General features: G+C 46.0%; 185 protein-coding genes, 1 other RNA gene and 6 pseudogenes (2 of these 192 cut by a window edge). 88 read left to right on the top strand and 104 right to left on the bottom strand.

The window, feature by feature from the left end:
- The 6 genes and pseudogenes from AC3RV5_RS02900 to AC3RV5_RS02925 form a co-directional block, all read left to right on the top strand.
- Window positions 1-408, top strand: partial view of a nuclear transport factor 2 family protein gene (locus AC3RV5_RS02900; protein WP_489730485.1) — the 3' portion only. Its footprint begins 87 nt before the window's first position; 408 of the gene's 495 nt are visible here — the last part of the coding sequence; its start codon lies off the left edge, out of view; its stop codon occupies window positions 406-408.
- A gap of 55 nt (window positions 409-463) precedes the next feature.
- On the top strand, window positions 464-1,141 hold the full coding sequence (locus AC3RV5_RS02905; protein ID WP_489730486.1) for a class I SAM-dependent methyltransferase: 678 nt from the start codon (window positions 464-466) through the stop codon (window positions 1,139-1,141).
- Window positions 1,142-1,212: 71 nt separating this feature from the next.
- Entirely contained in the window at window positions 1,213-1,584 is a 372-nt protein-coding gene (locus AC3RV5_RS02910; RefSeq protein ID WP_489730487.1) for a hypothetical protein, read from the top strand.
- Window positions 1,585-1,636: 52 nt separating this feature from the next.
- Window positions 1,637-1,948, top strand: coding sequence for a hypothetical protein (locus tag AC3RV5_RS02915; RefSeq protein WP_489730488.1), 312 nt, complete (start codon window positions 1,637-1,639; stop codon window positions 1,946-1,948).
- On the top strand, window positions 1,921-2,472 hold the full coding sequence (locus AC3RV5_RS02920) for an MBL fold metallo-hydrolase (protein WP_489730489.1): 552 nt from the start codon (window positions 1,921-1,923) through the stop codon (window positions 2,470-2,472). The genes AC3RV5_RS02915 and AC3RV5_RS02920 overlap by 28 nt, the downstream gene beginning before the upstream one ends.
- A gap of 312 nt (window positions 2,473-2,784) precedes the next feature.
- Window positions 2,785-2,975: pseudogene (locus AC3RV5_RS02925) on the top strand (TrmH family RNA methyltransferase); the annotation flags it as partial.
- A 77-nt stretch (window positions 2,976-3,052) separates the two neighbouring features.
- Here AC3RV5_RS02925 and AC3RV5_RS02930 read toward each other — a convergent pair.
- Entirely contained in the window at window positions 3,053-3,409 is a 357-nt protein-coding gene (locus AC3RV5_RS02930; protein ID WP_489730490.1) for a hypothetical protein, read from the bottom strand.
- Window positions 3,410-3,524: 115 nt separating this feature from the next.
- On the opposite strand from AC3RV5_RS02930, the gene AC3RV5_RS02935 reads away from it, so the two are divergent.
- Window positions 3,525-4,415: a LysR substrate-binding domain-containing protein gene (locus AC3RV5_RS02935; protein ID WP_489730491.1), complete on the top strand. Its 891-nt coding sequence runs from the start codon at window positions 3,525-3,527 to the stop codon at window positions 4,413-4,415.
- A gap of 34 nt (window positions 4,416-4,449) precedes the next feature.
- Here AC3RV5_RS02935 and AC3RV5_RS02940 read toward each other — a convergent pair whose 3' ends face one another.
- Both AC3RV5_RS02940 and AC3RV5_RS02945 read right to left on the bottom strand, forming a co-directional pair.
- Window positions 4,450-4,656: a hypothetical protein gene (locus AC3RV5_RS02940; RefSeq protein WP_489730492.1), complete on the bottom strand. Its 207-nt coding sequence runs from the start codon at window positions 4,654-4,656 to the stop codon at window positions 4,450-4,452.
- An 80-nt stretch (window positions 4,657-4,736) separates the two neighbouring features.
- Window positions 4,737-5,153 carry a 4-oxalocrotonate tautomerase gene (locus AC3RV5_RS02945; protein ID WP_489730493.1) on the bottom strand — a complete coding sequence of 139 codons (417 nt, stop codon included), beginning with the start codon at window positions 5,151-5,153 and terminating at the stop codon, window positions 4,737-4,739.
- A gap of 219 nt (window positions 5,154-5,372) precedes the next feature.
- On the opposite strand from AC3RV5_RS02945, the gene AC3RV5_RS02950 reads away from it, so the two are divergent.
- Window positions 5,373-5,981 carry a TetR/AcrR family transcriptional regulator gene (locus AC3RV5_RS02950; protein ID WP_489730494.1) on the top strand — a complete coding sequence of 203 codons (609 nt, stop codon included), beginning with the start codon at window positions 5,373-5,375 and terminating at the stop codon, window positions 5,979-5,981.
- A gap of 199 nt (window positions 5,982-6,180) precedes the next feature.
- Here AC3RV5_RS02950 and AC3RV5_RS02955 read toward each other — a convergent pair whose 3' ends face one another.
- The 3 genes from AC3RV5_RS02955 to AC3RV5_RS02965 all read right to left on the bottom strand — a co-directional run bounded on the left by AC3RV5_RS02955 (window position 6,181) and on the right by AC3RV5_RS02965 (window position 12,432).
- A complete protein-coding gene (locus AC3RV5_RS02955; protein ID WP_489730495.1) occupies window positions 6,181-6,612 on the bottom strand; it encodes a GFA family protein in 432 nt (143 codons plus the stop codon).
- 402 nt (window positions 6,613-7,014) lie between these two features.
- A complete protein-coding gene (locus tag AC3RV5_RS02960; RefSeq protein ID WP_489730496.1) occupies window positions 7,015-9,144 on the bottom strand; it encodes a M3 family metallopeptidase in 2,130 nt (709 codons plus the stop codon).
- A gap of 174 nt (window positions 9,145-9,318) precedes the next feature.
- Window positions 9,319-12,432 (bottom strand): hybrid sensor histidine kinase/response regulator, encoded by a 3,114-nt coding sequence (locus tag AC3RV5_RS02965; RefSeq protein WP_489732083.1) that lies wholly within the window; start codon window positions 12,430-12,432, stop codon window positions 9,319-9,321.
- Window positions 12,433-12,658: 226 nt separating this feature from the next.
- Between AC3RV5_RS02965 and AC3RV5_RS02970 the strand changes: the two genes are divergently transcribed.
- From AC3RV5_RS02970 to AC3RV5_RS02985, 4 genes are all read left to right on the top strand, one after another.
- Window positions 12,659-13,774: a PQQ-dependent sugar dehydrogenase gene (locus AC3RV5_RS02970; protein ID WP_489730497.1), complete on the top strand. Its 1,116-nt coding sequence runs from the start codon at window positions 12,659-12,661 to the stop codon at window positions 13,772-13,774.
- An 81-nt stretch (window positions 13,775-13,855) separates the two neighbouring features.
- The gene (gene parC / locus AC3RV5_RS02975) at window positions 13,856-16,159 is read left to right on the top strand and encodes a DNA topoisomerase IV subunit A (RefSeq protein WP_489730498.1); all 2,304 of its coding nucleotides are present in this window, start codon (window positions 13,856-13,858) and stop codon (window positions 16,157-16,159) included.
- A 60-nt stretch (window positions 16,160-16,219) separates the two neighbouring features.
- Complete coding sequence (locus AC3RV5_RS02980) at window positions 16,220-17,851, top strand: carboxylesterase/lipase family protein (RefSeq protein WP_489730499.1); 1,632 nt, start codon at window positions 16,220-16,222, stop codon at window positions 17,849-17,851.
- Between the two features lie 54 nt (window positions 17,852-17,905).
- Entirely contained in the window at window positions 17,906-19,024 is a 1,119-nt protein-coding gene (locus tag AC3RV5_RS02985) for a succinylglutamate desuccinylase/aspartoacylase family protein (protein WP_489730500.1), read from the top strand.
- Window positions 19,025-19,446: 422 nt separating this feature from the next.
- Here the strand turns inward: AC3RV5_RS02985 and AC3RV5_RS02990 are convergent, their stop codons facing one another.
- From AC3RV5_RS02990 to AC3RV5_RS03000, 3 genes are all read right to left on the bottom strand, one after another.
- Window positions 19,447-19,932, bottom strand: a complete 486-nt coding sequence (locus AC3RV5_RS02990; RefSeq protein WP_489730501.1) for an Lrp/AsnC family transcriptional regulator — start codon at window positions 19,930-19,932, stop codon at window positions 19,447-19,449.
- 9 nt (window positions 19,933-19,941) lie between these two features.
- Entirely contained in the window at window positions 19,942-21,054 is a 1,113-nt protein-coding gene (locus AC3RV5_RS02995) for an anhydro-N-acetylmuramic acid kinase (protein ID WP_489730502.1), read from the bottom strand.
- 78 nt (window positions 21,055-21,132) lie between these two features.
- Entirely contained in the window at window positions 21,133-22,428 is a 1,296-nt protein-coding gene (locus AC3RV5_RS03000) for a peptidoglycan DD-metalloendopeptidase family protein (protein WP_489730503.1), read from the bottom strand.
- 209 nt (window positions 22,429-22,637) lie between these two features.
- On the opposite strand from AC3RV5_RS03000, the gene tyrS reads away from it, so the two are divergent.
- Window positions 22,638-23,837, top strand: coding sequence for a tyrosine--tRNA ligase (gene tyrS / locus AC3RV5_RS03005; RefSeq protein ID WP_489730504.1), 1,200 nt, complete (start codon window positions 22,638-22,640; stop codon window positions 23,835-23,837).
- A gap of 76 nt (window positions 23,838-23,913) precedes the next feature.
- On the opposite strand, the gene AC3RV5_RS03010 is transcribed toward tyrS, so the two are convergent.
- From AC3RV5_RS03010 to AC3RV5_RS03035, 6 genes are all read right to left on the bottom strand, one after another.
- A complete protein-coding gene (locus AC3RV5_RS03010) occupies window positions 23,914-24,309 on the bottom strand; it encodes a DUF2721 domain-containing protein (protein ID WP_489730505.1) in 396 nt (131 codons plus the stop codon).
- Between the two features lie 262 nt (window positions 24,310-24,571).
- Window positions 24,572-25,378: a cobalamin-binding protein gene (locus tag AC3RV5_RS03015; RefSeq protein ID WP_489730506.1), complete on the bottom strand. Its 807-nt coding sequence runs from the start codon at window positions 25,376-25,378 to the stop codon at window positions 24,572-24,574.
- On the bottom strand, window positions 25,375-26,343 hold the full coding sequence (locus AC3RV5_RS03020; protein ID WP_489730507.1) for a cobalamin biosynthesis protein CobD/CbiB: 969 nt from the start codon (window positions 26,341-26,343) through the stop codon (window positions 25,375-25,377). Before AC3RV5_RS03020 ends, AC3RV5_RS03015 begins: the two co-directional genes overlap by 4 nt.
- A gap of 13 nt (window positions 26,344-26,356) precedes the next feature.
- The gene (gene mtnN / locus AC3RV5_RS03025; RefSeq protein WP_489730508.1) at window positions 26,357-27,064 is read right to left on the bottom strand and encodes a 5'-methylthioadenosine/S-adenosylhomocysteine nucleosidase; all 708 of its coding nucleotides are present in this window, start codon (window positions 27,062-27,064) and stop codon (window positions 26,357-26,359) included.
- A gap of 246 nt (window positions 27,065-27,310) precedes the next feature.
- On the bottom strand, window positions 27,311-28,477 hold the full coding sequence (locus AC3RV5_RS03030; protein WP_489730509.1) for a DcaP family trimeric outer membrane transporter: 1,167 nt from the start codon (window positions 28,475-28,477) through the stop codon (window positions 27,311-27,313).
- 239 nt (window positions 28,478-28,716) lie between these two features.
- Window positions 28,717-30,402, bottom strand: a complete 1,686-nt coding sequence (locus tag AC3RV5_RS03035) for a methyl-accepting chemotaxis protein (protein ID WP_489730510.1) — start codon at window positions 30,400-30,402, stop codon at window positions 28,717-28,719.
- 327 nt (window positions 30,403-30,729) lie between these two features.
- Here AC3RV5_RS03035 and acs point away from each other — a divergent pair, with 327 nt between their 5' ends.
- On the top strand, window positions 30,730-32,670 hold the full coding sequence (gene acs / locus AC3RV5_RS03040; RefSeq protein WP_489730511.1) for an acetate--CoA ligase: 1,941 nt from the start codon (window positions 30,730-30,732) through the stop codon (window positions 32,668-32,670).
- Window positions 32,671-32,699: 29 nt separating this feature from the next.
- Window positions 32,700-33,368 carry a response regulator transcription factor gene (locus AC3RV5_RS03045; RefSeq protein WP_489730512.1) on the top strand — a complete coding sequence of 223 codons (669 nt, stop codon included), beginning with the start codon at window positions 32,700-32,702 and terminating at the stop codon, window positions 33,366-33,368.
- Here the strand turns inward: AC3RV5_RS03045 and AC3RV5_RS03050 are convergent.
- A complete protein-coding gene (locus tag AC3RV5_RS03050) occupies window positions 33,307-36,732 on the bottom strand; it encodes a PAS domain-containing hybrid sensor histidine kinase/response regulator (RefSeq protein ID WP_489730513.1) in 3,426 nt (1,141 codons plus the stop codon). The genes AC3RV5_RS03045 and AC3RV5_RS03050 overlap by 62 nt on opposite strands.
- Before the next feature lie 159 nt (window positions 36,733-36,891).
- Between AC3RV5_RS03050 and AC3RV5_RS03055 the strand changes: the two are divergent.
- Window positions 36,892-37,069, top strand: a pseudogene (locus AC3RV5_RS03055) (sodium/substrate symporter small subunit); the annotation flags it as partial.
- Here the strand turns inward: AC3RV5_RS03055 and AC3RV5_RS03060 are convergent.
- Window positions 37,001-37,150 (bottom strand): hypothetical protein, encoded by a 150-nt coding sequence (locus AC3RV5_RS03060; RefSeq protein WP_489732243.1) that lies wholly within the window; start codon window positions 37,148-37,150, stop codon window positions 37,001-37,003. The pseudogene AC3RV5_RS03055 and the gene AC3RV5_RS03060 sit on opposite strands and share 69 nt — an antisense overlap.
- 207 nt (window positions 37,151-37,357) lie before the next feature.
- Here AC3RV5_RS03060 and AC3RV5_RS03065 point away from each other — a divergent pair, with 207 nt between their 5' ends.
- The 4 genes from AC3RV5_RS03065 (at window position 37,358) to AC3RV5_RS03080 (ending at window position 42,344) form a co-directional block, all read left to right on the top strand.
- Entirely contained in the window at window positions 37,358-39,193 is a 1,836-nt protein-coding gene (locus tag AC3RV5_RS03065; RefSeq protein WP_489730514.1) for a DUF294 nucleotidyltransferase-like domain-containing protein, read from the top strand.
- Window positions 39,194-39,277: 84 nt separating this feature from the next.
- Window positions 39,278-39,919: a 3'-5' exonuclease gene (locus tag AC3RV5_RS03070; protein WP_489730515.1), complete on the top strand. Its 642-nt coding sequence runs from the start codon at window positions 39,278-39,280 to the stop codon at window positions 39,917-39,919.
- Window positions 39,920-40,170: 251 nt separating this feature from the next.
- Window positions 40,171-41,340 carry a tetratricopeptide repeat protein gene (locus tag AC3RV5_RS03075; protein ID WP_489730516.1) on the top strand — a complete coding sequence of 390 codons (1,170 nt, stop codon included), beginning with the start codon at window positions 40,171-40,173 and terminating at the stop codon, window positions 41,338-41,340.
- Between the two features lie 65 nt (window positions 41,341-41,405).
- The gene (locus AC3RV5_RS03080; RefSeq protein ID WP_489730517.1) at window positions 41,406-42,344 is read left to right on the top strand and encodes a M28 family peptidase; all 939 of its coding nucleotides are present in this window, start codon (window positions 41,406-41,408) and stop codon (window positions 42,342-42,344) included.
- On the opposite strand, the gene AC3RV5_RS03085 is transcribed toward AC3RV5_RS03080, so the two are convergent.
- The 5 genes from AC3RV5_RS03085 to AC3RV5_RS03105 all read right to left on the bottom strand — a co-directional run bounded on the left by AC3RV5_RS03085 (window position 42,305) and on the right by AC3RV5_RS03105 (window position 47,206).
- Window positions 42,305-43,144, bottom strand: coding sequence for a 2OG-Fe(II) oxygenase family protein (locus AC3RV5_RS03085; protein WP_489730518.1), 840 nt, complete (start codon window positions 43,142-43,144; stop codon window positions 42,305-42,307). The two genes, AC3RV5_RS03080 and AC3RV5_RS03085, sit on opposite strands and share 40 nt — an antisense overlap.
- A gap of 120 nt (window positions 43,145-43,264) precedes the next feature.
- A complete protein-coding gene (locus AC3RV5_RS03090; protein WP_489730519.1) occupies window positions 43,265-44,473 on the bottom strand; it encodes a NupC/NupG family nucleoside CNT transporter in 1,209 nt (402 codons plus the stop codon).
- A 49-nt stretch (window positions 44,474-44,522) separates the two neighbouring features.
- On the bottom strand, window positions 44,523-45,146 hold the full coding sequence (gene udk / locus AC3RV5_RS03095) for a uridine kinase (protein ID WP_489730520.1): 624 nt from the start codon (window positions 45,144-45,146) through the stop codon (window positions 44,523-44,525).
- A 250-nt stretch (window positions 45,147-45,396) separates the two neighbouring features.
- Entirely contained in the window at window positions 45,397-46,326 is a 930-nt protein-coding gene (locus AC3RV5_RS03100) for a hypothetical protein (RefSeq protein ID WP_489730521.1), read from the bottom strand.
- Window positions 46,316-47,206, bottom strand: a complete 891-nt coding sequence (locus tag AC3RV5_RS03105) for a PhnD/SsuA/transferrin family substrate-binding protein (RefSeq protein WP_489730522.1) — start codon at window positions 47,204-47,206, stop codon at window positions 46,316-46,318. Before AC3RV5_RS03105 ends, AC3RV5_RS03100 begins: the two co-directional genes overlap by 11 nt.
- Before the next feature lie 396 nt (window positions 47,207-47,602).
- Between AC3RV5_RS03105 and AC3RV5_RS03110 the strand changes: the two genes are divergently transcribed.
- Window positions 47,603-50,764 (top strand): TonB-dependent receptor, encoded by a 3,162-nt coding sequence (locus tag AC3RV5_RS03110; RefSeq protein WP_489730523.1) that lies wholly within the window; start codon window positions 47,603-47,605, stop codon window positions 50,762-50,764.
- Window positions 50,765-50,870: 106 nt separating this feature from the next.
- Window positions 50,871-52,028: an endonuclease/exonuclease/phosphatase family protein gene (locus AC3RV5_RS03115; protein WP_489730524.1), complete on the top strand. Its 1,158-nt coding sequence runs from the start codon at window positions 50,871-50,873 to the stop codon at window positions 52,026-52,028.
- 15 nt (window positions 52,029-52,043) lie between these two features.
- Here AC3RV5_RS03115 and argR read toward each other — a convergent pair whose 3' ends face one another.
- On the bottom strand, window positions 52,044-52,508 hold the full coding sequence (gene argR / locus AC3RV5_RS03120) for a transcriptional regulator ArgR (protein ID WP_489730525.1): 465 nt from the start codon (window positions 52,506-52,508) through the stop codon (window positions 52,044-52,046).
- 167 nt (window positions 52,509-52,675) lie between these two features.
- Between argR and mdh the strand changes: the two genes are divergently transcribed.
- Entirely contained in the window at window positions 52,676-53,611 is a 936-nt protein-coding gene (gene mdh / locus AC3RV5_RS03125) for a malate dehydrogenase (protein ID WP_489730526.1), read from the top strand.
- A gap of 83 nt (window positions 53,612-53,694) precedes the next feature.
- Here mdh and AC3RV5_RS03130 read toward each other — a convergent pair whose 3' ends face one another.
- Entirely contained in the window at window positions 53,695-54,294 is a 600-nt protein-coding gene (locus AC3RV5_RS03130) for a DUF2726 domain-containing protein (protein ID WP_489730527.1), read from the bottom strand.
- 137 nt (window positions 54,295-54,431) lie between these two features.
- On the bottom strand, window positions 54,432-54,809 hold the full coding sequence (locus AC3RV5_RS03135) for a hypothetical protein (RefSeq protein ID WP_489730528.1): 378 nt from the start codon (window positions 54,807-54,809) through the stop codon (window positions 54,432-54,434).
- 134 nt (window positions 54,810-54,943) lie between these two features.
- On the opposite strand from AC3RV5_RS03135, the gene AC3RV5_RS03140 reads away from it, so the two are divergent.
- The 4 genes from AC3RV5_RS03140 (at window position 54,944) to AC3RV5_RS03155 (ending at window position 58,550) form a co-directional block, all read left to right on the top strand.
- The gene (locus AC3RV5_RS03140) at window positions 54,944-55,465 is read left to right on the top strand and encodes a DUF2937 family protein (protein ID WP_489730529.1); all 522 of its coding nucleotides are present in this window, start codon (window positions 54,944-54,946) and stop codon (window positions 55,463-55,465) included.
- Window positions 55,466-55,635: 170 nt separating this feature from the next.
- Window positions 55,636-56,286 (top strand): DsbA family oxidoreductase, encoded by a 651-nt coding sequence (locus AC3RV5_RS03145; protein ID WP_489730530.1) that lies wholly within the window; start codon window positions 55,636-55,638, stop codon window positions 56,284-56,286.
- 736 nt (window positions 56,287-57,022) lie between these two features.
- Window positions 57,023-58,057, top strand: coding sequence for an allantoicase (gene alc / locus AC3RV5_RS03150; protein WP_489730531.1), 1,035 nt, complete (start codon window positions 57,023-57,025; stop codon window positions 58,055-58,057).
- Entirely contained in the window at window positions 58,029-58,550 is a 522-nt protein-coding gene (locus AC3RV5_RS03155) for an ureidoglycolate lyase (RefSeq protein WP_489730532.1), read from the top strand. Before alc ends, AC3RV5_RS03155 begins: the two co-directional genes overlap by 29 nt.
- A 160-nt stretch (window positions 58,551-58,710) precedes the next feature.
- On the opposite strand, the gene AC3RV5_RS03160 is transcribed toward AC3RV5_RS03155, so the two are convergent.
- A complete protein-coding gene (locus AC3RV5_RS03160; protein WP_489730533.1) occupies window positions 58,711-60,126 on the bottom strand; it encodes an FAD-dependent oxidoreductase in 1,416 nt (471 codons plus the stop codon).
- Between the two features lie 20 nt (window positions 60,127-60,146).
- Entirely contained in the window at window positions 60,147-64,613 is a 4,467-nt protein-coding gene (gene gltB, locus AC3RV5_RS03165; RefSeq protein ID WP_489730534.1) for a glutamate synthase large subunit, read from the bottom strand.
- Between the two features lie 638 nt (window positions 64,614-65,251).
- Here gltB and arcB point away from each other — a divergent pair.
- The 4 genes from arcB (at window position 65,252) to rplI (ending at window position 68,991) form a co-directional block, all read left to right on the top strand.
- Window positions 65,252-67,597, top strand: a complete 2,346-nt coding sequence (arcB, locus tag AC3RV5_RS03170; protein WP_489730535.1) for an aerobic respiration two-component sensor histidine kinase ArcB — start codon at window positions 65,252-65,254, stop codon at window positions 67,595-67,597.
- 237 nt (window positions 67,598-67,834) lie between these two features.
- Window positions 67,835-68,272 (top strand): 30S ribosomal protein S6, encoded by a 438-nt coding sequence (rpsF, locus tag AC3RV5_RS03175; RefSeq protein WP_489732084.1) that lies wholly within the window; start codon window positions 67,835-67,837, stop codon window positions 68,270-68,272.
- Window positions 68,273-68,282: 10 nt separating this feature from the next.
- Window positions 68,283-68,510: a 30S ribosomal protein S18 gene (rpsR, locus tag AC3RV5_RS03180; protein ID WP_489730536.1), complete on the top strand. Its 228-nt coding sequence runs from the start codon at window positions 68,283-68,285 to the stop codon at window positions 68,508-68,510.
- A 28-nt stretch (window positions 68,511-68,538) separates the two neighbouring features.
- On the top strand, window positions 68,539-68,991 hold the full coding sequence (gene rplI, locus AC3RV5_RS03185) for a 50S ribosomal protein L9 (RefSeq protein ID WP_489730537.1): 453 nt from the start codon (window positions 68,539-68,541) through the stop codon (window positions 68,989-68,991).
- A 136-nt stretch (window positions 68,992-69,127) separates the two neighbouring features.
- Here the strand turns inward: rplI and AC3RV5_RS03190 are convergent, their stop codons facing one another.
- Window positions 69,128-69,751 (bottom strand): MOSC domain-containing protein, encoded by a 624-nt coding sequence (locus tag AC3RV5_RS03190; RefSeq protein ID WP_489730538.1) that lies wholly within the window; start codon window positions 69,749-69,751, stop codon window positions 69,128-69,130.
- Window positions 69,752-69,942: 191 nt separating this feature from the next.
- On the opposite strand from AC3RV5_RS03190, the gene AC3RV5_RS03195 reads away from it, so the two are divergent.
- Genes AC3RV5_RS03195 through AC3RV5_RS03205 form a run of 3 tightly spaced genes read left to right on the top strand, consistent with a single transcriptional unit; the run spans window position 69,943 to window position 71,964 of the window.
- Window positions 69,943-70,509 (top strand): RNA polymerase sigma factor, encoded by a 567-nt coding sequence (locus AC3RV5_RS03195; RefSeq protein WP_489732085.1) that lies wholly within the window; start codon window positions 69,943-69,945, stop codon window positions 70,507-70,509.
- On the top strand, window positions 70,502-70,987 hold the full coding sequence (locus AC3RV5_RS03200) for a hypothetical protein (RefSeq protein ID WP_489730539.1): 486 nt from the start codon (window positions 70,502-70,504) through the stop codon (window positions 70,985-70,987). The genes AC3RV5_RS03195 and AC3RV5_RS03200 overlap by 8 nt, the downstream gene beginning before the upstream one ends.
- Window positions 70,988-71,016: 29 nt before the next feature.
- On the top strand, window positions 71,017-71,964 hold the full coding sequence (locus AC3RV5_RS03205) for a DUF4097 family beta strand repeat-containing protein (RefSeq protein WP_489730540.1): 948 nt from the start codon (window positions 71,017-71,019) through the stop codon (window positions 71,962-71,964).
- A 35-nt stretch (window positions 71,965-71,999) separates the two neighbouring features.
- Here AC3RV5_RS03205 and ispB read toward each other — a convergent pair whose 3' ends face one another.
- A complete protein-coding gene (gene ispB, locus AC3RV5_RS03210; RefSeq protein ID WP_489730541.1) occupies window positions 72,000-72,971 on the bottom strand; it encodes an octaprenyl diphosphate synthase in 972 nt (323 codons plus the stop codon).
- A gap of 236 nt (window positions 72,972-73,207) precedes the next feature.
- On the opposite strand from ispB, the gene rplU reads away from it, so the two are divergent.
- The 5 genes from rplU to tpx all read left to right on the top strand — a co-directional run bounded on the left by rplU (window position 73,208) and on the right by tpx (window position 76,331).
- Entirely contained in the window at window positions 73,208-73,519 is a 312-nt protein-coding gene (rplU, locus tag AC3RV5_RS03215; RefSeq protein WP_489730542.1) for a 50S ribosomal protein L21, read from the top strand.
- Between the two features lie 15 nt (window positions 73,520-73,534).
- Window positions 73,535-73,792, top strand: a complete 258-nt coding sequence (gene rpmA, locus AC3RV5_RS03220) for a 50S ribosomal protein L27 (protein WP_489730543.1) — start codon at window positions 73,535-73,537, stop codon at window positions 73,790-73,792.
- A 99-nt stretch (window positions 73,793-73,891) separates the two neighbouring features.
- Window positions 73,892-75,061 carry an Obg family GTPase CgtA gene (gene cgtA / locus AC3RV5_RS03225; protein WP_489730544.1) on the top strand — a complete coding sequence of 390 codons (1,170 nt, stop codon included), beginning with the start codon at window positions 73,892-73,894 and terminating at the stop codon, window positions 75,059-75,061.
- Between the two features lie 79 nt (window positions 75,062-75,140).
- A complete protein-coding gene (folA, locus tag AC3RV5_RS03230; RefSeq protein ID WP_489732086.1) occupies window positions 75,141-75,623 on the top strand; it encodes a type 3 dihydrofolate reductase in 483 nt (160 codons plus the stop codon).
- A 210-nt stretch (window positions 75,624-75,833) separates the two neighbouring features.
- Complete coding sequence (gene tpx, locus AC3RV5_RS03235) at window positions 75,834-76,331, top strand: thiol peroxidase (protein WP_489730545.1); 498 nt, start codon at window positions 75,834-75,836, stop codon at window positions 76,329-76,331.
- Between the two features lie 88 nt (window positions 76,332-76,419).
- Here the strand turns inward: tpx and rpoS are convergent, their stop codons facing one another.
- The 13 genes from rpoS to AC3RV5_RS03300 all read right to left on the bottom strand — a co-directional run bounded on the left by rpoS (window position 76,420) and on the right by AC3RV5_RS03300 (window position 87,431).
- A complete protein-coding gene (gene rpoS, locus AC3RV5_RS03240) occupies window positions 76,420-77,403 on the bottom strand; it encodes an RNA polymerase sigma factor RpoS (protein ID WP_489730546.1) in 984 nt (327 codons plus the stop codon).
- 55 nt (window positions 77,404-77,458) lie between these two features.
- Entirely contained in the window at window positions 77,459-78,277 is an 819-nt protein-coding gene (locus tag AC3RV5_RS03245; RefSeq protein ID WP_489730547.1) for a peptidoglycan DD-metalloendopeptidase family protein, read from the bottom strand.
- 67 nt (window positions 78,278-78,344) lie between these two features.
- Window positions 78,345-79,286: a polyprenyl-phosphate transporter gene (locus AC3RV5_RS03250; protein WP_489730548.1), complete on the bottom strand. Its 942-nt coding sequence runs from the start codon at window positions 79,284-79,286 to the stop codon at window positions 78,345-78,347.
- Between the two features lie 82 nt (window positions 79,287-79,368).
- Window positions 79,369-80,007, bottom strand: a complete 639-nt coding sequence (locus AC3RV5_RS03255) for a protein-L-isoaspartate(D-aspartate) O-methyltransferase (protein WP_489730549.1) — start codon at window positions 80,005-80,007, stop codon at window positions 79,369-79,371.
- A gap of 103 nt (window positions 80,008-80,110) precedes the next feature.
- A complete protein-coding gene (surE, locus tag AC3RV5_RS03260) occupies window positions 80,111-80,857 on the bottom strand; it encodes a 5'/3'-nucleotidase SurE (protein ID WP_489730550.1) in 747 nt (248 codons plus the stop codon).
- Window positions 80,854-81,906: a tRNA pseudouridine(13) synthase TruD gene (gene truD, locus AC3RV5_RS03265; RefSeq protein ID WP_489730551.1), complete on the bottom strand. Its 1,053-nt coding sequence runs from the start codon at window positions 81,904-81,906 to the stop codon at window positions 80,854-80,856. Before truD ends, surE begins: the two co-directional genes overlap by 4 nt.
- Window positions 81,906-82,403 carry a 2-C-methyl-D-erythritol 2,4-cyclodiphosphate synthase gene (gene ispF, locus AC3RV5_RS03270; RefSeq protein WP_489730552.1) on the bottom strand — a complete coding sequence of 166 codons (498 nt, stop codon included), beginning with the start codon at window positions 82,401-82,403 and terminating at the stop codon, window positions 81,906-81,908. Before ispF ends, truD begins: the two co-directional genes overlap by 1 nt.
- Complete coding sequence (gene ispD / locus AC3RV5_RS03275) at window positions 82,400-83,095, bottom strand: 2-C-methyl-D-erythritol 4-phosphate cytidylyltransferase (RefSeq protein WP_489730553.1); 696 nt, start codon at window positions 83,093-83,095, stop codon at window positions 82,400-82,402. Before ispD ends, ispF begins: the two co-directional genes overlap by 4 nt.
- A gap of 7 nt (window positions 83,096-83,102) precedes the next feature.
- Window positions 83,103-83,381, bottom strand: coding sequence for a cell division protein FtsB (ftsB, locus tag AC3RV5_RS03280; RefSeq protein ID WP_489732087.1), 279 nt, complete (start codon window positions 83,379-83,381; stop codon window positions 83,103-83,105).
- A gap of 321 nt (window positions 83,382-83,702) precedes the next feature.
- Entirely contained in the window at window positions 83,703-85,466 is a 1,764-nt protein-coding gene (locus AC3RV5_RS03285) for a TIGR03545 family protein (RefSeq protein ID WP_489730554.1), read from the bottom strand.
- A gap of 1 nt (window position 85,467) precedes the next feature.
- Complete coding sequence (locus tag AC3RV5_RS03290; protein ID WP_489730555.1) at window positions 85,468-85,971, bottom strand: TIGR03546 family protein; 504 nt, start codon at window positions 85,969-85,971, stop codon at window positions 85,468-85,470.
- Window positions 85,972-86,016: 45 nt separating this feature from the next.
- Entirely contained in the window at window positions 86,017-86,664 is a 648-nt protein-coding gene (locus tag AC3RV5_RS03295) for a LysE family translocator (protein ID WP_489730556.1), read from the bottom strand.
- Between the two features lie 158 nt (window positions 86,665-86,822).
- On the bottom strand, window positions 86,823-87,431 hold the full coding sequence (locus AC3RV5_RS03300; RefSeq protein ID WP_489730557.1) for a TIGR04211 family SH3 domain-containing protein: 609 nt from the start codon (window positions 87,429-87,431) through the stop codon (window positions 86,823-86,825).
- 167 nt (window positions 87,432-87,598) lie between these two features.
- Here AC3RV5_RS03300 and AC3RV5_RS03305 point away from each other — a divergent pair, with 167 nt between their 5' ends.
- The 3 genes from AC3RV5_RS03305 (at window position 87,599) to AC3RV5_RS03315 (ending at window position 92,396) form a co-directional block, all read left to right on the top strand.
- On the top strand, window positions 87,599-89,074 hold the full coding sequence (locus AC3RV5_RS03305; RefSeq protein WP_489730558.1) for a CYTH domain-containing protein: 1,476 nt from the start codon (window positions 87,599-87,601) through the stop codon (window positions 89,072-89,074).
- A 241-nt stretch (window positions 89,075-89,315) separates the two neighbouring features.
- Window positions 89,316-90,956: an acetolactate synthase large subunit gene (locus tag AC3RV5_RS03310; protein ID WP_489730559.1), complete on the top strand. Its 1,641-nt coding sequence runs from the start codon at window positions 89,316-89,318 to the stop codon at window positions 90,954-90,956.
- A 9-nt stretch (window positions 90,957-90,965) separates the two neighbouring features.
- Window positions 90,966-92,396, top strand: coding sequence for an aldehyde dehydrogenase family protein (locus AC3RV5_RS03315; RefSeq protein ID WP_489730560.1), 1,431 nt, complete (start codon window positions 90,966-90,968; stop codon window positions 92,394-92,396).
- A 159-nt stretch (window positions 92,397-92,555) separates the two neighbouring features.
- Here AC3RV5_RS03315 and mutH read toward each other — a convergent pair whose 3' ends face one another.
- Window positions 92,556-93,230: a DNA mismatch repair endonuclease MutH gene (mutH, locus tag AC3RV5_RS03320; RefSeq protein WP_489730561.1), complete on the bottom strand. Its 675-nt coding sequence runs from the start codon at window positions 93,228-93,230 to the stop codon at window positions 92,556-92,558.
- Between the two features lie 208 nt (window positions 93,231-93,438).
- Between mutH and rppH the strand changes: the two genes are divergently transcribed.
- From rppH to AC3RV5_RS03360, 8 genes are read left to right on the top strand one after another with little or no spacing between them, the layout of a single operon-like run.
- Complete coding sequence (gene rppH / locus AC3RV5_RS03325; protein ID WP_489730562.1) at window positions 93,439-93,963, top strand: RNA pyrophosphohydrolase; 525 nt, start codon at window positions 93,439-93,441, stop codon at window positions 93,961-93,963.
- An 8-nt stretch (window positions 93,964-93,971) separates the two neighbouring features.
- Entirely contained in the window at window positions 93,972-96,260 is a 2,289-nt protein-coding gene (gene ptsP, locus AC3RV5_RS03330) for a phosphoenolpyruvate--protein phosphotransferase (protein WP_489730563.1), read from the top strand.
- A 44-nt stretch (window positions 96,261-96,304) separates the two neighbouring features.
- Entirely contained in the window at window positions 96,305-97,105 is an 801-nt protein-coding gene (locus tag AC3RV5_RS03335; protein ID WP_489730564.1) for a sulfite exporter TauE/SafE family protein, read from the top strand.
- 10 nt (window positions 97,106-97,115) lie between these two features.
- On the top strand, window positions 97,116-97,943 hold the full coding sequence (gene lgt, locus AC3RV5_RS03340; protein WP_489730565.1) for a prolipoprotein diacylglyceryl transferase: 828 nt from the start codon (window positions 97,116-97,118) through the stop codon (window positions 97,941-97,943).
- 26 nt (window positions 97,944-97,969) lie between these two features.
- The gene (locus AC3RV5_RS03345; protein ID WP_489730566.1) at window positions 97,970-98,803 is read left to right on the top strand and encodes a thymidylate synthase; all 834 of its coding nucleotides are present in this window, start codon (window positions 97,970-97,972) and stop codon (window positions 98,801-98,803) included.
- A gap of 18 nt (window positions 98,804-98,821) precedes the next feature.
- Window positions 98,822-99,838: a response regulator gene (locus tag AC3RV5_RS03350; RefSeq protein ID WP_489730567.1), complete on the top strand. Its 1,017-nt coding sequence runs from the start codon at window positions 98,822-98,824 to the stop codon at window positions 99,836-99,838.
- A gap of 11 nt (window positions 99,839-99,849) precedes the next feature.
- Complete coding sequence (locus tag AC3RV5_RS03355; RefSeq protein ID WP_489730568.1) at window positions 99,850-100,800, top strand: GGDEF domain-containing protein; 951 nt, start codon at window positions 99,850-99,852, stop codon at window positions 100,798-100,800.
- A 44-nt stretch (window positions 100,801-100,844) separates the two neighbouring features.
- The gene (locus AC3RV5_RS03360) at window positions 100,845-102,116 is read left to right on the top strand and encodes an AmpG family muropeptide MFS transporter (RefSeq protein ID WP_489730569.1); all 1,272 of its coding nucleotides are present in this window, start codon (window positions 100,845-100,847) and stop codon (window positions 102,114-102,116) included.
- On the opposite strand, the gene AC3RV5_RS03365 is transcribed toward AC3RV5_RS03360, so the two are convergent.
- The 4 genes from AC3RV5_RS03365 to rapA all read right to left on the bottom strand — a co-directional run bounded on the left by AC3RV5_RS03365 (window position 102,113) and on the right by rapA (window position 107,024).
- Window positions 102,113-102,445, bottom strand: coding sequence for a hypothetical protein (locus AC3RV5_RS03365; protein WP_489730570.1), 333 nt, complete (start codon window positions 102,443-102,445; stop codon window positions 102,113-102,115). The genes AC3RV5_RS03360 and AC3RV5_RS03365 overlap by 4 nt on opposite strands.
- 156 nt (window positions 102,446-102,601) lie before the next feature.
- Window positions 102,602-103,453, bottom strand: coding sequence for a DUF3530 family protein (locus AC3RV5_RS03370; protein ID WP_489730571.1), 852 nt, complete (start codon window positions 103,451-103,453; stop codon window positions 102,602-102,604).
- A gap of 83 nt (window positions 103,454-103,536) precedes the next feature.
- Window positions 103,537-104,193, bottom strand: a complete 657-nt coding sequence (gene rluA / locus AC3RV5_RS03375; protein WP_489730572.1) for a bifunctional tRNA pseudouridine(32) synthase/23S rRNA pseudouridine(746) synthase RluA — start codon at window positions 104,191-104,193, stop codon at window positions 103,537-103,539.
- Window positions 104,193-107,024 carry an RNA polymerase-associated protein RapA gene (gene rapA, locus AC3RV5_RS03380; protein WP_489730573.1) on the bottom strand — a complete coding sequence of 944 codons (2,832 nt, stop codon included), beginning with the start codon at window positions 107,022-107,024 and terminating at the stop codon, window positions 104,193-104,195. Before rapA ends, rluA begins: the two co-directional genes overlap by 1 nt.
- Before the next feature lie 446 nt (window positions 107,025-107,470).
- Here rapA and AC3RV5_RS03385 point away from each other — a divergent pair, with 446 nt between their 5' ends.
- Window positions 107,471-108,868, top strand: a complete 1,398-nt coding sequence (locus tag AC3RV5_RS03385; protein ID WP_489730574.1) for a PhoH family protein — start codon at window positions 107,471-107,473, stop codon at window positions 108,866-108,868.
- A gap of 248 nt (window positions 108,869-109,116) precedes the next feature.
- On the opposite strand, the gene AC3RV5_RS03390 is transcribed toward AC3RV5_RS03385, so the two are convergent.
- The 10 genes from AC3RV5_RS03390 to AC3RV5_RS03435 form a co-directional block, all read right to left on the bottom strand.
- Window positions 109,117-111,345, bottom strand: a complete 2,229-nt coding sequence (locus AC3RV5_RS03390; protein ID WP_489730575.1) for a GH92 family glycosyl hydrolase — start codon at window positions 111,343-111,345, stop codon at window positions 109,117-109,119.
- Window positions 111,346-111,353: 8 nt separating this feature from the next.
- Window positions 111,354-113,144 carry a sodium:solute symporter family protein gene (locus tag AC3RV5_RS03395; RefSeq protein ID WP_489730576.1) on the bottom strand — a complete coding sequence of 597 codons (1,791 nt, stop codon included), beginning with the start codon at window positions 113,142-113,144 and terminating at the stop codon, window positions 111,354-111,356.
- The gene (locus AC3RV5_RS03400; RefSeq protein ID WP_489730577.1) at window positions 113,144-115,714 is read right to left on the bottom strand and encodes a beta-mannosidase; all 2,571 of its coding nucleotides are present in this window, start codon (window positions 115,712-115,714) and stop codon (window positions 113,144-113,146) included. The genes AC3RV5_RS03395 and AC3RV5_RS03400 overlap by 1 nt, the downstream gene beginning before the upstream one ends.
- A gap of 94 nt (window positions 115,715-115,808) precedes the next feature.
- Window positions 115,809-116,537 carry a copper homeostasis protein CutC gene (locus tag AC3RV5_RS03405; protein ID WP_489730578.1) on the bottom strand — a complete coding sequence of 243 codons (729 nt, stop codon included), beginning with the start codon at window positions 116,535-116,537 and terminating at the stop codon, window positions 115,809-115,811.
- On the bottom strand, window positions 116,537-118,297 hold the full coding sequence (locus AC3RV5_RS03410) for an endo-beta-N-acetylglucosaminidase (protein WP_489732088.1): 1,761 nt from the start codon (window positions 118,295-118,297) through the stop codon (window positions 116,537-116,539). Before AC3RV5_RS03410 ends, AC3RV5_RS03405 begins: the two co-directional genes overlap by 1 nt.
- Window positions 118,297-119,277 carry an isoaspartyl peptidase/L-asparaginase family protein gene (locus AC3RV5_RS03415; RefSeq protein WP_489730579.1) on the bottom strand — a complete coding sequence of 327 codons (981 nt, stop codon included), beginning with the start codon at window positions 119,275-119,277 and terminating at the stop codon, window positions 118,297-118,299. Before AC3RV5_RS03415 ends, AC3RV5_RS03410 begins: the two co-directional genes overlap by 1 nt.
- 40 nt (window positions 119,278-119,317) lie before the next feature.
- Window positions 119,318-120,190: a glucosamine kinase nucleotide-binding domain-containing protein gene (locus tag AC3RV5_RS03420; RefSeq protein ID WP_489730580.1), complete on the bottom strand. Its 873-nt coding sequence runs from the start codon at window positions 120,188-120,190 to the stop codon at window positions 119,318-119,320.
- 95 nt (window positions 120,191-120,285) lie between these two features.
- Window positions 120,286-123,120, bottom strand: a complete 2,835-nt coding sequence (locus AC3RV5_RS03425) for a discoidin domain-containing protein (RefSeq protein WP_489730581.1) — start codon at window positions 123,118-123,120, stop codon at window positions 120,286-120,288.
- Between the two features lie 67 nt (window positions 123,121-123,187).
- On the bottom strand, window positions 123,188-126,082 hold the full coding sequence (locus AC3RV5_RS03430; RefSeq protein ID WP_489730582.1) for a TonB-dependent receptor: 2,895 nt from the start codon (window positions 126,080-126,082) through the stop codon (window positions 123,188-123,190).
- A gap of 308 nt (window positions 126,083-126,390) precedes the next feature.
- Window positions 126,391-127,398 (bottom strand): LacI family DNA-binding transcriptional regulator, encoded by a 1,008-nt coding sequence (locus tag AC3RV5_RS03435; protein ID WP_489730583.1) that lies wholly within the window; start codon window positions 127,396-127,398, stop codon window positions 126,391-126,393.
- A 353-nt stretch (window positions 127,399-127,751) separates the two neighbouring features.
- On the opposite strand from AC3RV5_RS03435, the gene AC3RV5_RS03440 reads away from it, so the two are divergent.
- The 5 genes from AC3RV5_RS03440 (at window position 127,752) to AC3RV5_RS03460 (ending at window position 137,186) form a co-directional block, all read left to right on the top strand.
- Entirely contained in the window at window positions 127,752-130,082 is a 2,331-nt protein-coding gene (locus AC3RV5_RS03440) for a GH92 family glycosyl hydrolase (RefSeq protein ID WP_489730584.1), read from the top strand.
- Between the two features lie 42 nt (window positions 130,083-130,124).
- Window positions 130,125-131,405 carry a sugar MFS transporter gene (locus AC3RV5_RS03445; RefSeq protein ID WP_489730585.1) on the top strand — a complete coding sequence of 427 codons (1,281 nt, stop codon included), beginning with the start codon at window positions 130,125-130,127 and terminating at the stop codon, window positions 131,403-131,405.
- Between the two features lie 88 nt (window positions 131,406-131,493).
- Window positions 131,494-132,675 (top strand): AGE family epimerase/isomerase, encoded by a 1,182-nt coding sequence (locus AC3RV5_RS03450; RefSeq protein WP_489730586.1) that lies wholly within the window; start codon window positions 131,494-131,496, stop codon window positions 132,673-132,675.
- A gap of 18 nt (window positions 132,676-132,693) precedes the next feature.
- Entirely contained in the window at window positions 132,694-134,925 is a 2,232-nt protein-coding gene (locus AC3RV5_RS03455; RefSeq protein WP_489730587.1) for a GH92 family glycosyl hydrolase, read from the top strand.
- Entirely contained in the window at window positions 134,922-137,186 is a 2,265-nt protein-coding gene (locus AC3RV5_RS03460; RefSeq protein ID WP_489730588.1) for a GH92 family glycosyl hydrolase, read from the top strand. The genes AC3RV5_RS03455 and AC3RV5_RS03460 overlap by 4 nt, the downstream gene beginning before the upstream one ends.
- 289 nt (window positions 137,187-137,475) lie before the next feature.
- Here AC3RV5_RS03460 and AC3RV5_RS03465 read toward each other — a convergent pair whose 3' ends face one another.
- The 8 genes and pseudogenes from AC3RV5_RS03465 to AC3RV5_RS03500 all read right to left on the bottom strand — a co-directional run bounded on the left by AC3RV5_RS03465 (window position 137,476) and on the right by AC3RV5_RS03500 (window position 142,267).
- The gene (locus AC3RV5_RS03465) at window positions 137,476-138,432 is read right to left on the bottom strand and encodes a hypothetical protein (RefSeq protein WP_489730589.1); all 957 of its coding nucleotides are present in this window, start codon (window positions 138,430-138,432) and stop codon (window positions 137,476-137,478) included.
- 14 nt (window positions 138,433-138,446) lie between these two features.
- Window positions 138,447-138,752: a hypothetical protein gene (locus AC3RV5_RS03470; RefSeq protein WP_489730590.1), complete on the bottom strand. Its 306-nt coding sequence runs from the start codon at window positions 138,750-138,752 to the stop codon at window positions 138,447-138,449.
- An 80-nt stretch (window positions 138,753-138,832) separates the two neighbouring features.
- Window positions 138,833-139,027 (bottom strand): zinc ribbon domain-containing protein, encoded by a 195-nt coding sequence (locus AC3RV5_RS03475; RefSeq protein WP_489730591.1) that lies wholly within the window; start codon window positions 139,025-139,027, stop codon window positions 138,833-138,835.
- Window positions 139,028-139,095: 68 nt separating this feature from the next.
- Complete coding sequence (locus AC3RV5_RS03480) at window positions 139,096-139,758, bottom strand: glutathione S-transferase family protein (protein WP_489730592.1); 663 nt, start codon at window positions 139,756-139,758, stop codon at window positions 139,096-139,098.
- A gap of 126 nt (window positions 139,759-139,884) precedes the next feature.
- Window positions 139,885-139,995, bottom strand: a complete 111-nt coding sequence (locus tag AC3RV5_RS03485) for a helix-turn-helix domain-containing protein (RefSeq protein WP_489732089.1) — start codon at window positions 139,993-139,995, stop codon at window positions 139,885-139,887.
- A gap of 105 nt (window positions 139,996-140,100) precedes the next feature.
- Window positions 140,101-140,469: pseudogene (locus tag AC3RV5_RS03490) on the bottom strand (recombinase family protein); the annotation flags it as partial.
- Window positions 140,470-141,265: 796 nt separating this feature from the next.
- Window positions 141,266-141,652, bottom strand: coding sequence for a hypothetical protein (locus tag AC3RV5_RS03495; protein ID WP_489730593.1), 387 nt, complete (start codon window positions 141,650-141,652; stop codon window positions 141,266-141,268).
- Window positions 141,653-142,210: 558 nt separating this feature from the next.
- Complete coding sequence (locus AC3RV5_RS03500; protein ID WP_489732090.1) at window positions 142,211-142,267, bottom strand: hypothetical protein; 57 nt, start codon at window positions 142,265-142,267, stop codon at window positions 142,211-142,213.
- A 411-nt stretch (window positions 142,268-142,678) separates the two neighbouring features.
- Between AC3RV5_RS03500 and AC3RV5_RS03505 the strand changes: the two genes are divergently transcribed.
- From AC3RV5_RS03505 to AC3RV5_RS03525, 5 genes are all read left to right on the top strand, one after another.
- A complete protein-coding gene (locus AC3RV5_RS03505; RefSeq protein WP_489730594.1) occupies window positions 142,679-143,782 on the top strand; it encodes an HlyD family secretion protein in 1,104 nt (367 codons plus the stop codon).
- Window positions 143,782-145,548 carry an ATP-binding cassette domain-containing protein gene (locus AC3RV5_RS03510; RefSeq protein ID WP_489730595.1) on the top strand — a complete coding sequence of 589 codons (1,767 nt, stop codon included), beginning with the start codon at window positions 143,782-143,784 and terminating at the stop codon, window positions 145,546-145,548. Before AC3RV5_RS03505 ends, AC3RV5_RS03510 begins: the two co-directional genes overlap by 1 nt.
- Window positions 145,545-146,669 (top strand): ABC transporter permease, encoded by a 1,125-nt coding sequence (locus tag AC3RV5_RS03515; RefSeq protein WP_489730596.1) that lies wholly within the window; start codon window positions 145,545-145,547, stop codon window positions 146,667-146,669. Before AC3RV5_RS03510 ends, AC3RV5_RS03515 begins: the two co-directional genes overlap by 4 nt.
- A gap of 7 nt (window positions 146,670-146,676) precedes the next feature.
- Window positions 146,677-147,789 carry an ABC transporter permease gene (locus tag AC3RV5_RS03520; RefSeq protein WP_489730597.1) on the top strand — a complete coding sequence of 371 codons (1,113 nt, stop codon included), beginning with the start codon at window positions 146,677-146,679 and terminating at the stop codon, window positions 147,787-147,789.
- A 315-nt stretch (window positions 147,790-148,104) separates the two neighbouring features.
- Window positions 148,105-149,094: a LacI family DNA-binding transcriptional regulator gene (locus AC3RV5_RS03525; protein WP_489732091.1), complete on the top strand. Its 990-nt coding sequence runs from the start codon at window positions 148,105-148,107 to the stop codon at window positions 149,092-149,094.
- 17 nt (window positions 149,095-149,111) lie between these two features.
- Here the strand turns inward: AC3RV5_RS03525 and AC3RV5_RS03530 are convergent, their stop codons facing one another.
- Entirely contained in the window at window positions 149,112-151,037 is a 1,926-nt protein-coding gene (locus tag AC3RV5_RS03530; protein WP_489730598.1) for an amylosucrase, read from the bottom strand.
- Between the two features lie 323 nt (window positions 151,038-151,360).
- Here AC3RV5_RS03530 and AC3RV5_RS03535 point away from each other — a divergent pair, with 323 nt between their 5' ends.
- From AC3RV5_RS03535 to AC3RV5_RS03555, 5 genes are all read left to right on the top strand, one after another.
- Window positions 151,361-153,787: a TonB-dependent receptor domain-containing protein gene (locus tag AC3RV5_RS03535; protein ID WP_489730599.1), complete on the top strand. Its 2,427-nt coding sequence runs from the start codon at window positions 151,361-151,363 to the stop codon at window positions 153,785-153,787.
- Window positions 153,788-153,874: 87 nt separating this feature from the next.
- Window positions 153,875-155,164, top strand: coding sequence for an MFS transporter (locus AC3RV5_RS03540; protein WP_489730600.1), 1,290 nt, complete (start codon window positions 153,875-153,877; stop codon window positions 155,162-155,164).
- Window positions 155,165-155,324: 160 nt separating this feature from the next.
- A complete protein-coding gene (locus AC3RV5_RS03545; RefSeq protein ID WP_489730601.1) occupies window positions 155,325-155,765 on the top strand; it encodes a DUF3010 family protein in 441 nt (146 codons plus the stop codon).
- A gap of 202 nt (window positions 155,766-155,967) precedes the next feature.
- Window positions 155,968-159,699 carry a hydantoinase B/oxoprolinase family protein gene (locus AC3RV5_RS03550; protein ID WP_489730602.1) on the top strand — a complete coding sequence of 1,244 codons (3,732 nt, stop codon included), beginning with the start codon at window positions 155,968-155,970 and terminating at the stop codon, window positions 159,697-159,699.
- Window positions 159,700-159,740: 41 nt separating this feature from the next.
- Complete coding sequence (locus AC3RV5_RS03555; protein WP_489730603.1) at window positions 159,741-160,958, top strand: Nramp family divalent metal transporter; 1,218 nt, start codon at window positions 159,741-159,743, stop codon at window positions 160,956-160,958.
- Window positions 160,959-160,978: 20 nt separating this feature from the next.
- On the opposite strand, the gene AC3RV5_RS03560 is transcribed toward AC3RV5_RS03555, so the two are convergent.
- Genes AC3RV5_RS03560 through AC3RV5_RS03570 form a run of 3 tightly spaced genes read right to left on the bottom strand, consistent with a single transcriptional unit; the run spans window position 160,979 to window position 165,247 of the window.
- Window positions 160,979-162,109: a lipocalin-like domain-containing protein gene (locus AC3RV5_RS03560; protein WP_489730604.1), complete on the bottom strand. Its 1,131-nt coding sequence runs from the start codon at window positions 162,107-162,109 to the stop codon at window positions 160,979-160,981.
- Window positions 162,097-164,583, bottom strand: coding sequence for an FtsX-like permease family protein (locus AC3RV5_RS03565; protein ID WP_489730605.1), 2,487 nt, complete (start codon window positions 164,581-164,583; stop codon window positions 162,097-162,099). Before AC3RV5_RS03565 ends, AC3RV5_RS03560 begins: the two co-directional genes overlap by 13 nt.
- Before the next feature lies 1 nt (window position 164,584).
- Window positions 164,585-165,247 carry an ABC transporter ATP-binding protein gene (locus AC3RV5_RS03570; RefSeq protein WP_489730606.1) on the bottom strand — a complete coding sequence of 221 codons (663 nt, stop codon included), beginning with the start codon at window positions 165,245-165,247 and terminating at the stop codon, window positions 164,585-164,587.
- 556 nt (window positions 165,248-165,803) lie between these two features.
- Between AC3RV5_RS03570 and AC3RV5_RS03575 the strand changes: the two genes are divergently transcribed.
- The 7 genes and pseudogenes from AC3RV5_RS03575 to AC3RV5_RS03605 all read left to right on the top strand — a co-directional run bounded on the left by AC3RV5_RS03575 (window position 165,804) and on the right by AC3RV5_RS03605 (window position 175,829).
- Window positions 165,804-167,297: a serine/threonine-protein kinase gene (locus tag AC3RV5_RS03575; protein WP_489730607.1), complete on the top strand. Its 1,494-nt coding sequence runs from the start codon at window positions 165,804-165,806 to the stop codon at window positions 167,295-167,297.
- Between the two features lie 154 nt (window positions 167,298-167,451).
- Entirely contained in the window at window positions 167,452-167,958 is a 507-nt protein-coding gene (locus tag AC3RV5_RS03580; RefSeq protein ID WP_489730608.1) for a hypothetical protein, read from the top strand.
- Window positions 167,959-168,624: 666 nt separating this feature from the next.
- Window positions 168,625-169,914 (top strand): group II intron reverse transcriptase/maturase, encoded by a 1,290-nt coding sequence (gene ltrA, locus AC3RV5_RS03585; protein WP_489730469.1) that lies wholly within the window; start codon window positions 168,625-168,627, stop codon window positions 169,912-169,914.
- A 1,139-nt stretch (window positions 169,915-171,053) separates the two neighbouring features.
- Window positions 171,054-172,343, top strand: a complete 1,290-nt coding sequence (gene ltrA / locus AC3RV5_RS03590; protein WP_489730469.1) for a group II intron reverse transcriptase/maturase — start codon at window positions 171,054-171,056, stop codon at window positions 172,341-172,343.
- A gap of 206 nt (window positions 172,344-172,549) precedes the next feature.
- Entirely contained in the window at window positions 172,550-173,467 is a 918-nt protein-coding gene (locus AC3RV5_RS03595) for an IS5 family transposase (RefSeq protein WP_489730609.1), read from the top strand.
- A gap of 70 nt (window positions 173,468-173,537) precedes the next feature.
- On the top strand, window positions 173,538-174,656 hold the full coding sequence (locus AC3RV5_RS03600) for a PIN domain-containing protein (protein ID WP_489730610.1): 1,119 nt from the start codon (window positions 173,538-173,540) through the stop codon (window positions 174,654-174,656).
- A gap of 175 nt (window positions 174,657-174,831) precedes the next feature.
- A pseudogene (locus AC3RV5_RS03605) lies at window positions 174,832-175,829 on the top strand (transposase).
- A gap of 340 nt (window positions 175,830-176,169) precedes the next feature.
- On the opposite strand, the gene AC3RV5_RS03610 reads toward AC3RV5_RS03605, so the two are convergent.
- From AC3RV5_RS03610 to AC3RV5_RS03620, 3 genes are all read right to left on the bottom strand, one after another.
- Complete coding sequence (locus tag AC3RV5_RS03610; protein WP_489730611.1) at window positions 176,170-176,706, bottom strand: hypothetical protein; 537 nt, start codon at window positions 176,704-176,706, stop codon at window positions 176,170-176,172.
- Window positions 176,707-176,828: 122 nt separating this feature from the next.
- Window positions 176,829-177,092: a hypothetical protein gene (locus AC3RV5_RS03615; protein WP_489730612.1), complete on the bottom strand. Its 264-nt coding sequence runs from the start codon at window positions 177,090-177,092 to the stop codon at window positions 176,829-176,831.
- Between the two features lie 715 nt (window positions 177,093-177,807).
- Window positions 177,808-178,833, bottom strand: a complete 1,026-nt coding sequence (locus tag AC3RV5_RS03620; RefSeq protein WP_489730613.1) for an IS110 family RNA-guided transposase — start codon at window positions 178,831-178,833, stop codon at window positions 177,808-177,810.
- A gap of 195 nt (window positions 178,834-179,028) precedes the next feature.
- On the opposite strand from AC3RV5_RS03620, the pseudogene AC3RV5_RS03625 reads away from it, so the two are divergent.
- From AC3RV5_RS03625 to AC3RV5_RS03640, 4 genes and pseudogenes are all read left to right on the top strand, one after another.
- A pseudogene (locus AC3RV5_RS03625) lies at window positions 179,029-179,094 on the top strand (Type I secretion system protein TolC); the annotation flags it as partial.
- A 10-nt stretch (window positions 179,095-179,104) separates the two neighbouring features.
- Window positions 179,105-179,986 carry a hypothetical protein gene (locus AC3RV5_RS03630; RefSeq protein ID WP_489730614.1) on the top strand — a complete coding sequence of 294 codons (882 nt, stop codon included), beginning with the start codon at window positions 179,105-179,107 and terminating at the stop codon, window positions 179,984-179,986.
- A 109-nt stretch (window positions 179,987-180,095) separates the two neighbouring features.
- Window positions 180,096-181,092, top strand: a pseudogene (locus AC3RV5_RS03635) (transposase).
- 393 nt (window positions 181,093-181,485) lie between these two features.
- Window positions 181,486-182,379, top strand: coding sequence for a hypothetical protein (locus tag AC3RV5_RS03640; protein ID WP_489730615.1), 894 nt, complete (start codon window positions 181,486-181,488; stop codon window positions 182,377-182,379).
- A gap of 1,051 nt (window positions 182,380-183,430) precedes the next feature.
- Here the strand turns inward: AC3RV5_RS03640 and AC3RV5_RS03645 are convergent.
- The 3 genes from AC3RV5_RS03645 to AC3RV5_RS03655 all read right to left on the bottom strand — a co-directional run bounded on the left by AC3RV5_RS03645 (window position 183,431) and on the right by AC3RV5_RS03655 (window position 186,733).
- Complete coding sequence (locus AC3RV5_RS03645) at window positions 183,431-183,907, bottom strand: RES family NAD+ phosphorylase (RefSeq protein WP_489730616.1); 477 nt, start codon at window positions 183,905-183,907, stop codon at window positions 183,431-183,433.
- A gap of 34 nt (window positions 183,908-183,941) precedes the next feature.
- Entirely contained in the window at window positions 183,942-184,421 is a 480-nt protein-coding gene (locus AC3RV5_RS03650; protein WP_489730617.1) for an antitoxin Xre/MbcA/ParS toxin-binding domain-containing protein, read from the bottom strand.
- Window positions 184,422-184,678: 257 nt separating this feature from the next.
- Window positions 184,679-186,733: a sensor domain-containing protein gene (locus tag AC3RV5_RS03655; protein ID WP_489730618.1), complete on the bottom strand. Its 2,055-nt coding sequence runs from the start codon at window positions 186,731-186,733 to the stop codon at window positions 184,679-184,681.
- A gap of 907 nt (window positions 186,734-187,640) precedes the next feature.
- Here AC3RV5_RS03655 and AC3RV5_RS03660 point away from each other — a divergent pair.
- Complete coding sequence (locus AC3RV5_RS03660) at window positions 187,641-188,375, top strand: hypothetical protein (protein WP_489730619.1); 735 nt, start codon at window positions 187,641-187,643, stop codon at window positions 188,373-188,375.
- A 283-nt stretch (window positions 188,376-188,658) separates the two neighbouring features.
- Here AC3RV5_RS03660 and AC3RV5_RS03665 read toward each other — a convergent pair whose 3' ends face one another.
- Entirely contained in the window at window positions 188,659-189,333 is a 675-nt protein-coding gene (locus AC3RV5_RS03665) for a GntR family transcriptional regulator (protein WP_489730620.1), read from the bottom strand.
- 55 nt (window positions 189,334-189,388) lie between these two features.
- Window positions 189,389-190,774, bottom strand: coding sequence for an NAD(P)/FAD-dependent oxidoreductase (locus tag AC3RV5_RS03670; protein WP_489730621.1), 1,386 nt, complete (start codon window positions 190,772-190,774; stop codon window positions 189,389-189,391).
- 664 nt (window positions 190,775-191,438) lie between these two features.
- On the opposite strand from AC3RV5_RS03670, the gene AC3RV5_RS03675 reads away from it, so the two are divergent.
- Window positions 191,439-192,218, top strand: a complete 780-nt coding sequence (locus AC3RV5_RS03675) for a 3-keto-disaccharide hydrolase (protein WP_489730622.1) — start codon at window positions 191,439-191,441, stop codon at window positions 192,216-192,218.
- Between the two features lie 256 nt (window positions 192,219-192,474).
- Here AC3RV5_RS03675 and AC3RV5_RS03680 read toward each other — a convergent pair whose 3' ends face one another.
- The 6 genes from AC3RV5_RS03680 to AC3RV5_RS03705 form a co-directional block, all read right to left on the bottom strand.
- Window positions 192,475-193,191, bottom strand: coding sequence for a hypothetical protein (locus tag AC3RV5_RS03680; RefSeq protein ID WP_489730623.1), 717 nt, complete (start codon window positions 193,189-193,191; stop codon window positions 192,475-192,477).
- Window positions 193,188-193,961, bottom strand: coding sequence for a high-affinity iron transporter (locus AC3RV5_RS03685; RefSeq protein ID WP_489730624.1), 774 nt, complete (start codon window positions 193,959-193,961; stop codon window positions 193,188-193,190). The genes AC3RV5_RS03680 and AC3RV5_RS03685 overlap by 4 nt, the downstream gene beginning before the upstream one ends.
- Entirely contained in the window at window positions 193,945-194,295 is a 351-nt protein-coding gene (locus AC3RV5_RS03690; protein ID WP_489730625.1) for a cupredoxin domain-containing protein, read from the bottom strand. Before AC3RV5_RS03690 ends, AC3RV5_RS03685 begins: the two co-directional genes overlap by 17 nt.
- Before the next feature lie 2 nt (window positions 194,296-194,297).
- Window positions 194,298-195,611 carry an ATP-binding protein gene (locus AC3RV5_RS03695; protein ID WP_489730626.1) on the bottom strand — a complete coding sequence of 438 codons (1,314 nt, stop codon included), beginning with the start codon at window positions 195,609-195,611 and terminating at the stop codon, window positions 194,298-194,300.
- On the bottom strand, window positions 195,608-196,282 hold the full coding sequence (locus AC3RV5_RS03700; RefSeq protein ID WP_489730627.1) for a response regulator: 675 nt from the start codon (window positions 196,280-196,282) through the stop codon (window positions 195,608-195,610). Before AC3RV5_RS03700 ends, AC3RV5_RS03695 begins: the two co-directional genes overlap by 4 nt.
- A 151-nt stretch (window positions 196,283-196,433) precedes the next feature.
- On the bottom strand, window positions 196,434-196,976 hold the full coding sequence (locus tag AC3RV5_RS03705; protein WP_489730628.1) for a cytochrome b: 543 nt from the start codon (window positions 196,974-196,976) through the stop codon (window positions 196,434-196,436).
- A gap of 296 nt (window positions 196,977-197,272) precedes the next feature.
- Here AC3RV5_RS03705 and mgtE point away from each other — a divergent pair, with 296 nt between their 5' ends.
- A complete protein-coding gene (mgtE, locus tag AC3RV5_RS03710) occupies window positions 197,273-198,631 on the top strand; it encodes a magnesium transporter (RefSeq protein ID WP_489730629.1) in 1,359 nt (452 codons plus the stop codon).
- Window positions 198,632-198,635: 4 nt separating this feature from the next.
- Window positions 198,636-199,487, top strand: coding sequence for a DMT family transporter (locus tag AC3RV5_RS03715; RefSeq protein WP_489730630.1), 852 nt, complete (start codon window positions 198,636-198,638; stop codon window positions 199,485-199,487).
- 1 nt (window position 199,488) lies between these two features.
- Here AC3RV5_RS03715 and galK read toward each other — a convergent pair whose 3' ends face one another.
- The 9 genes from galK to rpe form a co-directional block, all read right to left on the bottom strand.
- Window positions 199,489-200,589, bottom strand: coding sequence for a galactokinase (galK, locus tag AC3RV5_RS03720; protein ID WP_489732092.1), 1,101 nt, complete (start codon window positions 200,587-200,589; stop codon window positions 199,489-199,491).
- A 76-nt stretch (window positions 200,590-200,665) separates the two neighbouring features.
- Complete coding sequence (locus tag AC3RV5_RS03725; protein WP_489730631.1) at window positions 200,666-201,715, bottom strand: UDP-glucose--hexose-1-phosphate uridylyltransferase; 1,050 nt, start codon at window positions 201,713-201,715, stop codon at window positions 200,666-200,668.
- Window positions 201,716-201,974: 259 nt separating this feature from the next.
- On the bottom strand, window positions 201,975-203,447 hold the full coding sequence (astD, locus tag AC3RV5_RS03730) for a succinylglutamate-semialdehyde dehydrogenase (RefSeq protein WP_489730632.1): 1,473 nt from the start codon (window positions 203,445-203,447) through the stop codon (window positions 201,975-201,977).
- A gap of 3 nt (window positions 203,448-203,450) precedes the next feature.
- Entirely contained in the window at window positions 203,451-204,485 is a 1,035-nt protein-coding gene (astA, locus tag AC3RV5_RS03735) for an arginine N-succinyltransferase (RefSeq protein ID WP_489730633.1), read from the bottom strand.
- Window positions 204,486-204,509: 24 nt separating this feature from the next.
- Window positions 204,510-205,715 (bottom strand): aspartate aminotransferase family protein, encoded by a 1,206-nt coding sequence (locus tag AC3RV5_RS03740; protein WP_489730634.1) that lies wholly within the window; start codon window positions 205,713-205,715, stop codon window positions 204,510-204,512.
- Window positions 205,716-205,989: 274 nt separating this feature from the next.
- Window positions 205,990-207,138 (bottom strand): HDOD domain-containing protein, encoded by a 1,149-nt coding sequence (locus AC3RV5_RS03745; RefSeq protein ID WP_489730635.1) that lies wholly within the window; start codon window positions 207,136-207,138, stop codon window positions 205,990-205,992.
- A gap of 82 nt (window positions 207,139-207,220) precedes the next feature.
- On the bottom strand, window positions 207,221-207,817 hold the full coding sequence (locus AC3RV5_RS03750) for an anthranilate synthase component II (RefSeq protein ID WP_489730636.1): 597 nt from the start codon (window positions 207,815-207,817) through the stop codon (window positions 207,221-207,223).
- A 37-nt stretch (window positions 207,818-207,854) separates the two neighbouring features.
- Window positions 207,855-208,859 carry a tryptophan--tRNA ligase gene (trpS, locus tag AC3RV5_RS03755; RefSeq protein WP_489730637.1) on the bottom strand — a complete coding sequence of 335 codons (1,005 nt, stop codon included), beginning with the start codon at window positions 208,857-208,859 and terminating at the stop codon, window positions 207,855-207,857.
- Window positions 208,860-208,867: 8 nt separating this feature from the next.
- Window positions 208,868-209,566 (bottom strand): ribulose-phosphate 3-epimerase, encoded by a 699-nt coding sequence (gene rpe, locus AC3RV5_RS03760; RefSeq protein ID WP_489730638.1) that lies wholly within the window; start codon window positions 209,564-209,566, stop codon window positions 208,868-208,870.
- Window positions 209,567-209,884: 318 nt separating this feature from the next.
- On the opposite strand from rpe, the gene AC3RV5_RS03765 reads away from it, so the two are divergent.
- The 3 genes from AC3RV5_RS03765 (at window position 209,885) to AC3RV5_RS03775 (ending at window position 211,274) form a co-directional block, all read left to right on the top strand.
- A complete protein-coding gene (locus tag AC3RV5_RS03765; protein WP_489730639.1) occupies window positions 209,885-210,520 on the top strand; it encodes a TorF family putative porin in 636 nt (211 codons plus the stop codon).
- A gap of 245 nt (window positions 210,521-210,765) precedes the next feature.
- Window positions 210,766-211,071: a hypothetical protein gene (locus AC3RV5_RS03770; RefSeq protein WP_489730640.1), complete on the top strand. Its 306-nt coding sequence runs from the start codon at window positions 210,766-210,768 to the stop codon at window positions 211,069-211,071.
- Between the two features lie 5 nt (window positions 211,072-211,076).
- A complete protein-coding gene (locus tag AC3RV5_RS03775) occupies window positions 211,077-211,274 on the top strand; it encodes a DUF2970 domain-containing protein (protein ID WP_489730641.1) in 198 nt (65 codons plus the stop codon).
- A 1-nt stretch (window position 211,275) separates the two neighbouring features.
- Here the strand turns inward: AC3RV5_RS03775 and AC3RV5_RS03780 are convergent, their stop codons facing one another.
- The 9 genes from AC3RV5_RS03780 to pilM form a co-directional block, all read right to left on the bottom strand.
- Entirely contained in the window at window positions 211,276-212,115 is an 840-nt protein-coding gene (locus AC3RV5_RS03780) for a Dam family site-specific DNA-(adenine-N6)-methyltransferase (RefSeq protein ID WP_489730642.1), read from the bottom strand.
- An 83-nt stretch (window positions 212,116-212,198) separates the two neighbouring features.
- Window positions 212,199-213,749, bottom strand: a complete 1,551-nt coding sequence (locus AC3RV5_RS03785; RefSeq protein ID WP_489730643.1) for an SPOR domain-containing protein — start codon at window positions 213,747-213,749, stop codon at window positions 212,199-212,201.
- A 36-nt stretch (window positions 213,750-213,785) separates the two neighbouring features.
- A complete protein-coding gene (gene aroB, locus AC3RV5_RS03790) occupies window positions 213,786-214,853 on the bottom strand; it encodes a 3-dehydroquinate synthase (protein WP_489730644.1) in 1,068 nt (355 codons plus the stop codon).
- 39 nt (window positions 214,854-214,892) lie between these two features.
- On the bottom strand, window positions 214,893-215,408 hold the full coding sequence (aroK, locus tag AC3RV5_RS03795; RefSeq protein WP_489730645.1) for a shikimate kinase AroK: 516 nt from the start codon (window positions 215,406-215,408) through the stop codon (window positions 214,893-214,895).
- Window positions 215,409-215,644: 236 nt separating this feature from the next.
- Window positions 215,645-217,405: a type IV pilus secretin PilQ gene (locus AC3RV5_RS03800; protein WP_489730646.1), complete on the bottom strand. Its 1,761-nt coding sequence runs from the start codon at window positions 217,403-217,405 to the stop codon at window positions 215,645-215,647.
- Window positions 217,398-217,934 carry a pilus assembly protein PilP gene (locus tag AC3RV5_RS03805; protein ID WP_489730647.1) on the bottom strand — a complete coding sequence of 179 codons (537 nt, stop codon included), beginning with the start codon at window positions 217,932-217,934 and terminating at the stop codon, window positions 217,398-217,400. Before AC3RV5_RS03805 ends, AC3RV5_RS03800 begins: the two co-directional genes overlap by 8 nt.
- Window positions 217,931-218,542, bottom strand: coding sequence for a type IV pilus inner membrane component PilO (locus AC3RV5_RS03810; RefSeq protein WP_489730648.1), 612 nt, complete (start codon window positions 218,540-218,542; stop codon window positions 217,931-217,933). The genes AC3RV5_RS03805 and AC3RV5_RS03810 overlap by 4 nt, the downstream gene beginning before the upstream one ends.
- Window positions 218,539-219,123, bottom strand: a complete 585-nt coding sequence (locus AC3RV5_RS03815; RefSeq protein ID WP_489730649.1) for a PilN domain-containing protein — start codon at window positions 219,121-219,123, stop codon at window positions 218,539-218,541. The genes AC3RV5_RS03810 and AC3RV5_RS03815 overlap by 4 nt, the downstream gene beginning before the upstream one ends.
- Window positions 219,111-220,187, bottom strand: a complete 1,077-nt coding sequence (gene pilM / locus AC3RV5_RS03820) for a type IV pilus assembly protein PilM (protein ID WP_489730650.1) — start codon at window positions 220,185-220,187, stop codon at window positions 219,111-219,113. Before pilM ends, AC3RV5_RS03815 begins: the two co-directional genes overlap by 13 nt.
- 138 nt (window positions 220,188-220,325) lie before the next feature.
- On the opposite strand from pilM, the gene AC3RV5_RS03825 reads away from it, so the two are divergent.
- From AC3RV5_RS03825 to ltrA (AC3RV5_RS03840), 4 genes are all read left to right on the top strand, one after another.
- A complete protein-coding gene (locus tag AC3RV5_RS03825) occupies window positions 220,326-222,968 on the top strand; it encodes a penicillin-binding protein 1A (protein ID WP_489730651.1) in 2,643 nt (880 codons plus the stop codon).
- A 123-nt stretch (window positions 222,969-223,091) separates the two neighbouring features.
- Window positions 223,092-224,780: an NAD-dependent malic enzyme gene (locus tag AC3RV5_RS03830; protein WP_489730652.1), complete on the top strand. Its 1,689-nt coding sequence runs from the start codon at window positions 223,092-223,094 to the stop codon at window positions 224,778-224,780.
- 121 nt (window positions 224,781-224,901) lie between these two features.
- An RNA gene (gene rnpB / locus AC3RV5_RS03835) (RNase P RNA component class A) lies at window positions 224,902-225,278 on the top strand.
- Between the two features lie 775 nt (window positions 225,279-226,053).
- On the top strand, window positions 226,054-227,328 hold the full coding sequence (ltrA, locus tag AC3RV5_RS03840; RefSeq protein WP_489728562.1) for a group II intron reverse transcriptase/maturase: 1,275 nt from the start codon (window positions 226,054-226,056) through the stop codon (window positions 227,326-227,328).
- A gap of 436 nt (window positions 227,329-227,764) precedes the next feature.
- Here ltrA (AC3RV5_RS03840) and AC3RV5_RS03845 read toward each other — a convergent pair whose 3' ends face one another.
- The 3 genes in view from AC3RV5_RS03845 to AC3RV5_RS03855 are tightly spaced (at most 16 nt apart) and all read right to left on the bottom strand, a layout consistent with a single transcriptional unit that may run on beyond the window.
- Window positions 227,765-228,832, bottom strand: coding sequence for an aldose epimerase family protein (locus AC3RV5_RS03845; protein ID WP_489730653.1), 1,068 nt, complete (start codon window positions 228,830-228,832; stop codon window positions 227,765-227,767).
- Window positions 228,829-230,322 carry a glycerol kinase GlpK gene (gene glpK / locus AC3RV5_RS03850; protein WP_489730654.1) on the bottom strand — a complete coding sequence of 498 codons (1,494 nt, stop codon included), beginning with the start codon at window positions 230,320-230,322 and terminating at the stop codon, window positions 228,829-228,831. Before glpK ends, AC3RV5_RS03845 begins: the two co-directional genes overlap by 4 nt.
- Before the next feature lie 16 nt (window positions 230,323-230,338).
- Window positions 230,339-230,686, bottom strand: partial view of a FadR/GntR family transcriptional regulator gene (locus AC3RV5_RS03855; RefSeq protein WP_489730655.1) — the end only. Its footprint extends 387 nt past the window's final position; 348 of the gene's 735 nt are visible here — the last part of the coding sequence; its start codon lies off the right edge, out of view; the stop codon is at window positions 230,339-230,341.

The raw sequence follows: 230,686 nt of genomic DNA on the forward strand, positions 1-230,686 counted from the left end.
GCAGGGACTGCTTTAGAGGAATCTAACCTAAAGAAGGCTCTGTATTGTATGGAAATACTTGAAAATCGCCCCGATCTTGAGCCTTCGCGTCGGATAGATATTTTGCGTAATGAATGCTATAGCGAAAACTTTATTGAGCATGCACCGCACATAGAGGATGGGCGAGATGCGTTATTAAGCTTGATTGCAAGCCGATATAAGAAGTATCCAGAACTTTCAATGTCTATTAAACGAACCGCTTCCGAAGGTGATCTTGTTTGGCTCCATCTTCACGTCAAACACAGGCCTGACTCCATTGGTGGTGCCAGCATCCATATATTTCGAATGAAAGAGGGAGAAATTGTTGAGCATTGGGGAGTCGGGCAACCTGTTCCAAAGGAATCTAAAAATAATAATACAATGTTTTAGGTTAGTTTATGGGGGCGCATATAATAGACTGTTAGCTGTAAAAAGACATAAGAAAATGACTAAATATAGTGATCTGAAAATTATCGAATCATGGAAAACCAATGTAGCCCCTTGGGTTTCAGCCATTAGAAATAATGAAATTGAAAGCAGATTACTTATAACAAATAATGCAATAATTAATGCTGTAATTGAAAGTGAAGCAAAATCAGTTCTAGATGTTGGCTGTGGAGAGGGCTGGCTAGTTAGAGAATTAGAAACATTAGGCATATTTTCATTAGGCGTTGATGTTGTTCCTGAATTTATAGATTCAGCTCTAGAAGAAGGTAACGGTAGGTTTAAAACCATTCCCTACGAAAATTTATCGTACGAAACACTAAATGAAAAATTTGATGTGGTTGTTTGTAATTTTTCTTTACTTGGTAAAGAATCAGTTATCGATTTTTTTGAAAACATACCTTTCTTACTTAATGAAGGTGGTTCATTTATAATTCAAACAATTCATCCAGTAGTTGGCTGTGGTGATAGAGAATACAAAGATGGCTGGCGAGAGGGTTCATGGGTCGGTTTCAGTGACAAATTCAAAGACCCTGCACCTTGGTATTTCAGAACGCTAGAAACATGGAAGCAATTATTTATTACCAATGGGTTTACCCCTAAAAAAATAATTGAACCTTTTAATCAAAAAACACAGACTCCTGCATCTATAATATTTGTCGGAGTAAAAAACAGCTAACAAAACGTTAAACCGGATCGGCGCAAAAAAACGCCTTCCGGTTAACTCGGCGTTATGTGTTTAGAGGTGTCGTGTTTAAATCTGAAGTGATATATGTCCAAGTTAATCAAAATAGTTTTGACAGTTGGAATTTAACATTGGGGAAAAGGGATAATTTTTCTTCCGATAAAAATTTCTCACCAAACAGACTAGCTATCTCTGATTTTGAGGTTGCTGGTGATCTTTTGAGTAGGGCTACTGAATATTCTAAATGGAAGTACTTCCTAAAACCTAAGCCTACTTTAATAATGCATCAACGCTACAATAGCGACGATTTATCTCCTGTAGAGGTACGGATATTACAAAAACTATCCTTAATGGCGGGTTCTAGGGAAACTTTTATTTGGCAAGGTGCTGAATTGTCAGAAAAAGACATTAAGCTAGGTGTTTATAAAAACACATAATAAGAGACTATGGCTTCAATTAAATTTAAATGAATAGGTTTACTCACAAAATATGAATTCGATAAAAGTAGTCGTTATTTTCCTTTGTTTTTTTGCGTCCATTGTTTGGGCTAATCAAGCAGCCAATAGTAGTAATATAAAATTATATGCAATAGATTGTGGATCTTATGACGTTTCTGACATCAAAGATCTCTCAGGTAGCGGTGTGTACGACGGTCAAAAACTAAAAATGGTTAATCCTTGTTTCTTAATTCAGCATCCTAAAGGTGATTTACTTTGGGATACTGGCCATATAGATACTCTGGCTGATAATTCTGAAGGGGAAGTTAGTGGGGTTTGGCATGCAAAATTAAAAAAAAACTGATTGAACAACTTGGACAGTTGGGGCTTAAACCAACGGATATTGAGTATTTATCACTTTCTCATGTTCACCCTGATCACGCTGGAAATGCCAATAAATTTATTAAATCAACTTTTATTGTTAATGAGTTAGAGCAAAAATATATGTTTTCTGAACCCGCTAGAACATATTTTGGGGCATATTATTTGGCGCTTGAAAAAACGAAAACCATTTCATTTAAAAATGAATATGATGTTTTTGGTGACGGAAATGTAGTCATTAAATCCATGCCGGGGCATACTCTTGGAAGTTCTGCTCTGTTGGTTAAGCTGCATGATGCAGGCAATGTTTTATTATCTGGCGATTTGTATGTTCATGCACGAGGTAGACAATTAAAAACTATGCATCAATATAATGATATTCAATTAACAACTGCATCAAGAAAAAAATTTGAAGCTCTAGCAATAAAAGAAAATGCAAAAGTGATAATTCAACATGAAAAACAAGATTTTGATTTATTACCAAAATTCCCTAAATTTCTTGATTAAGTAAGCATCAGCTGTAATGAAAAAGTGAAGCTAAAACGGCGTTAACGTTTGCTTTGAGTGAAAACACGTTCGAAAAAAAGAATATCCACAATATCTCATGATTACTCAAAGTAGCTTTACTGCTCGCATTTTTTTAGACCGCTTTGTGCTCATTACCGTCGTACAAGAATTTAGTTTTATCGTAAAAAGAATCGAGTGCTGGAATACAAAACTCTGTACATTAAAAGGACGAGTTATGAAATATATTGTTTTAGCTTTAGTCGTTGTATTGGCGATATTCTACGTCACTAGAAGTGGGAACCGCTGGTGAGGTATGAGTGTAAATTGACTGGCCCCATGGGCACTGGTAATGGGCGCGAAAAGCAAGGGCATGCGCCGCCTTACTCGTGAACATTGCGATGAGCTTACGCAAACTGCCCATGGCTGGCTCGGTATCTAGTCTCAATGTGTCTGTGGCCACTGGTGTGTACTTGTTTGAGATAGTCCGTCAGCGTTTAAGCTAAACATCATTGAAGATCTAATATAATCAGCTGATCCGAATTAACTGGATCAGCTGGTTTACTAAACATCCTGTATTGCCCTAGTAAGTTGTGGCGAGGATCTGTTTTGCGAGAACTCTGTCCAGACAGGACTTAAGGGGGCGTTTGTCAAATTTCTTCTTACTCACCCTACGCATTTCAGTTTTCCAGCTCTGTCCATTACCAGCAATTTCTGTTGAACATTGCACTTGATTATCAGCTTGCTGTGAATAGCGGATTTTGACCGACGCAATACGCTCAATCAAAGGTCCATAAGGGTATCCTTCCTGAGTATATAATTTGGCGTCATTGTTAACTTCAGCTAAACTGAATGGCGCATAGCTTATTACTGCCACAAAGGCTAACAGAGCGATTGTGTTTGCAAGAGTTTTCTTGTTTGTATGGCTTAAATTAGACATATTCATTTCCTTTTTGTTGTGGGTGAGGTAATAAGATAGTGCTATAAGGACACGCCAACAAACGATGAAAACTATACATCGATTAACTAAATCTTATGTCAGATAGGGCCGTGATATGCACAAACTTCCCCCTCTTAATGCGTTGCGCTATTTTTTAGTGGCGGCCGACACCTTGAGTTTTAAGCAGGCTGCACAGAAACTTTATGTGACCCAGGCGGCTATCAGTCAACATATCCGAACTCTGGAGGCTCATCTTGGCAGGAAGCTGTTTATCAGAAGTAACAGAGAAGTGCAGTTGAGTGAAGATGGCAAGCGTATGCTGCCACATATTCGGGCAGGCTTTGAATCCCTCAGCAAGGGAGTGGCATTACTCCAGAAAGATCCCAGCCCCAATATCCTGAATATAACGGTTGTACAGTCCTTTGCGTCGCGCTGGCTGGTGCCAAAACTAGCTTCGTTTCAGGCCCAATTTCCCCATCTCAGTGTTCGCATTGATCCTTCGAATGTCCTGCTTGATTTTACTAACAGTGACCTCGACATCGCCATTCGTTTCGGAGCGGGAAATTATACTGATCTGGAAAGTCGCCATCTTATGGAGGATAAATTCTACCTTGTATGCCATCCCCGACTAGTAAAGGAGGGAATTTCAGTGGATAACTTGGACTTACTGCCCATGCTAGAGGAAAATAGTGGCGACTTTAGGCTCGCCTGGCAGGCATTTTTCGATAGTCATGGTCTACCAGGTGAAAAGTATCGACGGGTATTACAGGTGGAAGATTCAACCACCACAATAGTAGAAGCAGCTATTGCCGGGCAGGGAATGGCTATGGTGAGACATAGTCTGGTCTATCAGCAGGTAGAAAGGCAACAACTGGTGAAGTTGTTCGATTTCGAATATGTCAGCGACTATTCCTACTACCTGGTGGCACCTGCGCATCATTTCGAGCAGGAAAAAATACGCTGCTTTGAACGCTGGTTAAGGTCTGCTATGGCAGAGATCAATTAGGCTACGCGCTCGCTTAAATGATCATAGGCGTTCATTAAGTGAGCCAGAATATGCACATTGCCATACCACCTATTTGCGCATACACCTCTTGACCAGCAAAGGCGCTCGTTGAAACGATGGCTAATAAACTTGCAGCGGCTATTTTCTTAAACATATGATTTCTTTTTTTAAAAGTTAAATTATCTTGGATAACAACACAGCTACCAAAGGTTCGCCTGTTATTAAATATATTTTTGTACAATTTTCGATTTTCCCCTCCCTGTTCAGGATATAAATTAGCGAGAATAGAACATTACTTACCAAAAAATGGTGAATGATCCATTATTCTTTTGAAATTTCTTTACCAATTTCTTCATTGGTCATAGCGATACCATTGAAATTCCATGACCCATCTACTGTATGAATAACATTCGAGTAAATATTTTCTACAGGCTGTTTTCCACCTGACAACACTCTGATAATTTCGGTTGCCTCGGCAAAATGAGCCAATTGAATTTCTCTCGAAGCAAAAGCAAATGAAGGTACCTTCCATTCCATCCAAACGCCCGAGAATTCTTCTCCACCCGAAAACGTCAAATTTTTTGGTAACACTGAAACTTGCGCAGTTATATTAGGTGTCATAACCGTATTACCTAAAAGCCCGTGATGTTTAAGCATTGAATTAGTAATTTTTGAAACAGCTTCTTTTTCAGAACCGACAGGGATAACGCCTTCAGTAAGAGTCAGTGTTAATGGCATAGTATTCTCCAGTAATAGTTAAGTTAATCGTTAGCGATTAATCGGCGTTGCTTTCAGGCAAATTCAGTTTCAATTATTTAAAATACCGATCGTTATATTCATCAATTTACGCCACATTATATATCGTTCGTTATATTGTCAAGATAAAATATAACGATTGCTATAATTTCATTTAAAACGCAGTTATAATATGGGTATTCTTGGGGGGGGGATATTTAAATGACTAAAGTAAGCAAAAAGCAAGAAACGAGAAAACGTATTATCAACGCCGCGAGTCAGGGTTTTCGGAGCAATGGCTATGCGGGGATTGGTGTTGATGGTATTGCTAAAGAGGCAGGCGTTACTTCGGGCGCCTTTTATGCCCACTTAGGTTCAAAAGATGGTGCATTTGAAGCGGCATTGTCGTTAGGTCTTGATGAGGTGATTACTGCAATCCCTGATTTTCAACTTCAACATGGTAAGCAATGGATTGTGGCTTTTTCAGATTATTATCTAGGCCAAGCGCATCGTGATAACCTTTCATGTGGCTGTGCAATGACAACCCTCTCACCCGAAGTTGTGCGTACTAAACCTGAATTACACACTATATATGAAAAAAAAATGCTCGAGATAGTTGAGCTTATGGCTCAAGGCCTTATTGGAAATTCGCACGAAGAATGTTTATCTAAGGCCTGGGGAGTATTAGGTATTTTAATTGGTGGACTTACTATGGCCAGAGCAGTAGCTTCTACTAAGACTGCGGATCAAATCGCTATTTCTATCACAAATGCAGCAGTCAATGCTGCCGGGCAAACCAAAGAACCAGTCGGTTCAGCGCCGATAAAATGACCGCTTTGGATCTAAACCTTCTATTCACATTCGTAACGGCCAGCGGCTCCTGTCGCTCGGAGTTGCCAGTCGCGAAGTTTTCTTAGGCATCCACAAGTTAAGCATTCTGTTATCACTCGTTTGAATTACCTGAACGGAGTGACCAAAAAACCGACTGTATTGTGTCCATTTGAACGCCTTATGTGGTTAATATATAAACCTATTTATAATCATTTACCAACTGACCGTCCGATGAGTAACTGAATTGCGGATTATCGTCAGTTATTTCGTAAAAATCAGGTTTTTCACCTACAAATATATGACCCATTGTTTTTAATCCAGTGGGACCATCCAAAGAGCCAGCGATAATTCCGGTCGCGTCTAAGTTAAATGGTTCCCAAAATAGACTTGAACCACACTTTCGACAGAAGCCTCTTTGGGCTATTTCAGATGTCTTGTACCAAGCCAAACCATCGTTATTAGTGATTTTGATATTAACCTTTCTTGCTTTTGTATGAGGGCCGAAATTTCCATGTAATTTCTGACACATACTACAATGGCAGTTCACTATATCTCTGAGTGATCCTTTCACTTCATATCGGACTGCACCACAAAGGCATCCACCTTTGCTCATTTTATTTTCGTCATTCATATATTAGCTCCGTAGACAGTGAAGTCACTTAACAGGTTATTGGTGCGGGCATGCAAACTATCCTAGCTTGTAAAACAGGGCAAACCAATGACCGTTCGCTCAGACTTGCCAACTGAATATCCGCGAGGGTTTGATAGGGCAGAATATAAAAAAAGGACCGGCAACAAATATCTGAGCATAGAGTAATGCCAAGGCTAATCATAAGATTTTCACAGCCTAGCATTATCTTGGGTGGAGTTTATGGGGTTATGAATAACAGTTATGGGTATGCTGAAAATCGTAAGTAGTTCATAGTAAACCAGAGGGATTTAGCGACATGGATATTATTTTACGTAATAAAAGGCCCCGTATATTTAAAAGTATACGGGGCCTGGTTTATTTACATATTTAGTGGGTGTTAGGTTAGTCCACTAAGCCCCTGCGTTTGAGCAACGCCCCGGTATCTGGTTGCTGACCACGGAACTGGATATAATCCTGCATCAAATCCTGACTGTTACCCATGGACAGTATTTTGGCTCGGAACTCATCACCGTTTGCCCGGTTCAATCCCCCTTGATCTGACATATGGGAAAAGGCATCCGCAGCGAACACTTCTGTCCACAAATACGCATAATAACCCGCAGAATAACCACCGGAAAAGGCATGGCTGAAGTAAGTGGATTTATAGCGTGGCTGGATCGCTGCGTAATCAAGCCCATGTTTGGCCAAGGCCTGTTTTTCGAAGCTGGCGGCGTCCGTTATCTTGCTGCCAGGGGCAATGGAATGCCATTCCATATCCAGTATGGCCGCCGCCAGATATTCAGTGGTATCAAAACCTTGATTGAACTGTTGAGATTTTAACACCTTGGCCAGCAAAGCCTCTGGGATAGGCTCACCGGTTTGATAATCTTTGGCATAATTGGCGATAACCTGGGGATCGATATCCCAGTCTTCATTGAACTGGGAAGGGAACTCCACAAAATCACGGGCGGTGGCAGTACCGGCCAGGCTAGGGTATTTTACCTGGGAAAACAATCCATGGGTGGCATGGCCAAACTCATGGAACATAGTGGTCACTTCGTCAAATGTCAGCAGTGTGGGCTGGCCCGCAGCAGGTTTGGGAATGTTAAGTACATTGTAAACCACAGGCTTAGTGCCCATCAGATCACTTTGGGTGACAAACTCATCCATCCAGGCTCCGCCACCCTTGCCTTCGCGAGCATAGGGGTCAAGGTAGAATATACCGATACTGCTGCCATCCTGGTTGAATACTTCATAGGCCAGTACGTCGGGATGATAAACAGGCAGATCATTACGAGCGGTGAAGGTTATGCCATACAATTTGTCCATGGCGAAAAACAAACCGTTTTGCAATACATTGTGCAGTTCAAAATAGGGTTTGATTAGATCCTCATCGAGATCGTATTTCGCCTGGCGAACTTTCTCCCCGTAAAAGGCCCAGTCCCACGGTTGTAGAGTGAACGTTTCTCCTGAGGCATTAATTTGCTGCTGTATGTTTGCCGCCTCGACTTTGGCTTTGGCTAAGGCCTTGGGAGCCAGATCATCGAGAATAGCAAAAACCGCCTGGGGATTTTGGGCCATTTGATCTGCGGTGACATAGGCTGCCCAGTTGGGGTAACCAAGCAAGTTAGCTTTTTGCGCTCTAAGCTGAGCCATCTCAATCAGAATAGGGCCGTTAGTTTTCGCTGCCCTGTGGGCAGAGGTTTGCCAGATTTTCTGACGTAAGGCGCGATTTTCCAGGCTGGCTAAAATAGGCTGGGTAGTGGTATTAACCAGCGTGATCATATAACCCTGTTTACCTGCGTCTGTGGCGGCGGTGGCAAGACTGGCCATTTCCTGTGGCGATAAACCGGCCAGCGAGGATTTGTCCGTAACTAAAATAGTATCGTCTTTAAATGACTTGAGAATGTTCTGGGAAAATTCAGTCGAAAGTGTCGCCAATTGCCCGTTAATGTCTCGCACTGCTGCCTTGTCCGTCTCGTTTAATTTGGCTCCTGCCCTGACAAAAAGGTCATAATAATAGCCGACCAAACGCTGGTCCTCGGCAGTTAGGTCGGCCTGGTCCTGGTGGATTGTGGCAATGCGAGCAAATAAGTTGGCATTCAAATGAATATTATCTTCATGCGCGCTTAATTTGGGCGCCATTTGCGTTTCAATACGCTGAAATTCAGGGTTGGAAATCACCCCTGACATATTGCTAAACACTTTACTGACTCGTGCCAGCAATTGCCCGCTGCGCTCCATCGCTACCAAGGTGTTGTCGAAGGTAGCAGGGGCGCTATTGTCGGCTATAGCCGCAATTTCTGCGTTGTGCTGCTCCATGCCTGCGGCGAAAGCTGGTTCATAATCATTGATGGAAATTTTGTCAAACTGGGGAGCTTGATAAATAAGCGGGCTTTTGCTGAACAATACATTACTGCTATCGGGAAGCATAGTTTTCATCGTTTTTATGGTTGGGGTAACACCAGTGCCCGAACAGGCACTGACAGTCATGGCCACGGCTATCGCCTTGGCAATAAGGGTAATTCGCATATTATCTCCAAAAGGATGGGGTGCCCCTTTGATACTCAACATGAGTGTGGGAAGGGCTTACCCCTGCAACCATAACAATACGTGCCCAGGTACCACAATTCAACTAGTCCCACTATATCTGGTACTGGGCGCAAATTGTCGGTATAGATGAACTACAGCTTCTGGCAGGTAATCCTAGGGCACACTGTGCCCTTTAATAATCTGGGCTTGGGCTAACAGTGTATAGGCTTCATCGATTAACTTCGCCAATGCAAGCAGACCTTCCCCTTGTTCCTGACGTTTAAGCATACCCTCGGTTTCGGCGCAATGTCGATGCAACAATGGCACCCCTGTATAACAACAAACACCGTGCAGCTTATGCACGTTGACTAACAACTGATTAAAATCCCGCTGTTGGGCATTGAGTTCAATATCCGCAACTAATTCCGGGAGTTGAACAATAAACTGTTCGAACACATCCCGGGCGGCGGGGGTGTTACCGTTAGCGCGTTTAAGGGCTAATGGCCAATCGAAACTGGCGAGTTGCTCTGCCTGTGGCTGTTGTTGATGACACCAGCGGGTTATCAAATCAACCAGATTCGACAAATCCAGCGGTTTGGGCAAATAGTCATCCATACCACAGGATAATAATCGTTCCTGTTCCTCTTTGAAGGCATGGGCCGTTACAGCGATAATCGGCGTGCCTAAATTCAGTTCAGTTTGGCGGATGAGCCGAGTCGCTGCCAGACCATCCATGTGCGGCATTTGCACATCCATCAGGATCAGATCAAATTCTTTATGCTGACACAGCTCTAAGGCTTCTTGCCCACTAAAGGCCAGGTCAAGTATCAGTGGCGAGGGTTTCAACCAGGTACTGAGTAAACGTAAATTCATTTCCATATCGTCTACCGCTAACACCCGAACCGCAGGCAATTGCCTTAAGCGTTGCTGCAGTTGGTCTACGGGGTCTTCAGCGGGTTGACACATGATGTTATTTAGCTTCCCCAGCGTCAGTGGCAACCTAATTTGGCTGTGATATGTTTCGCGCTGGGCAAAATGAGTAGGAGCGCTTGAATCTGGGCCCGAGTAACATAAAATTTTGCATCTCGCGGCTATATGATGTGATGCGTCCAGCGCTGCTTGAATTTTGCCTGGCATACTGGCGGGCAAACAGGTGAATAGATAGTCGAACTCTTGCCGCTGAGCATTGAGGCAGGCCAGTGATTCAACGCTGGTTACTAGGGCACCCAGGTGGCACAAAAGCTTGCTTGAGCTAAGTCGGGAATGGGGGTAAGGATCATATATCAGTACCTGTAACCCCTGCCATTGGCTGTGTTTGGATAAAGTGGGCTGGTTATTGAGTGTATTGGTGCGCACCCTTACATTAAAGGTACTGCCCTGACCTGGCACGCTTTGCAGACTAAGCTGTCCGCGCATTAGCTTAACCAACTCTTTACATATCACCAAACCCAAGCCAGTTCCCTGATAGGAACGATTTAACGCATCCTCCACCTGGGAAAAAGCGGTAAATAATTTACGCTTGTCTTCACGGCTGATGCCAATACCCGTGTCTTCAATTCTGAGGTTGAGTTCAAATATGCCGTGTTCGAGCATAATGCCGCTGGCAAACAGGCCAATGTGCCCATAATCGGTAAATTTTAGGGCGTTGCCCAGTAAATTATTAAGGATCTGTTTGATGCGATAACTGTCGCCAATCAGCTTTTCTGGTAGGGGCTCAACGTCGAATATAAATTCCAGGTTTTTCAGATGTGCCGATTTGGCCATCACGCCTATCATTTCTTCCAATAGCTGATTAGGGGAAAACGCATGGTTGTTAATTTGCAGCTTGCCTGCTTCGATTTTTGACACATCCAGGACATCGTTGACTATGTTTAGCAGGTTGTCCGCGGCAGTATTGATGATATGGACTTGTTCTTTTTTATCCTCGGGTAAGTCGCCTTGCTGGAGTTCTTTACTAAAACCGAGTATGGCGTTGAGGGGGGTTCTGATTTCGTGGCTCATGTTAGCCAGAAATTGGGATTTGACATGACTGGCAGCCACGGCATCCTTGCGGGCGATATCCAGTCGTACATTTTGCTCTTCAACCAGTTCAATATTGTTACGCAGGTCGTCGGTCGCTTGTATCACCTCGAGTTCCAGTTGATGGCGACTTTTATCCATTAACGCCAGAGAAAACAGCGCCGCCTCGAGTAGTACGCCAAATTGAAAACAGTAGGTTGTGAAAAAGTTGGAAGGTAAAACCCCCACCAAGCTGAACATTCCAATAAGGGCGCTTAGAGCCAAAATGCCCCAGGCAAAAATGAAATAACGGGCTCCGCGGAAGTTGTTCCAATAGCTTTCAAAACCAGCGAAGCTATAACAGCAGATGCTTAATGTAGTGAGCAAATAAACAGAAGCGGTTTGCCAAAAAGGTGGAAACACGGTTATCAACGAGAATACCCCCAGTAACATCAGTAACATCAGTAACATCAGTATCAACAAGCTCAATTTGATAAATGGCTGCGTTTTTGGAGCAGTATTTGCCGCATCGAGAAAGACATAGGTGAAAATCCCTGACCCCATACTCAGTAGCACAAATGTGAGGTCGGTGTGCCGGTGGAACCAATGGGTAATTTCGGGGGGGAACATTATGTTCAAATGCCCGCTCCAGACAAACTGCCATAGCAGCACCGTAGCGATATAAACCACATAGGCGAGCAAGCTTTTTTCTTTGATACCGAAAAATATAACTAAATTATAAACAGCCAGGCTCAATAACCCGCCGTAAATCAGCCCCCACAACAGGTTGTCATAGAGGTTGGATTTATCATGTTTTTGCAGGGATTGAATTTTTAGCGGCGCGATCAGACTATGACGCGCACGGGTTATTCTGACCAGTACAGCTGTAGGTTGTGCATAAGGCAGCAGCATTTTCATGGTTGGTAATCGATAGCGCTGTGGCGTGCCCATTATGCCCTGATAAGTGGCGGCAATAACCTGGTTGTTGCGCAGTAAATACATATCAACATTATCGAGTTGGGCGAGCCCCACTTCTAACACCCAGTCTTGCGTTCTGGTGGCATTGGTCAAGGTGGTATATAACCATATACCTTGTTCGGAAAAACCGTAATTCGGATTGCTACTGGTATGGGGGGTAAACTGGCCTAATCGAGTCTTGACCTCATCGATTGTTAACTTTCCTTGGGTCTCGTGGAATGTTTTTACATAGGAGGAAAGGTTCACCACCCTGTCTTTGGAAATCAACTGGACTAAGCTTTCTGCCCCTGAGTGACTACTAACGAGCAGCATGCACCAGCATAAACCGAGTCGCAGTTTGCGTGATAAGGTGGGTAAAAATGCCTGTGTGGGTTTCAAAAAGTATTAGCCATATATTGTGATCGTCAGATTCCATCCAAATTTATGCATTCACCTGTTGGCTGCAGCAAGAGCAACCGTTAGGATATAGGTATGTATATCAATTTTATAAAGTATTCTACGTAGTATTCTACCTAGTATTAACCCTGAGGAATAATTTATGTTACTTCGCCTTTCGATTCTACTTTCTTTTCTAAGTCCGGGGTTATTTGCTGCACCTTTACCCTTGGAAAAACTGCGTTTACCCCAGGGTTATTCCATCGATATCTTTGCCTCTGGTGTGACAAACGCCCGGCAAATGGCCCGCAGTAAAAATGGTATTATCTTTGTGGGCAGTCGGGCGGCTGGTGAAGTACAAGCCGTCATCGACAAAGATGCCGATGGTAAGGCCGATGAAGTGCTGACAATCGCCACTGGCCTGAATATGCCTTCGGGCTTAACCATTAAAGATGGTGATCTGTATGTGGCTCAGGTGAGTCAAATTGTGAAATATGCCAATATCGATGCAACCTTTAGAAATTTACCCGCCCCTGAAGTGGTGATTGACGGCTTGCCGGATAAAAGTCATCACGGCTGGAAGTATATAGACTTTGGTCCTGATGGCTGGCTTTATGTTCCTGTGGGGGCCCCCTGTAATATCTGTGAAACTAATGGTGGTGAAGATTTCGATAATCCCGAATTTGCCTCTATTTTGAAATATAACCTTGAGACTAAAGAGCGTAAATGGGTGGCCAAAGGTGTGCGTAACAGCGTAGGTTTTGATTGGCACCCCCAGAGTAAACAGCTGTGGTTCAGTGACAATGGCCGAGACATGCTGGGAGACGATATTCCACCTTGCGAGATAAACCGTGTGCAGAGCGAGGGCGCGCATTATGGCTATCCGTATTTTCATGCTGGAACTGTGCCCGATCCCGAGTTTGGGCAGGGCAAGGATCCTGATAACTATGTGAAACCCGTCTATAACCTTGGAGCACATGTTGCGCCTCTTGGCATTCATTTTTACCAGGGGGATATGTTTGCTGACGAGACCAAAAGCAATTTGTTTGTGGCCGAGCACGGTTCCTGGAACCGCAGCAAGAAGTCTGGTTACCGGGTCATGATGGCCAAAGTGCAAGATAATCAGGTCACGTCTTACCAGCCCTTTATCGAAGGCTGGTTAAATGCTGATGAAAGCACCTGGGGACGGCCCGTTGCGCTGCTCACCCTGCCTGATGGCAGCATGTTGATATCCGATGATTTCGCCAATGTCATTTATAGGGTAACCTACCAAAAATAGTCGACTTTTTCCGTTAGTTAGCGAATGCGAAAATGAGTCTTTAGACATACAACTAGAATAACGCGGCCGATACAGTTCACTATGAGTCAAGAAATTATCATTAATAAAGACGGCATCGAACAAATACCGATGCGTCGTTTCACCGAAGAGTCTTATCTCAACTATTCCATGTACGTGATCATGGACCGAGCCTTACCGCATATTGGGGATGGGCTCAAACCCGTGCAGCGGCGAATTATTTATGCCATGTCTGAATTGGGACTGAGCAATAATGCTAAATACAAAAAATCAGCCCGCACGGTAGGTGACGTATTAGGTAAGTTTCACCCCCATGGTGATTCAGCCTGTTATGAGGCTATGGTGCTGATGGCACAGCCCTTTTCTTATCGTTATCCCCTGGTAGATGGCCAGGGAAACTGGGGGGCGCCGGATGATCCCAAGTCTTTTGCTGCCATGCGTTATACCGAATCCCGTTTATCCAAGTTCAGTGAAGTATTGCTCACTGAGCTAGGCCAGGGCACGGTGGATTGGCAACCCAACTTCGATGGTACTCTGGATGAACCCAAGGTACTGCCTGCGCGCCTGCCCCACATTCTACTCAACGGTATCACTGGCATAGCAGTGGGCATGGCCACGGATATCCCCCCTCATAATGTGCGGGAAGTCGCCAACGCTTGCGCCTATTTACTGGATAATACCAAGGCTGAATTGCATGAATTACTGGATTTTGTCCAGGGGCCGGATTACCCCACAGACGCGGAAATAATCACCCCTAAAGAGGACATTCAAAAAATATACGAGACCGGCCGGGGGTCAATCCGCATGCGCGGTGTCTACCATGAAGACAACGGCGATATAATTATTACGGCTTTGCCGCATCAGGCGTCAGGGGGCAAAATTCTGGAACAAATTGCGGCCCAGATGCAAGCTAAAAAATTGCCTATGGTCAGCGATTTGCGTGACGAGTCTGATCATGAAAACCCCACACGCTTGCTGATCACCCCCCGTTCGAACAGGGTCGATGTCGCACAATTGATGCAACATCTGTTTGCCACCACGGATTTGGAGAGAACCTACCGGGTCAATATCAATATGATAGGCCTGGATGGCCGTCCCCAGGTTAAAGATTTACGCACCATTTTGACTGAATGGCTGATCTTCAGAAAAGATACCGTGGTACGCAGGCTGCAATTCAGGTTGGATAAAGTGCTGGCGCGGCTGCATATTCTGGAAGGTTTGATGGTCGCCTTTTTGAATATCGATGAAGTCATTCGCATTATTCGTTATGAAGAAAAACCCAAACAGGAGTTGATGGCTCGCTTCAATCTGTCGGATATTCAAGCCGAAGCCATTCTGGACTTGAAATTACGCCACTTGGCTAAACTTGAAGAAATGAAAATCCAGGGGGAGCAAGATGAGCTAGCCAAAGAGCGTGACGAGCTGCAACAATTATTGGGTTCGGACCGCCGCTTGAAAACCTTGATCAAAAAAGAAATCCTTGCCGCAGCAGAAATGTATGGCGATGATCGCCGTTCGCCCATAGTGGAACGTGGCGAGTCCAAAGCCTTGAGTGAAAAAGAACTGATCCCCTCTGAAGCCGTCACAGTGGTGTTGTCAGCCAAGGGCTGGGCTCGCTGCGCCAAAGGTCATGATGTTGATGTGCAAGGCTTGAGTTACAAAGCAGGAGATGAGTTTTTGGTCTGCAGTAAGGGCCGCAGTAATCAGCAAGCCGTGTTTATGGACAGTTCAGGACGGGTGTTTTCTTGTGACGCGCACTTGTTGCCTTCCGCCCGCAGTCAGGGTGAGCCCCTGACCGGTCGCTTTGGCATCGTCAGCGGGGAAAACGTCGAACATGTCATTATGGGTCAAGATGATCAGCAATATTTGCTGGCGTCCGATGCAGGCTACGGTTTTGTCGGTAAGTTCGCCGATATGGTGAGTAAAAATAAGGCCGGTAAAGCTTATTTATCACTGCCTAATGCGGCCAAAGTCATCGCGCCTCAAAGGGTCAGTAATTTACAAAGCGACTGGTGTATGGCCATCTCCAATGAAGGGCGGATGTTGATGTTTCCCTTGCGTGATTTGCCCAGTTTAGGCAAAGGCAAGGGTAATAAAATCATCAGTATTCCATCAGCCAAGGCGCAGTCCAGGGAAGAGTTTGTCAAAGTGCTGGCGGTGGTGCCACAGGGGGCAAATGTCAAGATCATGGCCGGTAAGCGGGGGATGACTCTCTCGGCCGAAGACTTGTCGCACTATCAAGGTGAACGCGGACGAAGGGGGAATAAATTACCCCGTGGCTTGCAGCGGGTAGATGGTATCGAGGTCGAAGGAAGCGGGGCAACCAGTAACTCATCCCTGGAGTCGCCCACCGAGAATGACATTTAACGATTAGCGCGGCGGATTAGACGTTTTGAAAACTGATAATTATGAGGGGGGTGGGACGTTATGAGACGAGTCGGTTTTCTATTGAGCCTGGTGCTGTTGAGCACTTCGGTTTTGGGCAATCAAAGCGTAACCATTGACGATGGCACCTTATTGGGAAGTCTCGATAGTGCCACTGATATTCGTGTTTTCAAAGGCATACCCTTTGCCGCGCCGCCAGTGGGCGAATTGCGTTGGCAACGCCCACAACCCGTGCAACCCTGGCAAGGAATACGGGATGCCACCGAGTTTGCCAATCGCAACATGCAAAATCCTATCTATAGTGACATGAAGTTTCGCTCACCTGGAGTAAGTGAAGACAGCCTATATCTGAATGTGTGGACTCCCCGAGTGGATACTCCCCGAGTGGACACTCCCCGAGTGGATACTTCAACAGTCGATAGCAAACAAAAATTGCCCGTACTACTGTATTTTTATGGTGGTGGTTTTATTGCCGGAGACAGTTCTGAAAAGCGTTACGATGGCGCAAGCATGGCGAGTAAAGGCATAGTGGTGGTTACCGCTAACTATCGCCTGGGGGTATTGGGGCTGTTCGCTCACCCGCAATTGTCAGCAGAGACGGATTATAAGGGATCGGGCAACTACAGTTTTTTGGATCAGCAGGCGGCGCTTCAGTGGGTCGTCAGTAATATTCAGGCCTTTGGCGGAGACCCTGACCGCATCACCATAGGCGGCGAGTCGGCCGGCTCCATTTCCGTTAGCGCGCTATTGGCCTCTCCGCTGTCCAAGGATTTAATGGGCGGGGCCATTGGCCAAAGCGGCTCTATTGTTGGCCCGCCCATTGTTACAATGAGCCTGGCGGCCGCCGAAGCACAGGGTATGAAATTGCAAGTAGCTCTGATGGGCGATAACAGCCCGCAAAGTTTCGCCGCCCTGCGAAATATGCCTGCGGATGAATTATTAGCGAAGGCAACGGCCGCCGGTTTTACCCGGTTTAGCCCTAACATAGACGGATATTTTTTGCCTGTATCTCCCCTAATAATCTATCAGAATGGCCTGCAAGCGAAGGTGCCACTTCTGGTTGGTGATAACTCCCAAGAGGGAAGTTACCAACAGATCCTTGCCGGGCAAGAGCCGACGCCAGAGAATTTTCAACAGGCGTTAAAACGTTTGTACCCCCAAAAACATGCACAAGTTGCTGCCCTGTATCCGGCTGCCAATAGTGCCCAAGTGATGACGGCTGCTCAAGCCTTAGCCAGTGATCGTTTTATGGGATTTGCCACCTGGAACTGGATAGACTTGGCCAGTGCCAACAGCAGTCAACCCAGCTACTATTATTTTTATGACCATGTTCGACCTATAAGTAAGGAACAACAGGAGGCGGGTGGGAAACCACAACCCGCTCCCCTTGGGGCGGTACATTCTGCGGAAATAGAATACGCCCTAGGCAATCTGGATGTTAACCCATTATACAAATGGCAAGCTCAGGATCACCGGGTCTCGTCGTTTATGCAGCAATATTTTGCCAACTTTATCAAACAAGGCAACCCCAATGGCCAGAACCTGGTCAACTGGCCAAGGTTTTCCCAAGGCAGACGGCTGGTGATCGGCACTTCGCCCTCGGTTCAGGATATGGAACCGCTGAATGCAAGATATATATTTCATCGCCAGTATTATGGGGCCTTAAGCCAATAAGACGTATGCTGCCGCCTCTTAAGCGGTGGGCCAACCCTAACACTGAGTATGCCCATGACTAATCAATTTAAAAAAGAGTACCTGGTGGTGGCGCAAAATGCCTCAGGGCGCAATATGAATGTGCCCCTGTATCGTTTCATCGGCGAAAAACCGGGGCCTAAAGTGTACATCCAAAGCTCGATTCATGGCGCTGAAGTCCAGGGTAATGTGGTGATATACCACCTGATCCAACAATTAAAACAAATGCCCCTGTGTGGCGAAGTCATTTTAGTGCCCAATTGCAATCCCGTGGGCACCAATATTAAGGCCGGCGAATATACCTTGGGACGTTTTGACCCGGTCAATGGCACCAATTGGAACCGTGGTTATTTTTATGATCCAGCCCTGGTCGAGGAATTTGCAACCACTGTGCAAAACGATGAATCGGTGGCTACCATCAAAGCCCGTTTCAGGCAGCAAGTTAAACATCGGTTGGCACAAAAACTCAAGGAAACCTGGGGCATAGGTTTGGCGCAGCGTTTGAATTTAAAGCTTCAGCAACTGGCGTTCGATGCGGATATCGTGTTGGACTTACACAATGGGCCGGTATCCACTCGGCACATATACGTGCCCGAATACGCACGCAAATCGGCGCTGTTATTTAATATTCCCCATGTGATTTTGATCCCAAATACCTTCGCCGGCGCTCTGGATGAAGCCACATTTTGCCCCTGGTGGACCTTGCAACAGCGAGTAAGTGAAAAGCGGGGTGAGGCGGTGGATTTTAAAGTAGAAGCCTTTACCCTGGAGATGGGCAGTCAGGAAGTCATTAGTTTTGCCGATGGTGCATATGACGCCAGCAGCATTTTAGGTTATCTCAACGCCAAAGGGTGTTTGCTTAGCTGTGATATCCAGCCACAAAAGATAACCCGTATGGCTACTATACTGGAGCATTATCGGGTGTTATATACCCAACGTGGCGGCATAGTTGATTACTTGGCCAAACCCGGCCAGGCCATTAAAAAGGGCGAAGTACTGGCCAAAATACTGAATGTGGATGAACTCGATACCCCAAGAGCCACAGAAGAGCTACTGGCACCCTGTGATTTGATCCCCATACTGCATTTTCCGTCGGCGTCGGTTTTAAGCGGTACTCAGTTGTATAAATGTTTCACTGAGTATTTTGAGTTGTAATAACCGCAGTGCTCATCCATATATGATCCCAACGCGCTGCTTTTTGTTCAGCGGCCAGTGTTTTGGGTGAAACATTAATGCTGGGTAACAGGCACGTTTTAAGGGCAAGCAAGTTGGCATTGACAGCACCTTTCAATCCGCTGTTAGCGTCAAAGGTGACAACAAGCACATCCTGACAGTTAGCACAGCATAAAAATGAAGCTTGTTGCGAGCCTTGTTTCGTCTCGTGTAAGGGGCATTAAAAATATACCGTGAGTCTGGCTTGCGGGTCCGACAGGTAACTGACCTGGTGACTCAGACAGTAATCGCAATCCCTGGGAGCGTATTGGTTTAATGGCTTTGGTAGGCACAGGTCAAAACGCACGCCAGTGCAACGACATGTTCCGTTATATAACATTGAGCAGTTGTTCCCGAAGAGCGCGTTAGAAGCTGGGTAGACTGTTACTGGTTCTGTGTTCGTAGACCAAAGCTGTTTCGACGTGGTTGACTTCGCCCCGAGCAGTAATGGCATTAAATACAAAATCCCGTAAATGACTGGAATCGGCCACAGTGACATGCACCAGAAAATCTATATCGCCGCCCATATGAAATACGCTTAACACTTCGGGCAAGGGCAATAGATCCTGAACAAAACCATCCACTGTAGCCCGGCTGTGATCTGACAAGCGCACGGATATTACCGCTTGAATATGCCCGCCCAGAGCATTGAGATCCACGTCTAATAACGCCCCCCGAATAATATCATCGGCTTGCAAACGCTTGATCCGTTCTAAACAGGAGGAGGGGGCCAAACCCACACTTTGGGCGATGTCCTTGTTATTAAGACGTGCATCCTGATATAGCAGCGCCAGTATCTCCAGATCTGTATTATCTAACAGACGGTTGACTTTTTTCACCGGTCGATTCATTTTCACTACCTAATCATGGGGGCAGTATACCCCCAGTATTGCCCTGCGTTTCGCCCCGGTTACACTGGGTAGATTACCGGTAATCTTATGTTTAAAGGCCCAGGCTAACCACGCAAATGCCATGGCTTCGACTGCATCAGCGGAGATCCCCAGAGACTCAGTGGTGCTAAGTTCACATTCGTGCAGGTCGGTTTCCAGGCACTCCATGAGAAACTCGTTTTGCGCTCCGCCTCCACACACGTAGACTTGATCGACATCCTTAAAATTGAGTATCTGCTGGGCAATAGTATGGGACGTTAACGCCACTAGTGTGGCCTGGACGACTTGGGGATCCAGAGAATAGGGGCAATCAGCAATATGCTGCTGCAGCCATTGTAGATGGAATAACTCGCGTCCGGTGCTTTTTGGTGGTGCCTGGGTAAAGTAGGGATGGGAACATAGGCTCCGCAATAGTTGCGGATCTGGGGTACATTGCGCCGCCCACTGCCCCTTGTCGTCATAATCCTGGCCTGTATGTAGCTTGCACCAAGCGTCCATCAGGGTATTACCCGGGCCTGTGTCCCAGCCCGATACTTCGCTTATTGCACCTGCCGGCAGGTAAGTAATATTGGATATGCCGCCAATATTCACCACCACTCGTGACTGCACGGGATGAGCAAATACTGCCTGATGGAAAATAGGCACCAAAGGCGCTCCCTGACCACCCAGCGCAATATCTTTACGTCTAAAATCCGCAATAACGTCAATGCCGCTTTGAATAGCTAACGTGTGGGGATCGCCGATTTGCAGACTAAACCCCTGCTTATCCCCAGGCATGTGGCGTATTGTCTGCCCATGGGAGCCAATGGCAATGATCTGTTCAGGGGTAATATAATTCGTTTTGAGTAAACAATGAACGGCGTCGGAAAAGGCTTCTGCCACTGCACGATCGGCACGGCCCATTCGAACTATTTCGTTGTCACCCGGTGCACAGAGTTGATGCAACTCAGTTACCAGCTCTTGGGGATAAGCAAAGGTCTGGCAATCTAATAAACGTGGCACAACAGAGGAAAAATCTACTAAGGCTGCGTCTATTCCGTCAATACTGGTACCAGACATCAGCCCGATATATAGCTGCGACATGTTTGTCCTTGTCAGTTATACCCGTCTTCCTTTGCCGCTTAGCTGCAACTCCAATGGCTTTGGGTATATATCAAATGGTTAGTTCATGGCCAACATAATGCGTTTACTGTTGTCTAGTTGTTCTAGTTGCTCTTTGGCGATAACTTCAAAAGCGGCACGTTGAGCCTTATCAATCGGCAAGGCTTTAGGCAACGAAACCGTACGCGGATTGCGATGCACACCGTCAACCAGAAATTCATAATGCAAATGGGGACCGGAAGCCAAACCAGTGGAGCCCACTGTGCCAATGATATCGCCTTGTTTGACGGACTGACCCACTTTCACATTACGCTTAGTGAAATGCAAATATTTAGTCACGTATTTTTCACCGTGCTGAATAAACACATGGTTGCCGTTGAATTTATCGTAAGATGCACGGATTACTTTGCCATTACCGGCCGCCATAACGGGGGTTCCGCGATCTGCGGCATAATCGACACCGCGATGGGCCTTCCATCTTTTTTGCACGGGATGGAAGCGGCGTTTTTTAAAGCTTGAACTAATGTATTTGAAACTCACCGGCGCGCGTAAAAAGCTCTTACGCATACTGCGTCCTTCAGGGGTGTAGAAATTACCGTCAGTGTAGCGAATGGCGGTGTAAGTAGTGCCACTATTGGTGAATTGCGCTGACACAATATCGCCGTTTTCAACAAACTCACCGTCTATGTATTTTTCTTCAAAGACAGCGTTGAAGCTATCGCCTTGGCGTAATTCCAAGGCGAAATCGATATCCCAACCAAAAATAGCCGCTAGGCTCATGATCTGGTTCTCTGATAAATGTGCTTTCACGCCGGCATTCCAGAAACTGCTGTTTATGGTGCCCTGTGCGTAATTCAAGCGGGTGTCCACTTCCTTGTAATTTACTGCAGACTGTAATTCACCATCAGACTGTTTTTCGATCATTAAGGTATCTGTGGGGTTAAGCCCGTAGGTCAGACCGGCAAAAGCACCTGTTTCGTCAACTTGCAGAGATAACATCTCTCCGGGTTTAATCATGAGTAATTTTTTCGCCAGTTCACCGGCTTTACTCACATTGTAGGTATCTCTGGGGCTTAAGCCGGCGCGCTGAAAAATTTTGGCCAGGTTGTCACCACTGCGGACCTGAAATACTTTCCAATCCGGGCCGTCTGTTAGCGCTGCGTCATCCAGGGGGAGTTCATTTATGTTGATAGCCAATTCGTAGCGCTTGCCTATTTCCAGCAAGGCAGCATCTGAATTGCGGCTTGCGCTAGCGCGATCAGAAGGGAGAAGTGCCAACAACACCACTAATGCGGCTATGGAAGAAACCAGCCATTTATGGGTTTTGGGTAATTGATTAAATTTATTTTGAACCACGGTAACCTGTAACTCATCCAACTACGATGTATGCAGAATATAATGATTAACGCTTATTTCCTAGGGAAAGTGCGTTTTTTGTACAGTTTTAAAGGATTTAGTTTTATACGTGGTTATGATTAATGTCTTGCTACGCTTTTAATACGCGTTGGTGCGGCGTAAAATGGGCCAGCAAAATCATCCAAATTCAATTTTATAAAGGGTCCCAAATGACAGATTGGCAACATGCATTGACTGAGATACAGCGCGGTGCACAAGAAATATTGTTAGAAGAAGAGCTGATTGCCAAGCTAAAAGAGGGGAAGCCGTTAAAAATCAAAGCTGGTTTCGATCCCACTGCACCAGATCTGCATTTAGGACACACTGTGCTAATCAATAAATTGCGCACCTTTCAGCAGCTTGGTCACGAAGTGATTTTTTTAATCGGGGATTTCACCGGCATGATAGGTGATCCAACGGGTAAAAACATCACCCGTAAACCCTTGAGTAAAGAAGACGTATTGGCCAATGCAGAAACCTACAAAGAACAGGTGTTCAAAATTCTCGACCCAGCCAAGACAAGCATACGATTTAACTCCCAATGGATGGACAAATTAGGTTCGGCTGGCATGATTAAACTGGCAGCCAGTCAGACAGTAGCGCGCATGTTGGAGCGTGACGATTTCAAGAAACGTTACGCCGGTGGTCAGCCCATCGCCATCCATGAATTTTTGTACCCGCTGGTGCAAGGTTGGGATTCGGTGGCGTTAGAGGCAGACATTGAATTGGGCGGTACTGATCAACGTTTTAACCTGTTAATGGGGCGGGAGTTGCAAAAGGGTCAGGGACAACGACAGCAAACAGTGTTGATGATGCCGCTGTTGGAAGGCCTTGATGGCGTGCAGAAGATGTCTAAATCCCTGGACAACTATATTGGCATCACAGATGCGCCTAATGAAATGTTTGGCAAAATCATGTCGATTTCAGATGAGTTGATGTGGCGCTACTATGAATTATTAAGCTTTAGGCCAACAAACGATATCGCCCAGTTCAAGCAGCAGGTGAGTGACGGTGCTAATCCCCGGGATATCAAGATCACCTTGGCTAAAGAGATCATCGAACGTTTCCACAGCGCACAGGATGCCGAGGCGGCTCATCAGGATTTTATTCAACGTTTCCAAAAAAATGCTATTCCTGATGATATGCCCGAGATTGAGCTGGATCTGCCCACTGAAGGTTTGGCTATTGCCAATTTGCTTAAAGAAGCGGATTTGGTTAGTTCCACTTCCGATGCCATGCGCATGATCAAACAGGGGGCAGTGAAAATTGATGGCGAAAAAGTGGCAGACAGCAAATTGATTTTAAGCGCTGCCTGTACCGCCGTATACCAAGTGGGTAAACGCAAATTCGCCCGTATCACTCTTAGTTAGCCCCCTCGAGTTGGGCATCACGGCGTTTCTCGGGGAACGAATTACCCGAGAAACGCCGTGATGCCCAACAATGCTTTTAGCGCTTTTTGCGTTGAAAATTAAAGTTGCTTAGATATACGTCCAGCGCCTCCACAGAAATGCGAATTTCCCGCACGGATAGCCATAAGGAATAGAGCAATAACACCAAACTCGCGGCAAAAATTGAACCGCCTATCGTCTGATACTCGGCATAAATGGCCAACATCGACAATACACACAGAAAAAAGCTAACCACCCCGGCTTCTTGCATGCGTTTTATCAGCTGGATCCGTTCTCGTAAGTTATTGATCTGGGCATGGGTGTTTTCACGATCGTGCCCGGGATCCAGATTGCGGATGGTGGAAGCCAAGGTCAAAAAACGATTGGTATAGGCTAACAAAAGCAAGGAAATCGCGGGAAACAGCATAGCCGGGGTGGTAAGAGTGATATTCATAATCCAGTTGCCTTTAAAATTGGGTTGTCTATGGGCGGGTACTTTATTCAGATAATGCTCGGCTACCATATCCCAGCACTGCTCGGTAAAAATGCAGATGGCAATGTTGCTTATTACTTCAATGCTGTAACTGCCTGATTGAGTTGTAAAGCCGACCCTATCAGTCAGATTGACGTTTCTTCCATCATGGCTCTGTACTCATCCACGGCAAGCCGTTTCTGGTTCGGCGGTTAGGTCTAATCTGGCTAGTGTACCCATTTACCTAATTGTGAGCGTGAATTTTTTCACACAAATCACCCAGACCTTCGAGTAAACGCGGCGTAAATCTGTGCAACATATCTGGATTTACGACCGCAACAGGTGCTGTTATGACACCCCGTTTCGTTTGCCAGAACGTATTGGCATCATGCAGGCTAAGGTTCAGTGCTGCAATGATTTTTTGCGGATGCCTGCGTGCCACTTGTTCGATATTAACCTGGGGATAGGGAATGGGTGAGTCGGCAAAAATATTGCTTGCACCGCACAACGTCAAAAGATGATTGGCCCAGGTATCTTCACCTATGGTCATCAGAGGTGTGGGCCATAGATAATAAAAAACCGCTACCTTGGGCCGGGTGGCATACTTTTCCTTTAACCTTATTAAGGATGTTTTGACGCTATCACTGAGCGCTTTGGCCTGGGCGGTTTGGCCTATGCGCTTGCCCAGTGCCTGTATATCTTGGGGGATCTGCATGGGGTGTTGGGGGTTGGACAGGTAAAGTTCAAATCCCAGGGAGGTCAGTTTGGCAAGATCCTGAGGTTTGTTACCACCTTGCCAAGCCACGATTAAATCAGGCTTTAGACGCACAATTTGCTCGAAATTCACCCCGTTGTGACTGGCCACCGAGGGTAATCTTGTCGCCTCTTGGGGATGATTACTGAAATCGCTAACGGCCACCAGGCGGCTACCGGCGCCCAAGGCAAAAATCAATTCGGTGGTATGGGGGGCCAAACTGATGATCCTCTGTTGTGCCGCCAGTGGCAGACAAACCAGGGTCAACCCTAGCAGGCATGAAAAAATTATGCTCATAGCCGTTGCCAGCTATACAGCGCACTACCGATCAGCAGGCTGAGAGCAAAGATCACTACCTTGGTTAATTGAATAGCATAAAGTGTACGTTGAATATCGGCAAAACGGACTTGGCGCTGGCCGCCACATTTTCTGGAACGATTCTTCTGTCCGTTGTAGTAGGCTGGCCCGCTTAGCTCTACGCCCAAGGCGCCACCTTGGATGGCCAATATCCATAAATGGGCACAGGAATTTTTGCTGCCACTGCGCCAGGCAGCCATTCCGCCGCTAATGCTTTGTGGCAACATAAATATGACGCCACACAGGCGCACGGGTATGAATTGCATAATATGCATTATCTTAGCCGCAGGATAACCAAAGAAGCTGAAACGGTGGAGTTTAATATTCCAGCAATGGGAAAACTCGTAAATCAATCGATAACACAAGGCGCCGACCCCACCGAAGATAAAATAATAGAAAATGACACTAACGTACTGTTGAGCAAACCTTAGCAGTAGACTTTCGATATTGGCTTTGGCGATGCCAACCGGTGACAGCAGCTCTGTTTCCCGCAATACTATGTGTGCCAGGGTTTGCCTGGCTAGAACCTTTTTTTGTTGGCTAAGTGCCTTAGCCACTTTCTGACTGCGCTTGATTATGTTCTGGTATTGGAGTGCAACGAGCAGTAACAGGGCGTCAAAAAAGAGTGGGAATTGTGCCATACTGGTAAAAATCAGTAATATGATCGCCAGTGGTAATAGCAGCATAAATATGGCCAGACTGCCGGAGATTTTCTGTTGCAATTCACTGCGCTTGATCGATGGGTGAACCTTGTCCGCCATTCGTCTGGCCAGCAACTGGGCAAAACTTAAGGGATGGAATTTCTCGGGCCAAGCCCACAGCGTTTCAATCAGCATCACCACCGCCAACACCCCCAGGGGTTGCAAGGTGGGATCCGTGAAAATGCTAGCTAATAAGCTGGGCAAGGTAGAATAAACCTTATGTTTTAGCTGAGGTTAGTTGGCCAATCAGCGCCATGACCAACATGGCTGAGTGTTTGGCTGCTTGCTGCAAATACTCTTGAAATGAAAGGGTTGATGCTTTGCCGGCAATATCCGACAAAGAGCGAATAACCAAAAATGGAACCTGCAATAAATGACAAGTTTGGCCAATGGCCACCCCTTCCATCTCCACCGCGGCTATGTTTGGAAACTGGCTGCGTAACTTAGCCGCCGCTTCGTCACTGCCGATGAACGCGTCCCCAGTACAAATTAGACCACGCTTGGTTTTGACTTCACCCAATGACTTGGCCGCCTGCTCTGCGGCTGCAATTAACTGCCCATCACAAATAAAGGTTTCTGGCATGCCAGCACATTGGCCAAAAGCGTAACCGAAATGCGTAAGGTCAGCGTCGTGATGTACCACTTCGTTAGCGATTACCAGATCGCCGATTTCCAGTTCTTTATCGAAGCCACCGGCTGACCCGGTATTAATCACATAATCGGGACTAAATTTGTCGACTATGACAGTGGTGGCTACAGCTGCAGCCACTTTACCTATGCCGCATTTGGTCAATATCACCTGGGCACCGTTTAGCTCGCCGCAGTAAATTGTCAGGTGAGCATGTTTAATGGTAGTCAGGTTATCAAGAGATTGTTGAAGAAGGCTTATTTCTTCATCCATGGCGCCTAATATCGCTATTTTCATCAGTTGCTTATCTTAGTTGTATATGAGGTGGAGTTTATTACGGATAGGCTGAATATGGAACTGGTAGGCCGACCCTCGATGGCGGTTGCTGTGAATAATGGTTAATAAGATAGCAATTTTAACTTATCTGTATAACTCGAGTAATTGATGGGCTGTTGGCGTCAGATTAAACCTCTAAAAACGCTGCCAACAAGTGACAGCGTCCAGTTTATCACTGTTTAAATACCGCGTTATTGACGCAAACTATTAAAACGCGTATGTGGCGGAAAATTGCATGCGGCTCATATCACCATCCGCATCAGATTCCAGGGTCTTTTTAGCATACGCATATTCAGCACCAAAGGTCAGCTCCGGACTAGGTGAATAAAGAATGTTAGCCCTGGCGCTATACGTTTCCTTGATCACACCTAAGCCGGTCAATTCGTTATCGTTGTCAGCGCTTAATACTGAGTAGGTCAGGTTACTCCGCCATTGCTCATTCCACAGGTGGCGGTAGGCAATGGAGAAACCCATCACATCTAAAGCCTCGAGTTCATTATTGGCATTTAACACCGCACCATTTACGGTATTGAGGCCGATATAACGGCCTAAACCACTACCAGCGTTAGCCATGATCCTCAGATCGTCCTGGCCCAACATTATTTTACTGGTAATGCTGATCCCGTAAGACGTCTCAGAACTATCGATATCGTTTTCACCTTGTTTTTCTACATATGACAATTGACGTACCAGGCCTGCTATTGCTATGTGGCCCCAGTCTTGGGTCAGGGTATAACGTGCAGCGAGGTCTGGCGTTGAGTTGTCATCAGAAACGATACGCCCCCCACCTCCAAAAGGTGTAATGGTGGTCTCAGGGTTTTCCAGAGAGACTTCAAACGCACCACTGGTGTATTTGACCATGGTTTGTCGCACGAAGATGGTTCCGTCGGTTGCCCCTACAAAATCCAGGGTTTCAGGCAGTGTTCTCACATCCTGAAAAGTTGACCAGGTTTGTCCTATCAACCAGTCATTGTATTTTATGAAAGCATGGCGAATACGAGGTTCGTATGAGTTGCTAACGCGCTCATTGCCATCCGGTGTGGTGTTGAAATCGAATTCTAAGACACCAGTAATGCTCTCACCATTGGTGAGTTGGGTGTCAGTAGTAAAACGAAAACGAGATTGTTTAATGTGGGCGTCAAATTGCGCATCTTCTTCGGTACCCCCTACAGGTGTCAGGCTTGGAATATAGAAATCACGACCAATGCTTCCTGACGCTAATGTACCATCGCTGTAGGTACTGACGATGGCGTCCGCCTTGATATAACCACTGAATTTAAAGGACGTTTTGTCCAATGGATTTGCTTGCGTTGCTGCGGATGCGGCAGCGCTGGTGATCGCAATGAATATAGCTGTAAGTGTTTTAGTGTGCATGAGCCCTGTCCAAATAGTAGAAATTTACGCTATCTACTGTGGATCAGCTTTGCGCAACTCGCTATAAGCTCATGGTCTATAAGACCAAGGTCGTAATATCAATGTTAGCTGAATGCTGAGCAGGTTTTATCTTTAGTGGGCAAACGTGATCTTCAGCATGTAAAAAAGCATATAGAGATATGCTGAGCAATCTGTAAATGTTTTTTTAAGGCCCGATGTATAGATACATCTATCTAAAATCACACCTTAAATTGGCGCACCAGTTGTTCTAGTTCTGCTGTCTTTTGCTTCAAGTTTTCAGCTGTATCACCATTTTTGTTGGCGATGTTGCTAAGGTCCGTGGTTTGCTCAGAAATTTCGACTATGCGTTTGCTTATCTCTGCACCCACCACGTTTTGCTCTTTGGCTGCATTGGCAATTTGCATATTGAGTTCGCTCATAATCGCGACCGACTTAGATATTTCTGACAATGATACCGCTGTGGCGCTAATACTCTTTTCCGCTGCATCACTGCGTTTAATGTTGTCAGACATTACATTTACCGCCGAGCGTGAACCGTTTTGCAGTTTAGAGATCATTTCCTGTATTTCTTCGGTACTGCCTTGGGTTTTACTGGCCAGATTTCTGACTTCATCTGCTACCACAGCAAACCCGCGCCCTTGTTCGCCGGCTCTGGCGGCTTCAATCGCTGCATTGAGGGCAAGAAGGTTGGTTTGGCCTGCAATACTTTCGATAACTTGCAACACCGCACTGATATTTTCTACGTCTCCACCGACTTGTGTTACCACCTCACCGGTTTTGATCATTTCGCTTTTCAGTTGGGTCATTTCATTGCAGCTATCCTGAACTTTTTGCAAAGCTTCGTCACCATTGCTATCTGCAGTTCTGGCCGCTAAGGCAGCGTTGTCGGCGTTATTTGATACTTCACGAGCGGTTTCAGACATCTCGGTGGTCGCGGTGGCAACTTGATCAATTTCGCTGTGTTGTTTGACACTCAAAGCTTTGATCTCGATAGCCTGACTGGCGAGATCTTCACTGTCATGTTTAACGCTAAAGCTGATGTCCTTCACCTTGATTATGATCCCCTGTAAGGTCTCTATCAGGGTGTTGAGGTGGCTGGCGAGCAGCCCTAATTCAAACCTGTCTTTTACCTGTAAACGCCGAGTTAGATCCCCTTTACCGGCAGAAATTTCTTTTATCGATTGGGTTATTTCGTTCAGGGGCAGCAAAATAGAGCGAATTAATATCAGACAGATGAAAATCAATACCAGCAACAACACTCCCGACACCGCAGCCACCGCCGTAATCATGCCTGTACGTGCAGAGCTAATGTGATCGGAAAAGATATTGACTTGATCATCGATTCTATCAATGTAGCTGCCCGTTCCTATCATCATATCCCATTTTGCTAAATATATGGCGTAAGACAGTTTGGGCGCGGCGACTTTCTGGCCTAAGCGTGGAAAATGATACTTAACGAAGGTGTCACCTTGTCCCAGTTGATTCTGTCGCCCCGCGCTAATTAAATCTTGGATAAGCAACACACCATTAACGTCTTTAAAGTCAAAATAGCTATTACCTACTCCGGCATCATTCATACCATTAAATACCCGTACTGCTTTTTGGTCGTAACCAAAAATGTAGCCGTCTTGGCCGAATTCAATTTTTTTGAGTAATTGCACCGCCTCTGCTCGCTCGCCACCAGCTTCATAAATGGGTTTGACTGTGGCGTATGCGATTTCAACAATATTTTTCAATTCCTGTTTTTTGCTTTCGATCAACATATCACCAGCGGATTGCTGGACTGTCCCCATAAGACTGCTCACTTGGGTGACTATGATAATAAGAAGAATAGAAGCTAAAATGATCAAAGGGACAATAGAAATGATAAATAAGCGATTCTTGATAGATAGGTACTTAAACATTGAGCGTAACCTTGTAGTGGTTCTATTGGGGCAGGGTAATCAGTTCCGCAAGAGCAGGGATCTGTACTAAAATGTTAAGATTAACACTAGAATCTAGTTGAAAAATATACAATATTTATAAGTGATTAACATGCACTAACGACTTTATTGACTGTCGGGTTGGAGTAAGCGGATCTCTGCTTCATTGTTAAAAATGCTCGACACTTGTATGATTTTACCTGTTAATTGTAAATAAGGAATACGACCAAAGTCGCATTCCGGTTTGTATGCTTATGGGTAGAGTGTTCGGTATTCTTATTTTATATATTCAGTTTTTTTGGAGGCATCATGTTACAAAATACCTATCCAGTACCAGAGCACGCTAAAATTCGCACTCATTTAACGCCACAGGAATATGAGCGTTTATATACGCAGTCTGTCACTCAGCCCGATGTCTTTTGGGCAGAACAAGCCAAATGTCTCGATTGGTTTAAATTTCCGAAAAAAATTAAAAACACCTCTTTTGATAGTCACAACGTAAGCATAAAATGGTTTGAAGATGGTGAATTGAACGTATCTTACAACTGCATAGACCGCCATTTGGCCGAGCGCGCTAATGTGACAGCGTTTATTTGGGAAGGTGATGACCCTCACTCCCACGATATCATCACCTACCAACGGTTACATGACGAAGTGGCGAAAATTGCCAATGGATTACGCCAACTCGGTGTGGGCAAGGGTGATCGGGTGGCGATATACATGCCTATGGTACCCCAGGCGGCCTATGCGATGTTGGCTTGTGCCAGAATAGGTGCGGTGCATACTGTCATTTTTGCTGGGTTTTCCCCCAATGCCATTGCGGATAGAGTGAATAACAGTCAGGCCAAGGTGCTTATTACTGCTGATGAAGGTTTACGCGCAGGCAAACATATTCCATTAAAAGCAAATGTGGATACGGCACTTGCCGAGCACGATTGTCCCACTATGGAAAAGGTGGTGGTCTTTCGCCACACAGGGGCGGATATCAACTGGGGCAAAAAGGATCTCTGGTGGCATGAATTAACGGAAAATTGCAGCACCGATTGTGCACCTGAAGTGATGAACGCCGAAGACCCCTTATTTATTCTGTATACCTCAGGCTCGACGGGCCAACCTAAAGGTGTGGTGCATACGACGGGTGGCTATTTACTGTACGCCGCCATGACCCACAAATATGTTTTTGATTATCAGCCCGGTGAAGTGTATTGGTGTGCCGCCGATGTAGGGTGGGTGACTGGACACAGTTATATTGTGTATGGTCCATTGGCCAACGGCGCGACCAGTGTGATGTTTGAAGGAGTGCCGACTTATCCTGATGTACGGCGTATCGGCCAGATCATTGATAAACACAAAGTTAATATCCTTTATACCGCGCCGACCGCGATACGCGCATTGATGGCCCATGGGGATTTTCCTGCTCAGGGAATTAGTGGTGAGTCATTGCGCCTACTGGGCTCGGTGGGTGAGCCTATCAATCCTGAAGCTTGGCAGTGGTATTACCAAACAGTAGGGAAATCCCGTTGTCCGATCGTGGACACTTGGTGGCAAACCGAAACCGGTGGCATGATGATTTCCCCTTTGCCTAGTGTGACACCGCTGAAACCCGGATCTGCTAGCCATCCACTATTTGGTGTGCAACCGGCATTGGTAGACAGTGAAGGCAAGGAGCTCGAAGGAGCAAAAGAAGGTAATTTAATTATTAAGGACAGCTGGCCAGGGCAAGCTCGCACCGTATTCGGAGACCACGAACGTTTTGTGCAGACCTACTTTAGTACATACCCGGGTTGTTATTTTACCGGTGACGGGGCGAGACGTGACGAAGATAACTATTTCTGGATCACGGGCCGAGTTGATGATGTATTAAATGTCTCAGGGCACAGATTGGGTACAGCCGAAATAGAAAGTGCGCTGGTGTCTCATTATGCCGTGGCAGAAGCAGCGGTGGTGGGCTACCCTCATGACATTAAAGGTCAGGGGATCTATGTTTATATCATGCCTGTGGAAGGGGTTGAGGTGAATGATGCATTGACTAAAGACGTCTCCAATTGGGTGCGTAAAGAGCTGAGTCCAATTGCAACTCCGGATTTAATTCAGTGGTCTACAGGTCTACCAAAAACGCGCTCAGGCAAGATCATGCGCCGTATATTGCGTAAAATTGCTGCGAATGACTATCAGCAATTAGGTGATACTTCGACCCTGGCTGATCCCAGTGTAGTGGAGACCCTAATCACCCAACGACTCAATAGGTAAACAGTGCCAATGTTTTGGAAAGGCCGGTTATGATAACACTGCTGATTGCTGATGATCATCCCCTCTACCGGGATGCGATGCGACATGCATTATCTATGTATTTCAACGAGTTGAAACTGTTGGAAGCCGCGGATTTATCGCAAACAGTGGTTTTATTACACCAGCACCCGGAGATCGATTTGCTGTTACTGGACTTACACATGCCCGGCAGTGGTGATCTGTTTGGTCTTATTCATATTCGCAAGTTGTTTCCTGAATTACCAGTGGCAGTGGTTTCTGGACTGGAAGATCGCAATATTATTTCTAAGGTGATCAATCTGGGTGCTTTGGGTTTTGTGCCAAAAACCACGGGGGCAGGGCAAATTGGTCAGGCCGTGAACAGTATGTTGGAGGGGGATGTATGGCTGCCCGAATCCTATTCAGCCGATGACGTAGAGTTAGACAGTGAATTTGCTGAACTGGCGGACAAGGTCGCCAGTTTAACACCCGCCCAATACAAGGTGTTATGTTATATGCGTGATGGCCTGCTCAACAAACAGATAGCATATAACCTTGATATTGCTACCGCCACGGTCAAAGCCCATGTCACGGCAATTTTTAAAAAACTTCGTATTAATAATCGTACACAGGCTGTGCTTATTGCTTCCCAGCTTCAACTTGCGCCGCCTGCAGCAGTGCCCTCAACTTCGCGGGTTTGACCGGTTTAGCTAAATAAGCACAGGCCGCCTGTTGGCATTGCGCTGTGAGTCCGGGCTCGAAATTGGCCGTGATCAAAATGGCGGGCACCGTTACACCAAGTTGACGACGAATTTGCGCTATTAGCTGTAGACCGTTCAGACTATCGTTAAGATGGTAATCCATTAAAATCACTTGTGGCGTAAAATGTTCTAGTAAGGCAAAGGTTTGTTGGCTATTTTGGGCGGTCAGGCTGTGTATTTTCCATTTGCTTAATAAGGTTTGAAGGGCCTCAAGGTTCTGCTGCTGATCATCCACACACAATACCCTTAACTCCTTGAACCCCACTTTACTGATGTTGTGTTGGGCCATGGCTTGAGCGGGCTCACAACGCGGTAAGGTGATTGCAAAACAGCTGCCATGCCTGATGCGTGATCGGACCTGCAAATTTGCTTGCAGTTTTTTTGACAGACGTTGCACCACTGCTAATCCTAAACCTACACCTTGTTGTTGCTGCCCTGAAATACGATAAAAATCGGCAAACACCTTGTCTAGTAGCTCTGGAGGAATGCCACAACCTGTGTCCCAGACTTGCAGCAGTAGCTTGTCTTGTCGTTTGCGTACCGCCAACAATACCGAGCCTGAAGTAGTGTATTTTACCGCGTTCGATAAGAAATTCTGCACAATGCGATACAGATAAGTACGATCGGTATTCACCCATAAGTCGGGAACGTTAGCTTTTAAAACTAGGCCTTTTTGCGCGGCCAGTAACTCAAATTCCGCCACTAAAGGCTGTAACAGTGTTTGCACGTTAATCGGCGTGAGTTCCGGTTGTAATTCACCCTGGTCGAGACGGGCAATATCCAGCAAGGTAGCGATCAGAGCTTCGCTGGCATTAATGCTATCGGACAGCTTGTTGACTATATCGCTAGCATCCTCGCCCAGCGATACTTCTTGTAAGGCGGACAAATACAATTGTGCTGCGTTTAACGGCTGTAAAATGTCGTGACTGGCCAGTGCTAAAAATCGTGTTTTACTGGCATTGGCTTCTTCAGCAACTTTGCGTGCACTGACTAACGCTTGTTCGGCTTGTGCCCGGCGTTGATTTTCCAGATGTAACTCGGCGTTAATGGTGTGTACTTCTTCCGAACGTTTTTGAATACGATTTTCTAGGTCGATATTGGCTTCTTTTAAGGCGTGCTGGATTTCTATGTGTTCGGTGACATCATTGAAACTGGTCACAAAACCCCCACCGGGTAGGGGCGTGCCGATCATTTCCAGGGTGCGCCCGTCGCTGCGCTGACGTAAAAACCGATGCGTGGTGCCTTGGCGCATATGTTCGAGTCGTTTTTGCACTAAGCTTTCTACATTACCCACGCCACATTCACCCTGCTGTACGTTGTAACGCACCAGCTCTTCGACCGGCCGTCCAACGCGAACCATGTTTTGTGGATAGTTAAATAGTTGAAGGTAACTTTTGTTCCATGCTACTAAATTCAGGTTTCTGTCAACCACGCTGATCCCTTGTTCCAGGCTTTCAAGGGAGGTAACCAGTGCGCTCATATTAAATTGTATTGCTTGGGTGGTATCTTCAAAAAAGTTAACCACCTCTTCAAAATTGAGCTTTTTGCCGCTGATGGCGCTAGCTACCAATGCTTTGGCAGAAGAAGCACCGATTACTCCCCCAAGCGCACGTTCAGTAAATAAAACAAAGTCTTCTTTTGGCAATGTTTCTGGGCTTAACTCGCGGCCATTGCGTTGTTGGTAGTCAGTAATGAGCTGCTGACAGCGTTTATCACCCAAAAAAGTGGTCAATAAGGTAATGAGATCTTCCACCGACGTGTTAATCGATTGCCCACTATAGTGGTGGGCTTTACTGTCGGTAGAGGTAACAAAAGCTTCGGCCTGAATTCGGTCGATTAAGCGTACTTCGGCAACAAATGAAAACACTATATAGGCTAAAGTATTGGCAAACAGACTGTAAATAGCGCCCGCACTAATAGTGTCATTTTGTAAAACACCCTGTGGGGTGTCATTTATCAGCGGCAACATTAGCCACAATATCCAGGTGCCTAAACCCGCCAGTAAACCGGCGTAAACGCCTTGGGCGTGACCTCGTTTCCAGTATAAACCACCAATAATTGCGGGTAATAATTGGATAACCAATGAAAATGCAATTAGCCCAATCGAAGCCAACGAGCGGGTGCTAGTCATCTGTTGGTAGTAGAAGTATGCGAGTGCCAATATGGCGGCAATGACTACGCGGCGAATAAATAAAATCAGGCGAGTATAGTTAGGCGCTGGGTGTTGCGAACGATGTTCCGATAGTAGTTTGGGAAGAATGACATCATTGGTCAACATAGTGCTGAGGGTAAGCGTGGCTACAATAATCATAGCGGTGGCGGCGGATAAACCACCAACAAATACCAGCATTTTAATGATTAATATGTCACTGGCGATGGCAATACCCAGCACATAAGTATCAGGCTCGCGTCCACTACCTTGAAACATCGCATCGCCTGCTGCGGCGATGATGGGGATCAATACAGCGATAAACAGTAAATAGAGGGGAAATAGCCAGCGTGCAGTTTTGAGATGACTGAGTTTTAAGTTATCCACAATCGCCACGTGAAATTGCCGTGGCAAACAGATGACCGCCGCCGCCGCCATTAACGTTTGCGCCACAAATGGAAATGATTGAATATTATTCAGTGCTGTTGGAGTGAAAAACGCCGCTAACATGGGGGCCGAGTTGTTGCTGTCGTAAGCTAGATAACCCAGCACGGCTACCGATATCAAGGCGCATAGTTTAATCAATGATTCAAAGGAAATCGCTACCATTAAACCACGGCGGTATTCGGTGACGTCGGTATGTTTAGTACCGAAATACATGGAAAACAAACCAATAAAAACGGTGGAGAGTAATACCACCAGTTCTGATTTGTTTTGCCCTGAAACCATTAAAAATGCTGATCCCACCGCTTTTAATTGTAGCGCGATGTAAGGGATCGTCGCCAATAACGCAATCAGGGTGACCAGCAATGCGATGGTTTGACGTTTACCATAGCGTGATGAAATAAAATCGGCGATGGTAGTGATATGTTGGCGCTTGCTTACCGCAATAAGCTTAAGCAGAAAACGGTAGCCGAATACGTAAACCAAAATAGGCCCAAGAAGTATCGGCAGATAATGCCAAGTATCCCGAGAGGCCTCACCTACCGAACCAAAGAATGTCCAGGCGGTACAGTATATTGCTAACGCCAGCGAATAAATGACTGGATGGGAGCTGATAGTCCTGGCCCACTTGGTGTTATTGTCTCCCCACTTAGCCAACCAAAATAATCCGGTTAAATAGATTATCGCCAGCGCTACCCAACCTAATGCCATAACCTTCCTTATGAATAAAAGTCAGAGATGTATATATACCCAAGTAACCTCAAGTGTGACTTTAACACAGCTGAAATTACTGCACAGAGCATCTAAGACCATGGTCTAAACATAAGGCTAATTAATTAGCATTATACTAACCTGAGCGTGGAATAGAAAATGGCGTTTAGAAACGAGCAGGATAAAAAAAGCCTATTGGCGGAAAAACTTAGCCTTGATGGCTAAATTGTCGGTGGTCTGGTTTGTAGTGTCATTCGGTTTTGGCATTTTACTGGTTGATGTGGTGGATCAAATTCAATTCTTCGGTTTCAAGTTGGGTTTCTGGTTTGGTCGCCGCTGGTGGTCTAGCTGCAGTGTTGTCTACTTCTGCAGGTTTGCTGTTGGTCATCTCAACCTCGGTATCCCATGATTTGCTCAAACGCAATCTGATGCCAGATATCTCAGATAAAAGGAAATTGTTTTTCGCCCGGCCAACAGTGTCGGGTGTTTTGTCGTTTATGCTGTTATAACTGCCCCAGTTTTATATAACACAAAAATTAATCCACATTGCCTGACCGTTCTAGGGGTAAAATAGTCCTAGATAAGGTTTATTTACCACGTTTTCAATGGCCAGATGAGAGAGTTTGTGACCCATATACCCCAACAAACATTAGAGTTTTTAGGTTCATCCGCTCCTTTTGATTTACTCGATGGTGAGGCATTAAACCGTCTCGCGGCTTCACTTACTGTGGCTTACATCAGCCAAGATGATGCTCAGGTTATACTTGAGCAGCAACGTGGCTCGCTATTTCTGATCAATAGCGGGCAATTCTCAGTGAAAGATTCCCCTGAGCCGGAAAGGCACTTAAGTGAAGGGGATTATTTTGGCTGCGGAAATGTGTTACACAAAGACGATCACAGTATCTCCGTGAAAGTAGACAGCCCAGGCTTAGTATATTGCATTCCTGCTAAATCCTTTGATTGGTGCGTAAAGGCTCAGCCCAGCATAGGCAGCTTTTTTCGCAACTACAGTGCAGAAGAGATCCACAGTGAACACGTGGATGATTCTAAATCTATGTGGTTGTATAAACCTGTTCACGAAGTGTTAACGGAAGGGGTGATCAGTGCAGATATCCACAGCAGTATCTTGGTTGGCGTGCAGAAGATGGCCAAACACAGTGTTTCTTCCTTGGTGATAACCGACAATCAACTCTTAGTGGGGATCATCACTGACCGAGATATACGCAATAGGGTGGTGGCGCAACAAGTCGATATCGAACAGCCACTGAGTAGTATTATGACCGCTAATCCAGTGAAAATAACTCATCAACTGACCTTGTTTGATGCGTTATGCATTATGACAGAGCACAACGTTCATCACTTACCGGTAATAGACAACGACAGTGAAATGCCTTTGGGCATTTTAACCGCGACCGATATGATCCGCCATCAACGCAGCAATGTGTTGCTGCTGATCAATGAGCTGTCCAAGGCGAAATCCCTGTACGAGTTGTCTCGGCTGTCCTGGCAGTTACCCCATTATTTTGCCAAACACGCAAAACGTTTGGGGGATTTTGATATAGCCGGCAAGGTGTTATCCCAAGCCACCGATATCATGACGCGTAAATTGATCGCTTTTTTTCAGCAGCAGCATGGCGATGCACCAATGGATTATTGTTGGTTAGTATATGGCTCACAGGCAAGAGAAGATCAGAACATGGGCTCGGATCAGGATAACGGCTTGCTGCTCGCCACAGAGCCGGACGAACAGGCGTCGGAGTACTTTGCAAATTTAGCTGAATATGTGTGCCGGGGTCTGGATAAATGTGGCATCAAACTATGTACCGGCAATATTATGGCCAGCAATCCTTTGTTACGATTGTCGGTAGCCCAGGCTTTAAAAGAAGCAGAAAGTTGGGTACAAGAACCCACCCCCCAGGCCATTTTAAACTGCAATATATTCCTCGATGTACGAGCCGTGGCCGGTAATCCCCAACTGCTGACAAAATTGCACCAGGGGCGGGCGCCGCTATTTAAACAATCCCGCTTTCTGGCAGCGCTGACCAGGCATGCCTGTGAGTCCAATGTGCCTTTGTCGCTGTTTCAAAAATTTTCCTACAAAAAAGGCTTAGCCAAAAAAGACTGTATTGATTTGAAAAATAGTGGGGTCGCCATTATCAACAATTTGGTCAGGGTTTATTCTCTGGCCAATGGTCTGACTATGCCCTCTATCCCCCAACGGTTGGAAAGTTTACTGGATAACTCGGAGCTATCGAGCAAAGACGTGAAAAACTTGCGGGATATTTGGCTACTGCTCAATAGGTTGCGCTGGCGTCACCAAACCCAAAACAAGGTCACAGACAACTATCTGTCTATGGGAGATTTGTCGTCCATCGAAAAGTATCAATTGAAAGAAGCCTTCAGGGTGATCCGCCGAACGCAACAGGCCGCTTTGTTTAAGTTTGCTGGAGGATTAGGTTAAATGCATGAGGCAGTCAGGCTTGTATGGCGAAAATTCAATCGATGGCTACGGCCACATAGGGCTATTCCAGTGCATTGGCTGGAGATGCGATTAGCAGACATTCCTTTTTTGTGTATCGATTTAGAACTCACTTCATTGAATTTGGCCGAATCCAAAATTTTATCTATCGGCTGGCTTGAGGGCAGGGGCAATCAAATCAAATTAGACAGTTGTTTTTATCGACTGGTATCCACCAAGGCGTCCTTGCATCAAAGCCCGGTGTTCCATGGGTTGACGGCACAAGATATTGCCCAGGGCGAACCAGTACGCCAAGTACTGGAAAAGCTCAAAGGTTATGCCCAAAGTCACATCTGGGTGTTTCACTGTACGAGTCTTGACATGACCATTCTACGTAGAGTTTATGCTGAACTGGGAATATCGTTACCCACGATAGTGACCTTGGACACCTTAACATTTGGTTTGTACCAGTTAACCCGACATTTGCGACCGCCACCACCTAATGCTGTGGTATTGCCTGTGTGTCGGGCGCGCTATAATCTGCCAGCCGTGCCCGCTCATAATGCCCTGGATGATGCTATGGCTACACTGGAATTGCTCTTTGCTCAAATCCAGAAATTTGCCCCCGGTCCCCAAGAAACCTTAGGGAATCTGCGTATAACCGAAGCTGTGCGTGTCTATCATGCAGCAGACGATGAATTGCTTAAAGCAAACACCCCACAAAAATAGCCAGAATCGCCCCAATCATCCTGGAATCTTGGCCGTGTATTGGGTTATCCCTAAAATTCACCTGGGTACTCATTTGCCGCCAGTTGCGCTTTGTTTAACAGGGCATTTTGATACAGCTGTTGTTTAAAATATTCATCTGAAAAGTGGCGGGCATTCTTGTTAATAAAATGTTGCAAATGATCGGGCTTAGGAGTAGCAAACTGCGGATTTCCAAGCTAACGTAATAGAGAGTGTTAGACAGGAGAAGCAGTATGTGTAGTAAACCGTCGTACCTTAAACTCACCATTACGCTGGTAGCTGTATTTTTTTTGGCAGCTTGTCAAAGCCCCCCACTAATTGCCCAGAAGCCCGGACAGGTCTTTTATGACGGGGCATTTTCAAACGCCGCTGACATCAATATTGAAACTGAACAGCAAGTATTTGCCCTTAACCAGAATGCCAAAGATTATGTCAGGAAGACCGTTGCTCGATTTGACGATCCCATTGAAAAAATGGAAACACTGGCACACGGTATATTCGATCGCCTGGACTTTAACTTGCTTTACCGTGGTGACGCCAATACTACTGCCAGTGAAACGTTTGAAAACCGGGCGGCCAATTGTTTGTCTTTATCGATCATGACTTATGCCCTGGCCCGTGAAGCGGGTTTTGATGTGCGTTTTCAAGATATAGAGATTCCGGAGTATTGGACCAGGCGTGACGGTATAAGTCTATTAAATGGTCATGTTAATTTGGAGATCGTGCCGCGTTCCACCAACAACTCGGTTTATTTTACCAATCGCGGCTATCAGGTCGATTTTGATCCCCAAACGATTAGGGCCCGCTTACCAAAAAAATATATCTCTAAACAGTTGGTATTAGCCATGTTTTATAATAACAAGGGCGCCGATGCCCTATTGCAACACGACTTCAATAGGGCCTACGCTTATTTCACAGCGGCCGTGAAGCTTGAACCCCAATTTGATTCCGGATGGGTAAACCTGGGTTTTTTGTATCGCCTAAAAGGTTTATATGAGGGGGCAGAAAGGGTCTATGCTCATGCGCTAAACCTGGCTCCCGACAATTTAACAGCCTGGGAAAATCTGGCCTATCTGTATACTTATACCGGCAGATTAGAACAGGCGGATGTTATCTTGGCTCGTGTAGAAAGCAAACGTCTGGACAATCCATTTTATCATCTGGATCTCGGAGAGCGGGAATTCGACAATGGCAACTGGCAAATTGCCCTGGAGCATTTCCGCCGGGCGTTAGTATTAAATGATCGACACCCAGAGATATTTTTTGCTTTGGCTAAAACCTATTATCGGCTTGGCGAATTGCAGCGCACCGAACATTATTTAAAACTCGCTAAACGCACAGCTCAGAGTCTACAAGATAAAGATAAGTATCAGGGGAAATTAGACTTATTGAGTCGTTCCTGAGAATAAGCTGCTGGTTAGGATGTCTGGTTTGCATTGGGCAAAGTTACGCCAGCACGGCAGATTGTGTGTATACCCACAGCAGCCCGAAGCTTAATCCCGGTATGTTGTGGCAAGATATCTCAGCCCTGGCCAGTGATGATATGCAAGGACGAAAAACCGCCAGCCTGGGTGCAGAACGAGCACGTTCTTATATCAGCACCCGCTATCAGCAGATTGGCCTTGAAGATTTTCCTACTTCTGGGGCACCAACACACAGTGCCTATGTACACCCATTTAAAGTAAAAAGTGGATGGTCAGAGGTTTCTGGCAGCAATGTGCAAGGCTGGCTTGCGGGCGACAAGTACCAAGAGCGCTATATTGTGGTGACAGCCCATTATGATCACCTAGGCAAAAGCTCCAGGGGGATCTTTAATGGCGCCGATGACAACGCATCCGGAGTCGCGGCTATGTTGGGTATGGCTGAGTATATGGCGCTATACGGTAGCCAATATTCAATCATTTTTTTGGCTACCGACGCAGAGGAAAAAGGTTTGTATGGCGCCAAAGCGTTTTTAGCCGCTCCGCCGGTACCCCTCGAATCAATTATTCTGAATCTGAACCTCGACATGCTGGCTGAGGGGGGCAGACGCAAAAGGTTATATATCACCTCGTCCCGGGGGCACACAAACTGGGATGAGGTAATTGAGCAGCTAATAGCCAGTGACGATAGGTGTTTGGTCAAAGGGCATAGAAACCATGTGCGCAGCCAACTAAATCATAAAAATATCAACTGGCGTAAATCCAGTGACCATGCGGCTTTTGCCAGTAAAAATATTCCCTATCTATTTGTGGGAGTGGGTGATCATCACCGTTATCACACCGAAAATGACACCATAGCCCGCATAAACCCTGTTTTTTTTACTTACGCGGCAGAAACTGCTTTGTCATTGTTGCTTAAAGTAGATTCACGGGTGCCTGATACCCATCAAGCTACCCCTAACTCTCTGAGTCGTTCAGCCAAATAGCTTTTGGCGGTGTGGCGCTGTGACAATACAACCTCAGGACGAGGATGCAAAAATAAAGGCAGTGAAATTCTGGATTTAGTCTGATCCGCTCCTTGTGGGTTAATCACTCTGTGAGAGGTTGAGGGGAAGTATCCACCTGAGGCTTCTTGCAACATATCCCCAATATTCACTATCAGGTTACCAAAGTCACAGGGCACATCAATCCATTCATTGTTTGTGCCTTTAACTTGCAGCCCAGGTTCGTTGGCTGAAGGCAAGATAGTCAATAAATTAATATCTTCGTGCGCGGCGGCCCGTATGGCGTCAGGCTCTTCGCTGCCGGTAAGGGGCGGGTAGTGTAAAATGCGCAATAAGGTTTGATCGCTGTCGGTCGCCATACCGGATAAGGGTTGGCTATATAGACTGGCCACTTCTGCTGGTGAGTATTTTTCCACCCAGGATAATAACTGAGATGCCAGCTTATTTGCCGCGTTATAATAATCTGCCAGTTCTTGTTTTAACGCTGGCGGGCATTTACCCCAGGGGTAATAATGAAAGTATTCTTTGATATCTTTCTTCTTAAAACCTTTGGCGGTTTCTGATACTTTGGTTGAAAAGAAGCCATCATGGCTTTGCTGGTCAAAAGCATATTGCCACTTTTCTTCACTGTTGAAAAAATCCTGCCAGTTTTTATAAATACTGGTCACTGAGGATTGTTCAATGGGATGATTTTTCAGTACGCCAAAACCCGTTTGGCGTAAAGACTCGACAAATTGTTGATCTGCATCGGGTGCTAAATAATCGACTGCGAGCAATTGCATAATATTCTTTCCTATGTATCGTGGTATTTGAATGCATCGCGAGCTTCGCTAAGCGCTCGAGCAAAGTGCATTCCTTTCATCTGGTAATATTAGGATAGCCAAATTAGACCAATCCTTTACCTAAAGACTTAAATATAAACCTGCTAAGGCGGCACTCATCAGGTTTGCCAACGTTGCGGCGAATACTGCTTTTAATCCTAATTGGGCAATCTCTTTTCGTCTACTCGGGGCTAATGCACCAATTCCACCCATGAGTATTGCGATAGATGAAAAATTAGCAAAACCACACAACGAAAAGATCACTATGGCCTGGGTCTTCGGCGAAAGCTCAGACTGGTACTTTAAAAAGTCGACGTAAGCGACGAACTCGTTTACTACCATTTTCTGACCGATAAAACTTCCGGCGATATTCGCTTCATCCCATGGCACGCCTAACGTCCAGGCCAGAGGTTGGAACACATAACCCAGGATCATTTCAAAGCTAAGGCTTTGAGCACCGAAAAAACCGCCCGCCCAGCCAATGATGCCATTTAATAAGGCAATTAGGGCAATGAAGGCTAACAACATGGCACCGACGTTCAGGGCTAGTTGCATACCAGCCGCAGCGCCGCTGGCGGCGGCATCAAAGATGTTGGCATATTTGTCTTCATCGTTACTGATCTCAGTCAGCTCGTTCTTAAACTCCTGAGTTTCCGGCATAATAATTTTGGCCATTAGCAAGCCCCCTGGGGCAGCCATAAAGCTGGCTGCCAACAAGTATTTTATCTCCACACCCATGCCGGCATAACCCGCCATGACCGAGCCTGCGATAGACGCAAGGCCACCGACCATAATGGCAAAGAGTTCCGAGCGTGTCATATGCGGAATAAAAGGCTTTACTACCAATGGCGCTTCGGTTTGGCCAACAAAAATATTGGCTGCTGCTGACATGGATTCTGGACGACTGGTTTTAAGTGCAAATTGTAAAAAACCACCGATAAGGCGAATGATCCAGGACATTATACCTAAATGGTAGAGCACGGAGATAAGGGCGGAGAAAAAGACGATAACAGGCAGTACATTAAAGGCAAAGATAAACCCCAGGGACTTGTTACCCACGTTACCGAAAATGAAATCAATGCCGACCTGGCTGTATTCAATAATATTTTTTACATAGACTGTCAGGCCTAACAAAAAGTCTTTACCCGGTGGGAAATACAGTACCAGTGCGCCGATAATTGCTTGAATGGCGAAAGCCCCTCCCACTGTGCGCCAATTAATCGCCTTGCGGTGCGACGACAATAAAATCGCCATAATCAAAAGTACGGCAATGCCGAGTAAACTTATCATCTTAATTCCTTGTTATTATTATTATATGGCCGTCATTTTCGGCCAGTAGTCAGAGCAAGGTCTGTTGAATATGGGATTTAATCACATCCAGGGCGATACGGTTTTTACCGCCCTGGGTGACAATAACGTCTGCGGTAAAGCGACTCGGCGCAATAAACTGATGATACATGGGCTTGACCGTTGATTCGTATTGCTTAGCTACAGAATCTAAAGTTCTGCCTCGTTCGGCTATATCGCGTTTCATACGGCGTAACAGGCAAATATCCAAGGGTGTATCAACAAATATTTTAATATCGAATAAGGGCTGTAATTGTTGATTGGCTAACAACATTATGCCTTCGATAATGATCACCGGCGCTGACATTAACTTCTCAGTCTGCGCAAGGCGTGTATGTGTTTTGTAGCAGTAGTGAGGATAATCAATCGACTGCCAGTTTTTTAATGCTTGTAAGTGTTCAACTAACAATTCATGTTCGAAAGCCTTGGGATGGTCATAGTTGTTTTTTTCACGCTCCACCATGGGCAGATGGTCTTGAGCGCGATAATAATGATCTTCCCTAAGAATTTGCACGGCTTTACCATCTTCAGAAAATTCTTTTAATAAATTTTCTGTAAACAATGATTTACCAGAGCCTGAAGCACCGGAGATAGCGATAACGAGAGGGGCAGACATACTACTCCGAATAGTTAAAAATGAGATGAGTGGAAAGATACCAGCGAACCGCTATAAAGTCAGTTTTCAGGTGATATTTCGCCTGTATTTTTAAGGCACGAACTGGAAATACCCATGTCTGAGCGCTAAATTTGGCTATCCGGGAATAAATTACGATTAATTGACCATTTGGTCAAGTTTTGTGTGAGTATTTGTTTAACGTTTTGTTATTCAGTTGTAAGTAAGGGGCGCAGTGACCATTTGTCACCATTTATCTACCGATAAATTCAACCCGTAGGGGATCATTGTTGGCCAAGGCATAATTATGCATTTTTGAACGTGAACCTTCACCTTGTGCCTTGGGAGGATAAAAGAGTTCTCTAGCCTGCACGTGGTGTTGGAATACCTCGTCCAGCGAGGAGCGGATTTCACTTAAGGTTTTATCCAGGTTGGCCCCGAAATCCGGACGTTTGCGTTTAGTATGGCCGAGTTCTATCAGGCGGTAGAAGTACTTATTAGCAATCTGCAATAGTTCTTCTGGTACCTCATTATTATGGCGCAAACAGGCGGTATCATTTTCTAAGCAGTAGTCGACCAAGGCTGCGTAAAAGCAAAAGGGTTTGTTGGGTAACGTAATGACAGTGTTGTCAGCGCCGTATTGAATGGATTTGTCTCGCAGATTAATGACAAGTTTACCTGGTTCAGGCGTTATTTCCTCGGTCTTCGCGGCGGCGCAGGCCTTTACTTTATTGGCTCTACTGTAACTGAGCAATACAATCAACAATGCCATAAAAGGAGCATACAGGTTTAGTTGGTTCAATAGGGGAGGGTTAATGTGAGTCAATTTCAGCTCTATTTGCTGATCTGTAGTGTGCAAACTTCTGCTCAACTGTTCACCTTTGATAGGATCCGCAGCGGCTATTCCTTGAATACTATGTAGATATACACTGGCCCGCAGAGACGTTAACGCGGCATTTATTTGCAAGATATAATTTTGCACAGAAGCGTTATCGGCGACTGTCTTAAACCTGAGATTAGCCAGGCGTAGCTTGGGTAAATCTAAAGCCACCCGCGTTTCTATATTGGCAATAAAACTGTCAGTATTGATTTTGCTTTGTAATCCCTGACCGGCCCCAAAAGCAAGTTGAAAGCCCAGCCATAAGACAATAAAAATGCCAAGCCACCCCAGATTATTCTTCATCGTCGGTGCTCTGGTCGGGCGGGGTGTGCAGTGTACAGTGACTCGGTGATATGCGTAACTGGCTATAGTATTCTGACTGGGTTTCGGTGGCTAAACGTAACAATGATTTTTGAATGTCGCACAGCAGATCGGTATTTTCAGTCGCCATCTTTAAATACCATTTGCTACCACTTATCTTGGTTTGGATAGGCGTGATGTAATTTACCGAAAAACGCTTTTCATCCTGTACCTTCCAAAATGATGAGATGATGTCTACCTTACCTGACGCCAATAAGTCGCGTAAGGCGTCATGGGAATTGACATAGATGATATCCATATTCTCATCTAAAATACCCAGTTCATGTAACATGCCTTTGGGTACTATATGGCCTGAGCGGCTACTGGGGTAATCCAATAAACCTAATTTTTTACCCCATAGGTACTGCTTATTCAGCTGGGGTTTTTCTTTTAGCGAGATCAGGTAAGTCGAGTAGTCTTGGTACTTTGCCACGACTTGGTAGCCGTGGGTCACCTGGGCAGCGAAGGCTAACATCACGTTTTCTTTGACTAAAGCCAGATCCGCTATACCTTTACCTACATATTGGGTGATTTCTTGCTCATTGTGGCTCCAATGCACCTCGACTTTGCCAAATTGGCGATCGATGACTACATTTTCACACAAGGCCGACAAGAGTCTGTTGGCCATGGCTTCATCGGTGATAAAAGCGACAAAAACATCATTGTTTTTAACCGAGTTGGTTTCACAAACCTCTGATTCTGAAATTAAATTGCTTAATTGGAAAATTTTTATTTGCGTGTCATTTTTGCCAATATACCAGCTCAAGATCAGCGATATGCCAATCAAACTTGGTATTATGCCTTTGGAGAGCTTTGCTTTCATGATTGACACGGATGTTCTATGTTTTTACTTATTGTATTGATTTGACCAGTTAGTCTTACTTATTGCAACAGGTAAGTTTATTTGATGATTCTAACCCCTTGTTATTTAATTATTATTAATAAGAAGTTATGAATATCATTAAGGGGTTTTTATTTGGTGGATATTGTTCACACTGGAGAGGTGAAAATTTGCAGCGCTACTTATAACAACAACCATACGCGGCAATTTTTACGTGTTAGTACTCTCAGTGTTTTAAAGCAGGCAGGGATTTTTTGACCATTTAGTCTGATTGGTTAGCTATTGGTCAATACGGTAATATAATTGCAACAATAAACTAAAATAATAGCTGCATAATAAAGTCAATTTACTATTCACAACACTTAGGAAACACACATAATGTTAAGAAAAACCAAGCTTAATAGCATCGCTATTGCCGTTGCCATGTCATTGGGCATGTCAACCGCGGCGTTTGCTCAAGAAACCTCTTCAAGTATCGGCGGTACCGTACTGACTGAAAGTGGCCAAGTAGTCTCTGATGCTACAGTTACTATTACTGATACACGAACCGGTAGTGTGAAGGTTATTGAAACTAACGAAACTGGCCGCTATAACATGCGGGGTATGCGCGTAGGTGGCCCTTATACTATTGAAGTTAAAGATAAATCAGGTAACAGCAAGACCGAAGAGAATGTTTTTCTAACCTTAGGTGAAACAAAAAGCCTGAACTTAGACTTCGCCTCTGAGCAAGAAAAACTCGAAACCATCACCGTTAGTGGCTCTTTTACCAATTCTTCATACGGGTCATCTGGTCCGGTAGCCAATTTCGGCCTGGACGACTTAGAATCAGCCCCGGCCATCAATCGGGATATTAAAGATTTAGTTCGAATCGACCCACGTATATATATTGATGAAGCCTTCAGTGATGGTATTCAATGTGCTGGCGCAAATTCTCGTTTTAACAGTTTGACCCTTGACGGTATTCGTACCAACGACAACTTTGGCCTTAACAGCAGCGGTTATCCAACTATACGTATTCCGTTTTCCTATGATTCAATCGATCAGGTTGCCGTTGAGTTAGCTCCTTTCGATGTGCAATATGGTGGATTTACTGCGTGTAATATCAACGCTGTAACCAAATCCGGTGAAAATGAATGGCATGGCGGGGCATTTTACGATTACACCAATGATTCGTTGCGCGGAGATGAGTTAGAGGGTGACAAACTTAACTCAGGTAAGTTTAATGAAAAGCGCTACGGATTTAACGTTGGTGGTGCACTGATCGAAGATAAGCTTTTCTTTTTTGGATCATATGAAAAGTTAGAGGGTGCCACATTATTTGACCGTGGTGCAGCAGACTCTAACCAAGCGGTTCAAGTGTTGGGTGTTTCCCAGGCACAACTAGACCGTATCGAGCAAATTGCCAACAATGTATACGGCTACAATCCAGGCGCATTTGCGACCAGTATCCCCGTTGAAGATGAAAAAATCATGGCCAAATTAGATTGGCAGATAAATAACGACCACCGGGCATCTCTCGTATACAACTTTAACGACGGTAATATCATTAATGAGTCGGATGGCGACTCAGATGAATATGAATTTTCGAATCATTATTATGAACAAAAAGGCGAGTTGGAATCATACGTTGCGTCAGTTTATTCAGATTGGAGCAACAATTTTTCAACTGAATTACGCCTTGGTACTTCTGATTTTGTGGCATCAGTGAAGCCACTAGGGGGAACCGATTTCGGTGAAGTTCAAATTTCTACTGAAAATAATGATTCACGGGCGACTGTCTACTTGGGAGCTGATGACTCTCGTCATGCCAATAAACTTTCATACAGCACCGATACTATGAAATTGGCAGGTACTTATACTGTGGGTGACCATGTCATCACCGGTGGATATGAGTTTGAGAGCCTAGATGTATTTAACTTGTTTGTTCAAGAAGCTGAAGGAGAGTATCGTTTCGGGTCTATTGATGATTTTGAAGCTGGCACGCCGTTCCGTATCACCTATGAAAACGCAGCTGTTACCAATAATGTAGACGATGCTGCCGCCAAGTTTTCCTATGATATTAATACTGCTTATATCCAGGACGAATATTACTGGCTTGACCAGGATATGACCATTACTTATGGTTTGCGTTACGATTGGTATAAAAGTGATGATTTACCCCCAGAAAACCCGTTTGTCGAAGAAACTTACGGCTTCTCAAACCAGCAAAACCTAGATGGCGTTGATTTATTACAACCCCGTTTAGGTATTAATTGGATGTTGAACGAGCAAGTAGAAGTGCGCGGTGGATTTGGTCTTTATTCAGGGGGTAATCCCAATGTTTGGCTGTCAAACAACTACTCCAATAATGGTGTGATCCAGGTAGAGCGTCAAGACCGTACAGGTAGATCTGTTTTTGATATGGATTTTACTGGCGAAGGTCGTCCAATCTATGATATTCCGCAAGAGTTATTCGATGGCGTTGCTAGTGGCACAGCATCAAATAGCGGTTTGAATTTCCAGGATCCGGATTTTGAGATGCCATCAGAATGGAAATATGCAATAGGCGGTACATATACATTCGAAAATGACTATGTATTGATGCTGGATTATTTGTATTCTAAAAAGCAGAATGCGGCAATCATCAGCGATGTCTCACGTGTATTGACAAGCGATACAGCCCCTGACGGTCGTCCTATTTACACCAGCAATGGTCGTTCGCAAGATTACTTGTTAACAAATGTAGACGGTGATTCTGGTAACTCTACCTCTATCTCAGTGGCAGTAAGTAAATCCTATGAATTTGGTTTGGATGCGTCATTAGCTTATGCTTACACAGATTCATCTGAAGTTAGTCCGATGACAAGTTCGGTAGCATTTTCTAACTACACAAGTACAGCAGTTAGGGATCCGCAAAACCCTGGCATCGCTACCTCAAACTATGAAATCCCTCACCGGTTTACAATGAGTTTGTCGTATAAACATGAGTTTATGGATGGTTACGACACTAGTTTTAGCCTGTTCGGTACGGCTAATGAAGGTCGTCCGTTTAGTTATACGTTTGACAATCAAGATAGAAACGACGGTGATAACTTTATTAACGATGCTTTTGGTCAAAGCGACAGCAATGATCGCCAGTTGGTTTATATCCCAACCACAAGTGATGCGAGTGTTATTTATGGTGATGATTTTGATTTAGACGCATTTAATGCGTTTATCGACTCAGAAGGTCTGACTCGCGGTGAAATCATGGATCGCAACAGTGTAAACAGCGATTGGTGGGTTAAGTTTGACGTTAAAATCAGTCAAGAGTTTGCTGGTTTTTACGAAGGGCATAAAGGAAGCGCGTTTGTTGTTATTGAAAACCTTGGCAACTTGTTAAACGATGATTGGGGCGTGTTAAAAGAAGCTTCATTTCCTCGCCAGCAATCTGTTGTTGATGCATCAATCAATGATTCAGGACAATATGTATATAATAAATTTATTGTTCCTGCGGGACAGAGCAGAGTGGCTGATGCGTCACTTTGGGAAATCCGTGCTGGGGTTAAATACACTTTCTAATAGTATTAAACTTTAAATTGAAAGCCGGCTCTTGTAGCCGGTTTTTTTATTTTTGTGGTACAAAAGAACCATGTCTAAATTACAATTTATAATAGTAATCTTATTGATGACAACCTTAAATAACGCCAACGCCAACGCCAACGCCAACGCCAAAACGTTACGCTTTGCCACTTTCAATGTAAGCATGGAGGCGGGTAATTACCTAGCTGCTGAACAATCACCCACAGGGCAGGAGCTGTTTACCCACCTAGCCACAGGTAACCACAAGCAAATACGCAATATTGCCGAAATCATTCAGCGCACAAGACCGGATGTTATTTTGCTTAATGAATTTGACTACATCGCAGACGATGAAAAAGGCGTAAAAGCTTTTATTAAAAATTATTTAGCAGTGCCGCAACAAGGCGCCGCGCCGATTGACTACCCCCATTACTACACCGCCCCTGTCAATACCGGGGTTAGCTCTGGTGCGGATCTAAACCATGACGGCAAGGCCACAGGAGCCGCTGATGATGCCTTTGGTTTTGGTTTATATCCTGGGCAATACGGAATGGTTTTACTGAGCCGTTATCCCATAGACAAAAGCCGGGTACGGACATTTCAGCAATTCTTATGGAAAGATATGCCCGATGGCCTGATAGACACGGTTAAAGATCAACAAGGCCAAGATTGGTACGCCGAAAAAGCCAAACAAGTCTTCAGGTTATCCTCTAAATCCCATTGGGATATACCGCTTAACATTGACGGGCAAACTATGCATATATTGGCCAGCCACCCCACACCACCGGTGTTTGACGGGCCAGAAAATCGCAACGGTAAACGTAATCATGATGAAATTCGCTTTTGGGTGGATTATTTATCTGGTGCACCGCAATCCGCTTATATTTACGATGACAAAGGGATATACGGCGGGTTCAGCGGGCAAGGCTTTGTGTTACTAGGGGATCTAAATGCCTCGACTGAGGAAGGCGACGCCCATAAGGACGCGATCCAGGTCTTGACCACTCATCCGCTGGTTAATAACAGTTTCGTGCCAGTGAGTGAAGGTGGCAAGCAGCACTCTGTGAATAACCCCCATGGGGCCAGTCACAGCACTTTTTGGCGAATGCGGGCAGATTATGTATTGCCGGCTAAAAAAGCCGGTAAGGTGTTAGCCAGTGGTGTATTTTGGCCTAACCGTGAGGACCCGCTGCGACGCTTAATTGAAAACCGTCAAGCGTCATCGGATCATCGTTTAGTGTGGGTCGATATACACGTTCCCTAACGGCACATGCAGGACTTATACATTTTCGAACAAGGCCTCCACCCGCGCACGGATATCTTCAATTTTAGTGAGATCGGACGGGGCAATAAAAATAGTGTCATCACCGGCTATGGTGCCCAGTACGCCGTCTTTTTGACTCAATGAATCGAGTAATCGGGCGATCAATTGGGCGGCACCCGGGCTGGTGCGTATGATGATCATGACATTGTTGTGCACTATGTCCAGAACCAGCTGGCGCAGAGGGCTGCGCGCCGTCGGCATGCCGAGCTCAGGGGGCAGGCAATAGACCATCTCACCCCGGGCATTGCGGGTACGCACCGCACCAAACTTGCTTAGCATGCGTGATACTTTAGATTGACTGATATTGTCGAAGTTTTCGGTTTTTAGGGCGTCAACAATGTCACCTTGTGAGCCAAAGTTTTCCGCCTTCAATATATCCTTGAACGCCTTGATCAATTCTTCTTGTTTATTAGTTGCCATATATTCCCTCTGGTTATAGTGGCTATTTTGCCTCAGCGCTTGAACTTAAGCAATTTGCCCACACATACAAAATCACAATGGATCCACATTAGCAATTGATTGTTTTTTTGCGAGCCTTGCATTAGTGTTCCGTTCGCGAATTGATTAGCATTTTACAGGAGATAAATATGAAAGTAGCGGTTTTAGGAGCAGCGGGCGGAATAGGCCAAGCCCTGTCTTTATTATTGAAGACACAATTGCCAGCCGGTTCCGAATTGGCATTGTATGATGTGGCACCTGTAGTACCCGGTGTAGCGGTTGATTTAAGCCATATACCTACTGATGTGAAGGTACAAGGTTTTGGTAAAGATGATCTGGCGAAGGCTTTGACGGGTAGCGATATTGTGCTTATTCCTGCTGGCGTACCGCGCAAACCTGGTATGGATCGTTCAGATTTGTTCAATATCAACGCCGGCATTGTAAAAAACCTGGTCGACGGTGTGGCGGATCATTGTCCACAAGCATGCCTGTGTATTATTACCAATCCGGTTAATACCACCGTGGCCATTGCCGCAGAGACCTTGAAAGCCAAGGGCGTTTACAACAAAAATAAATTATTTGGTGTAACAACCTTAGATGTTATTCGTGCTGAAACGTTTGTGGGTAATTTGAAAGACCTTAACCCGGCCAATGTACATGTCCCGGTTATTGGTGGTCATTCTGGCACAACTATCTTGCCATTACTGTCACAAGTTGAGGGCGTTACCTTCACTGATGAAGAAGTTCAAAGCCTGACCACTCGTATTCAAAATGCAGGTACTGAAGTGGTTGAAGCCAAAGCTGGTGGCGGATCAGCTACTTTATCAATGGGTCAAGCTGCGGCGCGTTTCTGTTTATCACTGGTAGCCGCCATGCGTGGCGACAATGTGGTTGAATATACCTATGTTGAAACCAACAGCGATGATGCTCAGTTCTTTTCACACCCTGTGCGTTTGGGTAAAAATGGCGTTGAAGAGATCCTGTCTTACGGTCAGTTGAGCGATTTCGAGCAAAAAGCCAAAGAAGCCATGCTTGAAGGATTGCGTGGTGATATCAAAATGGGTATCGAATTTGTTAAAAACTAGGCAAATAGCCAAAATAAAAAAACCAGCGACTTCGCTGGTTTTTTTATGTTCACCATTTAGCAAATGAATAGCAAACGATGTATTTAAGCAGCTATGGGGCGATGGCCTAACGGTTTGGTAGGGCGAGTTGCGATAGTGGGATCTTTAATTTGGCCATTGGTACCCTGAATAAGCGGAGCCTTGCCAGCTTTAGGACGCATGGGCGCCACTTTGTGTTCGATGCATTCGCGAATATCCCGTGCGGTGTAGCCAGAGCGTACTTTTATTCTAAGATGCGGAATGCGCGCTGCATCTAATGCCCCACTGACAAACCAGTCCCGCTGGCTTTTGTATCCCTCTTTACCGTTGCTGTGCACCAAATCTATGGCTACCACAGGTGTCATATCTCCTTTGGCACACAATACAAAATCCAGTTGTCGGCTACTTGCCCGGCTAAGGGCATTTTTAAGGGCCTTTTTATCTGTTTTTTCCCGTACGGCTAAGATATCGCTAAGCTTCACCCGACATAATACTCTGTATTGCCCACCGACCGCTTCTTCGATTAACTCCAAGAAGCTGCGTTCAACCGGGGTGAACAGGTTAGTTTTCTTTTTAAACGGGAACCCCAAACTAGGCTCATTTAATTTGATCGCACCTATAGCGACAACGATCAGTAACATCATTAATATAATTGCCAGTTCCATACACGCTCCTGCAAGTGCCCGCCAAAAAATTGACAAAACACGTTATTGACTGTTCTTGCGTAAAACTTTGCAAAGACAGTGCCAGATTCAACGCGTGGCGAAGTTAGCAAAAAGCCAAAAGAGGTTGGAGAAGGGAATTAGTTGGAAGTGACCAGAATATCTATCTGGCTACCTTTGCCATCTTTGGATATCACTATGATTTTATTGCGATTTTCATATTCTATCAGAGTCCGGTTTTTCACCTTGCTGACCTTTAACGGTTCCCTAAGCTGGGCGCGATAAAATGCCTCGGTTACAGCCGGTGAATTATCACTATGATATGAAAGGGATGCCGGCAACTGATCGGCAAAAATCTGACACAATCGGGCATCCCCGGAAATCGTCAGCTGATAAAAAAGTTCCGGGCACAGGTTAGCTGGGGTTGGCGTGGATAAATCATTCCCCATAGGCTGCGCTGCGAGGTGCAACGTTATCAGGTATGCGCTTAAGGCGATCACCCTGGTAGGTGACCGCATTTTTTTGATCCCGGTAAACATAATTTTAAGCCCTTATATTATCTCGGGTTACTATAGAGGTCGTGACCATGCTGGGCAACATTCAATGCATTGTGTAAGGTATGGGGTAATGTATATGGGTATAGGAGGCGAATATGAGCATTGTTCGAGATTACCTGCGATTGATTTTATTTGCCGCGGGTTTGCTAACCGGGGTTCAGGTGCCCGCTTTTGTCGACCAGTACCAAAAACGGGTTGATGCTCACATGCTTGAGGCAGAACAAAGCCTGTCTGGTTTTCAACAAACTGCCGATCGTTATTTCGCCGGTGATGTACAACAGCTGATTGCGCATTATCGTAAAAATGAGGATAAAGTGTTTCAGGAAGATGCCCAAAGCCTGCAACAAATTTACCAAAGGGTAGTGTTGCTGCAAAGCGAATGGAATGCCCTTAACGGCTCGGTGTTTGCACGCACTTACCATATGGTGTTTGCGCATAATCCGCAAATCCTGGATGAGACCTTAAGCCAATATAGCTACTCTGTGCCACTAAGCCCGTCAGCGCTTGTTTGGGGGATTTGCATCGCCTTGCTGCTAGCGGCTTGTATCGAATCAGTATTATTACTGTTGTTAACACTTTTGGCGAAGGCCAAACCGTTCGTTTGGCACCGGGGTTAATTGCTTATGACTAGCATTCAGTCTGTGTGTGCCTGGTTGGCGTGTAAACCTTGAAATTTACAGCCGTTGTGTGACAACTATTTGACGACCGATAGGGGGTAACACTTGAAAACGGCTCGTCGCTCCCAATATCCAAAGGTCTATGTGATGTTTTCCAGCCGGAGTATATTATGGTTACCACCCTTAAAATCGATATCGTATCTGACGTGTCTTGCCCTTGGTGCATCATAGGCTACCAGGCGTTGATCCAGGCGTTAGATAACTTGTCGCCAGAGGTTAAAGCACAAATTAGCTGGCAACCCTTTGAACTAAATCCAAATATGCCGCGACAAGGCCAGGAAATAGTGGAACATATCACCGAAAAATACGGCATAAGCGTTGAACAAAGCGAACAGAATCGCGCCATGATCAAGCAAAGAGGTTTGGATGTGGGCTATGAATTCGGTAACCGCGGCGGGGGCAGAATTTACAATACGTTCGATGCCCATCGCTTGTTGCATTGGGCTGCAGAACAGAGCAAACAAACCGAACTTAACCTCGCCCTATTTGATTTATATTTCAAACAAAATGGCAATCCAAGTGATCATTCAGAATTATTACAAGTGGTCGAAAAAGTCGGCTTAGATAAGGCGCAAGCGTCCGCTATTTTGGCATCTGATAAATACACTGACGAAGTGAGAGCCGCCCAGCGCTTGTATCAAGCCAATGGCATCAGTTCAGTGCCTGCAGTGATCATTAACAACAAACACCTGATCAGCGGTGGTCAGCCGGTAGCGGTTTTCGAACAGGCCTTAAGCGAAATTGCTAACCATCAAGACTAACCAGACACGGGCTGCCGTTTAAGGTGAATGACGGCCCAGAGTTTCTAGTCATCAAACTTGTGGGTGATTTATCCCATTTTTGTTTCGATAAACGTCAAAATTGATATTTTCAATTTCAGTATTTCGCAGCAGGGTGTCTACTCCCAATACTGCCAGTAAAAGCTGTTTAGAATGAACTCCTAGTGGTCGAGATTAAACACCTTTATGTTTCGGTTCAGGATAAAAAACTACTGATCAATATACTCACTAAAACCGTTGACTGAATGTTACCTTTAATGAGATTTAGCCTGTCAGGTAATGCCTGGTGGGGGGCGATTTTTTTGCCGTAAAGTAATCGTGCGCTGGCGCTGAATATCACCAAATTACTAAGCAACAGGCCCCAATTAATAACGTTCCTTCCTGAGTAAACTTAAAATATTGAGTATTGATAGTAAACGTTCGACCACGTAGCGTAATCAGTGCGTTATGACAAATTTTATGCATATTGGGGGTGACAAGCAATAGAGTATTGTTCAAGATAGCGAGTACATTCTTGGTGTTTACCGGTTAGTTTTATTTGGCGATAGATCGGATCAAAAAATGCCATTAATGGTCCCGAGCCTTTTAACTATATTGTTTTTCCAAATTTATTTGTGTTGATACCGCAGTATCTGACCTGTTAATTGAAATCATTGATTAAGTAAGTAAACAAAGTAAGCCATCTTTTAATTATTCAAACCAAGATCCCAGGAAAATAATGAGCCAAGACGCGATACAGCAAAAATTAAGCACTCTATACATCGATTTAGCCAGTGAGCGCCTTGGTGGTGAAACACTGGCATGTAGTGACGATTTTTTTGCCGAAATGGAAAACCTACTCAAATTCGGTAGAAGTATCTTTATCGACGATAAATATACCGAGCGCGGTAAGTGGATGGATGGCTGGGAGTCTCGCCGCAGTTATGGCCGGGACAATGGTCGGGATCACGACTGGTGTGTCATTAGGCTAGGCGTGCCGGGCGTGATTAAGGGCGTTGATGTAGACACTAATTTCTTTCGAGGCAATGCCCCGCAAAGTATCTCTATACAAGCCTGTCACAGTGCACAGCAACCCGACGAAGATAGCCAATGGTTCACTATTCTTAGCGATTTAGCGGTACAGGCACATAGCCAAAACCTGTTTGAAATAGACAATGATGAGTGTTGGACCCATGTCAGACTGAACATTTTCCCAGATGGCGGAGTGGCCCGTTTTCGGGTGTATGGCGAAGCTCGTGTAGATTGGCAGCAGTTTTTACCCGGCGAACTGATTGATCTGGCTTCCATCAAAAATGGTGGTAAATCGCTGTTGGTCAGCGACATGTTTTTCAGTGATAAAAACAACCTAGTTATGCCTGGACGTGGAAAAGATATGGGCGATGGCTGGGAAACCAAGCGCCGCCGCGATCCGGGGCCAGACTGGAATATTGTTAAGCTTGGTTGCATCGGCTCAATCAATAAAGTGATCATCGATACCCATCATTTTAAGGGTAACTTTCCGGACTCTTTCAACCTGGAAGGCACATTGAGCGACAGCGATGAGTTTATCCACGCCCCAGATGCTTTGAATGACACAGCTAAGTGGCAGACGATCATTCCCAGCACTAAATTATTTGCTCATCGGGAGCATCTGTTTATGCATGAAATTATCGCCCCCAAACAGCACTTTAGTCACCTGAGGCTGAATATCTTCCCTGACGGCGGTGTCAGCCGAATGCGTGCCTTTGGATATCGAAAAGATAGCCAGTCGTAATATGGCTAATATGCTGATAAAGCCCCTAACGGCAGACAGTTTTGCCCCTTACGGGGATGTGCTTGAAGTCTCACCTGACAAAAAGCACTTCCCAATAAACGAGGGTTACACAGAGCGCTATCATGACTTGGCCGATATAGATGTTGCCAGCGAAAACGGCCGTGCCATCATCAGTATTTTTCGCTCAACCCCACTTGTTCTGCCGATAAAAATTCAGATGATGGAGCGTCACCCACTTGGCAGTCAGGCCTTTATGCCCCTAAGCCAGCAACCCTACCTGGTCGTGGTCGCGCCCAAAGGTGAGTTTGACCAGCACAAAATGGAAGTGTTTCTAGCCCAGGCAACCCAAGGCGTGAACTACCACAAAGGCACCTGGCATCACTTCTGTTTAGCCCTGAATCAAGCTTGCGATTTTCTGGTTATCGACAGAAGTGGCCAGGGCAATAATTGTGATGTAGAAAAGCTGGATGGGACAAAGCTGATTAGTTACTGAGAGCAATGGGTACTCGTTGATTGGAGGCTGACTGATAGTGGTTAATGGTTTATTTTAGCTTTCATTAATTCACATAGACAAATATCTTTTGTTAATCACAATTTAAACAGCAAAAAAGGAGCCGAGGCTCCTTTTTTTGTTTGCAGATTCAAGGAATGAATTACACCCCCATGTAATCCAACATGCCTTCGGCGGCTTCTCGGCCTTCGAAAATGGCGGTAACCACCAAGTCAGAGCCTCGTACCATGTCACCACCGGAGAATATTTTAGGATTCGAGGTTTGAAAGGCGTATTTGCCTTTGGCCGGGGCGCGCACCCGGCCTCTTTCATCCAAAATGATGCCATGGTCGCCAAACCAGCCAGCAGGACTGGGCTGAAAACCAAACGCGATGATCACCGCGTCGGCTTCAACCACATGTTCAGAGCCATCCACTACCACAGGGCGTCTGCGCCCTTCTGGATCAGGCTCACCCATTTCAGTTTTAACGAAACGCACACCACAAGTATTGCCATGCTCGTCCAGCTCGATATCCAAAGGCTGTAAATTGAACTTGAATTCCACGCCTTCTTCTTTGGCATTCACCACTTCTCGGCGAGAACCAGGCATGCTTTTTTCGTCCCGGCGATAGGCACAGGTCACGCTAAGTGCCCCTTGACGAATAGAGGTGCGCACACAATCCATAGTGGTATCGCCGCCCCCTAGGACTAATACTTTTTTACCTTTCATATCCACAAAATCGTCAGGTGATTTTTCTAACTTCATATGTCGATTAATGTTGGCGATCAAAAATGGCAGCGCCTCATGCACACCCGGGGCACTTTCGTTGGCGAATCCACCCAGCATAGGTTTATAGGTACCCATGCCCAAAAAGACCGCATCGTAGTCATTGAGTAGAGTCTCGAATTCAATGTCTTTACCAATTTCGGTATTGAGCACAAATTCCACACCCATTTCGGTGAATATGTCACGGCGACGCAGGATCACTTCTTTTTCCAGTTTAAAGGCTGGAATACCAAAGGTTAACAAGCCGCCAATTTCTGGATGTTTGTCAAAAACCACGGGTTTAACCCCGTTACGTACTAAGATATCCGCACAGGCAAGACCTGCAGGCCCGGCGCCGACTATGGCTACTTTTTTATTGGTTGGCACCACGCCTGTCATATCCGGGCGCCAGCCCATCTTAAAGGCGGTATCGGTAATGTACTTTTCGATACTGCCGATGGTCACCGCACCAAAATCATCATTGAGGGTACACGCCCCTTCACAGAGTCTGTCTTGGGGGCACACCCGTCCACAGACTTCCGGCAGACTGTTGGTTTTGTGAGACAACTCGGCGGCTTCTAAAATCCGCCCCTCGTTGGCCAGGGCCAACCATTGGGGAATAAAGTTGTGTACCGGGCATTCCCATTCACAATAGGGATTACCGCAGTCCAGGCAGCGATCTGCCTGTCCTTCGGTTTGAGATTGACTCAGAGGATGATAAATCTCGGCAAATTCGGCTTTACGTACCACGATTGGCTTTTTCGGCGGATCGATCCGTTCAACGTCAACAAATTGATATACGTTTTTAGACATACTGTTTCTAATCCTTCTGCTTATTGAGCCTGAATGCGCAGTTCTGCACTAGAGCGACTGATGTGCCCCAACAAATTCTTCACATCACTGGTCTTAGGCTTAATCAAGCGGAAACTGGGTAAAAATTCATGGAAATTAGCCAGCAAATTAGCTGCATGTTCACTGCCTGTTTCTTCATAATGTTGGTTGATCAGGCCACGTAAGTGTTCTGACAAGATCACTTTATCTTCGATGCCCATGATCTCTACAAGTTCAGGATTAATACGATGTTCCAGGTCTCCCTGCTCATCCAGGATATAGGCAAACCCACCTGTCATACCGGCACCGAAGTTGACCCCAACTGACCCTAAAATGGCCACTATGCCGCCTGTCATATATTCACACGCGTTATCGCCGGTACCTTCCACCACCGCAATCGCCCCGGAATTTCGCACCCCAAAGCGCTCTCCTGCACGGCCGGAGGCAAATAACTTGCCCCCCGTGGCGCCATACAAACAGGTATTACCCATGATGGCACTGATATGCGGGTCGAAGTTAATATTGCTCGGGGGGTGGATCACTAACTGCCCACCAGTCATGCCTTTACCTACATAATCATTGGCGTCACCAATTAGGTGCATTTCCAGACCACCGGCATTCCACACCCCAAAACTCTGGCCGGCAGTACCGGTTAATTCAATGTGAATGGGGGCATCATGCATACCTTGATTACCATGTAGTTTGGCAATTTCACCGGACAGCATGGCGCCTACGGATCTATCAGTATTGCGAATATTATAGCGTAAACGCCCTCCGGACTGGTTAGCCACCGCTTCTTTGGCATCGGCTAAAATCTGTAAGTTTAACTCGCCCCTATCCAATGGCGCATTGGTGCCCTGTGAACAGAACAGCTTGGTGTGGGAACCTTCTTTGGGTTTTGCCAAAATGGGGCTCAAATCCAGCCGATTCTGTTTAGCAGTGATACCGGGCAATATTGTTAGCAATTCGGTACGACCAATCAGATCATCCAGTTTAGTTACGCCTATACTGGCCATGATTTCCCGCACTTCTTGGGCGATAAACCTGAAATAGTTCATCACCATTTCCGGCAGTCCAATGAAATAGTTTTCCCGCAGTTTTTCATCCTGAGTTGCTACACCTGTGGCGCAGTTATTCAGGTGACAAATCCTCAGGTATTTACACCCCAGGGCAACCATAGGGCCGGTGCCAAAACCGAAACTCTCGGCACCTAAAATAGCTGCTTTTATCACATCTAAACCGGTCTTTAAGCCACCGTCGGCTTGCACCCGCACTTTGTGACGTAGCCCGTTTTCTACCAGGGCTTGCTGAGTTTCTGCCAAACCAAGTTCGAAGGGGCTACCAGCATATTTTACTGAGGTTAAAGGGCTGGCACCTGTGCCGCCATCGTAACCCGATATAGTGATCAGATCGGCATAGGCCTTGGCCACACCAGTAGCAATCGTGCCTACTCCCGGCTCAGACACCAATTTGACCGAAATCAAGGCTTGGGGGTTGACTTGTTTTAAATCAAAAATCAACTGAGCCAAATCTTCAATGGAGTAGATATCATGATGGGGTGGCGGCGAAATCAGGGTTACCCCTGGTACCGCAAAACGCAATTCAGCTATGTATCGGTTGACCTTGTCACCGGGTAATTGCCCGCCTTCACCAGGTTTGGCGCCTTGGGCTACCTTGATTTGGATCACTTCGGCATTCACCAGATAATGAGGTGTCACCCCAAATCTGCCAGAGGCGACCTGTTTAATCTTGGAGTTCTTCTCGGTGTTAAAACGCGCCGCATCTTCACCACCTTCACCTGAGTTGGATTTACCCCCCAAGCGATTCATGGCAATAGCCAAAGCTTCATGGGCTTCAGGGCTTAGGGCACCGATAGACATCGCTGCAGTATCGAAGCGGGTAAACAGACTCTCAGCGGATTCCACAGTATCGATATCGATGGTCGGACTGTCGCCATTGAGGGCAAACAGATCCCGGAAATGGCTAGGGGGGCGTTCATTGACTAACGAACTGAACACTTGATAATCAGTGTACTTACCACTTACCACGGCTTTTTGCAGGCTAGTGACTACATCAGGATTATAGGCATGGTATTCACCACCGTGCACATATTTTAGCAAGCCTCCATGGGAGATGGTTTTACGTTTGAGCCAAGCGATGCGATTGAGGTTGATTTGATCTTGTTCAAAATCTTCAAAGCCCGCACCTTGAATACGACTAGGTACGCCCTGGAAACAAAGCTTGACGACGTCGCTGTTAATGCCGATGGCTTCGAACAATTTCGAACTACGGTAACTGGCAACCGTGCTGATCCCCATCTTGGACATGATCTTATATAGACCTTTATTGATGCCCTTGCGGTAATTCAATACGGCTTGCATGGCTGTGATACCCAGTTCACCCTTATCTACCATCTGCTCTATGGTTTCGTAAGCGAGGAAGGGATATATGGCCGTGGCACCCAAGCCAATCAATACGGCAAAGTGGTGCGGATCCCTGGCAGAGCCTGTTTCAATCACTATATTGGCGTCGCAGCGCAAAGATTTATCAATCAGGCGCCGTTGTACCGCGCCTACTGCCATAGCTGCCGGGATCGTCAATCTGTTGGGTTTTATATGGCGATCAGACAGGATAACAAAGGCAGCATGTTTGGTTTTGACCAAGTACTCCACTTCGTTACATACCCGCAGCACGGCTTTTTTCAGGCCTTCTTCGGGTTGGTAGTTAAGATCCACTACTTCAGAATAATAAAATTCGGAATCGTATTCTTTTAGCTGTTTAAGATCCGTATACAACAATATGGGTGAATCAAACCTAACTCTGTGTGCATAACTCGATGTTTCGCTAAATACGTTTTGCTCGCGACCAATACACGTAGCCAATGACATCACGTGATTTTCACGCAATGAATCTATAGGGGGATTGGTTACCTGGGCGAATTGCTGGCGGAAATAGTCGTATAGATTACGTTGTTTGGATGACAGCACCGCCATAGGCGTGTCGTCTCCCATAGAGCCTACAGCTTCCTGGCCGTCTTTGGCCAGTACCTTGATGATTTGTTGCATTTCTTCATAGCTGTAATTAAACAGTTTGTGATAGGTCGCCATCATGTTGTCGTCAAATACCCGTTGACCAATCAGCGAAGCATCACATTGTTCAATAGGCTTGAGGCGAAGAATGCTTTTGTCGATCCATTCTTGGTAGGGGTGGCGATTTTTTAACTCATCATCTATTTCGTTGGAGCGCCAAATTTTGCCGGTGTAGGTATCTACAGCCAACATTTCACCGGGGCCTACCCGGCCTTTTTCAAGTACGTCTTCGGGCTTGTAATCCCATATTCCTACTTCTGAGGCCAGGGTAATCAAACCATCTTTGGTGATCACGTAACGGGCCGGGCGCAAACCGTTGCGATCCAGATTACAGGCCACGTGACGGCCATTGGTTAACACTATGCCTGCTGGCCCATCCCAAGGCTCCATGTGCATAGAGTTGAACTCATAAAACGCCCGTAACTCACTATCCATAGTGCTGTTATTTTGATATGCAGGTGGCACCAATAAACGCATAGCCCGGAACAAGTCCATACCGCCTGCCAGAAAGACTTCAAGCATGTTATCCAATGATGAGGAATCGGACCCTTCACTGTTTACGAAAGGGGCCGCATCCTTCAAGTCCGGTAGCAGTGGCGTCACAAATTTACTACTGCGGGCCTGGGCCCAATCACGGTTGCCTCGAATAGTGTTGATTTCACCGTTGTGCGCCAAAAAGCGAAAAGGTTGGGCCAAGGGCCATTTGGGTAAGGTGTTGGTGGAAAAACGTTGGTGAAATACACAAATCGCTGATTGCAGGCGTTCGTCAGCCAAATCCAAATAAAATTTGGGCAGATCTATAGGCATCACCAAACCTTTATAAACGGTCACTAAGGTCGACAGACAGGCCACATAAAAATCACTGTCATCGGCCAAGCGTTTTTCCGCTCTACGACGTGCCATAAATAAGCGACGTTCCAAATCACGTTTGCGCCAACCAGAGGGCGCATTAACAAACACTTGTTCAATTTGCGGCACACCAGATGCCGCCAAGTCACCCAATACAGAATGATCTGTGGGCACCACTCGCCATCCGACTACACCTAAAGTTTCTCTCTCCAGTTCTTCATTCAGCACAGTCCGCGCCTGGGCAGCCAGTTTTTCATCCTGGCTCAAAAAAATCATACCAACGCCGTATTTTTTGCTTAGCTTCCAGTCATTTTCAGCGGCAACGCACTTGAAAAATGCATCGGGCTTTTGCAACAACAAGCCGCAACCGTCTCCGGTCTTCCCATCGGCAGCAATACCGCCGCGGTGTTGCATGCGATCTAATCCCTCGATTGCCGTACTAACTAATCTGTGACTGGCTTCACCTTTGATATGGGCGATTAAACCGAAACCACAGTTATCCTTCGAATCATTAGGATTATATAAACTCATTGACGTAACTCCTTCAACCGACGACTGGGCAAGGTTGTGTTGTAGATTACTGCTGATGTCGTGCGTTTTTCAGGGCGCCGTTGGACACAAAAAGAGGCCAACGAAGCTACTTTAAACGCTATGTATTCTGGTCGTTATTATTATTGGAGATACCAGTCGTGTATCGAATATTTATACTAAGCAGGACATACAAAATACCGAGTAAACATTTATAAATCAATTACCATCTTAGCTAGCGGCAGAAAAAAACCGGCGACTGACGAAGGTATTTAACTCTATAGTTTATAAAACAATGACTTATGTGGCGTGCATCTGCTTAGTTATAACCTATAAAAAAATAGCTCTTGCCTGAAGTAACTAAGGGTAAAAGGTTGATTTGGGCTCAGTAATATCAATTTTTAGTTTAATTGAATAGAATATTTATGAAAATAAAGTGCATAAAATCTTATGCAGTCAACTAATCTATGGTCAGCCGTCAGGTCTGTGGACTTGGGGGTTAACCAAACAGATATTGCAAAATCAGTTCGGCTGGAAATATCATCAAATGTAACTCTTAGTCGGGTATGGGTTGACCCGGCAGTGGAACTTGCTAGCATGACGTCCACATATCCCATCCTCTGTTATTCGAGAAGACCAACATGCAGTTTCAAGATTCGGTAGAACCCTGGGCCCTAAGATTCGCTCAATTTATTAATCGCTTCGGTACGCTTAGGGTCAGCGTGTTTTTCGTTTTTTTAACGTTGATTTTCACCCTCACCGGCACGTACTTTCTGCGGATTTATATTTTCGGTGATGTAAAAATTGAAGATTTCATGAGTGCCGTTATCTTGACGATCATCAGTGCACCTTGGGTATTGTTTTTCTTTAGTGAGTTGGTGAAACAACTCGAGCGTTCCCGGGGACGTCTGGCAGAAGTGGTGACTCAGCTTGAAAGCCTGCGGGCTGAGGATGTGTTATTGAGTCGCGAATTGCAGAATAATATCAAACAGCTCAACCATGAAATCGAACAACGCAAAAACGCTCAAGCCGAGCGGGAGAATGTTTTCAGTGAATTAGAGAACGAAATTCGTGAAAAATCAGAGAAAGAAGCCCAGGCACAGGGTCTGTCTACCTTACTGCGCTCGATTATTGATGCCTCCCCGGATCTGATTTATTACCGCAATGAAGAAGGACGGTTTGCCGGTTGCAACCGGGTCGCAGAGCAAATGACCGGTAAAAAAGAAGAAGAGTTGATTGGGTTGACGCCGTACGAAGTATATGACGAGGAATTAGCACGTCAGGTGGTAGCCAGTGACCATGAAGTACTCGAAAAAAATGCCAGTATTACCGAAGAGTTGTGGTTGCGTTTTGCCGATGGCCGTCGGGGCTATTTTGAAATGCGTAAAGTGCCGTTTTATTCCCAAGACGGCACCCGTCTGGGATTGTTGGCTTTTGGCCGGGACATCACCGAACGTAAACAAGCAGAAAATGTGGTGTCTAAGGCCATCAAGGATAAAACCTCCTTTATCGCCACCATCAGCCATGAACTAAGAACCCCCCTTAACGGTATAGTTGGCCTAAGTCGAATGCTGCGGGATACCAAGCTAGACAAAGAACAATATGCCTGGGTGAGCACCATTTACGCCAGCGGGATCACCTTGGGCAACATCTTTAATGATATTATCGATATAGACCGTCTTGGCCGGGACCGTCTGGAATTATCCTTAAAGACAGTGTCAATTAAAGACTTTACCGAAGAGTTAAGCAGTATTATTAAGCTGCTTGCTGCCGATAAAGGCCTGGCCTTTGAAACACAAATAAAACAACCTTTACCTGCTTTTGTGGAAGCCGATGGCACGCGCTTGCGGCAAATTTTGTGGAACCTGCTGTCCAATGCAGTCAAATTTACCCAAAAGGGCAAAGTGAGTTTAAGTGTGGAGGCTCATAAAGGGGGGGACGGTATTAGCCTGGTGAAGTTTAAAGTCAGTGATACCGGTGTGGGGATCCCGCAGCAGGAACTGGATAAAATTTTCGCCATGTATTATCAGGTGGATTTACCTGAACATCAAAGCGCTACAGGCACGGGTATCGGTCTGGCGATTTGTCAGCAAATGGTGTCTTTGATGAAAGGGGATATCAAGGTCAGCAGCGCAATCGGTGAAGGCACCTGTTTTACCGTGGAATTACCTTTGCCGATCAGCAGCAGACCCATGGAAGTTGAAGAGCTACAAGTTAAAGGTTTGAATATTCTGCTGGTCGAAGACATAGAGCTTAATGTGATGGTGGCCAAGGCTTTGTTAGAGAAACTCGAGCAGAATGTGGATGTGGCCATGACCGGTGGCGAAGCCATTCAAATGGTCAGAGATAAACAATACGATCTGATTTTACTCGACATTCAATTGCCTGATATGAATGGTTTTGACGTGGCTACCACCTTGCACGACGAAGGATTGGTCGAACAAACCAGCATAGTGGCCCTGACCGCCAATGTGACCAAAAGGCGCCAGGAATATCTGGATAGCGGTATGGATGACGTGATCGCCAAACCGGTTAAAAAAAGCCGTATTATCGAAGTATTTAATACTTTGTTTAGCGATCAACCCACTACGTCGCGTCAACCAATGGACGAACATATTGACGACGAGCTAAATGCTATTCTCGATTTAGATTTGTTACAGACTCTGGTGGATACTATTGGCCACGAAATGGTCAGTACCAGTGTGAAGGTGTTTGAAGAAAATATGCCAGTGTATCTGGAGATTTTGCAGCTCAGCTTAAGCGCGAATGAAAAGGACGAGGTATGCGGCCAAGCCCATAAAATAAAAGGCGCAGCAGGGTCGGTAGGCCTAGCCCGGTTGCAGAAAATCGCCAACCTTATCCAACAGGGCGACCATCCTACCTGGTGGCAAAATGTGCACGATTGGGTGGAGGAACTGACGTTGGCCGCGACAGAGGACATGAATAAGTTGAGCACCTGGCTAAATCAGCAGGACATTGACGATTAAGGGGCAGTAGATTGACAGAAAAACTGGAATTGAAGTCGAAGCGATAATTGTCGGTCAATGGGGGTTTTAGCGGGAATAGACGTTAACTGGGGCTATTTTCAATAGTAGTAAATAGTTCTTGTACCCCACGACTAGTTTATATACAATTCGCGCCGCTTAAAACAGTCACCAATTTAGTTCCTTGTCTCTATACAGTTTGACTGTGCTGTCGAGACTACAACCGTGAGGAGCAATATGATGCGTCATTACGAAATCGTATTCATGGTTCACCCTGACCAGAGTGAACAAGTTCCAGGTATGATCGAGCGTTATACCGGGATTCTGACCCAAAATGGTGGCACTATCCACCGTATGGAAGATTGGGGCCGTCGTCAATTGGCTTACCCAATCGACAAGCTACACAAAGCACACTACGTACTGATCAATGCCGAAGCATCTGCTGAAGCTGTTGATGAGTTAGAGACAGCTTTCCGTTTCAATGACGTTATCTTGCGTAATCTTATTATGCGTACCAAAGGTGCTGCGACTGAGCAATCCCCTATGGCCAAAGAAGAACGTCGTGAAAAACGTGACGACCGCGAAGAACGTCCTGAACGTTCAGAGCGTGAAGAGCGCCCTGTAGTTGAAGAGAAACCTGTAGCTGTCGAAGCTCCGGCTTCTGACGAACAAGAATAAGGAGACAAAAATGGCTCGTTTTTTTAGACGTCGTAAGTTCTGCCGTTTTTCAGCTGAAGGTATTGTAGAGATTGATTACAAAGATATCGCTATGTTGAAAAACTATATCACTGAAAGTGGTAAAATCGTACCTAGCCGTATCACTGGAACTAGCGCTAAATATCAGCGTCAGTTGTCAACTGCCATCAAGCGTGCACGCTTTTTGTCGTTGCTTCCATATACCGATTCACACAAGTAGTTCCTGGCGGAATTAAGAGGTAGCAAAGATGGAAATCATACTACTAAACAAAGTCGCCAACCTGGGCGGCTTGGGTGACAAAGTCACTGTAAAATCAGGTTACGCACGTAACTTTTTGTTCCCTCAAGGACAAGCGGTACCTGCGACTAAAGCAAACGTTGAAAAATTTGAAGCACGTCGTGCAGAGCTTGAAGCAAAAATTGCTGACCAGCTTGCAGCGGCTGAAGCGCGCGCAGCAAAAATTGCTGAGCTTGCTGAAGTAACTATCGCGGCTCCTGCTGGCGACGAAGGCAAATTGTTCGGATCTATTGGTACTCGTGATATCGCGTTGGCTATTACAGCTGCCGGTGTTGAGATCAGTAAATCAGAAGTCAAATTGCCTACCGGTACACTGCGTGATACTGGCGAGTTTGAAATTAACTTGCAGTTGCACTCAGAAGTAACAGCTACCATCAAATTAGTGGTTATTCAAGAAGCCTAATTCGGCCTCTGGTTAATCTTTAAAACACCGCCTTTGGGTTCCCAAAGGCGGTGTTTATGTATCTGACGTTCTATAATTTAGCAGCGCTTCTATTTTCTAAAACTAGTCATTTATACCGATTGGTATTATGTCCCTGTTAGCGACTAAGCTTGGTTTTCCACTGGGGATCCAGCCCATAGGCGGATGACATCTGATTGAGGCGCTGCGGTGTCACGTTTGCCTCATCTAGTATTGCCATAAAATTCGCGATAGAGAGCCAGTCGTTAGGGCGTTCACATAAGATGATCTCTTCCCCCAGCCCAATAACGCCGGCCTCCAATACCCGATAATACCAGCCAGTGATCTGTCCCTGGCGGATAAGTTTCGGTAAATCTTGTTGATTAAACTTGGCCGCTATCTTCCAGCAGGGGATGCGGGGGCTACTGACCTGCAATAATACCTCGCCGATCCGGTAAATGTCTCCGATACACACGCTATGATCGTGCATCATTGTCGCGCTGATATTTTCCCCCAAGCTGCCAGGCAAAGCCTTGTTGTGCATCAATGGAAAGCGCTTGATAATTTTTTCATAGCCACGATGAGCATATTGATGCAGAGCTTTTTCAGGTCCGCCATGTACGCGTTTATCTGCCTGTATATCACCCTCAATACCTAACATGTTAACAACAACCCGAGATTGAGGCTGCTTATAAATACCGGTGGGCGCATTTTTAGGGCCGATTCTGGACTCGGATCCAGTATATAAACCTATGATCTTCATGTACTTTCCAACTGAATGTAAATAGGGGCAGGCTAATACTTACCTTATCCCGGGTTCAGGTTATTTAATAATATTCGTTCAACCAGTGATTTTGCTTTATTTAAACTCGACTGCTTATTTTTTTGGCGCTCTAAACCTTTCTGATTTACCCTGCGACTAACTTCTCAATGCAACAAAATGAAGATATTCGATTGACTGATCAAGGAAACGTCGTTGCCGCACAGCATAAGTTTGCCACTAAAGATGAGCAGGAGCTAATTTTAGCGGTGCAGCAGGGGGACAAGCGGGCTTATCACACTTTGTATCAACTATATATTGGTCAGGTATATGGTTTGTGTTATCGCTTGACCGGTGAAAAAATGATGGCGGAAGATGCCGCCCAGGAAGTTTTTATTCAATTGTGGCGCAAGATTGGCAATTTTTCTGGCCAGAGTAAATTTTCAACCTGGCTGCACACAGTGACGTCAAATATCACTATCTCCTACATACGCAAACAGCGGGGGTGGCTGCAAAAGATGTTTAATATAGAAGACTCTGTTGCGGCAAACGAGATCGCCGAGCCATCGGCGGGTGAGGTGGATCTGGAGGCTTATATAGTGCGCCTGCCCGAGAGGGCGAGGTTAGTGTTTGTATTACATGCTGTTGAAGGTTACAGACATGAGGACATCGCGCAGATGACCAATATGGCCATAGGCTCAAGTAAGGCTCAATTCCATCGGGCCAAACAGTTATTAAAGGAGTGGATGGGATATGAATAACAGTGATTTTGATACCCATTTAAAACAACACCTAGGGGAATTACCAAGGGAAAAGCAACCCCAGCGTGACCTTTTCCAAGGGGTTGAATTAGCCTTAGCAAACGATGCCTCAAACAAGTCGCCAGTAACGGCTAAATTATATCTGCTGGCAGCATCTTTTGCAGCTTTTGCTGTGTTGGGCTGGTTGTCGCTTAGCCAGCCGTCCAACCAGCTCAGTGGCGAGAATTTGGTGGCAGTGTTGAGCGAACAGCATCAACAACAAAAGAATGCCCTGCTGGTTAAATTTAAAGACCAACCAGCCCTGACCCAAAACTGGCAACAGCAATTAACGGAATTGGACGAAGCCGCAGGCGCGATAAAAGCCGCCTTAGAAAATGAACCCAACAATATGGCGTTGTTAAAGATGCTGCAAAATGTACATCAACAACAAATTAATTTAATCGAGCGCGTGCACTCATCGAAATGGTCACAAATTTAAATGAAACGCAGTGGTTTAGGGGTATGCAGATGAAAAAATTATGGCTTGGTATTGGACTGATGTGTTTCAACTTGTCGTTAGTTGCCGCCCAGAAAGTGGATAAAACCATAGAGGCCGCGCCTGATGGGTATGTTGAAATTGAACACTTAAACGGCGATGCCGAAATTAAGGGCTGGGAACGCCAGGAAGTTCGAGTAGTGGGTACCTTGGGAGACAAAACCGACAAGTTTATTTTCGAACGTGACGGCAACGAGGTGGTTATTAAAGTTAAAGTCAAACGTTCCTATGGCTGGGGCAACAATGATGATGAAGGAGATGATTTGCAGATATTCGTGCCTAACAATAGCAAACTCAGCTACACCTCGGTCAACGCCGAGGTTGCCCTTTTGGGGATTGCCGGTGGCGTGGATGTTAATACGGTTAACGGTGGCATCGAGGCGAACTCCCTGTCAGGCCGGATCCGGCTGGAATCGGTCAATGGTGATATTCGTGCAGATAAACTGGACGGTGATGTAAAAATTGAAACGGTTAATGGTGACATACATTCCCTGAGCTCTGGAGGCAAAGAAGATAAATACGAATCGGTTAACGGTGACATTTTGGTAACCAGCGCCAGTAAAGAAGTCAGGGTAGAGACGGTAAATGGAGACATGGAACTGTCCCTGAATATGATTGAATATCTCAATATCAATACGGTTAACGGTAGTATCGAAGCTAAATTGAAATTGGCAGAAGATGGTGAGATCAGAGCTTCGTCTGTTGGTGGCTCAGTCACCTTGTTGTTCCAGGATGATGTCTCAGCACGCTTTGATATACGCGGTCATGCGGGTGGGCGGATAGTGAATAATCTGTCTACAGACAAGGTGCAAAAAGACAAATATGGCCCTAGTCGCTGGTTGGAATTCACTCTAAATGATGGCAATGGCAAGGTCAATGTGTCCACTGTAAGTGGCAGGGTGAAGTTAGCTAAGGATTAGTCACCCTATGTTTAAGCTCGTGTTGTTTAGCTGCCCTAAGCAACACGTTCCACGGAAATCCCCGCCAGTTCTATCAAGGCTTGTTTGTACTGAGTTGCAGGTAAGGGTTTTAACGCATCGATAGCCTGTTGGGACGCTTTAAGGGCTTGCTGTTTGGTATATACCAGGGCCCCGGTGGACTCCATAGCCGCCAAAATAGCCTGCAAATTTTCCATGCCATTGCCGACTTCTATAGCTTCGCGGATCATTTTGGTCTGGTTTTTATCGCCATGCCACATGGCGTACAACAGGGGCAGGGTGGGTTTGCCTTCGGCCAGATCATCCCCTACATTTTTGCCCATGTCCTGGCTATCCGAAACATAATCCATAATATCATCAACTAATTGGAACGCCGTTCCCAGATACTTGCCATAATCTTGCATGGCCAGTTCAATTTGTGGTTTCTGATCAGTTAACACCGCCGCTAACAAGGTGGCGGCTTCGAACAAACGTGCGGTTTTACTGTAAATCACCTGCATATAACTTTTTTCACTGGTATCAGGGTCATTGCAATTCATCAATTGCAAGACTTCACCTTCGGCAATCACATTGGTGGCATCAGATAAAATTTGCATCACCCGCATGCGCTCAAGACTGACCATCATTTGAAATGAACGGGTGTAAAGGAAATCCCCAACTAAAACACTGGCCTGGTTGCCAAATATTTCGTTTGCGGTTTCACGGCCCCGGCGCATGGTTGATTCATCCACCACATCATCATGTAACAAGGTTGCGGTGTGAATGAATTCGATGATGGCCGCCAAGGTGTGATGCTGTTGATTTTCAATACCTAAGGCTCTGGCGGCCAAGACAGTCAGTAGTGGGCGCAATCTTTTACCACCGCTGTTGACGATGTAAAATCCCAGTTGGTTGATCAGTGATACGTCTGAAGTGACCTGTTTTTGGATCAGTTGATTGACTGCAAGCATGTCAGGTTCAGCCAACAGAAGGATGTGGTCTATATCCATAGTAAAATTTCAGCCCTACCTTAAGGTATTAATTAACGTGGGATTTTACAGAAATTGTGTCGGGTATCCAGTATCCAATGCACTAGAATGCCAGTTGATCGCAGATAGATCCTGAGTTGCTGTATATTTGAACAAATAAATTGTATTTGGTACTTGCGAGGAATAATTGCTTCACGTACAATTCGCGCCCTGTTTTTGAATATATAGCGCTATGATTGCGCAGAGCGGAGTTAATTATGTACGCGGTTTTCCAAAGTGGTGGCAAACAACACCGTGTGGCTGAAGGCCAAACCGTTCGCCTCGAGAAAATCGAAGTGGCTCCAGGTGAGTCAGTTGAATTCGGTGAAATCTTGATGGTGAGCAATGGTGAAGATGTTCAGATCGGCACCCCATTTTTAAGTGGTGGAAAGGTTACTGCTGAAGTAGTAACCCATGGTCGTGGCGAAAAAGTTAAGATTGTTAAGTTTCGTCGTCGTAAGCATTCACGTACCCAAACGGGTCACCGTCAGTGGTTCACAGAAGTGAAAATCACTGGTATAAGCGCTTAATAGGAGTTTCAACTAATGGCACATAAAAAGGCTGGTGGTAGTACTAATAACGGTCGTGACTCAGAAAGTAAACGTTTAGGTGTTAAGCGTTACGGCGGTGAGTCTGTTTTAGCCGGTAACATTATCGTTCGTCAACGTGGAACACGTTTCCATGCTGGTAACAATATGGGTATCGGTAAAGATCACACATTATTTGCATTGTCAGACGGCAAAGTACAATTTGATGTGAAAGGTCCTAAAAACCGTAAATTTGTAAGTATCGTTGCTGAATAATTGGCGCGTAAGCAGTTTTTAAAAAACCCCGCTAGTGCGGGGTTTTTTGTTGGAATAGAGTAAACTCTTTATAATATTTACCTGAAAGTTGAGTTAGCGATGAAATTTGTAGATGAAGCCGAGATCCGTGTTGAAGCCGGTGATGGCGGTAGTGGGGTAGCGAGTTTTCGCCGCGAAAAGTATGTACCTGATGGCGGCCCCGATGGCGGTGATGGCGGTGATGGCGGCAGTGTTTATTTAGTCGCAGATGAAAACCTCAATACCCTGATCGACTATCGATTTGAGAAATTTCATCGCGCTGAGCGCGGTAAAAATGGCCGAAGTGCGGATTGTACTGGTCGTAAAGGTGTGGATTTAGATGTATTGGTGCCGGTGGGCACCCGGGCTACGGATACCGAGACCGGTGAAGTGCTGGGTGACTTAACCAAACATGGCCAGCGTATGAAAGCTGCCCAGGGTGGTTACCATGGATTAGGTAATGCACGTTTTAAAACCAGCACCAACCGCGCGCCTCGGCAAAAAACCTTAGGCACACCCGGCGATGTACGCCACCTTAAACTGGAATTGATGTTATTGGCGGATGTCGGGTTGCTGGGTATGCCTAACGCTGGTAAATCGACTTTCATTCGCAGCGTATCAGCCGCCAAACCCAAAGTTGCAGATTATCCTTTTACCACTTTAGTACCGAATTTGGGTGTGGTTCGTATGGATGCCATGCGCAGCTTCGTCATTGCCGATATTCCCGGTTTGATTGAAGGGGCCTCGGACGGAGCCGGTTTAGGGATCCAGTTTCTCAAACACCTGGAGCGCTGCAGAGTGTTGTTGCACATAGTCGACATAATGCCATCTGACGGCTCGGATCCTGTTGAAAACGCCAAAGCCATAGTCGGCGAACTGGAGAAATACAGTCCTAAACTTGCTGCCAAGCCACGTTGGTTGGTATTTAATAAAATGGATTTAATGTTTGAAGATGAAGCCGCTGAGCTGTGTCAAAACATTGCCAAGGGACTGGACTGGAATGACGATTATTATTGTATCTCCGCAGTCCAGGGTAAAGGCACTGAGCCCCTTTGTCGTAAAGCTATGGACTATATTGAATCTTTACCAGTTGAAGTTCTCGACACCAGTGAGCAAGAAGACGTTGGTTTCAGATGGGATACTTATCATAAAGAGACGGTTGATAATTACGCTGATGATGATTTCGACGATGAGGATGATCTCGATGAAGACGAAGGCGATGATGACTTTGAAGTGGTGTATAAAAAATAATTAATCTGAGTTTCGGTTAACTAGCCTTAAATGATTTTTTTTAGTTCAAAAGAGTGAGTGCCAAGCCATGCTTATTTCCATGATCGCCGCCATGGCTAACCATAGGGTTATTGGTGCGGACAATAAAATGCCTTGGCATTTACCTGCGGATCTGCGCCATTTCAAAAAGGTTACCCTGGGTAAGCCAATTATCATGGGGCGTAAGACGTATCAGTCGATTGGCAAGGCGTTGCCTGGTCGGGTAAATATAGTGATCACCAGTGATAAGACGTTTTCCCTGGACGATGCCGTGGTGGTCAATGATTGTGAACAGGCCTTAAGTGCTGCCCAGGAAAGTCCGGGCATAACCGATGAAGTCATGATTATTGGTGGGGGCACTGTCTATCAACACTTTATGCCCCTATGCGATCGGCTTTATCTAACGTTAATTGACCTGGAGGTACAGGGAGATACCTATTTCCCTGATTATCAGCAATTTGGATGGCACCAGTCAGCAGCAGAGTCTCACCCAGCTGATGACAAAAACCCCTATGCCTATCAATTTATTACTTTTGCAAAATAAACAGCTGGCCTTTAACCAGCCACACTGAGCTATGACCGGGAGACCAGCCAATTGATGGCGATCCTTGATAGCAAACAAATACCGATCCGTTATCCCTACACAGGGAATGATCACATAGTTATATATCAGGGTTATTCATTACTTTATTTCGCTGAAAATTTTGCTAACGTTAGACGGCATTAATTACTTTCTACATGATCAGGAGAACATATGAGCACAGTGACTTTACAAGGCAATCCTTTTAATACCGTTGGCACCTTACCCAAGGTGGGAGACCAAGCAGCGGATTTTAGTTTAGTCAAAACTGATTTATCCGAAGTGGCTTTAGCTGATTATCAGGGCACACGTTTGATTTTGAACATTTTCCCTTCAGTGGATACCGGCACCTGTGCCACATCGGTGAGAAAATTTAATCAGCAAGCCAGTGGCTTAAACAATACCAAAGTGTTGTGTGTCTCTGCTGACTTACCTTTCGCCGCCGCCCGTTTCTGCGGAGCCGAAGGAATTGATAAGGTTGAGACAGGTTCCAGTTTTCGTGGAACCTTTGGCGATGACTATGGCGTGAGTTTCGCCGACGGACCATTGAAGGGACTCTTGTCCCGTTCAATCGTTGTCATCGATGAAAATGGTAAGGTCGTTTATACTCAACAGGTTGCCGAAACAGCCGATGAACCAAACTATGACGCAACGATAGCGGCTCTAGAATAGAACAAAAAAAAGGCCCCCAGTAATTGCATGTGCAACTATTGGGGGCGCCTTCTAACTGAAGCTTTTTGTGCGCTATATTAGTCGCAGCCTACAATGCTCTATTAAATAACGCTTCTAAATCCAGCCCTTTGTGGCCGAGCATGTCCCGCAAACGTCTTAACGCTTCAACCTGTATCTGCCTGACTCTTTCTCGGGTTAAACCTATTTCCACTCCTACATCTTCAAGGGTCGAGGGTTCGTAGCCGAGTAATCCAAAGCGCCTGGCGAGGACTTCCCTTTGTTTTGGGTTCAAGTCTTCAAGCCATTTAACAATATTAAATTTGATGTTTTTATCTTGCAGTTCTTCTTCGGGATCATGGCCTTTATCGTCGGCAATAATGTCCAATAACACATTATCGTTTTCACTGCCAATAGGGGTATCCACCGAGGTGATGCGTTCGTTTAAACGCAGCATTTTTGTGACATCCTGCACCGGTCTGTCCAACGCCTTGGCAATTTCTTCCGCACTGGGTTCATGATCTAGCTTTTGCGCCAGTTCACGGGATGCACGTAAGTATACATTGAGTTCTTTCACCACATGAATGGGTAATCTAATGGTGCGGGTTTGATTCATGATAGCCCGCTCTATGGTTTGACGTATCCACCATGTGGCGTAGGTGGAGAATCTGAAACCACGTTCAGGATCAAATTTTTCTACGGCCCGGATAAGGCCCAAGTTACCTTCTTCGACGAGGTCGAGTAAGGCCAGACCTCGATTGTTGTAACGTCTGGCAATTTTGACCACTAGTCGTAAGTTGCTGACGATCATGCGCTTGCGTGAAGCCTCATCGCCCTTTAACGCTCGCCTTGAAAAATACACTTCTTCTTCGGCTGATAACAATGGGGAAAACCCGATTTCGCCCAAATAGAGTTGGGTGGCATCAAGATTCTTGGGTGATAATTCCTGGCTGGCAACTATATCCCTGAATTTCTCTACCGATTCTTTTTCCGCTTTTAGCAGCTCTTTTTCAACGGCTAATTCTAAATCTTCGACTAAATCTAATTCAACTACCGCGCTTTGTTCCTGGTTCATTTCGTTGATTCCTTAGCTTAAATTATTCCTAAACATCTCCTGTTATCTATTGCTATTATCGTTTAGGTAAGTAGCGTAAAGGGTCAACTGACTTGCCCTTGTGCCTCACTTCGAAATGAAGCTTAACCCTATCGGATCCACTTTTACCCATAGTCGCAATTTTTTGTCCAGCACGAACCCACTGTTGCTCTTTGACCAGGATCCTGTCGTTGTGCGCATAAGCACTCAAAAATGAATCTGAATGTTTCACAATCACCAGTTTTCCATATCCACGCAGAGCATCCCCTGTGTAGACAACTTTTCCAGCAGCGGTTACCAAAATAGGTGAACCTAATGTTCCCGAAAAATCCAAACCTTTATTACCTTGTTCGGTCGCCGAAAATCCGCGAGCGATACCATTTTTAGTCGGCCATAACCAAGATTTAATCTGACTGGGAAACTCACTGTTGGGAGGGACAACTGCCCTCTTCTTATCAATGGACTCAGTTTTACCATACGCCTGCTTTTTCTGGCGGTCAACTACCTGATTTGCTTTTACTTTTGAACTCTGACCAGTGGGCCTTTTAAACCATTTGACATTTGAGTTGGTCGATTTATTGAGTGATAGGCGTTGGCCGGGGTAAATATTATAGGGTGCAGGTATGTGGTTGAATTTCGCTATGTCGCGGTAGTCCTGGCCCGTTAGCCAGGAAATAGTAAACAATGTGTCGCCTTTTTTTACGGTGTAGTATTGCCCGGTAAAGGATTTTTTTCGATGGTCCCTAAACGTTTTTCCCTGATACAATTCTTCTACAGGCGCGGGTGCCTTGCGACCTGAACAAGCAACTAAGTTCACACAAAGCAAAACCACAAACATCAGGCATGTTTTTTTCATCCGCAAAGTTTATTCCGAAACGGGCAAAAAATAACAAAAGATAACGCAACGAACAAGGTTACCAAGCTCACTCCTGGGATGTTGAACCTACTTTTTCCAGTAACAATACTATGCCAGCTCCAAAAATGGTTAACGCTATGGCGTACCACAAGTAGGAAGGCTGACTGGTCAAAATCTCAAATGTTCCGGGCAATATATTTTCTTGAACAAGGGGAATAGTTTTTCCATGACTGTTGACCGTTGATTCAATCGTGTATTTCCAAGGCCAAACTTTGTTCAGTGAACCGAGCATAAAACCACCCAACAGCGCCAAGGTTAGGGTACGATGTACGCTAAACATCCAGTTTAGTACACGGGAAAAGCTCAACAAACCGACTATACACCCCATGGCAAAAAGACCCAAAATGGACACTTCCAGATTTTTCACCGCCGTTAAAATGGGTGTGTACATGCCCAGTAGTAACAAAATAAAACTGCCGGATATACCGGGCAATATCATGGCGCATATGGCCAACATGCCGGATAAAAATATAAATAGCCCGGTAGGCTCGATATTGTTCGGTGTGATCATGGTAATTAAATAGGCGCCAAGGGTGCCCAGTAAAAAGAAGGCTAAGGTATTGAATTTCCATTGTTCAATATGCCGTATAAGCGACCATATTGCCGCTAATATCAAACCAAAGAAAAATGACCACAGCAGCACTGGATAAGTGTCGAGCCAGAACAATACAATCCTGGAAACGGTCAAAATACTGAATAAAATACCAAATAACAGGGTAAATAAAAATGTGCCGTTAATATATTGCCACATTGGAGCAAAACCCTGGCGGAAAAGCACCTTGAGGGCCTCTGGGCCACATTGTTTCAACGAATAGATCAGCTCTTCATAAATCCCTGTGATAAATGCAATAGTGCCACCTGAGACACCAGGTACAGCATCTGCTGCACCCATCACCATCCCCTTCGCTGCCAATACCAGGTAGTCGCGCCATATTCGCTTAAGTTGCATTATTTTCCAGCCTACAATTGATTTATGATAAATACCCAAGGCTCACGGTCTTGGGCTATGTCGCCAGATTGGCATCGGAGGTTCAAATTATGTCCCCGGCTATGAGTGGTACAAAACGCACGGCTTCAACGATCTTTTCTTCAAATGCCAACTCATTCCGGGTAATACAATGTAACTGCTGGTTTTGCTCACCCACCGGGATAACCAGGCGTCCACCGTCATTTAGTTGCTCATATAATTTAGCTGGAATTTGGCTTGCTGCTGCTGTGACTATAATGGCATCAAAAGGCCCTTTACTGGCCCAGCCTTGCCAGCCATCCCCGTGTTTCATGGCCACATTGTGTAAATCCAGTTGATTCATTCTGCGTTTAGCCTGGAACTGCAAAGTTTTTATACGCTCCACTGAAAAGACTTTATCGAATAGCTGGGCCAATATGGCCGTTTGGTACCCGGATCCCGTGCCTATCTCGAGTACAGATTTTGGGGCGTTATTCGACTCAAGTAACAGCTCAGTCATTTTCGCCACTATATAGGGCTGAGAGATCGTCTGCCCTTGTCCTATCGGCAGTGCAGTATTCTGGTAAGCCTTGTGGCGCAGGGCATCGGGCAAAAACAATTCCCGCGGGGTAGCGGCCACAGCTTGTAAAACTGAGACATTTTTTATGCCTTCTTGTTGTAAAAGGAGGGCTAGGCTGTCCCCCTTGCGTGAAGTAACTCTCATTTAACAGTCAATCCAAGGTGTGTGTTGTAAGGGTTAGTCGGCTTATCATAGCGTTATCAGTAGCCGCCACAAAATGTATTTATATTGACTGAGGTATCAGTATTTATATTTTATTAATCCATTGTCGCACATCTTCTAAACTCTGATGGGCCGTCATGTCTACCGATAAAGGTGTGACAGAACAATAGCCTGCACTAATGGCATGAAAATCTGTACCGGGTCCTGCATCCTGCTCTTCACCTACTAAACCATACCAGAAGATATCTTTGCCCCGTGGATCCTGGGCTTTGAGCATAGATTTTGCCCGATGACGCCGTCCTTGCCGGGTGACTTTTATACCTTTTATTTGTTTACAGGGGAGATCGGGAACATTGATGTTTAAAATCTGATCGGCCGCTAAGGGATGTTGCTGCAAGTGGCGGATAATGTCACAAACTATTATGGCAGCGGTGGAAAAATTAGTACTATTGTGCGCACAAAGGGAGACTGCAATCGCCGGCAAACCCATGTAGCGCCCTTCGGTGGCGGCGGCTACCGTACCTGAATAGATAACGTCATCTCCCAAGTTTGCTCCATGGTTAATGCCGGAAATAACCAGTTCTGGATCCTTTTCCAGAAAACTGTTTACCCCCAGATGAACACAATCAGAGGGCGTGCCATTGACTGCAAAAAAACCGTTGCTCATTTTTTCGATACGCAGGGGTTGCTGTAAAGACAGGGCATTACTGGCTCCGCTGCAATTTCGATCCGGTGCGATAACAGTGACATTGTGTTCTTTAGCCAACTGCAGATGCAACTCTGCCAATCCTTGGGCGAACACCCCATCGTCATTGCTTAACAGTATATTCATTGTGCTTCTCCGGGGGCGGGCTGATCTGTATTGACGATCTCCCGCAAAACCGAGGTGGCAAATGCCCCAGCGGGCAGCTCGAAGGACATGTGGAGCTGGTCGTTATCCCGTTGCCACTGTAAGTTGTTGGCATACAGGCTTATGGGACGGCGTTCTTGTTTCAAACCCAACGCACTCAGGGTTTGCGTAACCTTGGGATGGTTATGGGCCACAGCTTGCTCAAGTTTTTCTGCTTGCATGTCGCTCGCTAAATCGCCTTCTCCCCATAACGGGGCGGAAATTTGTATATCACGCTCTGCCAGGCGGGTGTGTATCTGACTATTAAGCTCCAAAGCACTAAAAAAACTGCCGCTACCGGCCAGGCTCATCACGTCACCGGGTAAAGGCGTATGGTAATGGTTGGTTTGGATACGAGCGCTCACCATTTCGTTAAACAACCAGGAGCGCAGGGCGGATATTGCCATTGAACGTTTGTTGCGATTGCGGATACTCTCACCGTCTATCATTTTCTGGGCCAAGACCAGATTACTGCCACTGGGATCATATTTGGTGTCGCCGAAACGTTGTGGGCCAAAATAGTTAGGTACTCCCTGAGCATCGACTAACGCAATGCGTTTTTCAAGACCCTCGGTATGGGTAAGCGCCCGGAGCCTTATCTCAAAACGATTTCCTTTTAATACGCCGGTTCTGAGTTTTTTGTTATGCCTGACAGCTTTGATTACCTTAGCGCCGGGCACATTCAGTGCAGACCAGTCATATTCAGCCTTGCCGGGCTTATGCACCCCAAACCACTGTTCGGTAACGGCATGTTTGTCTTTTCTGCCGGCGTAGCTGACCGCTCGCAACGGAAGTTGGGCAAACTTGGCAATCTGTTCGGCGAGATAAGCGGTATTGAGTCCTTGTTTACGCACCCAAAGGTAAATGTGTTCACCTTCGCCTAGGGGGGCATATCCTAAGATTTCCCGTACGACAAAATCATCAGCCTGATGCTTGAATTCGCCTGAGGTGGCAGGTTTGCCGTGCAAGTAATGCCAGTTATCTATGCGCATCAAGACACCTTGATGACGCTTTGCGCAACTAATAACACCACCGCATAACAGGCGATGCCTTCTTTACGACCGACAAACCCCAACTTTTCAGTGGTCGTTGCTTTAACATTCACCTGATCTATTTGCGCGGCTAAATCTGCCGCAATATTGGTACGCATGGCAAGGATATGCGGGGCCATTTTCGGGTTCTGGGCGACTATAGTTAAATCAAGGTTGCCCAGACAAAATCCACGGGCGGTAACCATTGACATCACACGACGCAATAATGCTCGGCTATCAGCCCCTTTATATTCTGCTTCGGTGTCCGGGAAGTGTTTACCAATATCACCTAGGGCCAGGGCACCCAATAAAGCATCACATAGGGCGTGAAGCGCCACATCTCCGTCTGAATGGGCCACCAGACCGAAGTTGTAATCGATAGGGACGCCGCCAATTATTATGGGCCCGCTACCGCCAAACTTATGTACGTCATAGCCGTGGCCTATACGTATGTTCATTCCATATCCTTGTGTGTTAAATAAAATTCCGCCAACAGAAGATCCTCTGGTTGAGTCACTTTGATATTACTGGCTTTGCCTTCTATCAGCTGGACGGTCCCGCCAGCCCATTCGATCGCCGAGGCTTCATCTGTTATGTCCACCCCTTGGTCGAGGGCCTGACGTAACGCATCACGTAGGTCAGCCAAAGGAAAAAATTGCGGCGTCAAAGCGTGCCATAAATTCGCACGACTTTCTGTATGGGTTATTTGCTGTTGCATATTTGCCCGTTTCATTGTGTCACGTACGGGGGTGGCTAATATGCCGCCCTGTAGACCTTGTTGGGCGAGAAATAGCAGTTTGTTCAGATCCCCGTGTGTGAAACAGGGGCGAGCGGCGTCGTGTACCAATACCCATTCATCCTGGCTTACATATTCCAACCCGGCTAATACGGAGTGAGCCCGTTCTTGGCCGCCATCGACCCGAGTCAACCAGTGGGCTTGGGCGATATCGAGTTGGGAAAAATAAGGATCTTGTGGATCCAGAACAACAATGATGTGAGCAATTTGCGGATGGCTATAAAGATTCTCCAAGGTATGTTCGAGAATGGTTTTACCGGCTATGGTTAGGTATTGTTTGGGGCGGTCGGCTAACATGCGTTTACCGATCCCGGCGGCAGGGACGACAACAGTATATTGGGGGAAGTACGGCATATGTATCTTATTCTTCGTTGGGCAATATACGATAAAACGTTTCACCTTGTTTTATTAAACCTAGCTCGTTTCTAGCCCTTTCTTCCGCCGCCTCCAAGCCGATTTTCAGATCATTGATATCCGCTTCTAGCAGGTTGTTCCGTTGTTCAAGACTGGTATTTTGTGACGTTTGCTCGCGGACCTCTTGCTGCATGGCGAGGTATTGGGGCATGCTATTTTTGCCAAACCACAAGCGATACTGGAGCGCAGCTAACAAAGCGATAAGTACAAATGGGATCGCTTTCATGGTTGGCTGCTCCTGATTAATCGAGATGGCGATATTATGCCGAGCTTTTGGCTCGAGGGCCAGTAAAAGGCTCGAAGTGGAGGGATCTAGCGACAAGTCTGTTATACCCTTCATACTTGAAAATGCCTGTTTATTGGCCACACTCATTCGCCACCGTCATGCCATTCCAATGATTTTGGGGGTAGGTGTTCAAAGTATTTTACCGAGCTTAGAGGTTTTCATTGCCACGTATAACTGATTGGCGCTGCCAATTTATATCAAACAAACCTAAATTTCTGCCACCCTTGGCTCTTTATTCAGTTATTTGACCTCAGGCACATGTTACCCAAACAGTTTGCCCTTGAGTTTGTCTTTAAGTTTATCTTTCAACTCGTCTTTTTTGTCATCTACCACACTGTTGAGCTTGGCATCGAGCATTGGTTGAATACTGCCCAAATCACCATCTGCCAGTTTTTCCCAGTCCAGCCACTTGGTCATTTCGCCATTTGTTGCCCCAAGTGGGCCCTCAATTTTGGCTGACAGTTTCTGTTTTAATTCACTTAATTTACCGTTTTGATCATCACTGAGATTCGACAGCATGGCGCTACCCAATTGTTTGTCCAGATCAGAGCTGAAGGAGAAATCCAGGTCTCCCAATATGCCAGCAATGTCCGTATTGATGTTTAAGCTGGTTAATTTACTTAAGGTTTGGGCAATAACCTGGGTCAGATTATTGCTACCTGTTGCTGTCAAAGCCATTCGCTGCAAGTTACCCTGGGCATGTCCGGAAACCACATTTTTATCTATGCTGACCTCTCCACGGCTGGAGAGTAATGCCTTGAGTAAGGTACTGGACAATTTATCCTGCTCAAGCAAAGTGACGTCGGCCAATTTAAGCCCGTCCAAGTCCCAGGTTTGATGCGCCTTTGCGCCACTGTCATTAAGCCAAAAATCGCCGTTTAGCTGGAGTGATTGCCACAGTGAGCTGGCAGACGAATCGACTTTAAAAATAGTGGGTCGCCCGATTTTGTCATGTTGGTGAGTGATATCCTGCCATACGCTAAGTACGTTTTCATTCTGCCAGCTGACAGAGACCTTGGCTTTGCGTATCAAAAAGTCGGGCAGTGCTGTCGTATCGTCAAAGGCTATCCAGCGGCCTTCGAAAGCTTGTTGCTCTTCTTGCTCAGCTTTACCTTCAGCAAGCATGGGAGCCACTAGGTCATAAGCACCTAACAAGTACTCACTAACTTCCCCGGCCTTTTCGCCAAACACCATAGTAGTGACGTCTTGGATGGCACCTGAATCGCCTGCTATTAGCCCCTGGAGTTGCGCATAGTCTTGCCCCGGAGCGGCTTTCAACTGCGCCAGTTTGGGTGACAAGTCGGCTTTTGCTGCACTGACGGCCTCTTTAAAATCCGTGAGTTTGTTTTTGTCCTGTTTGATTTCTTGACTCAGTTGATCAAACTCGGCTTTGGCATTGGCCAGTTCAAGCGGATTTTTATAATCGGTTTCGGTTAACGTTTTAATCCGTTGTTGATAGTCGGCTAATTTTTCTTTCTCCGGTAGCTGTTCGAACTTCTCTTTTAAGATCACGCTATGTTTGTCATACGCGGCTTGGGTCTGTTCAATTGCAGCCGTGGTTTTTAATGGGGAGTTAGCCAATATGTCATCTACGCTAGGCAGTGCTTGGGGAACGAAGGCCTCTTTTAGCTCGTCGGCTATGGACCTGTCAGGTGCCCGGTATACCTCACCTTGTGAGGATCTTTTTTGCGCAAATTGTACCCAGGATACATCCAGGTTGTTTACGATGATTTTGCGTAATAACAGGGGGCCAAGTTCTATTTGCGCTGCAACTGCTCCCGCTTGTACCTGATTTTGCATAGGGTTCGCAGGGTCGGTGAGTTGCACATCATTGAAGGTGATGGCAAAAGGCGAAAAGCTGTGTGTCACTTCTCCTATGTTCACTTCTGCACCTGTGGCGGTTTCCAGGCTGCTGGTCGCGGCGAGTTTAATCCAAAAATCCAGAAAAATGATACTAATGGCGGCAATTAACGCCACGATCACCGTAAAAGCGATAAGCCCCGGCCAACGAATGATTTTCTGCATGTTATTCTCCTAATGCCTGATAAAGCTGGTACAGGCGACTGCCTTTTACAACTTGTACAATTTTTAATTTGTTGACCCATAACATAAATCTGACGCGGTACTGCACGATCAGTAATTTGCTGATAACCAGAATTATCGGTGCCAAAAGCAAGCTCAAAATGAGACTGCCCAACGTAAGGGTATGATAAAATTGGCTGAGCTGACCTAAGCTGGTGTTGTACAAAGCTGTCCAGGACATAAGCAAACTTTGGCTGGTTAGCATGGATTCACCAATATCTGCCATCAGTGGATTGAGCAACAAAGTGAAGCCGGAAAACAAAGCATAAGCCAGTAGGAAAGTGGTGAGGTTAACCCGTAAAAATAACACGATGAACAGAATGATAACGCTGTGCAGGCCGAGAAACGGGGTCAGACCCATTATCATACCGAGCATGATGCCAAAAGCCAGTTGCCACGGACTGGCGTCGGAATTTAGCGCTTTGAGTAGTTTTGCAAATAGTTGCATCTATGCAGTCCTTATGTCGTCAGAGAGTTCAAAATTTAACGGAAATCATGTATTGCCAGCCAGTTCGTCGTAGGCAATATAACCGCCCAACGTTAACAATAATATACCCGATAGTCGTCCCTGCCATGCGGCAAATGAAGGATGTTGCGCTAACCAGTTCCCTAATTTACCTGACAATAAAGCGACACAAAGATCGCAGCTAAAGGCAATAAGTGCATACAAGCCGCCTAATACAATCAACTGACTCACCACAGGTCCGGCTTGAACGGTTACAAATTGGGGTAAAAAAGCCAGGAAAAACAAAGCAGTCTTGGGGTTAGTTAACTCCACAAAAATGCTTTGCCGAAAAACTTTTCCTCTGCTCATGACAGTAACTCGGGGTTTATTCATGCCCTGAACAGAGTGAGCAGAAGCGAGTAAATATATACAGCCTAAATAGACCAGGTAGGCTGCACCGGCAAATTTTAAGGTTCTAAATGCCATAGGAAAGTAGGTAAACAGGGCGGCGATACCAAAAGCGGTGGCGAAAACATAGGTCAGCGAACCGATAGCCATGCCACTGGCAGCGGCAAACCCTGCACCCTGCCCTTGGCTAAGGCTACGGGCCATTATATATAGATTGGAAGGCCCAGGTGAAATGCTTAGAATGAACGCCGCTACAGTAAATGATAACAGCGTATCTATGCATGGCATGGCAAATTCCTTGGGTGGAGAGCCGTCGAAATCAGTAGCAAAACAAACAAGTTAATCAACCTTAGGGGGATGATCAACCTGTGTTTGACTGCAATGCTTTGGTTGCCGCGGATATAGCTGCAACAATAGGACAAATAACTGGCATCCGTTAACGGATCCTACATCCAATTGTCGTTTTTACGGCGTTTTTTCGGCAGATAAGCCACGATTATGCCTAATATGAGACCGATCACCGCCACAATTCCACCTCGGGTAAACCATTCCATTTTCGCCGTTTGATCGGCACTTTCAATTTTTTGGCTGTAATCAGCGTTGAGTTTTTCTATGCTGTTAAGCTGCTTTTTCAGTGTACTGTTTTGGGTGCTCAACTCCGCTATCTGTTGCCTTAACGAGTCATTATCGGTTTGCGTTTGCTGCGTGGTCTGAGTCGTATCAGTCAACTTTTTTTGCAGACTGGGAACCAGTTCCCGCAAACTTTTTTGTTTACTGACAAACTCACCATCTACCCAACCGGTGCGTTCTTTATCGTCAATGATTTCCACATAGTTGCTTTCACTATCGGTTTGTAAAACTTTCACTTCTGTACCGGCCACAATCGAACCGAGGATCCGATAATTGCGTCCTGGTCCAGAATGTATAAAGGTGAATAAATCATCAGAAATGTAACGTGTATCACCACTAGATTGTTGAGCAAAGGCCTGTGTGGCAGATAAAATGGACAGGGTACAAATAAAACTGAATAGTAATCGCTTAAGCATAAATAACATTTAATCTCTTATTGTCTGACTCGATCTTATGGCCTGACTACTCGAAAGGCAAGGGCAGTGCACATATTACGCATTGATAATTATCTTAGCTAGTAAAGCTTGGCGTTGTGAAGTTCTTCCTTCAAGGTTAAGGTGGCTTTTTTACCTGAAATCACGCTGATATGGACATGGAAATCGAATTAAAGTTGCTTGCAACTGAAACCGCCGGTCAAGATATTCACATTTGGCTGGCAAATAATTTCCCGAACGCAGGTATTAATACCCCCACACAACTGGCAAATTATTATTACGATACCCCTGAGCGTCGGCTGCGCGAGCACGACATGGGGTTGCGTATAAGAGGCTGTGATCAGGCCTTTGAGCAAACCATCAAAACCAAAGGGACCACCGTAGGTGGTTTGCATCAACGTCCAGAATATAACGTTACTTTGCCCCGGCCAGTATTGGATTTAACTTTATTTGAGACACAAATTTGGCCACCAGAGCTGGATGTGAGTCGTTTGCAAGATGACGTTGAAGTGATGTTTATCACTATCTTCACACGACAGGTATTTTTAGTTGAGCTTGTGGATCATAGTCAAGTGGAAGTTGTATTTGATCTTGGACAGATAACAACCAGCCTGACCGACACAGCAGACAGTGTGGCCATTTGTGAAATAGAATTGGAGCTTAAACGAGGCTCTCCCAATGCATTATTCGAGCTGGCCAAACAAATTTGCCTTATCACTCCGGTGCGTTTTGGTAATTTGTCTAAGGCGGCCCGAGGTTATCATCTGGTTGATGGCCGCCCACCTGGGCCCGAGACACCCTGTAATGTGTTACCCATGCATGGTTTAGGTACCATAGAAGAGACGTTCAGTTGTGCGCTGGAGCAAGGTTTGGGTTTGTGGCAAGATGCGACAGCCAAGTATTTCGAAACCCAGGAATTGGCAGTGCTTGGTAATATGCTCAGTGCAATTAAGCTACTCAATCATACTCTGGTAATTTATCAGGCCTGGCTTGATGAGGACGTTTTGCAACCCATACAAGCGCACCTGATTAACTGTTTTCAACAATGGCAATGGTTAGAAACGGCATTGGGCAATGACGCGTTAACTATACCAGGTAACTCTTGTATTGGGCGTTTAAGCGCAAGTGAATTACTTATCCTTAGCGGTGAGGTCAAAGACCTTCAGGCCAGTGAACGGGTATCGGTACAACTGGGATCGTCAGGTGATATATTGTTACAACTGGAAATTTCACAGTTGTTAATTGACAAAACCTGGCGTCAAGATACACATAGTCAGCAGTTACCTCTGGTTAGCGCATTGACAGAGCGAATTCAAGGGTATCTAGATGCAATGGACTTAGTTATGCCAGCTTGTGAGACACCCTCTGCCAGTCAACTTGGACGTCTCGACCAATTGCTGACATTACAGGTGTTGTGGGGGAGTTTAATAGGTAAAAACAACGCTTATGCGCCGATTAATTGGTGGCAGCGTTTTGCTGGTACCGATGAATTGGCCCAACTGCATGTACTTTATTTGAGATTAGACGAATCATCGTTGGATAATAATGCTCCCCTCAGGCTTTGGTGCGCGAAGCGGTTTACGCAACTGTTCCGGGAAAAAATGCAGGCAATACGTCATATATTATTAACCTGAGGTTAAGGGGCAGAGGACAGTGACTCTGGCATACCCTATTCAGGTAACGTAGTGAAGAGCCGAGCAGGCTCAGGTTAAACAAATTATCGTCCAATCGATTTGGTTAATCGCATTTTTACACTTTAAACATTGTTTTATTGGGGCAAACTGTAAACCTGAACAAAAATGACACTGCTATCGCTGGCAATTGTTGTGTCTAGTCTTAGTTAAATTGCAAAAGTGCCACCACATGGGAGTTAAGATGAAAGCATCAGATTTATTTGTGAAAGCGTTGGAGGCCGAAGGGGTGGAATACATTTTCGGTATTCCGGGCGAAGAAAATTTGGATTTATTGGAGTCACTGCGTAGCTCTAGTATCAAGTTGATTTTAACCCGCCACGAACAGGGGGCGGGTTTTATGGCCGCTACCTATGGTCGTCTTACCGGAAAGGTAGGTGTCTGTCTGTCCACTTTGGGCCCTGGAGCCACTAACTTGGTCACACCCGGTGCCTATGCCCAATTAGGTGCCATGCCGATGTTGATGATAACCGGACAAAAACCGGTGAAAACCAGCAAACAAGGGCGTTTTCAGGTCATTGATGTGGTTGATATGATGCGTTCCATTACCAAGTTCACCACCCAGATTGTCAGTGGTGACAGGATCCCTTCAGTAGTGCGCGAAGCTTTTCGGCTGGCCCATGAGGAGCGTCCCGGCGCCACCCATATCGAATTGCCCGAAGATATTGCGGCGGAGCAAACCAGTGCTCCGTTGCTCAAAGCCAGTGTATCCAGAAGACCAATTGCCGAATATAAGTCGATTAACAAAGCCGTGGCTATGATCGAAGGTGCCAAGTCACCCTTGTTGTTAATTGGGGCCGGGGCTAATCGCAAACTCACCTCTAAAATGCTCAAAGAGTTTGTCGACAAAACTGGTATTCCTTATGTCACCACTCAAATGGGCAAGGGCGTGCTGGATGAATCCCATGAACTGTTCATGGGCAACACAGCGCTGTCTTCCGGTGATTTTGTGCACCGGGCGATAGACAGTTCAGATCTGATCATCAATGTGGGCCATGACGTGGTCGAAAAACCGCCATTTTTTATGCAACATGGCGGTCGAGAAGTGATCCATATTAATTTTGAACCCGCCGCAGTGGATCCGGTATATTTCCCACAACTGGAAGTGTTAGGCGATATTGCCAACAGTATCTGGCAAATTAATGAGCAAATTAGAATTCAGGACGTCTGGGACTTCAGCTTTTTCCGCAAAGTGCACGATGCCTATCTTGTACATAAGGCTGAAAGTGAAAACGATGACCGTTTTCCAGTATTGCCGGAACGTTTTGTGCGGGATATTCGTCAAGCCATGCCCAAAGATGGCATAGTGACCCTAGATAATGGGGTGTACAAAATTTGGTTTGCCCGTAATTACCTGGCGGCCTTCCCTAATACTTTGTTGCTGGACAATGCTTTGGCCACCATGGGAGCAGGGTTGCCCTCCGCTATGGCTGCCAAGATAGTATATCCCGATAAACCTGTTATTGCGGTGTGCGGTGATGGCGGCTTTATGATGAACAGTCAGGAGATGGAAACGGCCGTACGCTTGAAATTGCACATCGTTGTCATCATCTTAAGAGATGATGCTTACGGAATGATCAAGTGGAAGCAGGCCCATATGCAGTTTGCTGATTATGGACTGGACTACGGCAACCCGGACTTTGTTAAATACGCCGAAAGCTATGGTGCCAAGGGCTGGCGGGTCGCTGCCGCCGATGAAATTCTACCCCGGGTTAAAGCCTGTTTGGCCGAGCCTGGCGTGCATTTAATTGATGTGCCCGTAGACTACAGCTTAAATGATAAAACCTTAAACGAAACGCTTCGTCAGCGCAGTCAACAACTATAAGGAGGCAGTATGCTAGCTAAAACCTACCCCTATTACCTTGCCAGTAAAGCGGTGTTTGCCAATCAGGATTTGGCGGTTACCAACAAATATACCGGTGAAGTGGCCACCCATGTGGCCTTGGCCGATGCCAAGGTGATTGACCAGGCGATTGCCGCGGCAGAAAAGAGTCAGCCACTGCTGAATAAAATGGCGCCCTTTGAGCGGCAAAAAATCCTTAATCATTGTGTAAAGCGCTTCGAAGAACGGTTTGAAGAATTAGCTCATGCTCTGTGTATTGAGGCGGGTAAACCGATCAAAGACTCTCGTGGTGAAGTTACCCGTTTAATTGATACCTTTAGAATTGCCGCACAAGAATCGGTCAGGATGAATGGCGAAGTACTAAACCTGGAAATTACCCCCAAAGCCAAAGGCTATCAGGGGATGTATAAACGAGTACCCATTGGCCCTTGTTCGTTTATTTCTCCGTTTAACTTTCCGCTTAATTTGGCTGCGCATAAAATCGCTCCAGCGCTGGCAGTGGGTTGTGCCTTTGTGATGAAACCCGCCAGCCGCACTCCGCTTGGTGCCATTATCATCGGTGAGATATTAGCCGAAACTGATTTACCTGAAGGGGCTTTCTCGATTTTGCCTTGTAGCCGGGACGGTGCGGATTTGTTCACCACAGATGAGCGCTTCAAATTGCTAAGCTTTACCGGATCCCCCCAAGTGGGCTGGGAACTTAAGGCCAAAGCAGGTAAAAAACCCGTGATCCTAGAGCTGGGTGGCAATGCGGCCTGTGTAGTGGATGAAGGTACGGATTTAGATGACGCGGTGGAGCGGATTATTTTCGGGGCTTATTATCAATCCGGGCAAAGCTGTATCAGTGTGCAGCGGATTTTGGTGCATGAAAAACTGTATGAGGACTTCAAACGACGCTATACGGATAAGGTGGCCAACTTGGTGCACGGTGATCCGCTAAATGAAGATACGTTTATCGGCCCGATGATCTCAGAATCTGAAGCTGAGCGTTTAGACAATTGGATCCAGGAGGCCGTAAAAAGTGGCGCCTCAATACTCGCCGGTGGTAAACGTGACGGGGCCATGTTGCAAGCGACCTTGCTGGAGAACGTGCCAAGTAACGCAACCGTCAACGCCGAAGAAGCCTTCGGCCCAGTTTCCATTATTAGCTCATTTAGTGATTACAGCGAAGCACTAAAAGAGGTAAATAACAGTCAGTTTGGTTTGCAGGCCGGGGTATTTACCCGTGATATTTACAAAGCGCATCAAGCCTGGAATGAGCTGGAAGTCGGTGGCGTGATCATAGGTGACGTGCCCAGCTGGCGAGTAGATAACATGCCTTACGGTGGAGTAAAAGAATCTGGCTTGGGCCGTGAAGGTATTGTTTATGCCATGGAGGATATGACCGAAATCAGGTTGATGGTTTTGCGTACTCCCCAGTAATTACCCCTCAGTAACACTGAACAATATACAGAGAAATGTAAAGGCACCTCAGGCCTGTCTCTTATACATAAATCCTCCGCAAATGCGGGGGATTTTTTTTGGGCTAATACACATATTGATGATCAGATCACAAAAACAATTCTCTTGGCTAGCATACTGCTAACTAAAATAATCTGTCAGAATTTTTTGGGTAAATTCTTTCCTAAGATAAAAACCCCTGGGCCGGGTTTTAACTAGCTGGCCATTAGTGCCGATAGCATCCGTCAAGGCCTTGCCATTGGCGGCCTTGGGTCGCAATTGCAGGTACTGTCCCTGGCGAGCGGTGATCTTATCAATCTCCCCCATGGAAATCATGCCCATTAGTTCTTCCCAGTCCTGGCGCAGCCATTGTTCCTGTTCGTGAGAAGGAGACCAAAGAAATGGGGTGGCGATCACACGCTCAGCAGGGGGGATGGCCCGTCTGCCATCAATGGGCACCCATAACACGGTATTGAGCTTATTTTTAACATTGCTTTGCTCCCATGCCAGGCTAGCGACTCCAAGCAAGGGCGCGAAACAGACATAGGTGGTTTCCAAAGGGTGCCCTGTGGCGTCTATGGGGATGGTTTTAAGTTCTACCCCTAAAGCGGGAAAATCCTGTTCGGCTTTAGAGCCTGCTTGGGCGCCCAGGGCGAGCTCCAATAATTGACCTGTCCAGCCTTTCTGCCGTTTGAAATCTTTGGGTACCCTTACTTTTGCTATATCCGCCAGTTCCCCCAGGGTGAAACCGGCCAATTGCCCGGCGCGCAGCTGTAATTCCCTGACACTGCCAGGAGGTGAGTCAGGCAACTTCATGGGCAAGGCCTTTATGAATAAAACTCAAAGGATAAGGGGTGAAAAATAACGCCAGAAGATAACTGCTGGCCAACCCCCAATATAAAAGGCTTATATTTCTTGGCATATCTGACCGTCAGTTAAATTTGAAGATTTTTAATTCTATGCATGCCAGGTAGTTTATGGAAGAATGCCAGTCATTAAAAGAATTGAATTCTCGGGAGTCTAAGTGATTGATGCCGAAGGATTCCGCGCCAACGTTGGCATAGTGATTTGTAATAATTTAGGTCAAGTCTTTTGGGCGAGGCGCTATGGTCAACATTCTTGGCAGTTTCCGCAAGGCGGAATCGATGAAGGTGAAACTGCTGAACAAACAATGTATCGCGAACTATATGAGGAAGTTGGACTAAAGCCTGAACAGGTAAAAATTTTAGCGGTAACCAAAAACTGGTTGAGGTATAAATTGCCTAAACGTCTCATTCGTCAGGGTAGTGCCCCTGTGTGTATAGGCCAGAAGCAAAAATGGTTTTTGTTACAACTGACCTGTAAAGAACAGGATGTGGATTTGTTACAATCCGGTCATCCCGAATTTGACGATTGGCGTTGGGTGAGTTTTTGGTATCCGGTGAGAAATGTGGTGTCGTTCAAGCGAGAGGTATATCGCCGGGCGATGAAGGAGTTTGCTCCTACTGCAATGTCATTATATACCAAGCCGCCTCAGGGCCAGAGAAATAAACGTCGACGTAGAAACTAAGAGTTAATATGTTAACCAAGCTCAAGCGCATCGTTATGGAAGTTAATCAAACCCCCGTCCTGGACGATGCGTTAAAGTGTGTGACAAAAAGCCTCAAAGAGGCAATAAACGTTGATTCCTGCAGCTTATACCTGGCCAATTACGAGAAACAGCATTTTACGCTCAAGGCAACTGAAGGCTTGGCTAAAAGCGCTATAGGGAAAGTTTGCATTGGTTTTTCCGAAGGATTAATCGGTTTAATTGGTCAGCGTGAAGAGCCGATTAATATTAGTAATGCACAAACCCATCCTCGTTATAAACATTACCCAGAAGTGCAGGAAGAGAAATATCACGCCTTTTTAGGTGCCCCGATTATTCACCAACGTAAAGTATTGGGGGTATTAACCTTACAGCAATATAAAAAGCGTCGCTTCAGTCAGGACGAAGAAGCCTTTTTGGTGACCCTTGCGATGCAATTGGCGGTAGAAATTGTCAATGCCGAGGCTAGGGGCAGCTTTAGTCTGACCGACGAAAATACCGATCAAAACCAATTGAAATCCCTTAAAGGTTTGCCTGGTTCATCCGGCTTGGCTGCAGGTGTGGGGGTGGTGCAAAATTTACTGGTTAACCTGCGCAATCACTTACCCAAACGCAGCTCGGATCATGACATTCAGGTGCAACATTACCGGGCTGCCGTGATACAAACCCGAGAGCAGGTGGATGTGTTATCGGCACGCATTCAGGGTGAGGTTCCTGAAGATGTTCAGGCTATTTTTACGCTTTATCAACACCTGCTGGATGCCAATAGTCTTGGCCGCGAGGTTGAGCAAAAAATTTATTCAGGTTGGGATGCCCCTACTTCGTTAAAGCTGGTGGTTGAAACCTATATTAACCAGTTTCAGAGTATGAGCGATGTATATATGCGTGAACGGGCGGTGGATGTTGAAGATTTATCCAATCGCATATTGGCCAATCTGCTCAATTTGGATAGCAGTCGCCATATCCGTGATATCCTGCCTGACAGTTGTATTTTGGTGGCTGAAGAGCTCACTGCCAGCATGTTGGCGGAATTCCCCAAAGGAAAGCTGCGTGGCCTGGTATCCATTCGGGGTTCGAATAACTCCCATGCAGCAATCATGGCAAGAGCCATGGGGATCCCGGCAGTAATGGGCTTGACAGGTGTCCCCCTGTCTTTATTAGATAATAAAGATATTCTGTTAGATGGCTACACTGGCGCTATCATCGTTTCTCCCAACGCCTCAATCGAACGTGAGTTTGGGCAGCTCATAATCGAAGAGCAGCAATTGTCCGAAAGAATTTTGGCCCAGGATGACTTACCCACAGTCACCACCGACAACTGCGCCCTTAATTTATTCGTGAATATGGGATTGTCCACGGAAGTGGAAAACAACTATTCGGCGCATGCTGACGGAGTGGGCCTATTTCGCACCGAAATCCCTTTTATGTTGCGTCAAGGTTTTCCCACTGAAAAGGAGCAGGTTGACCTGTATCGCACGATGTTAAGCGCCGAGCCAGAAAAGCCCTTTACCATGCGTACGTTGGATGTGGGCGGCGACAAACCCCTGCCCTATTTCCCCATAAGCGAAGATAACCCCTTTCTTGGTTGGCGTGGAATACGCCTAACCCTGGATCATCCGGAAATATTCTTAGTCCAGATACGCGCCATGTTACGTGCCAGTATCGGTTTGCAAAACTTGCAAATAATGTTACCGATGATCACCTCAGTTAGCGAAGTGGCTGAAGCAAAACGTTTGATAAATCAGGCATTTTATGAAGTCCAAGAAGAAGCAAAAGGTAAAGGCGCTGAGTTGTTTAGACCCAAAATTGGGGTAATGCTCGAAGTACCGGCTGTAATTTATCAGATGCCCCAATTGGCCAAAATTGTCGACTTTTTCTCCGTAGGCAGTAACGATCTGACTCAGTATCTATTGGCGGTGGACAGAAACAATGCCCGTGTGGCGGATTTGTACGACAGTTACCATCCGGCCGTATTAGCTGCGCTGCACAGTATTGCCAAGCAGGCCAACGCATTAGATATACCGATTACCCTGTGTGGTGAACTGGCTGGGGAGCCCGGGGGTATTATTTTGCTGATGGCTATGGGCTATCGCAAGCTGAGTATGAATAGCCACAGTTTGTTAAAAATTAAATGGGTGGTGCGCAGTGTCAGCTTACAGCACTCTGAGCAACTGCTGGATGAAGTATTGGGGATGAGTAATCCCAAAGATGTGCGTCAGGCGGTCAATGTCTATCTTGAGCAGGTTGGTCTAGGTGGGTTGGTCAGGGCCGGGACCTAAATGGTCGGCTATCCCATTGCGTAACAAATTGTGAGGAGACGACGTTGGAGCCGGCACTCTTAATTTTGCTTATTTGCCTAGCGTTAGGCACGGTGGTGGGGGTCCTGGCGGGAATGCTTGGCATAGGCGGCGGGCTCATCATAGTGCCTGCGCTACTTTATCTGTTTGTGGAACATCTGGGGCTGTCCCTTGCTTTAGCCATGCCCATGGCCATTGCAACGTCGTTGTCGACTATCATATTTACGGCGTTGTCATCATCTTGGGCGCATTATAAATTAGGCAACTTAAATCGCTTTGTGCTGGCCTGGGTGGCCATGGGCATTATTTTGGGTGCAGTTTTTGGCGCCACGATTGCCACCAGCATCGATCCACAACTTCTTAAAAGGGTTTTTGCTTTGTTGGTGTTAGTGATTGCGGTGCAAATGGTTTTTATTGGCCGTAAAACGTCACAGCATGACGCATCCAAAGCCTCACTTGTGACTATCGGTGTGGTCACAGGTTGCGTATCATCTGTTATGGGCATAGGCGGGGGTGCGATTTTGGTACCCGCCTTGATACGGTTTCGTGTCAACATCCGTCAAGCCATAGGTTGCGCATCATTTAGTGGTCTGGTTATCGCGTTTTTTGGCTCAGCTAGTTTTGTACTGGCTGGCTGGAACAATGTACATCTACCCCAATGGGCAGCAGGTTATGTATACTTGCCTGCCTCATTGGGCATAGTCATTACTTCAGTACTTACCGCGGGGTTCGGGGCGAAACTTAGTCACTCCCTGAATACTCAATTACTTAAAAAAATCTTCGCTGGCTTTCTGGTTATCGTCAGCTTGCGAATGTTACTAGGATAAAAAATAAAGCATGTTAACTAGTCATATAACGTTTCCTCAAATCGATCCAATCATTTTCAGTATAGGACCCCTAAGTTTACGCTGGTATGGATTGATGTATTTGATTGGATTTTTCGCTGCATTTTGGTTGGCTGGGGTGCGTTTGTCCCGCACTAACTGGAGCAAGGAGCAACTAAGTGATCTGCTGTTTTGGGGATTTCTGGGTGTTATCTTAGGCGGCCGCATTGGTTACGTGCTGTTTTATCAGTTTGATTTATTTTTATCTGACCCGTTGTATTTATTTAAAATCTGGACCGGAGGTATGTCATTTCACGGGGGCCTGCTTGGTGTACTGACGGCCCTGTGGTGGTTTTCCAAAAAGGCGAAGTGTACTTTTCTGGAAGTGGGGGATTTTATCGCCCCTCTGGTGCCAATTGGTTTGGGCGCCGGACGTATTGGCAACTTTATTAACGGTGAGTTATGGGGCCGCACCACAGATGTATCCTGGGGCATCATTTTCCCCGGCGCCGGGCCCTTGCCCCGCCATCCTTCTCAGTTGTATGAATTTGCCCTGGAAGGCCTAGTGTTATTTGCCATTTTGTGGCTTTATTCGCGTAAACCCAGGCCTGTGGGAGCGGTAAGCGGGGTATTTCTATTGGCTTACGGTAGCTTTCGTTTTTTTGTTGAGTTTTTTCGCGAGCCGGATCAGCATATTGGCCTCTATGACGGTCTTTTTTCTCAGGGTATTTCCCAGGGCCAAATTTTATCTTTACCCATGATTATAGGTGGATTTATATTGCTTGTGTGGGCTATACGAAAGGGGAATATGAGCCCACACACTAAGGATGTTACAATTTAATTCACGGCAAAGGATAAACAGTTAGCATGCAACAATATTTACAACTTATGCGCCAGGTTTTGGATACCGGCACACGCAAAGAAGATCGCACCGGCACTGGGACAATCAGCGTCTTTGGCCATCAGATGCGTTTTGACTTGAGTCAGGGGTTTCCCTTGGTGACGACCAAAAAATGCCACCTTCGCTCGATCATTCATGAGCTGTTGTGGTTTCTCAAAGGGGAAACCAACATCGCCTATTTGCGGGAAAATGGCGTAAAAATTTGGGATGAATGGGCAACCGATGAAGGTGAGTTGGGGCCGGTATACGGTCAACAGTGGCGCAGTTGGCAAGGCAGTGACGGACAGACAATAGATCAAATCAGTCAAGTGATTGAGCAGATTAAACACAATCCGGACTCCCGCCGTTTGCTAGTCAGTGCCTGGAACCCCAGCGTTTTGCCTGACCCCAAGTTATCGCCTAAAGAGAATGCTGCAAAAGGGCAACAGGCATTGCCGCCTTGCCATACCCTGTTCCAGTTCTATGTATTGGATGGCAAATTGTCTTGTCAGCTATATCAGCGCAGTGGTGACGTGTTTTTAGGTGTGCCTTTTAATATCGCCAGTTATGCCTTGTTGACTATGATGGTTGCCCAGGTTTGTGATTTGCAGCTCGGGGAATTTATTCATACTTTTGGTGATGCGCATTTGTATGTCAATCACCTTGCGCAAGCTAAAGAGCAGTTATCTCGTCAACCCTTTGCCTTGCCGAATATGCAGATTAACCCTAAGATAAAAAGTATCTTTGACTTCACTATTGATGATTTTAAATTACTAAATTATCAATCACATGCGCTTATTAAAGCGCCAATCGCGATTTAAACGGAAATCCTTGACCCTATGACGACTGCCGTACTGATTTGCGACGATTCGGGTTTTGCCCGGCGTCAGATGGCGCGTTCCATACCGGACGGTTGGGATGTGGCGATCAGTTTTGCCGAACACGGCCAGCAAGCTATCGAGCAAATTAAACAAGGCAAAGCGGATGTGATGTTTCTTGATTTGAATATGCCCGTGATGGATGGTTACGAGACCATGCAGGCGATCAAAGATCAGGATTTACCGACTATGGTGATAGTGGTTTCCGGTGACGTGCAGCCCGAAGCCTATGCCAAGATGATGGCCCTCGGCGCACTGAGTTTCATAGCCAAACCCATAGACAATCAAAAACTCAGTGAAATCCTCAATCAATTTGGCTTGTATTCCGGTGTAACCAGTTCACAGGAGCGCGCAGCCACAGTAGAGGTCGTTGCCCAGGATAACGAGCCAGATGAGCTCGATGCCTATCGCGAAATGGCCAATATTGCCATGGGTAGGGCGGGTGAGCAGTTAGCCAAATTGTTGGGAGAGTTTATTAACCTGCCGATCCCTAATGTGAATTTAATTACCAATAACGAAATCCACATGGCAATAATGGACCTTAAACGCAATGCCAGTGTTTCAGCTGTCTCCCAAGGTTTTATAGGCTCAGGTATCAATGGTGAAGCCCTGGTGTTGTTTAATGATTCGAATCTGACCAATGTAGGCAAGTTGCTCAAATATACCCAGGGTGGCGATACCGAAGAATTCGAACTGGAAGCCTTGATGGATATTTCAAATATCCTGATCGGCGCCTGTTTAAACGCCTTGTCTGAACAATTGCATATCACGTTTAGTCATAACCACCCCATTATACTCGGCAGACATTGTGATATAGACCAGTTATTGGATAACAAGGTGGTACGTTGGGATAAAATTTTAGCTATCGAGATCGCCTACTCAATAAAGAGTCAGGATGTGCATTTTGATCTTCTGTTGTTATTTCCGGGTAACGCCATGGAGCTTGTATTTAACAAGCTTGTTAAGACAGGAACTTAAAGGCTCTCTATATGCGAGATATGAAAGATATTGCTGAAATGCATTGGAAACACGATTTACTGGGATCCATAGAGGTAGGTATAGTGGTGCTCAACCGCGACTATGAGGTTCAGGTGTGGAATTTGTTTATGGAAAACCACAGTAATATCGTGCCCAGCCAAATTCGCGACAAATCATTGTTTGAATTTTTTCCCGAGATCGACTCTCAGTGGTTTAAGGCCAAGTCAGAACCGGTATATTCATTAAAGAGCCCGGTTTTTGTCATATGGGAACAGCGCCCGTTTTTGTTTCGTTTTGGTGCGAACAGGCCCATTACCTCACATTCTGAATTCATGTATCAAAACATCACTATCTTCCCTTTAGCGTCGTTAACCGGACAGGTCGATCAGATATGTATTGTGGTTTACGACGTAACGGATCAGGCACTGGGCAGAAAGGCCATCGAAGAATTAAATTCTGAACTAAAGGACATAAGTCGAATCGATGGGTTGACCGGTTTATTTAATCGTCGCTATTGGGAAGAACAGTTTTCTCGGGAATTTAAACGTAATCAGCGTAGCAATGTACAATCATCAGTTATCCTGCTAGATATTGATCACTTTAAAAAGGTCAACGATACCTTTGGTCATGCTGCAGGCGACGAAGTTATCCGCACCTTGGCTAACATCATCAAAAAAGCCACCCGTGACACGGATCTTTGTGGGCGCTATGGTGGTGAGGAATTTACTATTTTACTACCAGATACCCCTGGGGAAAATGTGAAATTTTTAGCGGATCGCATCCGCCGCCTGGTAGAAAAAATGCCAGTTCAGTACGAACAGCACACTATTGCCTATACCGTTAGTTTAGGAGTCGCCCAGTTCGACGCAAAGTTTTCAAATCATATGCATTGGCTAGAATGTGCAGACAAAGCACTCTATAAAGCAAAAGAAGCCGGACGCAATCAAGTTGTCATCGCCTGATTAAGTTAATTCAGGGCCTAATATAATAAGAACCACACGTCATTATGCATAAAAAATCTTTAAGGCAGGCCTTACTCAATAAACGCATGCTAATCTGTATCTGTACCGGCTTTTCTTCCGGTTTACCCCTATATTTGCTCATTCAATTTGTACCCGCCTGGCTGCGCTCTGCAGATATCGACCTATCTACTATAGGGTTGATCAATCTAGTGCTGTTCCCCTACACCTGGAAGTTTCTATGGTCACCTGTGATGGACAGATTTGTGGTGCCCGTATTGGGACGCAGGCGCGGCTGGATGTTCATTACCCAACTTGGCCTGATAGCCCTAATGGCGACCTTGTCTTTTTATGATCCGGCTACTGACATCAGCCAGATTATCGGCATAGTTGCTGCCATTGCATTTTTTAGCGCCAGTCAGGATATCGTAATTGACGCCTACCGCCGGGAATTATTACCGGATGATGAACTTGGGGCTGGCAATGGTTTTTATGCCCAAGCTTATCGAATTTCGTCTTTTATACCCGGTTCGCTTGCTATGATATTGGCAGGTTTTTTTCCCTGGTCGTTGGCGCATTTGAGTATTGCCGCCTTTATGCTGGTGGGATTGGTCACCACTTTGATGATCAATGAAACATCCAAACAAGGGGAAGAACCTAAAACCCTGCGCTCGGCCGTTGTGGACCCCTTTACCGAATTTTTTCAACGACAAGGCTGGCGGCAGGCCGTGTTGATACTGTTGTTCATCATGGCCTATAAACTCGGAGATAGTATGGCCACCGCTTTAGAAACGCCGTTTTTTCTGGATATGGGATTCTCCACCGTCGAAATAGGCTCGGTGGCCAAGATATCCAAAACCATAGGTGCGACAGTGGGGACTATACTGGGCGGTATCGTAATGATCAGGTTAGGTATAAATCGCAGTTTATGGATATTTGGCGTTTTTCAGCTGATTTCTATCCTGGGTTATGTGCTGCTTTCTGTGGTTGGCTATGACCATTTTGTATTAGCCTTAGCCAGCGGGTTTGAATATTTGGGTGTGGGTTTGGGCTCGGTGGCCTTGATAGCTTTTATGGCCAAATCCACTAACAGGCATTTCACTGCTACCCAGTTTGCCTTGTTCTCCAGTATTGCCTCTGTGCCACGTACCTTTGTCAGTGCTGCTACGGGTTTTATTATTGAGGCCGTGGGATATACTCAATTTTTTATGATTTGTTTCCTGTGTGCGTTACCAGGCATGTTGATGTTGCTAAAAATAGCACCCTGGCACGCTAAGCCAAGCGCACCGGTAGTGAACAGCGAAGACGACATTGTTTAGGGACGAGCGCCCACGTAATTTTGCGGTAAAGGATACTCTTGCTGGTGTTCCAAATAGGTTACACAAGAATTTAAATCACAACGCACCACAGGATCATTCAGCAGGCTGTATTCAGGCCAAAAATGCAACTGGTGTAACAGGTACCAAAACACTCTTTCCCGTTGGGAGCATGGCTGGTTTTTGCCTTGGCTAACTTGAGACCATTCTTCCAAAGTGTCCCAAAAATACAAATCCAATTCCTGATACAAAATCCGCTCGTTCCAAAAGCCCCTGACGAAATAGGCAAGTTGTTGAGTTTTGATATTTACAAACCGTTGGACACTTATCACTGGTAGTAATGCTCTCTCTGGTCAAGTTGATCAGCCAAAAGTATAGTAAAAGAAGCGGCTTTTATCCGCCAAATAATGGCAAATGGGAGTAAATAAAGGTATGCAATCGAATCCATAGGTATTTTATTGCATACCCTTGTTATGCTTTCATCGTTATTACCAACCCAAATAATGCAACCAACCATATATCTCTTTATTCAGTTGGCTGGGATCATCCAGAATACTGATTTCTCGTTGGCGGTAGTGCAGTTTGAGCGCCTTAGTGGCTGACACTCTGCGTTTATTGGCGCTTTGCAAACTCCAACTGTTATCCCGGGTATGGTAAATATCCAAAACCGGCATAGGTGTGTTGGCCACTTGGTTGGCAAGCATGGGGTTGTACTGGCGAGTAGGCCAAAATGGACTGATCACCACCAGGGCGTCTGGGGGGGACAACTGTTGTTCCGCATAGATTTTTGTTAACCAGGCTGCACTCGTTCCTTGGGCAATCACCAACAAAAAACCTGGATATTGACGGGATCGCTCGACTATCACTTGCATTGAGGCGACTAACTGAGCTTGGTGCTCCAAAAACTTACCCGGATCCATTTTAGTCGCTTGCTCGTGAGCCGCCGGTGATTCAATGGCGGGTGGCTGGCCAGCCTCTTTGTCTGAGGAGCGTTGAGGACTGTCATCTACCAATGAGGGTTCAAACCCAACTGCCGGCGGGGCCACTAACATGGTGACCCAGCCTATGGCATTTAGACGCTCGGCCAAGGGTGCCAGACTTCTATCACTCACTGGAGAAATGCCCGACTCGCCAACCAGAATGGCCACGCCCCGGGCGATGGCGGTTGTGGCCTCTGAAGTGATGAGCAGCACTTGCTGATCACCCGCGTCGAGGATCTGGTAGCTATTAGATAGAAATTCTCGTTCCATATCCAGAAATTGAGTCGGGGTAGCGAATACGGCTTGGGCCATCAAATACAACCCGCTCAGTAGCCAATAGTGACCATGTCTGCTTTTCATTTTGACCTGAATTACTAGGGAATATTTAGTTATCGGGTGCCAGTGCCACTAACTTTAACGAATGGGCGTATGCTAAATACAAATTAGAAGGGAGCGGGGGCAAAAAAGCTGACACTTTGCTCATGATGCGGATGCCTAAAACCCAGTGATTGGGCGTGTAATTGCAAACGGGGTGCCATTTGCAGTGCTTGTGGATGAGCATATAATCTATCCCCCAAAATGGGATGACCCAGACTCAACATATGCACCCGTAATTGATGTGAGCGGCCAGTGACGGGGGTAAGTTCCATGCGTGTGTGCAAGCTGTTACGTGTTAATACCCGCCACATTGTTTGAGCGGCTTTGCCCGTTTGCTGACAGACCATTTGTTTTGGCCGGTTTGGCCAATCGCAGATCAGTGGCAAGTCCACACAGCCGGTTTCTTTTGTGACCTGGCCATAAACTCTGGCTATATAGGTTTTACTGGTCTGGCGTAACTCAAATTGTTTGGAAATATGCCGGTGGGCGGCCTTATTTAAGGCCATCACTAGCAAGCCCGAGGTGGCCATATCCAGCCGATGTACTATGGTAGCTGTTGGATAGACCCGCTGCACCCTGAGTTGTAAACTGTCTTGTTGTGCCAGTCCTTTACCAGGCACACTGAGCAGTTCACTGGGTTTATTGAGGATTAAGAAGTGTTCATCCTTAAACACTATGTCCAGATAAGGCCACATAGGGGGCGCATAATTGATGATTGTCACTAAGGGTTATTGACCACTAGTCGTACGGCTTCCAAATTGACTCTGGCTTGGGCAATCACTTGTTGCAAACTGGCTATCTGCTGTTGCAGGTGAGCGGTCTCTTCGTCGCGAATTGACGGGTTAACCTTTTGCAGGCTTTTCAAGCGCTCCAGTTCACTACCCAGCAAGTCCTGCATAGTGCTTTGGCACTGGTGACGTACCCGCTCAGCATCTTGTTCGCCGTGGATTTGCGCCACCTTAAAGGCTTCAATAAGTTTCGGATGTAAGGCCCTGATTAACTTACTACCCATTTTAGGACGTACTGAGTTCAACCTGACAAACTGTTTTTCCACGACCTGATTGCCCGGATCAATGCAAATCTTGATCGGGGTAGGGGGTAAAAAACGCTCTAACTGCAGATGTTTATCCGCTTTGCCCGACAAGACAAACAAACACTCCAGCCAGTAAGCACCGGCGGGTTTGGTTTTATCTTCACATAATGCTACGGAAGTCTTGCCGGTAATTTCAGTGGTGACGGTTTCCATGGCATGTTGCACCATGGGATGATCCCAACTGAAAAAGCTAACATGTTCTAGTCTGGTGGCGGCGGTACGCTCATAGGTGATAGTCATGCCGTCTTCATCCAGGCCGGGTAAGGTGGCAAGCATGGTCTCAGTTGGATGTAGGGTGTAACAGTATTCGTCCTTTTCTTCATGCAACAATCCCAGGGTGTCAAACAAGCGGGTCATGAAAAGCTCGAGCGTGGGTGAATCTTCGTTTTGCAGGATCTCGTTTTGCAGGGGTTCAACCCGGCCTTTGCCTGATGAATTGAGCTCCAGTAACTTGTCCCGGCCTTGTTCCAATTTTTGTTTAAGTTGCTTATGTAAAATGGCGGTCTGATTAATCAGTTGCTCGCTGGCTTTAAAATCAGTGGGGAACAATATACAGCTAATCAGCAATTCTTGGGTTTCTTCAAATACTGTCATGCCTGTAGGGCAGGTCTGTTCGAAGGCATTGAGCCCCTGGTGATACCAGTCGAGCAATACCTGCTGGGCACTCAAATCGAAGTAGGGCACATGTATACACACATCTTCGGTCTGGCCTATACGATCCAGACGGCCGATCCGTTGTTCAAGCAAATCCGGCACCAGGGGTAAATCAAACAATACCAAATGGTGGGCAAACTGGAAGTTGCGCCCCTCACTGCCAATTTCGCTGCAGATCAGCACCTGAGCCCCTTCTTCGCTTTGGGCAAAGTAGTTGGCCGCCTTATCACGCTCCACTATCCCCATGCCTTCATGAAATACTGTGGCCCGGGTACCGGCTTTCACTCTCAGTGCTTCGGCGAGTTGCAACGCGGTACTGGCATTGGCGCAGATAGTTAATACCTTGTGGCCTTTTAAGGACTGCAAAATATTGATAAACCATTCCACTCTGGGATCCATATCTACCCAGGTATCCACAAGATCAGGATGACGCTCAGGCGTAAGGTGTAACTGTACGTCGTCTGGCTCTGCGGCCAGTATATCTGCGTATTCTTCGGGTTGGGTTAAGCTATAACTCATGAGTTTACGTGTAGGAAAGCCCGTCACCCCGGCCCGACTGTTGCGGAATAACAAACGTCCCGTCCCGTGCTGGTCAAGCAAGGTATGCAGCAAGGTGGTCTTTTGCTCAACTGACATGGCATTGATGTCGCCAAGTGAATCGTCTTGGCTAAAATCCCTAATGGCGGCGATGTCTGCAGGGCTAAGCTGGGCGTGAGACAACAAAGGAGATATGGCCTGAGCCAGTTGGCTGTATTGTTGTTCCTCCTTGACGAAACTCTGGTAATCATGAAAACGGGCGGGATCGAGTAATCGCAGGCGGGCGAAATGACTTTCATGGCCGAGTTGATCGGGGGTTGCGGTTAGCAGTAAAACCCCTTTCGTCACCTTGGCCAGACCTTGCACCACCTGATATTCCTGGGATGCCTGACCTTCTGACCAGATTAAATGATGTGCTTCATCCACGACCATTAAATCCCAGGGGGCTTGTAACGCCTGTTCATAATAACTGGCGTTGTGCACCAGAAAATCCAGGCTGCAAATAATCAGTTGTTCCGCTTCAAAGGGGTTACCCGTCTCGCCAGACATGGCACTGCACCGCTCTTCATCAAAAATCGAAAAAGCCAGGTTTACCCGTCTGAGCATTTCCACCAACCACTGATGTACCAGGCTCGACGGCACGACAATCAATACGCGTTGAGCTCGGGAAGTAAGCAGTTGCTGGTGGATGATTAGGGCCGCTTCAATGGTTTTGCCTAACCCCACCTCGTCGGCTAATAATACTCGAGGGGCATGTCGGCGGCCCACTTCAGAGGCGATGTGTAACTGATGGGGAATAAGGTCGACCCGGGCACCAACAAAGCCAAGTAGGGGGGAGGTACTGTGGGCATACTGATGAGTCAGGCATTGCTCACGTAAATCAAACCATTTTGGATCATCAAACTGCCCAGCAAATAAGCGCTGTTCTGGTTGGTTAAGCTGAAAATGATGGTCGATGAAGGTTTCTTTTAACACCAGCTTTTCTTGGGTATCTTCACGGACACCGGTGTAAGTGAGCATACCGGCTTGTTCGGCTACCGCCGATACTTTCAATCGCCAACCTTCATGGCTGGTCAGGGTTTCACCAACCGCGAAGCTAATTCTGGTAAGAGGCGCAGTGCCGATAGCATAGATGCGACTATCGCCAGTGGCGGGAAATAATATACTGACGGCTCTGGCATCGACGGCGACTACCGTGCCCAGGCCCAATTCAGTTTGTGTATCGCTAAGCCAACGCTGACCCAGTGCGAATGAATGTGGTACTGCCATAAATTTTCTCCTATCGGCGGTATGAACGATCTGAGATCCGTTACCAATAATGTCGGCGCACGTCGCGCGGCGAGTGTCACTCGGTGATTGTCACCCGGTGAGCGTCACCCGGTGAGCGTCACCCGGTGAGCGTCACCCGGCGCGCATTGTATACCATTACGGGCGCCGCTAGGAGTTGAATCCCGATTATTGTCATTACTATGGGCACCCTATTTTAGGATAAGCACTTAAAAAGCCCAAGCTGCTCAAGTAATTACCAGGGGCAGAAAATTTAATCAGCAGACAGCTCAAAAGTTGATGAATAAGCCAACAAAGTGGTTTATTGTGAGAATAACCTGTAGCCAATGGCAGTTCATACAGTGGCAAGTTTGCATGCAAAGAAGCGCAAATTTGGCAGGTGAGTGATGGCGTGGTGAGCAGTAGCCCTTTTGCAAATGGAGTAACGGATGCTAAAAGAAAATACCTCAAAAACTCGGATTTATGTGTTAGATACCAATATTCTGCTCCACGAACCTCTTGCCTTTTTATCTTTCAAAGAAAATGATGTCGTTGTCCCGATGACGGTATTGGAAGAGCTGGATTACATTAAAGACAGTAAAAAAGACGTGGCCAGAGATGCGCGAGTATCCATTCGGGCCATGGAAGATTTATTACATGACGCCACTCCAGAACAATTGATGGCCGGTGTCTCCATGAAAGGACTCGGGGCGGGGGAAACGGCCCCAGTAGGAAATTTGTCGATCTTTGCGGATCACGCCTTGCCTGCAGATCAAAACCTGTTTACCAGCAATGAAAATGATAATCGCATTATCAACACTGCCCTGCATTTACAATCCAGTTGCGCTCCGCGCATAGTGGTATTAGTGACCAAAGACATTAACATGCGCCTTAAAGCCAAAGGTGCAGGCCTGGCCCATGTTGAGGATTATCGAACCGACCAACTTGTCAGTGATATTAAATATCTGTCCAAAGGGTTCCACCGCTTCAAGGGAGATTTTTGGGCTGATGTTAAGTCGGTGGACAGTCGTACCGAAGGTCGCGACACCATACATACCTTAGCAAGCAGCGTGCTGCCTGAAGCCTACGTCAATGAATTTGTGCTGGATGACACGAAACACTTTGCCGGACTTATCGAGTCAGTGAGCAAAGACAGCATGGATGTATTGGATTTAGGCTACGAGCGTTTGATGGGGCGCAGAGCCTGGGGCATTTCACCGAAAAACATTGGTCAGGCGATGGCATTTCACGCTTTGCTCGATCCGCATATTGATTTGGTCATTTTAACCGGGCCCGCAGGCAGTGGTAAAACCTTGTTAGCTCTTGCGGCCGCCTTGGAGATGGTGGTCGAGAAAAACATGTATGACAAGATCATCGTCACCCGTAGCACACCGGAAATCGCGGAATCCATCGGATTTTTACCCGGCACCGAAGAAGAAAAAATGGCTCCCTGGTTAGCGGCGATCACCGATTCGTTAGAGGTTTTACATAAAAATGATGAAAACGTGAAAGGGTCCATGAGTTACATCATGGAAAAAGCCAATATCCAATTTAAATCTGTCAACTTTATGCGCGGGCGCAGTATTCAAAATGCCATTGTCATTTTAGATGAATCGCAAAATCTGACCGCCTCGCAACTCAAAACCATTATTACCCGTTGCGGTGAAGGCACAAAACTGATTTGTAGCGGTAACCTGGCCCAAATCGACAGTAATTATTTGAGTGCGGTCACCTCAGGTTTAACCTACATAGTAGAGAAATTTAAAAATTTCTCCGGCAGTGCCACCATCAATCTGGATGGGGTGGTACGCAGCCGTCTGGCGGAATTTGCCGAGGAACAGCTTTAACCCTTGAGTTATGGTTATGAGCGAAAAATCTGACATGGGTGAGACTTAACAAAGGGGTTGTCGAGCAAGGTATAGTTAGCTCGGGGCGTCATCTTCCGGGACTAGCTCCTTTTATGTGAAACGGTAAGTTAATGTCGAGTAAGGCATGATTGGTTATGCGGCGGCGCAGGCTCGCTTGGCGTAATAAAGTTTATCGAGGAAATAACAAAGGTGGCCTTAATGGCCACCTTGAAAAAGTACGACGTGATCTAAAAAGTAAACTCTAACTCTCCACCGCCCATCACATCACTATGGCTAATGGTATTCAATTTCACAGGCTCACCGTTGAGGGTTGCTTGTTTTACATAACCCTCTGATGATTCCTTTGAAAAAGACCGCTTAATGATCAACGTCTTATTCGCCGGTAAATGAATTTCCACTTTATCAAACTGGGGTGTGCCCAATATATATTGACCGTCGGCGGGATTTAACGGATAAAAACCCAAGGCGCTGAATACGTACCAAGCAGACATCTGGCCCACATCATCGTTACCTGAAAGACCGTCTGGATCATCTCGATACATAGTGTCGCGGATCTGTTTGATGCGCTGTTCGCCTTTCCATTTTTGCGAAGTGAGTGAATACATATAAGGCACATGATGCACCGGCTCATTGCCATGGGCATATTGGCCAATCAAACCTGAAATATCCGGTGACACGTCACCTTCCATAAACGAATCCATAGTAAACAAGGTGTCTAATTTGTCTATAAACGGGACCTCGCCACCAAACAAGTCCATTAGACCGTTAACATCATGGGGAACAAACCAGGTGTACTGCCAGGCATTGGCTTCTGTGTAATCCGTGGTTCTGTGATCCACATGGGTCGGGCTAAAGTTATCCACCCAATCTCCATCTTTGGTTTTACCGCGCATAAAGCCGCTTTGTTTATCAAAGAGAGTCTTGTACGCCTGGGCACGCTGGCTGAAATACTGATAATCCGGGTCTTTATGTAAGGCTTTTGCAAGCCGCGCAATCGCCCAGTCGTCAAAGGCATATTCGAGGGTTTTTGATACCGCTTCAACCTCTAAATCTGAAGGTACATAACCATATTTAGCGAATAAGTCGATACCAAAACGTTGCTGCATGGCTGAGGTCTTTAATGCTTGAAATAGTTGCTCGGGCGCCACATCGGTCAAGCCTTTAAAATATGCGTCAACAATCACCGGCGCAGCGTGATAACCGATCATTACATCGGTTTCATTAGACATGAGGTCCCATGAAGGTAAAAGGCCAGTTTCGTCATAAAACGCCATCATGGAACTCACCATGTCATTCACCCGTTCACCATTACTGATGGTTAACAGTGGATGTAGTGCCCGAAAGGTATCCCACAATGAAAACAGCGAGTACCGTTTAAATTGCTGGCTATTATGCACACTTCCGTCTGCACCGAAATAGCTCCCATTTACATCATTGAATGTTTGGGGTGCCAAAAAAGAATGATACAAAGCCGTGTAGAACTTACGTTTAGCCTGTTCGTCTTTGTCCGTTACCGTAAACTTACCAAGCTGCGTAGTCCACAGACCTTGGGCTTGGTGTTTAATTTTGTCAAAGTCGAAGTGTGGCACTTCTGCAGCCAGGTTTTGCTGGGCCCCATCAATGCTCACATAGGAAAGACCAATTTTAGCGACCAAAGATTGACTGGCGATATCCCCAAAATTCAACACCACTTCGCTTTTTTCGGAGTTAATAAAGGGGCCGGCTTGAGGCTCACCTTCGCGATAAAACTGATGGCTGAAGGGCCGATTAAACTGGGCCACAAAATAAGTTGGCTGAAAATCGGACCAACCGGTAGAGAAGCGATACCCCACTAGAGTATGGTCATCCAATACGCGTATAAAAGTGGCAACTGATTTATCAAAATTTTGGGCATAACCTAAATCGATTAATATTTTGGCATCCTCATGTCCCGCATAAGTATAGCGATGCACACCGCTGCGCTCGGTAGCGGTTAGCTCTGCTTCAACCTGCTCTTGAGGTAAAGCGACTGCATAAAAACCAGGGGATGCCGACTCATTATCATGTGAGTAGTCACTCACTACCCGGCCTAATTCGTTATCCAGTCGTTTGCTATAGTCACCGCGAAAGGGCATGACCAATACATCCAGTAAATCACCCACTCCGGTTCCCGATAGGTGGGTGTGACTAAAGCCTAACAACTGGTTGTCACTGTAGTTATAACCCGATGTCCAATCCCAACCTTTTGAAGGGTTGTCAGGGCTTAGCTGAACCATACCAAAAGGCACAACCGCGCCGGGAAAAGTATGTCCGTGGCCGCCAGTACCGATGAAAGGATCCACGTATTTTAAAACGTGACTATCAGCAGTGCTAATAACCGATTTAACGTCGCTGACGTCAACAGAACTTGTGGTACAGCCAATCAGTCCACCAAAAGCGTATACTGATAATGCACCTGCTAAAATTTGTTTTTTCATACTAGGACTCACTCTGGGAGTTTATCTAACCAGTTCTTTTTCAAGACCCAGCTAGTGATTAAAATGACACCAAAGGCTGCCAACATTGACCACCATTGCTGGATCACCAAATAAATCGGCATAACCACTAAGGCTAACTGCCAAATAATACCTACCACCACATTAACCATGTCCCGGGAAAATTCTTTGTTGGGCGTAAAGTCAGGTGCTTGCTGCACCACTTTGTCACGAATGGGTCCCCAAAAACCCCAGGGCTTTACAGTGCGATAAAACTCACATAACACGTCGTCAGACTCCACCGGGGTTAACAAGGTGCCAGCAATCGAGCCGATTAAACCGAAGATTAGTAGCAGTGGGAATGCCATTAAGGGCTGAACATCTGGTAATACAACCGGTAACACCAGCGCGCCAATAAGTCCTGCTAACATGCCCCAGAAATAGCCGTAGGCATTGAATCGCCACCAATGCCATTTAAGCAAGTTCGCCGCTGTATACCCCCCAAACAAGGCAGCAAAGATCCATTGCATGATGGCGTTAATGCTACCTAACATCAGACCCAGCCCCATACCTAACACGACGAGCACAACCGATACGATATAACTCATACGCACATAGGTACGGCTGTCAGCATCTGGGCGTATGTAGCGTCGATATACATCATTTACAAAGTAGGCAGGGGCCGCGTTTACCGACGCCGCAAAGGTCGACATAAATGCGGCCAATAGCCCCGCAATAAGTAAACCGGTTAGCCCCACAGGCACAAAGTTATTGATCGCAAAGGGTAGTATCTGTTCAAAATCAAATTGCTTACCCTGAGCTTGAATGTCAGGCCCCATATAGACGATGGCCAGTATCGACAGGCCCGCAACCATCATGTAACGAGGGAAAAACATCACCAAGGACACCAGACCACTCATTTTGGCCGCGTCTTTGGGGCTTTTCGTGGCCAAAATACGCTGCATATCATAATTGGGCACAGGGCCCGCCATGCTCGATAGCACACCTTTAAACAGCATCATCATGATCATCAAACCGAATAGCTCGAGGCCATCCTCTTCAACCTTCACATTGACGCTATCAATCAGGCCTTGCCAGTTCAGATCGAGCTGCCAGCTAAAGAAAACATTGTCCCAGCCCTCTGGTGTCGCAGCGGCTAATTGTTCAGGTGAAACCAGATACATAGCAATCACCCCTACCGAAACGGCGGCAATAGTCATGATCACAAACTGCAAAATCTCCGTGAACACCACGCTGTACATGCCGCCTTTTACTACATACACGGTAGTGACTGTGAAGATAATTAACGCATAGATATCTGGGGATAACTCCCAAGGGAAAAAGATAGCGGCAAACTTACCTATGCCTTTAAAGGCATAGGCGATAAAGCCAATGGCACTGACCAGGGCGAACACCACCACGATCAGCTGGCTCATTTCGGCGCCTTTGCCCTTGCCGAACCGGGTCTCCATCCATTGAGCACCGGTCATAACATTAGAGCGACGCAGCCACACAGATAGATAAACCATCAGGAATACTTGATTAAATATCGGCCAAATCCAAGGTAACCACGCACTTTTTAAACCGTACACAAAACACATGGATACCAGCCACATAGTACCGGCAATATCGAACATGCCTGACGCGTTTGACACCCCTAACGCCCACCAGGGAATGGTTTTCCCACCTAAGAAGTAGGAATTCATATCGCGACTAGCACGCTTAGAAATATATAAACCAATCATCAAAACCAACACCAGGTAGGCGATGATGACTACGATATCTATCCAACTTAGAATCATTATTTCATTCCAGCCCCGTTTTGAACCTCGGGAACTTGTTGTTCATAACTATCAATTAACGAACTCCAGCTCAGCGTAGCAGCCAACTCAGCAATTTCCTTGTGTTTCATGCCCGGCAGACACAGGGAAATGGTCTTGGATAGCTTAGGCATGAGATCAAAGAAATTATCACTAAAGTTGCCATCATGTCCGCTGACATTGACATACAATTGGCGAACAAAGTTATCGGTAGTGAACGTTAACGATAACTGTTCACTTTCGATCACCCTAGTGCATTCGATTTTGGTCGCTTGCAATGCCAAATATTTGTTTGCCACAAAGAAGTGTGAGTTTTGCGCTAATGTTTGTGCGTTTTTCATGTGCACAAGGTTGGCTATCACTACGGTGCTGCACAGATATTCCGCGGGGATTAGCTGTGCTAGTTCCAGAGAGAATACAGCTTGAGATGCATTGGCGGGCACAATGACACTGTGTTCATGTGAGCACAAAATTTCGCCCGTAAATTGATATATCGTAACCTGTAACGTAGCTGAAAACGCAGTCAAATCGTCAGATACGAGCGTAACATCTAGGGTGTTGTCATTTTGCTCGATGACTAATAACTGCTGAGCAAAACTGCGTTTGGCCTGATAATGTAACGCCTTCCAACGGCCGTAATAATCGATGCCCGACCAAGATGCTGCCGGCCACGTATCATTCAACTGCCAATACAAGGTGCCCATGCAAAACGGCATCGCGGCGCGATGGGCTTCAAAGGCCATTTTCAGCCCTAAAGCTTGCTGCACCTGACTAAGGTACAGTAATTTGTCGAAGTCTTTTGGCGGGTGAAACTCTTCGTCCATGTAGCTGCGAATTAACTTATTACCCCTTGGGTGCTTTTGATGCACCTGCATTACAGCCGATTCTAGCTGTCTATCCTCAGGATGGGTAAAACGATGGGTTGACTCAGCAATCGGGAAAGACTGAAAACCATATTCACTCATAAAGCGCGGGATACGTGTTTTATATTCACTAAAGGGTTCTTCTCCATGCCAAACCCCCCAATAATGGTGATTTGCTTTGTTGTCTTCATCATTTTCCCAAAAGCCAATGGGAGAAGAGCGTAGATAAAAACGTTGGCTATCAAGGGCGCTAATTACTCCAGGTAAACAATCATCGAACAGCGTCATGTAGTCCTGTTTTAGACGTGTATACAGCTCGTCCGAGTAGGCAAACTTATCAGCCCATTGCCACTTTTCGATGGCCATGTCCACTTCATTATTACCGCACCACATAGCAATACACGGATGGTTACGTAAGCGTTTAACGTTATATTCTGCTTCCTGTTTTACGTTTTGTAAAAAGGCCTGGTTCGCTGGATACAAAGTGCAGGCAAACATAAAATCTTGCCAGACTAAAATACCGTTACGATCGGCTAATTCATAAAATTTATCGTCCTGATAGATGCCACCGCCCCACACTCGCAGCATATTCATATTACCGGCGACCACGGCATCAAATAATTGCTGATGACGCTCATCGGTCACTCTGTGAATAAAGCTATCGTCAGGAATATAGTTCGCCCCCTTCATAAACACAGGATGGCCGTTTACGTTAAAATAAAACGATTCCCCCATGTCGTCGGCTTGGTTAACGACTTCTATGTCCCGCAAACCCACGGCTAAGGAGTGACAGGAAAGGACTTTCTCATCTTCTATTACCTCAAAGCTAAACTCGTATAAAAACGCGTCTCCCAACCCATTTGGCCACCAACGCTGAGGCTCGGCTAAGGTGAAATCCATCGATAACATTTGCTCTACCGATCCCGCTGAAAAACTAACCGGTTGGGTTTGATTTAATTGAGGTGCTTGCTCACAAGTGACTCGCACCTGACCGCTAAATTCAGCTAACGCAGAAACATAAATATCAAAACGGAATTGGGCACTTTCGGCTGATAATTGCTTTTGGACAAAATGCACATCTTTTATCTCTAGCGTATCGATAAAATCTAAATAGATATCTCGCCAAATACCGGAAGTGACGAACTTTGGTCCCCAATCCCAACCAAAATGACAAGGAGCCTTTCGACAAAAAATACTGAGTTTTTCATCACTCTTATCGTTTTCTGCAGGGTAGGTAAAACCATTGGCGACATACTGTGGATATACTTCGTTTATGGGAGAACGGAAACGAATTTCTAATTTGTTCTCACCCACAGTTAGCAAAGACTTACATGCCAGATACTGACCCACAAACATATTCTGTCCACCAGCTAAATGCTGACCATTCAGGTAGATATCGCAAAACGTATCGAGTCCTAGTGCCACAAGGTTAACTTCACTATGGGCCAGTTGCTCAGTCGTTAGTTGGAATGATCGACGGTAGTGCCAATTCTTCTTTTCGATCCACTGCAGATGTGACTCATTATCCCGATCAAACGGATCATCAATCAATTTGAGCGCTAATAGGTCGGTGAAGTTACAACCGGGTACAGTGGCGCTTAGCCATTGTTGTTTGTCAGCCTGACAAAACTGCCATTGCCCGTTTAATGCCATTGTTGTCATTTGTGTATTATCTTGTTTGTTAATCATATAAACCAATATTTAAAGTGGGCGAGATATCTAACGCGGGTCCGCCCAATGAAAAATCGCCCGCGATAAAAATGTTTGTCTAAATGAGGGCCAGTCACTCAGTATCATTCACCGCCTGGAACAATTGCCTGACTTTGCCCTCATCAACTAAACCGTGTGACAGTACAGACGAATATGCATGAAAAGAGTAACCCCCTTGAGGCGGCAGTTTATCTACGATTGTGTTCACGCTAACGGAATCGATACCACCGGCAATGACCAACTCTAATTGACCGTTAGCAAGTGCTAAGTAGCGTTGTAGTGAGCCGATATGCTGTACTGCTGTGTCTTGGCTATTCCACGAAGCACCAGCGGTCAAAATTCTGTGAACACCTAACTCGACTAGCGTGGCAATGGATGCTTCAGGAATTTGCAATGCATCAAATGCTCGGTGGAAAGTCACCTGCAAATCGAATTCGCAGGCGACAGATAGTAGCTGCCCAAGGACGGGTAGATTTAAGGTCTTGTCTATTGTCAGTGCACCTAACACCACACCATGCATACCTGCTTGCCCTGCGGCTTCAATATCACGCTTCATCTGCTCAACTTCAATCTGTGAATAGCAAAAATTACCGCCGCGTGGGCGTATCATCGCCAGCAAAGCCAAACCTTCAGGTGCAGCGAGTTTGACCCTTTGCAAAGTAGCTACACTGGGTGTTAAACCTTCTTGCACCATGTTGCTACACAGCTCCACTCGGGTCGCACCTCCAGCGTGGGCGGCCATAATTTGCTGAGCAACACGGGCGCTGTCATCACTTCCCAGGCAGATTTCAATCTCGATCATTATTTAATCGCCAGTTGACCGAGATTAACAGCTACTTCAGCCACAATCTGTTGACCAGCGAAAAGCACACCTAAATGCACTATATGCTGTGCTGCTAGCTTACGAAGGGGAATCGAATAGGTGCGCCATTGTCCTTGTGCGCTACTCACTGGCGTATAGTCTGCCAGTGAATAGGTCGAGCGCTGACCACTGACAGTTTGAAGATAAAAAGACATGCCTTTGCTGTCGCCTTTTACGGTTAACTTGGCGACATTCTGTGGGCCCAGCACAAAATTGGTTTGGTACAATGGGATCCTCGTTTCTTGAGCGTTCAATTGACCAACAAAGGCTAATGAACTGCCACCAGAAAATACCTGTTCGAAATCGTAGTGCGGGTCCAGGGATTGGCTGCCATATACGGCAAACTGCCAGGTAGGTAATAAGTCTTGTTTACTCATATCTGTCCAGCCATCGGCGGTTTTTTGTCCATTCTCAATCAGCACTTTGCCTTGTCCGGTATTAAAGTGGGTGATAAAAGGCAGGCTTGAAACAGTCGTTTTAGCCGGCAAATAGCGCCCGATGCCCGGCCAGCCCTGAATATCATTGACGGCTAGGTTCAAATCATCACCGGTAAACAAACGCTGCTCGGTGCGATAGAAGCTGTGATATTCTTGGGCATTGTGCTTAAAATGACTAAAAATTTGGGTGTGGGCCTCCCCCTCAAAATTGTAGTTAAAGTTCGGGGCGAACAGGGCAATCGAGGTTAATGCGCGGCCCGTCTCGGCATTGAACAAATCTGCTAGCCATTGGGTACGGCTAAATGCCCGCTGGGCGTTGCGGCTGGGCCATAAATCTGCGCCGAAATACAAGTCATAGGCCGAGCGACCTAACTGTTTGGCAACCTCTACAGAGCTTTCAACCATAGGTTTATTCCACCAATAGTTCATGAACATGGCATCTGCGCTTAAGACATCATGCTGCAAAAATGCTTTGTTGTTGGCATTCAGCTCGTTTTGCCAGCGCACCTGACCATTTTCAAGCATGGAGTCATACCAGTGGATTTCCATTCCCTGGGGAGCGATCGCGGTCAAATATTGCATGAACGCCAGCATTTTCTTGCCTAAGGCCGCACCACGCTTAAGATCACTTTTGCCTTCGACTAATTGGTTGTCGGCATCTTTGATAGCCGACAGGTTTGTTTCTTGGTTCATCAACCAACCGTCAAAGCCATAGTACTGGGCAATGTCGACAAGACGATGCGCCATCACAAACCGACCTTGCTCATCTTGCTTCAGTAGTAGCTCTGCGGTGTCCGGGCTGCCGCCATATTTAGCGATCGCCAGAAAGATTGAGCCTATGACTTTCACCCCATTCTTATGAGCGGTATCTACCCAGGGTTTAGCGGGGATCTGCACCACGTGATCCGCCGTGCCCGCAAACCAATTGAGCACATCGATTTGCGACCAATGGGTGAAGTTGTATAAATTAAATTTAGGCTGTGTATGTAAATAGTTAGCGAAATTATTCATGCCATCTGGCGCGTACAACACCTTTGCTTGGCGATCCAGGTTTGCTCTGGCATCATCAAGTCGCGCGGGATAACGTCTGGCTAAGGGTAGGGTAGCGATATTCGCTGGGGAGGTAAATTTACTGTCTACCGTCCAGTTAATCGCCTGCTCTAACGTTAGAGCAAAAGGAGCCTGATTAGCGCGAATATTTTCGCTTTGGGCACTAACAAAAAAAACGCACAGTAACGATAGCCAACCACTAGCCTTGAACATCATCGGGATACTCCTAGTATGTTTTCACCATCGATTAAGTTTGCACCACTGTTGTCATGAACGGCGTAGTTGAAACCGGGCTGTATACAATACGCGCCATATTCCCCTGCTTTACTTAAAGCAATGAACCCCACTTGGAATTCGGCAAAGTTTTCCAGTCGGGTAGCAATTCGCTCCACAGCCCGTTGACAGGCCACTTGAGGTGATGCCCCCTGGCGCATTAGTTCAACCACTAAATGACAGCCTACGGTTTTCATCATCAGCTCACCCATACCCGTGGCTGTTGCACCTCCAACTTCGTTATCCACATATAAACCAGCGCCTATAATAGGTGAGTCACCCACCCGCCCTGGTAACTTAAAAGCGGCGCCACTAGTGGTGCAGGCTCCGCTAAGATTACCTTGTGCATCTAGGGCTAACATGCCAATGGTGTCGTGATTCTCAATGTTTATCTGTTTTTTACCTCGGCCTGACTCGCGCCACGCCTGCCAGTCTTTTTTGGCCTGTGGAGTAAGCAGGTCTTGCTCGCTAAAACCCTGTTCTATTGCGAACTTTTTAGCGCCTTCTCCCACCAACATAACGTGGGGCGTTTTCTCCATCACCTTTCTTGCAACAGAGATTGGATGTTTGATATTTTGCAGATAGGCTACCGAGCCACAGTTCATGTTCTCATCCATGATGCAGGCATCCAGGGTTACATTACCTTCGCTATCGGGATAACCGCCGTAACCTACTGTTCGTATATCAGGGTCGGCTTCAGGTACGCGCACACCTTGTTCAACAGCATCTAAGGCTCGGCCACCGCTATCGAGTACTTGCCACGCAACTTTATTCGCCGCCAGTCCATGTTCCCAAGTAGAGATCACTATAGGTTTGGGGGACGTCTTTGCCGCCATAACTGATTTACTTCCGGTAGCAAGCGCGCCGAATAGACCGCTCAAAAAAGATAATTTTAAAAAAACTCTGCGTGTGGCTGTCATTTTTTTTGCTCTGTTATGTTTCTAGGCGTTTAGCCTGGGTTTACTTGGCGTCTGATAAACACTGTTTAGCCAGCAACATTGCGCCATACTCCGCTGAAGCCTTGCCTTCAATAATGTATTGGCCGAAGCTGACGTCCAATCGACTTTGTAGACGCTTAGCGACACTGCCGACCAACACAATTTCGCTTACACCCAATGCGTTCAGTTTGCTAATCACCCGTTGTAGAAATACCGTTGCTTGCTCAATGAGCGCCTTGGCGAGCGGATCACCTTGCGCGGCATGTTCGAAGACCAGAGGGCAATATTTGGCAAACTCAGCAGAATTACCGGAGTTTAAGCGCATCGCCAGAGGCAATATGTCATCTTGAGGCACGATGGCTTTAAGCATGCTGGTTTGAGGACCAATCCCGTCAAATGCTAACATTACGGCCTCAACGGCTTGTAAACCCAGCCACGATCCACTGCCTAGTGCATTAATTGGAAAGCCATAGCCACCAATCGAATGGCGCACACCATCTACCATACACATAGCACTAAAACCGGTGCCTAGAATGATCACGCCACCATCTTGACCTCGATGCATTCCCGTTACTGTCGCATGCAAATCGGTGGTGTAATAAAATGATTTAAACGGATGTTGCCAATGGTCCATGGCGCGTTGCATGTTTGGTAAATGCAAGCCGGCTATACCCGCACCTAGGTGTAACTGGCTGTGTGGCAGATGGGTTAACTTGGCATCGACAAGAGCTTGATCTACGGCCTGTACAATGGAGTTTTGCGCAGTCTGCACACCGTTTACCGGATTAGCAGGGCCACCAATGCCTATTCCTAACAATACATTGTCACGATTGAACAGCGCGGCTCTGCACTGGGTGCCGCCGGCATCGATACCTAGGTAATATTCTTCATGCATATTGGATCTTTATTTGTAAGTTGGGATGAGTTTTGTTGTTGGCTAACAAAAGGCCCACCAACGTTATCGGTGGGCCTTAGTGAACTAACTTCAAGTTACTCAGCAGGACCAATTAACTCGATTTCAGCGATTTGCATCAGGTTACTATCACCTTTGTTTTTGGTGATATTGATCCGATAAGTAGCGTAAGCAAAACCATTTCGCATCTCGAACAATTTGCGCTCAAGGCGATTATCGAAGCTTTCACCTACCCATGATTCAACCTCATTCCAGGTAACACCACCATCATTTGAACCCACAACTGTGATGTTTTCAGGATCGCGCTCTGGGGCGTCATTGGCACTGGTAATCGCAATGCTATTGACGATCTTCGGTGCAACAAAATCCAGCTGTACCCAAGATGGCTCTTCAATACTCGGTACGCCGCCATTATCTAGCCACTTAGTACTGGTTAAGTCGTCAAACGCCATTGTTTCAGCTTCATTGTCACTGATCCGTGCGCGGCCGGTAATGGTCGTGCCTGCAGTTGATGATACATCTACAGAAACGAATTGCGGCCCAATCAGCTCAATTTCAGCAATTTGCATTAAAGTGTTATCACCTTTGTTTTTAGTAATATTGAACCGATAGAAACTAAACCCGACATCATTGGCAAAACCGTATTGCTTGCGTTCAAAACGCTGGTCAAAGCTTTCACCTAACCAGCTAGCTAACTCCACCCAATTTTCATTGTCGTTTGAGGCCCACAGGGCAAAATTTTCAGGGTCGCGCTCTGGTGCATCATTGGCACTGGTTAAGGCTAAGGTGTTAACCGCAGCAGCCTCCGGCAAACTCAGCACAACCCAAGATGGTTCTTCTACCGAGGGTACGCCGCCATTATCTAGCCACTTGGTTTCAACGTTGTTGTCAAAGGCCATCGACCCAGCTTCACCGTCACTGATACGGGCGCGCTCCATGTAAGTCACATCTGTGCCATGACTGTGCTGAACACTGGGGACTTTCGGCCCGATGAGTTCAATCTCAGCCAATTGCATTAGATTGCTATCGCCTTTGGTTTTGGTGATATTTAAGCGATAAGTGCTGTAGGCTAAGGCATTGTCTGCATTGAATAGCTTGCGCTCGAAACGCTGGTCAAACGATTCGCCTAACCAATCACCGATAGTCAACCAGGTTACACCACCGTCATTAGAACCCACTAGCGTGAAATTCTCAGGATCGCGTTCTGGGCTATCGTTGGCACTGGTAATTGCCAGTGCGTTTACAGCGACCGCCTCCGGAAAATCCACTTGTATCCAGGAAGGTTCATCAATAGTAGCTACCCCACCATTATCCAGCCATTTTGTTTGAGGATCATTATCAAACGCCATGGATTCGGCTTCGCCATCGCCAATACGCGCACGCCCTGTGACCGCACCCACTCCTACTGGATCGGTATGATCTGTGCTTGCGTATATAGGACCAACCAATTGGATCTCAGCTAATTGCATTAAGTTGGTGTCACCTTTATTTTTGGTGATATTCAAACGATAGAAGGAATATTCTAAGCCGTTCGAAAACGAAAACTCTTTACGTTCAAAGCGCTCATCGAATGACTCACCCAAGAAGCTGGCTAATGTCACCCAATTTTCACCGTCATTTGAGGCGAGTAAATCAAAGTTTTCAGGGTCGCGCTCAGGTGCATCATTGGCGCTGGTAATAAACAGGCTGCTTACAGCATGAACTTCAGCAAATTCAAGCTGAACCCAAGAGGGCGCCTCAATGGTAGGTACGCCACCATTGTCTAGCCATTTAGTCTCTGAGTCTTTATCGAACGCCATGCTTTCTGCTTCACCGTCACTGATGCGAGCACGACCAGTAATAGTCGCGCTGGCTAAGTTAGCGGAGGTAGTCACTTCCTGCACTGGGCCACCATTTTCATCTGCAATAACAAACGCTAAACCCACGTCAATAACACTCTCAGGGGATACGCCCAGTTCAGTCAAAAAAGGTACTGCGCTAACGGAGGCCAGCAGCCGCTCTCTGATTGGAGTTAGTGCTAGAGTGTCGCCTTCGATAGCAGCGATAATAGCTACATTGACCCCATCAAAGCGCGCATTTAAGCTTTCGTCATGGGTAATGTTGGCAAATGCAGCATTTGCCAACGACAAGGTAATAACAGCAGGAGAAGCCAGTACGTCGTTACATTCTTCCTCAGAGACTTCGTTGCCCTGGGCGTCAGTTGACGTCAAAGTGGCGCAATCTTCACCCACCACAAAGTTCTGATAGGACTCGGCACTAATCAACTGAGTCTCGAACAAGTTGGTGCTCGCGACAGATACGCCTAGAGCGCGTAAAGCCATTTCAGAAGCATTAACCGCTTGCAGATCGAACAATATCTTTTGCGTGATGTTGGCTCCATTGAGCACGGCATTTTCAACCAAAGGTGTGGCAATTGTGGTGAGTGCGTTCGCTTGGAAGGGTAAAATATTGCTATTCGCTTGTGCGCCGTAAGGCACATTTACAAAGGATAAGGATTTCAACACGGTACCTGTCAGCGGCTCGCCGCTAAGTGTTTGACCCATATCTACACCGGCGCAATCAACCGCGTCACAGATCATGCTGGTAGCGCTTGTGGCAGTAACAAAAATCTTAAACGGACTGTCGATGCCAAAGCCAAGATCGCTTTGAACCACAAGGTTAACGTTGCCCGTCGCATCCGTTAGCTCGCCACTGGAGATGGTTATTGGTGAATTGTTCATTTGCTCGACGCTAATTTGGGCGCTGTCTAAGCTGCCCTTCACCGCTTTGCCTGTCAATGTTGCAGCAGTGGTTACCCGAGTGTCTATCGCGTCATTGGGGTTCGGATCATCAGCGCTACCTCCACAACCGTACAAGGTGCTCACTGCCATCAGCATGGCCACTGTGGTTTTATTCATTTTGAGCTTTTTCATTATTATTCCTATTGTTCAATCTGTTTTACGGTCCATTTAACCAGCGTGGGTAAGCTGGTCAGACGCATTAAAATCTGTAGTTGATACCAGCGAAGAGTCGACGTCCGCTGTACGAGTTTGTTAAAAACCTTACCTTCGTATCATCCCCTAAATGGACGTAATCCTCTGACTTGGTCAGATTGATAACCGAAGCGTTTATGGTGAAATCTTCAGTAATGCTGTAGCTGGCGTTCACGTCCACCTGATCATAGGTGTCATTGAATCGGTTGATATCCCAATCTTCAGCAAGCACGCCAATGGTCGGGCCTCGGAGGTTGTACGAGACGCGAACGCTGTACAAATCATTCTCGTAAAACCCAGAGACGTTACCCTGATATTTCGAGCTGCCTGTTAATGGTGATTCACCCACAACGCGACCGTCGGCTTCAACGGTAGCGGCACTGGTGATGTTGCGGGTATAATTGCCCGACACGCCGAAGCCATTGTCAAAGAAGTGCTGGAAGGAAAACTCAAGTCCTTTGGATTCAGCATTGCTACCGTTAGCAGAAGTATCGAAATCCCTAACCAAGATGTCGCCACCGACACTCACAGTACTGCCGCCGGACTCAACCAGAGTGAACGTTCTATCTGGCACACTGGTGTTCACATCGAGGACAAATGGCACAACGAAGTTATCGATATCTTTTAGAAAAACAGCCAAGCTTACACCTGAGCCTTCGCCGTAGTAATACTCAAGTGACAAGTCGTATTGCACCGATTCAAGAGGCCGAAGAGATGCGTTTCCGCCGCCGCCAGTCCAACCTTCGCGATCACGAATGGGGTCAAAATCGGGGCGATCGCTAGAGTCGGCTTCCCACTCACTTGAGCGATAAGTTAAAGTCTGGAACTGACCAAGATCCGCATAATCAGGTCGTGAAATGACTTTTGCTGCAGCACCCCGCAAAACCCAGTCGTCATTGATATCCCAGGCTATGTTAAAACTAGGCAACACATGGCTGTAAGAGTTTTCCTTTGGGTTCACCACAATATCGCGCACAATTCCATTTACTTGTGCGACATCTTCACCTTCCAGGTTAACTCGGTCTAAGGCGAAGACTAAGCGATCGCTGGCGGTGTTAGTATTGACGGTATCGATAAAGCGTACGCCAAAGTTACCCCGCAGGTTTTCCCAATTGTAATCTGCCTGTACATAGGCGACTTTAACTTCCTCTTCGACTTCATACACAAAATCAGGCTCAAAACGGGTATAGCGTTTGAAGTTGTTTTGCAGTTCTTGTTGGTATTTATACCAATCCACTACGGGGAAAATATTAGTGTTAATCGAACCGCCTAAATTACCCAAAGGTTGATCGGCAATGACGGTGGTTAATAGTGGGATACCGTCGTTTCTAGAGTAATCATCATCCAATGTAATGCCACCAGGGCGAGCTTCTCCTGCTGCTACATCAAAGTCTTTATCCAGATAAAAGGTGTTACGTGTATCGCGGAAAATCGAACCTTTGCGGTATTTCACGCCAAAGCGTAAGGTTTCTACAATGCCCCAGTCAACAAACCAATCTGTGTCGATTTGGGCATAATCTTCCTCTTGGGTACCTCCGACGAAACTAGAATCTGTCGCCCCGATATCCGCTTGCCCGCCTTCACCAGCTTTTAACCGGTTAAAAATTTCAGGGTCGATATTGGTGATCAAATTTTTATCTTGGAAGCGCCATCCCCAATAGTCAGCGGTACCGCCAGAGTAATAGGCTGCACGGTATTTTTCGCTTGGCCCGCCTTCGGCTTCAGTGTGACCAGCAACAAACTTTAAATTGAAGTCGTTAGCTTCATATTCCATAAAGAAATCGAAGGTATCAGAAGTTGACTCTTCTACAACGTATTCTCCGTTCATACGGGGAATTTGCGTATCTAAAGCTTGTCCTGAAACCGCTCGGCTGTAGTCAATCCCCGTCACATATTGGGCATCAGCATCAACAAATATGTCTGTCCAGTATTGGTTTGTGTCGTGCCACTCTGGGTATTCAAGCTGATGTAAAATAGAATCTAGTCCCAATTTAAACTGGAAATAGTTAAAGCCCACTTCAAGATTATCAATAGGGCGCCACTGTGCAGTGAATTGCACGCCGGTACGTTGGCGATCTTCTTCTAACACTTCTTGCACAAAGCTTTGACGGGCATAGCCTTGGGCTCCACCCTCTATTTCCTGTCCGTTTCGACGCTCGGTATACTGAAAGTTCTGGTTAATAATGTTGACCCGGGAGGTTTGGGTACGGTTGGTTCTGTCTTGTTGGGTAAACCCGACTAGAAACCCGAAATCTTCCTCATCGGTTTTCCATGAATAAATACCGCTTAACTGAGGCTCATATTTATCAGTAATATCCGCATAGGTATACTCGAGGCTTACCACACCTGAGTTTTTATCCATATCCAGTGGCTTGCGGCTGTGTACGATGACCGTACCGCCAATGCCACCTTCGTCTAAACGTGCCTCAGAAGATTTAAATAATTCTACTTTGCCGACTAAGTTCGATGGCAATAATTCATATGAGAACGAACGTGACGGATTGCCCGAAGAGGCGGCGATGAAATTACCATTTAGCTGGGTAAAGGTCAGGTTTGGGGATAAACCACGAATACTCACACTCGATCCTTCACCACCGTTGCGTTGAATAACCACACCAGGCACTCGCTGCAAAGAGTCCGCCACGTTCTTGTCTGGGAACTTGCCGATATCTTCTGCGGTGATCGCATCTACCACCGCATTCGATAATCGCTTAATGGCTAAATTCTCTGCTGCTGATGCACGTATACCGCGAACCTGAATCACTTCGGTTTCTGCATCATTTTTACTGGGGGTATCATCTGTTTCTTGCGAAAATGTGTACGTGGGTGCAAGACCCAAAGCACACACTACTGCGAAATTCAGCATCGATTTACCAAATATTTTGTTACTGGTGTTGTTCATATGTGTTTTCCTAATCGCCATCGGATATTTCCGCTTTAACCAAATGTAACCGTGAACATATGCCGCGGCCTACTTTAGTAACTGCTTATATTTTCTTTGCTTTACGCTATCTACCGGTCATTTCACTGGGAATTTTCTCACTCATAAAATGTAATCGATTACAATTTACTGAGAAAATATAGAGCGCAACACATGACATGTCAACAACATAAGTCATAAAATATACAAAAAATTAACAACAAAGCACTAAGTAGCCGTTCAAAGGTTGGCGTCTCCCCGCAAAAAAAAATAGCAGATTTAAGCCATACTTAAACTGGGGCTGGGCCACTGCTTTGGCGTTCAACTATTTGAAAAGACATCATTTCGCTGCTACGAGTCAGGGGGACATTGTTAATAAGATTACTGAGCAACTCCATGCCTCGGCGTCCCATTTCGTATGCGGGTTGATCAATAGTGGTTAACGGCGGGTTCACAAATGCTGAGACTTTGACATTGTCAAAACCCACCACTGAAATGTCATCGGGGACGTGTAACCCTTGACGATGGATCTCGTGCATCGCGCCAATAGCGATATCATCGTTGAAACAAATAACCGCGGTAGCGCGTGTGGGTTTTGCCAACAATTGGCGCATGCCTTCAATGCCATTTTCAATGCTATATCTCTCACCGACCACCATGTCTTCATCAAAGGGAATGTTCTCTTCAGCCAAGACACTACGTAGCCCAGAGAGACGATCTTTATGGATTTGACTAACCACCTGGCCCACGATAACCGCAAATTGAGTGTGGCCATAACTGACTAAATGATGCGCCAATGCGCGACTAGCAGCGTAATTATCGAGGGAAACCACAGGATACTTTTTATCTGAATGTATACGTTCACAGACGCTGACCATGGGAATGGTTTCGGCTAATTTGGCATCCTCCTCGGAAAACGGAAAAGAATGATCCAGCTGAATTAATCCATCGGCGCGGTTAGTCAATACCATTGAGGCATAGTCATTTTCGCGCTTGCTGTCTCCTTGGGTGTCGCATAATAGTACGGTAAACCCGCGCTCTTGGGCAGCTTGTTCGATTCCGCCTATGATGCGCATAAAAAACGGGTTGACCAAGTTAGGCACCAAAACCACTATGGTGTTAGTACGTCCTGTTTTGACACTGGTTGCTAGCCAGCTTGGTCTGTAGCCCGCTTCGAGCACCGCTTTCATAACCTTTTCTTTGGTTCGAGCAGTGACCATATCGGGCATTTTAAGTGTGCGTGATACTGTCGCTGTTGATACCCCAGCCAGTTCACTAACCTTTTTAATATTCGTCATCTACGTCTTTATTTCCAAGAAACAGGCCGATTCATGGCCGGGTTTATTTTATTTCACCGTTATAAAAACAGTCTTGTTCAATTTAAATACCTGAATAGTTAAATAATATCAATAAATCATCAAAATGTACTACTGTAATCGATAACAAATATGCCAATATTTACAGATGGAGTGGGTATTTATACCTAAATTTGCTTTTAAGCGAACTTTTTTCTAGACAATAAATTGTAATCGATTACAATTTTACAAAGTGTTAACTTTTGACTTGAACTCTGTGTTCATACAAAAAGAAATTTAAACTTCGATGGTGACTGTCAAATGCCAGAGAAAATTTACTTTGTAGGTGTAAATAAATGAATTATAAGCTTATTTTGTCCATTTCCGTGTTGTTTTTGTTGGCATCCTGTGCCGGGACACCTGATAATAAGGGTACTGCTGCAGCACCCCGCGGGGTCGACTTGGTCGCGTACGTAAATCCGCTGATGGGCACAGATTCCAAGTTCAGCCTGTCAAATGGTAATACTTACCCGGCGATTGCCACGCCATGGGCGATGAACTTTTGGACCCCAATGACGGCACCTATCGGCGATGGCTGGACTTACAAATACGACGACGACCAGATACGTGGCATTAAACAGACCCACCAACCTAGTCCCTGGTTAAACGACTATGGTGCGTTTTCGTTGATGGCCGTCACAGGTGAAATGAAATTCAACCAAGATGAGCGAGCGTCTTGGTTCTCACATAAAGCAGAACAGGCCAGCCCTGATTATTATAGCGTGTATCTGGCATCCTATGATGTAACTGCAGAAGTTACCCCAACTGAGCGTGCGGCACAGTTTCGATTTACTTTCCCGGATACTGACAACGCCTATATCATTCTAGATGCTTTTGACAAAGGCTCTATGGTTAAAATCATTCCTGAGGAGCGCAAAATAATAGGTTATGCGCGCAACAACCATGGTGGCGTGCCTGATAACTTCCACAATTATTTTGTTGCGGTATTTGATAAGGATTTCGAGGTAAGTCGCACATGGACCGATGAATATCAACTCACAGACAACGGCACACAAAGTGAAGGCGATCACGTTGGTGCCATTATTGGTTTTAAGACCAAGCGCGGCGAGAAGGTTTCAGTGAAAATAGCCTCTTCTTTCATAAGTCATGAACAAGCACTATTAAATTTAACCCGAGAAATCGGCCAGGATAACTTCGATACCACCCGTCAAAAAGCGCACCAGCATTGGCAAACTGAGCTGGGACGTGTCGAAATAGAAGGTCAAAATAAAGACAACTTACGCACCTTTTATTCAGCTCTGTACCGAGTTTTATTATTTCCCCGCAAATTTTATGAATATAACCAAGCCGGCGAAGTCGTTCACTATAGTCCATACAATGGTGAAGTGTTACCGGGCTACATGTTTACCGATAATGGTTTTTGGGACACGTTCCGGGCGGTATTCCCGTTTTTCACCCTAATGTACCCTGAGTTAGATGCCCAAATCATGGAAGGTTTGGCCAATACCTATAAAGAGTCGGGCTGGCTACCAGAGTGGGCGAGCCCAGGACACAGAGGTGTCATGATTGGTTCAAACTCGGCGGTGAATATTGCAGATGCCTATCTCAAAGGCATAACCGATATTGATATTGACACCCTGTACGAAGCGATACTGAAAAATGCCCGAGTAGACGAGGGCCGCCCGGTCAGTTCAGTGGGTAGAGAAGGGGTAGATTATTACAATGAGCTTGGCTATGTACCCTACGATGTGGGTATTCACGAGAATGCCGCCCGTACCCTTGAGTACGCCTTTGCGGACTTTAATATTTATCGTTTAGCCGAGCGTTTAGGTAAAAAAGAAGATGCCGCCAAATTCAAAAAAAAAGCCCTTAACTATCAACATCTGTTTGATAAGCAAAGCGGCTGGATGCGCGGTAAAAACCAAGACGGTAGCTTTCAAAGTCCATTCAATCCGTTGAAGTGGGGTGATGCATTCACGGAAGGCAACAGTCTGCATTATACTTGGTCAGTATTTCATGATATCGCCGGTTTAAAATCCTTGATGGGCGGCGACCAAGCCTTTGTCGACAAACTTGACAGCGTGTTTAGTATGCCTCCCGCTTTCGACGACTCTTATTATGGTTTCACTATCCACGAAATTCGTGAGATGCAGATCGTTAACATGGGCAATTACGCCCACGGCAATCAGCCCATTCAACACATGAGCTACCTGTATAACTACTCAGGCCAACCCTGGAAAACCCAATATCACGTGCGCAACATCATGGACAAGCTTTACTCTGCTACGCCTGATGGTTACTGCGGGGATGAAGATAATGGCCAAACTTCGGCTTGGTATGTGTTCAGTGCTCTTGGTTTTTATCCGGTTGCTCCTGGTAGCGACGAATACGTAATAGGTAGCCCACTTTTTGACAAGGCTACCCTACATTTACAAAACGGCAAACGCTTTACCATTAAAGCCCGGCACAACAGTGGGGAAAATGTATATGTTGATGGTGCTGCACTAAACGGCACGATATTCAATAAAACCTTTTTGTCTCATCAGCAAATTATAAATGGCGGTGGAATAACCTTCGACATGAGCAAAGTGCCCAACCAAACCTGGGCCACAACCAAGGATGCCGTGCCTTATTCTATGTCAACGGCGGACTCAGCAACGCATTAATCAACGCGCCAGCTTCGACTGGCCTTTAAAGAGTACTTAATTATGCCAGGACCGATTACACAATCCCCCCTATCGCTAGGTGAACCAGTGAAAAATAGTCATTTTGCTTTTGCGTCTATGACGACACTGTTCTTTATTTGGGGTTTTATTACTGCATTAAACGACATACTGATCCCCCATTTGAAAGCCGCTTTCGACCTAAACTACACCCAGGCCATGTTGGTACAGTTTTGCTTTTTTGGGGCGTATTTTATCGTCTCGCCTTTTGCCGGAAAACTCATCGAAAAAATCGGCTATATTCGCGGCATCATCACAGGTCTGTTGACCATAGCCGTTGGCTGTGGTTTGTTTTATCCCGCCGCCGAAGTAGAAATATATGCAGTGTTTTTGCTGGGGCTGTTTGTCCTGGCCAGTGGCGTCACCATATTACAAGTTTCAGCCAATCCCTATGTGGCCGTTTTGGGATCGGAAAAAACCGCCACCAGCCGCTTAAGTCTGGCCCAGGCAATTAACTCGGTAGGCCATACACTTGGTCCTATATTTGGCGCTGCGTTAATTTTTGCCAGCGTGGGTACAACACAAGAAGAAGTCGAAATCGGCGCTAAGGCCGTGCAATTTCCTTATTTGCTGCTTGCGGGCGTGATGATCGTCACCGCCATCGGGTTTAAATTTTTAAACTTGCCCGCTATTCAAACCCACGAAAATAAAAGGCAGGTCGCGACGTCAGACTCAATTTGGTCTCACAAAGCGCTGGTTTTCGGCACCATTGCCATCTTTTTATATGTGGGCGCAGAGGTGAGCATCGGTAGTTTCCTGGTTAACTATTTTTCCCAGCCAGACATCGCAGGGTTAAGTGAACGCCAAGCGAGCCAAATGGTGTCTTACTATTGGGGCGCAGCCATGATTGGACGTTTTGTCGGCGCTGCGTTAACCCGCGTCATTGCCCCTATATACGTATTAGCGTTTAATTCAGTCATTGCCATTATTTTATTGTTCACCACCATGAACACCCAAGGCGATATCGCCATGTGGACAGTGATTGCTATTGGCTTCTTTAACTCGATCATGTTTCCAACAATTTTCACTTTGGCAATCCGTGGTCTCGGGCCTCTTACGGGGCGAGGGTCAGGTTTGTTGTGTCAGGCCATTGTAGGCGGCGCTATTTTGCCCCTTATTCAAGGCTATGTGGCTGATAGCACTACCGTGCAATTTAGTTTCATTGTTCCGGTAGCAGCTTATGTTTATATCGCTTGGTATGCCTTGTTTGGCTCAAAACTAAGAACCGCCACCACCGCTGATATAGCCCGGGCGGAGCAAGCTTAATGAGATCTGCTATGAATTTTAGCACACCAACTTGCGCCGTCGCTGCGCAAGCAACCGAATTCAACAGTTAATTAGCGAGTAATATTCGATGAACTATTATAGTCCAGCATTTTTAATGACGCACTGCCAAGATATCTTGAATTTTTATGATCCACGGGTAAAAGACCCCAAGGGAGGTTATTTTCAAAATTTCTTAGATAACGGTGAACTGTTCGAACCAGGATTTAAGCAATTAGTCAGCAGTACCCGCATCATCGTTAACTATGCAGCGGCGGGGCTTTTATTTGAACGTGATGATTACTTGGCCATGGCCCGCCATGGTTTAGACTTCGTGGAACAGGTGCACTGGCAGCCAAATGCAGACGGTTACGCATGGACTTTACAAGACAATCATCCACAAGATATGACCCAACAAGCCTATGGTTATGCCTTCGTATTATTGGCCTATGCCGCTGCTCGCAAGGCCGGCATTATCAGCTCGAACGAGATGTTATTGGTCACCTACCAGCAACTAGAATCCCGCTTCTGGCAAGCTAATTTTGGCTTATACGCAGATGAAATAAGCCCTGCTGGTGAGCTGAGCTCCTACCGCGGACAGAATTCAAACATGCACCTGTGTGAAGCCATGTTGGCGGCTTATGAGGCCAGTGGTGAACAGCTATTCCTCGATAGGGCGCAAACCCTGGCTAATAACATTGCTTTTCGCCAGGCGGATCTCACTGATGGTCTGATATGGGAGCATTACACCACAGACTTTCTGCCTGATTGGGAATACAACAAAGACGATCCTAAAAATCTTTATCGCCCTTGGGGTTTCCAGCCAGGCCACCAAACCGAGTGGAGCAAATTGCTGCTGATCTTACATCGTCACACTCCTAACCCTGAATTAGTCGAACGTGCAAAGCAGCTATTCGATCGCGCTTACGATACATGTTGGGATACCACCCACGGTGGCCTAGTTTACGGCTTTGCTCCAGATGGAAGTTGGTGTGATGAGGATAAGTATTTCTGGGTTCAAGCAGAAAGTTTTGCCGCAGCTGCCATGTTGTTTTCAACCACTCAAGATGAGCGCTATTTAGGCCAATACAATGCCTTATGGCAATACAGCTGGCAGAACATGGTCGATCACAAATACGGAGCCTGGTTTAGAGTGTTACAGCGAGATAACGTCAAATATAGCGCGCAAAAAAGTGCTGCTGGCGCAAAATGTGACTATCACACATTAGGGGCGTGTTTCGAAGTCCTACGCACCTTAGGCAATACACGCTAAAAGTAAACGGATACGAACATGATCAAACTATTAATATTCATCGGCGCAGTGTGGTCGTTATGCGCCTGTACATCTCAAAAGGCTGCTGATACGCCTAAGCAAGACAATGTCTTCGACCCATTAACCTATGTGGATCCATTTATTGGCACCGGTGGTAAAGGTAAAACCTATCCTGGCGCCACCATGCCATATGGCATGGTGCAATTAAGCCCAGACAACGGGCGCACAGGCTGGGATTGGATTTCGGGTTACTTCTATCCTGACACGATCATTGCGGGTTTTAGCCATACCCATCTTTCTGGTACTGGGGCAGGGGATTTATACGATATATCCTTTATGCCCCTGACTCGCCCCTTTCATCTGCAAAGAACTGAAGGTGGCCCAGAACAAGGTACAATAGTGTCACGTTTTAGTCATCAAAATGAGCAAGCGTCACCGGGCTACTATCAAGTCTATTTAGACGATTACGCTATCAATGTCGAGCTAACAGCAGGACTGCGCAGCGGTTATCAACGCTATCAGTATGCTGGCGACAGTAGTGAAGGCGTGGTGCGATTAGATCTCGGCTACAGCCGCAACTGGGATAAAACCTTAGCCACCCATATTGAGGTCCTTAATAGCCAAACAATAGCGGGTTACCGTAAATCCAGCGGTTGGGCAAACGATCAAAGAGTGTATTTTTACAGCGAATTTTCCCAGCCATTTAACACGCACACCCTGATCAATGGCGACGAAAAAAACGCTGAAACTGGTGTTTCAGGAATAAATTTAGCAGCTGAATTTGATTTTGACTTAAGTGCGCTACCGGCGGATGCAAAAGTCGTCACAGTACGCACCGCCATTAGCTCGGTGAGCATGGAGAATGCCAAACAGAATTTATTCGCTGAAGGGGTCGTAAAAAGTTTTGTTCAGGTCAAAACACAAGCCCAACAGGCCTGGCGTGAACAACTCGGCACGATAGAAATCAGCGCCGAAAAAGACGACATGACACAGTTTTATACTGCCATGTATCACACTGCTTTAGCCCCTAGGGTATTTTCTGACAGTAACGGCGAATACAAAGGCCCTGATGGTCAAATTCATAAAAGTGAAACCTATCCTCGTTACGAGTTTTTCTCATTGTGGGACACCTTTCGGGCCTTACATCCCTGGAAAACCATAGTCGAGCCGAATCGATCCCGTGAACTGATGGCGTCCATCATGGATCACTACAAAGTGGCCGGGCGTTTACCTGTATGGAATTTTCAAGGCAATGAAACTGACATGATGATGGGCTACCACAGCGTGCCCGTGCTCATCGATGCTTATTTCAAAGGTTTGATTGATGCCAGCGGTGAGCAAATTCTTGAAGCCGCCTTACAAAGCGCAACCCAAAAAGAGTTTGGTTTAGAGAGCTACCAAAAGCTGGGTTATGTGCCTTTTGAAGAGCGCAGCTGGAATGTCTCTTTAACCTTAGAGTACGCCTTTGATGACTGGGCTATCGCACAGTTGGCTAAATCGCTGGGCAAAGACGATCTGTATGAAACCTACCATCAGCGGGGGCAGAATTATCGCACCCTGTTCGATGCCAAAACAGACTTCATGCGCGCCAAAGGACTTAACGGTGAATTTCGCGCTGATTTTGATCCGAATGCCTATCATCCGGAAGATTATTGCGAGGCTAACGCCTGGCAATATAGCTTCTTTGTACCTCAGGATGTGGCCGGTTTAATCGACATCATGGGCGGAGCTGAACCCTTCGAAGCCCAGCTTGATGCCATGTTTGAGGCTCAGCAAACCGTGGGCGAATTCCCAGAGTGGATTTCGGGTTATATCGGCCAGTATGTGCACGGCAACGAGCCCAGCCACCATGTACCTTATCTTTATCAATTCGTCGGCAAAGGCAGCAAAACCCAGAAATACGTGCGCCAAATCATGGATGAGCTGTACCATACAGCTCCTGATGGCTTATCAGGTAACGAAGACGCAGGGCAAATGTCAGCTTGGTACTTGTTCAGTGCGTTAGGTTTTTACCCCGTAAACCCTGTCTCTGGGCAATATGCTATAGGCAGCCCTGAAGTATCTTCTGCCAGCATACATTTAGAAAATGGCCATACCTTTAGGGTAAAAGCGCACAACCAATCGAAACAAAATGTATACGTGCAGAGTGTGAGCCTAAATGGCAAACCATTAACGCAGTTTTATATTACCCACCAAGACATATTAGCCGGGGGTGAATTGGTATTTGAAATGGGATCTCAAGCACAATGAAAGCATTACTCTGTATCGCATTAGGGCTTTTTACCCTTTCCAGCAGTCCGTTTTCACTTGCTCAAAATCAAGAAAAAAGCCCGGCGGATTATGTTAATCCCTTTATCGGTACATCTAACTTTGGTGCCACGCATCCTGGGGCGCAATACCCTCACGCTCTGACATCGGTCGCTCCGTTCAATGTTGCATATGAGTACCAAAAGCTTAACCCATTTGAAAAAGATTCGAGCTGGAACTCGCGGGTTTATATTCACGAGAATAAATTCCTAACGGGCTTTACCCATGTCAATTTAAGCGGCGTGGGTTGCCCTGAGTTGGGAGTGATTAATATTATGCCGACTGCCGGAGCCTTGGAGTTAAATGCACAAAAGTACGGTACCACTTACTCCAACGAACAAGCCAGCCCAGGTTATTACCAAACGACACTGGATAAATACAAAATCAAAGCCGAAGCCACCAGCACCCTGCGCACAGGCCTGAGCCGTTATACCTTCGAAGAAGGACAGGGCCATATCATTTTAAACTTGGGTTTAGGACTGACCAACGAGACGGGTGGGTCGCTGAAAATCGTATCAGACAGTGAGATTGAAGGTTCCCGTACAGTGGGGACGTTTTGCTATAACCCACAAGATGTACGCCCTATATATTTCGTAGCACGCTTTAGTAAACCCGCTAAGACGCTGGGAGTCTTTAAAAAAATGCCCGAATTCCAGGGCGTTGAAAGCGAATGGATGCAGCACAACGACAGCATCAAGCCATACCCAAATTATCGGCATGTGATGAGTGGCGACAATATCGGGGCCTATATGAGCTTTGATACTGAAAGTCAGCAGCAACTTGAGGTAAAGGTCGGTATTTCTTATGTGAGTATCGAAAATGCTCGCCAAAATTTAGTTGCAGAACAGCCAAACTTCGCGTTCGAAGATACCCGCGCAAAAGCGAAAAGTGCGTGGAACACATTATTATCGCGCATCGAAGTACAAGGCACTGATAACAATAAAACCCTACTTTATACGGGTTTGTATCACAGTTTGATCCACCCCAGTATCATTCAAGATGTGAACGGTGAATACCCCATCATGAGCCATCAACATACTGCACAGGTTGGTAATACCCAAGGAAAAAACCGTTACTCGATTTATTCACTATGGGACACAAGCCGCAACTTGCACCCGTTACTAAGCCTAGTGTATCCAGATATTCAATCCCAAATGGTTGACTCTGCATTGGCCATGTATCAAGAAAGTGGCTGGTTACCCAAATGGGAACTGCTCAGCATGGAAACCCAGACCATGGTGGGGGACCCAGCAACCGCCATGATTGCCGATACCTATTTGCGCGGCGTACAGACCTTCGATATCGACTTGGCCTATCGCGCCATGCAAAAGTCGGCGGATACCATTACCAATAACCCGATTCGTCCGGAAAATCAGGATTATCTGACCCTAGGGTATGTCCCGGTAGATAACGAAGAACTTTACGATGGCAGCGTATCCACGAGTCTTGAATACTATGTGGCTGATTTCGCCCTGGGCCGGCTGGCAAAGGTCTTAGGCCATAATCAAGATGCGAAAAAATATTTATCCAGAGCCCAAGGTTACAAGCACCTGTTTGATCCAACCACAGGTATGTTACGTCCTAAAAAACACAGTGGAGAATGGTTAACGCCATACAATCCTGAATTGGGGCGCAATTTCGAGCCCGCTCCTGGTTACATTGAGGGGAATGCGTGGAACTACCGTTTTTATGTGCCGTTCGACATACCTGGGATTATTCAGCTTTTAGGCGGAGATGGGGCTTTTATCGAAGCCTTAAACGCAACATTTGAAACTAAAAACTTCGATATGGGTAATGAACCCGATATTACCTACCCTTACCTGTTCAACTATGTACCTGGGCAAGCGCAACAAACAGCGCTTAAGGTACAAGGGCTGATTAACCAGTACTTCACTAATCAGCCTGCTGGGCTGCCCGGTAACGATGATGCAGGTACTATGTCCGCATGGCTGGTTTTCAGCTTGCTGGGTATCTACCCTATGTCGCCAGGAGATATGGATTACGCCACCACCAGCACAGCCTTTGATAAGATTACGATCCATCTCGATCAGGTTTATTATCCAGGTAAAATCCTAACCATAACGCCACTAAATAATGATCAAGAGCAACCATTGCATAACGGTAAAGTGCTTGCTCGTGGATTTGTAACCCATCAGCAACTCACCCAAGGTGGCCATCTGAATTTGCTCGCCCCTGACAATTAAAACGCTATAAGCCGGGCACACCTCACAAAGCCGAGCATAAGTGGGCTCTGCTTGGCTTATCAGCCTTGTTATATTTAATTTGGGGGGCATCTGTGCCTCAGTTAATGACAGCTGTGTTATAGCTTGATTGCCTCGCCTGAAGATAAATTCTGATTTAATCTTTTTTCTATGTAGGTAAGTTAGCTGGTAGGAGCGCTATATTGAAACGCCATAGTTGTCCGACAATTTATTAACAATTTTGCCTGCTGAAATTTAATGACTTTTACATTCTTAAACCTGATCATACTAACTAACGCCAGGTGATGTTCTCATGGGTATATCTACCGCTATTAATTGCGTTTTGACTGCTTGCTCCGATTTCACCCAGTTCCATTAGGGCGGGGCCGGTGGGCTCCATCAATAAATAATCTTTGCCCGCTATATTGTAAGCCAGTTCATTGCCCCGCAGCGGCAGGTTTATACCGAGCAGTGCATGGTTGGGCAGATACAGCATCACCAGTTCCACATCCGGTAATAAGGCACTAAGCAAAGTGGCAACCAACGCTGATTTACTGTCGCAGTCACCGCGATTGGTGGCAATAACCGTCAGGGGCGGGGCATACCCTGTGCCATTTGAGGTCAGGCGATTTTCCAATACATCATAGGGAATGCTTTGCACCCAACTGAGCAATAAATTGAGGTAATCCCGCACATCACTGTCTACTGGCACCATTTCATAGATGGCTTGCGCCAGAGGCAACAAGGCGGCTCTGTTTTCCTGAATGTAACGCAGATGATCGGGTTTTATGCCTTGCTGGCCTAAATAGGTTTGAAAATGAGCATAATAATTTTCATGCAAATAACGCTCAAAAGCCTGCTCTTTGCTTAGTTGCATCTGTTTTTGCCATTTCTTCAACATTTTCCTGGATCGGCTGGTGATCTCAATTTGGGTATCCTGACCTCGAGATTTAATCGTCACATGGGCATCTCTTGGATCAATCTTGCGCGCCGCTTTATGCAATTCCACGTAAACATAACGCTGGGCCAGTGCCGGCATATAACGTTTATGTACCTGGCTATTAACTTGCTCTTTGGGTAAAGACAGTATCAACTCATGGGGCAGGCCCAGCTTATCTTGCCAGGTGTAGTTGAAGGTGAACTGTTGATCGGTGTTTTGCTTGCTAAAGGCCAGTTGTTCTCCCTGGGCACAACCCAGCACCAGACTAAGGCAAAGCCATAACCCTGGTGCTGATTTTAAACGTAGCATACAGATCTCGTCAGTTAACTAAGCAGTTTTTTATGTAAAAAACCGTTGCGTTCAACGGCATCGACTAAGGGGATAAACCCCGCAGGGGTAGACAAGTTAATATAGCCTGACTGGCGCTCTAATAAAATGTCGTTAAACTGGACTGGGCGCGAAGGGGCGGGTTTGCAGGGGATTGTCAGGTCATCAACATTGGCCCACTGTGAAGGGCCGCCCGCAGCAGAAAAAGCGATATCCAGTTCGCCGTGATCCACTCGGGTAGCAAATCTATATTGGCTCAGGTTTTTGAGCACCAGTTGCAACAATTCACGTTCATTTTCCATACTTATTAACTTTTTTTGCAACGACTCGGATGCGTGAAATATATCAATCAAAATGGGGCTCCAGTGGCTAGTAATTTAGTTTATTCGCTGTCAGTACGAGCGATAATATTGAATGACTGATCTATACCCTCAGTGATCAGTATTTCTATCGGACTGCAGCACACCTGGCAGTCGACTATTTGCTGTTGGCCAAGATCATTTTCTGGGTCAATTTCAATGTCATTGATTTCCATGCAATATGGACAGCTAAATTCGGCATTAGAGGTAAGGCTCATAGGGATCTCCTGTTAGAGCCGTATATGGTAAAGGATTAACCCTGCTGGAGCATACCGTTTCTGCAAATTTATTTTTGTGAGTTGGCTACATACTGCTGAAAGGCCAAATTGGCTTGTTTACGATCTACGGCAATCCGTTGAACGCTGGGCAGTTGATTGAGTTTATTCATCAGCTCTTTTGCCCCAGGGGTCAAAGCCAGTAAATCTATCTCAAATAACTTATAGGCGACGATGGATGCCAGATCGACGCTATATAAAAACATAATATCCGCGGCACTGAAACTGTTGCCGGCAACGTAGGGGGAGAATTGTGCGAGACGAGTCAAACCTTGCATTCCTTTATATAAGGCTTTTTTGACTTCTTTGCGAGTTTCATCACTGACCTTGCCACCAAAGAAGGCTTCAACGTGACAACGCCTGGCAGGCAACTCAATATATAACTCAATGAACTTAACCAGTTCTTTTACTCTGGCCTGGGCAAACGGATCGGCTGGGTAGAGTGGATTTTCAGGATGACGGGCGTCTAAGTACTCCATGATGATGTTAGTTTCTACAATTATGCCATCATCGGTTTCCAGGGCTGGCACCTTGCCCATTGGGCTTTTAGCTAGAAATTCGGGTTCTTGATTGGGATAGATAGTGACCACTTGGTATTCCAGGCCTTTATGGGCCATCGCCAGTTTGAGCATATTGTAATAGTTACTAACGTCAAATCCGTAGAGTGTGAGCATGTTGGTTCTTTCTTTTGTAGGTTGTACATAGATGATCGGGTAAACGCCCCCTTTTATCAACATTGAATAAATGATAGTTAGCTATAAGGGGCCAGTGGAAGACCCCCAAAAAGTGACGAATCTGAGTTAAGACACTTTAGCCGATTCAATATACTTATATAAAGTTGACTTAGAAATTCCCATCATTTGGCAAATTTGCTTCACTGGGTGTTTTTTCTCTTCATACAACTTAACCACTAAAGCCTGCTTATCTTTATCAAGAGATTTGGGGATACCACCTTTCCGGCCTCTCGCTCTTGCTGCTTGGCGTACCGCGTGAGTTCTTTCTCGTATCGAGTTAGGCTCAAATCCGGCAAGCGCACCGAAGATAAGGAAAATGAGTTTTTCTGAACTTGACGATGTATCGATCGCTTCTTACAAACTTTTCAGCCCCATGCCTTTTGATTCCAGCAACGTTACCATTTCAATGAGATCTTTCAGTGGCCAGCTTAAACGATCTAATCACCATACAACTATCGTGTCACCTGTACGAGCATTGCTCAATACTTCTTGCAGTCCTGGGTGTACCGCTTTAGCGCCGCTGATATGATCTTCCAAAATACGTTCACATCCAACTTTAGTGGGTGCGTCTATTTGAAGATCAAGATTTTGATCATCAGTCGATACTCTGGCGTAACCTATTAGCATAAACCATGACTCAAAAGTTAACATACTCGTTAATAACTAACATATCGTTACCCCCTTATTAGTGTGCAGGTTACCCGAAATGGCCAGCCGACCTATTGTGAGCATCTGTCCACGCCAAGCAAACAGGTGTTAATCTTGGTTCACTTTTAAATGCAAATATATGGATGTTTTAGTTCAAATTTAGATGCAAACTAACAATTCAGCCTACTGGAAGCGGCATCTATATCGTTAAAACACTGCCTCGCTTCTTTCTTGGTACGACTGGATCACCTTATTAGCCGAGCTTATTTTCCTGCTTAGACAAAACGATATGCAGTATGGCAGGCAACACAGTTATTCATTGCAATGCTTATCTGTCTAATAATGTGTTGGTTATCTTTTAATCTTTCTGCATCAGAGGCGATCTCATCATATTTTTTCGCGTATCAAAGCCCAGCGTCTTCATTTCAACTGGACGTTTTCTAAACAAGGAGACGGGGGGAGCAGCTTCTGCTGCCATTCCTGATGACTTTGCGATAGTGGCTACGGCGGCAAAGTTTTGTGAAGACACTGCTGCCAATATGGCTTGTGATTTTTGTAGCCATGCTCACATCTCAAGTAGCAAATTATTTCGCTCGTTTTTGCCCAGTTGCACTGCTAACCGCCCATCATCTGAGGGTTTGACTTCTCCTACGGTAAATTTGTAGGAACACACAACCACTACTATCGACAGTAGCGCGACCAGTAACTAACTTAATTTACATAATTGCATAACCATTACTAATTGATGGCGTTATGGAGGACTAACGTTTGAGGTGAACGGCAGCCATAGCTTGTCCTACTAGGCATCTGGCTTAACACTGTAGCGTTTTTTCCTACTACTTAACCATCCTAATCCGACAAACAGAACGAGCCATACTATGGTTCGTAAAGACATAGCGCGAAGGCTATCAACAGCAATTGAGTTCCCTTTTGTATACAGAAAGTAGATTGCTACCAGTACGATAAGATTCAGACCAAATATAGCTACTGCCATATACATGCCTTGTTTGAGGTTACGCCAAGCGATGATAGCTGCTGCGAGATACACGATACCCATTACTGTGTTATAGATTAGCAGTGGTCGAAAAACGATATATCCTGGGTCGGAACCGAGTAGGACACGTGTACCAGCAAAAATTGTCGCAAGACCAAATAATGCGGCTACGATTATTAATATGATTTTCATATGCTTCCTATCAATCTTCAGTTATCTTTATTGAGCAATATTTCCGCCAGAATGCCGACGGGCATTAGCATTCCTGTGAGAGCTAGCCAATACTCCCACTAAATGATCAATTTATGAAACGGTAAGCGCAGTAAGAGATAACCAACGACGATATTCAAGAACGCAAATAAATTACCGCGAACCTGAGCCAGTTGTGACTCAAAGTGTTTCCCGGTACTGACTGTGTTGTCGATTGCTCTTTATCAGGAGCAAAGTCCCGAAGGTAGATCAATACGAAGCCGAATAGCATCAAACCGACGATGATCAGTAGGCCGACAGATATATTAAATTTCCCATGTGCCATTTTCGATCTCCGAGTGATTTTAAGAAATCGAACAGCTTATAAATCAAGTAGCCTAGCAATGTATTAATAAGATGCGCGACCTTTTATACATTATCAGAACATGAACCTTTTTTTGATGCATTGACTTATATCACCATACTTCATAAGTCTTTTATTAATGATGTAAGTCAGGTACTGGGTAGACGCTAATGTCATCGTCCTTTTTTACCAAGTAATTAAAAATATAAGGATCTACTATTGACGATAATTACGTCGACTTCAACATGCGCCACATCGATTGATTCGATGAGATTTTTGATAGATCGTGGCTTTCTTTAAATCGTAATTGATGTAGGTATCACGCTGCTCAAGCAGCATATAATCATTTAACTGCGGCTAAAAACGTATGCTTATCTGTTGTGTCATTTGTTGATCATAATCAAGGAAAGTATCTTTGCAAGACGTACAGTGAATACTAGTAGTGATTTATATGTTGAAGCTCAAATTAATACGTTTGAGGAATGTTTCGCACATGCAAAGTTTGATAGTTTTGAGACTTGACCTACACAAGTATTCATTATCCCCAGTGACCTCGATTCTAGCACAAAAGACAGATGAGTATCTGGGGTGGGATACGCTTACTGACTGAATTAGTGCAAGAAAACTCAATGGTTAATATTTAAGTAATATAGCGAGAAGTATTCATGAGAAAAATTATTATCCCGGTGATTCTACTTATCGCTGGCGGAGGCTCTGCTTATTATTTTTGGCAACAACAAAGCTCTTCCATTAAGAGTAATGAAATAATTTCTAAAGTAAAAAGCCAGGTTGGTGCATTGTTTGGAAAGCAACTGCAAGGAGACGAAAACGAACTGTTACTTTATGGCAATGTTGATATTCGCGAAGCGCAACTTGCATTCAATGGCAGCGAACATATCTCTGAGATTATGGTGCAAGAAGGTGAGCAAGTAAAAAAAGGGCAATTACTAGCATACTTGCATAACGAAATTCTAAAGACTCAATTAAAAGAAGCAGAAGCGCAGTTACAAGCCCAAGCGGAAACAGTCATTAAGCTAAAAGTAGGTGCAAGAAAGGAAGAAATTGAAAAGATTCGAGCGGAATATAATGCTGCACTGGCACAATCCAAAGTGTCGCTTAGTAGTTACAAACGACTTCTACCATTAATAAAAAAACAAGTAGTATCGCCAGATGAAGTCGATGAAGCAAAAGCGCTGGCAGATTCGTCTAGGGCGCAGGCCGAAGCGGTAAGACAAGCGCTGATTTTATTACAAAGCGGTACCCGAAAAGAAGATGTAGCTGCTGCGGAAGCGATTTTGAAAAGCCGTGAGGCGAATGTTGCTCTGGTTAAACAGAAGCTGGATGATGCAAGGTTATACGCACCTGCCGACGGCATTATCCGTAACAGAATTCTTGAAGTCGGCAGCATGGCATTTCCCCAAACGCCAGTGATGACCCTCGCTTTTGTGAATCCTGTATGGGTAAGAACGTATCTTCCTGAAACTGCTTTAGGAAAAGTAGCGCTCGGCAGTAAAGCAACGATCACTACCGATAGCTATCCCGATAAAGTATATGAAGGCTGGGTTGGCTATATTTCACCAACCTCTGAATTTACACCCAAAAACATCCAGACCACTGAATTACGTACCCGACTTGTTTATTCAGTGCGAATTTATGCCTGCAATCCACAGAATGAATTGAGGCTAGGAATGCCGGCTACCGTTCATATTGATATAAGTCAGGCTCCTAATTCTCAGGAAAAAGGCATTCAGAATTGCGGGAATGAATAATGACGGATGATATTCTCAAACTCACAGCTGTCACCAAACTGTTTAAAGGTAACGAACAAGATATAAGAGCACTCGATAATGTATCTCTTCAAATCCAGACGGGAAAAGTAACCGGTCTGATTGGGCCCGATGGTGCAGGCAAGACAACTTTGATGAGGCTTGTATCGGGCTTGCTGTTGCCTGATAGCGGAAACATTGATGTGATGGATATTGATGTTGTCAGCAATCCCCTGGAAGTACAATCACAGCTGGGTTATATGCCACAACGCTTTGGTTTGTATGAGGATTTAACCGTTCAGCAAAATCTTGACCTGTATGCTGATCTACAAAATGTCTCACATAAAGATCGGAAGCCACGTTTTGAGCAACTCATGCAGATGACTAACATGAGTCCTTTTACCAAACGTTTGGCGGGAAAGTTGTCAGGTGGCATGAAACAAAAGCTTGGCCTAGCCTGCACCTTATTGCGCTCACCCAAACTATTAGTGCTGGACGAGCCTACCGTAGGTGTTGATCCTGTTTCCCGACGTGAGTTATGGGAAATTATTTACCAACAGGTCAGTGAAGTGGGTATGAGTGTTTTGCTTAGCACTGCCTATATGGATGAAGCTGAACGTTGTAATGAAGTGGCATTGCTTCACGAAGGTAAACTGCTGATGCAAGGCAAGCCACGGGTCTTGAGCCAACCACTGTCTGGTAGAATCTTTCATATTAGTGCCGAGGGTATCCGGCATCGAACGCTTCAGCAAATATTGAGTAAAACTCCCAATGTGCTAGATGCATTGATTGAAGGAGAAGGTGTCCGCATTATAATGGATCAGGCTGTTAGCGCTGAATCCATAAAACTACCGCAGAAATTAACCCAAGACAACCAAAACAAAGTCAAAATTAAACCTGTTGAGCCACATTTTGAAGATGTCTTTATTAGCCGTCTAAAAACCAGCGATGAGGTTAAACAACAGGGTCAGATACTGTCAGCTTCGGTGGATGGCTCAGCCGAAACTGTCGTCATCCAGGCCGATAACCTGACTAGGGTATTCGGCGACTTCATTGCGGTCAATAATATTAGCTTCGGCGTAAAACAGGGCGAAGTTTTTGGTTTGTTGGGAGCTAATGGTGCGGGTAAATCAACCGCATTCCGTATGCTTTGCGGGCTTTTACCTGTCAGTAGTGGCAAAGTGTCGGTTGTCGGGTTGGATTTACGTGTAGCAGCCGCTAATGCGCGTCGTCGTATTGGCTATATGGCTCAGAAATTTTCACTGTATAGCAACCTTTCAGTCAGCCAAAACCTGAAATTTTTTTCTGGCGCGTATGGCTTGCGCGGCAGACAGCAAAAAGAACGGATGCAATGGGCTTTGACTACTTTTGAGCTACAAGGTTATCAAAATACCAATGCGGGAAATCTGCCGTTGGGTTATAAGCAACGCCTCTCTTTTGCCGCTTCGTTGATGCATGAGCCAGACATTTTATTTCTGGATGAACCTACTTCAGGCGTTGATCCACTGGCACGCAGAGAATTCTGGGAGCGCACTAATCACCTCGCTGAAATGGGTGTAACCATTCTGGTAACCACTCACTTTATGGATGAGGCGAACTACTGTGATCATCTGGTTATTATGGATGCAGGCAGGATATTAGCCGCAGGCACACCGCTGGATATGAAAAATCTGGCGCGAAGCGATACACACCCAGATCCCTCAATGGAAGATGCTTTTATTTATCTGCTGAATCAGAATGAAAATAAACACCAGACGGTGAGCGCATGAACAGCCAATCCAGAATGCGTTTATGGGGAATGGTACGCAAGGAAATGTGGCAAATTGTGCGTGATCCTTCGAGTATTGCGATTGCCTTTATTATGCCCGTGGTGCTGCTTTATTTGTTTGGATACGGTGTTTCACTGAATGCCAAAAATATTCCGCTGGGTATTGTCGCCGAAAGTCCCGATCTAATTACCCAGTCACTGCAAGGATCGTTTGATCGCTCCACGTTCTTTAAGCCTATGGCTTTTAGCTCCATTCAGGAAGCTCAATTGGCAGTTGACGAGAGACGTATTGAAGGTATTGTATGGATGCGCAGTAACTTTTCATCCAATTTGCAAGCGGGCCTGGATGCACCGATTAATATTATTGTAAATGGTGTGGATTCCAATCAAGCGAATATTACCAACGGTTATATTCAGGGTGTCTGGCAGGCATGGCTGGTGCATTTTGCCGAAGCCAGGGGTATCGACATAAACCTGCCTGTGGAGCTTGAACAACGTGTCTGGTTTAATGCAGCCTTGTCCAGCAGCCTATATTTAGTGCCGGGTGTAATCGTCATTATCATGACGATTATTGGCTCTTTATTGACGGCAATGGTTGTTGCCCGCGAATGGGAACGTGGCACCATGGAAGCACTGATGGTTACGCCTCTGCACATGAAAGAAATGCTGGCAGGTAAGCTGATTCCTTATTTTATTTTAGGTATGGCGAGCATGTTTTTAAGCCTGGCAATTGCGGTATGGCAATTTGGCGTACCGCTGCGTGGCTCATTCTGGATACTGACACTGGCTTCCGCCCTGTTCATGCTGGTGTCATTAATGATTGGTCTATTGATTTCAATCGTTTCCAAAAACCAGTTCGTTGCCGGACAACTCGCCATTATTGTGACCTTTCTTCCTGCGTTTATTTTATCAGGTTTCCTGTTTGATATTAACTCCATGCCAGCAGCTATTCAGGCTATCACCTTGATTGTGCCGTCGCGTTATTTTGTTTCGTTGCTGCAAACCCTGTTTTTAGCCGGCGATATCTGGCCAGTCGTTATTCCCAACATGCTTGCTTTGCTAGCGATGCTAGTATTTTTCTACATTATTGTTTCACATAAATTTCACAAGCGCCTAGAGTGAGCAGTCAATGAAAATCACACAAATTTTTGCTTTGGCGAAAAAAGAATTTCTGGCTTTATTGCGTGATAAACGAAGCCGCATGATATTGATTGGCCCACCTATCATGCAAATGCTTATCTTCGGTTTTGCGGCTTCGTACGATCTTAATAACGTCCCTATTGCTGTTTATAATCAGGACCAGGGCGCCGCATCTCGCATTTTTATCAGCCAGTTTGAAGGCTCACCCAATTTCCATATTACAGCTGCTATTGAGAAAAATACTGATATTGCGCCATTGATTAACAATCGCAAAGTGTTGTTAGTCCTTAACATTGAACCCAACTTCAGTGCTAATTTAGCCCAGGGGAAATCGGGAACTATTCAGGCCATTTTTGATGGCAGGAACTCCAATACCGCAAGTATAGCGATGAATTATCTTGGCACGATAAGCATGGTATTTAGTCAGCAATGGAATAAAGCACATGGACAAACCGGGCCACGTGTCGAGCTGAGTGTGCGCAACTGGTTTAACGAAAACTTGCAATCCCGCTGGTTTATTATCCCGGGTATTTTGGGTTTGTTGGTATTGGTGGTGACCTTATTAGTGACTGCTCTTTCGGTTGCCCGTGAGCGTGAATCGGGCACTTTTGATCAGCTTCTTGTAACACCCATGCGTCCTGTAGAAATCCTGATTGGTAAAGCATTGCCTGGACTTGTTGTAGGTGTTGTTGAAGCGACCGTGATTCTTGTGGTGATTGTGCAGATTTTTGATATTCCACTGCGCGGTGACATTGGCGCGCTATATCTTGGTCTTATTCTGTTTTTGTTGTCTGCTACAGGGATAGGACTGATGATTTCTGCGATTTCTGTCACCCAACAACAAGCTATATTAGGTGCTTTTCTGTTTCTTGTACCTGCGGTTATCCTCTCTGGCTTTTCCACTCCAATAGCGAATATGCCAGAAGTAATACAGTGGTTAACCTATCTGAACCCCTTGCGATATTTTCTGATTATTATAAGGGGCGTATTTTTAGAGGGAAACAGCTATGACCTGTTAATAGATCAATACTGGCCGATGTTAGTTATCAGCGTAGTGAGCCTCGTATTTTCGGGTTGGCTTTTCAAGCACCGGATGTATTGAAGATATAGGAATTTTTACTGTGTTAAATTTCCATCATTTAGTCTTTGCTAGAGGGCTATTAATTATTATGAGGTCACTGGTTTTTGTTATCTAATTGAAGGGCAACATGAACGGTTTATTGTTGACTGATACCCAAATTATGCAAGGCGGGTTTTTCACTGTCCCCTATAACCGCGACTATCCCCTGTTTATAGTCGATATTGCGCTAGCTCGGGGCCAAATACTTATGCTAACGTGCGGGTATAGCCTTTAATACGGAAAATCCTTCTCATCAAAAAAAAGCTCAATCTGAAACAAGTGTCTTTGCAACTTGGGGTGTCGACGGCAACGGTGTCAAACGCCTTTAATCGACCGGATCAATTATCGGCCAAATTGCGCGAGCGCATCCTACGTGAGTCTGGCGAATTGGGTTATCACGGGCCGAATTTTGCTGCCCGTTCGTTGCGCAAAGGTGAGTCAGGGGTGATTGCCGTGGTGTTGGCCGACTCGCTCAGTTATAGCTTTTCAGATCCTGTAGCCAACCAGTTGTTACAGGGGGTGGCGGAAGTGTTGGTCCAAAACAACAAGCAGCTGCTGTTACTGTCCAGTGAAAAAGATTCGAATCAGCAAAGCAGTACTGAGTCCATGCCCGACGGTTTTATTTTTTATGGTGCGCCAAAAGGTGATATTTTTGAACGGGTACGGCGAAGTGGCAAGCCTTTGATTGCCGTCGATTTTGAATCCAGTGATAGTGCGTCGGTGAATATTAATAATGAAGATGGGGCATTTAGAGTGGCCGAACATGCTTTAAGGGGCAAGCCTGATACTGTGGCGGTGTTGGGTTTGCGGTTGGTCGATTCCGATCGCATCGGGCGTTTGACGGAACAGGATCTTGAACTGCATTCCAAAGAAATTTCCCGCAGTCGCCTCAAAGGTTATCTGCGAGCAGCCAAGTCCTGCCAAGTCACTATTCAACCCAGGCATATATGGCACATCCCCCTTAATACACCCGCCAATGCTCAAATCGCTGCGAGGGAGGCATTAACCCTTAGTCCTTTACCTGAAGTGATTTTGTGCATGAGTGACGTGATTGCTTTGGCTACCATAGGTGTGGCTCAGGAGTTGGGTATCGATGTACCTGGCAGAGTCAAGATCACCGGTTTTGATGACATTCCCGAGGCTCAGCGCAGCAACCCAGGTTTAACCACGGTTTGCCAGCAAAGCCTGGAAAAAGGGCGGGTGGCCGCCCGCATGTTACTCGACCAAAATCTGGATCGCACAGTGGTGCTGGAAACGCGCCTAGTGATTAGGCACAGCTGCGCCTAATGGGCTTGAAGCAATATCTAACCGAGTAACCACATTACTTGATAGGGCAATAATTCAATTTGCTCAGGTACTGCTTTGCGGCCATTATCGTGTAATAAATCTTGCCACAACCCTCCGTTTTCCAGTCCCAAGGCAATACGTTCTACGCCCTGGGCATGTTCGCTGAAATTACAAATTGCTACCAATTCTTGCCCCTCTTGATTGCGTCTGGCATAGGCGAAAACAGCCGGGTTGCTAAGGGGTAAAATATGCGTTTGAGCTTGACCAAAAACGCTGTGTTGGCGGCGTATATCGATCAGCTTTTGTAGTCCGCTTGCTACCTTGTTTTGCGGGCTACCGGCCAACCGGCTCTGGGCAATGATGTCATCACTTAATCCAATACGGTGCACCCATCTGGCATCATGTTCTTTACTGCTATTTTGCCGATAGCGGTAGTCATTGGTTAACCCTAGTTCATCGCCTGAATACAACAGCGGGATGCCACCAATACTCAAAATAATGCTATGCACCAATAATATGCGCCCGATTGCGTGCTCAACAAGCTGTCTGTCATTTAGCGTTAGCGCCTGTTCTAAACCGGCTAACGAGGCCAGAGAGCCACATACCCGGCAGTCGCCATTGCTAGGGTTTTCACCAAAAGCGACTCCTGTGGCAAACGTGCCCTCAAAGCGACCCGTGTAAAACTGGTTTAAAAAATAGCGATGATCCTGGCCGTTCAGACCTTGATTTTTCGCGACATCATCATCGAATGTCCAGCCAATATCATCGTGGCAGCGTACATAATTGACCCAAGCGCAATCTGGCGATATCTCAAAACTTTTGTTCATGGAACCCGTAAGCAGTGCTGCATCGCGGGTGGCCAGAGTATTCCAGATAAGCGCCATTAAGAGTGGATTGTAGGAAAGCTGGCATTCTTGTTTGGCTATGTATTTCAATACTTCATCTGGATGCACTATGGCTTCTGATTTAAACACCACAGCCGGAGCAGCAATTTGCAAACAACTGTTGAATGCTTGAATCAGCGTGTGGGCTTTGTCTTGGTTTTCACAACTGGTGCCCATTTCTTTCCAGATAAAGGCCAGCGCATCTAGGCGCAACGCTTCACAGCCTAAATTGGCTAAATACAGCATTTCGTCAGTGATGGCATCGAATACAGCGGGATTGGTGTAGTTTAAATCCCATTGAAAATTATTAAACGTGGTCCATACCCATTTATTGCAGTCAGGATCCCAACTAAAATTACCCCGGCGCACTTGGGGGAAAATTTCCCGCAAGTGTTGCTCATACTGCTCGGGTATATGTTTATCATCAAACATATAATAATAATCACTGAATTCGAGATCACCTGCTTTTGCTGCTTTAGCCCAAGAGTGTTCATCCGAGGTGTGATTAAACACGAAATCCAGTACTAAGCTGATACCTTCGTCGGCCAACGCCTTCGACAGTGCTTCAAGATCCTTATTGGTACCCAGGTTTTTGTTAACCTTGCGATAATCAGATACTGCATATCCGCCGTCGCTATCCCCTTCTGGTGAGTCATACAGAGGCATCAAATGCAGGTAGGTCACACCTAAGGTTTTTAAGTAAGGGATTTTGTCTTTAAGACGAACTAAATCACCGGCAAATAGATCAACGTAGCAGGCCATGCCCAACATACTTTCGTGCTGATACCAATGAGGATCTGAAATCCGAGCTTGATCCTTCACTTTCAATACGCGGGAACGGTTCGTATAAGCGTTGGCTAGAGTTTGGGTAACTTTTTGTAAATAGTAGAAAAAATCATAACGATGACCGTAAATTTCAAACAGCAATGCAAACAGTCTTGGAAACTGTTCATCTAAGCGCCGGATAAACACTGTTTGATCTCGCTTAGTCATTTTAGATAAATCAAGACTACCTAAAATACGGTTTAAGGAGCGCTTACTTTCGAGTTCTAAATTCATATCTCACCGGTTTAACTTATTCGTTTAAGTATATTCATCGACCTTGTTATAACTAGGTTAGCCTATATATTTCGTTAAATATATAACAAATATTTTACATACGCTAAAAAGTTTGCTACTTTTTGTACATGCAATCTTAAACGATTAAGATGGTTTTTTAAACACCCATGTTAATCGCTAAGACATGTTTCGATAAGTAGTGAAGATTGAGCTGAGTTAGTGGCAATGTCATAAACTAAGTTCAGGTAAATGAGCTAACACAATATAGGCGCTAAAAAAGACGTTTACGTAATAGCGCAAAGACCAATACCGGAGATACACACATGAACACATTGTTTACCCGTAGCGCCATATCAATGGCGATTGCATTAACCTTCAGCGGTTCGCTGCTCGCTCAAGAACAAGCGGCCGATGCCACACAAGTTCAAGAGCAAAGCCAGGATGCATTAGGATTTGAGCAGATCGTAGTAACCGGTTCGGTTCGCGGCGGCACTAAAATGGACTCAAGCGTATCAGTCAGTACATTAAGCCCTGAAGACTTTGCGATTGCAGCTCCGCGGGCAACCGCAGAAATCTTTCGTTCTATCCCCGGTATTCGCTCTGAATCAACAGGTGGCGAAGGTAACGCAAACATAGCGGTACGCGGCCTACCTGTCGCATCTGGCGGCGCAAAATTCTTAGTATTACAAGAAGATGGTTTGCCAATCATGCAGTTCGGTGACATTGCCTTTGGTAATGCCGATATTTTCCTACGTGCAGACTCTACGATTTCAAGAATTGAAGCGATTCGTGGTGGTTCATCTTCAACGTTAGCCAGTAATTCACCTGGCGGCATTATTAACTTCATTAGCAAAACCGGTGACAGTGAAGGTGGCAGTATATCAACCACCATTGGCCTTGATTACGACACCACTCGCACTGATTTTGAATACGGTGGTGATATCAGCGACACCATGCGTTTTCACGTTGGCGGTTTCTTTCGTGAAGGCGAAGGTCCAAGAGAAGCGGGCTATAACGCCAACTCTGGCGGGCAGATCAAAGCTAACCTAACCAAAGAGTTCGATACTGGCTTTATTCGTGTTTATTTTAAACATTTAGATGATAAGAGTATCGGTTATTTGCCGATGCCAATGTACGCCAATGGCGATTCAATCCCAGGATTTGACGCTCAAAGCGACACGCCGCACAGTGTTTATCTACAGGACACAGTCCGTTTAAATGGCCAAAATCAAATTAGCCGCGGTAATATTTCAAACGGTATGAACCCTTCTGTAACCAGCATTGGTTTTGAAGCCAACTTTGACGTTAGTGACGATTGGACACTGGTTAACAAGTTTCGTTTTTCAGACGTGTCAGGCAACTTTAATAGCCCAATGCCAGCTGAAGTTGCAGGCCCATCTGCTATAGCTCAAAGTATTGGCGGGACAGGCGCTACCCTTGAGTATGCTAATGGTCCTAATGCAGGCCAGGCATTTACTGAAGCAACAGGCAATGGTTTGGTCATGCGGACACATACCTTTGATGTTGAAATGAACGACTTTGGCTCATATGTGAATGATCTAAAACTTTCCCGTAGCTTTGACAACGTCTCGGTTACCGCTGGCTACTATAAATCACGTCAAAATATCGATATGAGCTGGTTATGGAATTCCTACTTAATGGAAGTCAAAGGCGACAATGCTGCCCTGCTTAATGTGATTGGTGCTGACTCAACACAGTTCTCTGATAACGGTTTGTATGCTTACGGTACGCCATTTTGGGGTAATTGTTGTCAACGTAATTACGATATTCAGTACGATATCAGCGCACCTTACTTAGCGGTGGCCGGTGAGCATGGTGACTTTACCTGGGAAGCCAGTGTACGTCGTGACAGCGGTGACGCATTTGGTTCTTATGCCACAGCGGTGACCAGTAGTATCGATATGAACGGCGATGGCTCGATTTCAATACCAGAAAGCAACGTAGTGGGCATCGATTTAGCCAATGCCAGCAACGTTAACTATGACTGGCACTACACCTCTTACTCGATTGGTGGTAACTATCGTATTAACGATGATGTAGCGACGTTCGCCCGTATCAGTCGCGGGGGTCGCGCCAATGCTGACCGTTTGGCATTTGGTAAAATTAACGCTGATGGTAGCGTAGCATCAGCTGATGCAGTGGACATGGTAAATCAAGTTGAGGCGGGTGTTAAATATCGCCAGAAAGGATTGGGTGTATTTGTTACCGGCTTCTACGCGGAAACAGAAGAGCAAAACTTTGAAGCGACCAGCCAAAAATTCTTCGACCGCGTGTACGAGGCATACGGTATCGAAACTGAAATTGCTTACACCCTTGATAACTTAACCTTCAAAGGTGGTTTTACCTGGACAGATGCAGAAATTGTGCAAGATAACATCACCCCTGAAGTCGTGGGTAACACACCGCGCCGCCAAGCTGACTTTATTTATCAGCTAACGGCTAATTATCAGATGGATATGGGGGCAGTAGGTGTTAACTTCATTGGTACCACAGATGCATACGCCCAAGACAACAATGACTTGAAATTTGACGGTTATACCCAAGTGAATGCTTTTGCTGATCACTACATTACGGATGCGCTTAGCGTGGCTGTGAACGTCAATAACTTGTTTGATACCGTGGGTATTACCGAAGCAGAAGAAGGATCAGCGGCTAGTGGCAACAGTATCATTCGTGCCCGCGCTATTAACGGCAGAACCACGTCGTTAACGCTCAAGTATCAGTTCTAATAACCGCCAAACGCATAGCCAATTTGCTGGCTATGCGTATTCTTATTATTAGCCTAATCGAACCGTATTTTTAAGGGGCGCACTTAGATGCAAACAGACATTGCCTTTACTACCGCTGCACATGACCGAAACGTGCGCCTTATTCGTTGGCTGACATATCTTATGTTCATGATGTTTGCCATGACCTCTGATTCCGTTGGCGAAATCATCAAAGAAGTGAAACGTGAATTTGATGTTAGCAATACTCAAGCGAGTTTAATGCATTCATTGTTTATGATTGGTATCGCCTTTTCAGGTTTGTTTTTAGGTTTTTTGGCTGACAAATTTGGTCGTAAAAGAACGGTCATGCTCGGACTGGGCCTATTTGCGTTGTCTTGTTACTTATTTTTAGTGGGCAACAGTTTTGAATTCATTCTAGGTCTGATTACATTATCGGGCCTAGCCGTTGGCGTGTTTAAAACCGCCGCGTTGGCATTAATTGGTGATATTTCCCGCTCAACCAAAGAGCATACCGGCACGATGAACGGCGCCGAAGCCTTCTTTGGGGTTGGCGCTATTATTGGCCCATTAATCGTGGCATGGATGGTTCGTGAAGGAGTCGATTGGAAGTTACTCTACGTGCTCGCTGGGGGGCTATGTACGTTATTAATTTTGATGGCCTGGAAAGCTGACTACCCAGTGCATACCCCTGCCACCAAAAGCCATAAACCGGTTAATTTCATGAGTAGTTTAAAACTCCTCAAAAATCCTTACGCCATGGGGTTTTCCATCGGCGCGTTTTTATATGTGGCGGCAGAAAGTGCGATTTATGTGTGGATGCCAAGCTATTTAGTGTGTGATGCCGTGACCATGAACGATGCGTTTACGTGTTATACCCAAGGCCCACAAAAGATGCTTGCTATGTACGCGGTATCGGTATTTTTTTCGTTGCGTGCAGTAGGCCGATTCGTGGGAATTTGGATGATGCAGCGTTATAACTGGGCATTAGTGTTGATGCTTTTTAGCTTAGCGATAACCCTCTGCTTTATCGGCGGATTAGTTGGCGGTAAAGAAGTGGCCTTGTATTTATTTCCCTTAACCGGTGTCTTCATGTCAGTAATTTACCCCACCTTTAATTCCAAGGGCATTTGTTGTTTTGCTAAGACTGAGCACAGTACTGTTGCTGGCGTCATTTTATTTTTCACCGCCGCAGGAGCAGCAGCAGGGCCATTTATAATGGGGATCGTCAGCGATGCCTATGGCGGTGACGCAAAATACGGCTTTATCGTCGCCACGATATTTAGCGTTTTGTTGTTCTTTGGCTTGTTATATAACTATGTGTGTAATCCGACCGAGAAACGTTTGCGTGAAACGGAACAGTCCGAGTACGGCGCATAGGGAAGAGGGCAGAAATGGAACCCTATAAGCGACATGCTGAAATTAGCTGGCTTGCGCGGCGCAAAACTGAAGTATCTTTGTCTTTTTAAGCGCAATAATCATAAGATCCGCTTTATTGTTTTGCGTTATACTGCGCTGGTCTAGATAAGTTGGGTATTATATGAAAGTTTGTGGTGTTGAAATAAATAGTAATGACGTAAATGTGTGTTTGTTGTCCCTGGCAGATGAAGTTTTTCAGTTACCGGATTTTCGTTCTCGTCGGTTAACCTTAACCAATATTAACAGTGCCGAGGAATTACGTTATGTTCAGCGCACTTTTGCCAAGTTAATGACTGATTATCAGGTGGATAAGGTAGTGATCCGCCAGCGCCCAATGAAAGGTAAATTTGCCGGTGGGGCCGTGGGCTTTAAACTCGAAGCCGCCATCGAGCTAATCGACGATCTCGATGTGGTGATCATGTCACCTACTGATATCAAAGACTCTTTGAAGCGCAATCCGGTGCATATTCCTTACATCGACACGGGTCTTAAAATATATCAGGAAGTGGCGTTCAACACCGCCTTTGCCTATTTAATGAAAGACAAATACGCCGCGGTTTAAGGCGTTATCCTTCGCCCCAAGGTCTGGGGCATAGTTTTTTAGGATGGCGTTCAAGCCTGAGTAAACTTTATCTTTGCCCGTGCAAACTCCCCAAATAGCCAAAAGTAATCCACTGAGCCGTTTGGCCAATTCTAGTGTTTGCTTATAGCGGTGAATTGGATAGGCTAGCACTATCGTTAAATTTACTTAGGTGGCGTGCTACATGGCACAGGCGAATGGGGATAAAACCCAGGGACAATGGGAGTTTTGGGTCGATCGCGGTGGTACCTTTACCGATATCATTGGCAAAACCCCAGACCAGCAGTTGTTGTGTAAAAAGCTGTTATCTGACAATCCTCGCGCCTATGAAGATGCCGCCCTGCAGGGGATCCGTGATTTCCTGGGCTTAAGCAAAGACGCCCCCATCCCTGCTGAACAAATTCGCAGTGTTAAAATGGGCACCACTGTGGCCACCAATGCGTTGCTGGAACGTAAAGGCCAGGCGACCGTGTTGTTGATCACCCAAGGTTTGCGTGACGTACTGGAAATCGGCTACCAGGTGCGGCCCAAAACCTTTGCCTTAGAAGTGGTTAAACCCCAAGTGCTGTATAGCCACGTAATTGAAGTCCCCCAGCGAATGGCCGCCGACGGACAAGTGCTCCTTGAGCTGAACGAAGTAACCACCAAGCAGCAACTGGCACAAGCTTACGCCCAGGGTTATCGCAGCGCAGCCATAGTGTTACTGCATGCCTATCGTTATCCACAACATGAACAGCTGCTCGCCACTTTGGCGGCCCAGGTGGGTTTTGAGCAGATTTCGGTGAGTCATCAAGTTAGCGCCACCATGCGCATCGTTCCCAGAGGCGATACCACAGTTGTGGATGCCTATTTATCGCCGGTGCTACGCCGTTATGTTAACCAAGTGGCCAAAGCTTTGCGCGCCATTCCAGATAACCAGCAGCCAAACGGGGCAGCCATTGCCAACAACAAGCTGCAGTTTATGCGCTCATCCGGCGGTTTGACTGCGGCGGATAAATTTCAGGGCCGAGACGCCATTTTATCCGGCCCCGCGGGGGGCATTATCGGTGCAGTGCGGACCAGCGAACTGGCGGGTTTTAATAAAATAATCGGCTTTGATATGGGTGGCACATCAACCGATGTGTCTCACTATGCGGGCAGTTACGAGCGGGCCTTTGAAACTGAGGTGGCAGGTGTGCGCATGAGTGTGCCAATGATGAGCGTACATACGGTAGCTGCCGGCGGGGGATCGGTATTGCACTTCGATCAAAGTCGTTACCGGGTGGGCCCAGATTCGGCAGGGGCCGATCCCGGGCCTAAATGTTATCGCAACGGCGGCCCGCTGACGGTAACCGACGCCAATGTGTGTCTGGGTAAAATTAACCCGGAATATTTCCCCAAGTTATTTGGCCCCAAGCATGATCAAGGCATAGATGTAGAAACCGTTCAGCAGGCATTCGATGCCTTGGCCGAGCAGCTTCCCGTAGAAACTTCTGGTGCCCAAGTCGCAGAAGGCTTCTTGCAAATTGCGATTGAACATATGGCCCAGGCGATCAAAAAAATATCCGTCGAGCGGGGTTATGATGTTCAGCACTATGCGCTTACCTGTTTTGGCGGGGCTGGCGGTCAACACGCCTGTCTAGTGGCTGAACGGCTGGGCATGCAAACCATATTGATCCATCCTTTCGCCAGTATCCTGTCGGCCTATGGTATGGGCTTGGCCGAGATCCGCAGTCAGCATAATAAAAGCTATCAGCAACCGCTAGAACAGGGGGGCATGGCGGCGCTAAAACGGCAATTCGAGGCGTTGCGCCAGTTGACCAGCCAAGAATTATTGGAGCAGGGGGTGGCACAAAGTGTGCAAAATCACCAGGCCTTGGCTTTTTTGCGTTATGCAGACACCGACACCACCCTACCGATTGAACTGGCCGATATCAGCCAAATGCGCGATCAATTCGAAACCAGCCATCTTAGCCAGTACGGGTTTATCTCACGTGATAAAGGCATCATTATCGACGCCATCTCCATGGAGTCATTTGGCGGTGGCCAAACCATAGACGAAACGAGTTATAGCCTAGAGCCAGACACCCAGCCTAAGGAGGAGACCCGCAGCAGCATATTTTCCGCCGGGCAGTGGCAGCCATGCCCCAGCTATTTGTTAGCCAATATTCACCCGGGTCAACAGGTGTCTGGCCCGGCGATTATCATCGAGCCAAACGGCACGTTGGTTGTCGAAAGCAACTGGTCTGCCAGGATGAACCAATACCGCCACTTGATCTTAACCAAACGTCAGGGCATACAGGCCAGTGAAGCCGAAAATGACAAGCAAAGCGAACTTGCCGCTGCCCCTCAACCACCAACCCAAGCCGATCCCGTGCTGCTGGAAGTATTCAACAATCAATTTATGTCGATTGCCGAGCAAATGGGCATCGTGTTAAGAAACACCTCGTCGTCGGTGAATATCAAGGAACGCCTGGATTTCTCTTGTGCGGTGTTCGATGCCAGCGGCAACCTGATTGCCAATGCGCCGCATATTCCGGTGCATTTAGGCTCGATGGATGTCACGGTGAAGACCTTGATCAACAGCGCTTTGCTGATTGAACCCGGTGATGTGTTTATTCACAACGATCCGTTCAGCGGTGGCTCGCATTTACCCGACGTGACGGTGATCACTCCGGTCTTTTTGGACCCCCCACCACTCAAGGCTAACTCAGCCAATGCGCTGTTTTTTGTCGCCAGCCGGGCGCATCACGCCGATATTGGCGGCATTTCACCAGGCTCCATGTCGCCTGAGGCACGCACTATTGTGGAAGAAGGTGTGGTGATCCCTTGCATGAAAATGATTGCTAAGGGGCAATTCCTGCAACAAGCGTTAGAACGAGTGTTACTGGATGGGCCTTATCCGGTGCGCAATATTGCGCAAAATATTGCCGATCTCAAAGCCCAGGTTGGGGCCAACCACAAGGGTAAAGTTGAATTACTCAAGTTGGTGGCCCAGCGCAGCTTAGCGCAAGTACAGGCGTACACCGGGCATATCATGGACAATGCCGAACAAAGCGTGCGCCAGATTATTGGCCGCCTTAAAAATGCCAGTTATACCTATCCGATGGACGGGGGACTGCAGGTGTGTGTGCGCATAGAAGTCGACCAGAATGCGCACACAGCCAGCCTCGATTTTACTGGCACCAGCGCTCAACAGCCAAACAACTTCAACGCACCGGCGGCCATCACCCAAGCTGTGGTGCTCTATGCCTTTCGTTGCCTGATTGGTAGCGACATTCCGCTTAATGCGGGTTGTATGCGGCCATTGAGCCTCAAGATCCCGGCTAAATCGATGCTCAATCCAGATTATCCCGCGGCGGTAGTGGCGGGGAATGTAGAAGTCAGCCAAGCCTTGGCCAACGCCATTTTTGGCGCCCTGCGCACCGATGAGCAACCCCAAGGCGTGTTAGGTATGGCGCAAGGCACGATGAATAATTTAACCTTTGGTAATGAGCAATATCAATACTATGAAACCTTGTGTTCTGGCTCGCCAGCCGGGCCCGGTTTTAATGGTACGCCAGGGGTGCATACGCATATGACCAATTCGCGTCTGACGGATCCTGAAGTTCTCGAAGCGCGCTATCCGGTGCGGCTAGATAAGTTCGAGATCAATCGTGGCTCGGGCGGTAAGGGTCAGTGGCACGCCGGGGATGGCATCCTAAGGCGCATCACTTTTTTACAAGCCATGCAGTGCGCAATCATCTCCGGGCACAGGCAAGTGCCGTTAGCCGGGGTCAATGGCGGCCAGCCGGGGCAACTTGGCCATAACTGGCTACAACGAGCAGATGGTCGCATCGAGGAACTAGGCGGTTGCGCCCAAGCCAGTGTTGATAATGGCGATGCGATTAACATCCAGACCCCCACGGGCGGCGGATTTGGCCAAACAGATGAGTAACGACATGGTCTGTAGGGCCCCTAAATCAAGAGCAACCAGGTATGCTGGCCAAGCTTAAAAATATTGGCCCAGGGGCCCTGGTTGCCGCGGCCTTTATTGGGCCTGGTACCGTCACCGCTTGCACGTTGGCGGGGGCCAATTTTGGCTATACCTTGTTGTGGGCACTGTTATTTGCCACCTGCGCCACCTTGATACTACAGGAAATGGCCGCCCGTTTAGGCTTGGTTACCCAGCGCGGGTTGGGCCAAATTTTGCGCGAAACCTTAGCGCATTCCCTGTGGAAATGGCCCCTATTTGGTTTAATCATGGTGGCCCTGTATATGGGTAACGCGGCCTACGAGGCGGGCAACTTGTCTGGTGCCGCGCTGGGCGTGCAAGCGCTAACCGGTGATGCTCAGTGGCTCTATTCCCTGGCGGTAGTGGTTATTTCGTTACTCGCTGGGGCCCTGTTGTGGCGGGGCTCCTATAAATACCTGGAGCGCATCCTATTGCTATTGGTGGTGCTGATGGCCTTGGCGTTTATCGCCACGTTTTTCGCGGTAAAAGCAGATTTAAGTCAGTTATTTGCTGGGCTAGTAAAACCGCAACTCCCCCAGGGTAGCTTATTGACGGTGATTGCCCTGATTGGCACCACTATTGTGCCTTACAACTTATTTTTGCATGCCGCAGCGGTTAAAACTAAATGGTCGTCGGTGCAGGATCTAACCAGCGTGCGGGTAGATAATGCCGTGGCCATCGGCTTGGGTGGCTTGATCACTATTTTGATCGCCTCGACCGCGGCGGCCAGTATATTTGGCATGGGGCTACAGATCAGCGGGGCCGGGGACATGGCTATCCAACTTGAGCCAGTATTTGGTTCGTTTTCAAAAATCATGCTCGGTCTGGGGTTTTGCGCCGCAGGTTTAAGCAGTGCGTTAACTGCGCCCTTGGCCACAGCTTACGCAGTGACCGAAATCCTCGGGGTCAAAGGCGGCACCCGTTCAGCCACATTTCGCTTTATCGCCATCAGTGTTATCGCCACTGGCACCGGGCTGGCCCTAACCGGAATTAAACCCATTACCATCATCATCGCCGCGCAATTTGCCAATGGCCTGTTGCTGCCCATCGTGGCGCTATTTTTACTGTATGCGATGAACCAACCCGCCCTATTGGGCAACTACGTTAATCGTCTGCCAGCCAATATACTCGGTGGCATAGTGGTGTTGGTGACCGCAGGTTTGGGGATCAAACTACTGTTAAGCGCCCCCGGGATCCTCTAATGCCAGTGTGCCAGGTTGGCTTAATAACCGGTTAATTCCATAAAACCTGTGCCACTATGACTGCCGCTAATGGTCAATGCTCCCTCGTAATAGCGAAAGCGCCCGGGGTTTACTTGCTCAGCTTTGCTGGCCTCGAGCTTAAGTTCAAGGTGTTGCCCGGGCAAGCTAAGCTGCCAAGTTAATGGGTAGGCCCGGCCACTGACGTCAGTTTGGCTCAAGGGCACCAGGGTCAATTCTTCGGCTGTCAAGCTGGTTACTGCCCCGTCTTGGGCTATATAGCTGCCCGAGATAAAGTCTGCTTGGCCGGCTAGGCGCATGCGAAAGGCCATGATCTTGGCGCCATTGTCCAGATGCAGGGAAAACCAATCCCAGCCCTGGGCACTTTTATCCATTAGCTGAGAGCTCCATTCGTGATCAAACCAGCCCACCCCTGTCAGTCGCCGAGCTTGGCCGCCAATGTGCACCTCACCCTCTACCTGAATAAAGGGCTGACTGTAATAGTGAGAGGCTAGGGGCGGGGTAACCGACTTGACGCTAAAGCCGTTTTGGCCATGGAGCACAAAAGGCCCATTAGCCGACAGGTGTAGGGTTACCCGGGCATTTTGCTGTTGATGGCCAAGCTCAGTATTGGCCATACTGCTGGTCACGGTTGAGGGGAAAAGTACCCCTTGGCCTGCATCCGCCAGCCACTGCCAATCATCCAAAAACAGGTTAAGGGGCGTTGTAGTCAGCCCGGCATTGCCTACGCCACCACGGGCAAACCGTTCGCCGAACCAGTGCTGGTGTTGGCTGTGCAACGAAACATGGGCCATATAGCTTTGGCCGTCGTCCCAGCTGGTGGCTTGGTCGCGGGTTTTAAACCGAAACAGTGTCCACTGATAGGCATAGGGGGCACCGCTTTCATCGGTTAAATTGGCGGTTAAATACCACCATTCCACGGTGAAATCAGGATGCGCCAGGTGATCCTTCGGCAAGTTGATCACATAATCCGGGCTGGCGAGCTGGCCGGTAAGTACGGGCTTTGCATTGCCAAACAAGCCCGGCTGGGGGGCAGATTGGTTTGTGGTCTTGTTGCATGCGCTTAGCAGTAAGACCAGCAGGGTGCTGAATTTAATGACAGTAGCCGGGCTAAAAGCCGTTAGTTTAACCATCGGATATCCTTGATCAAGGGCCTATTATTGGCGCTTAACAGGGGCAGCAGTATAATCGCGCTAACCAGTAACAAGCCCAGGGCCGAGACAGTTGCAATCTGGCTGACGGAAATATGCAACGGGTATGTCCAGTAGAAGGCCTGTTTGTTTACCAAGTTGATCAACAGCCAACTAAGTAATATGCCAAAAGGGATCGCAAACGCCAGGGCCAATACACACAGAAACAGGTATTGCAACAGGGATAAGCCTTGCATCATCCGCCGACTCACCCCCATGGTGCGTAACAAAGTTAACTGGGGCCGGGTGTCTTGAAGCAAGACGATAATGCCGCAGGCCAGGGAAATGGCGGCCACCAGTAAGGTGACGATGTTCAGGCCATCGGTAATCACAAAGGTGCGCTCGAAGGTCGTCATCGACAAGGTGAGCAATTGCTCGGCGCTATACAGTTGTTGGCTGGCAATAAACCCTTGTTGTGCCAGGCTCTGGCTTAAGACATTGATTTGCCCCTCACTGGCGAATAAAGCCAACAGATTAGAACGCTGGCTACCTTCGGCAAATGTTGGGGGCGGCAGCAGTATCTGGCCATAGGGGTTGCCATAATCATAAGTAATGCCGACCACCTGAAACGATCTTACGCCGGTCTCTAGCGGCACGTCCAAGGTTTGCCCAATCTCAATCTTATGGCGCAGGGCAAATTGTTGATTCACATAGGCCCCTTGCCCGGCGGCATATAAAGCGTTTGCCTGGGGCAGTTGTTGCTGGGTTTTAAGCGCCGCCAAAAATCGCCCTGAACTGGGATAAGAATGCACTTGAGTCACTCGCCCCGCATATTGCACGTTAAGTTCAAAGCGTTGCACCACTTGAATATCCAGTTGCAAACGCTCAATGCTGGCCGGCACATCTTGTTCATCATGCTGATACAGATAATAATCGGCGATCAAACGTTGATCGAGCCAGGCATAGGTTGCTTGGCGAAAGCTGTCGACCATCAGGTTCATCCCAATGTTGCTCATCAGGGCAATAAAAAAGGCGCAGCAGGCAACCTTGCTGCGCCCCGACAACCACAAACTGTGTTGCAGGCTCCAATGCAGCAGTGGCCAGCGCTTAGGCAGCAGGGTAGTAGCAGTATTAAGGATATAAGGGTAGCAGGCTATCAAGGTAAAACAGCCTGCCAGGATCAGTAATGCAATCGACAGCAAACTCACCAGCATCGTCTGACTCAACCACATAGTGACGGCCGCCAAGCCGAGTGCCAGCCCGGCCAGGCGCGAATACCAATAAGAGCCTGGCGGGGCATAATCATCGGCTCGGAACAAGGCCTGGTTAAGTTGTTTGACCGGCAGCAAGGCGGCGAGGGTGATACCCACAGTGCTCAGCAGCAACACCTGCACATACAAACTTAGGTAAGACACCTCAGCGAACCCCACGCTGACCCGAAACAGACTTTCCAGGGTGGCCTGAATACCAGGCGCCAGGTACAGCGCCAACGCCACCCCCAGATAGACCCCTGCACCAGCGGCGAGCAAGGTTAATAGCCATAGCTCTATAAGTTGACCCGTTAGTATGGTGAGCCGTGAAATCCCCAACTGACGAAGAACTTTGAGCATGGGCAGGCGCTGCATGATCAATAACTGACAGGCGTTCATCACAATAAACAGGCACACCACAAACATCAATAAGGCCATAGCCAGCAGGTTCAGCTGAAAACTATCGGTCATACCGCTGTTTTGTGCGGGGCCAGGCAAGGCCAGCAGCCTGAGATGCGCCGGTAACAAGCGGCGAATGTCTTGCAAACGCTGGGGGCCAATATGCCCCATCAACAATATGTCGCTGATGGGGGTAGCGCCGAAGGTCTGGGCGAATAGGCTGATATCGATGAATATTTGATTAGCCATGCTGGCCAAATCAACCTGTTGCAACGCCGGTAATCGCTGGCCTTGGGCAGTGGTGATGACAGTACCTGGCTGGACGTTTAATTGCTTATAAAGGCGTGTAGCGATAAAAGCCGTGTTCTGGGATTGGCTGGCGAGCGCTACCCCAAGCTGAGATTGTTCTGGCGGCTCTTGGGGGCGGGTTTTCTTATCTCGTTGGCTGGCCAGATAATTAATCACGGCCAGGCTATCGAAGCCGGTGATTTCCACTGGTTGATGGGCCAAAGGTTGCTGCTGTGAATCAAATAGCGCAGTAGATATGCTGGACAGGGCCACCGCTTCAGTAATGCCCAAGCGGCGCACAACGGCGTAATCTTGTTTGCTTAGCTTGGAGGATGGCGTAGCCACCAGTTTAAAATCAACCTGGGGGAGCAACCCTTGGCCCTGCTGTGCATAGCTTTGTTTGGCCCCTTGGTTGATAACCAATACTGCGCTGACCCCCAAACAGCCAATCATCAAGGCCAACCACAGCAGCGCCAGGCGCAACCAGGCATTTGGATAACTTTGCAGCACAGTGCGCAAATACCAATATAGGGCGGACATATTAATTGGCCAGTACCAGCTTGCCACCTTGCATCAGGTAGTGCTGGCGGGCCAGGGCAGCCACGGCACTGCTGTGGGTCACGACCACCAGGCTGGTTTGTAACCTGTGACATTGCTGATAAAGCAGGTTGGCCACTTTGCCACTGTTTTTACTGTCGAGGTTGCCCGTGGGTTCGTCTGCCAGTAGCAAAGCGGGTTTGTGCGACAAGGCCCGGGCGATGGCCACCCGTTGCTGTTCGCCACCGGATAACTGATTGGGCAATTTGTTACTGTGCTGGGCGATACCCAGTTCATCCAGCAGTTGGGCAATATAGACAGGGTCGAGGCTGTTGTTTAATCGAGCCGGCAAACAGAGGTTGTCGTATACCGACAGGCAATCTACCAGGTTAAAACGTTGGAATATCAGCCCCACAGTCGAGCGACGATAATGGTCAGCTTGGCGTTCACCCATAGTGGTTAAATCCAGTTGATTGACCTTTAACTGACCACTATCGGGTTTATCCAGGCCCGCCAGCAGATGCAACAAGGTCGATTTACCCGAGCCGGATTCCCCCTGAATGCTCATCTGCCCACCGGGGGGCAAACGTAAATCCAGATCGGTCAGCACCGATTGGCGCCGGTCACCATCCTGATAGCTTTTACAAATTTGCTGGGCGTAAATCATCGAGTCTAAGTAACGGGCCGGTAGGTGCTGAGAATAAACATATTAGCATGGGTTTTAGTTACTACTATGTGCTTGGTATATGGGCACAGCTTCGCTGCTAAAACAGGTGTGGTGATCTCGCACGCTTCTCTTAGGGCCAATATGCACGCCCGGATCTTGAATTTTGTCTAATGAAGTCAATCGGGTGGCTATTGAGGGGCCCCAAGAATGTTTTGTACAATATTGATAAGATCCCTATAAAAGATATACAGGGGAGTAGGATAAAAAAATGTTGTGAATTTACCCAGCTTTGGGCACTGTCGGTAACTGTTTTAATGCACAGTGATGGTCGGTTCCGCCTATTTGCAAGATCAAGGTGTTTGGCCGTATTTCCAGCATCGATTTTTAAATTAAGCTAAAAAATATAAGATTTACAGAGGCTTAGAAAACGTGTTAGAACTAAGTGAAAATAATATGCGGCGAATGCCCGTGTTTAAACACGGCGAATGCCGACTGATTAAACTGTTATATGGCAATTCAGGTTGGGTGTACTCAGTTATCAAAATAGGAAGTATAAATGTTCAGAATTAAGGATTCGGTTGAGTTTCAAGGTCAAGAATATATTATCTCAAAATTTTTAGGACAAGGTGGAATGGGTCATGTTTTTTCTATTGAAGAAACCAATGGTGATTCAAAATTTGCCTTAAAGTCTCTTCAACACTTTCTTCCAGATGATAATAATCATCGTTCCCTAATTAACGAATGGCAAAAAGCTCAAAAGATCACTCATAAAAATGTTATTTGTTACCACGGTTTTCATGATGGTTTATCTGAACCTACAACCCCCTACCTTATAATGGATTTAGCTGAAGGTGGCTCATTAGAAGATTTTTTGTTATCCCAAAATGAGTTTATGGAAGAGGATATTTGTTTGGAAATATTCCATCAAATAATAGATGGAATGGAAGCCGTGAATGAAATATTGGTTCACAGGGATATCAAACCTGATAATATTTTTATAGAAAAAGGTGTTTTTAAAATCGCTGATTTTGGTTTAGCCAAAATAGCAGAAGAAAAAACACGATCTAAAACATTTAAAGGTTGGGGAACCGCACCTTATATCGCTCCTGAAGCCTATAGATCAGAAAAGAATACAATTCAAATGGACATGTACTCCATAGGACATGTGTTTTATCAAATAGCAGGTATGAAACATGCTTATGGTACACCTGATGATTGGGAACAAGCTCACTTGACCGCAGTACCTCAAGCTCTAAATACAGTAAATACCAAAATATCTCCCAAAGTATCCTCTGCTATTAATAAACTCATGGCAAAAAGACCAAATACTCGTTTTAAATCATGGGATGAAGTTAGGCAAGAGCTAATTAATTCCTCTCAAAATGTCGGTGATCATAAATCAGCAATTGATAATATATTGCAAAAGAAAATATCGAGAGATTTAAAAGCAGAAGAAGTCTTATCTGAGCAGCAAGTTAAAGAAAAAGAACTGAGGAGAAAAAACGACATTTTAAACTTTCAGTTCAAGAACGAAATCATTCAGCCAGTAAATGAATTTGTTGATAATTTCAACAAAGTTTCAGGTGCAGGCTCAACAATGAATATGTCTAAAGTTTCTGATATGCGGGATTTAACGTGTGACATTAGATTTGATCGCAAGACTGTAAATATATGGTTTCATAAGATTAATGATTCTGACGTGCTTAGCCGTTATGCTAACGATGTATGGGGTGATCGTAGACTTCATGTAACTAAGCCAACCCTAAATGGTAAAGCTGTCTTAGCTTGGGGTGGGATAGAATCTTCTGGTGGGATAGGCTTAAATATTTTATTGGTAGCATCTGAAACTGATGAGTACGGTGATTGGTATCTATTGAAAAATACACACTCTGGTTTCGGTCGTAGTGATAATAGACCCGAACCTTTTGCCTTTAAAAATGATGAATTAGTCAAAGAGATACATCATGTGGGGGCTATGCATATTTATAATTTGAATGTTAATCAACTAGATATTAATGATGTAATCGAATTTATTTCTGGCGCTTTATAATTATATTCTAAGTTGTTGTTTATGCATTGGATTAAAGCCATATAACAAGAACTTCAAACGGAAAAAATACAGTTGGCTGTTTTCACTCCGTTCAACATTTTAGCCAACTATATTTTTCCGCTTAAGTAGGCGTTAGGTGTATACAGGAGTTCAAGTGGAATTATCAGCATTAACTGGAATATGGAAATGGTTCAAATGGTTACCAAAATTTGTACTTAAAAGAGTTTTTTCTAAAGAAAGATTGTCTGAATTAACTTTTATTGATGTAAAAGCGAGACATCGCTCTGTTTCTGTAAATTTAGTTAATAAAAGCACTTTTGAAATATATTTTCAGATAATAAATATGAGTCCTTTTGAAGTAGAGTTAGATAGAGCTGAAATAGAATTTAATATAAATGGTGCAAGGTTAAAAACCTTGTACATGAGAAAAACAACTTTCAAAGCCGGAGAAGTCTCTGATTGGTTTGTTGAAGGCAGTCTGGATCCAGCTGACGCCGATCATATCGCAAAGCACTTCGATGAAAGTAATGATCGTGCATCACTCACATTGCATTGTGACTTTAATTGTATTTTACATAACTTTAAAAAGTCACACTTTACATTGGATGGTGTAAATATAAATTATACCAATTTAAAATATCGACAAAAACAAGTGGCATAATATACCTAACAAGTCACTCAAAAGGGCAAATAACAGTTGGTTTTTGCTCGTGCCTCGCTTATTTTAACCAACTATCATTTGCCTCTTAGTGAGGCGTTAGTGCGTCAAGGAAGCTTGATGCATCTTGCAGGGTGTAAGTCCCTGTCGGGTAAGGTTTAGCCAGCCACCCGTATCGAGTCTTGCGCATTGCGCGGAGTCTGAGCAAAGGAAGTGCTTTGCTGTGTGAGGACACAATCAGATGAACAACCAATGTGAAGCGTAGACAGAGAATTATATAGGCCATAGGGAATACGTGTTCCTGAAGTGCTGGTATCGCTGGGATAATAAATAAAGTCCTGACTGACGAGGCTTGTAACGCCGTCGAAGTCCACGCAAAGCAACCATTATTCAAGATATTTGAAGCGGCAAGGTTGTGGCGAGTCAGTCCAGTTATCAAGCCGTGGCATGTATAAAGAGATGCATCAGGAACTTGAGAGAGCCAAAGGTGTTCCATAAGGAAATGGTAGGGTAGCTAAGCCACAAGCGAGGCCAACGATGACCCTTCGGCAGTCAGATCAGCCCGTAGTAGTCTGAGCAGGGGAAAGCCTTGTACATGGCGAAGGAGCTGACAGTTATATCAGGTGTTTAGCAGACACATAGGCCGGACAAAGTAGGGCTGGAACCACTATGACAACCGAACTAAACGCCATCACATTTAAATCACAAACCCATCCCCGCCACAGATTTCAGAGCCTATATGGATTGCTAGGTGACGATTTACTGTATCAAAGCTGGGAGCAACTGAATAAACGAGCCGCGCCAGGTGTTGATGGCATTACAGTGCCAACATACCAGCAGTCGCTTGTGGAAAACCTCACACGTTTACGTGTTGCACTGACAACCAAGTGTTATCGTGCGAATGACATTAAACGTGTCTTCATCCCAAAAAGTAATGGCAAGCAACGCCCATTAGGACTTCCAACGGTTGATGACAAGCTTGTGCAGCAAAGCGTAAGCCAGATACTGCAAAGTATCTGGGAAGCGGATTTCTTGCCAAACAGCTATGGATACCGACCGCAGAAAAGTGCTCATCAAGCGGTACACAGCTTGGCGTTAAATCTCCAGTTTAAAGGCTACGGTTATATTGTAGAGGCGGATATTAAAGGCTTCTTCGATAACATTGACCATGACTGGCTGATGATGATGCTCAAGCAGCGCATTGACGATAAAGCACTATTGAGCCTGATTGGACAATGGTTAAAAGCACGGATAAAAGCCCCCGATGGGACATACATCAAACCCCAACGTGGCTCACCTCAGGGCGGTATCATTAGCCCAGTGTTGGCTAATATCTATCTGCATTATGCATTGGATCTATGGTTTGAGAAGAAAGTAAAACCTCGCATGCGAGGCAGAGCCATGCTGATCCGCTACGCGGATGATTTTGTGTGCGCGTTTCAATATGCCAATGATGCAGAGCGATTTTACCGAGTGCTACCAAAACGGCTAAAGAAGTTCAAACTTGATACCGCGGCGGAAAAGACCAGTCTATTAAGATTTAGTCGATTCCAACCAAGTAGTAAGCGGCAGTTTGTCTTCTTGGGCTTTGCATTTTACTGGGGAGTGGATGTAAATGGTAAACCAAGACTACGGCGACGAACTGCAAGCAAAAAGCAGCAAACCAGCCTTAGCGAATTTTACCAGTTCATCAAATCCAAACGCTCGCAAAAGCTAGCGATGTGGTTGCCTCAATTAAAACGTAAACTGACAGGGTTTAGAAATTACTTCGGTCTGCCTGACAATAGCCGCAGTGTGAGCAAGTTGTACAACTATGTATTGCATAGTCTGTACAAATGGCTGAACAGACGCAGTGGTCGTCGGAGTTACAACTGGAGTAATTTTAAGAAGATGCTAGAGTATTTCCAAATACAGAAGCTACGAGTTAGCAAAAGAGTGATCAATGTTGACTGGTACTAAGATGGGCGTGATTTACACGCGTGAACATATAACTGAAGAGCCGGATGCGGTAATTCCGCACGTCCGGATCTGTGTGGGGTCGGCTCAGTAATGGGCCGCTCTACCACGATTACCTATATATGAAAATCCGAAGATGTATTTATATTAAAATTTACAAAGGGCATTTCGTTACTCGACTCCAGAGTACTACTCACGAAAAAAAATATATGTGTAGTGGTCTCAATCACCCAAGAACACTTGCTGGCGATTGGCGAGAATTGGAAAAGGTAATAGCTGAAATAATTAAGTTCTACGGGCCAGTTTATAATCGACTAATTAAGCCAATCGTTCTTTTCCACTTTGTTACAAAACAAGAGGGTGGATACACTTCGTCAGAGCTACGGACATTTCAAGAAATTGGACGTTCGTCGGGTGCTAACTTTTGTTTGATGTGTGAAGACAAATACGGACCATTAAATAATGAACAACTTAGTTCTATTTTTAAGTATGCTGATGGGGTATAACAAAAACATAATGGTGGGAATTTTACTCGCTGAAAAAGTGCTCCTAAAATCCCCATATGTTAAGCGTTAGTGCGTCAAGGAAGCTTGATGCATCTTGCAGGGTGTAAGTCCCTGTCGGGTAAGGTTTAGCCAGCCACCCGTATCGAGTCTTGCGCATTGCGCGGAGTCTGAGCAAAGGAAGTGCTTTGCTGTGTGAGGACACAATCAGATGAACAACCAATGTGAAGCGTAGACAGAGAATTATATAGGCCATAGGGAATACGTGTTCCTGAAGTGCTGGTATCGCTGGGATAATAAATAAAGTCCTGACTGACGAGGCTTGTAACGCCGTCGAAGTCCACGCAAAGCAACCATTATTCAAGATATTTGAAGCGGCAAGGTTGTGGCGAGTCAGTCCAGTTATCAAGCCGTGGCATGTATAAAGAGATGCATCAGGAACTTGAGAGAGCCAAAGGTGTTCCATAAGGAAATGGTAGGGTAGCTAAGCCACAAGCGAGGCCAACGATGACCCTTCGGCAGTCAGATCAGCCCGTAGTAGTCTGAGCAGGGGAAAGCCTTGTACATGGCGAAGGAGCTGACAGTTATATCAGGTGTTTAGCAGACACATAGGCCGGACAAAGTAGGGCTGGAACCACTATGACAACCGAACTAAACGCCATCACATTTAAATCACAAACCCATCCCCGCCACAGATTTCAGAGCCTATATGGATTGCTAGGTGACGATTTACTGTATCAAAGCTGGGAGCAACTGAATAAACGAGCCGCGCCAGGTGTTGATGGCATTACAGTGCCAACATACCAGCAGTCGCTTGTGGAAAACCTCACACGTTTACGTGTTGCACTGACAACCAAGTGTTATCGTGCGAATGACATTAAACGTGTCTTCATCCCAAAAAGTAATGGCAAGCAACGCCCATTAGGACTTCCAACGGTTGATGACAAGCTTGTGCAGCAAAGCGTAAGCCAGATACTGCAAAGTATCTGGGAAGCGGATTTCTTGCCAAACAGCTATGGATACCGACCGCAGAAAAGTGCTCATCAAGCGGTACACAGCTTGGCGTTAAATCTCCAGTTTAAAGGCTACGGTTATATTGTAGAGGCGGATATTAAAGGCTTCTTCGATAACATTGACCATGACTGGCTGATGATGATGCTCAAGCAGCGCATTGACGATAAAGCACTATTGAGCCTGATTGGACAATGGTTAAAAGCACGGATAAAAGCCCCCGATGGGACATACATCAAACCCCAACGTGGCTCACCTCAGGGCGGTATCATTAGCCCAGTGTTGGCTAATATCTATCTGCATTATGCATTGGATCTATGGTTTGAGAAGAAAGTAAAACCTCGCATGCGAGGCAGAGCCATGCTGATCCGCTACGCGGATGATTTTGTGTGCGCGTTTCAATATGCCAATGATGCAGAGCGATTTTACCGAGTGCTACCAAAACGGCTAAAGAAGTTCAAACTTGATACCGCGGCGGAAAAGACCAGTCTATTAAGATTTAGTCGATTCCAACCAAGTAGTAAGCGGCAGTTTGTCTTCTTGGGCTTTGCATTTTACTGGGGAGTGGATGTAAATGGTAAACCAAGACTACGGCGACGAACTGCAAGCAAAAAGCAGCAAACCAGCCTTAGCGAATTTTACCAGTTCATCAAATCCAAACGCTCGCAAAAGCTAGCGATGTGGTTGCCTCAATTAAAACGTAAACTGACAGGGTTTAGAAATTACTTCGGTCTGCCTGACAATAGCCGCAGTGTGAGCAAGTTGTACAACTATGTATTGCATAGTCTGTACAAATGGCTGAACAGACGCAGTGGTCGTCGGAGTTACAACTGGAGTAATTTTAAGAAGATGCTAGAGTATTTCCAAATACAGAAGCTACGAGTTAGCAAAAGAGTGATCAATGTTGACTGGTACTAAGATGGGCGTGATTTACACGCGTGAACATATAACTGAAGAGCCGGATGCGGTAATTCCGCACGTCCGGATCTGTGTGGGGTCGGCTCAGTAATGGGCCGCTCTACCACGATTGTGCAAGTCGAGGTGGCGTTGTTTCCTAAATCGAATGAACCTTTTTAGCTTAGCGTGATCAGATCTGCCAATCTTATTCAGGGCACGCAGCACAAATGAGCAACTCCACGCGTAAAATAACCAATTGGTCACACTACAACAAAGCATTAGTTAACCGAGGTTCGTTGACGTTCTGGATTGATGAGCAAGCCATCAAATCTTGGTGTTGCACTGAACATCATGGTCGCCGTGGTCGTGGGTTTGTCTTTTCTGATGTCGCAATTGAAACGGCTCTGGTCGTTAAAGGTGTATTCAACTTATCCTTGCGCGCCCTTGAAGGTTTCACTAACTCCGTTTTCCAGTTGGCAAATGTACCGTTGACCAGTCCGAGTTACAGTTGTATTAGTAAGCGAGCTAAAACCGTTAATATCCATTATCGGGCACCGAGTCGAGGCCCAATATCACATGTCGTCATTGATTCAACAGGCCTCAAAGTCTACGGTGAAGGTGAGTGGAAAATGCGGAAACACGGTAAGGAAAAACGCCGCATCTGGCGTAAACTGCACCTTGCGGTGGATGCAAGTACACATGAAATAGTGGCTGGGGCTTTATCTGTGGTTGGCGTGGCGGACAACGAAGTATTGCCGACCTTGCTCAATCCGTTGAGAAGAGGCATAGCGCAAGTTTCAGCGGATGGCGCATATGACACGAAAGCTTGTCATTCACTGCTTCAGCACAAGGGGTGTAAAGCCACTATTCCACCAAGAAGCAACGCTGGGTTATGGGAAGATAATCATCCACGAAACGAGGCTGTAACAGCATTAAAAGAGGGAAAATTGGCCCAGTGGAAACAAGAAAATGACTATCATCTTAGATCATTGTCAGAGACAGCGATGTATCGATATAAGCAACTGATTAGTCCGAAGCTAAGCCTGCGAGACTACAATGCCCAAGTAGGCGAAGCGTTGGCTGGTTTAAAAGCGCTGAACAAAGTCATAAAACTGGGCATGCCTATTCGGGAGCAAGCTGCATAAATAGGTTAAACCCTTGGGGCAGTTGTTCCTCCACCAATGATTTGATCAACAACGCCAGTCGAGGTACCAAATGAGTTCAGATGAAAGTAAAGAATATGGAGCTATCCTTGTTGACACCTCTATTTTTGATGCGCATGGACTGAAATTAGAAAAAGGTTTACTTGGTAAATTAAACCAATTTAAAGACAGTGATATAGATTATCTTTTACCTGATGTAATAAAGGGAGAGATTCAAAGCCACTTAGAAAAGAAAGTAAAAAGTTCCCGAGCATCTCTGGAAAAAGCACTTAATGATGCAAGTGATCATTTATTTTTTGATGGTAGTGAACTCAATGATGCAAAATCTATTTTAATCGATAGTAATGAAATTGAGGGAATTGCTACTAGTCGTGTTGATAAGTTTATAGAAAATTCAGGTGCTCTAGTTCTTGAGTGTGGCGATTATGTAACAGTGTCCGAACTATTACAGCAATATTTTCAAAATGAACCTCCTTTTGCCGAAACTGGTAAAAAGAAAAACGAATTTCCTGATGCAATAGTGCTTTTAGCCACAGAAGCGTGGGCTCAAGATAACGATATTCAAGTTTTAGCTGTTGCCCGTGATGGAGATTGGAAAAATTATTGTGAAACATCAGATAACCTTGATTACACCGAGGATTTTGCAGACGCTCTTAGTAAGTTCAATAAGGAAACAGCACCTTTTGCTTTCTTATCTCTTTTAACTTCAAAACTTGAGAAAGAAGAAGATGATGTAGCTGATTTTGTTGAAAAAATTCGTAGCGGTGTAGAAAGTTACTTTAATGGCTTTACACCAGACCAAGAAGCAGACTCTTTTCATTACTGGGAGCCAGATGGTTGTCACGGTTGGTTAAATGACTTCGAGTTAACGGACTCTAATTTTAAAATAGTAGATCATGCGAAGGATTATATTGTCCTAGAAGTAAGTGCCAATATCACTGTCGAAGTTGAAGGCGAATTCTCTCTTTCTCAATATGACTCAATAGACCGAGATCATGTTTATATTGGTGGTGTTACAGCTACAGTTGAAGAACAATTTACATCTGAAATTTTGGTTACAGTTTGGGGGGATTTAACTGGTGACTTTACTGATCTCGATGTAGAAGTTGAGGTTGTAAACCCTATAACATCAGTCGACTTTGGTACATTAGAACCTGATTATAGTGAGTAAGATTAAAAAGCACATAACAAGAAAATAAACAAGGACTTAAAACAGTTGGCTTTTGCTCCTTCGTCGCTTATTTTAGCCAACGAAAAAATTACCAAGACACCCACGATAATATCGACTATTTTTTGAACTGAACTACACTTGCTAAGTGTCCCATTTATAGTCAGTTAGGTGACCCATGCCCCAGCCTCGAAAAAGCCAAGTCAGTTTAATTGATACGCCTTATTATCATTGTGTGTCTCGCTGCGTGCGCCGCTCATTCTTGTGTGGTATCGATAAATACTCAGGTCAAAGCTACGAGCATCGCCGGGGGTGGGTAGAGGACCGATTGTTATTTTTAGCGGCCCTATTCGCTATTGATAGCGCGGCTACCGTATCTGTGCCTATGCGGTCATGAGCAACCATACTCATGTGGTGGTGCATGTCGATAGGGCCATGGCCGACAATTGGGATACCGAAGAGGTGTTAAGCCGCTATCATAAATTGCACAAAGGCACGCTGTTAACCCAGAAATTTGTAAAGGGAGACACGTTAAGCCCAGGCGAGCTTATTACTTTTGATGAAACCGTTGAGCAGTACCGGCAACGCTTATACGATATCAGCTGGTTTATGCGCGACTTGAACGAGTATATTGCGCGAGAGGCCAACAAAGAAGATGGCTGCACGGGGCGCTTCTGGGAAGGACGGTTTAAATCTCAAGCCTTGTTAGATGAAAGTGCGGTATTGGCCTGTATGGCTTATGTAGATTTAAACCCCATCCGCGCCAAAATGGAAAAGACCCCTGAAACCTCACAATATACCAGCATTGAAAAACGCACCCAGGCAGTGAAAAGCCAACAACGCCAACCGAAATCCCTGATGCCTTTTGTGGGCAACCCCAGGCAACACATGCCTAAAGGCATTGCCTATCAGCTTAAAGACTATTGTGAATTGGTAGACTCTACTGGCAGAAGTATTCGGGATGACAAAGCCGGGCATATCGACAATACCTACAGCCCTATTCTTGAACGTTTAGGCTTAAACTCAGAGCAGTGGTTAACCTTAACTACAGAATTTGAAAAGCATTTTTGTTATGCCGCCGGGGCAGAGTTGATGATGACGGCCTTTAAGCGCCATACCCAGCATCAACGCATGCGCGGGATGGGCAAAGCCAAAGTGTTACTCAAACACGCCTGATACCCTTTACAAAACTAAAAACCACTCACCTCTATAGATACTCTGTGGGGATTGACGCTGCCCAAAATTTGACGAAAATACCATTTTTTTCTTGTTTCAATGGCCAATTGAGTTGTGGTTTGCGCTCGCTCCTTTCACCAAATGCTGCTTTCCGATAAATTAGTATGATCCGGACCGTGAAATAATTAACATGGATGTCACGGTAACTACGGTAACTGTGACGGAATACACTTTACCTTACAATCTATTTAACCCGAACTCGGGTTATTTACTCAACTCATGTTGGTCGAAGCAAGGAAAAAGGTCTTCACACCTTTTTCCCTTGTTAAAAAGCCAATCACTAATAGCCCGCAGCCCCTTTATACGCCTCAACCTCTAATGGTGCAGCGCGATACCCCATAACCGCCAGTTCCAGCATATAGCGGTTCATATAACCTTCAATCCCCATTTCCTCGTATTGCCTGACATGGATAAGCTCGTGAGGCAATAAGTATTCACGACCATGCCTTATATATATCCCGTGACCATAAGTAAAACCTCCTGCTTGCTTAGAATCAAAACCATAAGCCCTTGCTAGCCGCACCAAATTTTTATCCTTAGGATAGGGAAATTTATCCACGTATACGACCCTGACCTTATCAATATCCTTTACACCTAATTTGTTCGCCATTTCCTTTTCTTTAGCTGTTAATTCAATACCAGTCTCCAATACAGTTTTTTCATTTTCATATGCGAAATCAATGGATGGTTGAATATATGGCTCTACTTTGGCAAGCAGTTCAGGGGGAGGAGAATGAAGCAATTCAGATTTAGTTTTTTCTGTACAGCCGAATAATACTAGTGGAAAAAGTAGTAATGCTAATTTCGAATATTTCATTTTCTTCCTTAATAAATTTAGTAGATGCATCTTAAAGCAATTTAGCATCGTAATATCAATGCCCGTCACACCCATCGTGTAGTTAAGTTTTTGAGAGATGAACCTCAATATTTGGGAGTCAGTTACTGACTATTTGGATCGCTTACAGATTGACTGGTACTTTTGTCGAATATATACCGACAGACGGAATAAATAGCAGAAAAGAAACAGGCTGCGGCAATTAACCCGCATGGAATACACAACACCCAAAGGCCGGTTCTGTATCCGCCGATTGCCATAATAGTTAATATAATGCCTACGGACAATTCAATAGCAAACGCTTCAATATTAAGTTGGTAGTTTAGAGTGATTGTTTTAGTGGCGCCATTATTTGCTTTAATACTCATGTTTTCTTCCCTGTTAAAATGAAACATAACCAGGCTGTAGCTTAAGGCCTGTTTTACCGCCCCTTCCTTAACCTTTATCTTGATTTTTAATGGATGTTACTTTGCCTTGGATGATTGGTATTTGCAAAATTTTTTACTCGTATGAGCGTTGTTTGGGAAATTCTGAATCTTGGAGAATGAATGGAAAAACGGCGGAGCCGCTAATGTGAAGCCATATAGTTATATCTGCAATCAAGATTAAGGGTTAAAGTTTAACCTGACCCCAGTTTACATGACCCCAGTTTTCTAGAATTACCAAGACATATATGGACACTCCCGCTATGTCAACACAGCCGTGATCTTTTCATGCTGCGCAGCAGCATGAAGTCTTGTTTCTTTTCTTGTTCCAGCTCGTCTAATCGTGTGAAGTTAAGTCTAAAAGTGGCTTAGTTCTGACATATATTCAGGCTCTTAATAGGAATAGGTTTATTATTCCAGGCCTCTGATGAACTCCGTACCTTATCGCCTTTTTATTCACCCATACGGATTGTTATATCCGTGCCTTAGTCTGGCTTTGATGAGGTAGGGTAGACCGTTTTCTTCATCATGTGTCGACTAAGCTGGTTGGGTAAAAAAGTGTTATCCCGTGTCTAACCTTCCACAACATCCATACAGGCTTGGAGCCTTTATCTTCGCCGGATTTGAACCAGACCGGGATAACGTAAACTGTCTCATCTCATGCGCTCGCCTGCGCAGGCATAGCGCGATAAGATTCCTGGCGAGTGAGTAATATCCAGATCAACCGAGCGAGGCGGTGGGCGACTGCTACCGCCACTTTATTAAATGGTTTGGTTGCCCTAAGCTTGGTCGCCCATAACGCTAAAGGATCAGCGCTTTTAGCGGCTCGACTTACCACGGCTCTGGCACCGTGTATCAGTTGTTTGCGTAAGTAACGATCTCCCCGTTTGGTGATGCCGCCCATTTTACTGATATCTCCTGAGGCGTGTTGTTTGGGCGTGAGCCCTAACCATACAGCAAATTCTTTGGGGTTATTAAAGGCCTGGCCTTTGTCGATAGCCGCTAAAAAAGCCGAAGCATTCAGATAGCCAATACCGGGGATGCTGAGTAATATTTTACCGCTTTGGGACTCATCTACAAAGTGGCGTAACTGTTGTTCAATACGCTGGAGACGGTTACGTATATCTTGATATTCATTGCGCATCTCGTCCATCATGTTTTGCAATCTGGCGCTGTATTGTGGGTGATCAATCACCCTGGCCAGGCCGGTTAACAGAGACTTGTGGCCACAAGGTGACACCACGCCAAATTCACTGAGTAAGCCACGTATTTGATTGCTCAATGCGGTTTTATTCTTGATTAAACGCTCTCGAATGCGATGTAAACACAACACTTCTTGTTGATATTCTGATTTAACCGGCACAAACCGAATATGTGCCCGTTGACTGGCTTCCGCTATGGCAAAGGCATCATTGTGGTCATTCTTATTTCCACGTACAAAAGGCGTGACATGCTGCGCTGGGATAAGCTTCACATCATGACCGAGTTTGCTTAACTCTCTGCCCCAATAATGTGATGAATAACAGGCTTCCATTACCACCACAGTCGGCGATTGCTGGCGCATAAAATCAAGTAATTCATTGCGTTTAAGCTTCTTATTAAACTGCGGTTTTATGTACTCATTCACGCCACATACTTGGAATACATTCTTTGCCAAATCGATACTAATTGTTTTAAACTTCATGGTGGACACTCCTTATGTAAATAGTTTGGTTAACACTACTATTTTGGCGCATTGACGCCGTATTAGGGAGTGTCCATCTCATCACCCACGATAATATCGACTATTTTTTGAACTGAACTGAACTGAACTGAACTGAACTGAACTGAACTGAACTACACTTGCTAAGTGTCCCATTTATAGTCAGGTAGGTGACCCATGCCCCAGCCTCGAAAAAGCCAAGTCAGTTTAATTGATACGCCTTATTACCATTGTGTGTCTAGAGCATAAAGCTATGGATAAATTCACAGTCTTGTCAGCAATAGCTGCCATTCTTCTTGCCATAGTAGGAATTTTTGCGGCATTGTATATCGCTCGCCGCCAAGGTGCATTTCGCAAAGAAAATCTTTTGGTTACAGTCGCAATTCCACAAGTTTTGCCTTTAAATACTGCAGAGCCTCGCTTCGGGCGCTTCTTAGGTCCACCCGGTTCGAAAAGGTTAGGGTCTGTTTACCCAATTATGATGAAAGCACCACCTTGCGTAGCAATAAATATTCCAGACAATTCACCTAAAGTTATTTTCGTCCTTCCAGTCGCAGTGTGCAATTTAGGGAAAAAGTCATCTAACAATGTTGAATTACATTTGGTCACTTCTAATAATTTAGCAGCAGAAAATATTACAGAGATTGGCGAGATAAGAGATATTTCTACTAACAGACGGGCAAACGATAACCTTGGCGAGTTGCAAATATCTCATAAACTAGGAATGATTAAACGGGGAGACCACAGCCTAATCGGAGAAGTTTTTGGCTTAGATTTAGAAAAACATGATCTTACCGAAAATACCGTTAGAATCATTCTAAACATCGCAGCACATAGTGAAGAATCATTCGACAGTGCCGAGGTAATACTTTTTCTCACCAAGTCGGAATCAAAAGAAGATCTAATAATGCAACTAGCATATCAAGCAAAGATGGAAGAAAAGAGAAACTCGAGCTTTTTACGCAGAATTTTGTCATTCGGCCGTGCGTTTGGAGGAAGGCCATGCTTGTGGATATATCCTGGGTATCAAGAGATGTCAGATGGTGTGATCGTACATCAATTCGAGAATACAAAAGACCAAACAGAGGCTGGTCTTCTTGCACCATTACCCTTCGGCAAATTCGTAAGGCTCTAACAAGTTGCAGAATTACCAAGACACCCACGATAATATCGACTATTTTTTGAACTGAACTGAACTGAACTACACTTGCTAAGTGTCCCATTTATAGTCAGGTAGGTGACCCATGCCCCAGCCTCGAAAAAGCCAAGTCAGTTTAATTGATACGCCTTATTACCATTGTGTGTCTCGCTGCGTAAGGCGTACGTTCTTATGTGGTGTGGATAAATACTCAGGTCAAAGCTACGAGCATCGTCGGGGGTGGGTAGAGGACCGATTGTTTTTTTTAGCGACCCTCTTTGCTATTGATAGCGCGGCTACCGTATTTGTGCCTATGCGGTCATGAGCAACCATACCCATGTGGTGGTGCATGTCGATAAAGCCATAGCCGGCAGTTGGGATACCGATGGGTATTAACTCGTTATCACAAATTACACAAGGGCACACTGTTAACCCATAAATTTGTAAAGGGAGACACGTTAAGCCCAGGCGAGCTTATTACTTTTGATGAAACCGTTGAGCAGTACCGGCAACGCTTATACGACATCAGCTGGTTTATGCGCGACTTGAACGAGTATATTGCGCGAGAGGCCAACAAAGAAGATGGCTGCACGGGGCGCTTCTGGGAAGGGCGGTTTAAGTCGCAAGCCTTGTTAGATGAAAGTGCGGTATTGGCCTGTATGGCTTATGTAGATTTAAACCCCATCCGCGCCAAAATGGAAAAGACCCCTGAAACCTCACAATATACCAGCATTAAAAAACGCACCCAGGCAGTGAAAAGCCAACAACGCCAACCTAGCACGTTAATGCCTTTTGTGGGCAACCCCAGGCAACACATGCCTAAAGGCATTGCCTATCAGCTTAAAGACTATTGTGAATTGGTAGACTCTACTGGCAGAAGTATTCGGGATGACAAAGCCGGGCATATCGACAATACCTACAGCCCTATTCTTGAACGTTTAGGCTTAAACTCAGAGCAGTGGTTAACCTTAACTACAGAATTTGAAAAGCACTTTTGTTATGCCGCCGGGGCTGAGCTAATGATGAATGCATTCAAGCGCCATACTCACCATCGGCGGCTGCGCGGAATGGGTAAGGCCAAAGTGTTACTCAAACACGCGTAATTTACTTCGTTCACTGAAATAAAACAAGACAACTCACCACCACTGCCTTGCGGGATAGTACGCTGTACGCAATCTGGCTCCAATCTGTCATTTAAGGGTTTTTAGTGCTTCACCGGCCACCTTAAGTCATGATATACGCGAAGCCCCTTCGTTAGTCCAGCGCGATTGAAGTAGTGTTCTTGTGCGCATCAAATATTTTACCTTAAATGCCTATGTAATTCTCAGCCAAAAATACTTGCGAACCAATTTCGAAGGCAGGATGTAAATCAAACCAATATTTGCTTCGATTAAAACTACCTTCTAAAATCAAACCTGAGCTACAACATTGTCATTGTGAGGAACTTAGAAGCTCGTTCGTTGCCTATATTTCTCGCTGTTAAGGAAGAAACATTAATGAAAATTCGAGTATTTTTAGTGCTAGTGATAGCCATAGTCGTAGTTTCAGGTTGTGCGGGAATACCAATCCTGAGTCCTAACAACCGTGTTTTATTACACCTTAATCCCAATAAGTTGGCTCTTGAGCCAATCGCAGACGTAACCTCGTCAGGACTTTACAATTCAGGTGCCGGAAAAAGTCTACCTGGAGTGCCAAATGGCGATAGAGTGATAGTACGTGGTTTCTTGGGTGGCGAACCTTTACCTATAGATGTAGCACTGACAGGTAGACTTCCTGGTAATTTTGGGCTCCCTGATCGGTCTCAGGATGAAGATGATGTACCCAGGGATCAGTTGCTTTGTCACACAGGAAGAGAGCCTCAGGCTTATTCAGCATGGTTGCCCGCCGAGGACTCACGGACGGCGGCAAATGGAAAGCTGCATAATTTTCTTCTCGGGGTGGGTGCTGCCTATGGACAGCGAGTGCGTTTTCGCTTTTCCAACGTGCGTTATGACTCAATCCATCCGTTTTTTAAAAATTTGTCCGACGGATTATTTCTCGAATGGAAAGGGGGGCGTTGGTATGCCTATGCCCACTCTGAGACGCTAACTGATGACGTTAGTGAACTATTGGAACTGGGCCCCCTTCACATGTCCCGGTTTGATGAAATCTTTCGCACAAATATCGTCAGTGTGCAATTCGACACCAAAGCCGGTACGTGCTCCGTGATCGTGGATGGTAAAACAACAACTCTGGAGACTAGCCACTGCGACCCTGGTGGCAATACTGCCTATACGCTTGCGATTGAGTCATCAACTAGTGAGCGAAATAATTCACTTTCAGGCGGGGCAGCATACCCAACTGCGTTTTGTTTGAGCACGCTACAAATTCACTCAACAATTCTCGAGTAGGATAAATGAATTATCAAAACACCATTGTAAATGGGTTGTCAGGGCTGGCAAAATAATTTCGAGAAAAGCTTGGGTTTTCTAACGCCCACTGGTTAACGTTAAAGACTGAATTTAAAAAGCACGTTTTTATACCGCCGGTACAGAGCTGATGATGAATGCATTCAAGCGCCATGCCCATCAACAACGCCTGCGAGGAATGGGTAAGGCCAAAGTGTTACTCAAACACGCGTAACTTACTTCGCTCACTAAAATCAAACCAGACAACCCACAACACAAAGCCCTGCGGGGGAAGTCGGTGCGTTCAATTTGGCTCAACCCGCTGATTTTATCCCTTTAACAAACTCATTCGCCAACTTGAGGCGAGACTGACGCCTGAATTTCCTTCGTTAACGTCATTTCAATATAAAGGTGTCTTTCTGCGATTTTAAAATTTAGCATGTCTTCGTAATTTATCTCAGCCAATTTTGACCGAAAAGTTTACCTTTAAGCCGATTAAAAAACATACTCGAAAGATCAACAACCCCTAATACTTAAATTAATGAGACACCCAGTGCGCCGAGATAAATCGGTAGAAGATCCCAGCGGAGGCCGCCCCGGATGCAAGTCCTCTACTTGGTAAGGTAAGCACCGCCAAGACCCCGAGTCATGAGCTTTACACCGTAAGGTGTCGAGTTAAGCGTTGACAGGGGAAACCATAGGCTGAGTATTGAGCTGCGAAATCCACACTTAAGCGTGCTGACCTTGTTGGGTGAGGGGGAAGGCAACACGACCAATAAATGAATGCCATAAACGGCATTGCTCGTGATTGGTTGACGGTTCGCACAAATTGTCACCGGCAATGTAAAACTAACCCACCTGAGGCAATATGGACGCTAAATATTCAATTAAATTAAAATGGATGTCTGCTGCGTAATTCTTCTTTGGTGAACCGTTACACCGGCCATGGCTATTTCGTATAACGAGTAATATGCGTGACTCAACCAGGACAAATTATTGACACTTATTCCGTTGGATATACTGAACGCATATCCGCGGTTATGGTAGGAAACAGCTATTTGAACATGGAAAGGGAATATACAGGGGTGAAACTATCAATTAGCTTTATCCTGGCCATTCCAACGTGCTCTAAATTGACAATGACATTGGCGTAGACCGAGGTACGGATTGTATTGATTGAGTGTGTGGCAATTTCGCGGTTAATAGTGGCAGAAGGCACCTTGATACCATCACAATTAGTGTCCGTGAGATACCGGTCGCCTAAGTCTTTGGCTTCCTGTTCATGGGGATCTAAAAACCAATTTGCTGGTAACGCTAGGGGTTCTATTGTGTGTAACCGAAGTTCGGGAAATTCAAATACTGCCATCCGGTAAAATTGATTAACCATTTTGGGTGACGTTATATAATTGGCGATCTCAAGCATCGCGTTTTGCGCGTTGCTTGAGGTGTACATGACCGGAATGTTTGGGTTATTCCATCTTGCACCATTTCTGAAACTAGTGGTTTTTGCATAATCAGCCCACGTACTCACGTAGTCCTTGTGAATAGTTTTAAACAAGATCATGTTATGCGAAATCGCCATATTTCATCGTTTCGAGGCATTCACGTACTTTTGCTCGGCCAAAAGCACTGGCGATTAACTCTGAGGGCTTTGTACCTTCTAAAGCTGGCACTGGGCTACTTATCCAGTCCTTTACCGACTCGTCATTCCAAGCAAAGAATTCTCGCAGCTCTTGCCAAAGGTTGGTCAGGTCGTTTAATTCCTCAGTCTGTTTAGCACTCAAATGTTTCTTTCTGATCAGCTTGGAAAAATTTGTGGGGTCTGATCCAACCGTTCTAACAACAATTGTTTTAGGGATGTGTTTTGATAAGGTCTTTAATGCAGAGCCATCTACGCCACGTTCAAGCATGTCTAAAAAGGCCATTGTGCTCATACGTGCCCTTGTGGCTCGCGTTTTTTCTTCAACAACACGCGCGATAAACAATTCAGAAAGTTCTTTATTAGTAGCAGCGGAAGAAGCTACGTGTTTTTGAAGGGCCTGCATATCAATTCCTTAGTATATTTACTAAACATAGCTAGTCTAACACACTAATTAAGTGGCAGGCGAACCAAGTTTATTGGAGGCGGGCCAATACATGATGAGCTTGCGTTTAAGGGCAAAATTGAAGATGGCTTAAGCGACTTTACGAATGAACGTTGTAGCTAAATTAACAGACACTCAGTGTAAATATTGTCAAATGGCTCTAAATATCTGATTTAAGTAGAATGATTGTCTGCGTTATTCAATCTATGTGGATTTGATTAAAAGGTATTTGTGTACTGAAAATCAATCAATTCTTTAGCCGGTATAGGTTTACTAAAATAATACCCTTGCACTAGGTCGCACCCTAACTTATCTAATAGAGTAAGTTGTTCGTGCGTTTCAACACCTTCAGCAACAACAAATAATTCCAAACTATGTGCCATTGCTATTGTTGCTTTTACCAGGTCACAATCTTTCTTGTTTAATGTTATACCTCTGATAAAGCTTCGGTCTATTTTTAATATATCAAACGCATATTTCCGCAAATAACTTAATGAAGAATATCCTGTTCCAAAGTCATCCATTGATAATTTAACCCCCAGCTTATGGAGTTTATCTACCGCATCATCAACATCAGAGTTATCGATCATTAATGTACCTTCAGTAATTTCGAGCTCTAAATTACCAGGTTGAATGTTCGTCTCACTAAGCGATTTTACAATAAAGCTGATTAACTCTTTATCCCTGAATTGACGGGGAGATAGGTTAACCGCCATTGTATAATCTTGTTGATGAGTGTTTTTCCATTCATTTAAAAAGCTGAGCGCTTGCTTGATAACATACTTTCCGATAGCGACAATTAAACCAGTATGCTCAGAAATTGGAATGAATTCATCTGGCGTCACATTACCGAGGATGGGGTTGTGCCAGCGAAGCAAAGCTTCTGCGCCAATAATGCTTCCATTTTTTACATTAAATTTGGGTTGATAATAGACCTCAAATTCATTGCGTTCTAGGGCATTATTTAGCTGCCCTTCTATTTCAAAACGACGTAACATAATGTCATTCATTTCTTTGGTAAAAAATGAATATGTATTACGCCCTAATGCTTTTGATCGGTACATTGCAGTATCGGCATTACGCAACAAATCAGTGGCAGAAGTACCATTCTCAGGATAAATGGCGATGCCAATACTCAATGTCAGAATTAGCTCTTTACCATCAATGTGGAAAGGTTCTTTAAAAATTTTAAGCAAATTTTCAGAAATATCAATTGTATTTTTATCTGCTAACGCTCGTAATAATACAATAAATTCATCGCCACCTAAGCGACCTACAGTATCTGATTTTCGCACTGCTAGTTTTAATCTTTTGGCGACTTCAACTAGTATTTTATCTCCTGTTTCATGACCTAATGAATCATTCACCTTTTTGAAATCGTCTAAATCTAAAAAAAGCACAGCGGTTTTCTCGGTACTTCTTTTTGCTTCCTTAAGCATTTGAGATAAGCGATCGAGGGATAAAAAACGATTGGGCAATAAAGTTAAACTGTCATAATAAGCATGTTGACGTATTATCTCAGCAGATTTATGCTGTTGAGTAATATCTCGAACAATGACTACCACTTGCTTATCCGCACGCAAGTGGCTAAGTCTTGCTTCAAAGTAAGTCATGCCATTAGGCATAGTTAACTCATATTCAAAACTTGACACGCCCCCTTGATCTATTACTTTACTAAAGTGAATTTTAAACTTTCTAGCGACATTGTCAGGAAATAGGCCGACTATAGTTTTGCCAATTAAATGATTTTGTGAAACGTATAAATCTTTGTTGTCGCCACCATGATAATCAATGATAGTTCCATCTTCTTCCATTAAAAAAAATAAGTCAGGGGTTGCTTCAAATACTGCTTCAAGCATGTTTTCTTTAAATACTGCTTTAGCTTGTGCCTGTCTAACCTCAGCCAAATTAATATCAATACAATACATTTCGTGTCTATTATATTCATTAGTGAACAACACATGACTTGAAAAAACATTTACATCTTCACCACTTTTATTGCACAAAGTAAGTTCTGATGCAGGGATTTCTATACCTTTATTTATCCATTTTTTATGCGCAGTAATAAGAAAGTTACGCATATGCTCAGGAAAAATTAGTTCTTCTAGTTTTTTACCCAAAGCCTCTTCTGCAGTGTAGCCATAAAGTAATTCGCTACCCAAGTTCCAATAAATAACTTTACGCTCTTCATCGTATCCTTGAACAGAAAGAACCTCTACCGCGTCAAATAATTGATGAACAGCATCTTTTGTGGCTTCTTGACGGACTAACATGTCGCTAATTTGATTACCTCTTAGTTAGACGAAATAAAACATTGCTACTTAATATAAAATTTATGCGAGTGAAAAATGTTTAATACGTGAATAGGGAGGATAAACGCAATCTATGATCTAAGCAATGAGCAGCAGGCTGCACTTGGACTGCAATCATGATACACAATCGGCAAAAATATTAACAAGACTTATATAGGCGCTCCCGGTCTGTCAACGTAGTACTGGCTCCTTCGTGCTGAGTTCAGCATGAATTACGTTTTGTTATTCCATTGCCGGTTGTCCGTTGTGTTGAGGGCAGTCTAAAAGTGGCTCAGTTTTGACAATGGTGCTGACTTTGCCCCTGAGTTCTGAAAAGATCTGCATAACAACAAAACCACTCGGACGCTTGAAAGCGTCACTGATCTGGGCGTTGAGGCGGTAGAAAAACCCTAAAATAAGTTCAAAGAACGGAAAGTTACCAAAACCCCTTATAAATATTGTTAATTTACTCTAAGTATCTGATTTAATTGATATATATTTCTGAATGATTCTGCCATTGGAAATGGTGTATACCTTTCGATATCCGATTAAACAGACAATGGAGTCTGGAGTCGTTGTCAAAGGTGTTGCTCTTGATACCGAGCTTAATGAAAACAAAGACGTGTGTATTAAAGTTGATCGAAAACGCGTTGAAAGCTTGATTGTTTAAGACTTGATTTCGATACTGGAGGTGTGTGTTGACAATCCACATTTCCAAACTGTTTCATCAACTAGGTTGCAGCACATCACAGGGCCATGCGCCGTTGCAGTTCGTGCTGGACCTCCGCTATTTATCACTTTTTTGCGGAGCAAAAAAAGCAATACTAGCTACGGCCGGTGCTGGCGGAGTTAGCTTTGTAAAATTACTATTTCTAGAAATGGAGGCATTATGAAATACGTTCAGTTGAACCCGACACCAATCATACTGTTTTTTTTATTTACACTTGCAATGCAATCAGACCCTGCGCTGGCTCAGACCAAGATGACAGCGGAAGAAGAGGCCATATACAAGAATATGATGAAGAGTATTGGCATGGATCCGGATACGATGATGGCAGCCATAGAGCAAAGTGAAAACGCTACACGATGGACTGACGCCAAGGACATTCACTACCACATCGTCGGTATTTATCAGGGTGAGCCCATTATTACTAGCGATCCGGGGAAAGGGTCAGGATTTGCGGATGTGACGGATCGGGTAGAGATCGAACTGGACTGGGAACTTTCTGAGTCGAAGCTGGTTGGAATGCCCCAAGTTCAAAACTCAAAATCCACAGTTCAGAATCCGCATGACTCAGAACCTTCCTGTCTGCCGCCAATACTTAAGGGCGATTACGAACACTATGAATTGCTGGGGATCAAGGACGGTCTAGGCGGCGCGCTTGAACTGCAAGTGCAAACCACCTATCCAGAGGTTGAGGTGGTGCAGTTTTGTACCGGCAGCCGTAAGCCCATACCCCCAGGCAGCAAGGCACGCCCCGAAGCGTTAGTCGTGCCCTCGCCGGTGATGTTAGGGATGACGCTGGCCGATTCAGACAATCTGAGCATCTCGGTGGACAAAAAATCAATGATCCAGAAGAAAGCCGGTTGGACCTGGACCTTTACGCCAAGCATCAAAGAATAATCGGGATCCATGAAGGTGGAATCGATAGGGTCAGAGACGCTGATTTTCTGAATAGTGCGCGAAGTGCATGTTTGGCGATGAAGCGCGTAAAACTTGGTGGGCTAAGTCCATGCTCACCGTTGATCAAATCCTCGCTAAAAACGAAGGTAAATAATATTGCCTTGACGGAAGTGAAGCGTCCATATATATCTGGCCAAATAGTATCTTAGCGCTAAATACCCACTCTAAGCCGTTAAGATCAAATAGCTGAGGGTGGCAGGTAATTCCGGCGCCCTTTTTTATATTATTTTTGTTCTGAATTGCCACGCATAAATGACAAAAGCTCTTGCTGGGTAGTAGTAATATGTTCGCTCAAGATACGAGTCGCTAGCTCGACATCCCTAGCTTCACATGCCTCTAGTATTTGAACATGTTCGCTGTGTGGCCTCTGTATACCTGTGGCCATACTGGTATGTAGTTGTAGAAAAGGTCCGATTCGATTTCTCACGTCTTCAATATAACGCAGCAAATACGGGTTCTCACAGGCTTGATAGAGCGTGTCGTGAAACTGAATATTTAACCGACTCCAGCTATTGGCATCTGTTTGTTGCGAATACTCTTGTAAAATGTTGTGCGCCTGCTGAAATTCGCTAGGAGCCAGCTTAGGAATAGATAGCGCCAAGGCACGACATTCGAGGGCTAACCTGGCGTCTAATAGACAGATAATATCTTGAGTACTCAAGGCTATGACCATGGCTCCGTACCTAGGTCTAAAGGCCACTAATCCCAAGGTTTCAAGTTGCCGTAGGGCTTCCCGCACAGGAATTTTACTCACACCAAACTGTTGTGCGAGCAGACCTTGCTTGAGCTGTGTGTCGCCGGCTAACTGTCCATTTACAATCTGTTTTTTTAGCGCTTCAAATATTTCGTTACTGGAGACACCCTTCCGTAAATACTCTTGTGCGGGTTTTTCTGGCATACACTATCTCTATCGATAAATTGCGTTGGGGATAACAGATCACTATGGTCTTTTATTATAATAGGCCCACGTCTGCGCAGGCCATTTCTTTTATCCATTTTGGATCTTGGTAGCGATTTAGGCTGAATGCTTGAGCATATTCCGGTAATTCACCGCCGCATATCCAATCGGCACACAGTGAGCCTGCTGCACAGGCACTCATGCTGCCAAACCCAGACAGCGCACCCACCACATAGGCTCCACTGTTATCCATTGGGCCTATTAATGGCCAGTTTTCTTTAGTCATAGTGTAATACCCCCCATAATGTACTCGATTAGCGGGCATAGCATCAATGTACGGTGATAGGGCTGGATTGAGTCTACTTGCTCCTCTGAGCACTATTTCAGGGAAATGTGAGCTGAACTGTGGATCTTCAATTAATTGCTTTTGATTATCCGCCACACTTATTGAACGGTTGTAAGCCCAGCCTAATTTAATCCAACGTCCAGATCCTTCAGGTCGACAATGTATGCCTCCAACTATGGGTTGGGCCAACCAGCTCAACTTTGTATCCTGATTTAGATAATCTTGTTCTTCGAGATCCCAACCCAACGTGGTTTGATCGATATCCACTGAAAACGGCTGATTTCTGGGTACAGCAGCTAGATGGTCTTCAAAGGCTAATTTTTGATGGAAGATATTTTCTACCGGCAACGAGACCCCCAACATACTGGCTATCTCACCCACATAGGGACCTGCGGCGTTGACCACTATCTGCGCCCTTTGTGCCATTGTTCCTTGTGGGGTTTCAATTTCCAAACTGTATTGGTCATTTTTAGAAATACTTCGCACCGTACCAAGTAATCTTTTGCAGCCTAATGATTTAATTTGCTGCAACATAAATTGGCCCATTTGTTGGCTACTGATATCTCCGGCTTTACGAATATGCAATACGTTTTCAATTTCTGCACTAAAGTGCCCAAACGTATTATTGATCAGCGTTTTGTTACACAGAAGATCAACTCCATCTATGTTGCTGCGCCAATCATCACTGTGGGGCTGTTGATAGCCAGTTGATTGTGCATAAGGGTCGGTATGTACCCGCACCATATTAGACTGCTGGCTATAGTTTGTTTGTAGTGTGTTTAACAGGTTATCAATGTTAGTGTTACGGGTTGCCAATACATAGCCCCGCTGTTTCATCTGCAATATGTTGTTGGATTCAGCGGCAATCTCGTGCATTAATTTTATGCTGTGATTAGCAAATTGTGTCATTACCTTAGTTGGCCACCAATTGCGATAATTGTCGCCAGATTGAGCACTGGTGTAGCTCATTGGGTCTCGGCTATCTATTAATAGGACTGATTTTTTTTGGTGTTTTTTACACAGATAGTATGCCGTGGCTATGCCAATAATACCTGTTCCGATCACTACAATTTCAACATCATCTAACTTGTTCATAGCTTAATTGGATCGCGATCCACCTTAATGATTAACAGTTTTACTAATGTAGCAGCAAATAAAAAATAGTATACTATTTATTATTATAATATCCTATTTGCTGTGGGCGCTAAGAAGCACCGTATAGGGTGCTGCCACCGAATCATCTCAGCTGTCCTTAGTAAACGACAAAATTTAATGCAGGTAATGGTGGGTATTATGTTGTGTCTTGGGGATCCAGTTCAGTTTTTCAGCGTTTATGGGAAACATGTATTTTGACTCATTCTTGGCATTCTGAGCACTTCACTGATTCACTATGTTTACCACCTCTTGATTGAGCTGGGTATCATTTTCATAGACTGCTTCCTTTCCCTAAAACTTATTTTTGCTTAGTTTGATATTTAACATGCCTAGTTAAATTGTTTGGTTCTTAACGGCAAATATCAACGTGTCGATGGCCACAACGGAGTTACGACTGGATTCTTTCAAGTTAAAGAGCATTTGGGGTTTGGCGCAATAGAGCATCAAAAATGGAAGTGTAGACAAATAGTTGAGTCGTCATAGAAAACAAAAGCAGCTACTTTATCCCTAAGGTAGTGATAATTTGTATTGCTTAGGGTCTATTATTTTATTAAGCCTATTTTTTAAACCGGTCTCTTTTGCCCGAAAACCAGTAAGGATACCCATGACGTTTAAAACACTTCTGTTAACTTGCACCATTGCCTTAGGGCTTTTTGGCTGCACCAATAATACGCAGTCTAACCAATGGATTACTTTATTTAACGGTGAAGATTTAGATGATTGGGTTGTCAAAATTAATCATCACGAGGCTGGCGATAACTATGGTAACACCTTCAGAGTGGAAGATGGTTTGCTCAAAGTACGCTACGATCAGTACGCTTTTATCGACGAGTTTGGTCACCTATTTTACAAAACACCTTTTAAAAACTTCCATCTGCGAGTCGATTATCGTTTTAGTGGCGAATTTGCAGAAGGCGGACCTGAATACGCAAGATTAAATAGTGGTGTGATGTTTCATAGTCAATCTGCCGAATCAATTAACAAAGAGCAGAGTTGGCCTGTGTCGGTGGAAATGCAATTTTTGGCTGACCTAGGTGACGGTCAACGTAAGACAGGCAGTATGTGCTCTCCGGGTACCAACATTGTTTTTAAAGGTGAAGTGTATCCTGGCCATTGTTTATCCTCGAATTACGCTGCGTTAGCAAAAGATAAGTGGGTTACCGCTGAGTTGGTTGTAAAAGGTGATTCTGTCACTCATATAATTAATGGCGAAATAGTATTGCAATACAGCCACCCAACGATCGACGGCAACGATAAAATAGTTGAAAGCCAAAGCCTGGCATACAAAGAGGACGGAATATTATTGGAGTCCGGTTATATTGCCTTGCAAAGTGAAGGGCAACCCATTGAATTCAAAAATGTGCAGATTAAGCAACTCAACTAAACTTTGCCGCCTAATGACGCACAGACTTGTTAGCCAGGTCTGGGCTTGAAGGGATGATCTTCGTTCATTATGAGCTTCGCTTAATTATTGCTTTTGACCACACAAGTATACCCTTGGTGCACGAACTACATGTTTTGACGGCGGAGCCGCTGCTTGCCCCTCCCTCTGTGAAACGCCCAAATTAACGCTTTAAAAATCCAGACCTTTTACAGCCAAGCTGTGGGTCGTGCGCTCAGTACAATACCCTGAGCTTACGCTAAAACTCATACTCCAATGCCATACGCAAAGTATGATCTTTGCTGTCGCCGTTTAACCCGGCAATAAAACCCACTTCCCATTTAAGCTGTTTTTGGCGATCGTAACGATGAACACCCATAAAAGAGGGACCGATACCAACAAACTCCTGGCCGGTGTAAAGTTCTATCGCGGGCTGCACTTCGGGAATAAAACGATAGCGATATTGCAGTCTGAATTCGGTGTGAAACGAACTATGAATAACGTTGCCCCACTCGTATTCCACCAGATAGTTTACGGTGAGGCTGGACCGGCCAAATTCCTTTTCCACCAAAACCCCGGTAGTCACTTCCCAGATATCGGCATCATGTTGTTTATCGAGTTCAAATAAGGCACCCCAGTCCGCCCAGTATTGGCCTTGTTCAGTGATCATCCAGCGGGCTTCGAGCTCGTAGGCAATTAAACCAAAATCGTCTGATTGATCTCTGTCCCCGACCAAGTGCGCCTCTAAAGTCACGCGATCAGAAATTGAATGGCCGTATCCCAGGCGCTGCACCAGTGAATTGCCGCTATCGTTTTGACGTGACATAAACCGCCATTCAAATTCCTGCTCCAAAGGTAAAACATAGGGGTGATAAACTTTGTCGACCACACCATTACTGTATCCACCAACGGCCCAAACTGTAGCGGGGGATAAAGTCGCTGCGATGAGGGCGAGCGTTATATAACGCGCTGTCATGATAAAAACTCCGGTTTGAGTTGCTGGGGCGAGCCAGGTTGACGGGTATACAATATAAGGGTGATGAGCACGACCAGAACAACGGCATACACACCTAAATAGATGATGGAAGGCGCGGCTTCATAACCCATCAGGGCCTTTAAAAAGTGGCCATATTCACTTTCGTCACTGATCAGTCGGTTGTTCCACACGGCGCCCGGATCCGCCACCCAGTCAATTTGCTGCAATAGCAGCACGCAGTTACTGACCTGGCCTGTGGCGAAGATGGCAAACACCAGCAGGGGCAGCAGCCTTTGTTTTAGCGTACCAAGCAATAAGTTTAACAAAATGGCCACACTGGCGCAGATACCGCTCCCTAAAAACGTGCCTAATAACATGGGCGTAATGGCATCTTTTTGTGACCAAAATCCGACCAGGAATACTGAAAAATCTGCGCTATGGGGGATCACCGTAAAGGCAACCAACCAGGCGACAATCCATTGCGGCACTGGCCGTTGAAACACATTACGGGTGCCAAGAATGATCGCAGATAAACTAAAGGCGATGATCAGGGTCAGGCATTTTAATAATTCGTAACCCGCACCTTCAAAATATTCACTTACCGTATTGCGATGCAGCACAATTATGGCCGTAACCATCAGGCCTAAAACACAGCCTATTGCTATGGCGCGGCCGCTGCGATGCCAAAACGACAACAGAATAGCGATCAATACAAATACAGGTAAGGCGTCGCGCAGGAATAAAATAACCGTATTAATCAACATCATCATATTCCCGTTGTGAAACCACCAATACCCTACCCACAGCGCTGCCTGGGTGATACTCGCCGAAAAAACGATATTCTCCAGGTGACAAGGGACCGATAAAAATGGTGCCTCGGGCGTTGCCGAAAATCACCTTTTCCCGGTTGAGATCAAAACTATCCAGTTCTTCCGGGGTAGGATCATGATTGATAAAGGTGATTTTGACTTTTTGGTTGGCCGGGATGGTAATTTCGGACGGATAAAACAGGTGCTCTCGAATATTGACCGTAATCTCCGGTAGTGCCAGGCAAACACGACAGAGCAGCAACATAGGTAAACCAAGATAAACACTGGCCTTCATCCTCAGCGGCCCATCGTTTTGATAATTGGCAGTTCCACCGATACACTCAAGCCGCCCATAGGGGATTTGCCCAGGGTGATGCTGCCGCCGTGTAGATCCACAATTTGATTAACTATTGCTAACCCCAAGCCACTCCCCTGACTTTTTTGTTTGATATGTTTGCTCGAACGATAAAAGCGTTGTAATACCTTTTGATACTCATCGTGGTTAAGCCCAACCCCGGAATCATCAACCATCAGGCTGACTTTTTGCGTATCGGCGGTGATCGAGACCTGAATTTTACCCATCTCTGGTGCGTACTTATTGGCGTTGGCGAGCAGGTTTTGCAATAAAGTCTGCAAGGCAAATTCATTGCTTGAGATAACAACTGACTGACCAACTAACTCGATACTTTGCTGTTTTTTATCTATGGCTGCGTACGTTTCAGAGATGGCTTGCTGGGCGATAAGATAGACGTCAACGTCATGGCTGTGGGCTTCAAAATACTCTGGATTAGTGCGGCTGAGCAGCAGAATCTGATTGATAACATGGATCATGCGATCCGTATCTTGTTGCAGTTTGTCGATGCTGAGACTTTTTCCGGTGATTTCTTTGGCCAGATTATGCAAGTTGATTTTTAACACGCTTAAGGGAGTGCGCAGTTCATGGGCGGCATTTGAGGCGAATTGCTGCTCCCGCTCAAACGCAGATTGTAATCGGGTTAACAATGAATTGAGTGTGCTCAGCACAGGTACCAGTTCAGCTGGTTTATCGGCCAAACTAAAGGGTTGGAAATTTCTAGGCGATCGGTTATTGAGTTCAGATGAAAGGGTACGTAAGGGTTTTAAGCCGCGACTGACCACAAAATAGATGATGATCGCCAACACCGGGATACTGAAAATAAGCGGCATCATAGCCGCCAGGATCATGTTCTCAGCCAGCTCAGAGCGACTTTTTAAAGGCTGGGCCACCATAGTCCAACGTTGTTGCTGCGGCACTTGTGCTGAATAAATTCGCCACCTTTTACCGGCAAAGTTTTGCTCTGTAAATCCGTTATTAAATTCGCCAATAGGGGAGTCCGGGCTGTTGGCCGAGCGCAACAACAGTTGATCTTGTTGCCATATTTGCACCGCTACCTGTTCGGCACTGTCAAAAATTTGTGGGGTAGTTTGCAGTTTGATATTGGCGAAGCTGTTGGCCAGAGAAGTAAGTTCGGCGTCAAACAGCTTGGATGACATCTGCATACTCGAGCGATAACCCTGTAAGGCAGCGCTAAAGCTCACTAAGGTTAACGAAGCGATGAGCAGTAATGTCAGGTGTCGCCGAATGGAACTCATTCAGCCACAGTGGTCCTGGTATTAATGCTGTAGCCCACGCCGCGTATGGTTTTTATGAAATCTTTTGGCAATTTTTTGCGCAAATTATGAATATGCACTTCGATGGCATTGCTCACCAGCTCGTCACCCCATTCATATAGTTTGGTTTCCAGCTGGGCTTTGGATTGAATACGTCCGGCGTTTTCCATTAATGCCTTGATGAGCATAAATTCACGACGGGATAACTCTTTACTTTGTTCATCCACCGTTATTTGGTGGCTGGCTAAATCGAGTTTAACCGCGCCGATACTGATAATTGAACTGTGCGCAGTACCCAGCCTGCGCTCCATCACACGTAAGCGGGCGAGTAATTCCTGCATATCGAAGGGTTTGGCCAGGTAGTCGTCGGCACCGGTATCCAGGCCGCTAATTTTATCCGTCATGCTGTCTCTGGCGGTCAGGATCAGGGTGGGAATAAGTTGTTTTCGTTTGCGGGCCTTGGCCAATACTTCCAGACCATCCATATCCGGCAGGCCTAAATCCAGAATAAGTAACGTAAACTCGTTAGTGGCAATAGCCTGTAATGCCTCTGCACCGGTTTCAACACAATTGACCGCATACCCTTCGCTGCGCAAGGATTGACTCAGGGCATCACACAAAGACGTATCATCTTCAACTAGTAGAATTCGCATAGTTTATATCGTTAGATTGCAAAGCGTGACTGTAATGACTACAGCTTAAGATAATATTAACCCCAAGGGAAAACTCTTTCGCTGCGGCCACGAGAACAGGTTGAGGTCTTTAGCAGCAACGCCTTGTCAATTGGCGACTTAAAGTCGAGGGTTATAACTCGCTTTTGCTGCTAAAGCGTAACATGCGTTTGAGGGTATTATCACCCACATAATAGTGATGGACCAGGGCAGCCAAGGTATGCAGCCCGATCAGGGCGTAACCTGTTTTTCCAAGCAGCTCGTGGATTTCTTCAATTTGTTTTGCCAGTTGCTCATCTTCACCGATCAGTGCCGGCAGGGTGAGACCCAATATATCTACATTGTGCCCTTCTGCACTGATAGTGGCCCAACCAAGTAAAGGCTGGCCTATCATCAATATATACAGCCCGATAAACATGATGTTGGATGCGTAACGCTGATATTTTCCATAGGACTCCCGATCGACTTTAGGGGTGACGATACGCGCCACGATGCGCAGGCCAACCAAGACCAGAATCGACAGGCCAAATAAAAAATGGCTGTATTTCATGAGGTCACGAGCCGTTGTGCCTTTTTCAAACAGAACGCGAAACTCAATGGAGCTATAAGCACCAATAAAGAGTATAAACATTAACCAATGTAACCAGACGGATATGGGGGCATAGTGATTTTTCATAAACAAGGATCCTATTGGGGCGATTTCGTTAAGTCGTTTCAGACCGCTACCTATATCAGCCCAGTATCTATAGTGGAGGATAAAAGGTCTATTGGGTGCAATATTTTACCTTTGTCGCACGGGCTAATGTGTCACACTTTGCTTCGCATGGATTGACTCAGCTCAATTAATATTAGCATTGTGCATAATAAAGCAAAATTAGTACTGCTATGGTTCTTGGCTTACTTTAGAATATCAATCTTAAAACAACCTTAAATCAAGGTTTTATCTAGTTTCGACCAATGTGATAAACGCTTATGCCTGATACCTACGACGCTAAAAACTCTCGCAACCAGCTCGACGATATAAACGCCGCGTTAAACCAAGGCAATATAGTCCACGTCCGGGAAATGTTAAGCGCCATGCCTGCTTGTGATGTGGCCTTGTTGCTCGAATCCAGTCGTAGCCGCTCACGCTCAGAAATTTGGCAGTTAATCGAGCCAAAAGACTACAGTGATGTACTCGAAGAGCTGTCTGAAGATGTGCGTAACGGCATCATTCGCCAGATGGTGCCCGAAATACTGGCCGATGCACTTGAAGAGATGGACACTGACGATCTGGTTGAAACCCTGAGCGGTTTGCCAGAAGCCATCTCTCAGGATGTTTTGAGTTCAATGGATGAGCAGGACCGTCAACGGGCGGAGCAAGCCTTATCCTACGGCGAGGATACCGCCGGTTTTATCATGAATACCGATACTATCACCCTGCGTTCCGAGGTAAGCGTCGATGTTATCCTGCGTTATCTGCGACTCAAGGGCGATATTCCGCCCAGTACAGATACCTTCTATGTGGTTAATCGCCAAGATGAATTAATCGGCAGTGTGCCGGTTACTAAATTGTTGACTGCCATGCCAGACACTAAAGTGCATGAGTTAATGAACAATGATTCGGTCACCGTTCCCATGGATATGAGTGACAGTGAAGTGGCCAGTTTATTTGAGCGTTACGACTGGTTGTCTGCCCCTGTTGTGGATAAAAATAACCACCTGGTTGGCCGGATCACCATAGACGACGTGGTGGATATTATACGCGAAGATGCGGAACACTCGATGATGAGTATGGCGGGTCTGGACGACGAAGAAGATACCTTTGCGCCGGTGTTTAAAAGTACCCAAAAACGCTCCATATGGTTGAGTGTCAATCTGATTACGGCGTTAATGGCCGCTGCCGTAAGCGATTTATTTGAAGCGACCCTTAGCCAACTGGCGGTGCTGGCCATTTTAAATACTATCGTACCCAGTATGGGTGGCGCCGCGGGTAATCAGACCCTGACCTTAGTTATTCGCGGTATGGCTTTGGGCCACGTGGGCAGCAGCAACGCCCGGTGGTTAATCATTAAAGAGCTGACCATAGGTTTTTTTAATGGTGTAATTTGGGCGCTGTTGATAGCTACCGTTATTGCCTTATGGAAACAAGATTTAATGTTAGGCGGGGTGATTGCCTTTGCCATGATGATCAATATGATCGCCGCCGGGTTAGCCGGTGCCACCTTGCCAATTTTGATGAAAAAAATGAATATTGATCCGGCCTTGGCTGGCAGTGTGATCCTGACCACCATCACAGATGTGGTGGGGATCTTTGCCTTTTTAGGTACAGCCACCTGGCTGTTGATCTAAGGCCTTGGCATCTTTTAGGCTCGTATTACTTACCCTGGTGACCCTAGTTGCCTTTGCCGCCAATTCGGTATTATGCCGTTTGGCCCTGGATGTACATCATATGGATCCCATGACCTTTACCGCCGTTCGCCTGGCCTCAGGTGCGGTGATATTGGCGATCCTGTTACTGGTAAAACAGTCGGCGTCCCTGGGCGCTGTTACCCGATTTGGCAGCCATCGAGGCGCCTTGTATTTGTTTGTTTATGCCCTGGGGTTCGCCTATGCCTATGTGTCTTTGCCCACGGCAACCGGGGCGCTGATCTTGTTTGCTGCGGTGCAATTTACCATGTTATTTTTGGCGCGACTGGCCGGGAATCGCATGCTTAGACTGGAAGCCCTGGGAACCGTGATATCTCTGGCCAGTTTTGCTTATTTTGTTCTACCTGACTTGGCTTCACCTAATGCCCTAGGTCTGTTTGTGATGGCCTTGGCGGGCGTTGCTTGGGGCTTGTATAGTCGTGTTGGGGCAAATTCGGCAGATGCATTATTAGATACTGCATCCAATTTTATCCGCTGTTTACCTTTTGCTTTGTTGTTACTGTTTTTCATACCCGCTGGCGAGCTCAGCCTAACCGGGGTTTATTATGCTGTGGCATCCGGCGCACTGGCGTCTGGTCTCGGTTATGCGATTTGGTATCATGTTTTGCCACTGTTAGATAATAGCGTGGCAGCGGTGTGCCAGTTGTCTGTTCCGGTGATCGCGGCTTTTGGCGGGGTACTGTTTGTGGCCGAACCCCTGAGTTTACATTTGATGTTATCTGCCACCGGCATACTGGGCGGCATGTTATTGGTGATCATCGCCAAAAGCCGCCGTTAACTTAACTAGGCAGTATTTCCCCTGCGCCATCGGTGGCGGAACAAACATAAAAGGTTTCCTGATAACCGGTTTGTGCCTGATAATTTTCAGCCAGTAGTTTTTTGGCGCCCGGCACCATGGCGCTTGGCATCAAGGCGACAATACAGCCACCAAAACCTCCGCCGGTCATTCTCACGCCCCCGCACTCACCTAAATATTCGGCTAATGTTGCGACGATAAAATCGATCGGGGGTACGGTGATCTCAAAATCATCGCGCATGGATGCATGAGATTGGGCCATTAAGGCGGACAACGTTTTTGCATCCCCCGTCCTTAAAGCCTCGGCAGCGAGCAAGGTGCGTTCACTGTCAGACACCACATGGTGAGCGCGGCGATATACCAAGTCAGGCAGCAAGTGTTTGCTATTGTGTAAATCCCTAAGGCTAATGTCTCTGAGGGCCTTTATGCCCAATATTTGTGCGGCTTGTTCGCATTGTAGGCGACGGGTATTGTATTCGCTATCCACCAATCCTCGTTTAACATTGGAATTGATGATCACCACATCTAGCTCCGTGGGCATAGAGATCAGCTGAGTTTCCAATGAACGACAATCCAGTAACAAGGCATGATTTTTTGCCCCACAAGCACTGACCATTTGATCCATGATCCCGCAGTTGCAACCAACAAATTGATTTTCCGCTTGTTGGCCATTGAGTGCCACATCAGCACTGCTAATGGGCAAGTTATATAGCTGGCGAAATGTCTCACCTATAGCCACTTCTAACGACGCCGAGGAGCTTAGCCCTGCGCCTTGTGGTACGTTGCCGGTGACCACCAAATCCGCCCCGGTAAAATCAAAACCACACATTTGCAAATGTTTCACGACGCCACGGATATAGTTGCTCCACAGCTGGGTGGGGTGGGGCAGGATAGGCTCTTTTAGGGAAAATTCATCATATTCGTTAGCATAATCTGCCGCTACCACCCGCACCATGTCGTCATCACGAGGCCTCGCGGCCACCAACGTGTGATAGTTGATGGCACAGGGCAATACAAAGCCATCGTTGTAATCGGTATGCTCACCAATCAGATTAACCCGTCCAGGCGCCTGAAAGTGGCGCATAGGAACTACATTAAAGGTTGCTTCAAATAGCTTATCAAGTGTGTCCAGGGTAGATTGACAAATAGCTGACATACTCTTAAACCTCTTTTGATTCGTTGTAATGCACATCACTTAACGTTTGTAGTTTTTGTGCAGCTTGTTCTGGGGTGAGATCCCGTTGTGGTTCGGCTAACATTTCATAACCGACCATGAATTTACGTACTGTAGCTGAGCGTAATAATGGCGGGTAAAAATGGGCGTGTAGCTGCCAGTGTTCAGTTGCATTACTATTATGTGGTGCACCATGCCATCCCATGGAATAAGGAAATGAGCATCGGAAAAGGTTATCGTAGCGGCTGGTAAGTTTTTTCATGGCCAGCGCCAGATCAGCCTGTTGAAGCTCATTCATCTCATCGAATCTGGCGCATTTGAATTTTGGCATCAGCAGCGTCTCAAATGGCCACGCCGCCCAGTAGGGAACCACGGCAATCCAATGCTCGGTTTCAACCACGGTACGCTGGCCATTGGCAGATTCCTTGTGGGCATAATCGAGTAACATGGCGCTTTGGTGTTTGGCAAAATAGTTCGCCTGGTTAATATCTGCCTTGAGCACTTCATTAGGAATAAAATCGTTGGCCCATATTTGGCCATGGGGATGAGGATTAGAGCAACCCATAGCCGCCCCCTTGTTTTCAAATACCTGCACCCAGGCATAGTCTTTGCCTAGTTCGGCAACCTGTTGGCGCCAAGTGCTGATCACTTCTTCAATGGCCGATAATGATAATTCAGGCAAGGATTTATTGTGAGCAGGTGAAAAACAAATAACTCGACTGGTGCCCCGGGCTGCTTGTAAGGTAAATAAGTCATCATTTTGTTGCTGGACTTTGGGTGTATCACTCATTAAGGCCGCAAAATCGTTGGTAAAGACAAACGTGCCCTGGTAGTCGGGATTCAGCTCGCCGTTGATACGGGTATTGCCTGCACATAGAAAACAATTAGGATCATGGCTGACACTGTCATCGGCTTGGGGTTTTTCTACCTGTCCTTGCCAAGGGCGTTTTGCCCTGTGAGGTGAAACCAATACCCAATCATTGGTTAACGGATTGCGGCGGCGGTGAGAGTGGTCAACGGGATCAAATTTAGGCATAGGGACACAACATGTAAAGTTTCGGTTAATAAATACTATTATAGTATTTATTAAATTTTAATTTGTAAACCCGAAAATGTCACCATCAACTTAAAATAAATTTAGTTAAAGTTAGCCCATATGTGCCCCAGAGTATTTAAATCAAGGATGAGAGCCGGTTACAGATACAAAAAAGCCTGCTTAAAAAACAGGCTTTTTACTGACTAAATTTTCCAAAGGATACTAGCCCGATACGTTATCTAGGATAACCTACAGCGTTTTACAGCGTTAAACCAGGGTTAAGGTTGCCAGGTAAGGTGACTTTTTCCAGCTCAACCGATGCCACCGGATAGGCACAATAATCCGCCGCGTAAAAAGCACTGGCCCTGTGGTTACCACTTTCGCCTACGCCACCAAAGGGAGCCGCACCACTGGCACCGGTAATAGGGCGGTTCCAGTTTACGATACCGGCACGTATACGTTTGTAAAAATGCTGATACAAACCTTCGTTATCGGACAATAAACCAGCTGATAAACCAAAGCTGGTATTATTTGCCTGGGTAATCGCTTTGTCAAAGTCGCTGTAACGAATGACCTTTAACAACGGACCGAAGTGTTCTTCATCTGGCATGTTGTCTATTATGGCCGTGACATCCAAAATACCCGGGCTGACAAAACCTGACTCCGGGTCGAGGTGTTTAAGTTCGATCAGCGCTGTGGCACCCAATTCAATCAGTTGTTGCTGGGCCGTAACCATCATAGCCGCCGCCTGGCGGGAGATCATCGCCCCCATAAAGGGTTGTTCTTGGGCATCGTAATCGCCGACCTTGATATTCGCCGTGACCTCAAGCAAGCGGGCCAATATCTGGTCTCCCTGCTCGTTGTTTTCGATAAACAATTTACGAGCGCAGGTACAGCGCTGGCCAGATGTCACAAAGGCAGACTGAATGATGTCGTGTACGGTGGCATCAATGTCACTGACATCTTTTACCATAAGCGGGTTATTGCCGCCCATTTCCAAGGCCAGTATTTTTCCGGGATGGCCGGCAAATTGTTCATGTAATATCTTGCCGGTACGTGAACTACCGGTGAAGAATAAGCCGTCTAAATCCGGGTGGGCCGCTAAGGCTTTGCCTGTTTCCACTTCACCCTGGACCAGATTTAATACCCCGGCAGGTAAACCAGCTTGTTGCCACAGCTGTACGGTTTTTTCGGCTACCAGTGGGGTGAGATCGCTGGGTTTAAAAACCACACAGTTACCAGCCAACAAGGCGGGAACAATATGGCCATTGGGCAGGTGGCCCGGAAAATTGTAGGGGCCAAATACCGCAACCACACCGTGGGGTTTGTGGCGAATAAAGGCTCGGCCTACTGGCATCGCATTTTCGACCAGGCCAGTGCGTTCGTGATAGGCTTTCTCGGAAAGGGCAATTTTACCTATCATCGCGCCGACTTCGGTGGCGGTTTCCCATAATGGTTTACCTGTTTCACGGGCAATTGTCAGGGCCAGCATGTCTTTGTTTTCTGCCAACAGTTCGGCAAAACGTTTAACCACTGCCAAACGTTCAGTAAAAGCTAAATCGGCCCAGGCTAACGAAGCCCCACGAGCCGCTACGACCGCAAGGTTAACTTGTTCTTTGGAGGCGGATTTAGCTTGCCAAATAATGGTTTTTTTAGCCGGATCGACCGATTCAATCGGGTGGCCTTCACCTGGGAGCCATTTTCCGGCGATAAGATGTGTATTTTGTGTCATGGTTTAACCCTTAAATGTTGTCGGTGCGAAGCGAATGCTGTGGCCATTTTCTATTGCCAGTGAGTTGGCAGCGGCTTGGGAAATAAAGGCCAGATTGTTTGTTTCATCCACTGTCAATTTTGTCACGACGCCGCAAAAATCCGCGACTTTAGTGTTGATTACGAACTGCTCAGGACCTTGAGCCGCCTTTTCATCGTTGATTTCGATTGGCATTTTGCGACTGCACTGGGCGGTTCGAATATGTTTGAGGTTTGCTTCTACCGTTGGGCCGGCATCAAAAATATCCACATAACCTCGACAGCTAAAACCTTCTTGCTCAAGTAATTTAAGTGCTGGCTTGGTTTTGTCATGGACTTTGCCAATCACGGCCTGAGCTTCTGGGCTCAGGAGACTAACGTATATGGGGTATTTGGGCATCAGTTCGGCGATAAACTGCTTCTGGCCTATACCTGTCAAATAATCTGCCGTGGGGAAGTCCATGGAAAAGAAGTGTTCTTCCAACCATTGCCAAAAAGGCGACCGCCCAGTGTCATCACTGATCCCGCGCATTTCAGCAATAATGGTTTCGGCAAACCTATGTTGATGTTCCATCATAAACAAAAAACGAAACTTGGACAAAAAGCGGCCATTGGAGCCTTTGCGCGCCGATTCACGCAAAAACAAGGTACAAATCTCTGATACCCCGGTGTAATCATTACACAGGGTTAAAATATCGGCTGTGTTATATATATCCAGTTCTCGTGAGGCGTGCACCACTTTACTCAAATGATAATGGTAAAATGCGTCGTCTAAACCCACGCTTGAGGCGATGCCACTGGTGCCCACCACTTGGCCGGTATCCAGGTCCTCCATGACAAATAGATAACTTTCGTTGCCAGGGGCAGTGATATCCGAGGCAAAAGAGGCTTCAGACAACGTTATTTTGCTTTTCAGCAGCTCTTCATTGACCGGCAAGGAGGTAAACCCTATCCCGGATTCTTCTGCTATATCCAGCAACACAGGAAAATCACTGTGACGGATAGGACGAATAATATTCATGGGCGCTGACTCTTCTTTAGTGACTTAGCCGTTTACAACTTTAGCTACTGCGCGTTCGAACCGCGCTAAACCTTCCTGGATATCTGCATCAGGGATAATTAAAGAAGGAGCAAAACGAACCACATTAGCACCGGCGATCAGGCACATAAGTTTTTCATTGGCACTGGCCACCAAAAACTCACGTGAACGACCGGCAAACTTGTCATTTAAGGCACAACCTAACAACAAACCTTTGCCTCTGATTTCACTAAATACCTGATATTTATCGTTAATGCTTTTCAGTCCATCACGGAATAATTGTTCTTTGAGTTTCACGCCGTTTAATACCGCAGAGGTATTGACTATGTCCAATACCTGTTCGGCAACCGCACATGCCAGTGGGTTACCACCGTAAGTACTGCCATGGGTACCCACTTTCAAGTGTGCGGCGATCGCCGCAGTCGTCAGCATGGCTCCTATGGGGAACCCACCACCTAAGGCTTTTGCTGTGGTTAGGATGTCCGGGACAACGCCCAAACCCATATAGGCATATAACTCTCCTGTACGACCCATACCAGATTGCACTTCGTCGAAAATAAGCAGGGCTTGGTGCTGGTCACATAAGTCACGTACGCCTTGCACAAATGCTTGTGTCGGGCTAATGATCCCGCCTTCCCCTTGTAGAGGCTCCATCATTACAGCACAGGTTTTATCTGACATGATCGCCTTTAGGGCGTCCAGATCGTTGTAGTCGACGTGATCCACACCGCCAGGTTTGGGTCCGAATCCATCAGAATAGGCGGGTTGTCCACCCACTGTCACCGTAAAAAAGGTTCGACCGTGGAAACCTTGTTTAAAAGATATGATTTGATTTTTGTGCTCGCCATACTGCTCCAGTGCAAATCGACGAGCCAGTTTCAGGGCCGCTTCATTGGCTTCAGCGCCTGAATTGGCAAAATATACGCGCTCAGCGAAAGTCGCGTCAGTTAGTTTTTTTGCTAAACGCAATGCAGGCTCATTGGTCAATACATTGCTTAAATGCCAAAGCTTTTCACCTTGTTCTTTGAGCGTGGCAACCAACTGTGGGTGACAATGCCCTAATACGTTTACCGCTATACCGCCTGCGAAATCCAAATATTCATCGCCTGCCTGGTCCCAAATTCGTGATCCTAAACCGCGTACGGGGATCATTGCGGCGGGGTTGTAGTTAGGAACCATTACTTCGTCAAACAATTCGCGGGTAACTTGCATTTAGGTTATCTCCAAAATTTAGCTGCCAGAAGGCATAAAATAGTGGCACATTATTTCAGATAATAAACCGCTTGTCTGCATAGTGTTATCGGGTAAAGCCTTAATTTTAAAGGGCTTGTGTAAACTTGCACTAATAGTGAATAAGTATTTAAGTCGGGTTTATTCTTAAGTTCGGTGACCCGTGCTACTAGCACTCGTTATTATCATTGAAGGGGAAAAAATAGCCATCATGCACAGTGCATGAATATCTACACAAATAATTAACTTTTTGGTATCAATTTTCAGTTATCAAGTTCAAAGAGCGTAAATCTGTAGTTTTAAGTACTTCCAATGATCCCAAAGGCAGAGCAAAAACACGCAGATATTCCCTGGATTCTTCTTGATTGATCAGATTGTGATTTTTTAATATGCGATACTGGGCATAACCTCTGGCTTGTATTATCACCTTGCTCAAGCCCGTCAACTTTCCCAGACTCTGTTGTTGCCCTAACTGCTGCGCGGCGTCCTGAATAAACAACTGGCGGAGACCCATATGGGTGATAAGTCGCGCCGAAGTGGGGTCGGCGTACTTATCTAGTAGTTTAATGAGAAAGGCGCCGCTGGGCTCAAGCTTAGCCAGTGCCGCATGTTGTTTATGCTGGAATTTAGCATGGGCTAGTTTCATACTGTCAATCCGGATCTGATCAAACAGCCTGAAATACAGTTTTACCACTGCAATCTTTCCAAGAACCTGCAGCAGGCCTAAGGTAAAAGCAGAATTTTCTTCTATGGCGCTAAACACTGCCAGGCGCTTGCTAGCCATGGACGTGGCTATCGCTTGTTCCCAAATGCGATTTTTAATGCGGTGATAGGGATCGCTTATTTGCGGCAAGCAGCGCCTAACCGCTAGAAACGGTAGCACCATCTTTAGATTGTCAACGCCAAAAAAGCTTAACGCCACACGCAGGGTATTGGCGGTCAATATTCTACCTTTGCTATCTTTGCGCTGGTATTTAGGGGAATTGAGTAGTTTTATTAAATCTTTGTATAACCAGGGGATTTGCACCGCCAGCGCTTCAAGCCTGGAAATAGTGCAAGCTTTAACCGCCAGCAAGTCCAATAGCTCGCACATGACCGAATCTATCCCCAGTACTTTGTAAAAAAGGTTGTCAGTATCTTTGAGTGCTTCGACTAATTGTGCCTCGAGTGTGTGATGTAATTTCTCCAAGGTTGAGTCTAGATAAACTTGTTCTATTTGTTGAATGATCTTTTTATCGAGACGAGCCTGTTTTTCAACGGCCAGCAATTCTCGTTCGATAGCGACGCCTGGTTTTCTCAGCGGGTCAGTTTTTTCCGCCAATCGCTTTTTGATGGTCTTAAGATCAATAAAAAGCTGTTTATAACGTGCTTCGATTAGTCGGAAATTTTCCGCTTGTTGTGTCATTGAACGCTCAGGTGGCCCTTACTCAGTTGGCCTTAATTGGTTAAATAAGTCACATAAGTTGTACCGCATTTTAGGTGTACCACTAGTGACTGTTGTCAGCTTGTGATGCGTATAAAAAATTCTCCAAGATCTGCTTGCCACTGGTGCTAAGCAACGACTCTGGATGAAATTGCACACCGAAAATCGGAAAATGTTTATGCTCTATGGCCATCACCTCAGGAAGCTGTCCACCTTCATCGCACCAGGCACTGATGGTGAATTCCTCGGGTATGGTATCCCTGTGCAATAGTAGAGAATGGTATCGGGTCGCAACAAAGGGGCTAGTAACGTGCTTAAAAAGCGGTGTGGCACTGTGTGTTATGTTTGAGGTTTTACCATGTTTGATATTAGCAGCGCGGATCACCTTGGCGCCAAATACTTGGCCTATGGCCTGGTGACCTAAACACACGCCTAACATAGGTATAGAACCGGAAAATTCCTGGATCGCCGACAAAGTGATACCTGCGTCGTCCGGGGTACCTGGGCCGGGAGAAAACACCAAAAATCTCGGCGCCAGCAGGGTGATCTGCTGGCAAGTGATCTTGTCATTACGCACCACTTTTACTTTCTGGCCTAAAGCAACAAAATAGCGGGCCAGGTTGTGGGTAAAAGAATCGTAATTATCGATTAACAGCAGCATGCACAAATCATGTTGGCGGAGCAGCCGGAGAATATGTTCACGGGCGGGCAACAAATCCTATAGCTTCGTAGACCTTAACCAAGGTGATTTCTGCTCGGGCCCCGGCTTGTTCTGCGCCCACCGCCATGATGCGGTTCAGTTCAGCGCGATCATCACGTAGCTGTGCATATTTTTGCTGTATGGGTTCGAGTAAGGCGACTACCGCATCGGCTACATCGCCTTTTAAGTGCCCGTACATCTTGTTTTCATATTCTGGTACCAGTGATTCAATACTCTTGCCGGTTGCTCCGGCTAAAATGCCCAACAGATTGGACACCCCGGGTTTTTCCACCATATCGAAGTGGATCCGCGCATGTTCGTCGGAATCTGTCACGGCTCGTTTGATTTTTTTACTGATCTTTTTCGGGTCTTCTAACAATCCGACAAAGTTATTGGCATTGTCATCTGATTTGGACATTTTTTTGGTCGGATCTTGTAAGCTCATAACCCGGGCGCCGAATTGCGGGATGAAGGGTTGGGGAACCGTGAATACTGGTTGGTACAAATTGTTGAAACGCGTGGCGATATCGCGTGCCAGTTCCAGATGTTGTTTCTGATCGTCCCCCACCGGTACCTGATTGGCCTGGTAAAGTAAAATATCTGCCGCCATTAACGCCGGGTAGGTGTATAAACCGGCATTGATATTGGAAATGTTTTTAGCCGACTTATCTTTAAACTGAGTCATGCGATTGAGCTCACCCATCTGGGTATAACAATTCAATACCCAGCCCAATTGAGCGTGTTGCGGCACATGAGATTGAATAAAGATGGTGCTTTGCTGGGGATCGATACCACAGGCAATATAGAGGGCTAAACCGTCCAGGCAGGCCTCATATAAGGCCTTGGGATCTTGGCGCACGGTTATGGCATGCATGTCTACCAGCATATACAGGCAATCATGATCAGATTGCATATCAACCCACTGACGCAATGCTCCCATGTAATTACCAATGGTAAGTTGTCCTGAAGGCTGACAGCCGCTAAGTACGATAGGTTTGCTCATAATATTTTTTATCTATTTGGTTTGGTTAAACTGGGGTCATTAACTTTGGCTAATTCGTGGCGCATCTGTTTAATCACGTGGGCGTAATCGCCCTGGTTAAAAATAGCCGAGCCGGCAACAAACATATCTGCACCCGCCTCGGCAATGGCGCGAATGTTATCGACTTTTACACCACCGTCAATTTCTATTCTAATATTGTGGCCGCTGGCTTGGATCATTTGTTTAACCGTGCGCAATTTATCCAGAGTTTGGGGGATAAAAGCTTGGCCGCCAAAACCGGGATTGACCGACATCAACAATACATGATGCAATTTGTGCATAACATAAGTGAGGTGATCCACAGATGTGGCGGGATTAAGCACCAAACCCGGTTTGCAGCCAGCATCGAGAATCAAGCCAATGCTGCGGTCCACGTGTTTTGATGCCTCTGGATGAAAACTTATCAGGCTGGCCCCTGCCTCTGCAAAACTGCTGATCATGTCGTCTACAGGTTCAACCATCAAATGCACATCAATATCCGCCGTTACACCGTAGTCACGCAGAGCCTTACAAATCATCGGGCCTATGGTCAGATTAGGCACATAGTGATTGTCCATCACATCAAAATGGATAACATCGGCTCCCGCAGCCAATACCGCGTCTACTTCTTCACCAAGTCGGGCGAAATCAGCGGACAATATAGATGGAGCAATCAAATAGGGACGCATGGAAACCTCGACTTTAAAAAGCGCTACTCTACCGAAAAATTGCCCGAGACAAAAGCATCACGGACGCACTAAATAAGGGCGTGTGGGTCAACTTGGTGCAAAGTTGCACTGACAGTTAGCTGGTAGTATTGCGGCCTCTTCCGTGTCTTTAATAAAAAACAGCTTAATATCAAATGGTTACAAATATAGTCTTGGGGTTAGCCGGGAAAAAATTTTGCGGCATCAGTTTTGCGTAGGCATGAATAGAAAATAATAACAAATCGACAGAATTTACACATAACTGATTGAAAATATTAAAATTACAAACGGAGTCCACAAATGAAAACATTAAAAATTAGCGCCCTGGCTGGAGCAGTATTGGTTGCTGCAACTTTAAGTCAGCCTGCGTTTGCCGACGTTAGCGCCAATATTGGTGTCGTATCCCAGTACCATTTCCGCGGTATTCAGCAAACAACTGGAGCCTCTACTAGCGCGGGCTTGGATTATTCAGAAGGTGGTTTTTATGTTGGTACTTGGGCAGCTGATGTAGCCGATGGCTTAGAAGTTGATCTGTACGGCGGATATGGTATCGAGCTGGATAATGGTCTGTCGTTGGGTGTCGGCGCAACCACTTATCAATATACCGGTGATTTTGACTCAGCTTATAATGAAATTAACTTGAGCGCCGGCTTCGGCATGTTTAGCGTAGCTTACAGTATTGGTACTCAGGATGACGATGCTGGCCTTGAAATCGACGAGGCGGATTATACTTTCCTGGCAATCAGCGCTCAATACAATGGTTTTAGTGCGACCTTTGGTTCCTGGGGTGATGAATTCGATGGTGACTATGTTGAAGCCGCTTATGGCACCGAAATAGGTGGCTTTGATGTTGGCGTTGGGATAGTGATCAGTGGCCGTGATTTGGATGACGATGAAGCTATGTACTTTTCGTTGAGTAAATCCTTCGACCTATAACTTCACCTGCTAATTAATCTTCTACGCATACCGGGTATCGGCATACCGGGTATCGACATACCGGGTATCGAAAGATCCCCGGTATTTTTGTGCATATTTCCCGCAAATACTGACCTTTTTGCTCACTTATTGTGTAATATATTGACCTCATGTTGCGGTGAGTGGTCTGACAATCAGGATAAAATAAATTTTGAGCGGAGGTCTATGGGGTATAATGCAACAAAATATTTCAGCGGAGATAGAGCATGGACAGGAAGTTAAAAAGTGTAGTGAGTTTTGCTGCCTGCGCATTACTTGGGGTGCTGGCAATAGGACAAACTTCCACCCGTGAAGGCAGTGTGTTCTGTAGTTGCCCACAATCCGTCAGTTTTGATCATGGCCTACCCATGAGTCATCCTATTAATCGTTGCGCATCTCAGCAGGCAGATGAAATTAGTTGGGGGGGCTGGATTAAAGGGCAATCCGCCTCATATCAATTTCATTTTATTGATTTACTTGAGTTGCTTTCGCGTTATGCTGAGGAAACAGACGAACCTCAACCTGCAGCCTAAGAACCATGTCAAAATCAAAACCCAGTTTGTTGGATGTATTTAAGAGCGTAGCCGCAAGTGCCTTTGGGGTGCAAAGCGGTGCCAACCGTGAACGAGATTTCCAGCAACAGTCTGTTGTGCCCTACATAGTTGTTGGGGTGTTTTTTGTGATTGTCTTTATCGTTGTGTTGATGTTTGTGGTAGCTAGTGTCCTTCCAGACTAATTTATTTGCCATTAAGCAATGGCAAATAATACAAGGCTAATAATTCACTGACTTTCTTTCTGCCATTGCCCTTTTGACTGATAAAACGACTCACCTGTAGTTCAGACAACTTCGCCTTATGATAGAGTCTGCGAGTATCCTCGGTATCGTGGTTACTGAGCAAAACCGGGATCTGTCGTTTAAAAGCCGTGCTCGCTGCTATCTCAGCCAGGTTTGCCTGTTCCGCCAACGAAAAGCCACTTTTTGCATAGCTGTTAAAGTTTGCAGTTTTGCTGATCGGGGCATAAGGCGGATCGCAATAGATTACTGAACCTTTACGGGCACGACTGAATACTTTCTCATAAGATTCACACACAAATACCGCACGCCTGGATTTTTCCGCGAAGAAGTACAATTCTTCCCGGGGGAAATAGGGAGATTTGTATTTGCCAAAGGGCACATTAAAAATCCCGGACAGATTGTAACGGCATAAACCATTGTAGCCAAAACGATTGAGGTACAAAAATAGCACCGCACGGTGATAAATATCACAGCTGGCATTGAACTCTGCGCGCAGGGCATAATAACGTTCAGCACAGTTATTTTGTGCAGTAAAAAGTTTGGCACTATCGAGAATATAATTATCCGGTTGGGTCTGCAGTATTTTATACAGATTGATCAAATCCGGATTGATATCATTCAGTAAATAGCTAGGGTAATCACTGTTCAAAAAAACCGAACCTGCTCCCACGAAGGGTTCAATCAACTTTTTGGCAGCGGGCAGGTGCGCGTTGATTTGCTCGACGAGTCGGTATTTTCCGCCGGCCCATTTCAAAAAGGCCCTGTTTTTCTTTTCGGTCATTGAGGATTCTTGTCAGGCCGGATTTGGCAAAGCCGGGATTGTAACCAGCTATGCCAAAAACAACAATTAGCTTAGGGTTTTTATTATGGGTTTCTTATTTCTTGCTGCATTTTATCCACATTTTTGGGAAAAGGTGTGGTTTGGCGCATGCTCTTGGGTAACGATCCTCCAGCTTGAACGGCGCCGCCCAGGGATGGATAATAGCTATTGTTGAGCAATACATACCAATCGTTGCCATAACGCCGGGTTTTATAGATCCAAACATGGTCAGCGAGTTGATTGCTCTTTATATAGTCATCCATTGCCTGAGGGCTTCCCAAACCGATAACTTGCAATACATAACCACTTGGCTTCAACGCCAATAAAGTTCGTTCATTGTACCGATACGATGGCCCAGCCACACTGCTTACAGTTTGTTTTGGCGGCTTTATTTGCGGGGCAATTTTTGGACCTACACCAAGATTGAGCTTAGTGTTTTTAGGCAAGACTTGTTCCGCCACCGCTTGTTCAATATAGGGTTTTGGCAGTGCACCAACTTGTACGATTGCCTGATCTTCTGGGACCCGCTCACTGGCGGGCTTTTGTACGCCTGGCGTAGCTGTTGAGCGTTCAGCTGAAGGGACCTCTGGTGCGGCTTCTTGTGTCTGGATGCCTGGATCTTTTGAAGTCGCATTCGCAGGTCGGCGCGGAGCTTTGGTTTGATCAATTCTGGCTGACTCACTTTGCCATGAACTCACCAGGGCATCCCTAGTGGAGACTGCCTCAGTGGAGACTGCCTGGGCGGGTACGGGAGCCACACTGCGACTATGGGGCTTATTATCCTCTGGCGGTATGTTGACCGGGATAACTGCAGGTTTAGCTGGGTCAGCTTCATGTTCAGGGCTAAGGTCAGTAGAGTTGGATACAGCGTCATCCTTCAGTGCCAGTATTTTATCTGGAAATTGTGGATATTGAACCAGTAACAGCGCTGCAAAAATAGACACAAATACTAAGCCGGTCAGGGCTAGAAACCAGGGGCGATGTAACAGCGTTTTAGTTGCCAATGCGGATGAAGGCTCACGGTTGAGCAGGCGCTGGGCAAATGCCTGACGTTTTTGGCTGATCATTTGCTCTAATTCAGAACCCTGTGCCGCTGTCTCAGGGGGGCACATGCTGAACACGATGGGTCGGTTAGCATCGTCGATGGTGAGCAGACTCTTAGCGTCATCAGCCCAGCTACCTTCCCCAAACAGCAATACATTGACGTTTTGCTCGGGAAATTTTTGCTGGTTTGACAACACCAATTGCCAACATTCCTGGAGCACATTGGGTGGTATGTTTTGGGCGTGTAAAACGCAGATCAACACAGACTCTGTGAATTGGGAAAGGGGGGAAAGCATGTCTTGTACTGGCTGACGGCCATGATGTTGTTGGGTGCCTAACAATTGCTGCGCTAGTTGTTGGCGAAAATCATCCGCTTGCATATTCTCCTTTGCACTGATCACGGCGACGTCCGCGCTTTCAGCTTGCACAGCCAGAAGATGCTCAATGATTTGTGACTGGCCCGTGGTCTGATGCCCAGTGTTGATAAAAATCAACTGGGACGAATAACTGATTAAATGATCCAGTCGTTTGTGCAGGTCAGATGTTGGCAACGGCTAATCTCGCTAGTAGGTATGTTCCCATAGGAGCTAACCTAATAACTCACGCAGCAAGTCTTCAGATAGCTCGTGGGTCACAATTGCTTTACCTATGCCCTGGGGAATAACAAAATTTAGTTTGCCGGCCTGGACCTTTTTGTCATGCACCATGTGCTGCAAAAAGGTGTCGTAGTTCATGGCGGCCGGAGGGCATACAGGTAATGAGAATGCGCCTAATAAAGCTTCAATTCGTGCCAGTTCTTCAGGGCTTAACCAGCCTTTTTTAAGTGCTGCGCCACTAGCCAATACCATACCTGCGGATACGGCCTCACCATGCAACCAATTACCGTAACCTTGTTCAGCTTCAATCGCGTGGCCAAAGGTATGACCCAGATTAAGTAAGGCGCGCAATCCAGATTCACGTTCGTCAATGGCAACTATTTCTGCTTTGATTTCGCAGCAGCGTTTAATGGCGTATTGCAGACTAGGCATATCTTGGTCTTTAAGCAGGGATTGACTGTCTTCCAACCAGCTAAAAAATGCCTGGTCGTAAATGATCCCATATTTTATCACCTCAGCCATACCCGCGGAAAATTCTCTCGCTGGCAAGGTTTCCAGGGTGCTAGGGTCGATAAACACGGCTTTGGGCTGATAAAAGGCCCCAATCATGTTTTTGCCCAGAGGATGGTTAACCGCAGTCTTACCGCCCACAGAAGAATCTACCTGGGAGAGCAAGGTGGTAGGTATCTGAATAAAAGGCATACCCCGTTGAAAACTGGCGGCCACAAAACCGGTTAGATCGCCGACCACACCTCCGCCAAGCGCGATTAGGGTGGTATCCCTGGCCGCTGACATTTTCAGTAGTTCGGTGATCACCAGTTCAAAACTATGCAGGTTTTTGTGTTGCTCACCGTCTGGGATGATGATTTTTTGAATCTTCACACCTGGCAGATTATCAATAATCAATTGGCTATAGAGGGGATCCACCACATCATTAGTGACGAGTACCGCCTGGTTAGTGGTGATATAACTCGATAATTGATTGGACTGGTTAAGCAAGTCTGGTTGGATAAAGATAGGGTAGCTACGCTCACCCAACTTTACTGTTAATGTTGTCATAAGCGCAGCCCGTTCGAGGTGGAAATAAAATATCAGATATTACAGATTGATTTTCTCAATGATCTGGTTTGCCACAGCTCTGGCACTTTGTTCATCTGTATCAACGACATAATCCGCAGCATCCTCGTACATGGGATTACGTTCTTCGGCAAGTTTGCGCAATACTGATTCAGGATCATCATTTTGCAATAGCGGACGTCGTTTATCACGTTGGGTACGGGCCACTTGCTTATCTATGGTGGTTTGTAAATAGACGACTATGCCGCGAGCCGACAAGCGATTACGCACCGCTTTACTCACTACCGAACCGCCGCCTGTAGCTAATACTATGCCCTGCTTGTCGGTCAAGTCATTGATAACTGATTCTTCCCGAGCGCGAAAACCATCTTCACCCTCTAAATCGAAGATCCAGGCTATATCGGCGCCGGTGCGCTTTTCTATTTCTTGATCTGAGTCATAAAACTCTAAATGAAGTTCGTCTGCGAGGTGTCTGCCAATAGTGCTTTTACCTGCACCCATTGGACCTATTAAAAAGATATTACGTTTTTCAGCCATTTTTGCTTAGTTCACAATTTTGTTTATTTCAGGGGTAGAAATCTATTATCGCGGCTACCCTTCAATGGATTAACCTGACCTCGTTGAAATTTCGAGGGCGGGATTATCTCAGCTTTACCCTGAATTTTGCAAGCTTTGTTAATCCAAGGGCAAATTAAAATGCATTTTGCCGCTTTGGCGCAGGAAAATATGCTGCGTTAAACAACTTATTTAAGCTTGGGGGATCAGCCTTAAGGTCATTGTATACCTATGTTTTCGATAAGTATCTTAGGGGTGACAAATATCAGTAATTCGCGTTTTTCATTAAGCACTGAAGTATTTTTAAATAAATGTCCGAGTACGGGGATATCACCAAAAAACGGTACTTTGACAACATCATCGGTACTGGTTTGTTGGAAAATGCCCCCTAACACTATGGTTTCACCATTTTCCACAAGTACCTGGGTACTGATTTCTTGAGTATCGATAGCGATGGCTGGACCGGTTGAGGTTTGCACGGTTTCTCCTCGAGTATCCTGGGTGACAACCAAGTCCAAAATAATTCGGTTGTCCGGGGTAATGTGTGGTGTGACCTTGAGGCTCAGCACCGCTTTTTTAAATTCCACTGAAGTTGCCCCGCTAGACGTGGCTTGCACATAGGGGATTTCCGTACCTTGCTCAATATAGGCTTCATGCTGGTTGGCTACGGTAATGCGTGGGCTGGCGATGATTTCGCCTTTATTTTCAGACTCCAAAGCGGATAACTCCAAATCCAAAATGGTGCCATCTACCAGGCGTGCTATTTGCAGGCCGATGCGACCGGCCGGATTAGTCACGGGTAAATTGACATTTAATCGATCGTCAATACTGGGCACAGTGCCACTGGCTATGCCGTCAGCCCCAGCCAAAGATCCGGATATGCCGGTGTTATCACGTTTATCACTAAAGCCCCATCTTACCCCGAGCTGCTCGCCAGCGTTGTCTCGCACTGTCACCATGCGGGATTCTATTAGGACTTGCTTCACGGGAATATCCAGGGCCACCACCATGGCCCGAGCTTCGTCTATTGATGCCTGGGTATCACGCAATAATAGTGTATTGGTACGTTCATCCACAGCTACTGTGCCACGGGGGCTTAAGATACTGCTATCCCCGTTTTTCAGAATATTGGCAATATCCAGTGCCTTGGCGTAGTTAATTTGCATGTTAACGGATTTCACCGGGGCAAGCTGGGCGACCTGCTGACGGGATTGTAATTGTTGGGTTTCCCGGGCCGCCAATTCTTCCGAGGGGGCAATCAATAAAATATTACCTTCCAGACGTTTATCCAGGCCTTTTATCTTGAGGATCATATCCAGAGCCTGATCCCAGGGCACCCCGCTTAAACTGACAGTGACATTGCCGCGTACTGTATCGGTAGTGACCAGGTTGAAGCCATTTACCTGGGCGATGATTTGCAACACTTTGCGTACCGGCACATCCTGAAAGTCCAGGGAAATGGCTTCGCCGCTAAAATTATTTTCGGCGGTTTTTTGCGTCTCATCGACTTTGTTTATTTCTATGACGAGGCGGTTGCCGCTCTTTTGTTGCTTGAAGATCGTATCCCCCATGAGGGTAAACTCGACCAGGGTGGCGGCGGGAAGTTGAAAGGTTTCAATCAATTTGACCGGCGTGGCAAAATCTTCCACGTTGAGAGTAAACAATTGCTCATCCGCCAGTTTAGTTTTAGGCAAGGTGATGCGCAATTTATGTTGGGATTCCACCAGTTCAATTTGATAACCGTCATTGTCAAACACTAATGTGGTTGCAGCCCCGTCGTTGTCCACACGTTTAAATTGGATATCCTGTAGCTGGCTAGTGAAAGTGGTCTGACTGGCCGAGGCGGTATCGATAAGCACAGGCGAGGTTTCCTGAGCATAGGCCGCCACGTGCACCCAAGATAATATCCCCAAGACTAGATAAGGGCTTAAATTTGGCAGCGAAGTGCTGAGTTTGCTGAAAACGTGACGCTTAGACATTATTTTCTCCTGTCTTTGCAAGCATGCTCAATTGGGCCTGTTTTTTCTGCCAACACCCTGTGCCATCCGGTAACATTTCACTGTATGCAACAGTGCCATTTTTTTGGATAGCGGTGATCCTGCCAAAAAAGAGTCCGAGGTAATCTCCGACTGTTGCTTTGTGTAGGTTACCGTCGTTAGTCTGGATCAGGGTCCAGTTTTTATTATTGCTCGTGAACATGCCGATCACTTGCATGGCATCTGCCCCGTACTTTTCTAATGTTTGTTTGCTGTGGGCAAAATCCGGTTGTGGGCAGTTTTTTTGTTGCACAGGTGCCTGAGTCTGCTGGGCGTTATTCAGCCGTTGAAACGGACTGCGTAGCGTGTTGGCAGAGTAGGTAAAGGCAGGTGAGGTAGTAAACTGTGGGTAGGGCTCTATTTGCACCGGGGTATTTTGCTTTACCTCAGCTATGTATTTTTCCAGGTCGTTCATCTGAGGGTTACAGCCAACCAAAAACACTAGGGTCACAACCAAATACATGGATTTCATGGTGCTTGCCCCCCTTGCTGCTCTGCTTGGTCGGTACGGTAGGTTTTTGCCCCCAACGTTAATTTCAAGGTGGACAGCTCCTGGCTAACCGCAAAGTCGTGTACTGTCACTATGCGCGGTAGAGCCGCAATATCGGATACAAACTGGCCAAAATCGTGGTAACTACCTGTCACCTCAATCTGGATTGGCAGTTCGGTATAAAACTCTTTGGGCACCTCTTTTTGCCAGTTGAGTAACCTGAATGTCAGGCCTGCCGAAGTGCCCACAAAGGTAATGTCGTCCAGCAGACCTGGGGTTTCATTGCTGTTGGGCAGAGATTTTAACATGGACGAAAAATCTTGCTGAAGCTGGCTTAATTGCTCTTCATAAGCTCCAAGGTTGACCGCAATACGGTATTTGGCTTGATAATTTTGTTTCAGGGTTTGCTCTTCAAGCTGGACCTTGTCCAGGATCGGCAACTTGTCTTTAACCAGTCCATAGTAGCCGCCCACCAAAGCAATAATAGCCACAAATAACGCCACTAGACTTTTGATTTCAAAAGGCCAGATAGCCACTTGTTCGAAATCTAAATCGTTAATTTCTTTTAGCTTGTTAAAATCAAACTTCATTTTTTAACCGCCCCGGGTTGCACTGAAAAATCCGGCGCCACTAAGGGACTGATGTCAAAAGTGAGTTTGAAGTCACTGACCGCATCTGAGGCGGAGGTGTCGGCGACTATGGAGGATAAATCCCCGCTGCTAAATACCTCAGACTCATCTAGTTTACGCATAAAATCTGCCAAGCGGTTGTTCGAATCGCTGATCCCCAGCACTTCTACGTGGTTACCCGAGCGAGAAAAGCTGCCGAAAGACACACCATTGGGCACCAGACGTACAAGTTCGTCCAAAACTATAGGGGCAGCATTACGACTGACTTCTAACTGCTCAATGAGCGCCATACGTTGCTCAATGGCCTGTTTACGCTGCTGAATATCCTTGATCTGGACTATTTGTTGGTCAACTATGCTAATTTCATGCTCAAGGTAAAGATTTCGACTTTTTTGTTCGGCAATGAGATTGTCCATTACCATACCAGCGGCGAACATCAGGCCTACCATCGCCAGCGCCAGGGCCACTAACATGGTCAGATAATTCTTTTTTTGCCGTTGGCGTAATGCTTCTCGCCAGGGCAGCAAGTTTATATGTGACAAGAATTAAGGCTCCGGGTGGCCAGGCCTGCTGCGATAGCGAAATGGGGAGAGAGTTCGGCCAAGGGCTGGTTAGTTTGTGCGTTAGTGGTCATGTTGGCCAGCGGGTTAAATACAGCTACATCCATACCCAATTCCTGTTCTAAATCGGTGTTTATGCCGGCGAGATTACTCGCCCCGCCGCTGATCCATAATTGTGTGGGCCGCGGAAGATGGGTGGTGGTGACATACATCTGTATGGCACGGCTAATATGCTGTTGCAGGTTTGCCAGAAACACAGGGTAACAGTCTTGACGCCAGTTAGCAGGTAAATTACCCGCGAGCATTTGTTGTTCGGTGATGTTGCGGTCCTGGTTATAAGTGATACATATTTCTTGGACCAGGCTATCTATGCCGAAGTTGTGATCCTTGTTGTATACCACTTCGGAATTTTTCAGAGCGCAAAATTGCAGTTGTGATGCACCAATATTAATGCAGCACTGGATTTGTGCTGATGCTGCGTCAGTTGTTTGCCGGGAAAAGTAACTCATCGCCGTGCCCAAGGCGTAGGTTTCGATATCTACCACTTTTGCTTCATAACCGACTTCGCCGAGCAGGGTTATGCGTCCGTCGACCGTATCTTTGTGGGTAGCACTGAGCAACACTTCAACTTTGTTGGGGTAATTTTGACTGATGCCAAGTTCTTCAAAATCCACATATACATCTTCCAGCGGATAGGGGATCAAGCTGTCGGCTTCGATTTCTATCTGGCTTTCAAGCTCAGCGTCTGACTGGTCCGGATCCATATAGGCCACCTTAGTGATGACTGACGCGCCGGAAACCGCTATGGCCACGTTTTTTACTTTGCTTTTTAAGGCCAGTTTGACTTTTTTCAGGGCATTACTGACGGCTTCGAAATCTTTAATTTCCCGCTCGGAAAACGCATTACCATTTATCGGTTCACAGGCCGTGGCCAATACTGTGTATTGTTCCTGATGTAGTTCAAGCAAAAGTGCTTTAACATAGCGGGTGCCGATGTCTAGTCCTATCATCTGCTGTGGCTTTTTAGCCAAAAGTTTTTTAAACATTGAGGATCCCGGCGCCGTAATACAAAATTAACATTTTGCTATTATTGCTTAAATTTTATTTATTTATGGTTCTTATAACGGTACTTAGGTATAAAATATGAGTTATTTCTTGCAACCTGTCTCGGTAATATTGTTTTGGTGAAGTTTTTAAAGTCCGCATTACTCGTTTTATTTTTATCATGCCTACTCGGTATTTTAGCAACCTTAGCCCTGTATTTTTATATGAAACCTGAGCTGCCCAGTGTCAACATGCTCAAAGATGTTCGTCTGCAAACACCTATGCGTGTTTATACCCAAGACGGCAAATTAATCTCCCAGTTTGGCCTGAAAAGGCGTATTCCGCTAACTATAAACGATGTTCCCCAGGATCTCATCAACGCAGTTCTGGCCACAGAGGACAGCCGCTTCTATCAGCATCCGGGCATCGATCCTATTGGTATGGCTCGTGCAGTGATTAATCTGATCCTTACCGGAGAAAAAGGCCAAGGGGGCAGCACCCTGACCATGCAACTGGCGCGAGGATTCTTTTTAAGCCGGGACAAAACCTATATCCGCAAGATCAAAGAAATCTTTATTGCCTGGCATATAGAACAATTGCTGAGTAAACAGGAAATTCTCGAATTGTATTTGAACAAGGTGGAACTTGGCCACAGGTCTTATGGTTTTGGAGCCGCGGCGCAAGTATATTATGGCAAAACCGTAAAAGAACTGACCTTGGCGCAAATCGCGACTATTGCCGGACTTCCCCAGGCGCCCTCAGTGCTCAATCCCATCAGTCGCCCGGATCGTTCATTAATCAGACGACGAGTTGTCTTATTACGTATGCTGGACGAAAACTATATTACTCGGGCGCAATTCGATGAAGCTGCAGCCGCGCCAGTCACCGCGAAAAAACATGGCGCCGAAATTGAGTTTGAAGCCCCCTATTTAGCCGATCTGATATGGAATGAAATGGTCCAGTTGTATGGCAAGGATGAAGCGGAAACTGGTGGTTATCAGGTCTACGCCACCGTATCTTCAGATATCCAACAGGCAGCCCAGCAAGCGGTGCAACGTAACTTACATGATTATGATGAGCGCCATGGCTATCGTGGTCCGCTTGAGCAATTGTGGGAAATCCCGGACGTGCCAGTCAGCATTGAGCAGGGGAGCTCAGCCATATCAAAACCTGCCAGTGAGCCTTGGGAAGAGCAAAAAATGCTTGCTTATCTGCAAAATTATCAAACTTTCGAAACGCTGCATCCGGCTATTGTGGTTAAGGTTAACGAACAGGATATCCGTATCTTTACCCGTCAGGGAGACTACCGAGTGATCGACTGGGATGGGTTAGATTGGGCTCGGCCTTATATTAGCGATACGAGGCAGGGGGCTGATCCAGAGGTTGCCGGTGATATCTTAACCGAAGGTGCGCTTATACTTCTGCGCCAGCGGGAAGATGACAACCATTGGCAGCTCAGCCAATACCCGGATGCCAGTAGTGCACTTATTGCCTTAAATCCCCATAACGGCGCCGTGCAAGCCGTGGTTGGCGGTTACAGCTTTTACCAAAGTCAGTTCAATCGCGCCACCCAGGCTAAACGCCAGGTCGGGTCCAACATTAAACCCTTTATTTATTCTTCTGCGTTGGCCCATGGTTATACCGTGGCCAGCGTGATCAACGATGCGCCGATAAGTCAGTGGGAAAAAGGTTCGGGAGATGCTTGGCGTCCGGAAAACTCGCCGCCAGAATACGATGGGCCGATTCGCATGAGGGTCGCCCTGGGCAAATCTAAAAATGTGGTTTCGGTGCGTCTGTCACGGGCAGTTGGATTAAACAACGTGGTGCAATATCTGACACGTTTTGGCTTCAATTTAGGGGATATACCCAAAGATGAAACCCTGTCTTTGGGGTCGGGATCCCATACCCCGTTAGAAGTCGTTACGGGCATGTCGGTGATAGCCAACGGCGGCTTTTTAATTCAGCCCTATTTTATCCAGCGTATTGAAGATGATTATGGCCTAGTTCTGTGGCGGGCCAATCCGACTAACGCCTGTGATCCCTGTCAGGCTCAGCAGGCTGAGCATGAACCATCAATAGATGAATTAGAAATGGACGTTGAAGCTAGGCTTGCCGCCGAGTTCAGTGGCAGCGGTATGACCCAGCCAGCCGCTAAACTTATTCCCCAGGCCCCGCGCGTGATTGCAGAGGATAACGCATTTTTAGTGGCAGACATGATGCGTACAGCTCTTAAAACTAATGGAAACTGGAACAAAAAGACTTATTGGCAGGGCACGGGCTGGCGGGCTAGTAATTTGCTCAAACGCGGAGATATATCTGGTAAAACCGGTACCACCAATGACTCCCGGGATACCTGGTTTAGTGGCTTTACCAATGATTTAGTCGCCACAGTGTGGGTTGGCTTTGATGACATGAGTCGCACCTTGGGCCGTGCCAGCCGTAATCAGAACTTAATTAACAAAAACCCGCAAAAATTTAATTATATCGGTAATGCCATGATAGGCGGCGAAGACGGTGCTAAGGCCGCAGAGCCAGCCTGGATCCGTTTTATGCAAAAAGCTCTGGATGGAGTACCGGAGAAAAAACGTCCCATGCCGACCAATATCATCAGTACACGTATAGATGGTGAAACAGGCAAATTAACCCAGCGCACGGATCATACTTCTTTATTCGAATATTTCAGCCAGGGCAGTGCGCCAAAAAATTATGTGAGCGATAGTGAATTTTTTGACCCTGCAGAGGATGTTGAGCAAGACAGCAAACCAGTTGAAGACATTTTTTAGGGCATGATAACCCGCTGGATGCCCTCCCGTGCCTAATGTGTGTTTTTGGGCACGGCTATAGCGCCAAATAATTAGAAATTTTCTCGGTTGCACAGGCATCCACATCAAACAGGACATTGAGTTATGACTACCCAAACGCCGAAAAGCGCGTTGTATATCCCCCATGCGGGCCCATCTTTGTTAGAGACCCCACTGCTGAATAAAGGCAGTGCGTTTAGTGCCCAAGAACGTGTAGCTTTTAACTTAACCGGACTTATTCCACCGCGTTACGAGTCGATTGAAGAGCAGGTAGGCCGGGCCTACATGCAGTATTCTAGTTTCAAGGAGCCGATCAACAAACACATCTATTTGCGGGCTATTCAAGATAATAACGAAACCCTGTATTACCGGCTTATCCAGCAACATATAGACGAAATGATGCCGATTATCTATACCCCTACAGTGGGGGATGCCTGTGAGCAATTTTCGGATATCTATCGCAGCTCCCGGGGATTGTTCATTTCCTATTCAGAACGCCATCAGATGGATGACATCATTCGTAACGCCACCAAGCGCAAGGTCAAGGTCATAGTGGTCACCGACGGTGAACGGATCCTGGGGCTGGGTGATCAGGGCATAGGCGGCATGGGGATCCCCATCGGCAAGTTATCTCTGTATACCGCTTGTGGCGGCATCAGCCCAGCCTATACCTTACCTGTGATGCTGGATGTGGGCACCAATAACGAGAAATTGCTCAATGATCCTATGTACATGGGGGCCCGACATAAACGTATTGGCCAAGCCGAATATGACGAGTTTGTCGACCTGTTCATCAAAGCGGTTGTTAAGCGTTGGCCGGAAGTGATGCTACAATTTGAAGATTTTGCCCAGCCCAATGCCATGCCACTATTGGAAAGATACCGGGATAAAATTTGTTGTTTCAACGACGATATTCAGGGTACGGCGTCGGTGACAGTGGGGACTTTGTTAGCGGCTTGTAAAAGTAAAAATGTTAAATTGAGCGACCAAAGGGTTGTCTTCGTTGGTGCCGGTTCCGCAGGCTGCGGCATTGCCGAGCAAATCATTATGCAGATGCGTAGTGAGGGCATATCCGAGTCACAGGCTCGCAGCCAGGTGTTTATGGTGGATCGTTTTGGCCTGGTTAGCCAAGATATGCAGGGTTTGCGCGACTTCCAGTTGCGTTTAGCCCAGCCCACAGATATTCAGTGGCAGATAGCAGGGCAATATGCATCTCTGGTCGAAGTGGTGAATAACGTTAAACCCAGTATTTTGGTCGGGGTCTCTGGCCAGGCGGGATTGTTCACCGAGCAGGTAATCCGCGATATGAAACGCCATTGCAGCTTACCTATCATCTTTCCCTTGAGTAATCCGTCACGTCAGGTGGAAGCGACTCCTGACCAAGTGATTGAATGGACAGGCGGTGAGGTAATTGTTGCCACCGGTAGCCCATTTAATCCGGTTGTATTCCAAGGAAAAATCTATCCCATTGCCCAATGTAATAACAGTTATATCTTCCCGGGTGTTGGCTTGGGGGTGCTGGCCGCCAAGGCAAGTCTGATCAGTGATGAAATGTTAATGGCGTGCAGTGCGGCGCTGGCTAATGCATCGCCTTTGGCCAATGGTACAGGCAGTGAGTTATTACCTCCCCTTAGATGCATTGCCGAACTGAGTAAAAAAATCGCTTTCGATGTAGGTAAGGTCGCCCAGAAACAAGGCCTAGCTCTGGAGGTCAGCGATGAAATATTGCAAGACAGAATAGACGCTAACTTTTGGAAACCTGAATACCGCCCCTACAAACGCGTCAGTATTTAACTTATTAGTGCACGGCGCGACGAGTTTACCCCACTGCTGCTAGCCACTGGCAGTGGGGTTTTACCCTCAACCGGTTAAAGCGGATTGTATGTTTTGTCTAACCTGCGTAGAATCCCGCTCCGGAGTTGGCCAGGCAATCGCTGCTTATTGGGCATGGTTACGTAAGTAACTGCGCGTTAATAGGGGGAGGAAAGTCCGGGCTCCATAGGGCAGGGTGCCAGGTAATGCCTGGGCGGCGCAAGCCGACGACAAGTGCAGCAGAGAGAAGACCGCCTAAGCGCGTAAGCGCCGGTAAGGGTGAAAGGGTGCGGTAAGAGCGCACCGCACCGCTGGCAACAGTGTGTGGCAAGGTAAACTCCACCCGGAGCAAGACCAAATAGGATCTCGTATGGCGTGGCCCACGTTGAGATCGGGTGTGTTGCTTGAGCCAGTGAGTGATTGCTGGCCTAGATGAATGATTGTCCTCGACAGAACCCGGCTTATCGGCCAGCTCCACCTCTATCTATCAACCGCCTGTCATGCAGGCGGTTGATTTTTGTTTGCCCAGCGAAGCTGGCAAACCCGTCCACTTGAAAGATAGTGGAGTCACCCTGACTAAGGGGAAGATAATCTGAATGGCAAGTGCGCCACTGGCTAACGGTGGGGTGTGAAGGAAGCCATAGGAAGTTAGAGGTACACAACTAACCGTAACCTGTTTCGGCGGTATTGGTGGGTAAGCGTCCAAAATAGCGCGAAGCCCAATACTTAGTCAGACCAATGCTGTGATTGAGGGTGGGATTTCTAACAGGGAGTCAGTGCAGTAACTGGGGAAGCCTGGCATCTAAACTTACTGTAAGTAAGTGGTCTAAATTCAAGGGGAAACCCAAGGTTTATGGTCGGTGTGAGGTGGCAGATGAACCCGTAGTAGTGAGTAAGGCTAGGCCGATGAAAGCCAGTAATGGTGTGGAGGATAAAACCAAGCCGACTATCAGCAGTGTGTCTGGTAGGGTCAATTTTAGCCAAAAGCTTCAATTGATTGCGAAGGGGGGAAGTATTCTTTAAGCGTATGAAAGACGAGGAATTTAGTTTATCGGCTCACAAGTGTTTCGACGGAAACAGCCAAGACATGACGGCCAAGCAGGAATGTGGACGCTGAGAATAGAAGGGCGAGCAAGGGAGTAATGACCGACCGCTTAGGCAGATTGCCAATAGGCTAGCACACCTAATGTCATCATAAAGGATCCACCGATAAGCAAAATAACACGAACCGACATACCGCAAGCAAAGGTAGGAAATGACAGTTTACTACAGCTTGTACGGACAATTGTTAGATATCAACAACCTGTACAAGGGATTCAAAAAAGTGAAAGCTGCTAAAGGAGCGGCCGGAATAGATGGGCAGTCCGTAGGCGCATTCGCTCTGAATTTAGAAGCAAACTTGAAACAACTGCAACTTGAACTGCAAACCAAGCAATATCGAGCGCAGCCAGTCAAGCGGGTAGAAATACCTAAAGACGACGGCAGTATAAGAATGCTTGGTATTCCCGCAGTTAGAGATCGTATAGTGCAACAAACCCTATTGAACATTATCCAACCGATATTCGACATCGATTTTCACCCATCAAGTTATGGGTACAGGCCGAAACGAAGCTGTCATGACGCTATCAGCAAAGCGACGGTGTTTATACGTAAATATCATCGTGACTGGGTTGTCGACATGGACTTGTCCAAGTGTTTTGACTTACTGGATCACGAGTTAATTCTCAGCAGTGTTAAACGCAAAGTGACAGACGGTAGCATTTTGAAGCTGATTAATCAGTTCTTGAAAAGTGGGGTAATGATAGGCAATCACTGGGAAGTGAGTCAGGTAGGAAGTCCTCAAGGCGGAGTAATCAGCCCTTTGTTGGCTAATATCTACCTAGATGCTTTTGATCAAGAAATGAAACGACGAAATCACCGAATAGTGAGATACGCCGATGATATATTGATCTTGTGTGGCACGGAAAAAGCAGCACAAAAGGCATTACAGACAGCGACTCAGATACTCGAAAAAGACTTGAAGTTAACCGTCAATCAGAAGAAGACGCATATTGCTCATAGTGGCAAAGGAGTCAAATTCTTAGGAGTCGAGATAGGTAGCCAATGGACACGGATACAAGCATCGAAACTCACAGGTTTTAAACAGAAAGTTAAGCAATTAACCAAACGTAATGGCGGGATAAATTTAGCTGAAGTGATAAAAAGGCTAAACCCTGTGATACGAGGTTTTGTGAATTATTTTAGTATCGCCCATTGTAAACGAGAGTTGCAAGCCTTGGCAGGGTGGATAAGACGAAGATTAAGGGCAATCCAGTTGAGGTTGTGGAAAACGCCATTAAGGCTACATCGACGACTAAAACAGCTAAAGTACAAACCACCGTTTAAGCTAATACAGATGAACACGTGGCGCAGTGCAGCCAGCCCTTTATCGAGTTATGCCATGCCCAATCAATGGTTTGTAGAGCTTGGTTTATATTCAATAGAAGACGTCAGGACAGGATGGCTTGCTTCATCAGTTACTAGGAAGTAACGGATGAAAAGTGAAGAATACAGGAGCCGTATACGAGGTCCGTACGTACGGTTCTGTGAGAGGGATGAGGCATAAGTCTCACCCTACTCGATTTTGGGTTAAATACAACGACCCCGCAGAGTCACTAAAAAAACAGCACTTGCTGTCCCCGTATCCCTACAACCTGTGACTGACACTCTCTATAACCCAAACTTACTCGCTAGCGAACATTCTCAGTCATTATTGATAATTCGCTGGTTATTAATAAATCGTCTTCACCTTGAAGAAAATGAACGGGAATTTTAACATTAAAGCCAAATCCATAGTTTTGAAAAAGCCGTCACCATTTATCCCACTATTTTGGACATAAAAAAATCCTCACCGGCAATCCTGTCTTTTTCATAAACAGATGAATTTTTAGCTAGATGAAGGTTGAGAAACTTGTTCGATTGGTTTGTCAAAACTCAATTGCGTATTGCGTACAAGAATAAAAGCGTTCTCCAGCTTTTAGAACTGCACTGGGGAAGTGAGCTTGATTGGGAGCGTCGGGATAAAACTGGGTTTCAAAACATAAAGCGTGATTGACACCGTATGCTGTGTTGTTTTTACCCATAGGCTCCCCTGACAAATAATTGGCTGTATACAGTTGCATGCCGGGCATGGTGGTATACACACTTAAGGTTCTACCACTTTTAGGCTCCACAGCTTTGGCCACATAAACCGCTTCTGTTAGCTGTGGCTGATATCCATCCAGACACCAGTTGTGGTCAAAGCCGTTGCCAATTTTAATTTGTGCATGTGATGATGCCAGGGGTTTGGCTAACGTAACCAGCTCTTGCAGATCAAAGGGGGTGTTTGCCACGCTTGCCTGTTCACCTGTGGGGATAGCATTTTCATCTGTGGGCGTGTAATGACTGGCCAATATCTGCACCTGATGCTGGTCAACCGAGCCACTTTGATGCCCACCCAGGTTAAAATAGCTATGTTGGGTTGGGTTGAACAGGGTGTCGGCGTCACTGCTGGCGGTATATTCAATCTTCAGGCTGTTGTTAGCGCTTAAGGTGTAGGTCACTTTCGCCATGAGCTGCCCTGGAAAACCCTGATCGCCATCCGGGCTCATCAAGCTCAGCGCTAATATAGGTTCTTCATTGTCGGCTAAAATCTCAGCGTGCCAAAGGCGGCTGTTGAAACCGTTTTTTCCACCATGCAGGCAATTTCCGCCTTGATTAACATCCACAGTATGCGGAACTGCGTTTAAGGAAAATTGACCTTTGGCTATACGGTTGGCATACCTGCCCACCACTGCACCTAAGTAGGCTTGATCTGTTAGGTACTCTTCAATACTATCAAATCCCAGTACTATGTCAGTGGGTAACTCTGTGGGTGTGTTACTTGGCACCAACCAGCGGCGAATAATGCCTCCCAAAGTCAATATATCAACTTGCATACCCTGGGCGTTGGTTAAACTATATTGCCAAACCTGTTGTCCATCGGGTTTAACGCCAAATAATTTGCTAGTGATCATTTTGCATACCCTAAGGTGCATTGCACCGCGTTTTCCCAGGCACAAAGCAGTTTCTCTCGACGCGCTGCAGACATAGCAGGTGTATAACTATTATCCACCTTGTTCATGCTCGCCAGCTGTTCACAGGACTCGTAAATGCCGGCTTTTAACCCGGCTAGATAGGCGGCGCCTAAGGCCGTGGTCTCCATGATTGTGGGCCGCTCAACGGTGACATTCAATATATCGCTTAAAAATTGGCAAAGCCAATTATTGGCCACCATGCCGCCATCTACACGCAATTTTTCCAGAGATACGCCATCTTCGGCCATCGCTTGTAATAAATCCGCGGTCTGGTAACAGACTGACTCTAATGCCGCCCTGACAAAATGGGCATTGGTCGTGCCTCGCGTCAAACCGAAGATGGCTCCCCGGGCATCTGGTGCCCAATGAGGTGCACCTAAGCCGGCGAACGCAGGCACCATGTACACCCCATGATCATCTTCAACACGCTTGGCTAAGGCTTCGGTTTCAGCGGCACTTTCAATCAACATCAGGCCATCACGTAGCCATTGTACTGCCGCCCCGGCAATGAAAATTGAGCCTTCCAGAGCGTAGTGGGTGGTACCCTGGATAGTGTAGGCTACAGTGGTCAGCAGTTTGTTTTTTGAGGTAAAAGCTTGTTCACCCGTATTGAGCAATACAAAACAGCCGGTGCCATAGGTACTCTTGATGGTGCCCGCAGTAAAACAGCATTGGCCAATGCTAGCTGCCTGTTGATCCCCCGCCACCCCTAAAATAGGCAACGAGAAACCAAATAAGTCTTTTGCGCTGTGTCCGTAGTCATCGGCACATTCTTTAACTAGAGGTAACATAGATTGGGGCACGTTAAAGATCTCGAGCAACTTATCATCCCACGCCAAGTCATGAATATTAAACAAGTTAGTGCGACTGGCATTGGTTACATCGGTGGCGTGCACCTGGCCGTTGGTTAGGCGCCACACCAAGAACGAATCTATGGTGCCAAAGGCTAACTCGCCTGCTTGGGCGCGCTCCCTGGCTCCTTCGACGTTATCCAGGATCCAGGCGACCTTAGTGGCTGAAAAATAAGGGTCAAGTAATAATCCGGTGCGAGATTTAACTTCGTCAAGCAAGCCGTTGTCTTGCAGCGTCCGGCACGTAGAGGCGGTTCGCCTGTCTTGCCAGACGATGGCGTTATATATGGCTTGGCCGGTACTTTTGTCCCACACTACTGTGGTTTCCCGTTGATTGGTTACGCCTATGGCCTCGATACGCGCGCCTTTCGCTATGGCTTCGGAGATCGCCTGGCGGCACACCACCACAGTCGAGCTCCAAATATCTTCAGGGTCGTGTTCAACCCAGCCATCATTTGGGTAATGTTGGGTAAATTCCTGCTGAGCCACAGCAATAATCTTTGACTCAGGCGAAAATATAATTGCCCTAGTTGAGGTGGTGCCTTGATCTATGGCTAAAATACAATTCGGGATAGTCATGGAAATTGTTTCCTGGTTAGCTGATTAGGTTTTTTTTGTCTTGTTCTTCTTTTAGGGCGCCGTTGAGCAGGGTTTTCGCCTCCAACAGCAATTTGCGCATTTGGGCTTCTGCGGCCTGGTGATCCCCAGCTAAAATGTAATCCAATATTTGCTGGTGATCTTGCACGCTGGCCCGATCCACTCCTTTGAAGCGGTTAGTGATGCGAATACTAAAACGTAACGCCACCTCTATGGTATGACGCATATTCCAGAAAAAGCGATTGCCACTGGCTTCCAGTATACCCACATGAAAGGCAATATCTGCGTCCAGATGATCGTCTTCCCCGCGGGCAGCGGCATACATTCGTTCAATGGCTTGGTTGAG

Source organism: Paraglaciecola sp. IT1134, from assembly GCF_058068185.1.

Bases quoted from the DNA above. Each gene is read 5' to 3' on its own strand.
- AC3RV5_RS02930 (WP_489730490.1), bottom strand. From the start codon at position 3,409: ATGTCTAATTTAAGCCATACAAACAAGAAAACTCTTGCAAACACAATC.
- AC3RV5_RS03615 (WP_489730612.1), bottom strand. From the start codon at position 177,092: ATGAGTATTAAAGCAAATAATGGCGCCACTAAAACAATCACTCTAAAC.
- arcB (WP_489730535.1), top strand. From the start codon at position 65,252: ATGCAGTTTCAAGATTCGGTAGAACCCTGGGCCCTAAGATTCGCTCAA.
- AC3RV5_RS03520 (WP_489730597.1), top strand. From the start codon at position 146,677: ATGAAAATCACACAAATTTTTGCTTTGGCGAAAAAAGAATTTCTGGCT.
- AC3RV5_RS03675 (WP_489730622.1), top strand. From the start codon at position 191,439: ATGACGTTTAAAACACTTCTGTTAACTTGCACCATTGCCTTAGGGCTT.
- AC3RV5_RS02985 (WP_489730500.1), top strand. From the start codon at position 17,906: ATGACTAATCAATTTAAAAAAGAGTACCTGGTGGTGGCGCAAAATGCC.
- AC3RV5_RS03530 (WP_489730598.1), bottom strand. From the start codon at position 151,037: ATGAATTTAGAACTCGAAAGTAAGCGCTCCTTAAACCGTATTTTAGGT.
- AC3RV5_RS03560 (WP_489730604.1), bottom strand. From the start codon at position 162,109: ATGGTTAAACTAACGGCTTTTAGCCCGGCTACTGTCATTAAATTCAGC.
- AC3RV5_RS02990 (WP_489730501.1), bottom strand. From the start codon at position 19,932: ATGAATCGACCGGTGAAAAAAGTCAACCGTCTGTTAGATAATACAGAT.
- AC3RV5_RS03350 (WP_489730567.1), top strand. From the start codon at position 98,822: ATGACGACTGCCGTACTGATTTGCGACGATTCGGGTTTTGCCCGGCGT.
- AC3RV5_RS03205 (WP_489730540.1), top strand. From the start codon at position 71,017: ATGAAAAAATTATGGCTTGGTATTGGACTGATGTGTTTCAACTTGTCG.
- AC3RV5_RS03430 (WP_489730582.1), bottom strand. From the start codon at position 126,082: ATGAACAACACCAGTAACAAAATATTTGGTAAATCGATGCTGAATTTC.
- AC3RV5_RS03570 (WP_489730606.1), bottom strand. From the start codon at position 165,247: ATGATTTACGCCCAGCAAATTTGTAAAAGCTATCAGGATGGTGACCGG.
- AC3RV5_RS03805 (WP_489730647.1), bottom strand. From the start codon at position 217,934: ATGAAATCCATGTATTTGGTTGTGACCCTAGTGTTTTTGGTTGGCTGT.
- folA (WP_489732086.1), top strand. From the start codon at position 75,141: ATGATCGCCGCCATGGCTAACCATAGGGTTATTGGTGCGGACAATAAA.
- AC3RV5_RS03190 (WP_489730538.1), bottom strand. From the start codon at position 69,751: ATGAAGATCATAGGTTTATATACTGGATCCGAGTCCAGAATCGGCCCT.
- AC3RV5_RS03470 (WP_489730590.1), bottom strand. From the start codon at position 138,752: ATGGAAAATGAACGTGAATTGTTGCAACTGGTGCTCAAAAACCTGAGC.
- AC3RV5_RS02960 (WP_489730496.1), bottom strand. From the start codon at position 9,144: ATGCGAATTACCCTTATTGCCAAGGCGATAGCCGTGGCCATGACTGTC.
- AC3RV5_RS02980 (WP_489730499.1), top strand. From the start codon at position 16,220: ATGAGACGAGTCGGTTTTCTATTGAGCCTGGTGCTGTTGAGCACTTCG.
- AC3RV5_RS03010 (WP_489730505.1), bottom strand. From the start codon at position 24,309: ATGAATATCACTCTTACCACCCCGGCTATGCTGTTTCCCGCGATTTCC.
- AC3RV5_RS03545 (WP_489730601.1), top strand. From the start codon at position 155,325: ATGAAAGTTTGTGGTGTTGAAATAAATAGTAATGACGTAAATGTGTGT.
- AC3RV5_RS03290 (WP_489730555.1), bottom strand. From the start codon at position 85,971: ATGCAACTATTTGCAAAACTACTCAAAGCGCTAAATTCCGACGCCAGT.
- AC3RV5_RS03480 (WP_489730592.1), bottom strand. From the start codon at position 139,758: ATGCTCACACTCTACGGATTTGACGTTAGTAACTATTACAATATGCTC.
- rpe (WP_489730638.1), bottom strand. From the start codon at position 209,566: ATGCGTCCCTATTTGATTGCTCCATCTATATTGTCCGCTGATTTCGCC.
- argR (WP_489730525.1), bottom strand. From the start codon at position 52,508: ATGGCAACTAATAAACAAGAAGAATTGATCAAGGCGTTCAAGGATATA.
- AC3RV5_RS02945 (WP_489730493.1), bottom strand. From the start codon at position 5,153: ATGCCATTAACACTGACTCTTACTGAAGGCGTTATCCCTGTCGGTTCT.
- AC3RV5_RS03395 (WP_489730576.1), bottom strand. From the start codon at position 113,144: ATGATTCTAAGTTGGATAGATATCGTAGTCATCATCGCCTACCTGGTG.
- AC3RV5_RS03665 (WP_489730620.1), bottom strand. From the start codon at position 189,333: ATGCCAGAAAAACCCGCACAAGAGTATTTACGGAAGGGTGTCTCCAGT.
- ispD (WP_489730553.1), bottom strand. From the start codon at position 83,095: ATGCCGTACTTCCCCCAATATACTGTTGTCGTCCCTGCCGCCGGGATC.
- AC3RV5_RS03515 (WP_489730596.1), top strand. From the start codon at position 145,545: ATGAACAGCCAATCCAGAATGCGTTTATGGGGAATGGTACGCAAGGAA.
- udk (WP_489730520.1), bottom strand. From the start codon at position 45,146: ATGTCTGCCCCTCTCGTTATCGCTATCTCCGGTGCTTCAGGCTCTGGT.
- AC3RV5_RS03250 (WP_489730548.1), bottom strand. From the start codon at position 79,286: ATGCAACTTAAGCGAATATGGCGCGACTACCTGGTATTGGCAGCGAAG.
- AC3RV5_RS03830 (WP_489730652.1), top strand. From the start codon at position 223,092: ATGACTACCCAAACGCCGAAAAGCGCGTTGTATATCCCCCATGCGGGC.
- AC3RV5_RS03370 (WP_489730571.1), bottom strand. From the start codon at position 103,453: ATGAAAAGCAGACATGGTCACTATTGGCTACTGAGCGGGTTGTATTTG.
- AC3RV5_RS03655 (WP_489730618.1), bottom strand. From the start codon at position 186,733: ATGTTAGTCCGTCAAGAAGCCACAAAAGATGCTGTTCATCAATTATTT.
- AC3RV5_RS03385 (WP_489730574.1), top strand. From the start codon at position 107,471: ATGCTAAAAGAAAATACCTCAAAAACTCGGATTTATGTGTTAGATACC.
- AC3RV5_RS03640 (WP_489730615.1), top strand. From the start codon at position 181,486: ATGAAAATTCGAGTATTTTTAGTGCTAGTGATAGCCATAGTCGTAGTT.
- AC3RV5_RS02935 (WP_489730491.1), top strand. From the start codon at position 3,525: ATGCACAAACTTCCCCCTCTTAATGCGTTGCGCTATTTTTTAGTGGCG.
- AC3RV5_RS03455 (WP_489730587.1), top strand. From the start codon at position 132,694: ATGATCAAACTATTAATATTCATCGGCGCAGTGTGGTCGTTATGCGCC.
- AC3RV5_RS03475 (WP_489730591.1), bottom strand. From the start codon at position 139,027: ATGAGCCTTACCTCTAATGCCGAATTTAGCTGTCCATATTGCATGGAA.
- AC3RV5_RS03630 (WP_489730614.1), top strand. From the start codon at position 179,105: ATGGATAAATTCACAGTCTTGTCAGCAATAGCTGCCATTCTTCTTGCC.
- AC3RV5_RS03415 (WP_489730579.1), bottom strand. From the start codon at position 119,277: ATGACAGCCACACGCAGAGTTTTTTTAAAATTATCTTTTTTGAGCGGT.
- AC3RV5_RS03445 (WP_489730585.1), top strand. From the start codon at position 130,125: ATGCCAGGACCGATTACACAATCCCCCCTATCGCTAGGTGAACCAGTG.
- astA (WP_489730633.1), bottom strand. From the start codon at position 204,485: ATGAATATTATTCGTCCTATCCGTCACAGTGATTTTCCTGTGTTGCTG.
- AC3RV5_RS03360 (WP_489730569.1), top strand. From the start codon at position 100,845: ATGCATAAAAAATCTTTAAGGCAGGCCTTACTCAATAAACGCATGCTA.
- AC3RV5_RS03305 (WP_489730558.1), top strand. From the start codon at position 87,599: ATGGAAATCGAATTAAAGTTGCTTGCAACTGAAACCGCCGGTCAAGAT.
- AC3RV5_RS02970 (WP_489730497.1), top strand. From the start codon at position 12,659: ATGTTACTTCGCCTTTCGATTCTACTTTCTTTTCTAAGTCCGGGGTTA.
- AC3RV5_RS03680 (WP_489730623.1), bottom strand. From the start codon at position 193,191: ATGACAGCGCGTTATATAACGCTCGCCCTCATCGCAGCGACTTTATCC.
- AC3RV5_RS03775 (WP_489730641.1), top strand. From the start codon at position 211,077: ATGTCAAAATCAAAACCCAGTTTGTTGGATGTATTTAAGAGCGTAGCC.
- AC3RV5_RS02915 (WP_489730488.1), top strand. From the start codon at position 1,637: ATGAATTCGATAAAAGTAGTCGTTATTTTCCTTTGTTTTTTTGCGTCC.
- ptsP (WP_489730563.1), top strand. From the start codon at position 93,972: ATGTTAACCAAGCTCAAGCGCATCGTTATGGAAGTTAATCAAACCCCC.
- AC3RV5_RS03160 (WP_489730533.1), bottom strand. From the start codon at position 60,126: ATGTCTAAAAACGTATATCAATTTGTTGACGTTGAACGGATCGATCCG.
- AC3RV5_RS03315 (WP_489730560.1), top strand. From the start codon at position 90,966: ATGCTAGCTAAAACCTACCCCTATTACCTTGCCAGTAAAGCGGTGTTT.
- AC3RV5_RS03540 (WP_489730600.1), top strand. From the start codon at position 153,875: ATGCAAACAGACATTGCCTTTACTACCGCTGCACATGACCGAAACGTG.
- AC3RV5_RS03700 (WP_489730627.1), bottom strand. From the start codon at position 196,282: ATGCGAATTCTACTAGTTGAAGATGATACGTCTTTGTGTGATGCCCTG.
- rpsR (WP_489730536.1), top strand. From the start codon at position 68,283: ATGGCTCGTTTTTTTAGACGTCGTAAGTTCTGCCGTTTTTCAGCTGAA.
- AC3RV5_RS03555 (WP_489730603.1), top strand. From the start codon at position 159,741: ATGCTGGCCAAGCTTAAAAATATTGGCCCAGGGGCCCTGGTTGCCGCG.
- AC3RV5_RS03140 (WP_489730529.1), top strand. From the start codon at position 54,944: ATGAGCATTGTTCGAGATTACCTGCGATTGATTTTATTTGCCGCGGGT.
- AC3RV5_RS03810 (WP_489730648.1), bottom strand. From the start codon at position 218,542: ATGAAGTTTGATTTTAACAAGCTAAAAGAAATTAACGATTTAGATTTC.
- rplI (WP_489730537.1), top strand. From the start codon at position 68,539: ATGGAAATCATACTACTAAACAAAGTCGCCAACCTGGGCGGCTTGGGT.
- AC3RV5_RS03595 (WP_489730609.1), top strand. From the start codon at position 172,550: ATGAGCAACTCCACGCGTAAAATAACCAATTGGTCACACTACAACAAA.
- AC3RV5_RS02965 (WP_489732083.1), bottom strand. From the start codon at position 12,432: ATGCTGCTCGTTAGTAGTCACTCAGGGGCAGAAAGCTTAGTCCAGTTG.
- AC3RV5_RS03450 (WP_489730586.1), top strand. From the start codon at position 131,494: ATGAACTATTATAGTCCAGCATTTTTAATGACGCACTGCCAAGATATC.
- mutH (WP_489730561.1), bottom strand. From the start codon at position 93,230: ATGAAGTTGCCTGACTCACCTCCTGGCAGTGTCAGGGAATTACAGCTG.
- AC3RV5_RS03030 (WP_489730509.1), bottom strand. From the start codon at position 28,477: ATGCACACTAAAACACTTACAGCTATATTCATTGCGATCACCAGCGCT.
- AC3RV5_RS03050 (WP_489730513.1), bottom strand. From the start codon at position 36,732: ATGGCATTAGGTTGGGTAGCGCTGGCGATAATCTATTTAACCGGATTA.
- AC3RV5_RS03100 (WP_489730521.1), bottom strand. From the start codon at position 46,326: ATGAAGAATAATCTGGGGTGGCTTGGCATTTTTATTGTCTTATGGCTG.
- rpsF (WP_489732084.1), top strand. From the start codon at position 67,835: ATGCGTCATTACGAAATCGTATTCATGGTTCACCCTGACCAGAGTGAA.
- alc (WP_489730531.1), top strand. From the start codon at position 57,023: ATGAGCCAAGACGCGATACAGCAAAAATTAAGCACTCTATACATCGAT.
- AC3RV5_RS03135 (WP_489730528.1), bottom strand. From the start codon at position 54,809: ATGCGGTCACCTACCAGGGTGATCGCCTTAAGCGCATACCTGATAACG.
- AC3RV5_RS03740 (WP_489730634.1), bottom strand. From the start codon at position 205,715: ATGCAAGTTACCCGCGAATTGTTTGACGAAGTAATGGTTCCTAACTAC.
- AC3RV5_RS03400 (WP_489730577.1), bottom strand. From the start codon at position 115,714: ATGATTAACAAACAAGATAATACACAAATGACAACAATGGCATTAAAC.
- rpmA (WP_489730543.1), top strand. From the start codon at position 73,535: ATGGCACATAAAAAGGCTGGTGGTAGTACTAATAACGGTCGTGACTCA.
- trpS (WP_489730637.1), bottom strand. From the start codon at position 208,859: ATGAGCAAACCTATCGTACTTAGCGGCTGTCAGCCTTCAGGACAACTT.
- AC3RV5_RS03300 (WP_489730557.1), bottom strand. From the start codon at position 87,431: ATGTTATTTATGCTTAAGCGATTACTATTCAGTTTTATTTGTACCCTG.
- AC3RV5_RS03690 (WP_489730625.1), bottom strand. From the start codon at position 194,295: ATGAAGGCCAGTGTTTATCTTGGTTTACCTATGTTGCTGCTCTGTCGT.
- AC3RV5_RS03685 (WP_489730624.1), bottom strand. From the start codon at position 193,961: ATGATGATGTTGATTAATACGGTTATTTTATTCCTGCGCGACGCCTTA.
- AC3RV5_RS03345 (WP_489730566.1), top strand. From the start codon at position 97,970: ATGCAACAATATTTACAACTTATGCGCCAGGTTTTGGATACCGGCACA.
- aroK (WP_489730645.1), bottom strand. From the start codon at position 215,408: ATGGCTGAAAAACGTAATATCTTTTTAATAGGTCCAATGGGTGCAGGT.
- gltB (WP_489730534.1), bottom strand. From the start codon at position 64,613: ATGAGTTTATATAATCCTAATGATTCGAAGGATAACTGTGGTTTCGGT.
- ftsB (WP_489732087.1), bottom strand. From the start codon at position 83,381: ATGAAAGCGATCCCATTTGTACTTATCGCTTTGTTAGCTGCGCTCCAG.
- AC3RV5_RS03575 (WP_489730607.1), top strand. From the start codon at position 165,804: ATGTTCAGAATTAAGGATTCGGTTGAGTTTCAAGGTCAAGAATATATT.
- astD (WP_489730632.1), bottom strand. From the start codon at position 203,447: ATGACACAAAATACACATCTTATCGCCGGAAAATGGCTCCCAGGTGAA.
- truD (WP_489730551.1), bottom strand. From the start codon at position 81,906: ATGCGCATAGATAACTGGCATTACTTGCACGGCAAACCTGCCACCTCA.
- AC3RV5_RS03695 (WP_489730626.1), bottom strand. From the start codon at position 195,611: ATGAGTTCCATTCGGCGACACCTGACATTACTGCTCATCGCTTCGTTA.
- AC3RV5_RS03650 (WP_489730617.1), bottom strand. From the start codon at position 184,421: ATGCAGGCCCTTCAAAAACACGTAGCTTCTTCCGCTGCTACTAATAAA.
- AC3RV5_RS03535 (WP_489730599.1), top strand. From the start codon at position 151,361: ATGAACACATTGTTTACCCGTAGCGCCATATCAATGGCGATTGCATTA.
- AC3RV5_RS03090 (WP_489730519.1), bottom strand. From the start codon at position 44,473: ATGATAAGTTTACTCGGCATTGCCGTACTTTTGATTATGGCGATTTTA.
- ltrA (WP_489728562.1), top strand. From the start codon at position 226,054: ATGACAGTTTACTACAGCTTGTACGGACAATTGTTAGATATCAACAAC.
- AC3RV5_RS03765 (WP_489730639.1), top strand. From the start codon at position 209,885: ATGAAAACATTAAAAATTAGCGCCCTGGCTGGAGCAGTATTGGTTGCT.
- tpx (WP_489730545.1), top strand. From the start codon at position 75,834: ATGAGCACAGTGACTTTACAAGGCAATCCTTTTAATACCGTTGGCACC.
- acs (WP_489730511.1), top strand. From the start codon at position 30,730: ATGTTACAAAATACCTATCCAGTACCAGAGCACGCTAAAATTCGCACT.
- AC3RV5_RS02995 (WP_489730502.1), bottom strand. From the start codon at position 21,054: ATGTCGCAGCTATATATCGGGCTGATGTCTGGTACCAGTATTGACGGA.
- AC3RV5_RS03505 (WP_489730594.1), top strand. From the start codon at position 142,679: ATGAGAAAAATTATTATCCCGGTGATTCTACTTATCGCTGGCGGAGGC.
- surE (WP_489730550.1), bottom strand. From the start codon at position 80,857: ATGAATATACTGTTAAGCAATGACGATGGGGTGTTCGCCCAAGGATTG.
- cgtA (WP_489730544.1), top strand. From the start codon at position 73,892: ATGAAATTTGTAGATGAAGCCGAGATCCGTGTTGAAGCCGGTGATGGC.
- AC3RV5_RS03390 (WP_489730575.1), bottom strand. From the start codon at position 111,345: ATGAAAAAACAAATTTTAGCAGGTGCATTATCAGTATACGCTTTTGGT.
- AC3RV5_RS03800 (WP_489730646.1), bottom strand. From the start codon at position 217,405: ATGTCTAAGCGTCACGTTTTCAGCAAACTCAGCACTTCGCTGCCAAAT.
- AC3RV5_RS03145 (WP_489730530.1), top strand. From the start codon at position 55,636: ATGGTTACCACCCTTAAAATCGATATCGTATCTGACGTGTCTTGCCCT.
- mdh (WP_489730526.1), top strand. From the start codon at position 52,676: ATGAAAGTAGCGGTTTTAGGAGCAGCGGGCGGAATAGGCCAAGCCCTG.
- AC3RV5_RS03670 (WP_489730621.1), bottom strand. From the start codon at position 190,774: ATGAACAAGTTAGATGATGTTGAAATTGTAGTGATCGGAACAGGTATT.
- ispB (WP_489730541.1), bottom strand. From the start codon at position 72,971: ATGGATATAGACCACATCCTTCTGTTGGCTGAACCTGACATGCTTGCA.
- AC3RV5_RS03295 (WP_489730556.1), bottom strand. From the start codon at position 86,664: ATGCCATGCATAGATACGCTGTTATCATTTACTGTAGCGGCGTTCATT.
- AC3RV5_RS03015 (WP_489730506.1), bottom strand. From the start codon at position 25,378: ATGAGCATAATTTTTTCATGCCTGCTAGGGTTGACCCTGGTTTGTCTG.
- galK (WP_489732092.1), bottom strand. From the start codon at position 200,589: ATGCGCCACTTTCAGGCGCCTGGACGGGTTAATCTGATTGGTGAGCAT.
- AC3RV5_RS03115 (WP_489730524.1), top strand. From the start codon at position 50,871: ATGACAACCTTAAATAACGCCAACGCCAACGCCAACGCCAACGCCAAA.
- mtnN (WP_489730508.1), bottom strand. From the start codon at position 27,064: ATGAAAATAGCGATATTAGGCGCCATGGATGAAGAAATAAGCCTTCTT.
- AC3RV5_RS03355 (WP_489730568.1), top strand. From the start codon at position 99,850: ATGCGAGATATGAAAGATATTGCTGAAATGCATTGGAAACACGATTTA.
- AC3RV5_RS03285 (WP_489730554.1), bottom strand. From the start codon at position 85,466: ATGCAGAAAATCATTCGTTGGCCGGGGCTTATCGCTTTTACGGTGATC.
- AC3RV5_RS03085 (WP_489730518.1), bottom strand. From the start codon at position 43,144: ATGCAATTGCTCGCAGTCGATTATTTAGCACCCGATGCAGATCAACAA.
- AC3RV5_RS03770 (WP_489730640.1), top strand. From the start codon at position 210,766: ATGGACAGGAAGTTAAAAAGTGTAGTGAGTTTTGCTGCCTGCGCATTA.
- AC3RV5_RS03420 (WP_489730580.1), bottom strand. From the start codon at position 120,190: ATGCATGAAGAATATTACCTAGGTATCGATGCCGGCGGCACCCAGTGC.
- AC3RV5_RS03255 (WP_489730549.1), bottom strand. From the start codon at position 80,007: ATGAGAGTTACTTCACGCAAGGGGGACAGCCTAGCCCTCCTTTTACAA.
- AC3RV5_RS03435 (WP_489730583.1), bottom strand. From the start codon at position 127,398: ATGACGAATATTAAAAAGGTTAGTGAACTGGCTGGGGTATCAACAGCG.
- AC3RV5_RS03405 (WP_489730578.1), bottom strand. From the start codon at position 116,537: ATGATCGAGATTGAAATCTGCCTGGGAAGTGATGACAGCGCCCGTGTT.
- AC3RV5_RS03440 (WP_489730584.1), top strand. From the start codon at position 127,752: ATGAATTATAAGCTTATTTTGTCCATTTCCGTGTTGTTTTTGTTGGCA.
- AC3RV5_RS03705 (WP_489730628.1), bottom strand. From the start codon at position 196,976: ATGAAAAATCACTATGCCCCCATATCCGTCTGGTTACATTGGTTAATG.
- AC3RV5_RS03045 (WP_489730512.1), top strand. From the start codon at position 32,700: ATGATAACACTGCTGATTGCTGATGATCATCCCCTCTACCGGGATGCG.
- AC3RV5_RS03510 (WP_489730595.1), top strand. From the start codon at position 143,782: ATGACGGATGATATTCTCAAACTCACAGCTGTCACCAAACTGTTTAAA.
- AC3RV5_RS03425 (WP_489730581.1), bottom strand. From the start codon at position 123,120: ATGAAAAAGCTCAAAATGAATAAAACCACAGTGGCCATGCTGATGGCA.
- AC3RV5_RS03660 (WP_489730619.1), top strand. From the start codon at position 187,641: ATGAAATACGTTCAGTTGAACCCGACACCAATCATACTGTTTTTTTTA.
- AC3RV5_RS03565 (WP_489730605.1), bottom strand. From the start codon at position 164,583: ATGTCCGCCCTATATTGGTATTTGCGCACTGTGCTGCAAAGTTATCCA.
- glpK (WP_489730654.1), bottom strand. From the start codon at position 230,322: ATGACTATCCCGAATTGTATTTTAGCCATAGATCAAGGCACCACCTCA.
- AC3RV5_RS03620 (WP_489730613.1), bottom strand. From the start codon at position 178,833: ATGAAGTTTAAAACAATTAGTATCGATTTGGCAAAGAATGTATTCCAA.
- ltrA (WP_489730469.1), top strand. From the start codon at position 171,054: ATGACAACCGAACTAAACGCCATCACATTTAAATCACAAACCCATCCC.
- parC (WP_489730498.1), top strand. From the start codon at position 13,856: ATGAGTCAAGAAATTATCATTAATAAAGACGGCATCGAACAAATACCG.
- AC3RV5_RS03750 (WP_489730636.1), bottom strand. From the start codon at position 207,817: ATGCTGCTGTTAATCGATAATTACGATTCTTTTACCCACAACCTGGCC.
- AC3RV5_RS03465 (WP_489730589.1), bottom strand. From the start codon at position 138,432: ATGCTACGTTTAAAATCAGCACCAGGGTTATGGCTTTGCCTTAGTCTG.
- AC3RV5_RS02905 (WP_489730486.1), top strand. From the start codon at position 464: ATGACTAAATATAGTGATCTGAAAATTATCGAATCATGGAAAACCAAT.
- lgt (WP_489730565.1), top strand. From the start codon at position 97,116: ATGTTAACTAGTCATATAACGTTTCCTCAAATCGATCCAATCATTTTC.
- tyrS (WP_489730504.1), top strand. From the start codon at position 22,638: ATGACAGATTGGCAACATGCATTGACTGAGATACAGCGCGGTGCACAA.
- ltrA (WP_489730469.1), top strand. From the start codon at position 168,625: ATGACAACCGAACTAAACGCCATCACATTTAAATCACAAACCCATCCC.
- AC3RV5_RS03110 (WP_489730523.1), top strand. From the start codon at position 47,603: ATGTTAAGAAAAACCAAGCTTAATAGCATCGCTATTGCCGTTGCCATG.
- aroB (WP_489730644.1), bottom strand. From the start codon at position 214,853: ATGACAACATTAACAGTAAAGTTGGGTGAGCGTAGCTACCCTATCTTT.
- AC3RV5_RS03610 (WP_489730611.1), bottom strand. From the start codon at position 176,706: ATGAAATATTCGAAATTAGCATTACTACTTTTTCCACTAGTATTATTC.
- AC3RV5_RS03035 (WP_489730510.1), bottom strand. From the start codon at position 30,402: ATGTTTAAGTACCTATCTATCAAGAATCGCTTATTTATCATTTCTATT.
- rpoS (WP_489730546.1), bottom strand. From the start codon at position 77,403: ATGAACCAGGAACAAAGCGCGGTAGTTGAATTAGATTTAGTCGAAGAT.
- AC3RV5_RS03075 (WP_489730516.1), top strand. From the start codon at position 40,171: ATGTGTAGTAAACCGTCGTACCTTAAACTCACCATTACGCTGGTAGCT.
- mgtE (WP_489730629.1), top strand. From the start codon at position 197,273: ATGCCTGATACCTACGACGCTAAAAACTCTCGCAACCAGCTCGACGAT.
- AC3RV5_RS03600 (WP_489730610.1), top strand. From the start codon at position 173,538: ATGAGTTCAGATGAAAGTAAAGAATATGGAGCTATCCTTGTTGACACC.
- rapA (WP_489730573.1), bottom strand. From the start codon at position 107,024: ATGGCAGTACCACATTCATTCGCACTGGGTCAGCGTTGGCTTAGCGAT.
- AC3RV5_RS03410 (WP_489732088.1), bottom strand. From the start codon at position 118,297: ATGTTCAAGGCTAGTGGTTGGCTATCGTTACTGTGCGTTTTTTTTGTT.
- AC3RV5_RS02950 (WP_489730494.1), top strand. From the start codon at position 5,373: ATGACTAAAGTAAGCAAAAAGCAAGAAACGAGAAAACGTATTATCAAC.
- AC3RV5_RS03200 (WP_489730539.1), top strand. From the start codon at position 70,502: ATGAATAACAGTGATTTTGATACCCATTTAAAACAACACCTAGGGGAA.
- ispF (WP_489730552.1), bottom strand. From the start codon at position 82,403: ATGAACATACGTATAGGCCACGGCTATGACGTACATAAGTTTGGCGGT.
- AC3RV5_RS03310 (WP_489730559.1), top strand. From the start codon at position 89,316: ATGAAAGCATCAGATTTATTTGTGAAAGCGTTGGAGGCCGAAGGGGTG.
- pilM (WP_489730650.1), bottom strand. From the start codon at position 220,187: ATGTTTAAAAAACTTTTGGCTAAAAAGCCACAGCAGATGATAGGACTA.
- AC3RV5_RS03460 (WP_489730588.1), top strand. From the start codon at position 134,922: ATGAAAGCATTACTCTGTATCGCATTAGGGCTTTTTACCCTTTCCAGC.
- AC3RV5_RS03550 (WP_489730602.1), top strand. From the start codon at position 155,968: ATGGCACAGGCGAATGGGGATAAAACCCAGGGACAATGGGAGTTTTGG.
- rplU (WP_489730542.1), top strand. From the start codon at position 73,208: ATGTACGCGGTTTTCCAAAGTGGTGGCAAACAACACCGTGTGGCTGAA.
- AC3RV5_RS03780 (WP_489730642.1), bottom strand. From the start codon at position 212,115: ATGACCGAAAAGAAAAACAGGGCCTTTTTGAAATGGGCCGGCGGAAAA.
- AC3RV5_RS03725 (WP_489730631.1), bottom strand. From the start codon at position 201,715: ATGCCTAAATTTGATCCCGTTGACCACTCTCACCGCCGCCGCAATCCG.
- AC3RV5_RS03105 (WP_489730522.1), bottom strand. From the start codon at position 47,206: ATGAAAGCAAAGCTCTCCAAAGGCATAATACCAAGTTTGATTGGCATA.
- AC3RV5_RS03130 (WP_489730527.1), bottom strand. From the start codon at position 54,294: ATGGAACTGGCAATTATATTAATGATGTTACTGATCGTTGTCGCTATA.
- AC3RV5_RS02955 (WP_489730495.1), bottom strand. From the start codon at position 6,612: ATGAATGACGAAAATAAAATGAGCAAAGGTGGATGCCTTTGTGGTGCA.
- AC3RV5_RS03070 (WP_489730515.1), top strand. From the start codon at position 39,278: ATGCGATTAGCAGACATTCCTTTTTTGTGTATCGATTTAGAACTCACT.
- AC3RV5_RS03745 (WP_489730635.1), bottom strand. From the start codon at position 207,138: ATGACACAACAAGCGGAAAATTTCCGACTAATCGAAGCACGTTATAAA.
- AC3RV5_RS03245 (WP_489730547.1), bottom strand. From the start codon at position 78,277: ATGAAAAAAACATGCCTGATGTTTGTGGTTTTGCTTTGTGTGAACTTA.
- AC3RV5_RS03495 (WP_489730593.1), bottom strand. From the start codon at position 141,652: ATGAAAATCATATTAATAATCGTAGCCGCATTATTTGGTCTTGCGACA.
- AC3RV5_RS03845 (WP_489730653.1), bottom strand. From the start codon at position 228,832: ATGATCACTAGCAAATTATTTGGCGTTAAACCCGATGGACAACAGGTT.